The organism is Streptomyces sp. NPDC041968 (genome assembly GCF_055589025.1).
The window spans coordinates 223,619-452,450 of the sequence record NZ_JBVJCB010000001.1; the positions used below are offsets into that span (position 1 = coordinate 223,619).

Consider the following 228,832-nt stretch of genomic DNA (forward strand, 5'->3'; position numbering starts at 1 on the left):
CCGGCTCCGACGACACGATCCGCACGGTGAATCCGCCGGGGTCGACCCGCTCGCGCGGCAGGTCCGTGTGGTAATCCGCCCCCTCCCTCTGGATCAGGACGCAACCGCCCTCCGCGACATGGCGGACGCAGGTGCGCAGCAGTCCTCGCCGCACCTCGGCATCCCCGGCGTGCACGAGGAACGACGCCAGCAGGACCACGTCGAAGCGCTCTCCCAGGTCGAGGTCCTCGATCGGGCTGCATATCGTGCGCGTCCCGCGCACGTGCTCCAGCATCTCGGCGGACTCGTCCACCGCGGTCACCGCGAACCCCCGGTCCAGCAGCGGGTGGGTCATGCGTCCCACGCCGCTGCCCAGCTCCAGGATGTGCGCCCCCTCGGGCACGGCGGCAGCGATGACGTCCGGCTCGGCTCCGGCAGGCAGCCGTGAGTAGAGCTCGACCGCGCAGCCGTCCGGGGTGATGGCCCCGGGTCCCGTCCCCTGGTGTCCCTCTCGCATTCTCAGCTCCATGTCCGTCCAACGGACCGCCTCCGCACGCCCGTTCCCCTCACGGACCGGTCCACCCGACCGAGTGAACAGGCCGGCCGCGCCCGAACCGCGGGCACCAGCACCCGCGCCTGCCTGCGGAGGGGCACCGAGCGTCGGCGGAGCAGGACCGGCCGTCGGCGGAGCAGGACCGGTCGTCGGCGGAGCCGCCGTAGGTCAGAACGGGAGCCAGCCGTGCCTGACGTACCAGTGGCCGCCCGCCCGCAGATGGTCCCCGACCGCCCGCTCCACCGAGGTGCGCCGCGGCAGGTCGTCGACCGGCAGGGAGGGGTTCCCGAAGACGAAGCGCACGGGTTCCTCGTCGGCGGGTTCGGTGTCCGGCAGAGCCACCCGGAAGCGCTCCTGGAAGCGCCGGATGTTGGAGTCCGCGTCCAGGTGGTCCTTCAGCTGCGGGTCGAGGAGCCAGGAGTGGCACGTAGCGGCACGGTACGGCTCCTCGGGGAAGTGCCGGCGGAAGAACCGCTGGGCCAGCGCGAGCGAGCGGTCGCAGGCGGCCGGCGTCAGTGGACCGCGGAAGTCCGGGACGTGGAGGGCGAGACAGGGCTCGCCCGGCACCGCCTCCATGCCGGCCGCCCTCAGCACCGGCGCCGTGCGCTCCCCGACCGTGGTCCGTTGGAACTGCAGCCGTCCCAGCTGGTAGAGCTCGCCCCGGAAGTGGTGCACCAGCCACTGCGGGGCGCGTACCCCGCCGCTGCCGTACCTCCTGCGGTGGCTCGCCATGTTCCGCCCCAGGTCGGCGAGGGTGTGCCGGGTGACCTCCGCCGGGACGCCGCGCTCCCCGTGGTAGGCGCGGGTCCAGGGCAACGCGGCGACGAGGACGTAGGCGGCGAAGTACCCGCCCAGCGCCTCCGGGGCCTCGGCCAGCCGCTCCCCGAACCGCCGCGCGCCCTCCGCGTCGCCCGTCACGACCCCGACGTCCCGCACCAGCTCCTCGACGCACTCCTCCAGCAGCCGTCCCGCCCCGGCATCGCGGGTGACCAGAGCGCGCCGTCCCACCAGCACGTTGATGTCCTCGTGCGGAACCGCCAGGTCGAGCAGCACCTCGGGCAGGTCGTCGACATCCGGCAGCACGGGTCGGTCCGGTGTCCCGGATGACGCGGGTCGGTCCGGTAGCACAGCGCGTTTCCCCCTCGTCGGTCTCCCGCAGTACCTTTTCCACAGGAGCGATGATCGATGCGCACCGGCAGTGAACCGACCACCGCGCGCAGTGCCCTGCGGGCGCGCTTCTGGCTGAGCCTGTGGGGGCTGACCTGGGCCGTCTTCGGGACGGCCGCCTTCGCGATCGTCGGGCGGTCCGGGTGGGCGCTCGCGTGCGGGGTGCTCTTTCTCGTCGCCGCGGTCGATCTCGCGGTGATCGTCCGGCACATCCGGCGGGGCCCGCACTTCCAGCCGGGTCCGGACATCCCGCCGTACCGCCCGCCGAAGGACTGACCCGGACCCGCCGCTCGGGTCGGGTCACGTCAGCGAGGCTCCGGGCGGGCGCCCGGCCCCGTCACGAGTCGAACCGCGCCTGCTCCAGGTACTCCGGGTTCGGATCCAGCGCCGCCGCCAGCCGGAAGTGGCGTCGGGCCTGGTCGGGGCATCCCCGGCGCTCGTAGGTGCGGGCGAGGGCGAAGTGCGCGAAGGCGTTGTCCGGCTCGCGCTCGAGGACGATGGTGAACTCCAGCTCGGCCGGTCTCAGTTGCGCCGCCGCGAAGAAGGCACGCGCACGCAGCAACCGCGCGGCCGTGTTCTCCGGGTGCACGCCGATGACCCCGTCGAGCAGCTTGACCGCGCCCTGCGGGTCCCGGGCCGCGAGCAGTTGCTCGGCGGCACGGAAGTCGATGACATCCGTCTCCGGAGTACGTCCGGTCGAACCGCTGGTCTCGGGCACGGCAGCATCCTTCCCTCTCTCCGAGGGATCAACGCCCGCGCGGGGACCGCTATTCCAGGAGCGACAGGAGCGAAGGAGCTGCAGGAACGACAGGGGCGGCTGGGACGTGCTCCGTGCGCGCCCGGGCGCTCAACTCGACGCGTGCGCCGCGCGGGCCAGCTCGGCCCACACCTCGCTCACGCGGGCTCGCAGCTCCTCCAGCGGTACGTCGTTGTCGATGACCACGTCCGCGATGTCCCGGCGCTGCTCGCGCGTCGCCTGCGCGGTCATGCGCGCGCGTGCGTCCTGCTCGGTCATGCCCCGCAGCCGGACCAGCCGGTCGAGCTGGGTGGCCGGGTCGGCGTCGACGACGATCACGACGTCGTACAGCGGTGCCAGGCCGTTCTCCGTGAGCAGGGGGACGTCGTGGACGACGACGGCGTCCTCGGCGGCCGCCTCTTCCAGGGCGCGTGAGCGCTCGCCGACCAGGGGGTGCACGATCGAGTTCAGCGCGGCCAGCTTCACCGGGTCGGCGAACACGATCGAGCCGAGCTTCGGCCGGTCAAGGCTGCCGTCCTCGGTGAGGACGTCCTGGCCGAACGCCTCGACGACCGCGGCCAGCCCCGGGGTCCCCGGCGCCACGACCTCGCGCGCGATCCGGTCCGCGTCGATCAGTACGGCGCCGTGTTCGACGAGCAGCCGCGACACCTCGCTCTTGCCGGCGCCGATCCCGCCGGTCAGGCCCACCTTCAGCATGTGCGGAAGCTTAGGGCCCGCCGACGGCGGCCGTGCGACAGGGCGGCCGGTGCGGTGCCCGGCCGGCGTCAGCCCTCGCCCTCCCGCTCCGCCAGGAAGCGTTCGAACTCGCGGCCGATCTCGTCCGCCGACGGGATGTCGACGGGCTCGGCGAGCATGTTGCCCCGGGTCTCGGCGCCCGCGACGGCGTCGTACTGGTGCTCCAGGCCCTGGACGAGCGCGGTGAGTTCCTCGTCGCCCTCCTGGACCTGCCGGTCGATCTCCGTCTGCGTGCGGTGCGCCTCGGTCCGCAGGGAGTGCGCGATGCCCGGCAGGACCAGCCCCGTCGCCGCCGTGATGGCCTCCAGGACGGTCAGGGCGGCGTCCGGGTAGGGCGAGCGGGCGATGTAGTGCGGGACATGCGCGGCGACGCCCAGGACCTCGTGGCCGGCCTGCATGAGCCGGTACTCCACGAGCGCCTCGGCGCTGCCGGGGACCTGGGCCTCCTCGAACGGGCTGGGGTGGCCCGGCACGAGGTCGGTGCGGTTGCCGTGCGGGGTGACGCCGACCGGGCGGGTGTGCGGCACCCCCATCGGGATGCCGTGGAAGTTGACCGAGAGGCGGACACCGAGACGCTCGACGATCTGCCCGACGGCGGCGGCGAAGCGCTCCCACTCGACATCCGGCTCGGGGCCGGACAGCAGCAGGAAGGGCGCCCCGGTCGCGTCCTGCACGACCCGCACCTCGATGGCGGGCTCCTCGTAGTCCGTCCAGGTGTCCCGCTTGAAGGTCAGCAGCGGGCGCCGCGCCCGGTAGTCCACGAGCCGGTCGTGGTCGAAGCGGGCGACGAGCTGGTGGGGCAACGAGTCGAGCACCTGGTCGACGATCTGGTCGCCGGTCTCGCCCGCGTCGATGTATCCGTCGAAGTGGTAGAGCATGACCAGTCCGGCCGACTCCTGGGCGAGTGCCATGTCGACGACGGCCAAGCCCTTCGGCTCCCATGCGTACAAACCCTGCGGATCAAGCACAGTGTCCGCTCCCCTCCTCGTGTCCGTACCTCACAACGTCCGCGCGCGGGCGGGCATTCCCGGAGGGGCAGCGCCGTGATCTTGGCGACGGCAGGGGGTCGGACCGGCGTCGCGGCACGGCCGAGGGGCCGCACCTCAAAGGTGCGGCCCCTCGGTCGACTACTGGGCCTCAGCGGCCCGCGATCAGCTCTGGCCGCCGGCCAGCTTCTCGCGCAGCGCGGCCAGCGCCTCGTCCGACGCCAGGGCGCCGGAGTTGTCGCCGCCCTCGGAGGAGTACGAGCCGCCGCCACCGCTGGAGGCGGCCGGAGCCGCACCCGCGGTGTCGACACCCTCGGCAGCGGCCTTCTCGTCCGCCTCGCGGGACTTGATGACCTGCGCCTGGTGCTGCTCGAAGCGCTGCTGCGCCTCGGCGTACTGGGTCTCCCACGCCTCGCGCTGGGTCTCGTAGCCCTCGAGCCAGTCGTTGGTCTCGGGGTCGAAGCCCTCGGGGTAGATGTAGTTGCCCTGGTCGTCGTAGGACGCGGCCATGCCGTACAGGGTCGGGTCGAACTCGACCGCCGACGGGTCGGCACCGAAGGACTCGTTGGCCTGCTTCAGCGAGAGGCTGATGCGACGGCGCTCGAGGTCGATGTCGATGACCTTGACGAAGATCTCGTCGTTGACCTGGACGACCTGCTCCGGGATCTCCACGTGGCGCTCGGCCAGCTCGGAGATGTGGACCAGACCCTCGATGCCCTCGTCCACGCGGACGAACGCACCGAACGGCACCAGCTTCGTGACCTTGCCGGGCACGACCTGGCCGATCTGGTGGGTGCGGGCGAACTGCTGCCACGGGTCTTCCTGGGTCGCCTTCAGCGACAGGGAGACGCGCTCGCGGTCCATGTCCACGTCGAGAACCTCGACGGTGACCTCCTGGCCGACCTCGACAACCTCGGACGGGTGGTCGATGTGCTTCCAGGAAAGCTCGGAGACGTGGACCAGACCGTCGACGCCACCCAGGTCCACGAAGGCACCGAAGTTGACGATCGAGGAGACGACGCCGGAACGGACCTGACCCTTCTGCAGGGTGGTGAGGAACGTCTGGCGGACCTCGGACTGGGTCTGCTCCAGCCAGGCACGGCGGGACAGGACCACGTTGTTGCGGTTCTTGTCCAGCTCGATGATCTTGGCCTCGAGCTCCTTGCCCACGTAGGGCTGGAGGTCGCGGACGCGGCGCATCTCGACCAGGGAGGCCGGGAGGAAGCCACGGAGGCCGATGTCGAGGATGAGACCACCCTTGACGACCTCGATGACGGTACCGGTGACGATCCCGTCCTCTTCCTTGATCTTCTCGATGGTGCCCCAGGCCCGCTCGTACTGGGCGCGCTTCTTCGAGAGGATCAGGCGGCCTTCCTTGTCCTCCTTCTGGAGAACAAGGGCCTCGATCTCGTCACCGACGGCGACGACCTCGTTGGGGTCGACGTCGTGCTTGATCGAGAGCTCGCGGCTCGGGATCACACCTTCGGTCTTGTAACCGATGTCGAGCAGGACCTCGTCCCGGTCGACCTTCACGATGACGCCGTCGACGATGTCGCCGTCGTTGAAGTACTTGATCGTCTCGTCGATCGCGGCGAGGAAGGCTTCCTCGTTACCGATGTCGTTGACCGCTACCTGCGGGGTGGTGGCGGTGGTCTCGGTGCTGCTCGTCATGTGGGAAAGGGCTCCGGTACGGACATTGAAGTCGTAGGTACTGCTTACGCCGGGAGCCCGTTTCGCTCTGCAGAAGCCGGACAGCCAAGGAAGCGTCACCGAAACCAGGGGTGACACCTCATGAACCGAGGGGACATACAACAGATGCGAGCGCGACCTGCTACGTCTGAGGTGCGCAGGCCCGCAGCGCAACTTGTAGCATACGGGGGCAGCCGGGCAGGGTCAATGCGCGAAGCCGCACACCCGGGGCGGATCACCGCATACCCGGCACAAAAGCTGCCTCCGGGGCCACCCGCACCCCTGATTGTCCCTCGCGCGACACGCGGGGCGGGCGGCACGGAAGAGCCCGCAGACTAGTACGAGGGAGCCGGTCATCCAAGAGCCCGTAACGTCCGAGGCCGAAACGGCGGAGCCCGAGGCCACCCGGCGTGCCGCCGGTGTCACGGAGAGCGCCCGCGCCAACCGTGGGTGGTGGGACCGCAACGCGGACGAGTACCAGACCGATCACGGCACCTTCCTCGGTGACGACCGCTTCGTGTGGTGCCCCGAGGGCCTGGACGAGGTGGAGGCCGAGCTCCTCGGCCCGCCCGAGGAGCTGAAGGGCAGGGACGTCCTGGAGATCGGCGCCGGCGCCGCCCAGTGCTCACGCTGGCTGACCGCACAGGGGGCCCGGCCCGTGGCCCTGGACCTCTCCCACCGCCAGCTCCAGCACGCGCTGCGCATCGGCTCGTCCTTCCCCCTGGTCTGCGCCGACGCGGCCGCGCTGCCCTTCGCGGACGGCTCGTTCGACCTGGCGTGCTCGGCGTACGGGGCGCTGCCCTTCGTCGCCGATCCCCGGCTGGTGCTGAGGGAGGTGCGGCGGGTGCTGCGTCCCGGGGGCCGTTTCGTCTTCTCGGTCACGCACCCGCTGCGCTGGGCGTTCCCGGACGAACCCGGCCCCGAGGGGCTCACGGTGTCCGCCTCCTACTTCGACCGCACGCCCTACGTCGAGCAGGACGACGAGGGTCGCGCGGTGTACGTCGAGCACCACAGGACGCTCGGCGACCGTGTCCGGGACGTCGTGACGTCGGGATTCCGGCTGGTGGACCTGGTCGAGCCGGAGTGGCCGGACTGGAACACCTCCGAGTGGGGCGGCTGGTCGCCGCTGCGCGGGCACCTGATCCCGGGGACGGCCGTCTTCGTGTGTGAGCGGGACTGAGTCCGCGTTCGCTGTTCACCGCGCGCGTGGGGTGTGGTTCCGCCGCCGTACGACACTGGGGGCGTGATCCGTTACGACGCCCTGGGCGCCCTGCCCGTACGCGGTGCCCTGCCCGCGCTGCACGAAGCCCTGGAGGGGCCCGGCACCGCGGTGCTGGTCGCGCCGCCCGGTACCGGCAAGACGACGCTGGTGCCGCTGGCACTGGCCGGCCTGCTCGGTGAGGGCCCCGCGCGGCGCGTGGTGGTGGCCGAGCCCCGGCGGATCGCGGCGCGGGCGGCGGCCCGGCGGATGGCGTGGCTGCTCGGCGAGCAGCCCGGCGCGAGCGTCGGGTACAGCGTGCGCGGTGAGCGGGTCGTCGGGCGGCACACGCGCGTGGAGGTCGTGACGACCGGTGTCCTGTTGCAGCGGCTGCAACGCGATCAGGAGCTGGCCGGCGTGGACGTGGTGGTGCTCGACGAGTGCCACGAGCGGCATCTGGACGCGGACACGACGGCGGCGTTCCTGTGGGACGTGCGGCAGACGCTCCGCCCCGAGCTGCGTCTGGTGGCCGCTTCGGCGACGACCGACGCGGCGGGCTGGGCCCGGCTGCTGGGCGGCGCGCCGGTCGTCGAGGCGGAGGGTGTGTCCCATCCCGTGGAGGTGGTGTGGGCGCCGCCGGTGCGGCCGGTGCGGCCGCCGCATGGGATGCGGGTGGATCCGGCCCTGCTCACGCACGTGGCGTCGGTGACGCGGCGGGCGCTGGCCGAGCGGGACGGGGACGTGCTGTGCTTCCTGCCCGGCGTCGGGGAGATCGCCCGGGTGGCCGGGCATCTGGGAGGCCTCGGTGACGTCGACGTGCTCCAGGTGCACGGGCGTGCGCCCGCGTCGGTGCAGGACGCGGTCCTGGCGCCCGGGACGAGGCGCCGGGTGGTGCTGGCGACCTCGGTGGCCGAGTCGTCGCTGACGGTTCCGGGTGTGCGGGTGGTCGTGGACGCGGGGCTGGCGCGGGAGCCGCGGGTGGACCACGGACGCGGGCTGAGCGCCCTCACGACGGTGCGCGCCTCCCGCGCGGCGGCCCGGCAGCGGGCCGGCCGGGCCGGGCGTGAGGCGCCGGGCGCGGTGTACCGCTGCTGGGCGGAGGCGGAGGACACCCGCCTGCCGCGCTTCCCGGCACCGGAGATCAAGGTGGCCGACCTGACGGCGTTCGCGCTCCAGGCGGCCTGCTGGGGCGATCCGGACGCCTCCGGGCTGGCGCTGCTCGATCCACCGCCGGGCGGGGCGATGGCGGCGGCGCGGGAGGTGCTCGCGTCCATCGGGGCCGTGGACCGCGCGGGGCGGGCGACCGCACGCGGTCTGCGACTGGTTCGGCTGGGGCTCCACCCCCGGTTGGGGCGGGCCCTGCTCGATGCCGGGGGCGCGGGGGCGGCCGCTTCCGGAGCGTCCGACGCCGTGGCCGAGGTGGTGGCCCTGCTCAGCGAGGAGCCGCCGCGGGAGTACGGGGACGATCTGACGGCCGTGCTGCGGGCCGCCCGGCGTGGCGGGGACGGCTACGGGGCGCGGTGGCGGGCCGAGGCACGGCGGCTGCGTACGGCGGTGGAGGGGGCCGGCGGGCGGGCGCGGGACGCCGCGGACGACGCGCTCGCCGGGCTGGTCGCCGCGCTGGCCTTTCCCGAGCGGGTGGCAAGGAAGGACGGCGGTTCGTACCTGATGGTCTCCGGGACCCGGGCCGAGGTGCCGGAGGCGTCGGCGCTGCGCGGGGCCCCGTGGATCGCCGTCGCCGTGGCCGACCGGCCGGTGGGCAAGGGGCACGCGCGCGTGCAGCTCGGCGCGGCCGTGGACGAGGCGACGGCCCGGCTGGCCGCGGGGGCCCTGCTGGAGGAGCGGGACGAGGTGCACTGGGGCGACGGCGACGTCGTGGCCCGGCGGGTCGAGCGGCTGGGAGCCGTGGAACTCACCGTCCGCCCCCTCAGCGACGCCGGCCCCGGCCTCGTACGGGACGCGCTGCTGGAGGGGCTGCGGCAGGAGGGGCTCGGGCTGCTGCGCTGGTCGGCCGACGCGCAGGTGCTCCGCCAGCGGCTCGCCTTCCTGCGGCGGCGGGTCGGTGCGCCATGGCCGGACGTCTCCGACGAGGCGCTGTACGCGCGCGTGGACGAGTGGCTGGAGCCGGAGCTGGGCCGGGCCCGGCGCCGTGCCGACCTGGCCCGCATCGACGCTGGGCAGGCGCTGGCACGGCTGCTGCCCTGGTCCTCGGGTGACGCGGCGCGGCTGGACGAGCTGGCCCCGGAGCGGATCGTGGTCCCCAGCGGGTCCCGGGTCCGGATCGACTACTCCGATCCCGGCCGGCCGGTCCTCGCGGTGAAGCTCCAGGAGATGTTCGGGCTGCAGCGTTCGCCGGAGGTGGCCGGGGTGCCGCTTCTCGTCCACCTCCTCTCCCCTGCCGGGCGGCCGGCGGCGGTCACGGCCGACCTGGCCTCCTTCTGGAAGGACGGTTACAGGGGCGTACGCGCGGAGCTGCGTGGCCGGTATCCGAAGCATCCGTGGCCCGAGGACCCGGCCACGGCCGAGCCGACGCGGCACACGAAGAGCCGCCTCGCGAAGTGAGCACCGAGGAGTCGCATGGCGGTGCGGGCCCCGAAGGGTCGCCCGCGAGGTGAACGTGGTGCGCCCCCACCGCCGTGACGGTGGGGGCGCCCCTCGGTCCGGGCCTGTCGGACCCGTGCCTACGCCTCCGGCGCGGTCGACGGCTCCGTGGAGGGGGTGGGCGAGGTCCCGGGCGCCTCGGTGGACGGGTCCGGCGACGGCTCCGGCGCGGCCTCGGCCACCTTCAGCTGGACGTTGAGCGTGGCGCCGCCCGCGGTGGTCAGGCGGAGGATGAAGGTGCCGGTGGTGTCGTCCGCGTACAGCTTCGGCAGCTTCAGCAGGCCCTTGGCATCGGTCTTCAGGCCGGTCAGGGTGCGGACGGTCCTGCCGTCGGCGTCCTTGAAGTGGGGGCCCTGGTCGCTCTCGGTGGGGTCGAGCACCGACTTGACGAGGGTGGCGGTGACGGCGACCTTGTCCGCGGCGGCGCCCTTGTGCGTGGCCCTCACCTCGACCTGGTCGGCGAACTCGCCGCCCGGCGTGCAGGTCAGGGCCGTGTCGCTGGTACGGGCGAGGGCGTCGGCGACGCGCTCGGTGACGGTGGCCCGGTAGTCGAGGCCGGCGACGCTCCGGCCGACGACGGTGGCACGGACGGTGAACGCGCCGGTCTTCTCCCCCGCCACCAGCGCGGGCGCGACGGCCACCCCGGAGGCGTTGGTGGTGACGGCGGCGACCTTCTCCCCGCCGGTGAAGGTGGCGTCGGTGTCGCCGAGGACGGTGAAGCGGATGCGCACCTTGCCGACGGACTGGCCGGCCTTGGTCTCGGCGCGGGCGCTGATCTTCTGGGCGAAGGTGTCGCCCGCGATCGCGGTGAGCCCCGTGGTGCCGGCGTTCTCCAGGTGGTGCACCGTGTCCGTGGGGGTCTCGGTCGTGGGCGGGGGCGGCGTCGGCTTCGGCGGCGTGGGCGGCTTGGGGCTCGGCGAGCCGGTGCCGGGCGCGGGCTCGGGGGGCGTGTTCGGCTTGGTGGAGCCGGTCGTCGGCGCACCGGGGGCCTTGGGGCCGGTGGTGGCGCCGGAGCCGCCGGGGGACGGGCTGGGGCCGGGGTCGTCGCTGCGTCCCACGGGCAGGGTGCCGGTGCCGTCGGGGATCTCGTGGGTGCCCTTGCGGTAGTGCTCCAGCCAGGACAGGACCGTGTGGAGGTAGTCCTGCGAGTTGTTGTAGCTGAGGATCGCGCGGTTGAGGTCGGCCTGGACGGACAGGTCCCAGCCGTTGCGGCACAGGTAGTGGCCGGCGGAGAGCGCGGCGTCGTAGATGTTGTTGGGGTCGTCCTTGCCGTCGGCGTTGCCGTCGCGTCCCGCCCACGCCCACGTGGAGGGGATGAACTGCATGGGGCCGACGGCGTTGTCGTACCTGCTGTTGCCGTCGTAGACGCCGTTGTCGGTGTCCTTGATGAGCGCGAAGCCGTTGCCGTCGAGCTGCGGGCCGATGATGCGGCCGAGGGTGTTGCCCTGCGCGTCGACCTTGCCGCCGCGTGCCTGCCCCGACTCCACCTTGCCGATGGCGGCCAGCAGTTGCCACGGCAGGTTGCAGCCCGGCTTGGCCCGGCGCAGCTCCGACTCGGCCTTCTTGTAGGCGTCGAGCACGGTGGCGGGAATGCCCGCCTCGGCCGGGCCGCGGGAGGCGGGGGTGCCGATGGTCGGTGCGGGGCTCGGGCTGTTGAGCGGCGGAAGGTCCGTGTAGTACGGCGAGTTGCCGGTGGCGCTCTCCTCCGAGGAGGCGTCGGGCGTCGGCACCTTGTCGGCCGTGGTCTGTCTGCCGTGTGCGTCGGCCGTCACGTCGGGAGCCTGGGACGCGGACAGGGCCGCGACCACGACCGCCGCCACGGTGGTGGTGACCGCCGCCTTGCGGAGCCTCCTGTCGAAATGCGCCGCCATAGAGTGAACCCCTCCCGTGGACGCCCTCGCGTCGCTCTCCGTCGGTCTTCGGCCGTCACGCCGGCCCGTCCTGCTGTGACGATCGGTACGCGTCGATGGTTGCACCGCAACCTTCCCCGTGCGGTGTCCGTCTGTTCGACCAGTACGGTGCCGCAGGCGACCCTACGACAACTTGCTTTGCACGGGCACCCATTCGTGCCCGATATTCACCAGTTGGCCATACGAGGAGTTCTGTTGCCCTTCACCCTCAGTCATGCGGTCGCCGTACTGCCCGCGGTGAGGCGCGACGGGACCGGCCGGGGCCGGCTGGTACCCGCCGTACTCGTGGCGGGATCCTTTTCACCCGACATCACCTACTACGCGGCGAGTTTCGTGTCCGGGGCGATGGAGTTCGGGGACGTCACGCACTCCTTCCCGGGTGTCCTCACCGTCGACGTGGTCATCGCCTGGGTCCTGGTGAGGGTGTGGCTGCTGCTCCGTGAACCGCTGGTGGCCCTGTTGCCGCGGGCCCGGCAGGGCCGTGCCGCCGCCCTGTTGCGCTGCGGGACGCCACGCGCGCGCGTGGACGCGCCCCTCGTCCTGCGGTGGTACGTGTCGGCCGTGCTGGGGGCGCTGACCCACGTGGTGTGGGACGCGTTCACGCACCTCGACCGCTGGGGGATGCGGGTGCTCCCGGTCCTCGGGCGGGAGATCGCGGGCTCGCCGCTCTACTGGTACCTCCAGTACGGCGGTTCCGCCGTGGCCGCCGTCGTCATCGCCGTGTTCCTGGTGCGGGCGCTGCGCCGGGCTCCCCGGGCCGAACCGCTGGGCGTCCCGGTCCTTTCGGCCGGGGACCGGTGGTGGGCCGCGGCGGTGCTCGGCGGGTGCGCCGTGGTCGGGGCGGTGCAGCGGGCGGTCCGCTGGTGGGCCTACTGGGGAGACGTGGCGAAACCCTGGGAGCTGATCCCGACGGTGTGCTTCGGAGCGGGCGCGGGGCTCGCCCCCGGGCTGCTGCTCTACGCCGTGGGGGTCAGGGTGTGGCGTCCGGCCCCGGTTCCCACCAGGCCGGGAGGCGTCGGTAGGCAGCCGGACCGCCGGGTCGCGCGCTGAGGGTGTCGGCGCTCGCGACGAACACGGTGAAGCTGCGGGCGGGCCGGGTCCGCGGCAGCAGGGTGAGGGCGAGCGCCAGGTAGCCGCGGGCCAGGTCGGCCCACACGTGCCGGGCGAGCGGGCCGGGCGGGGGCGCGTCGCGGTCGACGTGGCGGGTGAGCCTGCGGCGGAGGTCCGTCGCGGTACGGCGCAGGGCCGTCGCGAGGCTGGTGGGGGTGCGGCCGGTACTTGCGCCCGGCGCGAAGACCGGGACCGGGAGGAGTGGCACGCGGGCGGGTCGGTCGGTGCTTGCCCGTGCCGGTGTCGTCCGGTGGTGGAGCATGCGTATACCCATGCCCGCATCCTTACGGGAGACGGGGACGGGGGGCCCTTTCGCGGGGGCCACCTGAGTGACGGCTCCTCGCGGAGCGGGGCACGGGCGGGGACGGGCAGGTGTACGGACGGGGGCGGGCGGACCGGGCGGCACGGGACCGGAACCGGGCCGAGCCGCCCTGCGCCGTGCGGGCCGGCCCGAGATCGGACCGGCCCCGGACGCGGGCGCAGCCACCCGATCGCCCACTCCGGGCCGACCGATCCCGTGCGGCACCGCTTGCCGCAGCGCACAGGCCGGCCCGCACCCGCCGAACACCGAGCACCGAGCACCGAGCACGAACCGCCAACCGCCCAACCGCCCAACCGCCCAACCGCCCAACCGCCCAACCGCCGGAGGCTAGTGCGCTGCCGATTCCCAGTCCGGGCCCGAGCCCACCGAGACGCCCAGGGGGACACTCAGCCGCACCGCGTTCGCCATCTCGCGGCGGACCAGCTCCTCCGCCGCCGCGCGCTCGCCGGGAGCGATCTCCAGGACGATTTCGTCGTGGACCTGGAGCAGCATCCGGGAGGCGAGGCCGGCCTCGCGCAGCGCCTTGTCCACGTTGAGCATGGCGATCTTGACGATGTCGGCCGCCGTGCCCTGGATCGGGGCGTTCAGGGCCATCCGCTCGGCCGCCTCACGGCGCTGACGGTTGTCGCTGTTGAGGTCGGGCAGGTAGCGGCGGCGGCCGAAGAGCGTCGCCGTGTACCCCGTCGCCCGCGCCTCGTCGACGACCCTGCGCAGATAGTCCCGCACACCGCCGAACCGCTCGAAGTAGGCGTCCATCAGGCCGCGGGCCTCGGCTGCCTCGATGTTCAGCTGCTGGGAGAGGCCGAAGGCCGACAGACCGTACGCCAGGCCGTAGGACATGGCCTTGATCTTGCGGCGCATCTCCGCGTCCACCGCGGACTGCTCCACCGAGAAGACCTGTGCGGCGGCGGTGGTGTGCAGGTCCTCGCCGGAGGTGAACGCCTCGGTCAGGCCCTCGTCCTCGGAGAGGTGGGCCATCACCCGCAGCTCGATCTGGCTGTAGTCGGCCGTCATCAAGGACTCGAAGCCCTCGCCGACGACGAACCCGCGCCTGATCGCGCGGCCCTCGTCGGTACGGACCGGGATGTTCTGCAGGTTCGGGTCCGTGGACGAGAGGCGGCCGGTGGCGGCGACCGTCTGGTTGAACGTGGTGTGGATGCGGCCGTCGGCGGCGATCGTCTTGATCAGGCCCTCCACCGTGACGCGCAGCTTGGCCTGCTCCCGGTGGCGGAGCATGATCACCGGCAGTTCGTTGTCCGTCTGGGCCGCCAGCCAGGCCAGGGCGTCGGCGTCCGTGGTGTAGCCGGTCTTGGTCTTCTTGGTCTTCGGCAGGTTCAGCTCGCCGAAGAGGACTTCCTGGAGCTGCTTGGGCGAGCCGAGGTTGAACTCCCGGCCGGCCGCCGCGTGCGCCTCCTTCACCGCCTGCTGCACGGCGCCCGCGAACATCTGCTCCATCGCCTGGAGGTGCTCGCGGTCGGCCGCGATTCCGTGCCGCTCCATGCGGGCCAGCAGTGCAGATGTGGGCAGCTCCACGTCGCGCAGCAGGTCCGCGGCGCCGACGTCCGCCAGGCGTCCCTCGAAGGCCTCGCCCAGGTCGAGGATGGCACGGGCCTGCACCATGAGCGCCTCGGCCTCGGCACCGTCGTCCGCGCCGAAGGCCAGCTGACCGTCGGCCGCGGCGGCGGGGGCCAGCTCGCGGTGCAGGTACTCCAGGGACAGCGCGTCCAGGTCGAAGGAGCGTCGGCCCGGCTTGACCAGGTACGCGGCGAGTGCGGTGTCCATGCCGACGCCGGAGACGGTCCAGCCGTGCTCGGCGAAGACGCGCATGGCGCCCTTGGCGTTGTGGAGGACCTTCGGTCGGTCCGCGTCGGACAGCCAGGCCGTGAACGCCGTCTCGTCGGCCTCGTCCAGCTCGGTCGGGTCGAACCAGGCGGCCGGCCCGCCGGCCGCGGCGAGCGCGACCTCGGCGACCGAGCCGGTGCCCAGCGCCCAGGTGTCGACCGTCGCGACGCCGAGGGTTCCCGTGCCGTGCTCGGCGAGCCAGCCGGCCACCTCGCCCGTGCCCAGCACCGTGCCGTCCAGCTCCACGCCGTCGGCGACGACCGGCGCGGCCTCGGCCTCCTCGGCGCCGGGGTCGACGGCGTTGAGCCGCTCCCGCAGCGACGGGTTGCGGATCTCCAGGGTGTCCAGGATCATCGCGACGCCCTTGCGGTCGTACGCCGTGCGCTCCAGGTCGGTGACCGTCTTCGGCAGCTCGACGCGGCGCTCCAGCTCGGTGAGGCGGCGGTTGAGCTTGACCGACTCCAGGTGGTCGCGCAGGTTCTGCCCGGCCTTGCCCTTGACCTCGTCGACGCGCTCGACCAGCTCGGCGAAGGACCCGAACTGGTTGATCCACTTCGCGGCCGTCTTCTCGCCGACGCCCGGGATGCCGGGCAGGTTGTCGGACGGGTCGCCGCGCAGCGCCGCGAAGTCGGGGTACTGGGCGGGCGTCAGGCCGTACTTCTCGAAGACCTTCTCCGGCGTGAAGCGGGTCAGCTCGGAGACGCCCTTCGTCGGGTAGAGGACGGTGGTGCGGTCGCTGACCAGCTGGAAGGAGTCCCGGTCGCCGGTGACGATCAGCACGTCGAAGCCCTCGGCCTCGGCCTGGGTGGCGAGCGTGGCGATGACGTCGTCGGCCTCGAAGCCCTCGACGGCGAAGCGCTGCACGTGCATGGCGTCGAGCAGCTCGCCGATCAGCTCGACCTGGCCCCGGAACTCGTCCGGGGTCTTGGAGCGGTTCGCCTTGTACTCGGTGAACTCCTCCGACCGCCAGGTCTTGCGGGAGACGTCGAACGCCACCGCGAAGTGCGTGGGAGCCTCGTCACGCAGCGTGTTGGCCAGCATGGACGCGAAGCCGTAGATCGCGTTGGTCGGCTGGCCCGTCGCGGTCGTGAAGTTCTCCGCGGGCAGCGCGAAGAACGCGCGGTACGCCAGTGAGTGCCCGTCCATGAGCATCAGGCGCGGACGGCCGCCGGAGGTGTTGTCGGTCTTCTTCGCTGCTGTCTCTGCCACGTCCCCGATCCTGCCACGGACCACCGACACTCGGCCCCGCGCTCGCCGGTGGCACGGACCCGGCGCCGCCCCACGGCGACCCCGCGCCCCGGCCCGCCCGGCCTGCCTGTCGGTGGGCCGTGCGAGGATCGGAGACGTACCTCACACGTGTACGCGAAGGAGCGCGCGATGGCCACCAAACCGCCCAAGGGCGATCCGGTTCAGGACGCGCCGCGGATCACGGAACCGCAGCACGCGGCGGCGGGCATCCCGGCCATCGGCCACACCCTGCGGATGGCGCAGCGGCAGATGGGCGTGAAGCGGACCGCCCTGACGCTGCTGAGCGTCAACCAGAAGGACGGCTTCGACTGCCCGGGCTGCGCCTGGCCGGAGCCGGACCACCGGCACAAGGCGGAGTTCTGCGAGAACGGCGCCAAGGCCGTGGCGGAGGAAGCCACCCTGCGCCGGGTCACCCCGGAGTTCTTCGCCGCGCACTCCGTCGCCGACCTCGCCACCCGCAGCGGCTACTGGCTGGGGCAGCAGGGGCGGCTCACCCACCCCGTGTACCTGCCGGAGGGCGGCGAGCACTACGAACCGGTCACCTGGGAGCGGGCCTTCGACATCGTGGCCGAGGAGATCGCCGCGCTGGACTCGCCCGACGAGGCGGTCTTCTACACGTCCGGGCGCACCAGCAACGAGGCGGCGTTCCTCTACCAGCTCTTCGCACGGGAGCTCGGCACCAACAACCTGCCGGACTGCTCCAACATGTGCCACGAGTCGTCCGGCTCGGCCCTGTCGGAGACCATCGGCATCGGCAAGGGCAGCGTCCTCCTCGACGACCTGTACCAGGCCGATCTGATCGTCGTGGCCGGTCAGAACCCGGGCACCAACCACCCGCGCATGCTCTCCGCCCTGGAGCGGGCCAAGGCGAACGGCGCGAAGATCATCAGCGTCAATCCGCTGCCCGAGGCCGGCCTGGAGCGCTTCAAGAACCCCCAGACCCCCAGGGGACTCACCGCGGGCGCCGCGCTCACCGACCTGTTCCTGCAGATCCGCATCGGCGGCGACCAGGCCCTGTTCCGGCTCCTCAACAAGCTGATCCTCGACACCCGGGGCGCCGTCGACGAGGCGTTCGTCGAGGAACACACCCACGGCTTCGAGCAGTTCGCCGAGGCCGCCCGCGCCGCCGACTGGGACGAGACCCTCGCCGCGACCGGCCTCACGCGCGCGGAGATCGAGGAAGCGCTGCGCATGGTGCTCGCGTCGAAGCGCACCATCGTGTGCTGGGCGATGGGACTGACCCAGCACAAGCACTCCGTGCCGACCATCCGCGAGGTCGTGAACTTCCTCCTCCTGCGCGGCAACATCGGCCGTCCGGGCGCGGGCGTCTGCCCGGTGCGCGGCCACTCCAACGTGCAGGGCGACCGCACGATGGGCATCTTCGAACGCCCGGCGCCCGCGTTCCTGGACGCCCTGGAGAAGGAGTTCGGCTTCGCACCGCCGCGCGCCCACGGCTACGACGTCGTACGGGCCATCCGCGCGCTGCGCGACGGGGAGGCGAAGGTCTTCTTCGCCATGGGCGGCAACTTCGTCTCCGCCTCCCCCGACACGGAGGTCACCGAGGCGGCCATGCGGCGCGCCCGTCTCACCGTGCACGTGTCGACGAAGCTGAACCGCTCGCACGCCGTCACGGGTGCGCGCGCCCTGATCCTGCCGACCCTCGGCCGCACCGAACGCGACCTCCAGGGCGGCGGCGAGCAGTTCGTGACCGTCGAGGACTCCATGGGCATGGTGCACGCCTCCCGCGGCCGGCTGGAGCCCGCGAGCAGGCACCTGCTGTCCGAGCCGGCGATCGTGTGCCGGCTGGCGCGCCGCGTGCTGGGCGGGAGCAGTGCCACGCCCTGGGAGGAGTTCGAGAAGGACTACGCGACGATCCGGGACCGGATCGGGCGCGTGATCCCCGGCTTCGAGGACTTCAACGCGCGCGTGGCCGACCCCGCGGGCTTCGCCCTCCCGCACGCCCCGCGGGACGAGCGCCGCTTCCCGACGGCCACCGGCAAGGCCAACTTCACGGCCGCACCGGTCGAGTACCCCGAGCTGCCCGAGGGCCGGCTGCTGCTCCAGACGCTGCGTTCGCACGACCAGTACAACACCACGATCTACGGCCTGGACGACCGCTACCGGGGGATCAGGAACGGCCGCCGGGTCGTCCTGGTCAACCCGGAGGACGCCGGCCGGCTGAAGCTCCGGGACGGCGCGTACGTCGACCTGGTCGGCGAGTGGAAGGACGGGGTGGAGCGGCGCGCCCCCGGCTTCCGGGTCGTGCACTACCCGACGGCCCGGGGCTGTGCGGCGGCCTACTACCCGGAGACCAACGTCCTGGTGCCGCTGGACGCCACCGCGGACACCAGCAACACCCCGGCCAGCAAGTCCGTGATCGTCCGTCTGGAACAATCGGCGACCGACTGAGCGTTTGCTCAGTCATGCCGGCGGCCCTCAGCGGCCGGGCGGCGGACCTTACAGACGGAGCGACGAAACGGAGCCGGGCATGGGCGAGCAGCAGCAGGTGCAGTTCCCGCAGGAGGTCATCGATGAGTACGCCGCGCTCGGCGTCGACCTGCCCGCCCTCTTCTCCGCCGGGCACCTCGGCACGCGCATGGGTGTCGAGATCCTGGAGGCGTCGGCGGACCGGGTCGTCGGCACCATGCCGGTGGAGGGCAACACCCAGCCGTACGGACTGCTGCACGGCGGCGCTTCGGCGGTGCTGGCCGAGACCCTCGGCTCGGTCGGCTCGATGCTGCACGGCGGCAGCTCCAAGATCGCCGTCGGCGTCGACCTGAACTGCACCCATCACCGCGGGGCCCGCTCCGGCCTCGTCACCGGCGTGGCCACGCCGGTGCACCGGGGCCGGTCGACGGCGACGTACGAGATCGTGATCAGCGACGAGCAGGACCGAAGGGTGTGCACCGCCCGCCTGACGTGCATGCTGCGGGACCTGAAGCCGGGCGACGGCGAGCGGGCCGGCACGGCGGGCTGAGCGGACGTCCGGGCGGCGCGGGGGCGGCCACGGCATTGCTCCGGGGCCGCCGCGCGTCCTAACTTCGGAGCATGGGACGGGGAGGGGCCTCCTGGGCGTGGCCGACTCGGCGTTTCCGGTTCGCACCCGGGCTGCTCACGCTCGCACTGACCCTGCCGCTCACCGCAGCGGCGGTCGGCTGCGCGGGCCCCGGTGAGGAGACGGGCGGTACCGGTGCCTCCGCCCCGGCGTCCGCGTCCCGGACGGCGCAACCGCCGCTCACCGGCGAGGAGTTGTGCACGAGCGCCGTCGGCTACTGGGCACGCGAGATGCTGGCCGGCGCCACCCCGTACGGGGACTACCAGTCGATGGGGCTGTCCAACCGGCAGTACGACATCCTGCGGGAGGTCGTGGACGCCGCGTGGGCCACGAAGCGGACCCAAGGGCCGCGACCGGCACGCGAACTGATCGACCGTCAGGTGGCCCGGGAATGCGCCGACCACTACCGCGACGGCGGCCCGACCGAGGGCCCGTGGCAGTGAGCGGCACCGGCCCCGTCGAGCCGGGCGAGGGCACCCACGACCGGACCATCCCGGACGCCCCCCGTTCGGCCCCCCGGTGGCGTGTCCGGCCGTTCCGGTACTACGGCCGTCACCGCCTGGCGGTCCTCGCGACCACGGCGGCCGTCACGGTCCTGACCGGGGGCGGCTACCTGTACGCCACCCGCCCGCAGCCGCCATCCGCTCCTCCGCCCCCGCACCCCTCCCAGGTGGTCGACGTCGACTACCTGGACGCGGTGCCCGGCCCGCACGGCGCCTTCCGTTTCGCGGTGCGGCTGAGCGTGCGGGCCGGCCCGCCCGTCACCGTGACGCGGCTCGGCCAGCCCTACGACGGCATAGCGATGACGGCGTCGCCCGCCGCGCCTTTCCGTACAAAGGCGCATTCCGCCCGCAAGATCATCGTCACGCTGCGCGTGACGGAATGCGCAAAAGCACCGCGGAACCTCGCACTCCCTTTTCTGCTTGTAACGCTGCGTAATACGCGCGCAATACAAGCCCACAGCTACATCCTGGGGACGCGCTATGCGCGGGACCTCTCCGACGCCCTGCAAGTCGCCTGCAGCAACGAATCCCGGTAATCACCAAAACGCTCCAGACGCCTGATCAGTGGCGGCCAGTCCTGCGGGTTCTCAGCATGCGGACAGGGCGAATCGGCCTGAATTCCGCCCTTCTTCCCAGCCAGTACCGCTCTGCATTACCCCGTGTCATAACAAGAGCGTCACAGCATGTGTCAGACCCTCCTCCACGTTCCCCACACACGCTTAGAGTCACGGCCAGTCACCGCGCCACCGATTGTCACTTCGGCCCAGCGCTCGACTCGGCCGCCTCCACGGGGAAGCGGCTGTGCCAGGGAAAGGACTGATCGTGCGTCAACGTTCGCTCATCGCCATCACCGCCGCTCTGGCGGCGGGAGCGCTCACCCTCACCGCCTGCGGCTCGCGCGACGACGACGGCGGCTCGGACTCCGGCAACGGCGGCGGCGGTGGCACCACCGTCGTCATCGGCGTCGACGCCCCGCTGACCGGCGACCTGTCCGCGCTGGGCCTCGGCATCAAGAACTCGGTGGACCTCGCCGCCAAGACGGCCAACAAGGACAACTACGTCGACGGCGTCACGTTCGAGATACAGGCCCTCGACGACCAGGGCCAGCCCTCCGTCGGCCAGCAGAACGCCACCAAACTCGTCGCCAACGACGACGTGCTCGGCGTGGTCGGCCCGCTGAACTCCTCGGTCGGCGAGTCCATGCAGAAGGTCTTCGACACCGCGAAGCTGGTCGAGGTCTCCCCCGCCAACACCAACCCTGCCCTCACCCAGGGCGTGGACTGGCAGAAGGAGAAGGTCCGGCCGTACAAGTCGTACTTCCGCACCGCGACCACGGACGCCATCCAGGGCCCGTTCGCCGCGCAGTACGTCTTCAACGACTCGAAGAAGAAGAAGGTCTTCGTCATCGACGACAAGAAGACCTACGGCGCCGGTCTGGCCGCCACCTTCACCGACGAGTTCAAGAAGCTCGGCGGCCAGGTCGTCGGCACCGAGCACATCAACCCGGACACCAAGGACTTCAACGCGGTCGCCACCAAGGTCAAGAACTCGGGCGCCGACGTCGTCTACTACGGCGGCGAGTACCCGCAGGCCGGCCCGCTCAGCAAGCAGATCAAGGCCGCCGGCGCGAAGATCCCGGTGGTCGGCGGCGACGGCATCTACAGCGCCGACTTCATCAAGCTCGCCGGCGCCAGCGGCACCGGCGACCTCGCCACCTCCGTCGGCGCCCCGGTCGAGGAGCTCCCGTCCGCCAAGGAGTTCGTCGCCAACTACAAGGCCGAGGGATACAAGGAGGCCTACGAGGCGTACGGCGGCTACTCCTACGACTCCGCCTGGGCGATCATCGAGGCCGTGAAGAAGGTCGTCGAGGACAACGACGGCAAGCTTCCGGACGACGCCCGCGCCAAGGTCGTGGACGCCATGCAGAACGTCTCCTTCGACGGTGTGACCGGCAAGGTCTCCTTCGACGAGTTCGGTGACGCGACCAACAAGCAGCTCACCGTGTACGCCGTCGAGAACGGTGCCTGGAAGTCGGTGAAGTCCGGCACCTACACCGGCTGACCCACCGCACGCACCACTGATCACGTGATCACGAGCCGCGCGGGGCGCTGTTCCACAGGCGCCCCGCGCGGACTCGCATCCGGCCACATCCGTCGATAGTTCCGAAAGTCTCGGAGGACATGCGGTGAACGAACTGCCGCAGCAGCTGGTCAACGGCCTGCTACTGGGATCCATGTACGGGCTGGTCGCCATCGGCTACACAATGGTCTACGGCATTGTCCAGCTCATCAACTTCGCCCACGGCGAGATCTTCATGACCGGCGCCTTCGGCGCGCTCACGGTCTACCTCTACATCCTGCCCGACGGCACCTCCATGCTGATCGCCCTTCCGCTCATGCTCATAGGCGCCATGGTGGTCTCCGTCACCGTGGCGGTCGGGGCGGAACGGTTCGCCTACCGTCCCCTGCGCGGCGCACCCCGCCTCGCGCCCCTCATCACCGCCATCGGCCTCTCCCTCGCCCTCCAGCAGGCGGTGTGGGCCTGGTACCCCGGCGCCAAGTCGAAGATCAGCTTCCCGCAGATCGACGGCGGGCCGTTCCACATCGGCAGCGTCACCATCCAGACCGGCGACATCTTCCTGCTCGTCGCCGCCCCGGTCAGCATGGCGATCCTCGCCTTCTTCGTAATGCGCACCCGCACCGGCCGCGGCATGCAGGCCACCGCGCAGGACCCGGACACCGCCAAGCTGATGGGTGTCAACACCGACCGCATCATCGTGGTCGCCTTCGCCCTCGGTGCCCTCTTCGCCGCCGTCGGCGCCGTCGCCAACGGTCTGAAGTACGGCGACATCGACTTCCGGATGGGCTTCATCCTCGGTCTCAAGGCCTTCACCGCGGCGGTCCTCGGCGGTATCGGCAACATCTACGGCGCCATGATCGGCGGCGTCGTCCTCGGTGTCGCCGAGACCCTGGCCACCGCCTTCATCGCCGACGTGCCCGGTCTGGAGAAGCTCGGCAGCCAGTCCTGGGCCGACGTCTGGGCCTTCATCCTCCTCATCCTCGTACTCCTGTTCAGGCCACAGGGCCTGCTCGGCGAACGCGTTGCGGACAGGGCGTGACACCGATGACCACACAGACCACAGCACCGAAGTCCGCCGGCACCTCCGCCGCGGGCAACACCTCCGGCCTCATCGGGATCCCCGCCCACATCGGCCGCGCCCTCGCCACCGGCGGCGGCGTCCTCACCGTCGTCTCCACGTTCCTCGCCTGGACCTGGACCTCCGAGTTCCCCGGCGACCTCACCGTCTACGGCTACCCGGGCGGCCTCCAGGTCCTGGTCCTGATCGCCGGCGCCCTCACCACCCTCTTCGGCCTCGCCTCCTACGGCGTCAAGGGCCTGGGCTGGCTGGCGCCCTCCGGAGCGGACGCGGCGCTCAAGTTCGCCGCTCTCGCCGCCTTCACGACCACCTGGTACACGATCATCGCGATCAGCGCCCAACTCGGCGGCCTGGTCAACCTGGAGCCCGGCGGCTACGTCGCGGCCGGTGCCACCCTGCTCGCCCTCCTCGGCGCCCTCGCCCTGCCCTTCGAGCGCCCGGAGCCGGACCCGTTCGACCCGGACGACACCGGCTGGGAGCAGTTCAAGCACACCACCTCGCACAACTGGCAGACCGTGCGGGCGGCCTTCGCCACCGGGACCCCGCGCCCCGTACCGGCCCTGCCGTCCTACGTCGAGATCCTGATCATCGTCGCGATGCTCTCGATCGCCCTGCTCGTCTTCACCTACGGCATCGGCACCGAGTACGACGAACTCTTCGTCGGCTTCCTCATCACCGCCGGCCTCGGCTTCGCCGCCCTCCACAAGGCCGGCCTGATCGCCCACGCCACCGAGATCACCTCCCGGCACCAGAACATCACCGTCTGCGGCGCCTTCATCGCCGCGGCCTGCTTCCCCTTCACCCAGTCCGACGACCAGTACGCCACCCTCGGCGTCTACATCCTCATCTTCGCCACGGTCGCCCTCGGACTGAACATCGTCGTCGGCCTCGCCGGCCTGCTCGACCTCGGCTACGTCGCCTTCCTCGGCGTCGGCGCCTACGCGGCCGCCCTGGTCTCCGGCTCCCCCAGCTCGCCGTTCGACGTCCACTTCCCCTTCTGGGCCGCGGTCATCGTCGGCGCCATCGCCTCGCTCGTCTTCGGCGTCCTGATCGGCGCCCCCACCCTGCGACTGCGCGGCGACTACCTCGCCATCGTGACCCTCGGCTTCGGTGAGATCTTCCGCATCACCGCCAACAACCTCGACGGCACCTCGGGGCCGGACCTCACCAACGGCTCCAACGGCGTCTCCTCCATCCCCGACCTCAAGATCCTCGGTCTGGACCTCGGCGTACAGCACGACATCGGCGGCTTCACCATCGGCCGCTTCGCCAACTACTTCTTCCTGATGCTGATCATCACCGCGGTCGTCGTCCTCGTCTTCCGACGCAGCGGCGACTCCCGCATCGGCCGCGCCTGGGTCGCCATCCGCGAGGACGAGACCGCCGCGCTCGCCATGGGCATCAACGGCTTCCGGGTGAAGCTCATCGCCTTCGCCGTCGGCGCCACCCTCGCCGGCCTCGCCGGCACCGTGCAGGCCCACGTCACCTACACCGTCACCCCCGAGCAGTACCTCTTCGCCGGCACCACGCCACCCAACTCGGCCTTCCTGCTCGCGGCGGTCGTCCTCGGCGGCATGGGCACCATCGCAGGCCCGCTCATCGGCGCCTCCCTGCTCTTCCTGATCCCCAACAAGCTCCAGTTCCTCGGCGACTACCAGCTCTTCGCCTTCGGACTCGCGCTCGTCCTGCTCATGCGCTTCCGTCCCGAAGGCCTCATCGCCAACCGGCGCCGCAAACTGGAATTCCACGAAGAGGCCGAAGCGCCCACCACCCTGAGCAAGACAGGGGCCTGACCACATGACCACCGACACCACCACCAAGGACACCGCCCCCGGCGCCCCCACCCCCGGCACCACGGTCCTCGACGCGCGCGGCGTCACCATGCGCTTCGGCGGCCTCACCGCGGTCAACAACGTCGACCTCACCGTCAACAGCGGCGAGATCGTCGGCCTCATCGGCCCCAACGGCGCCGGCAAGACCACCTTCTTCAACTGCCTCACCGGCCTCTACATACCGACCGAGGGCGAAGTCCGCTACAAGGGCACCGTCCTGCCCGCCAAGTCCTTCAAGGTCACGGCCGCGGGCATCGCCCGCACCTTCCAGAACATCCGCCTGTTCGCCAACATGACGGTCCTGGAGAACGTCCTCGTCGGCCGCCACACCCGTACCAAGGAAGGCTTCTGGTCGGCCGTCCTGCGCGGCCCCGGCTTCCACAAGGCGGAGGCCACCTCCCGGGAACGCGCCATGGAACTGCTCGAGTTCGTGGGCCTGGCCGCCAAGGCCGACCACCTCTCGCGCAACCTCCCCTACGGCGAGCAGCGCAAACTGGAGATCGCCCGCGCCCTCGCCAGCGAACCCGGCCTGCTGCTCCTGGACGAGCCGACCGCAGGCATGAACCCGCAGGAGACACGGGCCACCGAGGAACTCGTCTTCGCCATCCGCGACAAGGGCATCGCCGTCCTTGTCATCGAGCACGACATGCGCTTCATCTTCAACCTCTGCGACCGCGTCGCCGTCCTCGTACAGGGCCAGAAACTCGTCGAGGGCGACAGCGCCACCGTGCAGGGCGACGAACGCGTGGTCGCCGCCTACCTCGGCGAGCCCCTCGACAACGACCCCGGCGCCGCGGAGGCCGCCGAGGTCGAGGCCGCGGAGGCCGCCCAGGCCGACACCACTAAGAACACCGCGGCCGGCAAGGAGAACGACCGATGACCGCACTGCTCGAGGTCGAGGACCTCCGCGTCGCCTACGGCAAGATCGAGGCCGTCAAGGGCATCTCCTTCAAGGTCGACGCCGGCGAGGTGGTCACCCTCATCGGCACCAACGGCGCCGGCAAGACCACCACCCTGCGCACCCTCTCGGGCCTCCTCAAGCCGGTCGGCGGCCAGATCAGGTTCGGCGGCAAGTCCCTCAAGAAGGTGCCCGCCCACCAGATCGTCTCCCTGGGACTCGCCCACTCCCCCGAGGGGCGGCACATCTTCCCGCGCATGACGATCGAGGACAACCTCCGCCTGGGCGCCTTCCTCCGCAGTGACAAGCAGGGCATCGAGAAGGACATCCAGCGCGCCTACGACCTCTTCCCGATCCTCGGGGAGCGCCGGAAGCAGGCCGCGGGCACCCTCTCCGGCGGCGAGCAGCAGATGCTCGCCATGGGACGCGCGCTGATGTCCCAGCCCAAGCTGCTCATGCTGGACGAGCCGTCCATGGGCCTCTCGCCGATCATGATGCAGAAGATCATGGCGACGATCGCCGAGCTGAAGTCCCAGGGCACCACGATCCTGCTCGTCGAGCAGAACGCCCAGGCGGCCCTGTCGCTGGCCGACCACGGCCACGTCATGGAGGTCGGCAACATCGTCCTGTCCGGCAGCGGCCAGGACCTCCTCCACGACGAGTCGGTCCGCAAGGCCTACCTCGGCGAGGACTGACCCCGCGCCGGTACGACGAGGCCCGCGCCCCCGGACAGGGGCGCGGGCCTCGGTCGTACCGTGCTCAGCCCTTGGACGCCTTCTTCTCCTCGGCGTCCTGGATGACCGCCTCGGCCACCTGCTGCATCGACATCCGCCGGTCCATCGAGGTCTTCTGGATCCACCGGAACGCGGCCGGCTCGGTCAGGCCGTACTCCGTCTGGAGCACCGACTTGGCACGGTCGACCAGCTTGCGGGTCTCCAGGCGCTGGCTGAGGTCGGCGACCTCCTTCTCCAGCTCCTTCAGCTCCGTGAACCGCGAGACGGCCATCTCGATCGCCGGGACCACGTCGCTCTTGCTGAACGGCTTGACCAGGTACGCCATGGCCCCCGCGTCCCGGGCCCGCTCCACCAGGTCGCGCTGCGAGAACGCGGTCAGCATCAGCACCGGCGCGATGCTCTCCTCGGCGATCTTCTCGGCCGCGGAGATGCCGTCGAGCTTGGGCATCTTCACGTCCAGGATCACCAGGTCGGGGCGGTGCTCACGGGCCAGCTCCACGGCCTGCTCCCCGTCACCGGCCTCACCGACGACGGAGTACCCCTCCTCCTCCAGCATCTCTTTGAGGTCCAGCCGGATGAGCGCCTCGTCCTCGGCGATGACGACTCGGGTCGTCAGCGGAGGCACGTGCGACTTGTCGTCGTCGTTCACGTCGGCGGGCTGGGGCGACTCGGGGGCGGTCACGTGGGCGCTCCTTGTTCCGGGGCGGGCGGTACTGCTGACAAGAGCCTACCTAGCTGCGACGGATCGAAGTGAACCGGTACACTTCCCAGCGGTCACCAATCTTGCCCGGTTGGAGGAACTGGTCAGACTCGCGGCACTCAAAATGCCGTGCCCTTTGGGCATGTGGGTTCGAATCCCACACCGGGCACTTTTCGAGCGGAGGCTCACGTTCTCGTGAACCTCCGCTCTTCACTGTCCGTGATCACGGACAGGGGCGCAAAGTGACCTCATGGAACAGCACAGCCCTTCGATTCGCGCTTTTGCTGTCACCCTCATGAGGCAGGGCGTCCCCAACCGCGAGGTGTCCGAGCTGCTCCACGTCCCGCGAGGCACCGTCGGCTGGTGGCGCAGCGAGGACCGCAGGGCACGCGGCGAGACGTACGAGTCGCCGACCGGCTGCCCGCTGTGCACGGACCGCGTGTTCGACGAGACCGCGTACGCCTATCTGCTCGGTCTCTATCTCGGCGACGGCCATATCGTCTCCAAGCCCGGCCAGCACCATCTGTCGATCTTCTGCAACGCCACCCAGGTCGGTCTGATCGCCACGGCGGAAGAGGCCATGCGCAGGGTCATGCCCCTGCCCTGTGTGAGTCAGCGCCGCAAACCCGGGTGCGTCGAGGTCAAGTCCTACACCAAGCACTGGTGCTGCATGTTCCCCCAGCACGGCCCCGGCAAGAAGCACGAGCGCAAAATCGCCCTGGAGTCCTGGCAACAGGCGATCGTCGGTGCCCATCCCTGGGAGTTCGTCCGTGGGCTGATTCACTCTGACGGCTGTCGCGTCACCAACTGGACGACCCGTGTCGTCGATGGCGAACGCAAGCGTTACGAGTATCCCCGGTACGTCTTCACCAACGTCTCGGCCGACATCCGCCGCCTTTACACGGACACCCTCGACGCACTCGGCGTCGAGTGGACGCACTGCACGCGCCACGGCAACGCCTACAACATCTCCGTGGCCCGCAGAGCCTCCGTAGCCCTCATGGACGCCCACGTGGGCCCCAAGTACTGACACCCGGGCCTGCCTACCTGGGGCTGTCGTCCTCCCCGATGTGGTGGACCCGGACCAGGTTGGTCGAGCCCGACACCCCGGGCGGGGAGCCGGCCGTGATGACCACGACGTCGCCCTTCTCGCAGCGGCCGTAGCGGGTGAGCAGTTCGTCCACCTGGTCGACCATCGCGTCGGTGGAGTCCACGTGCGGGCCGATGAAGGTCTCGACGCCCCAGGTGAGGCTCAGCTGGGAGCGCGTGGCCGGTTCGGGGGTGAAGGCGAGCAGCGGGATGGGTGAGCGGTAGCGGGAGAGGCGGCGGACGGTGTCGCCGGACTGGGTGAAGGCGACGAGGAACTTAGCGCCGAGGAAGTCGCCGATCTCCGCCGCCGCGCGGGCGACCGCGCCGCCCTGGGTGCGGGGCTTGTTGCGGTCGGTCAGCGGGGGCAGGCCCTTGGCGAGGATGTCCTCCTCCGCCGCCTCGACGATCCGGGCCATCGTGCGGACCGTGTCGATGGGGTGTTTGCCGACGCTGGTCTCGCCGGAGAGCATCACCGCGTCGGTGCCGTCGATGACGGCGTTGGCGACGTCGGAGGCCTCGGCGCGGGTCGGGCGGGCGTTGTCGATCATCGAGTCGAGCATCTGGGTGGCGACGATGACGGGTTTGGCGTTGCGCTTGGCGAGCTTGATGGCGCGCTTTTGGAAGATCGGGACCTGCTCGAGGGGCATTTCGACGCCGAGGTCGCCCCGCGCGACCATGATGCCGTCGAAGGCGGCGACGATGTCCTCGATGTTCTCGACGGCCTGCGGCTTCTCGACCTTGGCGATGACGGGGAGGCGGCGGCCCTCCTCGTCCATGATGCGGCGGACGTCGAGGACGTCGCGTCCGCTGCGGACGAAGGAGAGGGCGATGACGTCGAATCCGTTGCGCAGGGCCCAGCGGAGGTCGTCCTCGTCCTTCTTGGAGAGGGCGGGGACGGAGACGGCGACGCCGGGGAGGTTGAGGCCTTTGTGGTCGGAGACCATGCCGCCCTCGACGACGGTGGTGCGGATCCTGGGGCCGTCGACGCCGGTGACCTCCAGGCAGACCTTGCCGTCGTCGACGAGGACGCGTTCGCCGGGGGTGACGTCGGCGGCGAGGCCTGCGTAGGTGGTGCCGCAGCCGTGACGGTCGCCTTGGGCGCCTTCTTCGACGGTGAGGGTGAAGGTGTCGTCGCGTTCAAGGAGTACGGGGCCTTCGGCGAAGGTGCCGAGCCGGATCTTCGGCCCTTGAAGGTCGGCGAGGGTGCCGACGCTGCGGCCGGTCTCGTCGGAGGCCTTTCGGACGCGGTGGTACCGCTCTTCGTGTTCGGCGTGGGTGCCGTGGCTGAAATTGAAGCGGGCGATGTCCATTCCGGCGTCGACCAGGTCTTTGATCTGGTCGTACGAATCGGTGGCGGGCCCCAGGGTACAGACGATCTTTGCTCGGCGCATGGGTCGAGCCTATGACTTACCGGCCGGTAGCGAATTGGCCGCGCATGGCTGTCCAACCACGGCTGGGTGAAGGGTTATTGACAAGTGTTGAATTGTGCACCGGGATGCTCCGATGAGCATTCCGGATGGCCCTTCTTTCCCTTTTCGGGCATGTGAGCGATCACCTGTTGACACGCGGTGTGATCAGGAAGGAATCTACGCGCGTTGTTGTGACGCGTCGTCGCCGAGGAGAGCCAGCCATGCCGTTGAACCGCCGGAAGTTCCTGAGCAGGTCCGCCGTGACGGGGGCGGGGGTGGCGTTGGCCGGTGCGGCGGCGGCTCCGGCGGCCGGGGCGGCCACCGGGCGCGGGGGCCGCGGGAAGCCCAAGCGGTACGCGCTGACCGTGCTCGGCACCACCGACCTGCACGGGCACGTCTTCAACTGGGACTACTTCAAGGACGCCGAGTACACGGACGCGGCGGGCAACGCCCAGGGGCTGGCCCGCGTCTCCACCCTGGTGGACCGGGTCCGCGAGGAGAAGGGCCGCCGCAACACGCTGCTGCTGGACGCGGGTGACACCATCCAGGGCACTCCGCTGACGTACTACTACGCGAAGGTGGACCCGATCACCGCCGAGGGCGGTCCGGTGCACCCGATGGCGCAGGCGATGAACGCGATCGGGTACGACGCGGTGGCGCTCGGCAACCACGAGTTCAACTACGGCATCGAGACGCTGCGCAAGTTCGAGGAGCAGTGCGACTTCCCGCTGCTGGGCGCCAACGCGGTGGACGCGAAGACGCTGAAGCCGGCGTTCCCGCCGTACTTCATGAAGACGTTCCGGGTGAAGGGCGCGCCGCCGGTGAAGGTGGCGGTGCTGGGGCTGACCAATCCGGGCATCGCGATCTGGGACAAGGCGTACGTGCAGGGGAAGCTGGCCTTCCCGGGGCTGGAGGAGCAGGCCGCCAAGTGGGTGCCGAAGCTGCGCTCGATGGGTGCCGACGTGGTGGTGGTGTCGGCGCACTCGGGGTCGTCGGGCACGTCCTCCTACGGTGACCAGTTGCCGTACGTGGAGAACGCGGCGGCGAACGTGGCGCGGCAGGTGCCGGGTATCGACGCGATCCTCGTCGGGCACGCGCATGTGGAGATCCCGGAGCTGAAGGTCGTCAACGAGAAGACCGGGAGGACGGTCGTGCTGTCGGAGCCGCTGTGTTACGCGGAGCGGCTCACCCTGTTCGATTTCGACCTGGTCTTCGAGCGCGGCCGGTGGCAGGTGGAGTCGGTCCGGGCGTCGCTGCGCGACGCGAGGACGGTCGAGGACGATCCGCGGATCACCGAGCTGCTCGGCCGGCAGCACGCGGAGGTCGTGGCGTACGTCAACCAGGTGGTCGGCACCGCGACCGAGACGCTGACGACGGTCGAGGCGCGGTACCGGGACGCCCCGATCATCGACCTGATCACGAAGGTGCAGGAGGACGTGGTCCGGGAGGCGCTGGCCGGTACGGAGTTCGCCTCGCTGCCGGTTCTCGCGCAGGCGTCGCCGTTCTCGCGGACCTCCGAGATTCCGGCGGGGAACGTGACGATCCGGGACCTGTCGAGTCTGTACGTGTACGACAACACGCTGGTCGCGAAGTTGATGACGGGTGCGCAGGTGCGGGCGTACCTGGAGTACTCGGCGGAGTACTACGTGCGGACGGCGGCCGGGGCGCCGGTGGAGGTGGACGAGCTGACCAACGCGAACGGCCGTCCGGACTACAACTACGACTACGTGTCGGGGCTGACGTACGAGATCGACATCGCGCAGGCGCCGGGGTCGCGTATCCGGAACCTGGCCCACGGTGGTGCGCCGTTGGACGACGCTCAGCAGTTCGTGCTGGCGGTGAACAACTACCGGGCCAACGGCGGGGGTGCCTTCCCGCATGTGGCGGCGGCCAGGGAGCTGTGGTCGGAGTCGACGGAGATCCGGACGCGGATCGCCGAGTGGGTGACGGCGAGGGGCGTGCTGGATCCGAAGGACTTCGCGTCCGTGGACTGGTCGTTGACGCGGGACGGCGTGCCGGTGTTCTGAGCGCGGTGCGGTGCGGCCTCAGATTCCCTCGACCAGCGGGGTCAGTGTCCGGTGGTCGCGTGCGGAGGGGATCTGGGGCTGTCCGCGTTCCAGGCCGAAGGTGGTGAAGGCGGTGCGGGCGGGGAGCGGGTAGGGCTCCTGTCCGGTGAGGTCGTTGAGGATGGTCGCGCTGCGCCAGGCGGCGAGGCCGAGGTCGGGGGCGCCGACGCCGTGGGTGTGGGTCTCGGCGTTCTGGACGTAGACGCGGCCGGTGACGGAGGGGTCGAGGACGAGGCGGAAGCGTGCGTCGACGCGGGGGCGTTCGTGGTTGTCGCGGCGCATGTAGGGGTCGAGGCCGGCGAGGACGTGGCCGAGGGGGCGTTCGCGGTAGCCGGTGGCGAGGACGACGGCGTCGGTGGTGAGGCGGGAGCGGGTCTTCTGTTGTTCGTGTTCGAGGTGCAGTTCGACCTGGGTGGTGGCGATGCGGCCGGCGGTGCGGACGTGGACGCCGGGGGTGAGGACGGTGTCGGGCCAGCCGCCGTCGAGGGTGCGGCGGTAGAGCTCGTCGTGGATGGCGGCGGTGGTGTCGGCGTCGATGCCCTTGTGGAGTTGCCATTGTCCGGCGACGAGGCGGTCGCGGACCGGTTCGGTGAGGGCGTGGAAGTAGCGGGTGTAGTCGGGGGTGAAGTGTTCCAGGCCGAGCTTGGAGTACTCCATGGGGGCGAAGGCCTCGCTGCGGCCGAGCCAGTGCAGTTTCTCGCGGCCGACGGGGCGGTGGCGGAGCAGGTCGAGGAAGATCTCGGCGCCGGACTGGCCGGTGCCGATGACGGTGACGTGTCCGGCGGCGAGGAGGGTGTCACGGTGGTCGAGGTAGTCGGCGGCGTGGACGACGGGGACGCCGGGGGCGTCGACGAGGGGTTTGAGGGGGTCGGGGACGTGGGGTTCGGTGCCGACGCCGAGGACGACGTTGCGGGTGTGGGTGCGGCCGAGGGCTTCGGCCTCTCCGTCGGCGTCGAGTCGGGTGTAGTCGACTTCGAAGAGGTCGCGTTCGGGGTTCCAGCGGACGGCGTCGACCTGGTGGTGGAAGCGCAGGGAGGGGAGGGCTTCGGCGACCCAGCGGCAGTAGGCGTCGTACTCGGCGCGCTGGATGTGGAAGCGTTCGGCGAAGTAGAAGGGGAAGAGGCGGTCGCGGGCCCTGAGGTGGTTGAGGAAGGTCCAGGGGCTGGCCGGGTCGGCGAGGGTGACCAGGTCGGCGAGGAAGGGCACTTGGACGCGTGCGCCGTCGATGAGCAGGCCGGGGTGCCAGTGGAAGGCGGGGCGCTGGTCGTAGAAGACGGTGTGGAGGCCGGCGAGGGGGTCGGCGAGGGCGGCGAGGGAGAGGTTGAAGGGGCCGATGCCGACGCCGACGAGGTCGCGGGGGGCGTCGGGCGTGGGGTCGGGGGTGGCGTTCACCGGGGGGTGGGTCCTTCCAGGGCTGTTTCCACGAGGGTCAGGAGGGTGGCCAGGTCGGCGGGCCGGGTGTGGGGGTTGAGGAGGGTGGCCTTGAGCCAGAGCCGGCCGTCGGTGCGGGCCCGGCCGAGGACGGCGGCGCCGGTGGTGAGGAGGGTGCGGCGGACGGTGGCTACGGTGTCGTCGGTGGCGTGCGCGGGCCGGAAGAGGACCGTGCTGATGGTGGGCGGGGCGTGCAGTTCGAACCCGGGGTGGTCGTGGACGAGGGCGGCGAACTCCTCGGCGAGCGCGCAGACGGTGTCGACGAGGGCGCCGAGGCCGGTGCGGCCCAGGGTCTTGAGGGTGACGGCGATCTTGAGGATGTCGGGGCGCCGGCTGGTGCGGGGTGAGCGGCCGAGGAGGTCCGGGAGGCCGGCGTCGGTGTCGTCGTCCGGGTTGAGGTACTCGGCGCGGTGGTGGAGCGCGGCGAGGTCGTCGCCGTCCTTGACCGTGAGGAGGCCGGCGGCGATGGGCTGCCAGCCGAGTTTGTGCAGGTCGAGGGTGACGGTGTGGGCGGCGTCCAGTCCGGCGAGTCGGGGTCGGTGCCGGTCGCTGAAGAGGAGGCCCGCGCCGTAGGCGGCGTCGACGTGGAGGCGGGCGCCGTGGGCGGTGCAGCGGTCGGCGATCTCGGGCAGCGGGTCGATGAGGCCGGCGTCGGTGGTGCCGGCGGTGGCGACGACGAGGTGGGGTCCGGGGATGCGGGTGAGCGCCTCGTCGAGGGAGGCGGGGTCGAGGGTGCCGGCGGGGGCGGGGACGGTGACGGGTTCGGGCAGGCCCAGCAGCCAGGCGGCGCGGGGCACCGAGTGGTGGACGCCGGGGCCGTGGAGCAGTCGCACGTTCGGGCCGTGTGCTTCGCGTGCTAGGAGGACGGCGAGTTGGTTGGACTCGGTGCCGCCGGTGGTGACGAGGGCGTCGGTGGCGCCGGTCTCCTGGGCCAGGGTGCGGGTGACGAGGGCTTCCAGTGCGGAGGCGGCCGGTGCCTGGTCCCAGGAGTCGAGGGAGGGGTTGAGGACGCTCGCGGCGAGGTCGGCGGCCGCGGCGACGGCGAGGGGCGCGCCGTGCAGGTGGGCGGCGCACAGGGGGTGGGCGGGGTCGGCGGCGCCGGCGGCGAGGGCGGTGACCAGGGCGCGGAGGGCCTCGGGGTCCCCCTGGTCGGGCAGGAGGGTGCCGGCTGCCTGCGCGACGCGGGTGGCGACGGCTTCGGGGCCGCCTGCGGGGAGGGGGCCGCCGCGTGCCGCGGCGCCGGTGCGCAGGGCGTCGAGCACGGTGTCGAGCAGGGGCCGCAGGGTGTCGGGGCCGTGCGGGCCCGAGGCGAGGGGCGGCATGCCCATGGGCTGTCCTCCGGGCGTGAGGGGAGTTCCAGCGTGCACGGGGTCGCGTGGATACGCCCGGACAGCCCAACGATCGCAACCCGAAAGGGGTATGTGTGCGGCCGGTCTCCCGTGGGAGGGGGCCCGGCCGCGTTCCGGCTCAGTGCGTCCGGGCCTCCCGTACCCGCAGGGCGCGGGCGAGGTCGTCGAGTTGGTCGGCGAGCTTGCGCCGCAGGGCGGGGGTCGGTTCGGCGTCGTCGAGGCAGGCCTGGCCGAGGCGCAGGTTGTCGGTGTCGACGGCGTGGACGGGGAAGGCCCAGCGGCCGGCGGCCTCGGCGATGGCGGGGCCGCGGCGGGCGGCGACGGCGACCGCTTCGGCGTAGTAGCGCGGTACGAAGTCCTGGACGAGGTCGGCCTGTTCGGGCTGCCAGAAGCCCTGGGCGGTGGCGGTGAAGAGGTAGTTGGAGAGGTCGTCGGAGGCGAACATGGCCTCCCAGGCGCGGTTCTTGGCCTCGGGGTCGGGGAGGGCGGCGCGGCAGCGGGCGGCGCCCTCCTGGCCGGTGGCGCTGGGGTCGCGGGCGAGTTCGGCGGCGATGGCGGTCTCGTCGGTGGCGCCGAGGACGGCGAGGCGGGTGAGGATGCGCCAGCGCAGTTCGGGGTCGAGTTCGGGGCCGCCGGGGACGGTGCCGTCGGCGAGCCAGGCGGCGATGGCGTCGGGGTGGGCGGCGGTGGCGATGCGGTGGCGTACGGCGATGAGGCGCAGGCCGGGGTGGTCACCGTCCTCGGTGCGGCGGATGAGGTCGCGGCAGAGGTCGGTGAGGGTGGCCAGGGCGGCGGGCCGCTGTTCGGGGGTGGCGTAGCGGTCGGCGACCTGGGCGGAGGCGAAGGCGAGGACGCCGTCGACGAGGGCGAGGTCGGTCTCGTGGGGGAGGTGGGTGCGGGCGATGTCCAGGTAGGCGCCGGTGGTGAGGTCGCCGTCGCGGACGGCGTCGCGCAGGGCGTTCCAGACGACGGCCCGGGTGAGCGGGTCGGGGAGGCCGGAGAGCCGGGCGTGCAGGGTCCGGAAGGAGTCGGCGTCGAAGCGGATCTTGGCGTAGCTCAGGTCGCCGTCGTTGAGGACGACCAGGGCGGGGAGTTTGCCGATGGGCCTCGGTTCGTCCTGGGGGATGTCGAGGTCGAGGCGTTCGCGCAGGGTGAGCCGGCCCTCGTCGGTGAGGTCCTGGTCGTAGAGGCCGACGGCGATGCGGTGGGGGCGGGTGCCCGCGTGGTCCACGGTGAGGGCGCGGCTGCCGTTCTCGCCGGTGAGGCGCGGGGTGAGGGTGTCGACGCCGGTGGTGCGCAGCCAGGCGTCGGCCCAGGCGTGGACGTCGCGGTCGGTGGCGGCGGCGAGGGAGTCGATGAAGTCGGCGAGGGTGGCGTTGGCGAACTTGTGCCGCTCGAAGTGGGTGTTGATGCCGGCCAGGAAGTCCTTCTCGCCGAGCCAGGTGACGAGTTGCCGCAGGGCGGAGGCGCCCTTGGCGTAGGAGATGCCGTCGAAGTTGAGGAGGGCGGAGGCGGTGTCCTCGACGTTCTCGGGGGCGACGGGGTGGGTGGTGGGGCGTTGGTCGGCGTCGTAGCCCCAGGGCTTGCGGGTGACGCCGAAGTCGGTCCAGGTCCGGGTGAAGCGGGTGGCCTCGGCGGTGGTCTGGTAGCCCATGTACTCGGCGAAGGACTCGTTGAGCCAGATGTCGTCCCACCAGCGGAGGGTGACGAGGTCGCCGAACCACATGTGGGCCATCTCGTGGGCGATGACCATCGCGCGGGTCTGCCGCTCGGTGTCGGTGACGGCGGAGCGGAAGACGAACTCGTCACGGAAGGTGACCAGGCCGGGGTTCTCCATGGCGCCGGCGTTGAACTCTGGGACGAACGCCTGGTCGTAGGAGTCGAAGGGGTAGGGCTCGGTGAACTTCTCGTTGTAGCGGTCGAAACAGCCGCGGGTGATCTCGAAGAGTTCGTCGGCGTCGGCGTCCAGGTGGCGGGCGAGGGAGCGGCGGCAGTGGATGCCGAAGGGCAGGCCGCGGTGCTCGGTGCGCTGGGAGTGCCAGGGGCCGGCGGCGACGGCCACGAGGTAGGTGGAGATGAGGGGGGTCGCGGCGGCCTTCCAGTGGCCGTCCCCGGTGTGCTCGGTGATGCCGTTGGCGAGGACGGTCCAGTCCTTGGGCGCGGTGACGGTGAGGTCGAAGACGGCCTTCAGGTCGGGCTGGTCGAAGGCGGCGAAGACGCGCTGGACGTCGTCCATGAAGAGCTGCGTGTAGACGTAGGTCTCGCCGTCGCTGGGGTCGGTGAAGCGGTGCATGCCCTCGCCGGTGCGCGAGTAGTGCATGGCGGCCTCGACGCGCAGTTCGTGCTCGCCCGGGGTGAGGTTCTTCAGCGCGAGCCGGTTGTCGGTCAGGGCGGCGGGGTCGAGGGGGTGTCCGTCCAGGGTGACGGTGCGCAGCTCGGCGGGCTTGACCTCGACGAAGGTGTCCGTGGTGCCCGTCTCGCCGCGGACGGTGAAACGGATGGCGGTGCGGGAGTCGAAGGTCTCGTCCCCACGGGTCAGATCGAGGTCGATCGTGTAGTGGTGGACGTCGAGGAGCCGGGCACGGGTCTGCGCTTCGTCGCGCGTCAGTACGGACATGACGCCATGCTGCCTGATGGGGTGGGCAGGGCACAGAGGCGGATCGCTACGCGGAGTATGTCCGGTCCGTTCCGGCCCGGTGCGCTCCCCGGCGTGCGCCCCCTGGTGGGGGCGCGGGGGCTCGCGGGGTTCAGCCGGAGGAGGCGGGGGTCGTGCCGTTGCCGTTGTCCTCCGCGATGCGCTCGTGGTGGTGGATCACCTCGGCGATGATGAAGTTCAGGAACTTCTCGGCGAACGCCGGGTCCAGCTTGGCGCTTTCGGCGAGGGCGCGCAGCCGGGCGATCTGCTGGGCCTCCCGGGCCGGGTCGGCGGGCGGGAGCTGGTGCCGGGCCTTGAGGTGGCCGACCTGCTGGGTGCACTTGAAGCGCTCGGCGAGCATGTGGACGACGGCCGCGTCGATGTTGTCGATGCTGTCCCGCAGCCGGGCCAGCTCCTCGCGGACGGCGGGGTCGACGGCACCGGTACCGGTGTTGCTGGTGGTCATGGGCGCCCACCCTACGTGCGGACGCGGGGCGGTCGCAGTCCGTCTCAGGGCCCGAGAACCTCGCGGGGGCCGTGGGGGGGCGGGGCCTGGGCGCGGTCCGGCCGGCGTCGGGCCGTTCCCGTCCTTCCACTGTACGAGGGGCGCCATGGCTGCCGGGCGGGGGCGTCCCTCGTACAGTGGGAGGAGGGTTCAGGCGTCTTGGGGGTGGGCGTGGCGAACGGCGGACCGGTGGAGCACGGTTTCCCGCACCTGGAGACGGTGCGGGCCGCCGTCACGGCGCTGTACAGGCGGTTGTCGTACGACACCGTGCGGACGTTCTCGGCCAGCGTGGCCCCGGCCGACGTGGCGTTCTGCGACACGGACGACCTGTATCTGGGGACGCAGCGGGTGGCTCAGGAGCTGGTGCGCCACTACCGGCTGCCCGACGCCCGGATGATCGTCTCCTTCCGGGAGATGACGCACGCGGCGAGCGTGGAGCTGGCGGCGGGGCCGGAGTACTTCATCGAGCTGAACGACCGCTTCCGTACGCATCGCCGGGACATCGGGGCGGCCCTCGCGCACGAGGTGATGCACGTGTACCTGCACCGCCTCGACCTGTCCTTCCCCGGTACCCGGGACAACGAGATCCTCACCGACACGGCTGCGGCGTACCTGGGTGCGGGCTGGCTGCTGCTGGACGCCTTCCGCCAGGACGCGGCGTCCTCGCAGAAGCTGGGGTATCTGACGCCGGAGGAGTTCGGCTATGTCCTGGCCAAGCGGGCGCTGGTCTTCGGGGAGGACCCGTCGGTGTGGTTCACCAGTCCGCAGGCCTACACGGCGTACGGGGAGGGCAGGGCCCGGGCCCGTCGGGACGGGCAGCAGCCGCCGTTGACGGCGGCGGGGTGGGCGGGTCGCCGCCGGTACGCGCGGGACCGCCGCCACGCGCAGGATCCGCACGCCGTCGCCGCGGCGGAGGAGGGGCCGTACTCGTTCACGTCGGGCGGGCGCGGTCCGCTGCGGGTGTCGTTCCCCTGTCCGACGTGTCACCAGCGGATCAGGGTGCCGGTGCGGGGGCGGGTGCGGGCGCGGTGCGGGCTGTGCCGGACGGTACTGGAATGCGACACCTAGAACAGGTGCACGGTGCTTCAATGCCCGCATGACGGAGACGATCAACGAGCCCTGGGGGCTCAGTGTGTTCGGTGCGGGCAGTGTGCGGGTCGAGCCGCAGCTGGTACGGGTGAAGCTGGCGGTGGACGTGCTGGAGCCCGCGCCCGACCGGGCCTTCGAGGGGGCCGGAACGGCCGTGGCACGGCTGCGGGAGGTGCTGCGCCGGCACGGGATACCGGACACCTCGGTCTCGGGCTCCCGCCTCAGGCTCAGTTCGGAGTACAACGGCTACGGCGGTGAGCGGACGTTCCTCGGGTACCGCTGCCAGGCGTCCTACTCGGTCCAGACCGAGGCCCTGGACGGGCTCCAGCAGCTCATCGTGGACGCGGTGGACGCGGGCGCGCACCGGATCGACGAGGTCGAGTTCGACGTGCACGACAAGCCGGCGATGCGCGACGAGGCCCGTCGCAGGGCCGTGGCCGCCGCCCGCCGCAAGGCCGAGGTGTACACGGAGGCGGCGGGGGTGCGGCTGGGGCCGGTGGTGCACATCCAGGACGTGGACGCCGAGTCCTTCCGCCAGTACCGGGGCCATGGGGGCGGGGGCGGCGGCTCGGCCGGTGACCTGGCGCCGGGGATGGTGGAGGTGTCGGCGGGTGTGGTGCTGGGCTTCACCCTGACCCACTGAACTGAACCGCTGACCCACTGGGCCCACTGACGCCGTCTCAGGCCGGCCGCACGATGCCCTGCGCGCGGGCGGCCGCGAGCCATGCGGGGAACTCGCCCACCAGACGGTCGTACAGCTCGGCGTCGGTCACCTTCCGCGGGTCGCGGCCCGCGTGGAAGAACCCGGCGTTGTCGACGACCCGCCGCTCCGGCACCGCCAGGTCGTCGAGTCTGCGCAGGTAGTCGAACTGGCGGCTGTCCGGGTCGCCGAAGCCGACGAACTGCCAGAACAGCGGCAACGGCGCCGCCTTGCACAGGTACCGTTCCGCGGCGAGCTTGTTGATCGGTCCGCCGTCGGTCTGGAAGACGACCAGGGCGGGGTGGCGGGCGCCGCTGTCGAGGTAGTGGTCGATGACGGCGTCCATGGCCAGGTGGTAGCTGGTCTTCCCCATGTGTCCGAGGCCAGCCACGATCCGGTCGATGCGTCCGCGGTGGTCGGCGAGGTCGATCCGGGAGACGGCGTCGACGTCCGTGGAGAAGAAGACCACCGGCACGGTGCCGTCGTCGTCGAGGTGCGCGGACAGTCCGAGCACGCGGTCGGCGAGGCCCTGCACGCTGCCGTCCCGGTAGTACGGCTTCATGGAGCCGGAGTAGTCCACGACCAGGTAGACCGCGGCCCGGGCCCCCTCCAGCCCGTGCTTGGTCAGGGACACCCCGGCGGTCTTGTACAGGTCGACCAGCGCGGGCGCCGTCTCCTGGACCTTGGTGAGACTGATCGCGGCCATGCGGACTCCCCGTCACCCGATGCGTACGGCACTCGGCTGCCGAGGCTACGGCACGGTGCACCCCGCCTCTCAGCTCGTCCACAGGCGTTCGCTATTTTGTTCGCCGCCGTCCCCACCGGCTCACCGTCCGTTTCGTCCCGAGGAGCCGGCGTGGATCCCGAGTCCACCGTCACCACCTGTTACCGCCATCCCGCGGTGGAGTGCCACGTCCGGTGCACCCGCTGCGAGCGTCACATCTGCCCGGACTGCATGCGCGAGGCGCCCGTGGGCCACCAGTGCCCCGAGTGCGTGAAGGAGGGGGCGCGGTCGGCCCGGCAGGCCCGGACGATCGTCGGCGGGCGGATCTCGACGACGCCCGTGGTGACGTACGTGCTGTTCGCGCTGAACGTCCTCGTGTACCTGGCGGAGGCGGTGCGGCCGGAGCTGGTGGACCGCTTCTCCATGGTCGGTGCGCGGCTCGTCGACCCGGGCGGCGGCCGCTACGTCTACGAGGGCGTGTACCTCGGGCACTTCCGTACCGAGGGGATCGTGGCCGGCGAGTGGGAGCGGATGCTCACCAGCGCCTTCCTCCACATCTCGCCCTTCGAGGGGACGTTCGGGATCCTGCACCTCACGATGAACATGGTCGTGCTGTGGCAGCTGGGGAGGGTCGTGGAGCCGATGCTGGGCCGGGTGCGGTTCGCCGTCCTGTACCTGCTGTCGGCGCTCGGCGGTTCCGTCCTGCAACTGGTGTTCGCCGACCCCGGGCAGTCCGCGGTCGGCGCGTCGGGCGCGGTCTTCGGCCTGGCGGCGGCGTACTACGTCCTGCACCGCCGGGTGGGTGCGGACATGGGCGCGGTCAACCGTTTCATGGCCTTCCTGCTGCTGTGGCTGGTGGTGTCCGCGGGGTTCACCTCCTGGCAGGGCCACCTCGGCGGCCTCCTGGCGGGCGGCGCGCTGGCCTTCGCGTACGCGTACGCGCCCCCGGGCGGGCGGCGGACGGCGGTGCAGGCCGGTGCGTGCGCGGGGCTGGTGGTGCTGCTGGCGGTGACGGCGGCGATCAAGGTGTCGGAGATGACAGGCGGAGGTATTCCCCTATGAAACGTGCCGGTGTGCTGCTCCTCGCGGCCGTCCCCCTGGTCGCCACGGGGGTGTACTTCGTCATGCCGTCGGACTCGGCGGACGCCCCGGTGACGCCGCCCGTGTCCACCACCCAGTCGTCCCGCGAGGACGCCAAGAGCCGGGCGGAGGAGGAGCGGGCGGCGGACGACGCGCTCATCGCCGGTCTGCCGCCGGGGCTCGCCGCTCCCGCGAAGAAGGAGCTGGCGCAGCAGCTGGTGTCCAGCGCCGAGAACTCGACCACGAAGTGGCGCACCTCCTACGGCACCATCGAGGACCTCGGCGACGGGTGCGGCTACACGGCGGGCATCATCGGCTTCTGCTCCGGCACGCACGACCTGCTCATGCTGGTGGAGCGCTACACGAAGGACCACCCGGGCAACGGTCTGGCGGCCTATCTGCCGGCTCTGCGCGAGGTGGACGGCACCGACTCCCACGAGGGCCTGGACCCCGGCTTCCCGGCCGCCTGGCGGGCGGAGGCGGAGCTTCCCGCGTTCCGCGAGGCGCAGGAGCGGGAGCGGGACCGCGTGTACTTCGAGCCGGCGGTGCGCCTGGCCAAGCTGGACGGGCTCGGCACGCTGGGCCAGTTCGTCTACTTCGACGCGATGGTCTTCCACGGACCCGACACGGACGCGGAGGGCTTCTACGGGCTGCGGGAGCAGACCCTGCGGAAGGCGAAGACGCCGGGCCAGGGGGGCGAGGAGAAGGCCTACCTGAAGGCGTTCCTGGACGTCCGCTCGCAGGCCATGCGGGCCAAGCGCCCCGGCATCGACACCTCGCGCGTCGACACGGCGCAGCGCCGGTTCCTGGCGGCGGGGAACCTGGGGCTGGACACACCGCTGGTGTGGGAGATGTACGGGGACACGTACCGGCTGCCGTAGGCGCGGCCCGGAGCATGCGACGGCGCCTGCCCCTTTGTCCGGTCGGGGACAGGGCAGGCGCCATCAGTGTTCCGCACGCCTTTGTGCGGGACGTTCTTCGGTTGTTCCGTCCGTCAGACCGCGAGAGCGCGGTCGGTCGGGCGGATCGGGGCCGGCAGTTCGCTGGCTCCGGTCAGGAAGCTGTCGGCGCCGCGGGCGGCCGAGCGGCCCTCCGCGATCGCCCAGACGATGAGCGACTGGCCGCGGCCGGCGTCACCGGCGACGAACACACCCGGCACGTTGGTCTGGAAGTCGGCGTCCCGGGCGATGTTACCGCGTTCGTCGAGTTCCAGGCCGAACTGGTCCACCAGCCCGTTCTCCCGGTCGGTGCCGGTGAAGCCCATGGCGAGGGTGACCAGCTGGGCCGGGATCTTGCGCTCGGTGCCCGGCTTCGGGGTGAGCTTGCCGTCGATGAACTCGACCTCGCTCATGTGCAGCCACTGGACGTTGCCGTCCTCGTCGCCCTCGAAGTGGGTGGTGGAGACGGCGTAGACCCGCTCGCCGCCCTCCTCGTGGGCCGAGGTGACCTTGTAGAGCATCGGGAAGGTCGGCCACGGCTGGCGCACCGCGTCCCGCTCCTCGCCCGGCCGGGGCATGATCTCCAGCTGGGTGACGGAGGCCGCGCCCTGGCGGTGGGCGGTGCCCACGCAGTCGGCGCCGGTGTCGCCGCCGCCGATGACGACGACGTGCTTGCCCTCGGCCGAGATCGGCGGGGCGACGTAGTCACCCTCCTGGACCTTGTTGGCCAGGGGCAGGTACTCCATCGCCTGGTAGATGCCCTGGAGCTCGCGGCCGGGGACCGGCAGGTCGCGGGCGGTGGTGGCGCCGGCGGCGATGACGACGGCGTCGTAGCGCTTCTTCAGGTCGGTGGCCTTGAGGTCGCGGCCGATCTCGACGCCGGTGCGGAAGCGGGTGCCCTCCGCGCGCATCTGCTCGATGCGGCGGTTGATGTGCCGCTTCTCCATCTTGAACTCGGGGATGCCGTAGCGCAGCAGGCCGCCGATGCGGTCCGCGCGCTCGTAGACGGCTACCGTGTGGCCGGCCCGGGTGAGCTGCTGGGCGGCGGCGAGACCGGCCGGGCCGGAGCCGATGACGGCGACGGTCTTGCCGGACAGGCGCTCGGGGATCTGCGGGGCCACGTCCCCGGTCTCCCACGCCTTGTCGATGATCGAGACCTCGACGTTCTTGATGGTGACCGCCGGCTGGTTGATGCCGAGCACGCACGCCGACTCGCACGGCGCCGGGCACAGGCGGCCGGTGAACTCCGGGAAGTTGTTGGTGGCGTGCAGGCGCTCCTGCGCGGCCGACCAGTCCTCGCGGTAGGCGTAGTCGTTCCACTCGGGGATCAGGTTCCCGAGCGGGCAGCCGTTGTGGCAGAACGGGATGCCGCAGTCCATGCAGCGGCTGGCCTGCTTGCTGATGATCGGCAGCAGGGAGCCGGGGACGTAGACCTCGTTCCAGTCCTTGACGCGCTCCGGGACGGGGCGGGTCTTGGCGACCTCGCGCCCGTGGTTGAGAAAGCCCTTGGGATCAGCCATTGGTCGCCGCCTCCATCATCTTCTCGGTGATCTCGGTCTCGGAGAGACCGGCTCGCTCGGCGGCGTCCTTGGCGGCGAGCACTGCCTTGTACGTGCTGGGGATGATCTTGCCGAAGCGCTCGACGGCTGCTGGCCAGTCGGCGAGCAGCTTCTCGGCGACGGTGGAGCCCGTCTCCTCCTGGTGCCGGCGCACCACGTCGTGCAGCCACTGCTTGTCGGCGTCGTCGAGCGCCTCGATCGCGCCCACGTTGCCGACGTTGACGTTGTCCCGGTCGAGGTCGATGACGTACGCGACGCCACCGGACATGCCGGCCGCGAAGTTGCGCCCGGTCTCGCCGAGGACGACGGCGTGGCCGCCGGTCATGTACTCGCAGCCGTGGTCGCCGACGCCCTCGGAGACGACCAGCGCGCCGGAGTTGCGGACGCAGAAGCGCTCGCCGACCTTGCCGCGCAGGAACATCTCGCCGCCGGTGGCGCCGTAGCCGATGGTGTTGCCGGCGATGGTGGAGTACTCGGCGAGGTGGTCGGCGCCCCGGTCCGGGCGGACGACGATCCGGCCGCCGGAGAGGCCCTTGCCGACGTAGTCGTTGGCGTCGCCCTCCAGGCGCAGCGTGACGCCGCGCGGGACGAAGGCGCCGAAGGACTGGCCGGCGGAGCCGGTGAAGGTGATGTCGACGGTGTCGTCGGGCAGGCCCGCGCCGCCGAACTTCTTCGTGACCTCGTGGCCGAGCATGGTGCCGACCGTGCGGTTGATGTTGCGGATCGGGACCTGGGCGCGCACCGGCGCGGCGTCGGTGGCGCTGGAGGCCGCCAGCGCGTCCGAGGCGAGCTTGATCAGCTGGTTGTCGAGCGCCTTCTCCAGGCCGTGGTCCTGGACGACGGCCTGGTGGCGCACGGCGCCCTCGGGCAGCGCGGGGACGTGGAAGAGCGGCTCCAGGTCGAGGCCCTGGGCCTTCCAGTGGTCGACGGCGCGGGTGACGTCGAGGGTCTCGGCGTGGCCGACGGCCTCCTCGATGGAGCGGTAGCCCAGCTCGGCGAGGATCTCGCGGACCTCTTCGGCGATGAAGCGGAAGAAGTTGACGATGTACTCGGCCTTGCCGGAGAACCTCTCGCGCAGCACCGGGTTCTGGGTCGCGATGCCGACCGGGCAGGTGTCCAGGTGACAGACGCGCATCATGACGCAGCCGGAGACGACGAGCGGCGCGGTCGCGAAGCCGAACTCCTCGGCGCCGAGCAGCGCGGCGATGACGACGTCCCGGCCGGTCTTGAGCTGGCCGTCGGTCTGGACGACGATGCGGTCGCGCAGGCCGTTGAGCAGCAGGGTCTGCTGGGTCTCGGCGAGGCCCAGCTCCCAGGGGCCGCCGGCGTGCTTGAGGGAGGTGAGCGGCGAGGCGCCCGTGCCGCCGTCGTGGCCGGAGATCAGGACGACGTCCGCGTGGGCCTTGGAGACGCCCGCCGCGACCGTGCCCACGCCGACCTCGGAGACCAGCTTCACGTGGATGCGGGCCTGCGGGTTGGCGTTCTTGAGGTCGTGGATCAGCTGGGCCAGGTCCTCGATGGAGTAGATGTCGTGGTGCGGGGGCGGGGAGATCAGGCCGACGCCGGGGGTGGAGTGCCGGGTCTTGGCGACCCAGGGGTAGACCTTGTGGCCGGGCAGCTGCCCGCCCTCGCCGGGCTTGGCCCCCTGGGCCATCTTGATCTGGATGTCGTCCGCGTTGACCAGGTACTCGGAGGTGACGCCGAAGCGGCCCGAGGCGACCTGCTTGATGGACGAGCGCCGCGCCGGGTCGTACAGGCGCTCCGGGTCCTCGCCGCCCTCACCGGTGTTGGACTTGCCGCCCAGCTGGTTCATGGCGATGGCGAGGGTCTCGTGCGCCTCCTGGGAGATGGAGCCGTACGACATGGCGCCGGTGGAGAAGCGCTTGACGATCTCGGAGACGGGCTCGACCTCGTCGAGGGGGATGGGCTGCCGGTCGCTCTTGAAGCCAAACAGGCCGCGCAGCGTCATCAGGCGCTCGGACTGCTCGTTCACGCGCTCGGTGTACTTCTTGAAGATGTCGTACGTGCCGGAGCGCGTGGAGTGCTGGAGGCGGAAGACGGTCTCCGGGTCGAACAGGTGCGGTTCGCCCTCGCGGCGCCACTGGTACTCGCCGCCGATCTCCAGGGCCCGGTGCGCGGGCGCGATGCCGCTGGCCGGGTAGGCCTTGGCGTGCCGGGCGGCGACCTCCTTGGCGATGACGTCGATGCCGACGCCGCCGATCTTGGTGGCGGTGCCGTTGAAGTACGTGGCGACGAACTCCTCGTCGAGTCCGACCGCCTCGAAGACCTGGGCGCCGCGGTAGGAGGCGACGGTGGAGATGCCCATCTTGGACATGACCTTGAGGACGCCCTTGCCGAGGGCGTAGATCAGGTTCCGGATGGCCTGCTCGGGCTCGCCGTCGGTCGCCTGGAGGAAGGTGCCCGCGCGGACCAGGTCCTCGACGGACTCCATGGCCAGGTACGGGTTGACGGCCGCGGCGCCGTAGCCGATGAGCAGGGCGACGTGGTGGACCTCGCGGACGTCGCCGGCCTCGATCAGCAGGCCCACCTCGGTGCGCTGCTTGGTGCGGATGAGGTGGTGGTGGACGGCCGAGGTGAGCAGCAGCGACGGGATCGGGGCGTGCTCGGCGTCCGAGTGGCGGTCGGACAGGACGATCAGCCGGGCGCCGTTCTCGATGGCGGCGTCGGTCTCGGCGCAGATCTCCTCTATGCGCGCGGCGAGGGCGTCGCCGCCACCGTGCACCCGGTAGAGACCGGAGAGGGTCGCGGCCTTGAAGCCGGGCATGTCGCCGTCGGCGTTGATGTGGATGAGCTTGGCCAGCTCGTCGTTGTCGATGACCGGGAAGGGCAGCAGGACGCTGCGGCAGGAGGCGGCCGTCGGCTCCAGCAGGTTGCCCTGCGGGCCGAGCGAGGAGCGCAGGGAGGTGACCAGTTCCTCGCGGATCGCGTCCAGCGGCGGGTTGGTGACCTGGGCGAAGAGCTGGGTGAAGTAGTCGAAGAGCAGCCGCGGGCGGTCGGACAGCGCCGCGATCGGCGAGTCGGTGCCCATGGAGCCGATCGGCTCGGCGCCGGCCTTGGCCATCGGCGCGAGGATGACGCGCAGCTCCTCCTCGGTGTACCCGAAGGTCTGCTGGCGGCGGGTGACCGAGGCGTGGGTGTGCACGATGTGCTCGCGCTCGGGCAGGTCGGACAGCTCGATCTCGCCGGCCTCGATCCACTCGGCGTACGGCTTCTCCGCCGCGAGCTGGGCCTTGATCTCGTCGTCCTCGATGATGCGGTGCTCGGCGGTGTCCACGAGGAACATGCGGCCGGGCTGGAGGCGGCCCTTGCGGACGACCTTGGCCGGGTCGATGTCCAGGACGCCGACCTCGGAGCCGAGGACGACGAGGCCCTCGTCGGTCACCCAGTAGCGGCCGGGGCGCAGACCGTTGCGGTCGAGCACGGCGCCGACCTGCGTGCCGTCGGTGAAGGTGACACAGGCGGGGCCGTCCCAGGGCTCCATCATGGTGGAGTGGAACTGGTAGAAGGCGCGCCGGGCCGGGTCCATGGAGTCGTGGTTCTCCCACGCCTCCGGGATCATCATCAGCACCGAGTGCGGCAGCGAACGCCCGCCGAGGTGCAGCAGCTCCAGCACCTCGTCGAAGGAGGCGGAGTCGGAGGCGTCCGGCGTACAGACCGGGAAGATCCGCTCCAGGTCCGAGGACGAGCCGAACAGGTCCGAGGCGAGCTGGGACTCGCGGGCGCGCATCCAGTTGCGGTTGCCCTTGACCGTGTTGATCTCGCCGTTGTGCGCGACGAAGCGGTACGGGTGGGCGAGCGGCCAGCTCGGGAAGGTGTTGGTGGAGAAGCGGGAGTGCACGAGCGCGATCGCGGAGGCGAAGCGGCGGTCGGACAGGTCCGGGAAGAACGGCTCCAGCTGGCCGGTGGTCAGCATGCCCTTGTAGACGATGGTCCGCGCGGACAGCGACGGGAAGTAGACGCCGACCTCGCGCTCGGCGCGCTTGCGCAGCGCGAAGGCGCGGCGGTCGAGGGCGATGCCCTGGGAGGCGCCGTCCGTCACGAAGACCTGACGGAAGACCGGCATGGTCGAACGCGCGGTGGCGCCCAGCATCTGCGGGGCGACCGGGACCTCGCGCCAGCCGAGGACGGTGAGGCCCTCCTCGGCCGCGATCGTCTCGATCGTCGAGACGGCGTCGTCGGTGCCGTCCATCGGCAGGAAGGCGATGCCGACGGCGTACGCCCCGGCCTCGGGCAGCTCGAATTCGGCCACCTCGCGGAAGAAGGCGTCCGGCACCTGGGAGAGGATGCCCGCACCGTCGCCCGAGTCGGGCTCGGAACCGGTGGCACCGCGGTGCTCCAGGTTGCGCAGCACGGTGAGCGCCTGGTCGACCAGGGTGTGCGATGCCTCGCCGGTGAGAGTGGCGACGAAACCGACGCCGCAGGCGTCGTGCTCGTTGCGGGGGTCGTACATACCCTGCGCAGCAGGGCGAGCATCCATGAAGGACCAGTTCTGGCCATTCGCGGAGTGCTGGGACGGCTGGCGCGGCGTACGCATCGGCTCTCCCGTCGTCGTCATCTGGCATGTGCAAGTGCCGAGGGACGACGTTGGCCCTCTGCGTGAGATCAAAATTTCGTGCAGGTTACATGATGGAGTGATTCTCGGGAAGCGGGATAATCCGTTCCAACATGCGGACAGCGGGGGTGGCGGCGGGGGTACCGCGACCGGCGGTGTGATCCATGGGGACCGGGGCGGACAGATCGATGTCCGTCGGTCCGAGGGGGCGAGGAGAGCTCCGTCGCTCGCTTCGCGGGTGCGCGGCAGGCCTCATTGCTCACAGCGCTTACGGCTCATGCCCGGGGATCACGCGCTCGAAACCAGCGAGTAACGGTTATTTATGCGTGCTCCTGCATAGGTTCAAGCCGGGCTATCCTACGGCCGTTCCGAAGAAACTGCCCAGGGCGTACGTCACACCGGCCGCCGCGCCGCCGAGCGCGAGCTGCCGCAGCCCGCTGTACCACCAGCTCCGCGCCGTCACCTTGGCCACCACCGCGCCGCACAGGAACAGTCCGACCAGCGCGAGCACGACCGCCGGCCACAGCGAGGTGGCGCCGAGCAGGAAGGGCAGCACGGGGAGCAGGGCACCCAGCGCGAAGGAGCCGAACGAGGACACGGCCGCGACCAGCGGCGAGGGCAGGTCGCCGGGGTCGATGCCCAGTTCCTCGCGGGCGTGTATCTCCAGCGCCTGCTCGGGGTCGCGGGACAGCTGCCGGGCCACCTCGCGGGCGAGCCGCGGCTCCACGCCGCGCGCCTCGTAGAGCGCGGCCAGCTCGGCCTCCTCGTCCGCCGGGTGCTTCTTCAGCTCACGGCGCTCCACGTCCAGCTCGGCCTCGACCAGCTCGCGCTGCGAGGCGACGGAGGTGTACTCGCCGGCGGCCATGGAGAAGGCGCCGGCGGCCAGACCGGCCAGGCCGCTCAGCACGACGGTCTGCTGACCGACGGCGCCGCCCGCGACGCCTGTCATCAGGGCGAGGTTGGAGACCAGGCCGTCCATCGCGCCGAAGACGGCGGGGCGCAGCCAGCCGCCGTTCACGTCGCGGTGGGTGTGGTTGTCGCGGTGCGCCTCGTGGAGCGGCGCCTCGGTTTCGATGATGGCCATGCGGGCCCCCCGGAAGGCTAGTTTGGATCGGTTCTATTTTTTAACAACAACCAAGCTACGCCGCTCATTTCCGTCTCGCCAGCAAGGAAAGGCTGCACTTACCTGCGGGTTTACCCCTTCTCGCTCATCCGTGATCTTGAGCGCACAGATGTCGTCCGGGTGACGCTGGGGCCCGCGAGGCTGCGGGGCGCACCGCACCGGGGACACATCCGCAAAGGGAGAGGAGAGGCCGTGGCATCCACCGCCCGCATTCCCCAGGCCCTCGTGCCGGGGGACGCCGTCGGACTCCGTGACCGGGCCCGGGGCGCGCTGCTCGGTCTGGCCGTCGGGGACGCCCTCGGGGCGCCGGCCGAGAACATGAAGCCCTCCGAGATCCGCGCCCGCTGGGGCCGCATCACGGGGTACGTGGCCACGGTGCCGGCCGGCACCGACGACACCGAGTACGCGATCTTCTCGGGGCTGCTGCTGGCCCGGTACGGCTCCGCGCTCACCCCGGCCCATGTCGAGACGGCCTGGCACGAGTGGATCGCGGACCGGGAGGAGGGCCCGTTCCGGGGCGCCGGCTTCAGCGAACGCGGCACCCTGGAGAACCTGCGCCGGGGACTGGCCGCGCCCATCTCCGCCCAGCACCGGCACGCCTGGAGCGACGGGCTGGCCATGCGGGCCGCGCCCTACGGCGTCTTCGCGGCGGGCCGTCCCGCCGAGGCGGCCCGGCTGGTGGCGATCGACGGTTCGGTCAGCCACGACGGCGAGGGCATCTACGGCGGCCAGGCGGTGGCGGCCGGGGTCGCCGCGGCGATGGCGGGAGCGCCGCCCGTCGCGGTCGTGGCCTCCGCGCTGGCCGTCGTGCCGGACGACTCCTGGACGGCCCGGTGTCTGCGCCGCGCCATGACGGCGGCCCATCGCGGCGAACGCGCCGTCCGCTCGGCGGTGGTCATCGGCGGCTACCCCTGGACCGACCTGGCCCCCGAGGCGGTCGCGCTCGCCTTCGGCGCGTACGCGGCGGCCGACGGGGACTTCACGGACGCCGTGCTGACGGCCGTCAACATGGGCCGCGACGCGGACACGACGGCGGCGGTGGCAGGCGCCCTGGCCGGTGCGACGCGGGGCTGCGCCGCCATTCCGGCCGAGTGGGCGTCGGCCATCGGCCCGGCCCGCGGAAGCTGTCTGCCGGCGATGGCCGGACACCATGTGCTGGACGTGGCGGACCTGCTGACGCGGGCCGCGGAGGAGCCCAAGGGCGTCACCCGCGGCGAGGACGCTCGGTTCGGCGGCGCCCCTCACCCGGGCGACGGGCCCCGCCCGAGAAGCACCGACGACACGGCACCGACACCGACGCCGACCGTCGACGACGCGGTCGTGGGGGTGTGGCCGTGACCAGGTCGCGCTCGGCCGGTGAGGAGAGCGCCACCACCGCCTACGTCGTCCTGCCCGGTGGTCCGGAGGAGCCCGCGCCCCCCGGAAGCGGACAGCGCCCCGCGCCCACCGGCACCGGCACCGCCCCCGCCACTCCCACCGCCACCTGCACCCGCATCACCCCCACTCCCACCCCCGCCGACCGCCCCACCGAACCGGCGCCCGCCCCCCTCAGCGTCGGGCACCGCCCGGAGCCCGAGACCACCCCCCCGCCCCAGCCCGCGACGCGACGCGACCGTATCGAGGGCCTCCTCCTGGGCCTCGCCGCGGGAGACGCCGCCGGCTGGCCCGCCGCCCGGCACCGGGCCGCCCGGATGCCCGAGTGGACCCGTCGCCTCACCCGCGAACTGGACACCTTCGCGGAGCAGAACGCGACCACCACCCTCCCCGTCCCCATCGCCCTGAACCAGCCCCCGGAACCCCTGCGCCTCGGCCCGTCCGACGACGCCGAGTGGGCGGCGTTCGCGGCGGAGGCGGTGCTGCGGGCCGGGGACGACACCGCGCTCGGGGACCTGAGCCGGGAACGCCGGATGCGCGCGGCGATCGACCTGACCTGGAACGCCGTGGCCAGCGAGGTGGCGGCGGCCACGGAACGCGCCCCGGAGGCCGAGTCGGCGGTGCTGCCGCTGCGGGCCCGCATCTCGGTACGGGCGGGGCTCGGCAACCTCGCCACCGGCCTGCGCCCGCCCGCCACCGGCCACGACAACCCGCACTACTTCGACGACGCCGCCTGCGTCCGCGCCTGCGTCCTCGCCGTCGCCCACCCCGGCGCCCCCCGCGCGGCCGCCGACCTGGCCGAGTTCGACGCCCGCTACACCCAGGACGGCGACGGCGTGCACGGCGCCCGGGCCATGGCGGCGGCCCTGGCGTGCGCCCTCGACGGCGCCGACGTACGCACCTGCGTCACGGCCGCGCTGGCCGAACTCCCCGTGGAGACGGAGATCGGCCGCAACGCCCGCCAGGCACTGGCGCTGGCGGCGGACGCCGACAGCACCTTCGCTCTCGTGCCGCTGCTGGAGCACCAGATCGTCGACCACGTCTACAGCTACGGCATCGCCGCCGCCGAGACCGTCCCGGTCGCCCTCGCCCTGGCCACCGCCGCCCGCGGCCGCCTCGCGGAGGCCGTACCGGCGGCCGCCTGCCTGTCCCGGGTCGCGGACTCCGCCCCGGCGCTGGCCGGCGCCCTCACCGGCGCGCTGGGCGGCGGCACGGCGATCCCCGCTTCCTGGCGCGACACCTGCCGCACCCTCCCCGGCTGCGTGCTGCCCCGCCTCACCGGCACCGACCTGGTCGAACTCGCCGGACTCCTGCACGCGACGCAACCGCCCCGACCGGAAGGACGAGACACGGCATGAGGACACCCGGCCCCACGACACCCGGCACGGCGGACGGCGCCACGGCGGCGACCCTGGAGGAGCGCGTCACCGGCGCCCTGGTCGGCGCGGCCGTCGGCGACGCGCTCGGCGGCCCGGTCGAGGGCTACTCCCCCGAGCAGATCCTCGAACGCCACGGCGGCCGCGTCCACGGCATCGTCGGCCCGTGGAACGGCGACGCCTGGCGCACCGCCCGCCCCATCGCCCCGTACCACAAGGGCGACGGCCACGTCACCGACGACACCTTGATGACCCACGCCCTGGTACGGGTGTACGACACGGTCCGCGACCACCTGGACGCCTACGCGGTCGCCGAGCACCTGGTCCCGGACCTGATGACGCGCCCGCGCTGGATCCCGGAACTCGAGGCGGAGGCGCTCCCGCTCCAGCGGGTCTTCCTGGCGGAGAAGTGGCTGGCGGCCAGGATCCACTACGGCCACGTGGACCCGCGCGAGGCCGGCACCGGCAACATCGTCAACTGCGGTGCCGCCATGTACATCGCCCCGGTCGGCCTGGTCAACGCCGCCCACCCGGCCGGCGCCTACGCCGAGGCGCTGGACGTCGCGGGCGCGCACCAGTCGTCGTACGGCCGTGAGGCGGCCGGTGTCCTCGCGGCGGCGGTGGCGGCGGCGTGCACGCCCGGGGCGACGCCGGACTCGGTGGTGGCGGCCTGTCTGTCCCTGGCGAAGGACGGCACCCGGACGGCGATCAAGGCGGTCTGCGAGGTGGCCGCCCGGTACACGGACTTCGAGTCGGCGCTCGGGCCGCTGCGGGAGGCGGTCGCCCCCTACGACACGGTGGGCCCCGACTACCGGGCGCCCTCGCTGGCCGCGCGGCGCCCGTCCCGCCTGCACGCGATCGAGGAACTGCCGGTGGCGCTCGGCATGCTGGTCGTCGCGGGCGGCGACTACCGGCACGCGGTCCTCGGTGCCGTCAACTACGGCCGGGACTGCGACTCCATCGCCACGATGGCGGGCGCGCTGGCCGGGGCGCTGGGCTCACCGGTCCCCGAGGACTGGGCGAAGGCCGTCGCGGAGGCGAGCCGTCTGGACCTGTGGCAGCCGGCGGCGACGCTCACCGCGGTGGCCCGGGAGGTCTTCGAGCGGGACGTGGCCCGGCGCCGCGCCCACGAACGGGCGTTCACCGCGATCGGGGGCGCGGGATGCTCCGACTGACCTGGGTCCAGCCCGAGGACCTGGTCGGCCACGAGCTGCGCCAGGCGGCGCAGGACGGCCGCGACGCCTCCGCGGTCGCCGCCCGCTGGCGGGCGGCGGGCGGCCACGAGGCGCCCGCCCGGGCCGGCGCCTCCCAGCAGCCGGCGTCCCGCCGCCTCCGGCTGCTCGCGGAGGAGTTGCTGGACGACCTGGCCCACCTGTCGAGCCCGTCGGCGGACACGGAGCCGACGGACCTGGAGCGCATCCGGGCCCTGTGCCCCGACTGGCCCGCGCCCCGCCCCACGACCGTGTCCCCCGCCCGGCTGGAAGCCGCCTGGCTCGGCCGGGCGGCCGGCTGCCTCCTCGGCAAACCCGTCGAGAAGCTCCCCCTGACCGGCATCCGCCTCCTGGGCCGCGCCGCCGGGAACTGGCCCCCGACCGGCTACTTCACCGCCCGCGGCCTCCCCGAGGACCTCACCGCCGCCCACCCGTGGAACCGCCGCTCCGCGACCACCTCCCTCGTCGAGAACATCGACGGCATGCCCGAGGACGACGACCTCAACTACCCGCTCCTCAACCTGCTGCTCCTGCGACGCCACGGCAGGGGCTTCACCACCGCCGACGCGGCCCGCCTCTGGCTCGACGAACTCCCCGCCGGCCGCACCTTCACCGCCGAACGCGTCGCCTACCGCAATCTCCTCGACGGCCTGGAGCCCCCGCACACGGCCCGCCACCGCAACCCCTTCCGCGAGTGGATCGGCGCCCTGATCCGCGCCGACGTGCACGGCTGGACCAACCCCGGCGACCCGGGCGCCGCCGCCGAGCAGGCGCACCGCGACGCGACCCTCACCCACACCGCCAACGGCGTCCACGCGGCGATGTTCGCGGCGGCCGTCATCGCCACCGCCGCCACCGGCACCCACGACGTCCACGCCTGTCTCCGCGCCGGACTCACGGTCGTCCCGCCGGGCTCGCGCCTCGCCGGCGCCGTCCGCCACGCGGTCCGCCTCGCCGAGAGCCACGCCGACTTCGACACGGTGGTGGACGGACTCCACGCCCGGCACTCCCCCGTCTACCACTGGGTCCACGCCGTCCCCAACACCGCCCTGCTCGCCGCCGCCCTCACCCACGCGGACGGCGACTTCACCGGTTCGGTCTCCCGTGCCGTGTCGGGCGGCTGGGACACCGACTCCAACGGCGCCACCGCCGGCAGTGTCGCCGGACTCCTCGCCGGCTCCCCCGCCGCCCTGCCCGAGCACTGGACGGCCCCGCTGAAGAACCGCCTGGCCACCTCGGTCGGCGACTTCGACGGCACCGGCTTCGACGCCCTCGCCCACCTCACCCACAGGGAGGCCACCCGCCCATGACCGTGTCCCCGCCCGCCGCCGCCCCCGCTCTCGTCCACGCCCCGCTGACCGGGTTGCGCGTCCTCGACCTCGCCACCCTCTTCGCCGGCCCGCTGGCCGCCACCATGCTCGGCGACTTCGGCGCCGAGGTCGTCAAGGTCGAACACCCCGACCGGCCCGACCCCTCCCGGGGCCACGGCCCGTCCAAGGACGGCATCGGCCTGTGGTGGAAGGTGCTGGGCCGCAACAAGCGCACCATGACCCTGGACCTGTCGAAGCCCGCCGGCCGCACCACCCTGCTCCGGCTCGCCGCGACCGCGGACGTCGTCATCGAGAACTTCCGCCCGGGCACCCTGGAGAAGTGGGACCTGGGCTGGGAGGAGCTGTCCGCGGTCAACCCGCGGCTGGTCCTGACCCGGGTCACCGGCTTCGGCCAGTTCGGCCCCTACGCGCGCCGGCCGGGCTTCGGCACGCTCGCGGAGGCCATGAGCGGGTTCGCCGCGATGACGGGCGAGCCGGACGCACCGCCGACGCTGCCGCCGTTCGGGCTGGCCGACTCGATCGCCGCGCTGGCCACGGCGTACGCCGTGATGACCGCGCTCGCCGCACGCGAGCGGACCGGCGAGGGCCAGGTCGTCGACATGGCGATCATCGAGCCCATCCTGACCGTGCTGGGCCCGCAGCCCACGTGGTACGACCAGCTCGGCCACGTCCAGCCCCGCACCGGCAACCGCTCCCAGAACAACGCCCCGCGCAACACCTACCGCACCGCCGACGGCTCCTGGGTCGCCGTCTCCACCTCGGCCCAGTCGGTCGCCGAGCGCGTGATGCGCCTGGTGGGCCGCCCGGAGCTGATCGACGAGCCCTGGTTCGGGTCGGGCGCCGAGCGTGCCCGGCACGCCGACGTGCTGGACGCGGCGGTCGGCGACTGGATCGCCCGGCACGGGCGCGCCGACGTGCTCGCCGCCTTCGAGAAGGCCGAGGCCGCCATCGCCCCGGTCCAGGACGTGCGGGACGTGATGGCCGACCCGCAGTACCAGGCCCTCGACACCGTCACCACCGTGCACGATCCCGAACTGGGCCCGCTGCGCATGCAGAACGTCCTCTTCCGCCTGTCCGCCACCCCCGGGGCGATCCGCTGGGCGGGCCGCCCGCACGGCGCCGACACCGAGGAGGTGCTGACCGAGCTGGGACTGTCCCTGGCCGATGTGAAAGAGCTGCGTGAGGAGGGCATCGTATGACGGCACCCCCGCTGACCTGGCTGTACGCCCCTGGGGACCGCCCGCGCGTGGTCGCCAAGGCGCTGGCCGCCGGCGCCGACGTGGTCGTGGTCGACCTGGAGGACGCGGTCGCCCCCGACCGCAAGCGTTACGCCCGCGAGGCCACCGCCGAACTGCTCGGCGAGCCGCAGCCGGTGCCCGTCCACGTCCGCGTCAACGCCCTGGACGGACCGCTCGCCGCGGCGGACCTCGCGGCGCTCGCCCAGTTGCCGGGGCTGTCCGGGCTGCGGCTGCCGAAGGTGACGTCACCCGAGCAGATCACCGCCGTCGCCGCGGCCACCGGCGGGCCGCCCCTGTACGCCCTCCTGGAGACGGCCCTCGGTGTGGAACGGGCGTACCCGATCGCCGCCGCCCACCCCGCGCTGCGCGGCATCGCCCTCGGCGAGGCGGACCTGCGCGCCGACCTCGGCGTGCGCGGCGACACCGGACTGGACTGGTCGCGCGCGCGGGTCGTCGTGGCCGCGCGCGCGGCGGGGCTGGCGCCGCCGTCGCAGACCGTGCATCCGGACACCAGGGACCTGGAAGGCCTCGCGGCCTCCTGCGCCCACGGCCGCTCGCTCGGCTTCCTCGGCCGGGCCGCGATCCACCCCCGTCAGCTGCCGATCATCGAGCGGGCGTACCTGCCCACCGAACGGGAGCTGGAGGAGGCCGAGACGATCGTGAAGGCGGCCACCGCGCAGCCGGGCGCGCTGGCGCTGCCGGACGGCCGGTTCGTCGACGCGGCCGTGGTGGCGACGGCCCAGCGCACGTTGTCGCTGGCCCGGCGGCCGGTCCTGTCCTGACACACGCCGAGGGCGCCCGGACCGAATCCGGGCGCCCTCGGCGACGTACGGCGGCGGGACGTCAGCCCTTCTTGGCCGAGTCGGCCCCGTCCTTCACGTGCTTCTCGTGCTTCTCGTCATGCTCGTCCGTCTCGCTGCCGCCGGAGGTGGCGGCGTCCGCGTCGGAGGCGTCGACGTCCTTGGTATCAGCGTCGGCGCCTGCGTCCTCCTCCGCGTCGCCCTCGGCGGACTCCGCACCCGGCTCGACGACGGCCTCCCGGCCCGGCCGCTTCCGCGCCGAGAGCACCATGTACACCACCGCGAGCAGGAAGACGACGAGCGCGGTCCAGTTGTTCAGGCGCAGGCCCAGGATGTGGTGGGCGTCGTCGACGCGCATGTACTCGATCCAGAACCGGCCCGCGCAGTACGCGGCGACGTACAGCGCGAACGCCCGCCCGTGGCCCAGCCTGAACCGGCGGTCGGCCCAGATGACGAGCAGGGCCACGCCGATGCACCACAGCGACTCGTACAGGAACGTCGGGTGGTAGGTGCCCGGCACCCGCCCGTCCGCCGACGAGGTGATCTCCACGGCCCACGGCAGGTCGGTCGCCTTGCCGTACAGCTCCTGGTTGAACCAGTTGCCCCAGCGGCCGATGGCCTGCGCGAGGGCGATGCCCGGGGCGACGGCGTCGGCGTACGCGGGCAGCGGGATGCCCCGGCGCCGGGCACCGATCCAGGCACCCAGCGCGCCGAACGCGATCGCGCCCCAGATGCCGAGGCCGCCCTCCCAGATCTTGAAGGCGTCGACCCAGTCACGGCCCTCGCTGAAGTACAGCTGGTAGTCCGTGATCACGTGGTAGAGCCGGCCGCCGATCAGGCCGAAGGGGACGGCCCAGACCGCGATGTCGGCCACCGTTCCGGGCCGCCCGCCCCGGGCGATCCAGCGCTTGTTGCCGAGCCAGACGGCGACGAAGACACCAATGATGATGCAGAACGCGTAGCCGCGCAGCGGGATGGGACCGAGGTTCAGCACCCCGCGCGACGGGCTGGGAATGAAGGCAAGTTCCATGGCAGGGTCGACGCTACCGTGTCGGACGGTGCCCGCGCCGGGCAGCCCGGCTACGGGTCCGTAACACCGGCGGCTACTGGTTGGCGTCCTGCACCAGTTGCTTCAGCTTCGCCGGTGTCATGGACCTGTCCTGGTAGATGTTCTTGCCGTCGAGCAGGACCGTCGGCGTCCCGCTGAAGCCGCCGGTGCGGAAGGCCTCGTTGGACTTCTCCACCCAGCTGTTGTGCTTGCCGCCCTCGACGCACTCCTGGAAGGGCGCGGAGTCGAGGCCGTCGACCTTGCCCGCCAGGTCGATCAGCGTGTTCTCGTCGGCGAAGGCGTCGTCGGTCTCCGGCGGCTGGTTGGTGAACAGCACATCGTGGTACGGCGTGAACTTCCCGGCGTCCTGGGCGCAGGCCGCGGCGTTGGCCGCCTTGCGGGAGCCGGTGCCGCCCATGTTGCCGTCGATGATGGTCGCCAGGTGGTACTCGACCTTGAGCTGCCCGGCTTCGGTCAGCTCGTGGACGGTGTCGCGGTACGCCAGCTCGAAGGCCTTGCAGGCCGGGCAGCGGAAGTCCTCCCAGATGACGAGGGTCGACTTGGCGCTCTCCTTGCCGACCGGGATCGCGAGGCCGTCCTTGCCCTGCGCGCCCGAGGGCGCCACGACCGGGCCCGCCGACTCGCTGCCGTCGTCCTTGCCCGCGTTCGCGGCGACCACGCCGATCACCGCCGCGAGACCGAGGACGCAGACCACGCTCGCGCCGATGATCAGCGCGCGGCGGCGCTTGTCCTTGGACTTCTGCTTCTCGCGCTCGTCCGCCAGCTTCTCCCGGGCGGTGCGCTTTCCCTGTCGGTTCTTCTCGCTCACACCCCGCAGAACGAACCGGGGAGGCGCAGCGCGCCTCCCCGGCCCCAGGTCCACCCGTACGAGGGACCCGTACGACTTACCCGGCGTCACACCTGTCGGCGCACGCCCTTCGCCAGGTCGGCGGCGAGCGCGCGCACGCCCTCCAGGCCGGCCGCGTCGTCGGGGGCGTCGAGCATCCGCTTGACGAACGCCGAGCCGACGATCACTCCGTCGGCGAAGCCGGCCACCTCGGCGGCCTGCGCCGCGTTGGAGACGCCGAGGCCGACGCAGACGGGGATGTCGGTGGTGGCGCGGGTGCGCCGGACCAGGTCCTCGGCCTGCGCGCCGACCGACTCGCGGGTGCCGGTGACGCCCATCAGGGAGGCGGCGTAGACGAAGCCGCTGCCGGCCGCGGTGATCTCGGCGAGCCGCGCGTCCTTGCTGCTGGGCGCGACCACGAAGACGGTGGCGAGCCCGTGCTTCTCCGCGTGCTCCCTCCACAGCCCCGACTCCTGCACCGGCAGGTCGGGCAGGATGCACCCGGCGCCGCCCGCCTCGGCGAGTTCCGCGGTGAAGCGCTCCACGCCGTAGCGGTCGATCGGGTTCCAGTACGTCATGACGAGGATCGGCTTGCCGGTGGCCGCGTGGGCCTCCCGGACCGTGCGCATCACGTCGGCGATGCGCACGCCGCCGCGCAGGGCGATGTCGTCGGCGGTCTGGATGACCGGGCCGTCCAGGACCGGGTCGCTGTGCGGCAGGCCGACCTCGACGACGTCGGCGCCGCCGTCGAGCGCGGCCTTGATCGCCGCGATGCCGCCGTCCACGGTCGGGAACCCGGCGGGGAGGTAGGCGATGAGGGCGGAGCGGCCCTCGGCCTTCGCCGCGGCGAGGGTGTCGTCCAGCAGTCGTACGTTCCCGCTCACTTGGCGTCCCCCTCGATCTCGGCGGTGCCGCCGGCCTCGTCGGCGGCGACCTCGGCGTCGGTGTCGTACAGCCCGAAGTAGCGGGCGGCGGTGTCCATGTCCTTGTCGCCGCGGCCGGACAGGTTGACGACGATCAGCCCGCCCGGGCCCAGCTCCCTGCCGACCTCGATGGCGCCGGCCAGCGCGTGGGCGCTCTCGATGGCCGGGATGATGCCCTCGGTGCGCGACAGCAGGCGCAGCGCCTGCATGGCGGCGTCGTCGGTCACCGCGCGGTACTCGCCGCGGCCGGAGTCCTTGAGGTAGGCGTGCTCGGGTCCGATGCCGGGGTAGTCCAGGCCGGCCGAGATGGAGTACGGCTCGGTGATCTGGCCCTCGTCGTCCTGGAGGACGTAGGAGCGGGAGCCGTGCAGGATGCCGGGCTCGCCGGCGGACAGGGTGGCGGCGTGCTCGCCGGTCTCGATGCCGTGTCCGGCGGGCTCGCAGCCGACGAGGCGGACGTCCGCGTCGGGGATGAAGGCGTGGAAGAGGCCGATGGCGTTGGAGCCGCCGCCGACGCAGGCGATCGCCGCGTCGGGGAGGCGTCCGGCCCGTTCCAGGAGCTGGCGGCGGGCCTCGACGCCGATCACGCGGTGGAAGTCGCGCACCATCGCCGGGAAGGGGTGGGGTCCGGCGACGGTGCCGAACAGGTAGTGGGTGCGGTCGACGTTGGCGACCCAGTCGCGGAACGCCTCGTTGATGGCGTCCTTGAGGGTGCGGCTGCCGGACTTCACGGCGATGACCTCGGCGCCGAGCATGCGCATCCGGGCCACGTTGAGGGCCTGGCGCTGCGTGTCGATCTCGCCCATGTAGATGGTGCAGTCGAGGCCGAAGAGGGCGCAGGCGGTGGCCGTGGCGACGCCGTGCTGGCCGGCGCCGGTCTCGGCGATCACCCGGGTCTTGCCCATGCGCTTGGTCAGCAGGGCCTGGCCGAGCACGTTGTTGATCTTGTGCGAGCCGGTGTGGTTCAGGTCCTCGCGCTTGAGGAAGATCCGGGCGCCACCCGCTTGTGCGGCGAACCGGGGGACCTCGGTGAGGGACGAGGGGCGGCCGGTGTAGTGGACGAGGAGGTCGTCCAGTTCCCGGGCGAACTCGGGGTCCGACTTGGCCTTGTCGTACTCGACGGCCACCTCGTCGACGGCGGCGACGAGGGCCTCGGGGATGAACTTGCCGCCGAACGCGCCGAAGTAGCCCTCGGCGGTGGGGACTTGACCCTCCGGGTCGGGGATGAAGAAGTTGCTGGGCATGCGTGAACCTCACGGTGAGTGTCTGATCGGGCAGATTCGCCGTGGGGGCGGGGGGATCAGGCCGCTGTGGGCCGTCCGTCATCGCTCTGGCACTTCCCCGCGCCCCTCACGGGGCGCTCGAGCCATCGCATGCCGTTGACCTGTCCGGGTTCGTCCCCGATGACGTACCGCACCCGGCGCCCGTGCACCCGGCGGGCGGGCGCGCGGCAGCCACGGGGCCGGCAGCCGCGCGCGAGGCGGGCGTACGGGTCCCGGGAGACCGGAGCGAGGAAGAGCGTCATCGGGGGTCAGCCTACCGGGGTGTCAGCCCCGGCCGTGCCGCAGTGCCGGGTGCTCGCCCGCCGCCACCAGGTCGGAGACCGCGGTCTTCGGGTCCCGGCCGGTGACCAGCGACTCGCCGACCAGGACGGCGTCGGCGCCCTCGTTGGCGTAGGCGATGAGGTCGTGCGGTCCGCGGACGCCGGACTCGGCGACCCTGACGATGTGCGCCGGGATCTCCGGGGCGACCCGCTCGAAGGTGCCGCGGTCGACCTCCAGCGTCTTCAGGTTGCGCGCGTTGACTCCGATGATCTTGGCGCCGGCGTCCACCGCGCGCTCCACCTCGTCCTCGTCGTGCACCTCGACGAGCGGGGTGAGGCCGATGGACTCGGCGCGCTCGATCAGCGACTCCAGCGCCGGCTGGTCGAGGGCCGCGACGATCAGCAGCACGAGGTCGGCGCCGTACGCACGGGCCTCCCACAGCTGGTACGAGGTGACGATGAAGTCCTTGCGCAGCACGGGGATGTCGACGCGCGCGCGGACCGCCTCCAGGTCGGCGAGCGAGCCGCCGAAGCGCCGGCCCTCGGTGAGGACGGAGATGACGGCCGCGCCACCCGCCTCGTAGTCGGCGGCGAGCCCGGCGGGGTCGGCGATGGCCGCCAGCGCGCCCTTGGACGGGCTGGAGCGCTTGACCTCGCAGATCACCTTCACACCGTCGCCGCGCAGGGCGGACACGCCGTCCTTGGCGGGGCGGGCCTTGGCCGCGCGCTCCTTGAGCTCGTCGAGGCCGACGCGCGCCTGCCGCTCCGCGAGGTCGGCACGGACTCCGTCGATGATCTCGTCGAGCACACTCACGCGAGCGGCCCCCTTTCAGACGGCGAAACCTGTGGTCACTGTGATGGTATCCGGAGCGGGGCGCCGGTCCCGCATCTGGTAGACGCCGGTCCCATTACCTGGACGTTCGTTCCATGATCAAGGGACGAGCCAGCCACCGAACGGCAGGTTCCGGACAACCGTGAAGGCCAGCAGCAACGCCCCCAGCGTCCACAGGTGGACCGGTCCGAGGTCGAGGCGCACGGGGCGGCCGCGCACCACGCGGACCACCCAGACGGTCCACAGCACGGCGAACCCCAGATAGCCGAGGACGGCCGGCGCGTTGGCCTGCAGCGCGGCCGGCCAGTCCCCGTGGACGAAGGCGTGGGCGCTGCGCAGGCCGCCGCAGCCGGGGCAGTAGACGCCCGTGAAGCGCAGCAGGGGGCAGGCGGGGTAGTGGCCGGGCTCGTTGGGATCCACGCTTCCCACGTAGGCGAAGGCTCCGGCGACGGCGGCCAGCACGCCCGCGGGGACGGCCAGGCGGGCCGCGGAGGGCCGGGGCGCGGCCGAGGGCGGGCGGGCGACCGGCGGCGCGGCCGCCGTCGGCGGCGCGGGCGCGTCCCGCGTCACGGTCGGACTCTGCGTCGGCTTCCCGGTCTCGGCGTCCACGCTCCGCATTGTGCCTCCGTCGGCCCGTACCCGCACGCGAGGGGCGGCCCCGGCACCCTCGTGCCGGTCCGCCCCTCGAGTACCGCTGCGGTCGTGCGGTCAGCTCTTGGCGCCGGCCGGCTCGCGCTCGCCGGCGACCTGGTGCACGGGGTGGTTCTGCTTCGGCTGGCCGAGGCCCATCATGCGCATGATGCCGCCCACGACACCGCCGAGGAGCACGACCGCCATGCCGGCCCAGAAGCCCACCGGCTGGGCCGCCACCATGAACACGCCCGCGACGCAGAAACCGATGAAGGCGATGATGACACCCGTCCAGGCGGCCGGGGTGTGACCGTGGCTGCTGCCCGACATTGCTTGCTCCTCGTTGCTGTGTGCCAAGTCTGAGCAGGACGCTCGTGCCCATTGTCCCGCACGGACGCGCGCGCCGTGAGCGGGGGTGCTCCTCACGCGCGCGTGGCGGACGCCGCTCGCCCGGGGTGCCGGTGCCGCTCGACGGGTGCCCGGGCACCGGGGAGAGTGAACACCGGGGTCAGGCGCCGGTCGGGTCCTCGCCGCGGTCGAGGGCCTTCCACAGGTCCTCGGGCCGGTCCGGGTCGACGGGCTGCGGCGTGCGGCGCGGTCGCGGCGTGCCGTCCCGCTCGTAGCGGCCGGACATCGCGGGCCACAGGCGGCCGTAGCGCAGGGCGAGCAGCCCGGCCAGCAGGAGCAGGGCACCGCCCACGGCCGCGACGTACGGCCAGGCCGTGTGGGAGAGGGCGTCCACGGTGGCCGAGGTGTCGCCGGCCGCCTTCGCCGCCTGGTCGTCCAGGGCTGCGCTGTCGGAGGCGCCGGCCAGGGCCGCGGCCACGGTGCCCGCGCCGCTCAGCGCGAGTAGCGCGGCGACGGCGAACCGGCCGGCCCGGCGCACGGCGAAGACGGCGACGAGCGCGGCGAGGCCCACTATGGCGAGCGCCGCGGGCACGCCCGTGACGTCGCTGCCCTTGGCGGACAGCGGGAACGCGCCGCCGGCCACCGTCGCGGTGCCCTGCGCCCACTCCTGCCGGGTGGCGAGCAGGGCGACGGCCGCGCCGAGCGCGCCGCACAGCAGGGCGGCGGCGAGGCTCCGGCGGCCGGCCCGGGAGGGGCCTGCGGCTGGGGTACGGGGGTGAGGAACGGCTGTCACGTACTCCACTATCACCCGAACACCGGGCGAACCGTCACCCGGGGCTCGGATTGGCGGACGTGATAATCGCCCCACCGCCCCGGACGGTTGGGCCCCCCGACCGGTGTCAGCGCGCCAGCCGGTTGGCCGTGTGCACCGCGCGCAGCACCGCCGCCGCCTTGTTGCGGCACTCGGTGTCCTCGGCGACCGGGTCGGAGTCGGCGACCACGCCGGCGCCCGCCTGGACGTAGGCCGTGCCGTCGCGCAGCAGCGCCGTGCGGATGGCGATGGCGGTGTCGGAGTCGCCCGCGAAGTCGAGGTAGCCGACGCAGCCGCCGTACAGCCCGCGGCGGGAGGGTTCGAGTTCGTCGATGATCTGCAGGGCGCGCGGCTTGGGCGCCCCGGAGAGGGTGCCCGCCGGGAAGCACGCGGTGAGGACGTCGAAGGCGGTGCGGCCCGGGGCGACGCGGCCGGTGACCGTCGAGACGATGTGCATGACGTGCGAGTACCGCTCGACGGACATGAAGTCGACGACCTCCACCGAGCCGGGCTCGCAGACCCGCCCCAGGTCGTTGCGGCCGAGGTCGACCAGCATGAGGTGCTCGGCGCGCTCCTTGGGGTCGGCGAGCAGCTCGTCGGCGAGCGCCTGGTCCTCCTGCGGGGTGGCGCCCCGGTGGCGGGTCCCGGCGATGGGGTGGACCATGGCCCGCCCGTCCTCGACCTTGACCAGCGCCTCGGGGGACGACCCGACGACGTCGAAGCCGTCGAGGCGCAGCAGGTACATGTACGGGGACGGGTTGGTGGCCCGCAGCACCCGGTACACGTCCAGGGCGCTCGCGGTGCACGGCGTCTCGAAGCGCTGGGAGGGGACGACCTGGAAGGCCTCGCCCGCGCGGATGCGCTCCTTGATGTCCTCGACGGCTTCCTGGAAGTCGGGGCCGCCCCACAGCGCGGTGTACTCGGGCAGCTCGGAGGGCGGCAGCGCGGCCGGGGGCTGGGCCACCGCGCGCGTGAGGTCGGCCTCCATGGCGTCCAGGCGGGCGATCGCGTCGGCGTAGGCCTCGTCGACGCCGGTCTCCAGGTCGTTGTGGTTGATCGCGTTGGCGATCAGCAGGACCGAGCCCTCCCAGTGGTCCATGACGGCGAGGTCGCTGGTGAGCAGCATGGTCAGCTCGGGGAGCTTCAGGTCGTCGCGCTCCCCCGGGCCGACCTTCTCCAGGCGGCGCACGATGTCGTAGCCGAGGTAGCCGACCATGCCGCCGGTGAAGGGCGGCAGGCCCAGGTCGTGGGCGAGGTCACGGGGGGTGTGCAGGGCTTCGACGGTGGCGCGCAGGGCGGCCAGGGGGTCGCCGTCGGTGGGGACGCCGACGGGCGGGGTGCCCTGCCAGTGGGCCTGTCCGTCCTTCTCGGTGAGGGTGGCGGCGCTGCGGACGCCGACGAAGGAGTAGCGGGACCACTGGAACGCCGCCCGGCCGTTCTCCGCGGACTCCAGCAGGAAGGTGCCGGGGCGCTCGGCGGCCAGCTTGCGGTAGAGCGCCACCGGGGTGTCGCCGTCGGCGAGGAGCTTGCGGCTGACCGGGACCACCCGGCGGTCGGCGGCCAGCTTGCGGAAGGTCTCGAGGTCCATGTCGTCCATGGCGGCAGACCCTACTGACCCGCGCCGCGGTCACCGGCGCCGTCGCCGGCGTGGTCGCTGTCGCCGTCGAGGAGCACGTCGGCGTCGAAGCAGGTCCGGGCGCCGGTGTGGCAGGCGGCGCCGACCTGGTCGACCTTGACCAGGACGGTGTCGGCGTCGCAGTCCAGGGCGACGGACTTCACCCACTGGTAGTGCCCGGAGGTGTCGCCCTTGACCCAGTACTCCCGCCGGCTGCGGGACCAGTAGGTGCAGCGTCCCGTCGTCAGCGTGCGGTACAGGGCCTCGTCGTCCATCCAGCCGAGCATCAGCACCTCACCGGTGTCGTACTGCTGGGCGATGGCGGGCACGAGACCGTCGGCGCCGCGCTTGAGGCGCGCCGCGATCTCCGGGGCGAGCGGGCTGGGCGGTCGGGAGGAGCTGCTGGTCATGCGCCCATTGTGCCGCGCGGGACGGACACGCCCCGGCGCTGTCCACTGGGCGGACCCGCCCGACGGCCGTAGGCTGACCGCATGTCGACTTTCGCCAAGCGTGAACGACTTCTGCTCGCCGACCTGTTGGAGACGGCGGGGCCCGAGGCCCCGACCCTCTGCGACGGCTGGCGGACCCGTGACCTCGCCGCGCACCTGGTGGTGCGCGAGCGCCGGCCGGACGCCGCCGGGGGCACCCTGATCAAGCAGCTCGCGTCCCGGCTGGACCGGGTGATGGAGGAGTACGGCGCGAAGCCGTACGAGGAGCTGCTGCAGCTGATCCGCACCGGCCCTCCCCGGTTCTCGCCCTTCCAGCTCAAACAGGTCGACGAGGCCGCGAACACGGTGGAGTTCTACGTCCACACCGAGGACGTCCGCCGTGCGCAGCCCGACTGGGCGCCGCGGGAGCTGGACCCGGTCTTCCAGGACGCCCTGTGGTCCCGGCTGGAGCGCACCGCCCGTCTGATGGGGCGCGGCATCCCGACCGGCCTGGTGCTGCGCCGCCCGAACGGCCAGACGACGGTCGCGCACCGCGGCACGCCGGTGGTGACGGCCACGGGCGAGCCGTCCGAGCTGCTGCTGTTCGCGTACGGCCGGCAGAGCGCCGCGCAGGTGGAGCTGGAGGGCGAGCCGGACGCGATCGCCAAGCTGCACGAGACGAAGCAGCTCGGGATCTAGTGCGGGGGGGGGGGCGCCCTCCCCCGGGGCGGGGCGCCCCGCCGCCCGCGCTACGACGGCAGTTCCGCCCGCCGCAGGTCCCGTGCGCACAGGGCGACGAGCCCTCCTAGACCGCACACCACCGCGCTGGCCGCGAAGACCGGGCCCGTGCCCCAGACGCCGATGGCGGCGGCGGACACCGGCATGCTCAGCGGCGCGATCCCCAGGCTGACGATCCCGGCGACCGCGGTGACCCGGCCCAGGTAGGCGGGCTCCGACCGGGTCTGGAGCAGGGCCCCGCAGACCGCGCCGCTGAGGCCCGTGAGCAGCCCGACGAGCACGGCGATGCCGACGGCCCCGGCGAGGGCGGGCACGTGGGCCAGGGCGCCGATCGCGGCGGCACCGGGGATGAGGGCGCCGGCGACCACGAGACCAGCGTGCGGCACGCGCCCCCGGACGGTGAGCAGCAGGGCGGCGAGCCCGGCGCCCGTCCCGAACCCCGCGAGCGTCCAGCCCATGCCGGAGGCGCCCCAGCCGCGCTCGTCGGCGAGCAGGGTCAGGCCCACGTTGAGCGGGCCGACGAAGCCGAGGTCGCCGAGGGCGATGGCCACCATCAGGGGCGCCAGGACCCGGTGCCGGCGGATGTACCCGAGTCCGGCCCGCAGGTCCCGCCACGCGGTGCCGTCCCCGGCGGCCTCGGCCCGGTCGCCCGGCAGCTCACGCATCCGCACGGACACCAGCAGCGGGACCGACACGGCGATGAGCAGCCCGGCCAGGGCGAAGGCGGCGGCCGAACCGCCGACGGCCACGCCGAGCCCGCCGAGCGGGGCGCCCACCACGGCGGCGAACCGCACGGCCAGCCCGCGCATGCCCTGGACCCGGGCTAGCTGGTCCGGGGCGGTGACGCGGGCGGGCAGCGCCCCGACGGCGGGCATGAAGACGGCGTCGACGGTGCCGAAGACGACGGCGAGCAGGGCCAGCAGCCACAGTCCGGGATCGGTCGCGAAGAGCACCGCGGCGACCGCCAGCACGGTGACGCACCGTACGGCGTCGCTGCCGATGACGACCTTCCGCGGCCCGAAGCGGTCGGCGACCACCCCGCCACCGAGCATGAGCAGCGCCCGCGGCACCGCGCTCACCGCCGTGACGATCCCCGCCTGGGCAGGACTGCCGTTCTGCACGGCGGCCCAGGACAGCGCCAGGAAGAAGACGGTGTCCCCCACCATGGACGCGGTGTACGCGGCGACCCAGCGCAGGACGTTGCCGTCGCGGTGAGCGGGTACGGCGCAGCCTTCGGGCACGGCGGGGCCGTCGGGTATGACGGTGTCCGTCACGTGCACGGCCCCCTCAGACGGCGCCGTGCCGACGGGACGCGCGGCGGCACGGGTCAGCGGACCGGATGTCCCGCCTCACGCAGCGTCTCCTTCACCTGGCCGATCCGCAGGTCGCCGAAGTGGAACACGGAGGCCGCGAGGACGGCGTCCGCGCCCGCCGCGACGGCCGGGGGGAAGTCGGTGAGGCGGCCGGCGCCGCCGGAGGCGATCACCGGGACGGTCACGTGCTTGCGGACCGCCGCGATCATCTCCAGGTCGTAGCCGTCCTTCGTGCCGTCCGCGTCCATCGAGTTCAGCAGGATCTCCCCCGCGCCCAGCTCGGCGGCGCGGTGCGCCCACTCCACCGCGTCGATGCCGGTTCCGCGGCGGCCGCCGTGGGTGGTCACCTCGAAGGTGCCGGCCTCGGTGCGGCGGGCGTCGACCGACAGGACGAGGACCTGGCGGCCGAAGCGCTCGGCGATCTCGCGGATGAGGTCGGGGCGGGCGATGGCGGCCGTGTTCACGCCCACCTTGTCCGCCCCGGCCCGCAGCAGCTTGTCGACGTCGTCGGCGGTGCGCACACCGCCGCCTACGGTCAGCGGGATGAACACCTGCTCGGCGGTGCGGCGCACCACGTCGTACGTCGTCTCGCGGTTGCCCGACGAGGCGGTGATGTCCAGGAACGTCAGCTCGTCGGCGCCCTCGGTGTCGTACACCTTGGCCATCTCGACGGGGTCGCCCGCGTCGCGCAGGTTCTGGAAGTTCACGCCCTTGACGACCCGGCCGTTGTCCACGTCCAGGCAGGGGATGACTCGGACCGCCAGGGTCATGAATCCACGGCTCCTCTGATGCCTCTCACTGTCCTCTGAATGCTTCGAGCTCCACCGACACCAGGACCCGCGAGTCCATGAAGCCCTGCACGACCAGCAGGGTCGTGACCGGGCGTACGGCGTCGAACAGCTCCTTGTGGGCGCGGCCCACCGCGTCGACGTCCCGGGAGTGTGCCAGGTGCACACGGGTCCGGGTGACGGACTCGATACCCACCCCGAACTCGCCGATCGCCTCGAGCGCGGTGGTGAAGGCCACCTTGGTCTGTTCGTACGGGTCGCCGTCGCCGTACAGCACGTCGCCCTTGAAGGCGGTCGTGCCCGCCACGATGACATGATCACCCGCCGCCACGGCCCGTGCGAAACCGAAGGACTCTTCCCAGGGACTTCCGCTCTGCACGCGCCGTACGGCTTCCGATGTCATGACGACACAGCCTCCAAGGCCTCTTCCAGGGTGAACGCCTTCGCGTACAGGGCCTTCCCGACGATGGCCCCCTCGACACCGGCCGGGACGAGACCGGCGATCGCGCGGAGGTCGTCCAGGGACGACACGCCGCCGGACGCCACGACCGGGCGTTCGGTCGCCGCACAGACGTTCTTCAGGAGCTCCAGGTTGGGGCCCTGGAGGGTGCCGTCCTTGGCGATGTCGGTGACGACGTACCGGGCGCAGCCCTCCTGGTCGAGGCGGGCCAGCGTCTCGTAGAGGTCCCCGCCGTCCCGGGTCCAGCCCCGGCCGCGGAGCGTGGTGCCGCGCACGTCCAGGCCCACCGCGATCTTGTCGCCGTACTCGGCGATGACCTTGGCGACCCACTCGGGCGTCTCCAGGGCGGCCGTGCCGAGGTTCACGCGCCGGCAGCCGGTCGCGAGCGCGGCGGCGAGGGTGTCGTCGTCGCGGATGCCGCCGGACAGCTCGACCTTGATGTCCATGGCCCCGGCGACCTCGGCGATCAGCTCGCGGTTGTCCCCGGTGCCGAACGCGGCGTCCAGGTCGACCAGGTGCAGCCACTCGGCGCCGGAACGCTGCCAGGCGAGGGCGGCCTCCAGCGGGGAGCCGTAGGAGGTCTCGGAGCCGGACTCGCCGTGCACGAGGCGGACGGCCTGGCCGTCGCGGACGTCGACGGCGGGGAGGAGTTCGAGCTTGCTCATCTCTACAGGGTCTCGATCCAGTTGGTGAGGAGCTGGGCTCCGGCGTCGCCGGACTTCTCGGGGTGGAACTGCGTGGCCCACAGGGCGCCGTTCTCGACGGCGGCCACGAAGGGCCTGCCGTGCGTGGACCAGGTGACCTTGGGGGCGGCGATCAGCGGGTTGTGCTCCTCGAGCGTCCAGTCGTGGACGGCGTAGGAGTGCACGAAGTAGTAGCGCGCGTCGGCGTCCAGACCGGCGAAGAGCTGGGAGTCGGCCGGTGCCTCGACGGTGTTCCAGCCCATGTGGGGGACGACGTCGGCCTTGAGGGGGCCGACCGTGCCGGGCCACTCGTCCAGGCCCTCGGCCTCGACGCCGTGCTCGATGCCCCGGGCGAACAGGATCTGCATGCCGACGCAGATGCCCATCACGGGGCGTCCGCCCGACAGGCGGCGGTCGACGACCCAGTCGCCCCGGGCGGCCTTGAGGCCGTCCATGCAGGCGGCGAAGGCGCCGACGCCGGGGACCAGCAGCCCGTCGGCGTTCATGGCCTTGTCGTAGTCACCGGTGATCTCGACGTCGGCTCCCGCGCGCGCGAGGGCACGCTCGGCGGAGCGGACGTTGCCGAAGCCGTAGTCGAAGACGACGACCCGCTTGGCGGCGGTCAATTCCACACCTCCAGCCTCAGGACGCCGGCGAACAGGCACATCGCGGCGCCGATGGAGAGCAGCACGATCAGGCCCTTGGGCATCTGCTGCTTGGCGAAGGAGTAGATGCCGCCGAGGAAGAAGAGGCCGACGACGATCAGTGCGGTGGACGTACCGTTCATGGTTTAGAGCGCGCCCTTCGTGGAGGGAAGGATGCCGGCCGCGCGCGGGTCGCGCTCGGAGGCGTAGCGCAGGGCCCGGGCCAGCGCCTTGAACTGGCACTCCACGATGTGGTGCGCGTTGCGCCCGTACGGCACGTGCACGTGCAGGGCGATCTGGGCCTGGGCGACGAAGGACTCCAGGATGTGCCGGGTCATCGTGGTGTCGTACTCGCCGATCATCGGCGCCATCTTCTCGGGCTCGGTGTGCACGAGGTAGGGGCGGCCGGACAGGTCGACGGTGACCTGGGCGAGGGACTCGTCCAGCGGGACCGTGCAGTTGCCGAAGCGGTAGATGCCCACCTTGTCGCCGAGGGCCTGCTTGAAGGCGGCGCCCAGCGCGAGGGCGGTGTCCTCGATGGTGTGGTGGGAGTCGATGTGCAGGTCGCCCTCGGTCTTCACGGTCAGGTCGAACAGACCGTGCCGGCCGAGCTGGTCGAGCATGTGGTCGTAGAAGCCGACGCCGGTGGCGATGTCGGTCTTCCCGGTGCCGTCGAGGTCGATCTCGACGAGGACCGAGGTCTCCTTGGTGGTGCGCTCCACGCGCCCTACGCGGCTCATGCGCTCTGCTCCTTCTTCAGTTCACGGACCGCGTCGAGGAACGCGTCGTTCTCCTGGGGGGTGCCCGCGGTCACCCGCAGCCAGCCCGGTACGCCGTTGTCCCGGACCAGGACGCCCCGGTCGAGGATCTTCCGCCACACCTCGTGGGAGTCGGCGAACCGTCCGAACTGGACGAAGTTGGCGTCGGACTCGGTCACCTCGTAGCCGGCCGCGCGCAGTTCGGCGACCAGCCGGTCCCGCTCGGTCTTCAGCTGGTCGACGTACTTGAGCAGCGTGTCGGTGTGCTCCAGGGCGGCCAGCGCGGTCGCCTGGGTGACGGCCGACAGGTGGTACGGCAGCCGTACGAGCTGGACGGCGTCGACGACGGCCGGGTGCGCGGCGAGGTAGCCGAGGCGCAGGCCCGCGGCGCCGAACGCCTTGGACATGGTGCGGGAGATCACCAGGTTCGGCCGTCCGTCCAGCAGCGGCAGCAGCGAGGCGCCGTGGCTGAACTCGATGTAGGCCTCGTCCACGACGACCATCGAGGGCTTCGCGGCCTGGGCCGCATCGTGGAGCGCGAGGACGGTCTCGGCCGGGACCGCGGTGCCGGTGGGGTTGTTGGGGGTGGTGATGAAGACGACGTCCGGGCGGTGCTCGGCGATCGCCTTCTCGGCGGCGGGGACGTCGATGGTGAAGTCCTCGTGGCGCGGGCCGGAGATCCAGCCGGTGCCGGTGCCGCGGGCGATGAGACCGTGCATCGAGTACGACGGCTCGAAGCCGATGGCGGTACGGCCGGGGCCGCCGAAGGTCTGCAGCAGCTGCTGGATGACCTCGTTGGACCCGTTGGCCGCCCAGATGTTGTGGATGTCCACGGCGTACCCGCAGGTATCGGTCAGGTACTCGGCGAGCCTGGTGCGCAACTCGACCGCGTCGCGGTCCGGGTAGCGGTTGAGGTCGCGGGCGGCCTCGCGGACGCGCTCGGCGATCCGCTCGACCAGCGCCTCGGGCAGCGGGTAGGGGTTCTCGTTGGTGTTCAGCCGGACGGGCACGTCGAGCTGGGGCGCGCCGTAGGGGGTCTTGCCGCGCAGCTCGTCCCGTACGGGGAGATCGTCGATTCCGAACGTCACTTGCTCTCCGGGACCTTCCAGTCGAACCGGGCCTTGATCGCCGCGCCGTGCGCGGGCAGGTCCTCCGCCTCCGCCAGCGTCACCACGTGGTGCGCGACCTCGGCCAGCGCGTCGCGCGTGTAGTCGACGATGTGGATGCCGCGCAGGAAGGACTGCACGGACAGCCCCGAGGAGTGGCAGGCGCAGCCTCCGGTGGGCAGGACGTGGTTGGAGCCCGCCGCGTAGTCGCCGAGCGAGACGGGTGCCCAGGGGCCGACGAAGACCGCTCCGGCGTTCTTCACGCGGTCGGCGACCGCCGCCGCGTCGGCCGTCTGGATCTCCAGGTGCTCGGCCCCGTAGGCGTCGACCACGCGCAGGCCCTCGTCGAGGCCGTCGACCAGGACGATGGCGGACTGGCGGCCGGCGAGAGCCGGGCGGATCCGGTCCTCGATGTGCTTGGTGGCCTCGACCTGCGGCTCCAGCTCCTTCTCGACCGCGTCCGCCAGTTCCTCGGAGTCGGTGACCAGGACGGCCGCCGCCAGCGGGTCGTGCTCGGCCTGGCTGATCAGGTCGGAGGCGACGTGCGCCGGGTCGGCGGTGGAGTCGGCGAGGACGGCGATCTCGGTCGGGCCGGCCTCGGCGTCGATCCCGATCTTCCCCGTGAAGTAGCGCTTGGCGGCGGCGACCCAGATGTTGCCGGGGCCGGTGACCATGTTGGCGGGCGGGCAGGACTCGGTGCCGTACGCGAACATGGCGACGGCGGTGGCGCCGCCCGCCGCGTACACCTCGTCGACGCCGAGGAGGGCGCAGGCGGCGAGGATCGTGGGGTGCGGCAGGCCGCCGAACTCCGCCTGCGCCGGGGAGGCGAGGGCGATCGACTCGACGCCGGCCTCCTGCGCGGGCACCACGTTCATGATCACGGACGACGGGTAGACCGAGCGCCCGCCGGGGGCGTACAGACCGACCCGCTCGACCGGCACCCACTTCTCGGTGACCGAGCCGCCGGGGACGACCTGCGTGGTGTGGGTGGTGCGGCGCTGGGCGCGGTGGACGAGCCGGGCGCGGCGGACGGACTCCTCCAGGGCCGCGCGCACGGCCGGGTCGAGCTCCTCCAGCGCGCGCGTGAGCGCGGCGGCCGGGACCCGTACCCGCTCCAACCGGACCCCGTCGAACTGCTCGGCGAAGTCGATCAGCGCCGCGTCGCCACGATGATGCACGGCCTCGCAGATCGGCCGCACCTTCTCCAGGGCGGCCGAGACGTCGAAGTCGGCTCGGGGCAGCAGGTCGCGCAGGGCGGGACCCTCGGGGAGGGCATCGCCGCGCAGATCGATTCGGGAGATCACGGAACCAATTCTCTCAGACCCGCGTCGGGGACCGTTCGCGCGTATCAATGGCTGATACAGAAAGCAACGGCCTCTCCCGTCCGGGGCGGAACTCGCGTCAAGCAGTGCTCACTTTGAGTGTTCAGAGGGTCACACAATGGGCATGAACAGTTGTACGAAGAGTGAGCGACCGGCGAGTAGGTGGGGAGGGAGTGAGTGCCGTGACCGAGGGGACGGGCCACCGTGACGGAGAGCTGCCGGACGACCTCACCGCCGCCGAGGCCGGCATGTGGCAGGCGTTCCGCAACGGCAGTGTGTACGACCTGCGCAGCGGCGACTCGTTCGTCGACGATCCGCACGGAGGGCACCCGTGGGGGCCCGAGCGGACGGTACGCGCCCGCATCATGTGCTGGCTGCTTCTCGACGGCCCGCCGGCGCTCGCCGGCCGGGTCTCCTCGCTACAGCTGGTGGGCGTGCGGATCAGCGACACGATGGACCTGGCGGGCGGCACGGTGGTGCCCTACGTCGAGCTGCGCGGCTGCCGCTTCGACCGGGAGCTGCTGCTGCCGGAGACGCGTTTCACGACCGTGCGGCTGGTGGACTGCCACGTGCCCCGGCTGGAGGCGGCCCGGCTGCAGACCGAGGGCGACCTTCACTTGCCGAGGTCGCGGTTCCCGGGCGGGATCCGCCTCACGGACGCGCAGATAGGCACCGACCTGCTGCTCAACCAGGCGATCGTGCACCGGGACCGCAGCGGACGGTCCATCGCCGCGGACGGCCTGAGCGTCGGCCAGGACCTCCAGGCCGAGATGCTGGAGTCGTACGGCGAGGTGAGTCTGCGCAGCGCCCAGGTCGGCGTCTCGCTGAGCCTGCGCGGTGCCCGGCTCCTGAACCCGTACACGCGGCACGCGCTGAACGCCCCGCAGCTGACGGTGGAGCGCACCCTGTACATGACCCCGGCGGGCCTGGGCAGCCCGCTGCTGCGGGGTACGACCCCGGCGCAGGGGACGCGGATCCAGCGCTTCGAGTGCGAGGGCGGGGTGCGGCTGGACGACGGGCGGTTCGGCGACGCCGTCGACCTGGAGCACGCCCGGTTCACCTTCACCGACGACCAGGAGCTGTCGCTGCGCCGGGTGCAGACGCCCGAGCTGCGGTTCCTCGGCGAGCGGCCGGCGCGTGGCCGGGTGGTGCTGTCGGGGGCGCGGGTCGTCAACCTGATGGACCGCGCGGCCAGCTGGCCGGGGCCGGGCCGGCTGCACATGGGCGGCTTCGCCTACGAGAACCTGGTGCCGCGGGGGCCGTTCCCGCTGGAGAAGCGGCTGCGGTGGGTGGGCGCGGCGACCGCCGAGTACAACCCGGAGCCCTACGAGCGCCTCGCCGCGGTCCTGCGGGCGTGCGGCGAGGACGAGGACGCCCGCGAGGTGCTGCTCGCCAAGCACCGGCGACGCCGCGAGAGCCTGCCCATCGCCGCCAAGCTCGTGGGCTACGCCCAGGACTGGACGGTCGCCTACGGCTACCGGCCCGGCCGGGCCGCGGTGTGGATGGCGGTGCTGTGGGCGGCGGGCTCGCTCGCCTTCGCGCGCGCGGACCCGCCTCCGCTGAAGAGCGGGGAGCATCCGGACTGGAACCCGGCCCTCTTCGCCCTGGACCTGCTCCTGCCCGTCATCGAGCTGGGCCAGGCCGGTTTCTGGCAGCTCCACGACGGCTGGCAGTGGCTGGCGACGGCCCTGATCCTCCTCGGCTGGATCCTGGCGACGACGGTGGCGGCGGGCGCGACCCGCCTCCTCCGCCGCAGCTGATCCCGGGTGTTCCCGGGGCTCCTGGGCCTCGGGGAGCTGCACGGGCCAGGAGGGCACCAGGCGGCGCCGCGCCCCACCCCCGGGACGGGCGGCGCGCCCCGCAGGCCCACCGCGGCCGCGGCGGTACGCACCGGGGAGGGCGCACGTGGGCTCGGGACCGGCCGAAGACGGGGCCGAGCCGCACAACCATCACGAACCGTCGGCCGTCGTACAGGCCATGCTGCGCGCGTTCCTCAGGACGGCGACCCGGGCCCGCTCCCGGGCGTCACGGCTCGTCCCCGACGACGACGTGTTCCTCGACGCGCCCGACGACCGCCTGGCCCCCGCCCTGGTCGCGGCGGCCCGCGGTGAGCACGCTCCCGCGGCCGCTCTCCTGGCCGGCACGCGCGAGCACGCCGAGTGGGAGCACCGCGACCGCTACGCGACCCGGCTCGCCGCCTTCGCCCGCTCACGCGCCGAGTGGCTGGAGCACTGGCGCGCCGCCGACCCGGGCGACCCCGACGCCCGGCTGGTCGGTGCCCGGCTGACGGTGGACCGGTACGCGGACTCGCCCGACCGCGCCGAACTGCTGCGCCAGGTCACGCCCGTCGTCACGGCCGCCGCCGAGGCCGCGGGAGCCGACCCGGTGCCGTGGCGGACCGCGCTGGACGCGGCCCGCGGCGCCGGCGCCCCTCACGCCGAGTTCGAGCGGCTGTGGGCCCAGGCCGTCCGCCGCTCCCCGCACCACTACGGGTGCCACGTCGCCGCCCTGGAGTACCTCGCCGCCGCCTCGCCCGGCGCCCACCGCGAGTGCCTGGACTTCGCCGAGCGGGCCGCTCAGGACGCTCCCGAGGACGCGCTCGTACGGGCACTGCCGCTGCGGGCGGCCTTCGACTGCCTGACGGCGGACGGTGACGGCGCGACCGGCGTGCCCCGGTCCCGCCTGGACGCGGCGGCCGACCGCGCGATCTCCCTCTCGGCCTCTCATCCCGAGGCCGACCCCTGGCCGGCGGAGCTGCGGAACCTGCTGGCGTACGTCCTGGTGCGCCTCGAACGCCACCAGGACGCGGCCGAGCAACTGCGTCTGACCGGCCCGTACGTCACGTCCTTCCCGTGGGACCGGGACTCGGACGACCCGCTCGGCCGCTTCCTCCACGTGCGCGCCGACGTCCGCGCGCACGTGGCCCGCGGACCGGGTACGACAGGTGCAGGTCATCCACGAAGTGGGCACGGCCGTCACGTCCGCCCCGGCGACCATTAGGCTTCTGCGTCGTGACCACCGTCCGGCTTCCGCTCTTCCCCCTGAACTCGGTCCTGTTCCCGGGACTGGTGCTCCCGCTCAACATCTTCGAGGAGCGCTATCGCGCCATGATGCGGGAGTTGCTGAAGACCCCCGAGGAGGAATCGCGCCGGTTCGCCGTCGTCGCCATCCGCGACGGTTACGAGGTGGCCCAGAGCGCCCCGGGCCTGCCCGACCCCACGAGCGCGCTCGAGCGCGGGCCGGCGGCCGGGTTCGGGCCCGACCCGCTCAAGGCGTTCCACAAGGTGGGCTGCGTCGCGGACGCGGCGACGATCCGCGAGAAGGCCGACGGCACCTTCGAGGTGCTGGCCACCGGCACCACCCGGGTGCGGTTGCTCTCGGTGGACGCTTCGGGCCCCTTCCTGACGGCCGAGCTGGAGCCGGTGCCCGAGGAGCCCGGTGACGAGGCGGGGGCGCTGGCTGAAGGGGTGCTGCGCTCCTTCCGGCAGTACCAGAAGCGGCTGGCGGGTGCCCGCGAGCGGTCCCTGGCCACCGGCGCCGACCTGCCGGACGAACCGGGGGTCGTCTCCTACCTGGTCGCCGCCGCGATGATGCACGACACGCCGACGAAGCAGCGCCTGCTCCAGGCCCCGGACACCGCCTCCCGCCTGAGGGACGAGCTGAAACTCCTTCGCGCGGAGACGGCCGTCATCCGTACGCTGCCGTCCCTGCCGGCGTCGGACCTGACGCGCGGCCCGACGAGTCTCAACTGAGGAACCGGCCCGGATGGCGAAGAAGTCGAAGAAGCAGCAGCAGGCCGGTGGCGGTACGCCCGCGACGGTGGCGCTCGCGGCGGCGGGAGTGACGTACACGGTCCACGCCTACGAGCACGACCCCTCGCACCCGTCCTACGGCGAGGAGGCCGCCGAGGCGATGGGCGTCGCGCCGGAGCGGGTCTTCAAGACGCTGGTGGCGGACGTCGACGGCGCGCTGACGGTCGCGGTGGTGCCGGTGGCGGGCCAGCTCGACCTGAAAGCGCTGGCGGCCGCGGTGGGCGGCAAGCGCGCGGCGATGGCCGACCCGGCGCTGGCCGAACGCACCACGGGCTACGTGCGGGGCGGCATCTCCCCGCTGGGCCAGCGCAAGCGGCTGCCGACGGTGCTCGACGCGTCGGCCTCGGGGCACGAGACGGTCTGCGTGTCGGCGGGCCGCCGCGGCCTGGAGGTCGAGCTCTCCCCCGCCGACCTGGCCAGGCTGACGGACGCGGTGATCGCCCCGGTCGGCCGGGCGTAGCTTCCCGACAGACGGGCCGTCCCCGACCGGGCACAACCTCCGACGGACGGACCGCGCGCGGCCACCTACGGACGTACCGTCCCGACCGGGCACCACCCGATCCGGTGGACGCCCGTCCCGAACCGGGCCCAGCCACTGAGGGCATGGCCGGGGCGACCCGGGCAGCGGGCGCCGCAGGCCTACGCGGACTTCTCCCCGTACGGCCCCGGCGGGTACTGCTGAGGCGCCGGCCACGGATCGGGCTCCGGATCACGGGGCCCGAACAGGCCCGTCAACCCGAGGTGGACCACCAGGGCCGCCACCGACCACGCCAGCAGCGCCCCCTTGGCGCCCAGCTTCAGCGGCGCGGAGAAGGTCACGCCCTTGCCCACCTCCCTGGCGTGGGCGATCACGTCCTGCGTGGGCCCCAGCCACACCCCGACCCGCCACGCCAGCAGCGATCCGAGCAGCCCGCCCACGCCGAGCGCCACGACCAGGGGCACGCCGCCGCGCCGGCGCAGCAGGAAGACGACCACCGCACTGAGCGCGCCGAACACCAGTGCGAGCAGGGTGAACGTGCCGTCCACGCCGACCGCCTGCTCGCTCTCGGACTCCTTGAGGTAGACCACCCAGCCGTCACCGACCACGTCACCGACGAGCGGCACGGTCGGCGCGAGCTTCCACCACAGCACCCCCAGCAGCGCGCCGGAGAGCACCATCGCCACCACGGCCGCGGCGGCCTGCCGCACTTCGGTCAACATCCCGGGGCCGTCCTGTTCGCCGTGCCGGTCGTCCGGAACGCCGGACGCGGTGCCCACGGCGTGCGCTCCGACGGGCGGCGGCACCGGCCCGCCCTGGTACGACGAGCGTTCGTTCGGTGGTGGTGGCGGAGTCAGAGGTGCGGTCACCCCGCCATCGTGCCAAACCCGCCTGTGCGGCGCGTCACCGGACGGCGGCCCGGCGGTACGCCCAGGTGGCGACGGCCAGCGAGATCACGCCGACCACGGCGCAGACCGCGAGGTCACCGAGGACGAAGGCCCAGTCGGGCCGGTCCCCGAAGGTGCGCGCGAAGGCCTCCACGCCGTACGTGGAGGGCAGCAGGTCCCGGGCCAGGCGGACCGCCTCGGGCATCCGCTCGGCGGGCAGCACGCCCAGCAGCAGCGCCGCCGACATGCCCAGCTGGCCGAGCAGCGTGGCGAACTCGGGCCGGGGGGCGAGCAGGCCCAGCGCCGCGCCCAGTCCGGCGAGCGCGGCGCCCGCCAGTGGGATCACGGCCACCAGCACCCACAGGTGGGTCATCGGCAGCCCGAACAGCAGGCATCCGAACACCGCCGTCACCACGGTCCCCGGCACCGTGAAGGACGCGTACGCGCCCGCCGCACCCAGCACCACGGCGGCCGGCGGCACCGGCAGCGTCGCGTAGTGGTCGAGTCCGCCGCTGGCCCGGAGCTGGCCGAAGTACTGGGCGAGGAGGTTCAGCGCGACGAAGGCCACCACCAGCACCGCGGACCCGGCGACCACGGCCTGCGCCTCGCCGCCGCCGTCCACGACCCCGCGCATGAGGATCATGATGCCGATCGACTGGAAGGTGGCCACGAACAGCAGCGGGATGCGCGCGACCCGCGCCCGGGACAGCTGCGCCCGGTACACGGCCGCCAGCGAGGGCCACAGCCGTGCCTTGGGACCGAGCTCGGCCGCGCCTTCGGCGCCCTGCTCCTCGGCGGCCAGGGCACCGCCCGGCAGGACATCGGCGGGTACGACAGTCACGTCGAGCTGCTCCCCTTCGTCGGGTCCTTGGAGGCTTCGCCGGGGTTCGTTCGGAGCGGTCGCCCTGTCGGGTACGGATGTGGCGGCCGGTGTGCTCACCGCACGCGTGCTCAAGCCCTCACCAGCCCCTGTCGCGCGGCGCCGCCCAGGGCCAGGTAGACGTCCTCCAGGCTGGGCGTGGCGAGGGTGAAGTCGTCCAGGGCGGCGAAGGCGGCACCGCCGGTGACGGTGGCGACGACCGCGCGGGCCTCCTCGGGTGCCAGCCGCAGCGTCCAGCGGCGGCCCGACTCGGTGACCCGGTCGCGCAGGGCGGCGACCTCGGGCACGTGCAGCGGGGCCGTCTCGCGCCACACCAGGTCGACGCGGACCTCGCCGGCCACCTTCTCCTTGAGCCCGGAGGGCGTGTCGCAGGCGATCACGCGTCCCCGGTCGAGGACGGCGACCCGGTCCAGGACGGTCTCGGCCTCGATCACGTTGTGGGTGACCAGCAGGACGGTCGTGCCGTGCTCGGCGCGCCGCCGGTCGACGGCCGCCCACACCGCGCGCCGGGCCACCGGGTCCATGCCGGTGGTCGGCTCGTCCAGGACGAGCAGCGGGCGCTGACCCACCAGCGCGGCGGCGAAGCAGGCCAGGCGGCGCTGGCCGCCGGACAGCTTCTTGATCGGCCGTGCGGCGATCGGGGTCAGGCCCAGTTCGTCGAGGACGGCGTCCCGCTCGGCTCGCGCGTGGCGCGCCTCCAGGCCGCGCAGGCGTCCGGTGGTCTCGGCGGCCAGCGACACGGTCAGCTCGTCCAGGGCGCTGGACTCCTGCCCCAGGTAGGCGAGGATGCGCGCGGCCCGCTCCGGGTGGCGCACGATGTCGTGGCCGAGGATCTCCACGCTGCCGCGGTCGGGCCGCATCAGCCCGGTGAGCTGGCGTACGAGGGTGGACTTGCCCGCGCCGTTCGGCCCGAGCAGTCCGAAGATCTCACCGCGGCGGATGCCGAGGGTCACGTCGTCGGTGGCCCGTACCTCGGGAGTGGCGGGTACGCCGCGCCTGCCGCGTACCGCCGGGTAGGTCTTGGTCAGTCCGCGCACGGCGCACACGGCAGCGCCACCGGGTCGAAGTGCCTGTGCCGCGCGCGTACTCACAAGGGACGAGACTACGGGGTCCGCCCCCGCGCCCCGTCCTCGGGTCCGCCCATAAGTGTCGATTCAGCCGGGGAGAGCCGGGGGTCTCACTCCGCCACCGGGGTGCGTTCGGTGGCCGTACGGACGTCGATCTCGCGCCAGAACCCGGCCCGGATGGCGTACCGGTCATGCTCGTCGATCTGGTCGTCCTTGTGGGCCAGCAGGCCGAAGCGGGCAGCGTAGCGCAGCAGCTCCCCGTCGACGCGGTGCGGGATGCGGGGGTACATCCCGGAGAGTTTCTGCAGGTGGCCGTGGTCGCCTAGGCGCTCCAGCCAGCGACGGGCGAAGACCTGTCCGACCTCGTAGGGGTCGCCGCCGACCGTGGTGATGTCCTCCTCGCGGTCGGCCCAGCGCTGCTCGGCCGTGGTGAGCTGAGCCAGCGTCGGCATCGACGCGGCGTCGGCGGGCTCGGCGGCGGGCCGGTCGACCCAGCCCTTGTCGGAGGACCAGCGCAGGGTGGCGGTGGGAGGGGGCGGGGCCGGGTGGGCGCCCGGGGCGCGCAGGGCGGCCAGGTCCTTCGGGGTCGGGACGCCCTTGGCGGGCGGCACCCGCTCCTCGCTGCCGTTGCGGGCGGTGGGGGCGGTCGTGGGGTGCTCGGGCTCCTCGGCACGCCGCTCGGCGGCGGCGGTGAGGGCGGACTCGGGCAGCGGCGCGGAGAGGATCGCGGCGATCTCGGGGCGGGGCACGGGCGGCGGGGCGCAGATCCCGCCCAGTTCCTTGGCGCGGACGGCCTTGGTGATCCACACCCGGTCCAGGACGCGCCGCTCGTCGGCCTCGGCGACCAGGTCCTCGGACTGGTTGTAGTCGCCGTCGGCGGCCTGCACGGCCCACAGGTGCACGGCGACGCCGTGCTCCTTGGCGGCCATCATGCCCGGCAGCAGGTCGCCGTCGCCGGTCACCAGGACGACGTCGGAGCAGGCCCGGTTGCGGGCCAGCTCGGTCAGCTCGGCATGCATCGCGGCGTCGACGCCCTTCTGCGCCCAGCGGCCGTCACTGCGTGTGAGAGCGCCCAGGCGGACGGTGACCCGGGGCATCACGCGCAGCCGGCGGTGCTCGGGCTGCGGGACGCGATCGGGGGCGCCGTCGAACCAGTAGATGCGCAGCAAGGGCTGCTGCGTGTCGGATTCCGCGCGGTCGCGCAACCCCTGGATGAGGGCGGCGTGGTCGACGGTGATGCGCGAGCGTGAGGGCTCCCCGGCGAGGAGGCTCGCGGCGGCGCCCAGCAGGTACCCGGCGTCCACCAGGACGATGCAGCGGTCCACGCGGTCCACCCTCTTTCCGGGAGGTTTGCTACGGGCTTCCTTCGAGTCTGCCCGACCACACGGAGGTTAACGGCCGGAACTCGATCTTCGGCGTGGCGTTTCGGCACCCCGCGCGCCGACGAACCGCGTCACACACGGTAATTGCCCGATATGCGTTCTTTGTTGGCGTGTGTGAATCTGAAGTCGGCCCTGGCCCCTAGATCCCCCTCAGGAGGTAGATCACCATGGCCAAGAACAAGAACAACCGTGATCGTAAGCAGCCCCAGGCCGACCGTGCCCCGCAGCGCGCCGAGGCGGCGGTGCTGGACCGCGAGGAGCAGCACACCCCGCAGCTGATGACGCCCGGCGACGCGGGCGCCCGCAAGCGGCAGAAGCGCTTCGGCCACAACTGACATCCGCGGGACGGGCCGTTGCGGCCCCCGCGGAGACGAGGGGCGCACCCGGTCTCGGGTGCGCCCCTCGCTCGTCGCGCGCTCTCGGCCCGCGGGCCCGCTCAGCCCGCCAGGCAGGACGGCCCGAGCAGCACCTTCAAGTCGCCGAAGAGCGCCGGGTCGGGCTTCACCCGGTGCCGGTCCAGGCGCAGCACCGTCGTCTTCGTCGGCCCCTGGAGCTTGATCCGGACCTCGCTGTCACCCCGGTGGTGGGTGAGGATCTCGCCGAGGCGGCTGACCATCGGCGGGGTGACGCGGGTGGCCGGGATGGTGAGGACCACGGGCGCGTTGGTGCCCGCGTTGGACAGGTCGGGGATCATCAGCTCCATCGCGACCAGCCGCGGCACGTCCTCCCGCTTGTCCAACCGCCCCTTGACGAACACCACGGCGTCCTCCACGAGTTGGGTGGAGACGAGCTGGTACGTCGCGGGGAAGAACATGCACTCGATGGAGCCCGCCAGGTCCTCGACGGTCGCGATGGCCCAGGCGTTGCCCTGCTTGGTCATCTTGCGCTGGAGGCCCGAGATGATGCCGCCGATGGTGACGACCGCGCCGTCACCGAAGTCACCGCCGGTGAGCTGGGAGATACCGGCGTCGGCCTTGTCGGAGAGCACGTGCTCCAGGCCGAAGAGCGGGTGGTCGGAGACGTAGAGGCCGAGCATCTCCCGCTCCTGGGCGAGCAGGTAGGTCTTGTCCCACTCGTCCTCGCCGAAGACGACGTCGAGTCCGAAGCCGGGTTCGTCGGTCTGCTCCTCGCCCATGCCGCCGAAGAGGTCGAACTGCCCCTCGGCCTCCTTGCGCTTGACCGCGACCACGTTGTCGATCATCGGCTCGTACTGCGCGGTGAGGCCCTTGCGGGTGTGCCCCATCTCGTCGAAGGCGCCGGCCTTGATCAGGGACTCCGTCGTCCGCTTGTTGCAGACGACGGCCTCGACCTTGTCCAGGTAGTCGGGGAAGGAGCTGTACTTACCCTTGGCCTTGCGGCACCTGATGATCGACTCGACGACGTTGGTGCCGACGTTGCGGACGGCGGAGAGGCCGAAGAGGATCACGTCGTCGCCCTGCGCGGCGAAGTTCGACATGGACTCGTTGACGTTGGGCGGCAGGACCTTGATGCCCATGCGCCGGCACTCGTTGAGGTAGACGGCCGACTTGTCCTTGTCGTCCTTGACCGAGGTGAGCAGGGCGGCCATGTACTCGGCCGGGTAGTTGGCCTTCAGGTACCCGGTCCAGTACGAGACCAGCCCGTACGCGGCCGAGTGCGCCTTGTTGAAGGCGTAGCCGGCGAACGGGACCAGCACGTCCCACAGGGCCTGGATCGCCTCGTCGCTGTAGCCGTTCTTCCGGGCGCCGGCCTGGAAGAGGACGAAGTTCTTCGCCAGCTCGTCGGGCTTCTTCTTGCCCATCACACGGCGCAGGATGTCGGCCTCGCCGAGCGAGTAGCCCGCGATGATCTGGGCGGCCTTCTGGACCTGCTCCTGGTAGACGATGAGGCCGTAGGTGACCGCCAGAACCTCCTGGAGGGGCTCCTCCAGCTCCTTGTGGATCGGCGTGATCTCCTGGAGGCCGTTCTTGCGCAGCGCGTAGTTGGTGTGCGAGTCCATGCCCATGGGGCCGGGACGGTAGAGCGCGGAGACGGCGGAGATGTCCTCGAAGTTGTCGGGCTTCATCAGCCGCAGCAGCGAGCGCATCGGGCCGCCGTCGAACTGGAAGACGCCGAGCGTGTCACCGCGCTGGAGCAGCTCGAAGGTTTTGGGGTCGTCCAGGGGCAGCGACAGCAGGTCGAGGTCGATCCCCTTGTTGGACTTCACCATCTTGACGGCGTCGTCCATGATCGTGAGGTTGCGCAGGCCGAGGAAGTCCATCTTCAGCAGGCCGAGCGACTCGCACTGCGGGTAGTCCCACTGCGTGATGGTCACGCCGTCCGTGTGCCGTACCCAGATCGGGGCGTGGTCGACGATCGGCTCGCTGGACATGATCACACCGGCCGCGTGCACGCCCATCTGCCGGACCAGGCCCTCGACGCCCTTGGCGGTGTCGATGACCTTCTTGACGTCCGGCTCGTTCTCGTACATCGCGCGGATCTCGCCGGCCTCGCTGTACCGCGGGTGCGTCGGGTCCGTGATGCCGTTGAGGTCGATGCCCTTGCCGAGGACGTCGGCGGGCATCGCCTTGGTGAGGCGGTCGCCCATCGCGTACGGGTAGCCCAGCACGCGCGCGGAGTCCTTGATGGCGTTCTTCGCCTTGATCTTGCCGTACGTGCCGATCATGGCGACCTTGTCGGCGCCGTACTTCTCCGTCACGTACCTGATCACCTCGACGCGCCGACGCTCGTCGAAGTCGATGTCGACGTCGGGCATGGAGACGCGCTCGGGGTTGAGGAACCGCTCGAAGATCAGGCCGTGCGGGATCGGGTCGAGGTCGGTGATGCCCATCGCGTAGGCCACGATCGAACCGGCCGCCGAGCCTCGGCCCGGGCCCACCGCGATGCCCTGGTTCTTGGCCCACATGATGAAGTCGGCGACCACGAGGAAGTAGCCCGGGAACCCCATCTGGATGATGACGTCCATCTCGTACTCGGCCTGCTTCTGGCGGTCCTCGGGGACCTGGCCCGAGAAGCGGCGCTCCATGCCGCGGCGGACCTCCTCCTGGAACCAGGTGACCTCGGTGTAGCCGTCGGGGATGTCGAACTTCGGCATGAGGTCGCGCTTCTCGAACATGCCGGTGGTGTCGATCATCTCGGCGATCAGGCGCGTGTTGGCGCAGCCCTCCTGCCAGGCGTCGGAGGAGTCGATGGCGTACATCTCGTCCGTCGACTTCAGGTAGTAGCCGGTGCCGTCGAACCGGAAGCGGTCCGGGTCGGAGAGGTTCTTGCCGGTCTGGATGCACAGGAGCGCGTCGTGGGCGGTCGCCTCGTGCGCGTACGTGTAGTGCGAGTCGTTGGTGACAAGGGGCGGGATGCCTAGCTTGCGGCCGATCTCCAGCAGGCCGTCGCGGACCCGGTGCTCGATCTCGATGCCGTGGTCCATCAGCTCCAGGAAGTAGCGGTCCTTGCCGAAGATGTCCTGGTAGTCGGCGGCCGCCTTGAGGGCCTCGTCGAAGTGGCCGAGGCGCAGCCGGGTCTGCACCTCGCCCGAGGGGCAGCCGGTGGAGGCGACGATGCCCTCGGACCACTGGGAGATGGTCTCCTTGTCCATCCGGGGCCACTTCTGGAGCCAGCCCTCGGCGTACGCGTCGGAGGAGAGTTTGAAGAGGTTGTGCAGGCCCGTCCGGTTCGTGGCCCACATCGTCTTGTGGGTGTAGCCGCCGGAACCGGAGACGTCGTCCCGCTTCTGGTGCGGCTGGCCCCACTGGATCTTGCGCTTGTTGCGGCGCGACTCGGGGGCGACGTACGCCTCGATGCCGATGATCGGGGTGACTCCGGCCTTCTTCGCGGAGTGGAAGAAGTCGTACGCCCCGTGCAGGTTGCCGTGGTCGGACATGGCGATGTGCGACATGCCCATCTCGTTGCAGGCGTCGAACATGTCCTTCAGCCGCGCGGCACCGTCCAGCAGCGAGTACTGGGTGTGGACGTGCAGGTGCGTGAACGGCGGCTTGGACACGTTCGGCCTCCTGTGGGAAACGAGGGGTGACGGGCCGGCGGCGGGCTGCGGTCGGTCCGGGGGGTCAGCGTCGAAGTCTATGCCTCGCCACTGACACTCCGAGGCGTTCCCCGCGTACCTTCGGGGGCGGGCCCGCGTGTCGGGGCGGGCCCCGGGCGCGGGCACTCCCGCACCCCTCGGAACGTTGGTCCGGGGTGGAGGATCCGCTCCGCCCGTCACGCACCATCCGCACCATCCGCACCAGGAGGCACCAGGCATGTCGGTTCCGCAGCTCAACGAGGAGCGCGGCGAGGAGATCCTCGCCGTCTTCGACACCGCCTTCGGTCAACTGCTGGCCGCGGACCCCGCGGCGTTCCGCGTGAAGTTCCGGAAGATGGCGGCCTCGGCCTTCGCGTTCTACCGCGGCACCGCGAGTCTCTTTTACCACGATTTGACCGTCGACCAGGAGTTCGGGTCGGCGGGCGGCGGCCCGTACCTGGACGAGCGGACCTCCCGGGTGTGGATCCACGGCGATCTGCACGCGGAGAACTTCGGCACGTACATGGACTCCACCGGCCGGCTGATCTTCAACGTCAACGACTTCGACGAGGCCTATGTCGGCCCCTTCACCTGGGACCTCAAGCGCTTCGCCGCATCCGTCGCGCTGATCGGGTACGCGAAGGCTCTCAGCGACGAGCAGATCACCGAGCTGGTGCGGGTCTACGCGGGCGCGTACCGCGAGCGGATCCACGCCCTGGCGACCGGCGCCAAGAGCGACGAGGTGCCGCCGTTCACGCTGGACACCGCCGACGGGCCGCTGCTGGGCGCGCTGCGCGTCGCGCGCTCCCTGACCCGGTTCGGGCTGCTGGAGTCGATGACCGAGATCCGTGACTTCGAGCGCCGCTTCGCCCCGGGCGGCGGCGCAGTCGAGCTGGACGCGGCCACGCGCTACAAGGTGCTCGCGGCCTTCGACGGCTACCTGGAGACGCTGCCCGAGTCGTCCCTGACCCGTCCCGACTCCTACCGGGTGAAGGACGTCGTGGGCCGCCGGGGCATCGGCATCGGATCGGCCGGTCTGCCCTCGTACAACATCCTCCTGGAGGGCAACAGCGACGCCCTGGAGAACGACGTCGTGATCTACATCAAGCAGGCCCAGACCCCGGCGGCCGCCCGGCACATCACCGACCAGGCGATCCGGGACTACTTCCGGCACGAGGGCCACCGCACGGTGATCTCCCAGCGCGCCCTCCAGGCGCACGCCGACCCGTGGCTGGGCTGGACCGAGCTGGACGGTGCGGGCCAGTTGGTCGCCGAGGTCTCGCCGTACGCCGTGGACCTGGACTGGGGCGACATCGACGACCCGGAGGAGATCGGCGAGGTCGTCGCCGACCTGGGCCGGGCCACGGCCGCCATGCACGCGGCGGCGGACGACCAGTCCGGCGAGTCCCTGGTGCCGTTCTCCACCGAGCGGGCCATCGACGCGGCGATCGCGGCCGACGAGGAGGGCTTCGCCCCGCTGCTGGTCGACTTCGCCCACCGGTACGGCGCACGCGCGCGTGCCGACCACCAGACCTTCGTCGACCTCTTCCGCAACGGCCGGATTCCGGGTCTGTAACCGTCGGCTCTCGCACAGGAACCCTTTAGGAGCCCCTTACCGGGGCCCGTGACAGACTCTTCTCTCGCCATGGACATCTCCGGAACCCCCCTCAGAGCCGTGCGCGCGGCGCTCTTCACGGCACTCGCCGTGACGCTCAGCACCGCGTCGCACGTGCTGCTGTCCGGGGTTCCGCTGCCGCTGCCCGCGGTGGCCGCGGTCGCCGCCGTCGTGTTCCTGATCGCGTACGCCCTGGCCGGGCGGCGCGAGCGCGGCTTCGGGCGGATCGCCGCCCTGCTGATCCCGCTGGAGCTGGCCGCCGACACGCTCTTCACCACCGGCCAGCACGTCTGCTACGGCCGGGCGGGCGGCCCGGTCGCGGGCCCGCTGCGCTCCGTCGGATTCGACGTGCTGTGCGGCGACGGGACCGGCGTGCACGCGGGCGTGACCGCTCCGCTGAGCCGGGTGACGGGTGCCGAGTCCGACCGGCTGGCGACCGTACTGGCCGATGCCGGGCCCGCGAGCGCCTGGCTGCTGCTCGGCGCGCACGTCGGCGTCGGCCTGCTGGCGGCCGCCTGGCTGCGGCGCGGCGAGCGGGCCCTGGCCCAGCTGCTGAGCGCGGTGGCGGCGACCACCTTCCGGCCGCTGCTGCTGGCCGTGGCGGCCGTGAGCGTGCGCCGGACCCCCGCGGCACGCCGCGCGACCCCCTTGGTCCGCCGCACCGTCGACGCCCGCGAGCGGATCCTCACGCACTCCCTGGGACGGCGCGGACCGCCCTGCCCGGTCGCCCTCGTGTGACACGACCCGAGCGCGCGGCGGGCGCACCACGCGCCGCCGGGCACCGCCAGTCCCCCATCAGCACCCCGCACACCCACCCGGTGTGCGCGTCCCCGGAGAGATCATCACCATGAGCAAGCGGAACAGTCAGTCGGCGAAGTCGGCGGCCCGCGAGCGCCTGCGCCAGGAGCGCGAGCGCCAGGCCAAGCGCGACAAGGTCAAGCGGCAGGTCATCGTGGCCTGCTCCATCGTCGGCGTGCTGGCGATAGCCGGCGGCATCAGCTACGCCGTCGTGCAGAGCAACAAGCCCTCGGGCTGGGAGAAGGCCGCCGAGGCCAAGGTGGTGGCCCCGGCCAACACCTCCGGCAAGAACGGCACCACGGTCACCCTCGGCGAGGCCAAGGGCGACAACGTCGTCCACCTCTACGAGGACCCGCGCTGCCCGGGCTGCGCCTCCTTCGAGCAGTCCATCGGCGAGACCGTCAACAAGGGCATGGAGGACGGCACCTACAAGCTCTCCTTCACGATCGGCACCTTCCTCGACGGGAACCTCGGCGGCGAGGGCTCGAAGAACGCGCTGAGCGCGCTCGGCGCCGCGCTGAACGTCAGCCCGGACGCGTTCATCGACTACAAGACCGCGCTGTACTCGTCCGAGTACCACCCGGAGGAGTCCACCGACGAGTTCGCCAAGGACGACTACCTGATCAAGGTGGCGGACTCGGTCGACGCCCTGAAGGGCAACAAGAAGTTCCAGGACGCCGTGGAGAAGGGCACCTACGACGCCTGGGCGATGAGGATGAGTGACTCCTTCCAGAAGGCCGAGGGCGTCGAGTCCACCCCGACGGTCAAGATCAACGACAAGGTGATCGAGACGCCGAGCACCGACGCCGAGTGGCAGAAGGCGCTCAAGGACGCGGGCGTCACCAAGTAGCGAAGAACGGCGAACGGGCGGGCGAACTTTGACGAGTTCGCCCGCCCGTTCGCTTACCGATCAGTAATCTGATCGTCCGTGACCAGTCGACACAGATCATCCGAGAGCAGCACCTTCCCGTCGTCCGCCGAACGCGCGGACCCCCGCACCCCGAGCCGCCGCACGGTCGTCAAGGCCGCGGCGGCCGGCGCCGTCCTGGCCGCCCCGCTCGCCGCCGCGCTGCCCGCCGGTGCCGCCGGTGCCGCCCCCGCCTTCCTGCACGGCGTCGCCTCCGGTGACCCGCTGCCCGACGGTGTGCTGCTGTGGACCCGGGTGACCCCGACCCCCGAGTCCATACCGGGGTCGGGCCTCGGCCCGGACACGGAGGTGAGCTGGTCCGTCGCCCTCGACAAGGCGTTCACGAACATCGTCGCGAAGGGGTCCGTCACCGCGACGGCCGCCTCCGACCACACCGTCAAGGCCGACGTCAGGGGCCTCGCCCCCGCCACGGACTACTGGTTCCGGTTCTCCGCTGGGCCCACCGAATCCCCCGCCGCCCGCACCCGCACCGCCCCCGCGGCCGACGCCGCCGTCCCGGGCCTGCGCTTCGGCGTGGTGTCCTGCGCCAACTGGGAGGCCGGCCTCTTCTCGTCGTACCGTCACCTCGCGGCCCGCGGCGACCTGGACGCCTGGCTGCACCTGGGCGACTACCTCTACGAGTACGGCACCGGCGAGTACGGCACCCGCGACGCCGTCGTACGGCCGCACGCGCCCGCCCACGAGATCCTGACGCTCGCCGACTACCGCGTCCGGCACGGCCTTTACAAGACCGACCCCGACCTCCAGGCGCTGCACGCCGTCGCGCCGGTCGTGGCGATCTGGGACGACCACGAGATCGCCAACGACACCTGGTCGGGCGGCGCCGAGAACCACACCGAGGGCGCCGAGGGGGCCTGGGCGGCGCGCCAGGCCGCCGCCAAGCGGGCCTACTTCGAGTGGATGCCGGTGCGCCCCGCGATCGCCGGGACCACCTACCGCAGGCTGCGGTTCGGCAAGCTCGCCGACCTCTCCCTGCTGGACCTGCGCTCCTTCCGCTCGCAGCAGGTGGGGCTCGGCAACGGGGAGGTCGACGACCCGGACCGCACCCTCACCGGGCGCGCCCAGCTGGACTGGCTCAAGGCCGGGCTCAGCTCCTCCGACACCACCTGGCGGCTGGTCGGCAACTCGGTGATGATCTCGCCGTTCGCCGTCGGCTCGATCCCCGCCGAGCTGCTGAAGCCGCTCGCGGAGCTGCTCGGCCTGCCGAAGGAGGGGCTCGCCCTCAACACGGACCAGTGGGACGGGTACACGGACGACCGCCGCGAACTGCTGGCGCACCTGCGCGCGAACGCCGTCCGCAACACCGTGTTCCTGACCGGCGACATCCACATGGCGTGGGCCAACGACGTGCCGCACAACGCCGCCACGTACCCGCTCTCCGCCTCGGCCGCCACGGAGTTCGTCGTCACGTCGGTGACCTCCGACAACCTCGACGACATCGTGAAGGTGCCCGAGGGCACGGTCTCGGCGGTCGCGGCCCCGGTCATCCGGGCCGCGAACCGGCACGTCCACTGGGTCGACACCGACCGGCACGGCTACGGCGTGCTGGACGTCACCGCGGAGCGGACGCAGATGGACTACTACGTCGTCTCCGACCGCACCGACCCGGACGCCACGTCGGCCTGGGCCCGTTCGTACCGCACGCGCAGCGGCACGCAGCGGGTCGAGCGCGTCTACGCGCCCGTCTGAGACGCGTCCGCCTCCTGGAGGGAGTCGAGGAAGCCGAGCGCCACCCGCCAGGTGGCCTCGGCCGCCTCCTCGTCATAGTCCGGCAGCCCCGGGTCGGTGTAGAGGTGGCCGGCCCCCGTGTATCTGTGCACCTCCACGTCGGCGCCGATCCGGCCCATCTGCAGGTACCAGGCGCTGAGCCAGTCGTCCGTCTCGAAGGCGTCCGGCTCGGCGACGTGCAGCTGGACCGGCAGGTCGTCGACCGCCGCGTTGGGCGCGATGTCCGACGTGCCGTGCAGGAGGAGCAGCCCGCGCGCCCGGTGGTCGCCGAGGGCGAGGGTCTGGGCGATGGAAGCGCCGAGCGAGAAGCCCGCGTAGACCAGCCCCCGCTCGGAGTAGGGCGCGGCGGCGAGCACGGCCCGCTTCAGCAGCTCCTCCCTGCCGATCCCCTCCTGGTGGGCCATGCCCTCCTCGACCGTGTCGAAGGTCCGGCCCTCGAAGAGGTCCGGGGTCCACACCTGGTGCCCGGCGTCGCGCAGCCGGTCGGCGGCCTGCCCGACCGCGGGCCGCGGACCGAGGGTCGAGTGAAAGAGCACGATGTTCATGAGGCCATGGTGCCAGCCGGGGGTGACCACGCGGTGACCGGCGATCCCCCGGCCGGGACGCAAGTCACAGGTTCACGGCGCACCGGGTGCGGTTAGGTTCGAGGGCATGGAGACCATACTCCGCCCGCTGATCGTGGTCGGCGGTTCCGTCCTGTTGACGCTGGTCATCGGATGGGCCACCGACCTGTTGCTGCGCAAGGCCGACGGACGGCACCCCGAGACCCCGCTGTGGGGTCTGCTGCGCCGCGCCCGCATCCCCTACCAGGTCATGCTCTGCGCGGCCCTGCTGAGAGGGTCCTACGTCGAGGCGCAGGTGTTCCCCGACCACCGGTCGGCCGTCGGCCGGCTGCTGACCCTGCTGCTGATCGGCTCCGTGGCCTGGCTGGTGATCCGGATCGCCGCGGCCGTCGTCGAGGCGTCCTACTCCCGCTACGCCCACACCCACGCCGAACGGGCCCCGGCCCGGGTGCGCCGGGTGCGCACCCAGGTGTCGCTGATCATGCGGGTGGTCTCGGCGGTCGTCGGCGTGGTCGCCGTGTCGTCGATGCTGCTGACGTTCCCCGCGATGCGGGCGGCGGGCGCCTCGCTGCTGGCCTCCGCCGGTGTCCTCGGCATCGTGGCCGGCATCGCCGCGCAGTCCACCCTGAGCAACATGTTCGCCGGGTTCCAGATCGCCTTCGGCGACATGGTGCGCATGGGCGACACGGTCGTGGTGGACGGCGAGTGGGGCACCGTCGAGGAGATCACCCTCACGTTCCTGACCGTACGCACCTGGGACGAGCGCCGGATCACCATGCCGGTGTCGTACTTCACGTCCAAGCCGTTCGAGAACTGGTCGCGCGGCACCCCTCAGATGACCGGGACCGTGTTCTGGCACCTCGACCACACGGCGCCGCTGGAGGCGATGCGCGAACGGCTGCGCGACCTCCTGCGCGAGTGCCCGGCCTGGGACGGTCGTGACTACAACCTCACCGTCACGGACACCACCGCGAACACCATGCAGGTGCGGGCCCTGGTGACGGCGAAGGACGCGGACGACATCTGGACGGTGCGGGTCACGGTCCGCGAGGGGATGATCCGCTGGCTCGCCGACGAGCATCCCTACGCCCTGCCCCGGGTCAACACCGCGGACGCGTCCCTGCGCCCGTCCCTCGACGGTCTCCGCCGTCCGAGGCGTTCCGCCGACGGAGTTCAGCGGCGCTTCCCGGACCAGCCCACGAAGAGCCTGTGACAGCGGGGACGGGCGGCCTCACCTGAGGCTGCGCACGTCCAGGTGGCGCAGGACCCGGTCGACGATCTCCGGGTCCGCGCCGGCCTCGCTGCGCGCCGCCAGCACCTCGTGGCGGGCGGCGCTCAGCATCTCCCCCTGGATGCGGCGCACGCGCTTGATCCGCCTGGCCCGCTGCTCCTGTGCCTCCCGCCGCTCCTCGTCGCCGAGGTCCGGGCTGATGCGCACCCCGATGTCGTAGGCGCGCCGCAGCATCTGCTCGGACAGCTCGTCCGGCAGTTCCTCGACCGACTCGATCTCCTTCAGCCGCTGCTTCGCCGCCCTGGCCGCGCGCACGGCCAGCTCCTTCTCGTACGCCTGCTCGCGTTCGGTGTCCGCCCGTACGCCGAGTCTGCCCACCAGCCAGGGCAGCGTCAGGCCCTGGAGCAGCAGCGTGACCATGATCACGCCGAAGGCGACGAACACGATCTCGTCCCGTTTCGGGAAGGCCGCCCCGTCGTCCGTCGTCAGCGGGATCGCCAGTGCCAGCGCGACGGAGGCGACGCCCCGCATCCCCGCCCACCACATGACGACGGTCTCGCGCCAGCTCGTCGGGATGTCCTCGTCGTGACCCCGCCGGGCGTGCAGCCGCTGGGTCAGCCAGGTGGCCGGCAGCAGCCACAGCAGCCGGACCACGATGACCACGGCGCTGATCGCCCCCGCCCAGCCGAGCAGCTCCGTCCACCGGCCGGAGGCGGTGCGGATCGCGTTGTGCAGCTCCAGGCCGATCAGCCCGAAGGCCACACCGGTGACGAGCGTGTCGACGACGTCCCAGACGGTGTGCCCGGCGAGCCGGCTCATCACGTCGTCGGCGTCGGAGGCGTACTCGGCGAGGAACATCGCGGTGGTGAGCACCGCGAGCACCCCGGAGCCGTGCAGTTCGTCGGCCAGGACGTAACTCACGAACGGCACCAGCAGGGTCAGCCCGATCTGCAGCGTAGGGTCGCCGAGCACCGTCAGGAGCTTGTTGGAGCCCCAGCCCAGCGCCAGCCCCACGGCGACCGCGACGACCGCGGAGAGCACCAGGTCGAACCCCGCCTCCCAGGGCGAGAACGTGCCGCTGACCGCGGCGGCGATGGCCACGTGGTACAGCACGATGGCGGTGACGTCGTTGAAGAGTCCCTCGCCCTCCAGGATGGACACCAGACGGCGTGGCAACCCGAGCTGCCCGGCGACGGCGGTGGCCGCGACCGGGTCGGGCGGTGCCACCAGCGCGCCCAGCGCGAAGGCCGCGGCGATCGGCAGCCCCGGCACGATCGCGTGGGCCACCGCGGCCACGCACGCCGTGGTGACGAAGACCAGCGCGACCGCCAGCAGGAAGATCGGACGCCTGTTGGCCGCGAACTGGCGCCAGGAGGTGCGCCGTACCGCCGCGTACAGCAGCGGGGGCAGCAGCGCGGGCAGGATCAGTTCGGGCGGGATGTCGACGTTGGGCACGAAGTCCAGCAGGGCCAGCACGATCCCGAGGAGGGTCATCAGCACCGGCGCCGGAAGCCGCAGCCGGTCCCCGAGCGGAACGCTCAGCAGGGCCCCGAGCAGCAGGACGAACAACAGGGCCAACTGGTCCACGCTCAGCGCTCCGGTGGGGTCTCGGCGTCACACGGCGGACCGCAAGCCTGTCACGCCACCGGGCCCACCGGCCCGTTCGGCGCCCGCGCCTACAGGGCGCGCCGCATCGCGCGGTGGGGTATCCCGGCGTCGGGGAACTCCGGTCCGTAGGCCTTGTACCCCAGCCGCTCGTAGAAACCCAGGGCGTGGGTCTGCGCGTGCAGGTCGACCGCGTGGAGCCCGCGCGCGCGGGCCGCCTCCTCGACGGCCCGTACGAGCGCGGCCCCGACGCCCAGCCCGCGGGCCTCCCGGGTCACGGCGAGGCGCCCGAGGGAGCCGACGGCCGGGTCGCCGTCGCCGTTCTTCGCCGCGGCGGCCGCTCCGTGCAGCAGCCGGCCGGTGCCCAGCGGCACGCCGTCCTCACGGACCGCGAGGACGTGCACGGCGTCGGCGTCGTAGGCGTCGTACTCGATGTCCTCGGGGACCTTCTGCTCGGCGACGAAGACGTCCTTGCGCACCGCGAAGCACGCGTCCCGGTCACCGGGGTCGTCGGCGACCCGCACCTCGTACGCCGGCACCACGGGCGACGGCGCCCCGGGCGGCACGGCGCTCATCCGTACGTCTCCTCGCGGACCAGGTCCAGGGCCTGCTGGAGGTCCTCGGGGTAGTCACTGGCGAACTCGGCCCACTGGCCGTCGCCGGGGTGCTCGAAGCCGAGCCGCACGGCGTGCAGCCACTGCCGGGTGAGGCGCAGCCGCTTGGCGAGCGTCGGGTCGGCGCCGTAGGTGAGGTCGCCGACGCAAGGGTGCCGGTGGGCGGCCATGTGGACGCGGATCTGGTGGGTGCGGCCGGTCTCCAGCTTCACGTCGAGGAGGGAGGCGGCGCGGAAGGCCTCGATGAGGTCGTAGTGCGTGACGGAGGGCTTGCCCTCGGCGGTGACGGCCCACTTGTAGTCGTGCTGGGGGTGACGGCCGATGGGGGCGTCGATGGTGCCGCTGGTCGGGTCGGGGTGGCCCTGCACGAGCGTGTGGTAGCGCTTGTCGACCGTGCGCTCCTTGAACTGGCGCTTGAGCGAGGTGTAGGCGCGCTCCGACTTGGCCACCGCCATCAGGCCGGACGTGCCCACGTCGAGGCGGTGCACGATCCCCTGCCGCTCGGCGGCACCGGACGTGGAGATGCGGTACCCGGCGGCGGCCAGTCCGCCGATGACCGTGGGCCCGGTCCAGCCGGGCGAGGGGTGGGCCGCGACGCCGACCGGCTTGACGATGACGACGACGTCCTCGTCGTCGTGCACGATCTCCATGCCCTCGACGGGCTCGGCGACCACCTGCACCGGCGCGGGCGCCTGCGGCATCTCGACCTCGAGCCAGGCGCCGCCGTGGACGCGCTCGGACTTGCCGACCACCGATCCGTCGACCTGCACCTTGCCCGCCGCGGCGAGCTCCGCGGCCTTGGTACGGGAGAAGCCGAACATGCGGGAGATGGCGGCGTCGACGCGCTCGCCCTCCAGACCGTCGGGCACGGGCAGGGTACGGATCTCGGGAATCGTGCTCACCCCGTCGAGTATGCCGGACGGGTCGGACACTCCCGCACGCCCACCCGGCGGCGGGCGTCCCGTCCCGGGCGCCCGGCAGGGGCCCCGTGGGGCCCGTCAGACCGTCTGGACGGCCCCGTCAGTCCTTGTGGACGGTCCCGTCCGGGTCCAGTCCCCGGAAGGAGAGGATCACGATCAGGATGCCGCCGCAGACGATCGCCGAGTCGGCGAGGTTGAACACGGCGAAGTGCTTCGGCGCGATGAAGTCCACGACCGCGCCCTCGAAGACGCCCGGCGCCCGGAAGATCCGGTCGGTGAGGTTGCCGAGGGCGCCGCCGAGCAGCATGCCGAGCGCGACGGCCCACGGCAGGCTGTAGAGCTTGCGCGCCAGGCGGGCGATCACGACGATCACGGCCGCCGCGATCACCGTGAAGATCACGGTGAAGGCCTCGCCGAAGCCGAAGGCCGCGCCCGCGTTGCGGATCGCCACGAAGCGCAGCCAGTCCCCGACGATCTCGATGGGCTCCTGGTGCTCCAGCTTGGCGACCACGATCATCTTGCTGGTCAGGTCGAGTGCGTACGCCAACGCGGCGACCGCGAAGAGCACGGCGATCCGCCGCCTGCCCCGGGGACGCTCCGGGGACCGCTCCTGCTCGGCGTCGGCCGGCTCCTGGCCGTCCCCCGCCGCGTCCGGGATGTCCGGCGTACCGATGATGCGCTCCGCCTCTGCCACGTGAGTCCCTCAGCCTAGGTACCTGACTTTGGACGAGGGTACGGCACGCCTTCCGTCCCGGCGGCCGATCAGTACCGGCGCTCCTGCTTCTGCTTGCACTCGACGCACAGGGTGGCCCTCGGGAAGGCCTGCATGCGCGCCTTGCCGATGGGGTTGCCGCAGTTCTCGCACAGGCCGTAGGTGCCCGCGTCCAGGCGCTCCAGGGCGCGCTCGGTCTGGGTGAGCACCTCGCGCGCGGTGGCGGCCAGCGCCAGCTCGTGCTCGCGCGTGATGTTCTTGCTGCCGGTGTCCGCCTCGTCGTCGCCCGCGCCGTCCCCGGAGTCGCGCATCATGCCCTGCAGCGACCGCTCCGAGGAGTCGATCTCGGTGCGCAGCCGGTCGGCCTCGGACTCCAGCCCTCCGCGCGCCTCCTCCACCTCCTCCGGGGTCCAGGGTTCCTCGCCGGGCCGTACCGCGAGGTCGCCGGGGTCCGCGGCGGCGCCGCGCGCCTTGGGGACGGCGGTCTTGGCCGCCGTGGCCGTGCCAGGGGTCTTCTTCGCAACCACCGTCGTGGCTCCCGTCTGCTCCGCGGTCTGCGCCGCGCCCGCCTTCTTGGCCGTGCTCTTCTTCGCCGTGCTCTTCTTCGCCGGAGCCCGCTCGGCCGGGGCCCGCTTCGCCTCCGCCTTCCCGGCCTCCCCCGCCTTCCCGGCCGTGCTCCTCTTGGCCGGCGCCCGCTTCGCGGTGCCGCTCTCCGCCGCGTCGCCGCCCTCCGCGCCGCCCCCGGCCGCGGCATCCTGCTCCGCGGCCCCCTTCCCGGCCGTCGTCCTCCTGGCAGCGGACTTCTTCGCAGCCGCCTCGGACTGCTGTACGGCGGTCTTCTTCGCCACCATGGCCGCGGCCCCTTCACATATTGTGATCTTGCTCGCGAATCGTGCTGGGACGATAAATCGACTCGAGTCCCGCGGCAACGGGGCACGCCGCCCGATTCGCCCGCCCAGCGCCGCGCCGCGCACCGAGCATGCCTGCGTTGTGCCCAGCTCCCCGCCCGGTAATCCGCCGGACGCGGGCCCGGCCGGGCCGCTCCACGACCGGGGACCGGCCGGCGGCATTCGGGTCAGGGCGAGCCGCTCGGAGCGCGGGCGGGGGCCCTGCCGCCCGGCGCAGAAACCGGTCGGCCGTTGTCGGCCCGGCGCCGTACACTGGGCGGAGCGAAAAGCGTGGATGGGGACGAGTAGCGGCGTACGCAGCCCAGAGCGACCCGGGGACGGTGTGAGCCCGGGGGCGAGCGCGACGTGAAGATCACCCCGGAGCCGCCGGAAGAAAGCCCAGCACCAGGGCGAGTAGACCCGGCCTCGCGCCCCAACGAGGGGGCTCACCGGCGCACAGGACGCACCGGGGGCCAAGGAGGGTGGTACCGCGGGAGCGCAGCTCTCGTCCCTCCGACGGAAGGCAGCACGTCCGCCGGAGGAAGCTCGTTGAATACGCAGCCGCAGTACCGCCAGGTGCCCGCCCAGGTCGACCTGCCCGCGCTCGAACACGCGGTGCTCGACTTCTGGCGCGAGCAGAAGATCTTCGCCAAGAGCCTGGAGCAGTCCGAGGGCCGCCCCGAGTGGGTCTTCTACGAGGGCCCGCCCACCGCCAACGGCATGCCGGGCGCCCACCACATCGAGGCCCGCGTCTTCAAGGACGTCTTCCCCCGCTTCCGCACCATGCGCGGCTACCACGTGGGCCGCAAGGCCGGCTGGGACTGCCACGGCCTGCCGGTGGAGCTGGCGGTGGAGAAGGAGCTGGGCTTCTCCGGCAAGCAGGACATCGAGGCGTACGGCATCGCCGAGTTCAACGCCAAGTGCCGCGAGTCGGTGACCCGCCACACCGACGCCTTCGAGGCGCTCACGACGCGCATGGGCTATTGGGCCGACCTCCAGGACCCGTACCGCACGATGGACCCGGAGTACATCGAGTCCGTCTGGTGGTCGCTGAAGGAGATCTTCGACAAGGGCCTGCTGGTCCAGGACCACCGCGTCGCCCCCTGGTGCCCCCGCTGCGGCACCGGCCTGTCCGACCACGAGCTGGCGCAGGGCTACGAGACGGTCGTCGACCCGTCCGTCTACGTCCGCTTCCCCCTCACCTCCGGCCCGCTGGCCGGCGAGGCCGCGCTGCTGATCTGGACGACCACGCCCTGGACCCTGGTGTCCAACACGGCGGTCGCCGCGCACCCCGAGGTCACCTACGTCGTCGCGACGAACGGCGAGGAGAAGCTCGTCGTCGCCGAGCCGCTGGTGGCGAAGGCCCTCGGCGAGGGCTGGGAGACCACCGGCGAGTCCTTCACGGGTGCGGACATGGAGCGCTGGACGTACCAGCGCCCGTTCGAGCTGGTGGAGTTCCCCGAGCCGGCCCACTACATCGTCAACGCCGACTACGTCACCACCGAGGACGGCACGGGTCTCGTCCACCAGTCCCCCGCCTTCGGTGAGGACGACCTGAAGGTCTGCCGCTCCTACGGCCTGCCCGTCGTGAACCCGGTCCGCCCGGACGGCACCTTCGAGGAGGACGTCCCGCTGGTCGGCGGCGTCTTCTTCAAGAAGGCCGACGAGAAGCTCACCGAGGACCTGGACACCCGGGGCCTGCTCTTCCGGCACATCCCCTACGAGCACAGCTACCCGCACTGCTGGCGCTGCCACACCGCGCTGCTGTACTACGCGCAGCCGTCCTGGTACATCCGCACCACCGCGATCAAGGACCGCCTCCTCCAGGAGAACGAGGGGACCAACTGGTTCCCCGACTCGGTCAAGCACGGCCGGTACGGCGACTGGCTGAACAACAACATCGACTGGGCGCTGTCCCGCAACCGCTACTGGGGCACCCCGCTGCCCATCTGGCGCTGCGAGGAGGACCACCTCACGGTCGCCGGCTCCCGCGCGGAACTCACCGAGCTGTCCGGCACCGACCAGTCGGCCCTCGACCCGCACCGCCCGTACATCGACGACGTCACCTTCGCCTGCCCCGAGGAGGGCTGCGGCAGGACCGCCACGCGCGTGCCGGAGGTCATCGACGCCTGGTACGACTCGGGTTCGATGCCGTTCGCGCAGTGGGGCTACCCGCACAAGAACAAGGAGCTGTTCGAGAGCCGGTACCCGGCGCAGTTCATCTGCGAGGCCATCGACCAGACCCGCGGCTGGTTCTACACGCTGATGGCGGTCGGCACCCTGGTCTTCGACAAGTCCTCGTACGAGAACGTGGTCTGCCTCGGCCACATCCTCGCCGAGGACGGCCGCAAGATGTCCAAGCACCTCGGCAACACCCTGGACCCCATCCCGCTGATGGACCGGCACGGCGCGGACGCGGTCCGCTGGTTCATGGCGGCCGGCGGCTCCCCGTGGGCGGCCCGCCGGGTCGGTCACGGCACCATCCAGGAGGTCGTCCGCAAGACGCTCCTCACCTACTGGAACACGGTCGCCTTCCAGGCCCTGTACGCCCGCACCTCGGGCTGGGCGCCGAGCGCGGCCGACCCGGCCCCCGCCGACCGCCCGGTCCTGGACCGCTGGCTCCTCTCCGAACTGCACGCGCTCACCGACCAGGTCACCCAGGCGCTGGACGCGTACGACACCCAGCGCGCCGGCAAGCTGCTGTCCGCCTTCGTCGACGACCTGTCCAACTGGTACGTCCGTCGCTCCCGCCGCCGCTTCTGGCAGGGCGACAAGGCGGCGCTGCGCACCCTGCACGAGGTCGTCGAGACGGTCACCAAGCTCATGGCCCCGCTGACCCCGTTCATCACCGAGCGGGTCTGGCAGGACCTGGTCGTGCCGGTCACCCCGGGCGTCCCGGAGTCGGTGCACCTGTCCTCGTGGCCCGAGGCGGACCTGTCGGCGATCGACCCGGAGCTGTCCCGGCAGATGGTCCTGGTCCGCCGGCTGGTGGAGCTGGGCCGCGCCACGCGCGCGGAGTCGGGCGTCAAGACGCGCCAGCCGCTCAGCCGTGCGCTGATCGCCGTGGCGGGCTTCGACGCGCTCACCCCCGAACTGCACGCGCAGATCACGGAGGAGCTGAACGTCGAGTCCCTGGCGTCGCTGAGCGAGGTCGGCGGTTCGCTGGTCGACACGACCGCGAAGGCCAACTTCCGTGCGCTGGGCAAGCGGTTCGGCAAGCGCGTCCAGGACGTGGCGAAGGCCGTCGCGAACGCGGACGCCGCGGCGCTCTCCCTCGCCCTGCGCGAAGGCACGGCCTCGGTGGAGGTCGACGGCGAGACGGTCGCCCTCGCCCCCGACGAGGTGATCATCACGGAGACGCCCCGCGAGGGCTGGTCGGTCGCCTCGGACTCCGGCGCGACCGTGGCGCTGGACCTGGAGATCACGGAGGAGCTCCGCCGCGCGGGCCTCGCCCGTGACGCGATCCGCCTGATCCAGGAGGCCCGCAAGAACAGCGGCCTCGACGTCGCCGACCGCATCTCCCTGCGCTGGACCGCCGCGGACCCGGCGACGGTGGCGGCCCTGACCGGCCACACGTCCCTGATCGCGGACGAGGTCCTGGCGATGGACTTCGCCCAGGGCGAGGCGGACGACACGTACGGGGAGCCGTTCACGGACGAGGGCCTGTCCCTGACGTTCCGCCTGCGCAAGCAGTAACCGAGCAGCACCAAGGCCCGGCCCCCTTCTCCTCGGGGAGCCGGGCCTTCTCGGCTGCCCGGCACGGGTGGGCTGTGGGGCATCCCGCCCGCACCGGAGTCGGAACCGGGACCCGCACCCGCACCCGCACCCAGTACAAGGGCGGGCCCCGGGTCGAAAACCCGGGGCCCGCCCTTGAACGCTGCCGAAGACAACGCCGTACTACTTACCGGACGTCAGTCCGAGACAGCTCAGTTGTCGTCCTCGTCGATCAGGAACCCGCGCATCGGCGAGGGCGCCTGCCCCATCGGCGACGGGCCCTGCGGACGCACCGGCGCCATCGGCTGGGTCATCGCCGGCGACATCTGCTGCTGCCCGCCGTAGGACGGCCCGGACTGACCCGGACCGCTGCCCATCGACTGGTTGCCACCGTAGGACGGGGCACTCGCGCCGGCCGGAGCCATCGAGGGCGCCGGGGACGGCGGCAGGGAGGCCGTGGCGGGCGTGCGCGGCGGGGCGAGCGAGTCATCCGCCTGGGTCTCCAGCTGACGCAGCTGCGACTCCAGGTACGACTTCAGCCGCGTCCGGTACTCGCGCTCGAAGCCGCGCAGGTCCTCGACCTTGCGCTCCAGCGTGGCGCGGGCGGACTCCAGGGAGCCCATCGCGACGCGGTGCTTCTCCTGCGCGTCCCGCTCCAGGGCGTCGGCCTTGGCACGCGCGTCGCGCTCCAGGCCCTCGGCACGCGAACGCGCCTCGCCGACGATCTTGTTGGCCTCGGAACGGGCCTCGGCGATCGCCTGGTCGGCGGTCTGCTGGGCCAGCGAGAGGACACGGGCGGCGCTGTCGCCACCGGGGCCGCCCTGACCGGGCATGCCCGGGCCACCGGGACCCTGCGGGCCGCCCATGGGGCCGCCCATCGGGCCGGGGCCCATCTGGCCCTGCATCGGACCGGGGCCGCCCTGGCCCATCGGTCCCGGACCCTGACCCATCGGGCCGGGCCCCTGCGGACCACCCTGACCGCCGGGGCCGGCGGGCAGCTGCGGGGCACCGCTCGGCAGCTGGGGCGGGCCCCCCATGGGGCCACCCATCTGCTGCTGCGGCGGGCCCGATATGCCGGCGGGCACCGGAGCGCCGGGACCTCGCATGCCCTGCTGCGGCATCCCCTGCTGGGGATGCTGCTGCGGGTGCTGCTGCTGATCCTGCGGGGGCTCCGGGGGCTTGCGCATGTTCTGCTGGTTCTGCGCGGCCGCGCGCGTCGCCGCGGCCAGCTTGGCGCGCAGGTCCTCGTTCTCGCGGAGCAGCCGGGTCAGTTCGGCTTCGACCTCATCGAGGAAGGCATCGACCTCGTCCTCGTCATAGCCTTCTCGGAGGCGGACGGTCGTGAACTGCTTGTTCCGCACGTCCTCGGGGGTCAACGGCATCTCTTCACCTCAACGTTGTCGTCGGCATTCGGCAAGCCCGTATCTCTCTCATCGATCACAGCCGGCTCACGATCGAGATCAGGATGTAGACGATGATCATCAGTACGAAGAAGGACAGGTCGAGCGCCACGCCCCCGAGACGCAGCGGCGGAATGAACCGCCGCAGAAGCTTCAACGGTGGATCGGTGACAGTGTAGGTGGCCTCCAGAACGACCACCATCGCCTTGCCGGGTTGCCACGAGCGGGCGAACTGGAAGACGTAGTCCATGACCAACCGGAAGATGAGCACGATGAGGAAGCACATCAGCGCGATGTAGACGACATCCAGGACCACGCTCATGACCTGTGCTTCCCTCTCCCCTGAACCATCTCTCGGACCCGGTTCTCGGATCCGTGTTCTTGCTCTGTACCGGTGGTGCGTCTCAGCTCTGGTTGAAGAACCCGCCCTCTGCGATGCGGGCCTTGTCCTCCGCCGTGACATCGACGTTAGCAGGAGACAGCAGGAACACCTTCTGCGTCACCCGCTCGATACTGCCGTGAAGACCAAACACCAAACCGGCCGCAAAGTCGACAAGTCGCTTCGCATCTGTGTCATCCATCTCAGTGAGATTCATGATCACCGGCGTGCCCTCACGGAAGTGTTCCCCGATGGTACGGGCCTCGTTGTAGGTCCGGGGGTGAAGTGTGGTGATCCGGTAGGGCTCTCGTTCGGACACGACCTTGGGCATGATGACCGGTGCGCTCTTTTCCAGGCTTGCGCGTTCTTGTGTGATGGATGCCACGGGCGCGATCCGCGCCGGGCGGCTGGATTCCGCCGCGAGCGAAGGGGAGCGGGGCACCGGCTCGCGCTGCGGGGGCGGTTGTACGACTCGTACCTCTTCGTCCCTTTGGGGCTGATGTGAACCATGGGGCTGGTGGACGGGCTCGTGCCGCCGGTGGTCCCGCTCGGGCTCCGGGTCCAGCTCGGGTTCGAAGTCGTCGTCGGGGTCGAACCCCCGGCCGTCGTACCCATCGTCCTCCACGAGGCCGAGGTAGACCGCCATCTTGCGCATCGCGCCGGCCATTCTCTGAGTCCTCCGCTCTGTGGTGGATCGGCTGACGACTGCCAAGTGCCCGCGATCCACGAGGTCGTTGCATCCGCCTTTCGGCGGTAATGACCATATTTTCTGCTGTGGTCCGACTTCTTGGCGACGTTACCCGAGCCCGGGGCGGACTCCGAGTACCGCGGTGCCGACGCGTACATGTGTCGCTCCGGCGGCCACGGCCTCCTCGAGGTCCGCGCTCATTCCTGCGGAGACCATGTTCGCAGCCGGATGGGTCCGGCGCACGCGGGTCGACAAATCCATGAGGCGTTCGAACGCCGCCTGTTGGCGCCCCGCGTACTCGCCGGTGAGGGGAGCGACGGTCATCAGCCCGTCGAGCCGCAGACCTTCCGCCCCGGCGACCAGGTCGGCCAACTCCTCGACCCCCGCGGGACCGACGCCGCCGCGCTCGCCGCGACCGCTCTCCCCCGCGTCGAGCGCGACCTGGAGCAGACAGCCCACCTCGCGCCCGGTGCGTACGGCCTCCCTGGACAGGGCGGTGACCAGCTTGGGGCGGTCGACGGACTGCACGACATCCGCGTAACCGACCACGGAGCGCACCTTGTTGGTCTGCAACTGACCGACGAAATGCCACGAAAGCGGCAGATCCGAGCAGGCCGCGGCCTTCGGGGCCGCGTCCTGGTCACGGTTCTCGGCGACATGGCGCACGCCGAGGTCGGAGAGAATCCGCACATCGTCCGCCGGGTAGGTCTTGGTGACCACGATCAGGGTCACCTCGTCGCGCCGGCGGCCGGCGGCCGCACAGGCGGCGGCGATGCGCTCCTCGACCGTGGCCAGGTTCGCGGCGAGTTCGTGCTTACGGTCCGTCATGCCCCATCAGTCCAGCCAGACATAGCTCGCGAGCCGCCCGGTGGTGCGGTCGCGTCGGTACGAGAAGTGGTCCTCCGACTCCCGGGTGCACACCGGCGACTGCGCCCGGTCGTGCACCCCGAGTCGCTCGAGCTGCGCGTGCACCCCGGCGCCCACGTCGACCGCCGGCGTACCCCAGCCGGTCACGGCGTGCGCCGCCGGCTCGACGGCACTCACCTCGGCGCGCATCTCCTCGGGCACCTCGTAGCACCGGCCGCACACGGCGGGTCCGGTGCGGGCGACGACGCGGGCGGGGTCGGCGCCGAGTTCCGCCATGGCCCGTACGGCGGCGGGGACGACCCCGGCGACCAGGCCGGGCCGGCCCGCGTGGGCCGCGGCGGCGACACCGGCGACGGGGTCGGCCAGCAGGACGGGGACGCAGTCGGCGGTGAGGACGGCGAGGGCGAGACCGCGTTCGGCGGTGACGATCGCGTCGACCCGCGGGACCGGGCGGTCCCCCCAGGGTCCGTCGACGACGGCGACGTCGGCGCCGTGCACCTGGTTCATCCAGACCACCCGGGCCGGGTCGACGCCCAGCGACTTGGCGGCCAGCTCCCGGTTGGCCGTGACGGCGCCGGGGTCGTCGCCGACCGCGCCGCCGAGGTTCAGCTCCTCGTACGGAACGGCGCTCACTCCGCCCCACCGGTCGGTGAAGCCGAAGTGCGCGCCGTTCACGGTGTCGCGCTGTCCTATCACTTCAGGAAGTCCGGCACGTCCAGTTCCTCGGCCGCGCTGTCCGAGTAGGTCCGGGACGGCGGGACCGGCGGCGGGGCGACCGGCGGCAGGTCGCTCACCGGCTCCGGGGCGGGGGCCGGCTCCGGCTCCTCCTTCGGCTTCACGCTGCCGAGCGAACCGAAGGACGGACGGCTCTCGGTCTGCCGCGCCGGGGCGGGCTCCTCGCGCTTGGGCGAGGAGGAGCCGAGGACGTTGTCCCGCTGCTTGGACGGCGGCTGGCCCCCGTCGAAGCCGGCCGCGATCACGGTGACCCGGACCTCGTCGCCGAGGGCGTCGTCGATGACCGCGCCGAAGATGATGTTGGCCTCGGGGTGGGCGGCCTCGCTGACCAGCTGGGCGGCCTCGTTGATCTCGAACAGGCCGAGGTCGGAGCCGCCGGAGATGGAGAGCAGCACGCCCCGGGCGCCGTCGATGGACGCCTCCAGGAGCGGCGAGGAGATCGCCATCTCGGCCGCGGCCACCGCGCGGTCGTCGCCGCGGGCCGAGCCGATGCCCATGAGAGCGGACCCCGCCTCGGACATGACCGACTTCACGTCGGCGAAGTCCAGGTTGATCAGGCCCGGGGTGGTGATCAGGTCGGTGATGCCCTGCACACCGGACAGCAGCACCTGGTCGGCGGACTTGAACGCGTCCAGCACGCTGACCTGGCGGTCCGAGATGGACAGCAGCCGGTCGTTGGGGATGACGATGAGGGTGTCGACCTCTTCGCGGAGCTCCGCGATGCCGTCCTCGGCCTGGTTGGCCCGGCGCCGTCCCTCGAAGGTGAACGGGCGGGTGACCACGCCGATGGTGAGGGCGCCCAGCGAGCGGGCGATGTTGGCCACGACGGGCGCGCCGCCGGTGCCGGTGCCGCCGCCTTCGCCGGCTGTCACGAAGACCATGTCGGCCCCCTTGAGGACCTCCTCGATCTCTTCGCGGTGGTCCTCGGCGGCCTTGCGGCCGACGGCCGGGTTGGCTCCGGCGCCGAGTCCGCGGGTGAGTTCACGGCCGACGTCGAGCTTGACGTCGGCGTCGCTCATCAACAGAGCTTGCGCGTCGGTGTTGATGGCGATGAACTCGACGCCCTTGAGACCGACCTCGATCATCCGGTTGATGGCATTGACACCACCGCCGCCGACACCGATGACTTTGATGACTGCGAGGTAGTTCTGCGGTGCTGCCACGTCGAAGGCCTCTCGCCTCGAGTTACGTGTCGTCGGATCGCCGGAGCACTGCTGCCCCGCGACCGACGACTGATGCCGATTGGGACGGTCCGTAGCGCCGACCCGAACCCTAACGCTGAAGTTTAGGGTTACCAGTGTGTCTGTTCCTTGGAGTCTTCTGAACAGGACACTAAGTCGACAAGTGGCGCACGTTCAACGAACACGCCGAACCTCCCGTTTTTCTTTTCACCCTATGTGATCAGCCGTAGCGCTGCCCAACCAGGGTGCTGGCCTGCGTGTATACCCGTCAACTCCCTGATGACGCCGGGGCCGTGGGAACACTGACGTCGAAGTGCCGCGCCCCGGGCGCCGCTTTCATCAGCGCGGTGAGCGCGCCGGCCTTGCGCGCCCCCTGCTCCCCGCTCCCCCAGGCGACGGTCCGGCCCCCGCTCAGTTCGACCGAGATGTCGTCGTAGGAACGGACCTTGACGACCCGTGCGTCCCGGGCGACCGGGTCCGGAAGGCGGCCCGCCGCCCGCACCGCCTCCACCACCAGGCGGTCCTCGTCGAAGCGGCGCAGGCTGGCCGCGGCCGAACCGGACCGCGCGGGCTTCAATTCCAGCTCGGGCACGCCTTTCGGGGCCCGGGAAACCGTGGCGTAACGGACACCTTCCGCGTCCACTTCCACGAACTTCCGGCCTTTTTCGACCACCAGAACCGGAGTCCGCTCCTTCACTTTCAGCTCGATCCCGTGCGGCCAGGAACGCTCGGCCTCGATCTCGTCGATGCGGGGCAGCTCCCTGCGCAGCCGGGCCTCGATCGCCTCGGTGTCGACGGAGACCAGCGGTTCCCCGACGGGCACGTCGGCGGCCTCGCGCACCTGCGCGGGCGTCAGCACACGGGTTCCGGCGACCGAAACGCGTTCGACACGCGTCCAGCCCGAACTGTAGAGCAGCCAGAAGGTCCCGCCCGCGACGAGCACAAGGGCGACGCCCAGGATGATGATCGTACGAAGTCGGGGCGGGCCGAACCGGCGCGCACGGGGCGGGCCGGACGACTCCTGCTGACGTTCCCCGCGCTCGGCGGTGGTCGGTCCGGCCACGCTCCCCTGCCTTCCGTCAGTGTCTAGCGGTGCGCGCGGGCGGCGATCGCCTCGTACACCATGCCGACGAGGAGGTCGTCGGCGTCCCGGCGGCCGAACTCGGCGGCGGCGCGGGACATCTCGTACAGCCGGTGCGGGTCGGCCAGCACGGGCAGGACGTTGTGCTGCAGCCACTCCGGCGTCAGCTCCGCGTCGTCGACCAGCAGTCCGCCGCCGGCCTTGACCACCGGCTGGGCGTTGAGCCGCTGTTCGCCGTTGCCGATGGGCAGCGGGACGTAGGCGGCCGGGAGTCCGACGGCGGAGAGCTCGGCGACGGTCATCGCGCCCGCACGGCAGAGCATCATGTCGGCCGCGGCGTACGCGAGGTCCATCCGGTCCAGGTAACTTACCGGGATGTACGGGGGCATTCCCGGCATCTGGTGGACCTGCGGCAGTTCGTTCTTGGGACCGACCGCGTGCAGGATCTGGATTCCGGCCTGCTGGAGCCAGGGCGCGACCTGCTGGACGACCTCGTTGAGGCGGCGGGCGCCCTGCGAGCCGCCGGTGACCAGCAGCGTGGGCAGGTTGGGGTCGAGGCCGAACGCCGCGCGGGCCTCGGGGCGGGCGGCGGCCCGGTCCAGGGTGGCGATGGAGCGGCGCAGCGGGATGCCGATGTAGCGGGAGTTGCGCAGCTTGCTGTCCGGGGTCGAGACGGCGACCTGTGCGGCGTAGCGCGAGCCGATCTTGTTGGCCAGGCCCGGGCGGGCGTTGGCCTCGTGGACGACGATCGGCACGCCGAGCCGCTTGGCCGCGAGGTAGCCGGGCAGGGCGACGTAGCCGCCGAAGCCGACCACGGCGTCCGCCTTGGTGCGTTCCAGGATCTGCTCGGTCGCCTTGATGGTGCCGCGCAGCCGGCCCGGGACGGTGATCAGCTCGGGGGTGGGCTTGCGCGGCAGCGGTACGGCCGGGATCAGCGCCAGTTCGTACCCGCGCTCGGGTACGAGGCGGGTCTCGAGGCCGCGTTCCGTGCCCAGGGCCGTGATCCCCACGGTCGGATCCTGCCTGCGCAGGGCGTCCGCGAGGGCGAGCGCGGGCTCGATGTGGCCCGCGGTTCCTCCGCCGGCGAGTACGACATGCACCGAAATTCACCGCTCTCCGGACGAGCGCGCCGCCGAGGCACGCCGTCGCATCGTGTTCCAACTCCGTGGGCTCCGCTTGGACCCGGTGCCCCCGGCTCCCCGCTTTCTACCAAAGCGAGGTTGCCGCAGCGCGAGCGCCGCCCGCGCACCGGGCTCGTCACGCGCGAAGGCGATCAGCAGACCGATGGCGAACATGGTCGGCAGCAGGGCGGAACCCCCGTAGGAGAACAGCGGGAGCGGGACACCGGCGATCGGCAGCAGCCCGAGGACCGCACCGATGTTGATCACGGCCTGGGCCGTGATCCAGGTGGTCACGCCTCCCGCGGCATACCTCACGAAGGGGTCCTCCGTGCGTCCGGCCACGCGGATACCCGCATAGCCTAGAGCCGCGAAGAGGGCGAGCACCGACAGCGTCCCCGCCAGACCCAGTTCCTCACCGGTGACGGCGAAGATGAAGTCCGTGTGGGCTTCCGGGAGTTGCCCCCATTTCTCCACACTGGCGCCCAGTCCGGAACCGAACAGTCCGCCCGAGGCGAGGGCGTAGATGCCGTGCACGGCCTGCCAGCAGGCGTCGCCCGGCCCGGGGTCGGTGGCGCCCAGGCAGTTCAGCCGGGCCATGCGGTTGGGGCTGGTCTTGATGAGGATGAACCCCAGCAGCACGGCGATCGACAGCACCCCGGCGAACAGCCGGGTGGGGGCGCCGGCCAGCCACAACAGGCCGAAGAGGATGGCGGTCAGGATGATCGCCGTACCCATGTCGCCGCCGATCATGATCAGCCCGAGCAGCATGAAGGCGGCCGGGACCAGCGGCACCAGCATGTGCTTCCACTGCGTCAGCAGCCTCCTGTCCTGCTTGCGGGCCAGCAGGTCCGCGCCCCACAGGACCAGGGCCAGCTTCCCGAACTCACTGGGCTGGATCTGGAAGGAGCCGCCCAGGGCGATCCAGTTCTGGTTGCCGTTGACCGCCACTCCTATCCCCGGCACCTGGACCAGGATCATGAGGAAGACGGCACCGGCGAGGATCGGATAGGCCAGCGCGCGGTGCAGCTTCACCGGCATCCGCATGGCGGCCACCAGCAGCCCGGCGCCGATCAGGGCGGCCAGGAACTGCTTGCGGAAGAAGTACGAGCCCGGCAGCGACAGCTGGAGCGCGGTGATCTGGGAGGCCGAGTAGACCATCACCAGGCCGAGCACGGTGATCAGCGCGCTGCCGCCCGAGATCAGGTAGTACGCGGTCAGCGGCCGGTCCCAGGCGCGGCGCAGGCGGTGGTAGAGGCGGAGCACGGGGTTCTCGTGCACCGGCCCCGGCGCGGCGGGGCGCTTGACGGCCCGCTGCTGCACGGGCGGGCGCCCGGTACGGCTCTGAGGGCTACCGGGCATCGTGGCCTCCGCTGTACGTCGGCATGGACCGTCCCACGCGTCCCTCCCGAGGTCGCCCGGCGCAGGAGGCGGCCGGGTCAGGCGCCGAGTTCGCGAACGGCCTCCGCGAACGCGTCACCACGCTGGTTGTAGTTGGTGAACATGTCCATGGAGGCACAGGCCGGGGCCAGCAGCACCGTGTCACCGGGCCGGGCGAGTCGCTGGGCCTCCTGGACGGCCTGGAGCATCGCCCCAGTGTCGGTCCGGTCGAGGTCGACCACGGGTACCTCGGGCGCGTGTCGCGCCAGGGCTTCGCGGATCAGGGCGCGGTCGGCGCCGATGAGCACGGCTCCGCGCAGGCGCTTCGCCGCCCCCGCGACCAGCTCGTCGAAGGACGCGCCCTTGGCCAGCCCCCCGGCGATCCAGACGATCGACCGGTACGCCGCCAAGGAGGCCTCGGTGGCGTGGGTGTTGGTCGCCTTGGAGTCGTCCACGTACGCCACCCCGTCGACGTCGGCGACGTGCGCGATGCGGTGGGCGTCGGGCGTGAAGGCCCGCAGTCCGTCGCGTACGGCGGCGGCGGAGACGCCGTAGGCACGGGCGAGGGCCGCCGCGGCGAGGGCGTTGGCGATGTTGTGCGGGGCCGGCGGGTTCACGTCGGAGATCTCGGCGAGCTCCTGGGCGTTCTTCTGCCGGTCCTCGACGAAGGCCCGGTCGACCAGGAGGCCCTCCACGACGCCGAGTTGACCCGGGGCCGGGGTGCCGAGGGTGAAGCCGACGGCGCGGCAGCCCTCCTCGACGTCGGCCTCGCGGACCAGGTCCTCGGTCGCCTTGTCGGCCACGTTGTAGACGCAGGCGACGCGATTGCCCTCGTAGACGCGGCCCTTGTCGGCGGCGTAGGCCTCCATGGAGCCGTGCCAGTCGAGGTGGTCCGGGGCGAGGTTGAGCACGGCGGCCGAGTGGGCGCGCGGCGAGGACGCCCAGTGGAGCTGGTAGCTGGACAGCTCCACCGCGAGGACGTCGTACTCCTCGTCGCCGGTGACCGCGTCCAGCAGCGAGACACCGATGTTGCCGACGGCGGCGGTGCGCAGGCCGGCCGCCTTCAGGATCGACGCGAGCATCTGGACGGTGGTGGTCTTGCCGTTGGTGCCGGTGACCGCCAGCCAGGGCGCCGGCTCCCTGCCGTCCAGACCGCGCAGGCGCCAGGCCAGTTCGACGTCGCCCCAGACGGGGACGCCGGCCTCGCGGGCCGCCGTGAACAGCGGCTTGTCCGGCTTCCAGCCCGGCGCGGTGACGATCAGCTCGGTGCCCTCGGGCAGGGCCGCGGCGGAGCCGTCGCCGAGGCGCACGGTGACGCCGAGCGCCTCCAGGTCCGCCGCCTGCGCCCGCGCGCGCTCGTCGTCGCCGTCGTTGACGACCGTGACGCGTGCGCCGAGGCCGTGCAGCACCCTGGCCGCCGGGACGCCGGAGACGCCGAGGCCGGCGACAGTGACGTGCTTGCCCTGGAATTCGGAAGGCACCGAGGAGGAGGTCACTTGTCCGCTGCCCATCCCGCGTAGAAGAGGCCCAGTCCGACGATCACGCAGATGCCCTGGATGATCCAGAAGCGGACCACCACAAGGACCTCGGACCAGCCCTTGAGTTCGAAGTGGTGCTGGAGTGGCGCCATCCGGAAGACGCGTTTGCCGGTGAGGCGGAAGGAGCCGACCTGGATGACCACCGACATGGTGATCAGGACGAACAGACCGCCGAGGATGGCCATCAGCAGCTCGGTGCGCGAGCAGATCGCCAGACCCGCCAGCACGCCGCCGAGCGCGAGCGAACCGGTGTCGCCCATGAAGATCTTGGCCGGCGAGGTGTTCCACCACAGGAAGCCGAGGCAGGCGCCCATCAGCGCGGAGGAGACCACCGCGAGGTCGAGCGGGTCGCGCACCTCGTAGCAGGCGCCCGGGTTGGTGAGGGTCAGCGCGTTGGCGCAGGACTCCTGGAACTGCCAGACGCCGATGAAGGTGTACGCGCCGAAGACCAGGACGGAGGCGCCGGTGGCCAGACCGTCCAGACCGTCGGTCAGGTTCACGCCGTTCGACATCGCGAGGATCATGAACAGCGCCCAGATGACGAACAGCACCGGGCCGATGGACCAGCCGAAGTCGGTGATGAACGACAGCTTGGTGGAGGCCGGGGTGTTGCCGCGGTTGTCCGCGAACTGGAGCGAGAGCACCGCGAACGCGATGCCGACGATCAGCTGGCCGGCCATCTTCGCCTTGGCCCGCAGGCCCAGCGAACGCCTCTTGACGATCTTGATGTAGTCGTCGAGGAAGCCGACCAGGCCCATGCCCACCATCAGGCCGAGCACCAGCAGGCCCGAGAAGGTCGGCGCCGCGTCCGCCTCGGGGTCCAGGTAGCTGGTGATCACCTTGGCCAGGAAGTAGGCGGCGACCGTGGCGAAGATGAAGGCGATACCGCCCATCGTCGGCGTACCGCGCTTGCTGGCGTGCTCGCGCGGTCCGTCGTCGCGGATGTACTGGCCGTAGCCCTTGCGGGCCAGCAGCTTGATCAGCAGCGGGGTGCCGACCAGCGTCAGGAAGAGGCCAATGACGCCCGCGAACAGGATCTGCTTCATCATCGGGCGGCGACCTCACCCTCGGCGCCGGTCTCCAGCAGCGCCGCGGCGACGCTCTCCAGACCCACCGAACGGGACGCCTTCACGAGTACGACGTCTCCCGGGCGCAACTCGCTGCGCAACAGGTCGACCGCCGCCTGTGCGTCGGACACGTGCACCGACTCCTCACCCCACGAACCCTCGTTATATGCGCCCAGTTGCAGCCATTGGGCTTCCCTGCCCCCGACCGCGACGAGCTTGCTGACGTTGAGCCGGACGGCGAGCCGTCCGACCGCGTCGTGCTCGGCGAGCGCCTCGTCCCCGAGCTCGGCCATCTTGCCGAGCACCGCCCACGTACGGCCCCCCTTCGCCTGTGCGGCTTTGCCCATGGCGACCAGCGCACGCAGCGCGGCCTTCATCGACTCGGGGTTCGCGTTGTAGGCGTCGTTGACGACCGTCACGCCGTCCGGGCGCTCGGTGACCTCCATCCGCCAGCGGGAGAGGGAGCCCGCCTCGGAGAGCGCGGTGGCGATCTCGTCTGCGGACATGCCCAACTCGTGGGCGACGGCGGCCGCGGCGAGCGCGTTCGACACGTGGTGCTCACCGTACAGGCGCATGGTCACATCGCTTGCACCGGAGGGTGTGTGAAGCCTGAACGAGGGCTGTCCACTGTCCGTGAGTCGCACGTTCTCGCCACGAACGTCCGCTTCGTCGGACTCTCCGAAAAGGATCACCTTCGCCTTCGTTCGGGAGGCCATGGCCCGTACGAGCGGGTCGTCCGCGTTGAGGATCGCGGTGCCCCCCTCCTCGGCCGACGGCAGCGCCTCGACGAGTTCGCCCTTGGCCTGCGCGATCTGCTCCCGGCCGCCGAACTCGCCGATGTGCGCGGAGCCGACGTTGAGGACGAGGCCGACCTTCGGCGGGGTCAGCTCGCAGAGGTAGCGGATGTGGCCGATGCCGCGGGCGCCCATCTCCAGGACGAGGAACCTGGTCTCGTCGGTGGCGGTGAGCGCGGTGAGCGGCAGCCCGACCTCGTTGTTCATGGAGCCCGGCGTGAACACCGTGGGCGCCTTGCGGCGCAGGACCTGGGCGATGAGGTCCTTGGTGCTGGTCTTGCCGGCCGACCCGGTGAGGGCCACGAGGGTGGTGCCGAGGCGCCGCACGACGTGCCGGGCGAGGGCTCCGAGGGCGGTCTGCACGTCGTCCACGACGATCGCGGGCACGCCGACGGGCCGGGAGCCGAGCACGGCCACCGCGCCCGCCTCGACGACCGGCGCCGCCCAGTCGTGGCCGTCCACCCGCTCGCCGACGAAGGCGACGAACAGGCAGCCGGGCCCCGCTTCCCGCGAGTCCCGGACGACCGGCCCGGTGACCTGCACGGACGCGTCCGGTATGTCATGCATCCGCCCGCCGACGACTTCTGCGATCTCGGCGAGAGAGAGGGCGATCACAAGTTCATCCCCTGGATCATCTGGATCATTCGGGACTTCATCCCTGGGTCTTGTGGACGGGGGTCTTCCTGATGGCTTCGCGCAGCACCTGGCGGTCGTCGAAGGGGCGGACCACTCCGGCGATGTCCTGGCCCTGCTCGTGGCCCTTGCCCGCCACCAGCACGGTGTCGCCGGGCTCGGCCCGGGCGACGGCGGCGGCGATCGCGGCGGCCCGGTCCTCGAAGACCTGGACCTCGCCGCGCTCGTGCGCGGGCACGGAGGCCGCGCCCTGGAGCATGGTGGCGAGGATCGCGAGGGGGTCCTCGGAGCGGGGGTTGTCGGAGGTCAGCACGGCGGTGTCGGCGAACCGTGCCACGGCGGCGCCCATCGGCTCCCGCTTGGTGGTGTCCCGGTCGCCGCCGCAGCCGAGCACGGCGTGCAGCCTGCCCTCGGTGACCTTGCGCAGGGCGCGCAGGACGGACTCGACGGCGTCGGTCTTGTGGGCGTAGTCGACCACCGCGAGGTACGGCTGGCCCTCGTCCACGCGCTCCAGGCGACCGGGCACGCCGGGCACCGCGGCGACGCCGTCGGCGGCGGACTGCGGGTCGAGTCCGGCGGCGGCGAGGGCGACGATCGCGGCGAGGGTGTTCGCCACGTTGAACGGGCCGGCCAGCGGCGACCTGGCGGTCACGCGCTCGCCCTTGGGGCCCAGCACGGTGAACGTCGAGTCCAGCGGGCCGACCTCGACCTCGTCGGCGCGCCAGTCGGCGTCGGGGTGGCCCTCCGCGGAGTAGGTGACGACCGGCACGGTGGCCTCGTTCGCGAGGCGGCGTCCGTACTCGTCGTCGACGTTGACCACGCCGAGCCTGCTGCGCTCCGGCGTGAAGAGCTGCGCCTTCGCCTGGAAGTAGTCCTCCATGCCGGAGTGGAACTCCATGTGCTCCGGGCTGAGGTTGGTGAAGACCGCGATGTCGAAGACGCACGCGTCGACCCGGCCGAGTACCAGCGCGTGGCTGGAGACCTCCATCGCGACCGCCTCGGTGCCGCGCTCGCGCATCACCGCGAACAGGGCCTGGAGGTCGGTGGCCTCGGGCGTGGTGCGCTCGGACTTGATGCGCTCGTCGCCGATGCGCATCTCGACCGTGCCGATCAGCCCGGTGGACTTCGCCGTGCGCAGACCGCCCTCGACGAGGTAGGCGGTGGTGGTCTTGCCGGAGGTGCCGGTGATGCCGATCTGGAGGAGGTCGCGGCCGGGGTGGCCGTAGATCGTGGCCGCCAGCTCACCCATCCGCGCGCGCGGGTCGTCGACGACCAGGGCCGGCAGGCCGGCGGCCGCGACGCGCTCCGCGCCGGCCGGGTCGGTCAGCACGGCTGCGGCGCCGAGGCCGGCGGCCTGGGTGGCGAAGTCCGCTCCGTGCAGCCGGGCACCGGGCAGGGCGGCGTAGAGGTCACCGGGCCGGACGGCGCGCGAGTCATGGGTGATGCCCGTGACGGCGGCGGTGCCGTCGGGCACGGCGACACCCAGTTGACCGGCGAGTTCCGCGAGGGGTGTGGCGGAGTTCCGCACCGGACGGGGCGGTCCCGGGTAGGTCACGGGGTGGCCCTTCTGGGTGGTTTGGGACTGATCAGCGTGTGGCACGGCGGTGAGCGTACCGGGCGTACCCGCTTCCCGGCGAAGTGAGGGGCTGGGGCTGCTCTGGTTCCCGGGCTCGGGGGTGATCGTTGTCACGGGTGGTTCCTGGTGGCTCGGTACTGAAACGGCGCTGGCTCGGTACTGGCTCGGTTGCGGACTCGGTTCTGGCCGGGTTCTGGCTCGGTTCGTCAGGGCTTGAAGGCGACCGGGAGTCTCGCGGGGGCGGCCCCGGTCGGCGGGATCTGGAGGGTCTTCAGGGCGAACTCCATGACCTGCTTGTAGATGGGGCCGCAGATCTGGCCGCCGAAGTAGCTGCCCTGGGTGGCGTTCTGGATGGCGCAGTAGACGGTGACGCGGGGCTTGTCGGCGGGGGCGAACCCGGCGAACGACGAGGTGTACCCCTTGTACTGGCCGGTGGCCGGATCCACCCGGTTGGCCGTCCCCGTCTTGCCCGCGACCCGGTAGCCGGGGATACGGGCCTTGGTGCCGGTGCCTTCCTCGTCGTCGACGACGGACTCCAGCATCTGCGCGAGGGTCTTGGCGGTCTTTTCGCTGATCACCCGGGTCTTCTTGGGCTCGGGGGCCGGCGTGAAGCGGTCGTCGTCGCCCTGGGTGCCGCGTACGAGCGTGGGTTCGACGCGGACGCCGCCGTTGGCGATGGTCGAGTAGACGGAGGCCGCCTGCAGCGCGTTCACGGACACGCCCTGGCCGAAAGGAATCGTGTACTGCTGCGAGGTCGACCACTGGTCGGGCGGCGCCAGGATGCCCTTGGTCTCCCCGGGGAAGCCGAGCCCGCTGTACTCGCCGAGGCCGAACCTGCGCAGGTAGGAGTGGAGCACCTTGTTGGCCTCCTGCTGGGTCTTGCCCAGTTCGCCGGTGGCCATGATGGTGCCGATGTTGCTGGACTTGGCGAGCACGCCGTTGAGCGTGAGGTACCAGGTCGGGTGGTCGACGTCGTCCTTGAAGAGCCGGTCGCCGCGCTTGAGCCGGTTGGGGACGGTGATGTGGGTGCCGGGCGTGGCGGCGTTCTCCTCCAGTACGGCGGCCATCGACATCACCTTGGCGGTGGAGCCGGGCTCGAAGGCGTCCTGGAGGGCGGCGTTGCCGAGCGCGTCGGGGTCGGCGTGGGCGAGGTCGGCCGGGTCGAAGCCGGGCGAGTTGGCCATGGCCAGGATCTCGCCGGTGGCCGTGTCCTGGACGATGACGTAGCCCCCGTCCGCCTTGGACTTCTCCACCTGCGCGCTGATCGCCTCCTGGGCGGCCCACTGGATGTCGCGGTCGATGGTCAGCTCGACGTCGCTGCCGGGCACGGCGGGCGTCTCCGTGGAGCCGGCGGTGGGCACCTGGCGGCCGCCGGACTGCACGTAGCGGATCTCGCCGTCCTTGCCGGCCAGCGTCCCGTTCAGCTTCCGTTCGAGGCCGCCGCCGCCCTCGCCGTCGGCGTTGACCCAGCCCAGGATGGAGGCGGCGAGGTCGCCGCCCGGGTACACGCGCTTGCTGCTGGGGTCGGCGAGGACGCCCGCGAGGACGTTGACCACGGACTTGTCCGTCTCCGCCTTCTTGGTGAGCGCGCTCTTCAGGTCCTTGATCTGGTTCCAGACCTGCGGGGTCTGCCGGCGGGCGAGGACGACGTAGCGCAGCTTCCCGTTCTCGGGGCGGAGCCGGTCGACCAGGTCCTCCTGGTCCTCTCCGAGGATCGGCGCGAGGAGCGCCGCCGCCTGCTCGGGGCCGTCGCCGACCTTCAGCTGCTCGCGGGTGAACAGCGTCGGGTCGGCGGTGATGTCGTAGGCGTCCACGGTGGACGCGAGGGCGACGCCGTTGCGGTCGGTGATCCCACCGCGCTCGGAGGGGAGTTTGTGGACGACGTAGTGGTTCTGCTCGGCCTTGGCGGTGTACGTGCCGGCGTCGACGGCCTGCACCTGGAGCAGCCGTACGACGAACGCGGACAGCACCAGGGTCAGCGCGAGACCGATCAGGCGCAGCCGCGGGCGGGGGCTGCCCAGCCGGATGACACGGGGCGCGGCCGGCCGGGGCGGGCCCGGTCGGCGGGCGGGCCGGGCGCCGGGGCCCGGCTGCCGCCGTCCGCCGGGGCGGACGGGCCTGGCGGGTCCGGGCACACGGCGGCGCGGCGGTTCCCTGTCGGACACTTCCGTCACCTGCCGGGGGTCGGGGTCGGGTCGGTCGCTGCCGTGGAGCCGGCCGCCGTGCCGGACGGCCCGGCGGTGGAGGGCGCGGCGGTGGGGGACGTGCCGGTGCCGGACGTGTCCACCGAGAGCGGGTCGGTGCCGGGTGGCGCGGTCAGTGCCTCGGGGGCCACGACCAGCGGGGGGACCTCGGTGGGGGCGGGGCTCGGCGAGCCCTTGACGGAGCCGTCGGGGGCGAGGAAGGCGGGGTCGCCGCCGGGCACCATGCCCAGCTCGCGGGCGCGGCGCTGGAGGGCGCGGGGGGCGGAGTAGGCGTCGATGTCCCGCTGGAGCGCCTGCTCCTCGTCGGTGAGCTCCTTCGTCTCCTGCTTCAGGTCGTCCAGCTGGAACGAGCCTTCGCTGAGGGCGGAGTTCAGCAGCAGGAGCCCGATGAGGCCGCCGCCGAGGAGGACGACCACGAGGAGGACGAAGGGGGCGCGGGCCGCCTGGCCCCGTGCGCCGCCGGGTGGGAAGAGCTGAGCCAGCCGGGCCGCCCGCCCCTTCAGCTCGGGGTTCCTACCCACTCGCCCTCCCCTCGGACCGGGTGGACCGTCCGCACCCGCACCTGGCCTGCCTCACTCGCTTCACCCGATGGACTCCCTGATCCGCTGGGCTCCGCGCAGCCGGGCCGGCGCCGCCCGCCGGTTCTCGGCGATCTCCTGCTCGGTGGGAAGTTCGGCACCGCGCGTGAGCAGCTTGAGCCGGGGCGCGTAGCGTTCGGGTACGACCGGCAGTCCGGGAGGTGCGGTGTTCGCCGCGCCGGCCGCGAACACCTGCTTGACGAGCCGGTCCTCCAGGGAGTGGTACGAGAGGACGGCGATCCGTCCGCCCACGTCGAGGGCCTCGACGGCGGCCGGGACCGCCCGCTCCAGGACGGACAGCTCACCGTTGACCTCGATGCGCAGGGCCTGGAAGGTGCGCTTGGCCGGGTTGCCACCGGTGCGCTTGGCGGCCTGCGGCAGGGCGGCCCGGATCAGCTCCACGAGCCGCGCGCTGTTGCTGAACGGCTCCTTGTCGCGCTCCCGCACGATCGCGGACACGATCCGCTTGGCCTGCTTCTCCTCGCCGTACGCCCGCAGGATGCGGACGAGTTCGCCCGGCGGGTAGGTGTTGAGGACCTCGGCGGCGCTCATGCCGGTCGTCTGGTCCATGCGCATGTCGAGCGGGGCGTCCTGGGCGTAGGCGAAACCGCGGTCGGCCTCGTCGAGCTGCATGGAGGAGACGCCGAGGTCGAACAGCACGCCCTGGACACGCGGGACGCCGAGGCGGTCCAGCACGTCGGGCAGTTCGTCGTACACGGCGTGCACGAGGGTGGCGCGTTCCCCGTACGGGGCGAGCCGCTCGCCGGACAGGCGCAGCGCCTCCTTGTCCCGGTCGAGGGCGACGAGGCGGGCGTCGGGGAAGCGGGTGAGGAGCGCCTCGCTGTGTCCGCCGAGTCCCAGCGTGCAGTCGACGACCACGGCGCCCGGCTCCTGGAGGGCGGGCGCCAGCAGGTCCAGGCACCGCTGGAGCATCACCGGGACGTGTCGACTCTGACTCAAGTGGGGCGGCCTCTCAGGTCCGGCACGGCGTCACGCACCGCCGGGTCCCCTCCCGCTCGCTCGTGAAGGGGAGGCCTGCCGGCGCCGGAGGCGTCGGCCGGCCGGGAGCGGGAGGAGGCCGAGCCGTACGTACGCGCCGCGCACGTGGGGAGATCTGGCGGAACGTCGTCCAGGTCTCCGGGGTTTCAGTCCAGCAGGGAGAGCCTCGCCTCCCGCTTCGCGTCACTTTAGTCCACCGTGTCGCCCGGTCAATCAACCGGCCTGCGCGTCGCGGACGCGGGCGCGCACGAATCGGCGCGAGGTGGCACTTCACCCGCTCGGACGCGCCCGTCCGGGTCTGTGGGGTGGCTCACAACAAGCCGCGATGACGTTCTTTGTCCCTCTTCTCAGCGAGTCCGGAGCGGGGGTGACCAGTAACGTCATGGTTATGACGACTTCTGCATCGATCCCCGAGGGCTCCGCATCAGCCGCCACCGGCGCCGGTTCCGCCACCGACCGGTTCGTCGAGGCGAACGCGCGGTACGCCACCGAGTTCGCCGACGCCGAGCTGGCGGGCCGCCCCGCCCTGCAGGCCGCCGTCGTGGCCTGCATGGACGCGCGCCTGGACGTGACCGCCGCGCTCGGTCTGCGCAACGGCGACTGCCACGTCATCCGCAACGCCGGCGGTGCCGTCACCGACGACGTGATCCGCTCCCTCACCATCAGCCAGCGGGCGCTCGGCACCCGCAGCGTCATCCTCGTCCACCACACGGCGTGCGGCATGGAGACCCTCACCGAGGAGTTCCGGCACGAGCTGGAGCTGGAGGTCGGCCAGCGCCCCGGCTGGGCGGTGGAGTCCTTCCGCGACGTCGACCAGGACGTACGGCAGTCCATCCGGCGGGTCCGGACCTCGCCGTTCCTGCCGCACACGGACGACGTACGCGGCTTCGTCTACGACGTGAAGACGGGCCTGCTCCGCGAGGTCGACGCCGCCTGATCCGGCCGCCCACCCCGACGACCCTCGCCGCACAAGCACCGCAAACACCGTAAGGCCTGACATATCGCGGGCAGTTGTCCACAGGCGAGTGACACGAATCGGTAACGGCAGCAAGAATGCGGGAAGTGATGTCGCGCGGAACTTTTTCCGCGCGATGTCCGTGATTCGGGGTGGGGCCGGTCCGCACGTCAGGGACGGCCCGGCAAGTTGGGGTACCCCCGCTTCCCAGGAAGCGCGGGCAAGGCCGAGGAGGGCCGGGTGACGACCTATGACGATCAGGCGAGCCATGGGGGTGCCCCCTCGCGAACGTATTCGAGCGTGGGGGATGATCTGACCGCTGTGGTCGAGCGCGTACGCGCTTCGGTGGAGGACGTGATCGAGGGCAAGCCCGAGGTCGTACGGCTCTCCCTGACCGTGCTGCTCGCCGAGGGACACCTGTTGATCGAGGATGTCCCCGGCGTCGGCAAGACCATGCTGGCCAAGGCCCTGGCACGGTCGATCGACTGCTCCGTGCGCCGGATCCAGTTCACGCCGGACCTGCTGCCCTCGGACATCACCGGGGTCTCCATCTGGGACCAGCAGCGCCGGGACTTCGAGTTCAAGCCGGGTGCCATCTTCGCGCAGGTGGTGATCGGCGACGAGATCAACCGTGCCTCGCCCAAGACCCAGTCCGCGCTGCTGGAGTCGATGGAGGAGCGCCAGGTCACCATCGACGGGCAGACCTACGAGCTGCCCAGCCCCTTCATGGTGGTGGCGACGCAGAACCCGGTCGAGATGGAGGGCACCTATCCGCTGCCGGAGGCCCAGCGCGACCGCTTCATGGCGCGGGTCTCCATCGGCTATCCCAGCCCGGAGGCCGAGCTGCAGATGCTCGACGTCCACGGCGGGGTGAACCCGCTGGACGACCTCCAGCCGGTGGCGCACGCGCACGAGATCCTCAAGCTGATCGAGACCGTCCGGGGCGTCCACGTCGCGGACCCGGTCCGGCGGTACGCCGTGGACCTGGTCGCCGCCACGCGCACCCACCCCGACCTCAGACTCGGCGCCTCGCCGCGCGCCACGCTGCACCTGCTGCGCGCGGCGAAGGCGTCCGCCGCCCTGAGCGGCCGGGAGTACGCGCTGCCGGACGACGTGCAGGCCCTCGCGGTCGCCGTCCTGGCCCACCGTCTGCTGCCCACCGCCCAGGCCCAGCTGGGCCGCCGCACCGCCGAGCAGGTGGTCCAGGAGATCCTGCAACGCACTCCGGTGCCGGCGGCGCCCCAGCAGCAGTCGGGCCTCGGCATGGGCCGCGGCGCGCCGGCGTACGGCCAGCAACCGCCGCGGAGGCTGTGATGGACACCGGGGGGACGGACCGGTCGGAGGACGACCGGGGCGAGGGCGGCGGCATCCGCACCGCCCTGTCCGGTCTGACCACCCGTGGGCGTTCCTTCCTGGCCGCCGGCATCGCCGCCGCGATCTGCGCCTACGTCCTCGGACAGAGCGACCTGCTGCGGGTCGGGCTGCTGCTGAGCGTGCTGCCCCTGCTCTGCGCGACCGTGCTCTACCGCACCCGCTACCGGGTGGCGGGCAGCCGCCGGCTCTCCCCGGGGCGGGTATCCGCGGGTGCCGAGGCCCGGGTCCACCTGCGCGTCGACAACGTCTCGCGGCTGCCCACGGGTCTGCTGATGCTCCAGGACCGCGTCCCCTACGTGCTGGGGCCGCGCCCCCGCTTCGTCCTCGACCGGGTGGAGCCGGGCGGCCGCCGCGAGGTGTCCTACCGGGTCCGCTCGGACCTGCGCGGCCGCTACCCGCTGGGTCCGCTGCAACTGCGCCTGACCGATCCGTTCGGCCTGTGCGAGCTGACCCGCTCCTTCTCCACGTACGACACCCTGACCGTCGTCCCGCGGGTGGAGGCGTTGCCGCCGGTGCGGCTGAGCGGGGAGGCGAGGGGGTACGGCGAGGGCCGGCAGCGCTCGCTCGCGCTGGCGGGCGACGACGACGTGATCCCGCGCGGGTACCGCCACGGCGACGACCTGCGCCGCGTGCACTGGCGCTCCACCGCGCGCTACGGCGAGCTGATGGTGCGCCGCGAGGAGCAGCCCCAGCGGGCCCGCTGCACGGTGCTCCTGGACACCCGGGGCCTGGCCTACGACGGCGCGGGCCCCGACTCCGCCTTCGAATGGGCGGTGTCGGGCGCGGCCTCCGTCCTGGTGCACATGCTGGAGCGGGGCTTCTCCGTCCGGTTGCTCACGGACACCGGTGACTCGGTGCCCGGCGAGGGCGCCGACGGCTTCACGGGCGCGAGCCAGGGCACGGCGGACGCGGCCGGGCTGATGATGGACACCCTCGCCGTGATCGACCACTCCGACGGCACGGGCCTGTCCCGCGCCTACGACGTGCTGCGGGGCGGGAACGAGGGGCTGCTGGTGGCGTTCTTCGGCGATCTGGACGAGGAGCAGGCCGCGGTGGCCGCCAGGATGCGGCAGCGCAGCGGTGGTGCCGTCGCCTTCGTGCTGGACGGCGGGGTCTGGGCGGGGGGACCGGCCCCGGTCCCCGGCCCGCCGGACGGGGGCGGGGAGCGGCTGCGGATGTTGCGCGAGGCGGGCTGGACCGCCGTGGGCGTCCCCCGGGGCGCCCCCCTGGAGGACGTGTGGCGCCTGGCGGACCGCGAGCGCAGCGGCCTCATGGCGGCGAGCGGCGGGGAGGGCACGGGATGAACGGGCCGGCGCGGTACACGGGGCCCGGCGGGCCCGACCGGCAGCGGGGACGGGGACGTCCGGGGCGCGCCGGTCCCGGGACGGCCGGCGGCGGGGAGGGTGCGCGATGAGCGGGCGGGCCCGGTTGGCCCTGTGCGCGTGGGCGGCCACCCTGATGACGGCGTGCGCGATGCTGCCGCTGGTCGATCCGGCCACCTGGATCCTTCAGGCCGCGTTCCTCCTGGCGGTCCAGTCCGGGGTGGGCGCGGCGGCGCGCCGGGTGCCGCTGGCCCGGCCGCTGACCGTCGCCGCGCAGGCCCTGGTCACTCTGCTGCTCCTGACGCTGGTCTTCGCCCGGCAGCAGGCGCTCGCCGGGCTGCTGCCCGGCCCGCAGGCCTTCCAGCGCTTCGCCGACCTGCTGCGACAGGGCGGCGACGACATCGCCCGGTACGCGATCCCGGCGCCGCTGGAGTCGGACGGCATCCGGCTGATGCTGGTCGGCGGTGTCCTGGTGATCGGGCTGCTGGTGGACACCCTCGCGGTGACCTTCCGCAGCGCCGCCCCGGCGGGCCTGCCGCTGCTCGCGCTGTACTCGGTGGCCGCGGGGCTGTCCGAGGGCGGCACGGACTGGCTGTGGTTCCTGATCGCGGCGGCCGGCTATCTGATGCTGCTGCTGGCCGAGGGGCGCGACCGGCTCTCGCAGTGGGGCCGGGTCTTCGGCGGCGCGCCGCGTACGCCGGGCGGGGAGCCGAGAGGCGCGGTGGCTCCGGTCCGCACGGGGCGGCGCATCGGCGCCTTCGCGCTGGGCATCGCGCTGGTGGTGCCGCTCGCCCTGCCCGCGATGGACGGCGGTCTGCTGGACAGCGCCGGGACGGGGGCCGGTGACGGCACCGGCGGCGGGGGCACGATCTCCGCGGTGAACCCTCTGGTCTCCCTGCGTGACAGTCTCAACGTGGACGAGAACCGGCAGGTCCTCTCCGTCGACACCGACTCGAACGACATAGCCAACCTGTACCTGCGCATCGTGTCCCTGGACGACTTCGACGGGACCACGTGGAAGCCGTCCAAGCGGCACATCACCGGCGTACCGGAGGGTTCCTTCCCGACGCCGGTCGGCCTCGGCCCCGACATCGAGCGGACGGAGACCCGGGCCACCATCTCGGCCGCGGACTGGTACGCGCAGGACTGGCTGCCGATGCCGTACCCGCCGAGCGGCGTCCGGGTCGCCGGCAACTGGCGCTACGAGCCCGTCGGCATGACGCTGGTCGGCGACCACGGCCAGAACACACGCGGGCTGACGTACGAGGTGCGGGGCCTGAACGTGCAGCCGACGGCGGAGCAGCTCGCCGCGGCACCGCAGCCGCCGGGAGCGCTGACGCGGGAGTACACCGAGCTGCCGGACTCCTTGCCCGAGGTGGTCTCCCGGACCGCCCGGGAGGTCACGGCCGACGCGGCGAACCCCTACGAGCAGGCGGTCAAGCTCCAGGAGTACTTCGCGGTCAACGGCGGTTTCGAGTACGACACCCAGGTCAAGGTCGGCAGCGGTTCGGAGGCGATAGCCCGCTTCCTGAGGGACAAGCAGGGCTTCTGCGTCCACTTCTCCTTCGCCATGGCCGCGATGGCCCGGTCCCTGGGCATCCCGGCCAGGGTCGCGGTCGGCTTCGCCCCGGGCTCCCCGCAGGCGGACGGCTCGGTCTCGGTGGGCCTGCGGGACGCGCACGCCTGGCCCGAGGTGTACTTCGAGGGCGTGGGCTGGACCCGCTTCGAGCCCACGCCGACCCGGGGCTCGACGCCCTCGTACACCCTGACGGACACGCCGGACAGCTCGGTGCCGGACCCCGCCCTGCCGTCCCGGAACGCGGAGACGGAGCCGTCGGCGGCGCCGTCGGTGAGCGAGTCCTGCTCGGCCCAGGACAAGAAGCTGGAGGCCTGCGCGAGCGAGTCCGCGGCGGCGGCGCCGGTTACGGGCGGGAACGGACCGAAGTGGTACGCGGTGCTGGCCTGGGTGCTGGCCGGGCTCGCGGTGCTGCTGGTCCCGCTCGCACCGATGCTGTGGCGGTTGCGCACCCGCTCGGCGCGGCTGGGGGCGCACGGCCGCGGCGAGGCGGACGCGGGGCCGCACACCCTGGCGGTCTGGCAGGAGCTGACCGACACCGCCTGGGATGTCGGGATCCTGCCGCAGGAGTCGCAGACCCCGCGCAGGGCGGCGGCCCGCATCGTCCGGATCGGACAACTCGACCCGGCGGCCGCGGCGTCGGTGCACCGGGTGGCGGACGCCGTGGAGCAGGCTCTCTACGCGCCGCGCCCGCGCCTGACGGCGGGCCTCGCGGAGGATGTGCGCCGGGCGGAGGCCGGCCTGCGGGCCGGGGTCGGCCGGGGCACTCGGCTGCGCGCACGGTTCGCCCCGCGTTCGACCGTGCGGGTGGTCTGGGCGGCGTCGGCGTGGTGGGCGGCCTCGAAACGGCGGGTCGGGGCGGCCCGGCCGACGCTGCGCAGGGCGCGGGGGCAGCAGGGCTGAGACGGCGGCCCGTGCGGTGCGGTGGAGCGCCGGGCGGGCCGCGACGGAGCGGGGGGCGCGCTGCGGCGCGGCCCCCGCCTCCTCGAGCTGGTGCGGAGGCGACTCCCGTTCACTGCACGGACATGTGTGAGGGGGTGGGCCACCGATCGGTGGCCCACCCCCTCATCAGGATGTCCTGGTGAACGGACGGCTGGAGCTACTGGCCGCCCTGCTGCTCGTCCCGGCGGCGCTGCCAGCGCTCGTCGATGCGGTCCATCATGGAGCGTTTTTGGCGCCCCTGACGGCGTGTCTGTGGTCCGGCACCGGCGGCGGGCTGCTCACCCGGCTTCGGTGCCTTGCGCCAGCCGGTCACGGCGAGGACCGCGCAGCCCAGCATGACGAGGAAACCCACCACGCTGAGCCAGACCTGCTGGGCGACCATACCGGCCATGAGGAGCGCAATACCTACGAGGAAGCCCGCGACCGCCTGGTAGACCCGTCGCCGGGTGTACGTACGCAGCCCGCTTCCCTCGAGCGCTGTCGCGAACTTGGGATCTTCGGCGTACAGCGCTCGCTCCATCTGCTCGAGCATGCGCTGCTCGTGCTCCGAGAGCGGCACGGAGTCCTCCTCATCGTGCAGTCGCCGGGGCGACCCGGGGGGTCCCTTCAGGATAGGCAGGGATTCGCCCCCGTGAAACCCGCCCCATTACGCCAATTGGCCAACCGGTCTCCGTCATGGCCGTGCCGGCTCGCTGAAGTCTCCATTCCCCAGCGGCCGACCCGTCATGCCGGGCGGTCTCCCTCGATCATACGGCGACTGGCCCCCGTTCGGGGGGCCTGTGGCGTACTCCATCTGCAGCCGCGGCCCTGATCAGCGGCTTACCTCACGGGGTTGCTCAGGTCTCCTGAGTCCCTCGGGTCTCACCGAGCACATGCAGCTGTGTGGCCACAGAATGGAAGGCGGCGAGTTCGGCCGCCGCGGCCTCCAGCTTCAGCAGGGCGTCCATGGCACCGGGCTCGGTGTCCACCAGCACCCCGGGGACGAGGTCGGCGAAGACCCGCACGCCGTGCACGGCGCCGATCCGCAGCCCCGCGGCCTCGACCAGTCCGGTGAGCTGTTCGGCGGTGAACCGGCGGGGCACGGGGTCACCCGAGCCCCAGCGGCCGTTCGGGTCGCCGAGGGCCTGCCGGGCCTCCGCGAAGTGCCCGGCGAGGGCGCGCGCGAGCACGGCACCGCCCAGCCCGGCGGCGAGCAGGCTGAGGACGCCCTCGGGGCGCAGGGCGGCGACGGCGTTGCGGACGCCCTCGGCGGGGTCGTCCACGTACTCGAGGACGCCGTGGCACAGCACCACGTCGTAGCCGCCGCGCTCGGCCACGTCGAAGAGGCCGTGGGCGTCCCCCTGCACGCCCCGCACCCGGTCGGCGACGCCGGCCTCGGCGGCCCGGCGCTCCAGCGCGAACAGGGCGTTGGGGCTCGGGTCGACGACGGTGACGCGGTGGCCGAGGCGGGCCACCGGCACCGCGAAGTTGCCGCTGCCGCCACCGGTGTCCAGGACGTCCAGCGCCTGGCGTCCCGTGGCCTTGACCCGGCGGTCGAGGGCGTCCTGGAGGACGTCCCAGACCACGGCGGTGCGCAGGGCGGCGCGGGAACGTGCGGGCTCGGAGCGCGGCGACGCCGTGGGCGGGCGGTGGGGGGAGACGGGCGGGCGCATCGGGTCCGACACGGCAGTTGACTCCTCGGCGCGGCACCGCCTCGGGCACGGGCGGAGCGAACGGGCTGCCGCCCCGGCCCGGTGCGGGAAGGGGCAGGCTTCAGGCTCCTCCCACCCTATTGCCTCCGGTGCGCCGACCGATCACCCCGTGCCACCGCCCCACGCCCGCTCACCCGCGCCCCCCCATCCGGTCGCCCGGCGCTCACTCGGCCGCTCACCCGGCACCCCAGGACGCCCACCGCCCGCCCCCGGCGCTACCCCGCGTCGGGCCGGGGCTGCGGGAGGACCGGCTGGAGGACCAGCATCCGCTCCACCAGGCGCAGGAACATCGCCACGTCGCGTATCAGGTCGTCGGCGTCCCGGCTGCCCGCCGCGCCCTGGATGCCCGCCTCGGCCCGGGCCCGGCGCCCGGCGCCCGAGGCGAACAGCGCGCTCCAGTCGGAGAGCTCGGGCGCGATCTCGGGGAGCACCTCCCAGGCGCTGCGGATGCGGGCCCGGGCCCGCGGGGTGGTCTCCGGGCGGCCCCGTGCGGCGAGCACCGCGGCGGCGGTGCGCAGGGCGGCGAGATGGGCCGTCGCGTAGCGCTCGTTCGGCGTTTCGAGGACGGTGGCCTCCTCCAGACCGGCCCGCGCCTGCGCGAGCAGGTCGAGGGCGGCGGGCGGGGCGGTCGTCCGGCGCAGCACGGGGTGCACGTCGCTCGCCGGACCGGTCAGTGAGGGTGCAGGGCCGGCTGCGCGGCGCCGGGCGGCGGCTGCGGACGAGTGGGCCATGACGATCCTCCTGTCGTCTTCGTGACGGCACGCGCTGTGAGAGGTGCCGTATGTGCCCATCGTGAGGTATGCCACTGACAATCCGTTCTGACCAGGGCTTTTGCCCCGACCGTAGGTTCGGGTTAGCTTTTGCACTGACCAGTCAGTTCAAACACTCTCCCGGGCGCCGGTCCGGAAGGGGTCAAGGGGTGAGGCGGCGTGGACGGTCCGCTCGGGCTCGCGGTGACGGCCCGCGGCTTCGGACTCAGGGGGCCACGCGGTTGGGCGTTCCGGGGGGTCCGCGTCGACGCGGAGCCCGGCTCGCTCATCGCGGTGGCGGGACCGTCGGGCTCGGGCCGCACCTGCCTGCTGCTCGCGCTGACGGGCCGGATGCGGCCGACGGAGGGGACGGCGACCGTGGGCGGCCTGCGACTGCCCCGGCGGATGTCCGCCCTGCGCCGGGTCAGCGCCCTGGCCCACGTGCCGGGTGTCACGGACCTCGACCCGGCCCTGACCGTCGCCGAGCACCTGCGGGAGCGCGCGCTGCTGCAACGCCGTTTCGGCGACTCGGTGCGCGGCCTGCTGCGCCCGCGCGGGGAGCGGACGGCGCGGGAGCGGCTGCGGGTCGACGAGGCGTTGACCGCGGCCGGACTGGACCCGCGGACGCTGCCCAAGGGGCTGCGGACCGCCGTACGGGATCTGGAGCGCACGGAGGCGCTGCGGCTGTCGGTCGCGCTGGCGATGATCGGCCGCCCCCGGTTGCTCGGGGTCGACGACGCCGATCTCAAGCTGTCGGCCGCCGAGCGGGCCGGGATCTGGTCCCTGCTCGCCTCGGTCGCCGCGTCCGGCACGACCGTCCTGGCGGTGTGCGGCGAGCCGCCCGAGGGAGCGGTGACCGTCTCCACCCGGCCCGAGGACCTGGAGCCCGCGGGCCCGAAGCCCGAGGACCCCGAGCCCGAGGCGTCCCCCGGGGAGGACCCGGCGGACGACGGGACGGGCACCCGGGCGACCACCGGCGCACGGCGCGGCAAGGACGCCGAGGACGGGACGGAGGAGGCCGCCGATGCGCTCGCCGAGACTGGCCGCCCTTGAGCTCAGGCGCTTCGGGCGCGGGCGTCTGCCGCGGGCCGCCCTGGTCGCGCTGCTGTTGCTGCCGCTGCTCTACGGCGCCCTGTACCTGTGGTCGTTCTGGGACCCGTACGGGCGTCTGGACCGCATCCCCGTGGCGTTGGTGAACGACGACCGGGGGGCGACCTCGCACGGCGAGAGGCTCACGGCGGGCGACGACATCACCGAGGGGCTGCGCGAGAGCGAGGTCTTCGACTGGCACGAGGTGAGCGCCGCCGAGGCCCGACGCGGCGTCGAGAACGGCACGTACTACCTGTCGCTGACCATGCCCGCGGACCTCAGCCGCCGCATCGCCTCCAGCGGGGGCGACTCGCCGGAGACCGGCGCACTGCGGGTGCGCACGAACGACGCGAACAACTACATCGTCGGGCAGATCTCGCGGACCGTGTTCGGCGAGGTGCGCGAGGCGGCGTCGGGCAAGGCGTCGCGGTCGTTCCTGGACCGTATCTTCATCTCCTTCTCCGACATCCACGGCGAGACCGTGGAGGCGGCCAAGGGCGCCGACGAGCTGGAGGGCGGCATCGGGAAGGCGGAGAAGGGCTCCAAGGACCTGGCCGACGGCCTCAAGGACGCCGAGGACGGCAGCGGCAGGCTGTCCAAGGGCCTGCGGAAGCTCGACACCGGGGCCGGTGACCTGGAGAAGGGTTCGCGGCAGGTCGCGGACGGCACCCAGAAGCTCGCCGACCAGGTCAACGACGCCGCCGGACGGGTGGGGCCCTTCCTGGAGGACAACGAGCGGACCATCGGCGAGACGGCCCAGTTCGTCGCCGACTCCTCCGGCACGATCCGCGAGGACCTGGACGCCCTGGTGGACGAGGCCCCCGCGGCCGCGAAGGACGCCCGCGCGGAGTCCGACGCGCTGGCCGCGGTGTACCGGACGCGGTGTGCGGACCCCGCGCCGCCCGACGCGGCCTGCCCGGACCTGGAGAAGGCCCGGGACGCCGCGGCGGCCGTGGCGACCGTCGCCGACGACGTCAGCGGCCTGGTCACCGACCACGAGGAACAGCTGAAGACGCTCGACGAGCACCTGGCCGACCTCCAGAAGCAGGCGAAGGCCCTCGCCGAACGGGCACCGAACCTCTCCGAGGACCTCGACGACGCCGTCAAGAAGGTCAACGACCTGAACACGGGCGCCGGCAAGGTCGCCGCCGGTGCCAAGAAGATCCACAAGGGTCTCGGCACGGCCAAGACCGGTGCGAAGGACCTCGACGAGGGGGTGGGCGCGCTCCGGGTCGGTGCCGACGACCTGAACGGCGGCATGTTCAAGCTGGTCGACGGTTCCGGGAAGCTCGCCGGCGGGCTGCACGACGGCGCCGAGAAGATACCCGACTACGACGAGCACGAGCGCGACCGGCGCACCGCCGTGATGGCGGACCCGGTCCGGCTCACCTCCGAGTCCCTCCACCAGGCACCGAACTACGGCACCGGTTTCGCCCCGTACTTCATTCCGCTGTCCCTGTGGGTGGGCGCCATGGTGGCGTACATGCTGATCCCGCCGCTGAACCGGCGGGCGCTCGCCGCGGGGTCGTCGGCCTGGCGGATCGCGCTGGCGGGCTGGCTGCCGGTGGTGGCGCTCGGGGTCCTGCAGACGACGGCCCTGATGGCGGTGCTGCACTGGGCGGTCGGCCTGCAGATGGTCCGGGCGGCCGGGACGGTGGGCTTCCTGTTCCTGGTGACGGCGTGCTTCGCGGCGATCGTGCAGTGGCTGAACGCCCGCTTCGGGGCGGCGGGCCGCATCCTGGTGCTCGCGCTGCTGATGCTCCAGCTGACGTCCGCGGGCGGCACGTACCCCGTCCAGACCAGTCCGGGCTTCTTCAACGCGATCCACCCCTTCCTGCCGATGAGCCACGTCGTCGAGGCGCTCAGGAGGCTCATCACGGGCGGCGGGCTGGAACCGGTGTGGCACGCGAGCGTGGTGCTCGCCGCGTTCACCGCGGCGGCGCTCGCGCTGACCGCGCTGTCGGCCCGCCGCCGGCAGGTGTGGACGCTCGACCGGCTGCACCCGGAGCTGACCCTGTGAACGCCCCGGGCCCTGCGGTGACGCCCCCGAGGGCGGTGCTGTGACAATCGGGACCATGGAAAGCAGCAGCGCCACCTCGCAGGGCAGCAGCCGGCGCGAGGCCACCCGGCAGAAGCTCTACGAGGCGGCCGTGACCCTCATCGCCGAGCAGGGCTTCTCCGCCACCACGGTGGACGAGATCGCCGAACGCGCGGGGGTCGCGAAGGGCACGGTCTACTACAACTTCGCCAGCAAGTCCGTCCTCTTCGAGGAGCTGCTGCGCCATGGTGTCGGGCTCCTCACCGCGTCGCTGCGCGAGGCCGCGGAGCGGGCGGCGCGCGAGGGCCGCGGCCGGGTGGACGCCCTGGACGCGATGATCCGCGCGGGGCTCGCCTTCATCGACCGCTACCCGGCCTTCACCCAGCTCTACGTGGCCGAGCTGTGGCGTACCAACCGGGCCTGGCAGTCGACGCTGCTGGTGGTGCGGCAGGAGGCCGTCGCGGTGGTGGAGGGGGTGCTGCGCGAGGGCGTGGCGAGCGGGGAGTTCAGCGAGGAGATCGACGTGCCGCTGACCGCCGCCGCGCTGGTCGGCATGGTGCTGGTGGCCGCGCTGGACTGGAAGTCGTTCCAGCCCGAGCGCTCCCTCGACGACGTGCACGCGGCCCTGTCCCGGCTGCTCCAGGGGCGCGTGAGCGGCCGCCCCTGAGGCACCGGGCCGCGCCCGCGCACGAAGAACGCCGGTCCGTGGTGGCCGCGTCCCCCGCGGGCCACCGTCGGACCGGCGCCTTCTCCCCCGTACGTCCCCCGGCGGTACGACCGTCCCAGGTCGTGCCCGCGGGCTCCCCCGTGCCTCGCTCCCGCCGACCACGGCCGACGGAAGGAGCGGATCGTGGGCCCGGCTCCGTTCCGGCGCCCCGTGTCGCCGGTCCGCGGCCGTGCCCCTCTCCGTGCCTCCACTCTCTCGTTCTCGCAGGTCGGGGCCCATCCGCGCGCGTACTCATCTGACGGACTAGGTAGCCGTACTCAGGGGTGCGCACCCCGGCCCACGGCGGCGTGCCGTCGACCGGTCACGCGCGCGCCCGTCCCGGTACTCAGGCTCCGGTCCGCCGCCGGCCGTTCCCGCAGGTGGACGGGGTGCCCTCCCCTGGAGCGGGACGGTCGGCGGCGGCGGATAAAGTCCCTGCCATGGCACGGATTGCGGTGATCGGCGCCGGGATGGGCGCGATGGCGGCCGCCGCCCGGCTGGCCGTCGCGGGCCACCGGGTGGTGGTGTACGAGCGGACGACGACGTACGGCGGGGCCCTGCGCCGTTTCGAGCGGGACGGGTTCTCCTTCGACACCGGTCCCGGTCTGCTGCCGTTGCCGGCGGTCTGGCGCGATCTGTTCGTCAAGACCGGCAAGGAGCCGCTGGAGTCCTGTGTCGAGCTGGTCCAGGTCGACCCCTCGTCACGGCACGTGTTCGCGGACGGCACGGAGCTCTCGCTGCCGAACGCTTCGCGGGCCGGCGTGGTCGCCGCCCTGGACGCGGCGCTCGGTGAGGACACCGGGCAGCGCTGGGGCGACTTCCTGGTGCGGGCCCGGGAGACCTGGGACCGCACCCGCCGCCCCCTCCTGGAGGAGCCCCTGTGGCCGAACTGGGAGGTGCTGGCCGCGCGTGAGCCCTACCCGGCGGTCCCGCACAGGCGCCTGCTGCGCACCCGCCGGGCCGGCACCCTCGCCGAGGTCGGCGCCTGGGAGCTGCGCGACCCGCGGCTCGCCGCCCTCCTGGAGAGCCACGCGCTGGCGTACGGCCTCGACCCCCGCACCGCCCCGGCGAACGCCGCGGTACTGCCGTACATGGAGTACGCCTTCGGGACGTGGTACGTGCGCGGCGGCGGTCTGCGGGAGCTGGCGCGGGCGGTGTACGAGCGGTGCCTGGCCCGCCGGGTCGAGTTCCGCTTCGAGGCCGAGGTCGCGGGGGTCGTCGTGAAGGACGGCCGGGCGGCCGGCGTCGAGCTGGCCGACGGTGCCGTGCACGAGGCCGAGTTCGTGGTCGCCGGGGTGGCGCCGGACGTGCTGGGCCGCCTCTGCGGGGACGCGGAGGTGCGGGGCGACGGCGAGGTGGCGCCGCAGCGCGGTGCGGCGAGCCGGCTGACGGTGCTGCTGGCGCTGCGGGGCGGCCGTCCGGAGGGGGCGGCGCACCGGACGGTGGTGCATTCCCCGGACCGCGCGGCCGAGTTGGACTGTCTGTTCGGGGCGACGCCCGGCATGGCCGCGCGGCCGACGGTGACGGTGCTCCGGCCCGACGACGCGGCCCTGGTCCCGGACGCGGAGCACGAGGCTCTCACGCTCACCGCGGTGGTGCCCGCCCTGGGCGGCGACTCGGACCGGGCGGCGACAGAGGTGTTCGACCTACAGGCCGAGCGGCTGATCGACGTGGCCGAGCGGGCGGTGCCCGGCCTGCGCGACCGTCTGCTGTGGCACGAGGTGCGTACCCCGGCCGGGGTCGCGGCGGCCACCGGCGTGGCCGACGGCGCGATCCCGGTGCCGGCGCTGGCGGGGGCGGAGGGACGTCTGCTGCACCCGGCGAACGGCACGCGCACGCAGGGACTGTTCACGGTCGGGGGCTGGTCGCATCCCGGTGGGGGCCTCCCGCACGCGGGCATGTCGGGCGCGCTGGTCGCCGGACTCGTCGTGGAGGGACCGGCGTTCCAGGGCTCCCGGTGAGCGGCCCAGGGCAGGTCACCGGGCGACCGGAGGCGGTCAGTAGCGGTACTGCTCGTCGTAGCCCTGGCCCTGCGTCTGACCGTTGCCCTGGTGCGGGTAGGTCTGCTCGGGCGGGAGCTCACCGCCGTAGGGGTCGTCGGTGCTGCGCTGCTGCGGCACCCAGACGCCGCCGGCCGGGGTCTCCCCGCCGTAACCGCCGGGCGTCCCGGTGGCGTACGGGTCCTGCCCGTAGCCCTGCTGGCCGTACTGCTGGCCGCCCGCCGTGTCGTAACCGCCCGTGTCGTAGGAGGCCCCGCCGTAGGTGTGGGTGCCGATGTACGGGTCGGAGTAGGCGGCGTACTGCTGCTGGCCGCCGGTGTCGTACCCGTAGCCCTGCTGGCCGTAGCCGGAGTAGTCGTAGGCGTAGGCCTGGTCGGCGCCCTGGGCGGCCGGTGCCTGCTGGTCGTGGCCGTAGCCGGTGTCGGCGTACACGCCGTAGGACCCGGTGTCGTCCGGCATGGGCTGCGGCTCGTAGACGGCGGTGGTCTCGGCGGCCGTGGGGTCGACGGGGCGGGCCGGGGTGAAGACGTCGTCGCGGTCGTAGTCGTCGTGGCCGTAGGGGAGGCCGCCCTGGCCCGGTCCCTGGGCCTGCGCGAGTCCGTCGTCGTAGGCGTCCCGGCCGTCCTGGCCGCTCCCGGCCGCTTCGAGGCCGGAGACCTCCAACGTCGGCTTCTGGCGGCCCCGTTCGGGACGGCCGCGCCGGGCGGCGAGGCCCGCCGGGGCGTTGACCGCCCACCCGGCCTCGAAACCGCGGCGGAACGACAGCGTGACGTAGGTCTGGCCGACCGCGAAGGCGGCCGCGCCCAGCCCGATGACGATGACGTTCGACATCAGCACACCGGCCACGACACCGAGGAAGCCGCCGAAGGCGAGCAGCCGCCAGCGCAGCCGCGCCTTGTACTGCAGCAGCACCTCGCCGAGCAGCCACAGTGCGACGATGCCGAACGCGATGTAGAGGACCGCCCAGCCCATGTACGCCCCTCTCCCAGTGGCCGCTACGCAGTGTGTCGCAAGTATGTGCGGCCGGTCTAGGCCCGCGGTGAGTGGTGCAGGCCCAGGTTCTCGTAGATTTCCAGGGTCGCCGTGGAGTTGTTCAGCGTGATGAAGTGCAGTCCGGGCACACCCTCGGCCAGCAGCCGCGCGCAGAACTCCGTGGCGAACTCGATACCGATGGAGCGTACAGCGGCCGGATCGTCCTTGGCTGCGAGGATCCGCTCTTCCAGCTCGGCCGGGAACGAGGCGTTGCTGAGCTTCGGCAACCTCTCCAGCATCTTCACACTGGTCACCGGCATCACCTCGGGGATGACCGGGGTCTCGCAGCCGGCCGCGGTGACCCGGTCGCGCAGGCGCAGGTAGGACTCCGGCTGGAAGAACATCTGCGTGATCGCGTAGTCGGCGCCGGCCCGGCACTTGTCGACGAAGCGCGCGACGTCCGTGTCCCAGTCGGCGGAGCGCGGGTGCATCTCCGGGAAGGCGGCGACGCCGACGCAGAAGTCGCCCGACTCCTTGATGAGTTCGACGAGTTCGGCGGCGTAGGTCAGGCCCTCGGGGTGCGCGATCCAGTCGCCCATGGGGTCCCCGGGCGGATCGCCGCGCACGGCCAGCATGTTGCGGATCCCGGCGTCGGCGTACTGGCCGATGATGTTGCGCAGCTCGGCGATGGAGTGGTCGACCGCGGTGAGGTGGGCGACGGGGGTCAGCGTCGTGTCGGCGACGATCTGCTGGGTCTCCTTGACCGTGCCGGCGCGCGTGGAACCGCCGGCGCCGTAGGTCACGGAGACGAAGTCCGGGGCGACCGCCTCCACCCGCCGCAGCGCGCTCCACAGGTTCTTCTCGCCCTTGGGCGTCTTCGGTGCCGAGAACTCGAACGAGCAGGTCGTCTTGCCGGTGGCCAGGATGTCGCGCACGGTGCGTGCGCGATCAGTCCTGGTGGATGCGGTTCCGAGGGCCATACGGGCAGGTTAGTCAGGGGGCGGCGGTCACCCAACCGGATGCGGGGTATTTGTCCGCATTGTCGATTTGTTGTCCACCCCTTGGACACATGCCTCCGGCATCCGCCTCACTACACCTCGCTACGCATCGCTACGCCTGGCGCAGCCGCTTCGCGAAGTCGGCCGCCGCCGCGCCCGGGTCGTCGGCGCCGGTGATCGCGCGGACCACGACGACGCGCCGGGCACCGGCCTCCAGGACCTCGTCGAGATTGCCGAGGTCGATGCCGCCGATGGCGAACCAGGGGCGGTCGGTGCCCAGGGACGCCGTGTACCGCACCAGGTCGAGACCGGGCGCGTGCCGGCCGGGCTTGGTGGGGGTCGGCCAGCACGGGCCGGTGCAGAAGTAGTCCACGCCGTCCTGGACGGCGGCAGCGGCGGCCTCGGAGTCGGCGTGGGTGGAACGGCCGACGAGGACGTCGTCACCGAGGATCGCGCGGGCGGCGGGCACCGGGAGGTCGCCCTGGCCGAGGTGCAGCACGTCGGCGCGGGCGGCGTGGGCGACGTCCGCCCGGTCGTTGACCGCGAGGAGCTTGCCGTGGCGGGCGCAGGCGTCGGCGAAGACCTCGAGGTGCTCCAGTTCCTCCGCCGCCTCCATGCCCTTGTCGCGCAGCTGCACGATGTCGACGCCGCCGACCAGCACCGCGTCCAGGAACTCGGGCAGGTCGCCCTGGCCGCGGCGGGCGTCCGTGCAGAGGTAGAGCCGGGCGTCGGCGAGCCGGGCGCGGGTGGTGCTGGCGTCTGATGCGGGCATGCGGGTTCCCCCAGGTCGGTGGCGCGGGCCCGCGGGGGGCGCACGGCCTCGGTTGACGGGCCTCGGCGGCCACGGTGCGGGTGTCTCGTCACCCCGTCCGGCCCGTCGGGCGGACACGGCCGGCGGCCCGGGGCCGGTACAGCCCGGCACCGAGGGCTCGGGCCCCGGCGAGGGCCGCGGGCACGCGGAAGGCGGCGCCGCCGCCCCTGGGCCGGGGCGGCGGGCCGGACCGTACCGCACCCGGGTGCCGGGCGCGAGGACGGGTCAGGTCAGACGGCGAGCGCCTGGGCGCGGCGCTTCACCTCCGTGCCGCGATTCTCGCTCAGCGCCTGGGCGGGGGTACCGGGCAGGGACGGGTCCGGCGTGAAGAGCCACTCCAGCATCTCCTCGGCCGTGAAGCCGTCGTCCCGCAGCAGTGTCAGGGTCCCGACCAGGCCCTTGACCACCTTGTCCTCGTCGATGAAGGCCGCCGGGATGTGCAGCGCGCGGTTCTCGCCGCGGCGGACGGCGATGAGCTGGCCTTCCCTGATCAGCTGGCGTACGCGGGTCACCTCGACGCCGAGCATCTCGGCGATGTCGGGGACGGTGAGCCAGGCAGGCACGAGCGCGTCGGTCTTTGCGTCAATCTCGGTCACGTCCACAAGCCTGCCATCCGGCGCTGACAGTGGGAAACCGGACCCGTCCGTCACGGCATCCGGGCCGGGGGCGGAAGACCTCGGAAGAATACGGAAGGGCTAGGCCGTCGCCGCCTTGAGCGGTCTCGCCGGGTCGGTCAGCAACCGCGGGTCCATCCTCGTGCCCGACTGGACCAGGCGTCTGCCCTGCGCCAGGTCCCGGGGGCGGCCGACCGCCAGCAGGGCGACCAGGCGGTCCTCGCGCAGCCAGCAGACCGACCAGGCGGGCCCCGCGGGGTCACCGCGCCAGAGGGTGGCGTCGGCGGCCGTGTGGTGGCCGGCGTACTGGACGAAGCGCCCGAACTGCTCGGACCAGAAGTACGGCACGGGGTCGTAGGCCTCGGGGGCCTCGCCGGCGGGGGCGCCGACGATGGCGGCGGCGACCGTGCGCGGGCCCTGGAGGGCGTTGTCCCAGTGGTGCACCAGCAGCCGCTCCCCGTAGCGGGCGGAGGGGAAGGACGCGCAGTCGCCGACCGCGTAGACGTCCGGTGCGGAGGTGCGCAGGCGGTCGTCGGCCGGCACGTCGCCGTGCTCGCCGAGGTCGATCCCCGAGCCGGCGAGCCACGCGGTGGCGGGCCGGGCGCCGATGCCGACGACGACCGCGCCGGCGGGCAGCCGGGAGCCGTCGTCGAGGACCACGTGCCCCGGCCCCCCGTCCGCGGCGGGCTCGACGCGCTCCACGCGCGCGTGCGTGCGCAGTACGGCGCCGGCTTCGGCGTACCAGGCGGCCATCGGCGCGGCGACCTCGGCGGGCAGCGCGCCGGCGAGGGGCCGGTCGGCGGCCTCCACGACGGTCACCGCGCAGCCCGCCTCCCGCGCGGCGGTGGCGAACTCCGCGCCGATCCAGCCGGCGCCCACGACCACGATGTCGTGCTGCCGGGCCAGCACCGGGCGCAGCCGTTCGGCGTCGTCCAGGGTGCGCAGCAGGTGCACGCCGGGCACGCCCTCGGCACCGGGGAGCCGGACCGGTTCGGCGCCGGTCGCGAGGACCAGGGCGTCGTAGGGCACGGGTCCGGCGGAGGTGTCCAGGAGGTGGGCGCCGGGGCGGACGCCCAGGGCCTCGCAGCCGAGCCGCAGGGTGATGTCGAGCGCCTCGAAGTCGACGTCGAAGGCGGAGCCCTCGGCGGTGCCGAGCAGGACGGCCTTGGACAGCGGGGGCCGGTCGTACGGCTGGTGCGGCTCGGCTCCGATCAGGGTCACGGTGCCGGTGAAACCCTGCTCCCGCAGGGCGACGGCGGTCTGCACGCCCGCCATGCCCGCGCCCACGACGACCACACGGCGCTCCGCGTCCGCCGCCCGTTCCCGGGTCTGCTCCTGCGTCTGCTCGCTCACCTGATCACCTTAGACACCTGACGTTCTGTCAGTCAGTGCTCGTGCGGAGTGACCTGCTCCACAACGCTCGTCCCGCTGCCCGGCCGCGACTCCCACTCCCAGGTCTCCTCCAGGCGCACCCGGCCGTCCGGCAGCTCGACGACGGTCGAGACGCAGTGTCCCGAGGACGTGCCGCCGTCGGTCCCGAGCTGCACGTACCGGAAGTCGAGCCGGTCGCCCTCCCGGGTGCCCACCAGGCGACCGAGGACCACGTCGCCGCCCTCGTACTCGGCCCACACGGCGCCGTCCCGCTCGTGGTAGCCGAACCGGGTGCGCGTGCCCACCTGGCCGGGCGCCTGGTCGGCGACCGGGGCGAGGACGAGACCGTCGAGTGAACGCGCCATGGGCACGGGCTCCCTTACACGTGTGATGGGCCGCGGGCTAGGGTGGCCAACGTAAGGCACTCGCGGGAGCCCGGACGCACCGGGCTGAGAGGGAGGCTGGCGGCCTCCGACCGTACGAACCTGATCCGGGTCATGCCGGCGAAGGGAGGGGCTGGACGCCCATGTCGTCTCCGTCACACACGTCGTCCCGTGCATCCGACGTCCTGGTCGTCGGCGGGGGGATCATCGGCCTGGTCACGGCCTGGCGGGCCGCGCAGCGCGGGCTGGCCACGGCCCTCGTCGACCCGGAGCCGGGCGGCGGGGCCGCCCACGTGGCGGCCGGGATGCTGGCCGCCGTCACGGAACTTCACTACGGCGAGCAGACGCTGCTCGCCCTGAACCTCGCCTCGGCCCGCCGCTACCCCGACTTCGCCGCCGAGCTGGCCGACCTCACGGGCCACGACCTCGGCTACCGCCGCTGCGGCACCCTCGCCGTCGCGCTGGACGCCGACGACCGCGCCCACCTGCGGGAACTGCACGCGCTCCAGCAGCGCTCGGGGCTGGAGGCCGAGTGGCTGTCGGGGCGCGAGTGCCGCCGCCTGGAACCGATGCTGGCGCCGGGCGTGCGCGGCGGGCTCCGGGTGGACGGCGACCACCAGATCGACCCCCGGCGGCTGGCCGCCGCGCTCCTGGCCGCCTGCGAGGGCGCGGGCGTGGTGTTCCACCGGGTGTGGGCCGAGCGGCTCGCGGTCGGGCGCGGGGAGCGGGCCACGGGGGTGGCCACGGCCGACGGAACGGTGCTGGAGGCCGGGCAGGTGGTGCTGGCCGGGGGCAGCCTGAGCGGACGGCTCGCCGGGGTCCCGGACGACGTGCTGCCGCCGGTGCGGCCCGTGAAGGGGCAGGTGCTGCGGCTGGCGATGCCGGCGGCGCACGGGCCCCTGCTGAACCGGACGGTCCGCGCCGTGGTGCGCGGCAACCCGCTCTACCTGGTGCCCCGGGAGAGCGGCGAGCTGGTCGTCGGCGCCACCAGCGAGGAGATGGGCTGGGACACGACGGTGACCGCGGGAGGTGTCTACGAGCTGCTGCGCGACGCCCACGAGCTGGTCCCCGGCATCACCGAGCTGCCCCTGACGGAGACCCGCGCGGGCCTGCGCCCGGGCTCCCCGGACAACGCCCCGCTGCTGGGTCCGACCGGCCTGGAGGGGCTGCTGCTGGCCACCGGGCACTACCGCAACGGCGTATTGCTCACCCCGGTGACCGGCGACGCCATGGCGCACGTCCTGACCACCGGGGAGCTGCCGCCCGAGGCCCGACCCTTCACCCCGCGGCGTTTCAGCGCCGCCCCCGCACTCTCGGAGCAGCCCGCATGAACATCTCCGTCAACGGCGAGCCGCGCGAGGTGGCTCCCGGCACGGCCCTGGACGCCCTGGTGGGCACGCTCACCGCGGCGCCGTCCGGAGTCGCCGCCGCCCTGAACGAGACCGTCGTCCCGCGCGCGCGGTGGTCCGCCACCGCCCTGGCCGACGGCGACCGCGTCGAGGTCCTCACCGCTGTCCAAGGAGGCTGACCATGGCCGACGATCCCTTCGTCCTCGGCGGTACGTCGTACGCGTCCCGTCTGATCATGGGTACGGGCGGGGCGCCCAGCCTCGATGTGCTGGAGCGCGCTCTCCTGGCCTCCGGCACGGAGCTGACGACCGTCGCGATGCGGCGGGTGGACGCCTCGGTGCACGGGTCCGTGCTGTCCGTGCTGGAGCGGCTCGGCATCCGCGTGCTGCCGAACACGGCCGGCTGCTTCACCGCCGGGGAGGCCGTCCTCACCGCCCGGCTCGCGCGCGAGGCGCTCGGCACGGACCTGGTCAAGCTGGAGGTCATCGCCGACGAGCGCACCCTGCTGCCTGACCCGATCGAGCTGCTGGACGCGGCGGAGACGCTGGTCGACGACGGGTTCACGGTGCTGCCGTACACGAACGACGACCCGGTCCTCGCGCGGAAGCTGGAGGACGTCGGCTGTGCGGCGATCATGCCGCTGGGCTCGCCGATCGGGTCCGGGCTCGGTATCCGCAACCCGCACAACTTCGAGCTGATCGTGGAGCACGCGCGCGTGCCGGTGATCCTGGACGCGGGGGCCGGTACGGCGTCCGACGTGGCGCTCGCGATGGAGCTGGGGTGCGCGGGGGTGATGCTCGCGTCGGCGGTCACGCGGGCGCAGGAGCCGGTGCTGATGGCCGGCGCCATGCGGGCCGCGGTCGAGGCGGGGCGGCTGGCCCGGCGGGCGGGACGGATCCCCCGGCGGCGTTTCGCCGAGGCGTCCTCCCCCACGGAGGGCATGGCGGCGCTGGACCCGGAGCGGCCCGCTTTCTGAGCACCGGCGCCGGGCGCCCCGAGGGGCCCACGGTGCTCGCGGCATGCCGTCGCCCGCCCTCCGCATCGCCCCGGCGTCGCCTCCGGGGGCGTCAGGGCCCCGGGGAGGCACGCGGGTCCGCCGCTCCGGTGGAGTACGTCACAGGTGCGCTGCAGTACCGCCCCCGATCGCCGACGGCGACACGGGGTGTCCGTGGTGGCTCGTACACTCACCTGCGTGGACACGACCCTTCAGGACCCCCTCGTCGGGCAGCTGCTCGACGGCCGGTACCGCGTCGAGGCGCGGATCGCGGTCGGCGGGATGGCCACGGTCTACCGGGCCGTGGACACCCGCCTGGACCGCGTGCTCGCGCTGAAGGTGATGCACCCGACCCTCGCGACCGACGCCACCTTCGTGGAGCGCTTCATCCGCGAGGCGAAGTCGGTCGCCCGGCTCGACCACCCCAACGTGGTGCAGGTCTTCGACCAGGGTGCCGAGGGGGCGTACGTCTACCTGGCGATGGAGTACATCGCCGGCTGCACCCTGCGCGACGTGCTGCGCGAGCGCGGGGCGCTCCGGCCGCGGGCCGCGCTGGACATCCTGGAGCCGGTGCTGGCCGCGCTCGGCGCCGCGCACCGGGCCGGGTTCGTGCACCGCGACATGAAGCCGGAGAACGTGCTGATAGGGGACGACGGCCGGGTCAAGGTCGCCGACTTCGGGCTGGTCCGGGCCGTGGACACGGTGACGCACACCACCGGGTCCGTCCTCGGCACCGTGTCCTACCTCGCGCCGGAGCAGATCGAGCACGGCACCGCCGACCCGAGGGTCGACGTGTACGCCTGCGGTGTCGTCCTGTACGAGATGCTGACCGGCGGCAAGCCCCACGAGGGCGACTCCCCGGCCCAGATCCTCTACAAGCACCTCCACGAGGACGTCCCGCCGCCGTCGGCCGCCGTCCCGGAGATGGCGTACGAGCTGGACGAGCTGGTCGCGACGGCCACCGCCCGCAACCCCGAGATCCGTCCGCACGACGCCGTGACGCTGCTCGCGCAGGCGCGCCTCGCGCGCGCGGCGCTGAGCGCGGAGCAGCTGGACGCGGTGCCGCCGCAGGCGATCGGCGGCGAGCACGACAACGCCGAGGACCGCACGAGCGTGATCCCGCGCGCGCTGACCTCCCCGATGCGCCCGCTGCCCGTCGACGAGGACGGGGGCGGCGACCGGGCCCACGGGTTCCCCGCGGACGGCGTCGACCGCACCAGCCGGCTGTCCGCTCCCCCACCGCCGCCGCCCAGGCGCCGGCGCCCGGAGCTGCGGCGCGGCCCGCTCGCGATCGTCGTCGCCGTCCTGCTGGTCCTCGGGGTCGGCACGGGCGTCTGGTACATCAACTCCGGCCAGTTCACCAAGGTGCCGGCGCTGCTGTCCAAGAGCGAGGCCGAGGCCCGGGACCGGCTGGAGGACTCCGGCCTGGACGTCGGCAAGGTCCGGCACGCCTACAGCGACACGGTGGAGCGCGGGAAGGTCATCAGCACGGACCCCGGCGCGGGCGCCCGCATCCGCAAGAACGACTCGGTGTCGTTCACGATCTCCGACGGCCCCGACACCGTGAAGCTGCCGGACGTCGCGGGCTACCGGCTGGACCGCGCGCGGACCCTGCTGAAGGACGAGGGGCTGGAGCCGGGCATGGTGACCCGGGAGTTCAGCGAGGACACCCCCAAGGGCTTCGTGGTCTCCACCGAGCCCGCCACCGGCACCACCGTGCGGGCCGGCTCGGCGGTCGCCCTGGTCGTCAGCAAGGGCAGCCCCATCGACCTCCCGGACGTCACCGGTGACGACCTGGCCGACGCGAAGGCGGAGCTGACCGAGGCCGGCCTGAAGGTGAAGGTCGCCTCCGCGCAGGTGCACTCCGAGTACGACCGGGGCCAGGTCGCCCGGCAGACGCCGGATCCGGGCAGCCGGGCGGCCGAGGGCGACACGGTGACGCTCACGGTGTCCAAGGGACCCGAGATGATCGAGGTGCCGGACGTGGTCGGGGACAGCGTGGACGACGCCAAGCGGAAGCTCGGGGACGCCGGCTTCGAGGTGGACGAGGACCGGGGTCTGCTCGGGCTGTTCGGCGACACCGTGAAGGACCAGTCCGTGGACGGCGGGGACACGGCCCCCAAGGGCTCCACCATCAAGATCACCATCAGGTGACCGCCCGCGGGCTCCTCGCGTGCCGGGGCGGGGCCGGACGCGTGACACCCTGAACGGGTGAACAGTCAACGGTCCGCCCTCTCCCCCGCCACGGCCCCGCTTCCCCGCACCACGGCCCCGCTCCCCCGCAACCCCGTCGGCGGTCACGTCCCCGTGGCCGGGGGGCTGCACTCCGTGGGCCTGTCCTACGCCCGAGAGCTGAAGGCCGAGGCCGTGCAGGTCTTCGTCGCCAATCCGCGCGGCTGGGCCACGCCGGCGGGCAACCCGAAGCAGGACGAGGCGTTCCGGGAGACCTGCGCGGCGGAGTCGATCCCCGCGTACGTGCACGCGCCGTACCTGATCAACTTCGGTTCGCACACCGAGGCGACGGTGGAGCGGTCCGTGGACTCGCTGCGCCACTCGCTGCGGCGCGGGCGGGCGATCGGCGCGCTCGGCGTGGTCGTGCACACCGGCAGCGCCACCGGCGGCCGGGACCGGTCGGTGGCGCTGAAGCAGGTGCGGGAGTACCTGCTGCCGCTGCTCGACGAGCTGACCCACGACGACGACCCGTACCTGCTGCTGGAGTCGACCGCCGGCCAGGGCGCCTCCCTGTGCTCACGGACCTGGGACTTCGGGCCCTACTTCGAGGCGCTGGACGCCCACCCGAGGCTCGGCGTGTGCCTGGACACCTGTCACGTCTTCGCGGCCGGGCACGACCTGACCGGCCCGGCGGGCATGCACCAGACCCTGGACCTGCTGGTGGACACGGTCGGCGAGGGCCGGCTGAGGCTGGTCCACGCCAACGACTCCAAGGACGTGGCCGGCGCCCACAAGGACCGGCACGAGAACATCGGCGCCGGCCACATCGGCGAGGACCCGTTCCGGGCGCTGATGACCCACCCCGCGACCGAGGGGGTGCCGCTGGTGATCGAGACGCCGGGCGGCAAGGAGGGCCACGCGGCGGACGTGGAGCGGCTGAAGAAGCTGCGCGACGGCTGACGGCCGCCGGGAACGGCGCAGCGGTCAGAGGTCGGGGCCGTCCCCGGGTTCCTCCTGGTAGGAGTAGCGCTGCTCCCGCCACGGGTCGCCGATGTTGTGGTAGCCCCGCTCCTCCCAGAAACCGCGGCGGTCGGCGGTCATGTACTCGATGCCCCGGACCCACTTCGGGCCCTTCCAGGCGTACAGGTGCGGGACGACCAGCCGCAGCGGGAAGCCGTGCTCGGCGGTGAGCAGCTCGCCGTCCTTGTGGGTGGCGAAGAGGGTGCCCCCGGCGGCGAAGTCGGACAGCCGGAGGTTGGAGCTGAACCCGTACTCCGCCCACACCATCACGTGGGTGACGGCGGGCGCGGGCGGGGCGAGGTCCAGGATGGTGGCGGCCGGGACACCGCCCCACTCGGCCCCGAGCATGCTGAACTTCGTGACGCAGTGCAGGTCGGCGACGACCGTGGTGTACGGCAGGGCGGTGAACTCCTCGTGGGTCCAGCCGCGCTTGTCGCCGTCGGCGGTGGCGCCGAAGACCCGGAACTCCCAGCGTTCGGGGCGGAACTTGGGCACCGGCCCGTAGTGGGTGACCGGCCAGCCGCGCTGGAGCCGCTGTCCCGGCGGGAGCTCGAACCGCTGCGCTCCTTGCGAACCGCCTTCTCCCGATTCGTTTCCCACCGGCTGACCCATGCCTCCATCCTGACAGACCCGGACCGATGCCCCTGACCCACTCCTCTTACATTCGGGCAAAGTAACGCGATATGGACTAAGCCTGTACTTACTTACTAAGTCGAGACTTACTGGACGATCTTCCCGGGCGGTGCCATCATGCGGCGCAACAGGCCAGTTCCCGTTCGAAGGAGCGTCAAGCGATGCAGGGCGACCCCGAGGTCATCGAGTTCCTCAATGAGCAGCTGACCGCCGAGCTCACGGCGATCAACCAGTACTTCCTGCACGCGAAGCTGCAGGACCACAAGGGCTGGACCAAGCTCGCGAAGTACACGCGCGCGGAGTCCTTCGACGAGATGCGCCACGCCGAGGTGCTCACCGACCGCATCCTGCTCCTGGACGGCCTGCCGAACTACCAGCGACTGTTCCACGTGCGGGTCGGCCAGACGGTCACCGAGATGTTCCAGGCCGACCGGGAGATCGAGATCGAGGCCATCGACCGGCTGCGCCGGGGCGTCGAGGTGATGCGGGCCAAGAACGACATCACGTCGGCCAACGTCTTCGAGGCCATCCTCGCCGACGAGGAGCACCACATCGACTACCTGGAGACCCAGCTGGACCTGATCGAGAAGCTGGGCGAGTCGCTCTACCTGTCGACGGTCATCGAGCAGACGCAGCCGGACCCGTCGGGACCGGGCTCGCTCTGAGGGCCGAGGGCTCCCGGGGCGCGTCCTAGGCGGCTTCGGGAAGCTCCGCGAGGACCGGTCCGCCCTGGTCGGCCAGCTCCCGGCGCGGGCAGGCGCCACGGCCGAGGAGTGCCTGGATGCGGCGCACGCAGCCGCCGCAGTCGGTGCCCGCCTTGCAGGCGGAGGCGATCTGCCGGGGCGTGCAGGCACCGGCCTCCGCGTGGCCCTTCACCTGTTCCTCGGTGACTCCGAAGCAGCTGCAGACGAACACGCGGTTCACCTCCCGAGCGGGTACAAGGTCGTGCCGTACCGCCGAAGACCGGAAGGCCCGCTGATCGGTGAGGCAAACCTAACCTTACCCATCACGCGAGATCGACAAAAGTGGAGGGGGCGCGGATCGTGTGTGACCCGCGCCCCATTCACCCGCCCCTGCGAGGGGCGGACCGTCACTGGTCCCGGTACATCTCCGCCACCAGGAACGCCAGGTCGAGCGACTGGCTGCGGTTCAGGCGCGGGTCGCAGGCGGTCTCGTAGCGCTGGTGCAGGTCGTCGACGAAGATCTCGTCGCCGCCGCCCACGCACTCGGTGACGTCGTCGCCGGTCAGCTCCACGTGGATGCCGCCCGGGTGGGTGCCCAGGCTCTTGTGCACCTCGAAGAAGCCCTTGACCTCGTCGAGCACGTCGTCGAAGCGGCGGGTCTTGTGACCCGAGGCCGCCTCGTAGGTGTTGCCGTGCATCGGGTCGGTGATCCAGGCGACGGTCGCGCCGGAGGCGGTGACCTTCTCGACCAGCTCGGGGAGCTTGTCGCGGATCTTGTCCGCGCCCATGCGGACGATGAAGGTCAGCCGGCCCGGCTCGCGCTCGGGGTCGAGGCGCTCGATGTACTGCAACGCCTCCTCGGCCGTGGTGGAGGGGCCGAGCTTGATGCCGATCGGGTTGCGGATGCGCGAGGCGAACTCGATGTGCGCGTGGTCCAGCTGCCGGGTGCGCTCGCCGATCCACACCATGTGCGCGGAGACGTCGTACAGCTGCCCGGTGCGCGAGTCGATCCGCGTCAGCGCCGACTCGTAGTCGAGCAGCAGCGCCTCGTGCGAGGAGAAGAACTCGACGGTCTTGAACTCCTCCGGGTCGGTGCCGCAGGCCCGCATGAAGTTCAGCGCGTTGTCGATCTCCCGGGCGAGCTGCTCGTAGCGCTGGCCGGAGGGGGAGGACTTCACGAAGTCCTGGTTCCAGGCGTGCACCTGGCGCAGGTCGGCGTAACCACCGGTGGTGAAGGCGCGCACCAGGTTCAGCGTGGACGCCGACGCGTGGTACATGCGCTTGAGCCGCTCGGGATCCGGGATCCGGGCCGCCTCGGTGAAGTCGAAGCCGTTGACGGAGTCGCCGCGGTAGGTCGGCAGCGTCACGCCGTCGCGGGTCTCGGTCGGCTTGGAGCGCGGCTTCGAGTACTGGCCGGCGATCCGGCCGACCTTCACCACGGGCACGGACGCGGCGTACGTGAGGACGGCGCCCATCTGGAGCAGCGTCTTCAGCTTGTTGCGGATGTGGTCCGCGGACACCGCGTCGAAGGCCTCTGCGCAGTCGCCGCCCTGGAGGAGGAACGCCTCTCCCTTGGCGACGGCCGCCATCCGGGCGCGCAGCTGGTCGCACTCGCCCGCGAAGACGAGCGGCGGATACGACTCGAGGTCCGCGATCACTGCGCGCAGAGCCTCGGTGTCGGGGTACTCGGGCTGCTGCGCCGCGGGCAGGTCTCGCCAGGTGTTGCCAGCGCTCGGGCTGGTCTTAGCGTTCACGGTCACCCCTCAACCCTACGGGGTCCCGCCAAGGGGTTTTCGCACGGCTCGACAGGTGAGACGCCTCCCCCGCGCGGACCGCGGGACAGGAGTTGGTAACCTCACGCGCCTTCGACGTTTGAATCATGTACATCTCACATACAGACCGAGCGCATACCAAGGGTGGGACTTGAGCGCGGACCATCGCAGAGACCGTAAGAAGAAGAGACTGCTCGTCTACGGTGTCGCCTCGCTCGTGGCCGCCGCCACCACGGCCGGCACCCTGGCCCTGGCCGCGCCGGGCCTCCTCGGCTCGGACGGCACCGGCGCCGCCGCTGACCTCCCGCTCCAGGCCCGGTTCGCCCAGGCCGCCGAGGAGTTCGACGTCCCGCAGAGCGTGCTGATGGCCGTCTCGTACCGGCAGACGCGCTGGGAGGACCACGACGGGCTGCCGAGCACCACCGGCGCCTACAACGTCATGGGGCTCACCGACGTCGACCCGGAGAGCCTCGAGGAGGGCGCCGCCGACGAGCGCGAGCACCAGCTCGAGCACATGAACCGCAGCGGCGACCCGGCCGTCGAGAAGAACTTCGACGCCGAGGAGGCGCTGGCGAGCCTCGACGAGAAGGCCGTCGACACCAGCGACCCGCGGCTGCACACCCTGGACGAGGCGGCCGGGCTCATCGACGCCTCGCCCGAGCAGGTGCGCAGCGACCCCGGGGAGAGCATCCGGGCGGGCGCCGCACTGCTCGCCGAGTACCAGCAGGACGCCACCGGCGCGCTGCCCGAGGACCCCGGCGCCTGGTATCCGGCCGTGGCCCGCGCCAGCCAGGCCACGGACCACAAGGGCGCGGAACTCTTCGCGCGACGCGTGTTCGAGTCGATCAGAACGGGTGAGCGGCGCGTCACCGCGGACGGTCAGTCCCTCACGCTGCCGGCCGACCCGGCGGTCGAGCCGGACCGGGGAACCGACTTCGACCTCGCGGGGGCCCAGGCCGCCGGCGCCGCCGCGACCCCCGACTGCCCGACCGGCCTGAACTGCGACTTCCGGCCCGCCGCGTACCAGCAGAACGGCGCCCTGGACGACTGGGGCAACTACGGCATCGCGAGCCGACCCGAGGCCGGTCACGAGATCAACTCGATCCTGCTGCACGACACCGAGGGCAGCTACACGAGCGCGCTCGGGGTCTTCCAGAACCCGAAGACGTACGCCAGCGCCCACTACCTGATCCGCGCCTCCGACGGCCTGGTCACCCAGATGGTCGAGAACAAGAACGAGGCGTGGCACGCGGGCAACAAGAGCCTCAACATGCACTCGATCGGCATCGAGCACGAGGGCTACGCGATCAGGGACGGCAGCTGGTACACCGAGCCGCAGTACGAGTCCTCGGCCGCGCTGGTGAAGCACCTGGCCGGCAGGTACGACATCCCGCTGGACCGCGAGCACATCATCGGCCACGACGAGGTGCCGGGCGTCCTGGACGCCAAGGTCAAGGCCCAGCACTGGGACCCGGGCCCGTTCTGGGACTGGAACCACTACATGGACCTGCTGGGCGCCCCGACCGGCGCCGAGGGCCCCGGCGGCCCCTACAAGGCCGGACAGGTGGTCCGGGCCGTGCCGCCGTTCACCACGGCGAACCAGCCGAAGCTCACCAACGGCGGGGCGGCGGTCCCCGCGCAGCCCGCGAACTTCACGTACCTGTACTCGTCGCCGAGCACCACCTCGGCCACCCTCACCGACCCGTACCTGGGCAGCCAGACCTCGACCGAGGGCTGGAACTGGGCCAACAAGGTCGTGGCCGGCGGCGCGTACGTCGTCGCCGAGGCGCGGCAGGACTGGACCGCCATCTGGTACGGCGGCAAGAAGGCGTGGTTCCAGAACAAGGGCGGCCAGTTCGCGACCGCCGTCGGGACGCCCGACGTGATCACGCCCAGGGCGGGCGCCGGCACGGTCCCGGTGTACGGGCGCGCCTACCCCGAGGACACCGCTTACGCGGACACCGGGGTGCCGGTGCAGGACGACAACACCGCGTCGCTGACCAAGTACGGCGTGCTCGCCGGACAGAAGTACATGCTGGCCGGTCCGGCGATCCGCGGCTCGTACTACAACAGCGGCACCATCGACGGCTCGGGCGAGGGCTCGCGCGCGGTGGTCGTCGGCGACACGGCGTTCTACCCGATCCGCTACAACCACCGGCTGGCCTGGGTCCGCGTCTCCGACGTCCAGGTGGGCAAGGGCACCGCGCCGGATCCCGGCACCGACCGCTACGACCTCCTCGGCCGGGACGCGTCGGGCGTGCTGTGGCAGTACCAGGGCACCGGCAGCGCGAGCACCCCGTTCTTCAGCCGCTTCCGCGTCGGCGGTGGCTGGAACGCCTACGACGCGGTGACCACGCTGACGGCGCTGCGCGCGGACGGCACCGGTGACGCGGTGGCCCGCGACAAGAGCGGAGTGCTCTGGTACTACCGGGGCAGCGGCGACCTGGCGGAGCCCTTCGGCAAGCGCACCCGGGTCGGCGGCGGCTGGTCCGCCTACGACACGATCACCGGCGCCCGGGACCTCACGGGTGACGGCAGGGCGGACATGGTCGCCCGCGACAGGAGCGGCGTCCTGTGGCTCTACCGCGGCACCGGCAACGCCACGGCCCCCTTCGAGAGCCGCGGCAGGATCGGCGGCGGCTGGTCCGCCTACGACGCGCTGACCGACACCGGCGATCTCACGGGTGACGGCAGGGCGGACATGGTCGCCCGCGACAGGAGCGGCGTCCTGTGGCTCTACCGCGGCACCGGCGACACCACGGCCCCCTTCGAGAGCCGCGGCAGGATCGGCGGCGGCTGGTCCGCCTACGACGCGCTGAACGGCCCGAGCGACCTGAACCGTGACGGCAGGCCCGACCTGGTCGCCCGCGACAAGGACGGCGTGCTCTGGTTCTACCAGGGAACCGGCAGCACCTCCGCGCCCTTCCAGGGCCGTACCAAGGTGGGCGGCGGCTGGAACGTGTACGGCACGATCATCTGACGCGACCGCCGTGGGCCCGTGTCCCGCGCATCCTCCCGCGGCGCCGCGCCCGTCCCGTATCCCGGGACGTGCCGCGGCGTGGCGGGCGGATGCGCTAGGGTCGTCGGCATGTTCGCGCACTCGATCCAGAACTGGTGGTGGACCGCTCATCCGGCGGCCCGCTGACTGCGCGTGACGTAAGACTTCGCGAAGGCCGCCCGAGGGGCGGCCTTCGGCGTTTCCGCGACCGGGGACCGTTCCTCTCTCCCAGACCGAGAAGGAAACGGACCCATGACACCGCTCGACGCCCTCCTGACCGACTCCCGCCCCTTCGCCCTGCTCCGCCGGCGCACCCCGGGCCTCGACCAGGACACCGTGGAAGTGCTGCTCGGCCCGGTGACGGAGCACGACAGACTCGCCGATCTGCCCGACGAGGGGCTGGCGCTCGTTCCCTTCCGGCAGATCCGCGAGCGCGGCTTCGACGTCCGCGACGACGGCACGCCGCTGCTGGTGCTGACTCCCGAGGAGCGGTACGGCATTCCCCTCGCCGAGGCCCTGGACCGGCTCCCGGCGCACGAGGTCCGCGTCGAGAACGGCGGCTTCGACGTCGGCGACGAGGAGTACGCGCGGATCGTGGGGAGGGTGCTGGACGAGGAGATCGGGGCGGGCGAGGGCGCCAACTTCGTGATCCGCCGGACGTACGAGGGCCGCGTCCCGGGGTTCGGGCGGGCGGACGCGCTGGCGCTGTTCCGGCGGCTGCTGGAGGGCGAGCGGGGCGCGTACTGGACGTTCGTGGTGCACACCGGGGACCGGACGCTGGTCGGGGCCAGCCCCGAGGTGCACGTGCGGATGTCCGGCGGCACGGTCGTCATGAACCCGATCAGCGGGACGTACCGCTACCCCTCCGACGGTCCCACCCCCGAGCACCTGCTGGACTTCCTCGCCGACGGCAAGGAGATCGAGGAGCTGTCGATGGTGGTCGACGAGGAGCTCAAGATGATGTGCACCGTCGGCGACATGGGCGGCGTCGTCGTCGGACCGCGGCTCAAGGAGATGGCGCACCTCGCGCACACCGAGTACGAGCTGCGCGGCCGTTCCTCGCTGGACGTGCGGGAGGTGCTGAAGGAGACCATGTTCGCGGCGACGGTCACCGGCTCGCCGGTGCAGAACGCCTGCCGGGTCATCGAGCGGTACGAGCCCCTCGGGCGGGACGGTGTGGCGCGCGGCTACTACGCGGGGGCGCTGGCCCTGCTGGGCCGGGACTCCGGCGGCGCCCAGACGCTCGACTCCCCCATCCTCATCCGCACCGCCGACATCGACGCCGCCGGACGGCTGCGGGTGCCGGTCGGCGCGACGCTGGTGCGGGGCTCGGACCCGGCGGGCGAGGTCGCGGAGACCCACGCCAAGGCGGCCGGGGTGCTGGCCGCGCTGGGCGTGGGCCCTGCCCGGCCGCGTGCGGAGGCCGAGCGGCCGAAGCTGGCCGACGACCCGCGCGTCCGGGCGGCGCTGGACGGGCGACGCGCCTCCCTCGCCCCGTTCTGGCTGCGGATGCAGGAGCCGTCGGGCGCGCTGGAGGGGCACGCCCTGGTCGTCGACGCGGAGGACACCTTCACGGCGATGCTGGCGCACGTGCTGCGCTCGTCGGGACTCGCGGTGAGCGCGCGGCGGTACGACGAGGAGGGCCTGCGCGAGGCGGTGCTCGGGCACGAGGGCCCGGTGGTGCTGGGGCCCGGCCCCGGTGATCCGTCCGACCCCGCCGAACCGAGGATGCGCTTCCTGCGCGCGCTGACCGCCGACGCGCTCCGGGAGAACCGGCACGGCGTCCTCGGCGTCTGCCTCGGGCACGAGCTGATCGCGGCGGAGCTGGGACTGGACATCGTCCGCAAGGAGGTGCCGTACCAGGGGGCGCAGACGGAGATCGACCTGTTCGGACGGCCCGAGACCGTCGGCTTCTACAACAGCTTCACCGCGCACTGCGACGACGGGACCGCCGCGGAGCTGGCCGCGCACGGCGTGGAGGTGAGCCGTGGGGCGGGCGGCGAGGTGCACGCCCTGCGCGGGCCGGGCTTCGCCGGGGTCCAGTTCCACCCGGAGTCGGTGCTGACGCTGGACGGCGCGGCGATCGTGCGGGAGCTGGTCGGTCAGCTGCGCGGCACCAGCACGTTCTCGGAGCGGCGGCCGGCCCGGTAGTCGAGCACGTTCCTCACCGTGGCGTCGACGATCTGGCCGACGGCGTCCTCGGTGTAGTACGCCTGGTGCGAGGTGACCAGCACGTTCGGGAAGGTGACGAGGCGGGCCAGGGTGTCGTCGGCGATGGCCTCCAGGGACTTGTCGAGGAAGAACAGGCCCGCCTCCGCCTCGTACACGTCCAGGCCTACGCCGGTGAAGCGGCCCGCGCGCAGCTCGGTCACCAGGGCGGCGGTGTCGACGAGGCCGCCGCGGCTGGAGTTGAGCAGGATCGCGTCGTCCCGCATCGTCTTCAGGGCGGCCGCGTCGATCAGGTGCCGGGTCTGGGGCGTCAGCGGGACGTGCAGGGTGATCAGGTCGGACTCGGCGAGCAGCTCGTCCTTGGCGACGTAGCGCATGCCGAGCGCCGTGCAGGCGGGGTTCTCGGCCACGTCCCAGCCGAGCAGCCGCATGCCGAAGCCGTGGGCGATGCGGGCGAAGGCCTCGCCGATCTTGCCGGTGCCGAGGACTCCGGCGGTGCGGCCGTGCATGTCCCGGCCCATCAGGCCGTTCAGCCGGAAGTCGAAGTCGCGGGTGCGGGTGGAGGCCCGCACGATCCTGCGGTTGACGGCCATGGCGAGGGTCCAGGCGAACTCGGCCACCGAGTACGGGGAGTAGTACGAGACCCGGGCGATGGTCATGCCGAGGCGCCCGGCGGTGTCGAGGTCGATGTTGTTGAAGCCGGTGGAGCGCTGGGCCACCATCCGGGTGCCGCCGGCCGCGAGGATCTCCAGGACGTCCGCGCCGAGGTCGGCGTTGACGGACGTGGAGACGATCTCGTGGCCGGCCGCGATGGGGGCGGTGTCCTCGTTGAGGAAGACGTCGAGGCAGCGGACGTCCTCGCGGCCGCGGAAGGCCTGCTCGATCAGGGGCTGCTCGTCGGCCTGGACACCGAAGGCGAGGATTTCCACGACCGCTCCCGTTCTGCTGGGCTCCCGGCCGAATATACGGTCCGGGCCCGCCGCCCGCCCTCCGGTCACGCCGGTCACGCCGGTCAGCCGAAGAAGACCCCGACCTCCGCGTACAGCTTCGGGTCCACGGTCTTCAGCCGTGCCGTGGCCTCGGCGATCGGGACGCGGACGATGTCCGTGCCCCGCAGGGCGACCATCTTGCCGAAGTCCCCGTCACGGACGCAGTCGACGGCGTGCAGGCCGAAGCGGGTGGCGAGCCAGCGGTCGAACGCGCTGGGAGTGCCCCCGCGCTGGACGTGGCCGAGGACGGTGGTGCGGGCCTCCTTGCCGGTGCGTTTCTCAATCTCCTTCGCCAGCCACTCGCCCACGCCGGACAGCCGGACGTGGCCGTAGGAGTCCAGCGACTGGTCCTTGAGCACCATGTCGCCGTCGCGCGGCATCGCCCCCTCGGCGACGACCACGATCGGGGCGTAGGAGGCGCGGAAGCGGGAGGTCACCCAGTCGCAGACCTGCTCGGTGTCGAAGCGCTGTTCGGGGATGAGGATGACGTTGGCGCCGCCGGCCAGGCCGGAGTGCAGCGCGATCCAGCCGGCGTGCCGGCCCATGACCTCGACCACCAGGACGCGCATGTGCGACTCGGCGGTGGTGTGCAGCCGGTCGATGGCCTCGGTGGCGATGCCGACCGCCGTGTCGAAGCCGAAGGTGTAGTCGGTGGCGGACAGGTCGTTGTCGATCGTCTTCGGGACGCCGACGCAGGGCACGCCGTACTCGTCCGCCAGGCGGGTGGCGACGCCGAGGGTGTCCTCGCCGCCGATGGTGATCAGCGCCTCGACACCGAGCTTCGCGAGGTTCTCCTTGATGCGCCGGATGCCGTGCTCGTGCTGGAGCGGATTGGTGCGCGAGGAGCCGAGGATGGTGCCGCCGCGGGGCAGGATGCCGCGGACGGCCGGGATGTCGAGGCGGACGGTGTCGCCCTCCAGGGGGCCGCGCCAGCCGTCCCGGAAGCCGGTGAAGTCGTAGCCGTACTCCTGGACGCCCTTGCGGACGATGGCCCGGACGACGGCGTTGAGCCCGGGGCAGTCGCCGCCTCCGGTCAGTACTCCGACCTTCATCGCGTAACTCCCTTGCCACGGCGGGAGGTTCAGAACCCTGCCACTGTCCCGCGCGGGGTCACGCGTCGTCCAGACCCCGTTCTATCGCGTAGCGCACGAGTTCCACCCGGTTGTGCAGCTGGAGCTTGCCGAGGGTGTTCTGCACGTGGTTCTGCACGGTGCGGTGGGAGATGACGAGGCGTTCGGCGATCTGCTTGTAGCTCAGGCCCTTGGCGACCAGGCGCAGCACCTCGGTCTCGCGGTCGGTGAGCCGGGGCGCTCCGGGTTCACCGGTCTCGGCGGCGGGGGCCGGTTCGGAGGCGAGGCGGCGGTACTCACCGAGGACCAGTCCGGCCAGTCCCGGGGTGAAGACGGGATCGCCGAGGGCCGTGCGGCGCACCGCGTCCTGCAGTTCCCCGGTCGAGGCGGACTTCAGCAGGTACCCGGTCGCGCCGGATTTCACCGCCTCCAGCACGTCGGCGTGCTCCCCGCTCGCGGAGAGCACCAGGACGCGCAGCGTCGGGTCGGCGCCGACGACCTCCTTGCAGACCTGGACACCGGGCTTCCCGGGGAGGTTGAGGTCGAGCACGAGGACGTCGGGGGCGACGGCCCGGGCCCGGCGCACCGCCTGGTCCCCGTCGCCGGCGGTGGCGACCACGTCGAAGCCGGACTCGGCCAGGTCCCGGGCGACGGCGTCCCGCCACATCGGGTGGTCGTCGACCACCATGACCCTGATCGGGTCCTGTCGTTCACTCATGGTCCGCTGCCTTCCCCCGGGCGACGGCGTCGCCGGCTTCCTTCGGTGTTCTCAGTTCGACCTCGGTGCCCTGCCCGGGCACCGAGATCAGCTCGGCCGTGCCGCCGAGATCGCGCAGCCGGCCCCGGATCGACAGGGCCACGCCGAGCCGCCCCTCTCCCTCGGCCTCGGCGAGCCGTCCTTCGGGGATGCCGGGGCCTTCGTCGCGGACGGTGACGATCACCGCGTCGGGCTCGTCCTCGACCAGGATCCAGGCGCGCGCGTCCTCACCCACGTGCTTGCGTACGTTGTCCAGGGCGGCCCCGACGGCGGCCGCCAGCTCCCGGGCCGCGGGGGGCGCGAGCAGGACCGGCGCGCCCGGCTCGGCGAGGTGCACGCGGGAGCCGGCGTACGGGGCGAGCAGGGCGCGCAGGTCGACGGGGCCGCCCGGCCCCTCCCCCTCCGGTTCCTCCACGGCCCGTACGACCGCGCCCTCGGCGGCGTCCTCCGACAGCCGGGAGACGGGGACCAGGCCGCCGGAGACCAGCGTGCGCAGCGCCACCTCCTGCTCACCGGCCATCCGGCCCAGCTCGGCCGCCTCGCCGCCGATGACGGCACCGCGCCGCTGCACCATCGCGAGGACCTGGAGCACGCTGTCGTGGATGTCCCGGGCGAGCCGCTCCCGCTCCCGGGTCGCCGCCTCGATCTCCAGGGCGCGGGCGAGGGTCCGCTCGGAGGCGCGGGCGACCTCGACGACGTAGCCGATGGCGATGGAGGCGACCCAGACGAGGATGACGTTGTGGACGGTGTCGCGGGCCGGGCTGCCCCGCTCGACCAGGTTGGCGACGGCCACGAGAGAGGAGGCGACGGCGGCCCAGCGCCAGCCGCCCTTGATGGCGAAGGCGAGGACGGAACCGGCGGTCCATATCGAGGGCAGCGTCGGGCCGCCGTCCATGACCCGCTCGGGCGCGTCGGCGAGCGGGGTGAGGAGGATGCCGGTGAGGGCGACGGTGAGGTCGGCGGCGAGGAACCGCCTGGTGCAGCTCGCCTCGCCCGAGACCTTGGGGAGGGTGGCCAGGGTCCAGACGAAGAGGACGGCGTAGTAGGCGACCGCGAGCCAGGGGCGGACGAAGCCCGAGTAGGCGGTGGCGAAGAAGCCGATCGCGTACAGCATGGTGAGCACGCGGTAGCCGGCCAGCGCACGCCACAGCGGCTGCTCGACCGACATCCTCATGACTCTCTCGCGCCTGGCCATGTCCCCCGTCCCCGGCCCTACGTCCTGGTGTCCGGCCTACCGGTCGTCGGACCGGTCCTGCTCGGCCGCGGCCTTCTCCTTGGCCGTCTGTTCCTTCTCGGCCTGGGCGAGCGCGGCCTTCGCCGCCTTGCCGGCCTCCTTCTCGGCCTTCGCCGCGTCCGCGAGCTGCCGCTTCATGGCGGTCGCGTACATGTCGACGTACTCCTGGCCGGAAAGCTTCATGATCTCGTACATGACCTCGTCGGTCACCGCGCGCAGGACGAAGCGGTCGTGCTCCATGCCCTGGTAGCGCGTGAAGTCCAGGGGCCTGCCGACCCGGATGCCGGGCCGCATCAGCTTCGGCATCACCTTGCCGGGCGGCTGGATCTTCTCGGTGTCGATCATGGCGACCGGGATCACGGGCGCGCCGGTGGCGAGGGCCACGCGCGCGAGGCCGCCCGGCTTGCCGCGGTAGAGCCGGCCGTCCGGGGAGCGCGTGCCCTCGGGGTAGATGCCGAACAGCTCGCCGCGTTCCAGCACCTCTATGCCGCTCTTGATCGCGGCCTCGCCCGCGCCGCGCACGCCGGAGCGGTCGACGGGCAGCTGGCCGACCCCCTTGAAGAAGGCGGCGGTCAGCCGGCCCTTCACCCCGGGCGTGTTGAAGTACTCGGCCTTGGCGATGAAGGTGACCTTGCGGTCGAGCACGGCGGGCAGGAAGAACGAGTCGGAGAACGACAGGTGGTTGCTCGCCAGAATGGCGGGGCCGTCGGCCGGGATGTGCTCCAGGCCTTCCACCCAGGGCCGGAAGGCGAGCTTCAGCGAACCCCCGACGGTGACCTTCATCGCGCCGTACAACAACCGAGTGCCTCCTGTGTCTGTGGGTCAGACCTTAACCCGGGGCACCGTCAATGGCCCCGACGGCCCTGGTCGGTGTCAGTGCGGTCGCGTACGGTGAAGTACCCACGAGTACCGCACCCGCAAGGACCGCCTCGGCGTGCATCGCACCCGTGTGCGTCCCACCCGTGTGTCCCGCCCGACGTGCCGGCTGTGCCGGCCCCCTGACGACAGGAGACCGAGTCGTGCCGGTCCTGCCCGGAGCCGAGCCGTTCCGCCACGAGGGCGGGGAGGTCGGCGTCCTCCTCTGCCACGGCTTCACCGGTTCCCCGCAGTCGCTGCGCCCCTGGGCCAGGTACCTCGCGGCGCGGGACCTGACCGTCGCTCTGCCCCTGCTGCCCGGGCACGGCACCCGCTGGCAGGACCTCCAGGTCACGGGCTGGCAGGACTGGTACGCGGAGGTGGACCGCGAGCTGCGCGCCCTGCGGGAGCGCTGCGCGCGGGTCTTCGTGGCGGGCCTGTCCATGGGCGGCGCGCTGGCGCTGCGGCTCGCCGCCAAGCACGGGGACGCGCTGTCGGGCGTCGTCGTCGTCAACCCGGCGAACCGGATGCACGGCGTGGCCCAGCACGCCCTTCCGGTCCTGCGCCATCTGCTGCCCGCGACGAAGGGCATCGCCAGCGACATCGCCAAGCCGCTCGGCACAGAGCTCGGGTACGACCGGGTGCCGCTGCACGCGGCGCACTCGCTGCGGACCTTCTTCCGTCTCGCCGACGGCGATCTGCCGCAGGTGACCCAGCCGCTGCTGCTGCTGCGCAGCCCGCGGGACCATGTGGTGCCGCCGGCCGACTCGGCCCGCATCCTCGGCCGGGTGTCGTCGACGGACGTGACGGAGGTCCTGCTGGAACAGAGCTACCACGTGGCGACGTTGGACCACGACGCGGACCGGATCTTCGCGGAGAGCGTCGCTTTCATCGGCCGGCTCGCGCCCGGTTCCGTCAGGGAGCCGGAGCCCGGTCTCGGCAAGGAAGGGACGGCCGCAGGTGGCTGAGCACGACTCCGACCGCGAGGACCGCGAGGAGCGGGACGTGGAGCGGGAGCACCGTGAGGACCCGGAGCGCGCGCAGGAGCGCGTCCCCGGGGGGCAGGGCGTGCCCGTCGACGAGGCCGCCGCCTGGGCCGCGATCGTCGCCGGGTACGGGGACGAGCCGCCGGACCCGCCGGGCGCGAAGCCCTTCAAGTCGGTGGAGGACCTGGCGCTGCTGGAGCCGGAGACCAACGACGACGAGCCGGAGCGGGAGGTTCCCGCGTCGGACCGGCCCGCGTCGGACCGGCCGGCCTCGGACCGCCCGGCTGGGGACCGGCCGCTCGGGGGCTCCGTGGCGTTCGCGCCCGGGGTCGGCGGCCCGCGCGACCACAGCCTGGCCGAGCCCTCGGACGACGATCTCGGCGAGGACGACGAGGGTCACTTCGTGCCGCCCGAGCCGCCGCCGTTGCCGGAGGGCGACACCACCGCGAAGTTCGCGTGGCTGGGCGTGCTCGGGGGGCCGGTGCTGCTTCTGCTGGCGGTGGTGCTCGGCTGGGACATGACGTGGTGGCTGGCGACCCTGAGCGTCGGCGGCTTCCTCGGCGGCTTCGCCACCCTCGTCATGCGGATGCGCACGGGCGACGAGGACGACGAGGACCCGGGGCGGGGCGCGGTGGTCTAGGGCACGGGGCGCGTGGCCCGGGGCCGGAGCGGGGCGGACGGGCGGTGGTCCGGTGTGCGGGCCCTGCCGTGCGGGTCAGGTCGCGCAGGCGGGTACGTGGAGGGCGGTCAGGACCGGCAGGTGGTCCGTGGCCGCCCTCAGGTCGTCCTCGGCCACCCCGGGGAGCCCGAGCGGTACGCCGCAGCCCAGGACCTCGATGCCCTCCGTGACGAAGACCGCGTCGATGCGCCGGTCCGGATCGGTGGCGGGGAAGGTGTACTCGCGGCCCCAGGGTTCGGCGGTCCAGCAGTCCCGCAGTCCGTCGCCGAGCCGCCGGAAGGTGCGGCCGCCGGGGCGCTCGTTCAGGTCGCCGCCCGCGATCGCGTGCGTCACGCCGAGGGCGCCCAGTCGGTCGAGGAGCAGGCCGGCCTGCTCGTGGCGCTCGTCCGGCTCCAGCGAGAGGTGACAGCTCAGCACGCCGACGCGGGCCGCGCCGAACCGGACGACGGCGGTGGCGAGGCCGCGCCGGTGCCGGCCGGGGGTGAGCGGGAGCAGCACGTCCTCCGTGCGCTCGACGGTGGCGCGCAGCGAGCACAGCAGCGCGGGACCGGCGGCCGTGCCGCCTCCGGAGAGGAGGACCAGTCCGGACGCGGCGGCGAGCCGGGTGAGCTTCTTGCGCCAGCGGAAGAGGCGGGGGGCCTCCTGGAGGAGGACGAGGTCCGGGGCGCAGGCGGCGATCACGCGGGCGAGGGCGTCGGTGTCGTCGCGCATCGAGCGGATGTTGTAGCTGAGGACCCGGACGACGGCGGAACCGTCGGCTTCGGTGCGGGAGTTGGGGAGCGGTTGGAGCGACGTTGCCATGCCGTCAATTTACGGGACCGCACGGCCGGCGCGAGGCGTCCGGCGACGCGTCGACGGGCCTCGGACGATGTCCGCCGACGCCACGGAGCCCGTACGCCCGCGGGGCGCAGCCGCAGATCGGCTCCGCCCCGCGCCCGTCGCTCGGCACCCCCGCACCGGAGGTGCGCCCGTCACATGATCGGGTCGGGTTCCCTGGCCAGGTCGGCCGCGCCCACCAGGCCGGCCTTGTTGCCCAGCTGGGCGGCGATCACGTCGGCGACCGGACGCCAGTTGCCGCCGACCAGCCACCGCTTGTAGGACTTGCGGATCGGGTCGAGGACCAGGTCGCCCTCGTCGGAGAGCCCGCCGCCGACGATGAAGGCGGACGGGTCGAAGAGCGAGGCGAGGTCGGCGAGCCCGGCACCGGCCCAGCGGGCCAGCTCCCGGTAGGAGTCGACCGCGACGGGGCAGCCCTGCCGGGCGGCGACCGAGATGTGCTTGCCCTCGATGCCGTCGGGGGTGCCGTCGCCGAGTGCGAGCAGTACCTCGGCGCGCTCGGGGGTGGCGTTGGCGCGCTGCTTGGCGTACCGCACCAGGGCGCGGCCGGAGGCGTACTGCTCCCAGCAGCCCTGCGAGCCGCAGCCGCACAGCAGGCCGTCCGGCACCATGCGGATGTGGCCGAACTCGGCGGCTACGCCGAAGTGGCCGCGGCGCAGCTTGTTGCCGATGATGATGCCGCCGCCGAGGCCGGTGCCGAGCGTGATGCAGATGACGTTGCGGTGGCCCTTGCCCGCGCCGAACTTGTACTCGCCCCAGGCGGCGGCGTTGGCGTCGTTCTCCACGACGACCGGGAGGCCGACGCGGGCCTCGACCTTCTCCTTGAGCGGTTCGTTGCGCCAGTCGATGTTGGGCGCGAAGTAGACCTCGGAGCGCTGGCGGTTGACGTACCCGGCGGCACCGATGCCCACGCCGACGATCTCGTGCCCGGCGCGCGCGCCCTCCACCGCGGAGGCGATGGCGTCCACGATGCCCTCGGGTGTGCCCGGGGTCGGCACCTTGTGGGTCGAGAGGATGTTGCCTTCCTCGTCGACCACGCCGGCCGCGATCTTCGTGCCGCCGATGTCGACGCCGATGGTGAGTCCCATGAATCCCTCAGTTCGGTCGAGCCCCGCTAAGGGCAACCGTACCCGAGGGGAGTGTCAGTCCAAGTCGATGCGCTGGCCCGGGCCGGTGCCCCCGTCGCCGTCGTCCCGTCCGTCGGCACGGCGTTCGTCCAGGTCGCGGGGGTCGCGGGGGTCCGTGTCCGCGGCGGCTCCGGCGTCCTTGGCGGTCCAGCGGCTCTCCTGGTTCTGGACGGCGGAGCGGTAGGCGGCGAGGAGTTCGCCGCCGGCGGCCGCGAGGTGGTCGAAGACGCCCGGGTTGCGCTCGATGACCGGTTCGACGGCGGCCCTGGCCTGCTGGACGACCTGCCGGACCACCTGCTGGGCGGCGGGTCCGGCGACCTGGCCGAGCAGCGGGGACTGGAGGCCGGACAGCTTGTCCGCGACGGTGTCGACGAGCCGGCGCAGCTCCTCGGCGGCCGACCCGGGCTGCGGCCCGTACTCGGCACGGCGGCGGGCCTTCTCCGCCTCCAGGTCCTCGGCGGTCGCCGTCGCCCAGGCGTCGGCGTCGGTCGCCCGCACCTCGTCGACCGCGTCCGCCTCGTCGGGACGAGCGGCCTCGGGCTTGGGGAGCTCTTCGCTCATGACGGACTCCTGACTACGGTTCGTCCCTACGACGTTACCCGAACGGACCCGGGGACCGCCCGAAGGATCGGGCCACGGATGCGGACACGCGGCACGAGCCGATGCCCGCCGGCCCGCGGCGCGACCCGTCGCCCTGTCGGCTGCCCAGGCACCGGGACCGCCGGACACCCGGACACCCGGACGCCCGGGCACCCGGGCACCCGCGGTTTCAGCGTCCTCGCGGCCACAGCCGCGGGTCCGGTGCGAAGCGGACGGCGAGGACGCCCTCCCGCAGCGCTGCCCCGTCGACGGCGCAGCGGCGCAGTACGGAGGGCAGCGGGACGATCCGGCGGAACGGCCCGGCGGTGACGACCAGTTCGTCCCCGCGGCGGACCAGGTCCACTTCGTCGCGCACGGCGCCGGGCAGCGGGATGTGCCAGACCAGCACACCGTCCCCGGCCAGCCGGTCGGTGACGGACCACTCGACCGGGGCGGCGTCCGGGGCGGCGCCCGGATCGACGCCCGGATCGACGCCCGGCGCGGCGAGCGCGGCGAGGTCCTCGGCGCCGCGCGGGTCGTGCCCGAGGTGGGCGAGGGCGCGGACGGCGTAGGTGCCCCGCCACTCCTCCAGTGTCTTGCGCTGCTGGGCCACGGGGCCGGCCAGCCAGCCGTCGGCGCGGGCGGCGTCCTCGGGCAGGACGCGGTTGGCGACCAGCAGGTCGGTGCGCAGGCCGCGCAGGGCGAGGCCCAGGGTGGCGGCGCGGACCGCGTCGTCGCCGGCCGGACCGGGCTCGGCGACCAGGCGTACGACGGTGTTCCGGTCGGCGACGACGGCCTCGGCGGCGGCGAGTTCCAGGTCCCAGCGGGCCGCGGCCTCGTACAGCGCCTCGGTGGGCATGGGGACGCCGGCCAGCCGGCCGAGGACGGGGCGCAGGGCGCGGGCCGCCTGCCGCTCGGGCGGGAGCAGGCGGCGCAGGTAGCGGCGCAGTTCCTCGGGCAGGGCGAGCAGGGCGAGGGCGCGGGGCGCGGGCGGCAGGTCGACGACGAGGAGGTCGTGGGCCTCTGCGAGGGCGGCCTCGCGCAGGGCGCGCAGCAGGACGAGTTCGCCGGCGCCGGGGAGCGGGGTGAGTTCCTCGTGGTCGAGGCGGGTGGCGCCGAGCAGGTCGAGGGCGGAGGCGGCCCGGTCCTGGAGGGCGGCGAGGCCGTCCCGGAACCCCTGGTCGGCGTCGGGCCGCCAGGCGGTGAGGCGGGGCTCGACACCGACCGGGGCCGGGCCCGTGGGCACGCCGAGCACGGCACCGAGGGTGTCGTCACGGTCGGCGCCGAGGAGCAGGGTGCGGGTGCCCGCACGGGCGGCGGCGAGCGCGGTGGCGGCCGCGACGGTGGTACGGCCACTGCCGCCGGGCCCCGTGATCAGGATGGTGCGCATGGTGCTGAACGGTACCTTCGCGCCCGTCCCGTGCACCGCCTCCGCGCTGGTCGCCGCCGGGGCGGGGAGGGTGGCGGCGCGCCGAGGGCCACGGACGGAACCGGCGTCCCGGCCGCCGGGCGCCTGCGGTTCGGCGCCGCCCACCGTGGGGTCCGGCCGCCGGGCGGACTACTTCGCGCCCGACTCCACCCGCTTCTTCAGCCCCGCCAGCGCCCGGTCGGTGATGACCTTCTCGGCCTTGCGCTTGATCATGCCGAGCATCGGGATCTTGACGTCGACCGTGAGCCGGTAGGTGACCTCCGTGCCCGCGCCCGCCGAACGCAGCAGGTAGGAGCCGTCGAGGGAACGCAGCATCTGGGACTTGACCAGGGTCCAGGAGACCTCGTGCTCACCGGTCCAGGTGTAGGCCAGCGTCTGGTCGTCCTTGATGGCCCCGGCGTCCATGACGAGGCGCACCTGCTCGGCGCGCCCCTGGGCGTCGGTGGCGAGGACCTCGGCCTCCTTCACCTCTCCGGTCCAGTCCGGATAGCGGGCGAAGTCGGCGATCACCGCCATGACGTCGGCCGGTGCCGCCTCGATGGTGATGCTCGAGCTGGTGTGTTCCGCCATCGCCGTGGCTCCTCCGGATGCGGTGCCGCTGTTGAGGTCGTCGTGCGCCCGTGGCGCGCACGTGTGTGCCGCGTGAAGGCTATCGCGCACGGACACGGCGAACGTCACCACCTGCCCGCGCGGCCCGGCCCACCACCTGCCCGCCCGGGCCGGCCGCCGAGTCCCCGCTGACGGCTCCGACCCCGGCCCCGGCCCCGGCCCGGCTCACCACTCGAGCGCCCACGGCTTCCCGGTGGACGCGAAGTGCCCCACGTTCACGCACTCGGTCGCCCCGATCCGCATCCGCCGGACCAGCGGCTGGTGCACGTGCCCGAAGAGCGCGTACCGGGGACGGGTGCGGCGGATCGCCTCCAGCAGCGCCCTGCTCCCCCGCTCGAAGCGCCGCGCCACCGTGTCGTAGACGAGCTCCGGCACCTCCGGGGGGATGTGCGTGCACAGCACGTCCACCTCGCCGACGGCTTCCACCTTCGCGGCGTACTCCTCGTCGTCGATCTCGTACGGCGTGCGCATCGGCGTGCGCAGGCCGCCGCCGACGAAGCCGAAGACCCGGCCGCCGATCTCCACCCGTTCCCCGTCGAGCACGGTGGTGCCGGGGCGGGCGTACTCGGGCCACAGGGGCGGCATGTCGACGTTGCCGTAGGTGGCGTACGTCGGGGTGGGGAAGGCCGCGAACATCTCGGCGTACTGCTTGCGCACGGCTCCCTCGATCAGGGCCCGCCGGTCCCCGCCGACGCCCGCCCACAGCCGGGCCCCCAGCTCCCGCGCCTCGGCGAAACGGCGGGCGGTGCGCAGTTCGACGATGCGGTCGGCGTTCTCGACGCCGAACAGGTCGGGGAAGATGCCGCGCGAGTGGTCGGCGTAGTCGAGGAAGAGGACCAGGTCCCCGAGGCAGATCAGGGCGTCCGCGCCCTCGCCGGCCCGGGCCAGGTCGCGGGCGTTGCCGTGGACGTCGCTGACCACGTGGACGCGGGTCGTCGTGTTGCCGGGCGGTGTGGGTGCCATGGCGATCAAGCGTAGGCAGCGCGTGCCCCTTGTGAACAGTGGCGGTCGGACCTGCGGTTACTGGCTGGTCGGTTGATCCGTCGACTACTCTGCGCGCAGGAAACCCCATCCGTGTGACGCAGCGAACATCTCGCGGGGACCCCCTGTCGGAGAAGCCATACCGGCGGGTAACGTCCGGGCAGTCCAGTCGTGCTCTGGAATTCAACAGGTGAATCCACGAGTACTTGCCCGAGCCTTGGACCGCACCGTCGCATCACACAGTGTCGTGGCGCCGGCGCCCTATGAGGAGCAGCAGTCTTGCGCGAGTTCAGCCTTCCGGCTTTGTACGAGGTCCCTGCGGACGGAAACCTGACCGACATCGTCCGCAGAAACGCCGCGCAGCATCCGGACGTCGCCGTCATCTCCCGCAAGGCGGGAGGCGCCTGGCAGGACGTGACCGCCCGCGCCTTCCTCGGCGAGGTGCAGACCGCGGCCAAGGGCCTCATCGCCTCCGGTGTCCAGCCGGGCGACCGCGTCGGCCTGATGTCCCGTACGCGCTACGAGTGGACGCTGCTCGACTTCGCGATCTGGAGCGCGGGCGCGATCACCGTCCCGGTGTACGAGACCAGCTCCCCCGAGCAGGTGCAGTGGATCCTCAGCGACTCCGGCGCCACGGCGTGCGTGGTGGAGTCGGCCGGGCACGCGGCCGCCGTCGAGTCGGTGCGTGAGGGGCTGCCCGCCCTCAAGCACGTGTGGCAGATCGACGCCGGTGCCGTGGAGGAGCTGGGGCGCCTCGGCCAGGACGTCACCGACCAGGCCGTCGAGGAGCGCGGCTCGCTCGCGAAGGCCGACGATCCGGCGACCATCGTCTACACCTCCGGTACGACCGGCCGCCCCAAGGGCTGTGTGCTCACCCACCGCAGCTTCTTCGCCGAGTGCGGCAACGTCGTCGAGCGGCTGCGCCCGCTGTTCCGCACGGGCGAGTGCTCCGTCCTCCTCTTCCTCCCGCTCGCCCACGTCTTCGGCCGCCTGGTCCAGGTCGCGCCGATGATCGCGCCGATCAAACTGGGCTGCGTCCCCGACATCAAGAACCTCACCGACGAGCTGGCCGCGTTCCGGCCGACGCTGATCCTCGGCGTGCCGCGCGTCTTCGAGAAGGTCTACAACTCGGCGCGGGCCAAGGCGCAGGCCGACGGCAAGGGCAGGATCTTCGACAAGGCCGCCGACACGGCGATCGCGTACAGCAAGGCGCTGGACACGCCGTCCGGCCCGTCCGTCGGTCTGAAGATCAAGCACAAGGTCTTCGACAAGCTCGTCTTCAGCAAGCTCCGTACGGTCCTCGGCGGACGCGGCGAGTACGCCATCTCCGGCGGCGCCCCGCTCGGCGAGCGCCTCGGCCACTTCTTCCGCGGCATCGGCTTCACCGTGCTGGAGGGCTACGGCCTGACCGAGTCCTGTGCCGCCACCGCCTTCAACCCCTGGGACCGGCAGAAGATCGGCACGGTCGGCCAGCCGCTGCCCGGCTCCGTGGTGCGCATCGCGGACGACGGGGAGGTGCTGCTGCACGGCGAGCACCTCTTCAAGGAGTACTGGAACAACCCGGGCGCGACCGCCGAGGCGCTGGCCGACGGCTGGTTCCACACCGGCGACATCGGCACCCTCGACGAGGACGGGTACCTGCGGATCACCGGCCGCAAGAAGGAGATCATCGTCACCGCCGGCGGCAAGAACGTCGCTCCGGCCGTCATAGAGGACCGCATCCGCGCGCACGCGCTGGTCGCGGAGTGCATGGTGGTCGGCGACGGGCGGCCCTTCGTGGGCGCGCTGATCACCATCGACGAGGAGTTCCTCGACCGCTGGTGCGCGGACCACGGCAAGCCGGCCGGCTCGACGGCCGCGTCGCTGCGGGAGGACGCGGATCTGCTCGCCGCGGTCCAGTCGGCCATCGACGACGGCAACTCCGCGGTGTCCAAGGCGGAGTCGGTGCGCAGGTTCCGGGTGCTGTCGGCCCAGTTCACGGAGGACTCCGGGCATCTGACGCCGTCGCTGAAGCTGAAGCGGAACGTGGTGGCGAAGGACTACGCGGAGGAGATCGAGGCGATCTACGCGAAGTAGGTGGGCTGGGGGCGCCTGTCGGGGTGCCTCCTCGGCGCCGTCGGCGGGTGCGGGTTGTGCGGGGCTTGTCGCGCGGTGCCCCGCGCCCCTGGGCGGCGTACGGTTCCCGGTGCTCCAGGGGCGCCCCGTGTCACAAGAGGGCCTTCAGGTTTTCGGCGAGCAGGTCCCAGCGCCACTTCTCCTCGACCCAGGCCCGGCCCCGCTCCCCCATCCGGCGGCGCAGCTCCGGGTCGCCGAGGAGGGTGACGACGCGGTCGGCCGTCTGGTCGGCGGAGTCGCCCCGCACGACCCACCCCGTCTCGCCGTCGAGCACGGCGTCCGGGGCGCCGCCCGAGTCACCGGCGACCACGGGCAGGCCGGTCGCGGAGGCCTCCAGGTAGACGATCCCGAGCCCCTCCACGTCCAGTCCGCCCCGCCGGGTCCGGCACGGCATGGCGAAGACGTCCCCGGCGCCGTAGTGCGCGGGCAGCTCGGACCAGGGCACGGCCCCGGTGAAGCGGACGGAGGCGGCCACGCCGGTCTCCTGGGCGAGCCGGCGCAGCTCCTTCTCGTAGGGTCCGCCGCCGACGATCAGCAGGACGGCGTCCGGCTCTGCGGCCAGGACGCGCGGCATGGCCCGGATCAGGGTGTCCTGGCCCTTGCGCGGCACCAGCCGGGAGACGCACACCACCACGGGCCGCTCGGCCAGTCCGAGCCGGGCCCGCACCTCGTCGCCGCCGCTGCCCGGGTGGAAGGTCTTCTCGTCGACGCCGGGCGGCAGCTGCGTCATCCGTGCGGCGGCCTCGGGGGTGAGCGCGCCCGCGATCCGCGAGCGCGTGTACTCCCCGAGGTAGGTGAGGGTGTCGGTCGACTCCCCGATCCGGCGCAGCAGCTGCCGGGCGGCGGGCAGCTGGGCCCAGCCCGCCTCGTGGCCGTGGGTGGTGGCGACGAGCCGCTCGGCCCCCGCCCTGCGCAGCGCCGGCGCCATCAGCCCGAGGGGCGCCGCCGCCCCGAACCACACCGACGTGCACCCGTGCTCGCGCAGCAGCCCCACGGCCCGCCGGGTCGCGGCCGGGGTCGGCAGCAGCATCGTCGTGCGGTCCCGTACGACGGTGAAGGGCTGCTCGGCGTCGAAGGCGGCGGTGGCCTCGACGCCCTCGCGGCCCCGCTTCCAGGTGGAGGCGTAGACGACCAGCCGCTCGGGGTCCAGGCGCAGCGCCATGTTGTGCAGGAAGGCCTGGATGCCGCCCGGACGGGGCGGGAAGTCGTTGGTCACGATCAAGGTCTTGCGCACGCCGCCGACCCTACCGAACCCGCCGCGCGGTGCGGGGCCCGGCCGCTCCTGTGGCAGACGCACAGGTGTCCGGGTCATCATGGCCGCAGAGCAGGCGGAACAGGCCGGGCAGGCGAGCAGGCAGGGCAGCGCACGGCACGCGGACGGGCAGGGAGCACGTGGAGACGACGGACGCGAGGCGGCCCGCGGCGCGCCTGCTCACGGCCTGGGGTGCCACGCGGCTGGTCCTGTTGCTGTTCGTCCTGAAGATCCTGGTCTTCCCCGGCCCGGACGTCACCAGCGACGTGTCCGTCATCTACCGGGACTGGGCCGACGTCCTGCGTGCCGGAACGTTTCCGCTGAACGACGTCACCTGGCAGTACCCGCCCGCGGCGGCCCTCGCGATGCTCTCCCCGGGGCTGCTGCCCTTCCTGGAGTACGCGACGGCGTTCTTCGTCCTGGCCTGCGTCACCGACCTGCTCGTCCTCGCCCTGTTGCGGCACGCGGGCCGGGGCCCCGGGCGTTCACCGCGCGGTGCGTGGGTGTGGGTGGCGGGCGTGCCGCTGCTCGGTCCGACGGTGTACGCCCGCTACGACGTGATGGTCACCGCCGTCGCGGTGGCGGCGCTGCTCGCCGCGGGCAGGCATCCGCGCCTGGCGGGCGCCCTGGCCGGGTTCGGCGCGCTGCTGAAGGTGTGGCCGGCCCTGGTGCTGGTCGGGATGCGCGGGCGGCGCCCCTTCGCCGCGGCCGCCGTGGCCGGTGCGCTGTCGGCCGCGCTGTTCGCCGTGACCATGCCCGGGGCCTTCGCCTTCCTGACCTTCCAGCGCGAGCGGGGCACCGAGGTGGAGTCGCTGGGCGCGCTGGTCTTCCACGTCGCCCGGCACTTCGGCTGGGACGGCGAGGTGCTGCTCCACTACGGCTCGGTCGAGTTCCTCGGCCCGTACGTGGGCGCGGTGAGCACGGCCGCCCTCGCGCTGACCGCCCTCTCGTTCGGCTGGCTGCTGCTGTGGCGGCTGGCGGCCTCGCGTTTCGCGGCGCACACGGCGGCGGACGCGGCCTTCGTGGCGGTGCTGGTGTTCACGGTGACCAGCCGGGTGATCAGCCCGCAGTACATGGTGTGGCTGATCGGCCTGGCGGCGGTCTGCAGGTGCTTCCGGGCGAGCCGGATGCGGGTGCCGGCCGCCCTGGTGCTGGCGGCGAGCCTGGTGACGGTACTGGAGTTCCCGGTCCTGTTCGGGTACGTCGTCGCCAGCGATCCGCTCGGCATCGCGCTGCTGGTCGTGCGCAACGGCCTGCTGGTCGCCGCGGCGGTCCTCGCGGCCCGTGCCCTGTGGCGCGACACGGCCGCGCGGCGCGCCCGGGAGCGGACCGCGCCCGCCGGCCGGCTCAGCCGAACTCCGACCGCAGATACTCCCGCCACCGCGCCGTGAACTCCTCCGGCGTGACGCCGAGCACCTCGTCCGTCGCGTCGTCGACCGCGCCCGCCCGCTCGTCGTGCCCGCCCACGGCCCGGTAGAAGGCGTCCAGCCGCTCCTCGCCCCACTGGTCGGCGATCATCCGGCAGGCCAGCCAGCCGCCCTCGTAGGCCCGGGCCAGTTCGTCCGCGTCGGCGGTGAAGCCGAAGTCCTCGTCCGTCGGCAGGCGGGCCGGCACGCGGTTTTCGGACACCGCGCGGGCCAGCTCGGGGGCGGCCTGATCGGGCGTGCGGCCGCTGTCCCGGTAGCCGACCCAGTCGGCGTAGCCCTCGGAGAGCCACAGCGGGGTGGCGGAGGTGGTGTCGGCGCGGGTGGCGACGTGGGTGGTCTCGTGGGTGAGCACGACCTGCCTGCCGAGGGTGCCGAGCAGGCCGTACGCGTCGGGGTTGACGATGATCCGGTCCGCGGGCGCCCGCTCCCGGCCGCCCGTCTCCCCGGTGGTGACCGCGGCGATGCCCCGGTAGGAGGAGGCGGGCGAGCCGAGCAGGCCCGCCATGCCCTCCACCGACCGAGGGACGACCACGACGACCCGCCGGGCCCAGTCGCCGTCCCAGGCCGCGGAGACGGCGGGCACCGCCCGGTCGGCCAGGTCCGCGAAGCGGCGCAGCGTCCCCGGGGACTGCCCGACGCCGAGCACGAGGCTGTGCGTCCCCCGGACGGCCCGGACCGCTCCCTGGTCCCACGGCTGCTGGCCGGACTCCCCGGCGGGCCGCTCGGACTCGACGGTCCACCGGCCGCCGGTGCCGTCCCGGCTCAGCCGCACGGTGCGGCCGGCGGTGACCGCGCCCCGGTCGTAGCCCGCCACGCGGTAGCTCAGCTCCACGTCCGCGGTGGCCGTGTCACCGGTGCGGTCCACCTCCCGCACGCGGTACGCGAACGCGGCCAGCGGCACCTCGCTCAGGTGGTCGAAGGCGCCCGCGGCGCCCGTGCCCGCGTAGGCGGCCCGGTCGTGGCCCAGGACGGCGGCCGCGCGGCGGTCCAGCACCCCCTGCACCTCGGCCCGGACCGGGTCGGCGGCGGTCCGGCCGCCGCAGGCCACCAGGGAGACCAGCAGCAGGCACAACGCCACCACCGAGGAACCCGACACCCGCCTTCGACCGGCCATCCTCCCGATCGTACGGGCGTCGCGCCGCGGGCGGCGGCCGTCGGGGCACTTCGGCCACCGAGCGGGTCACACCGCTCCGGCCCGGCGGGTCACACCCGGGTGACGGACGAGACCGGCATCATGCCGACCGGGTCGTAGCGGACGGGGGCGCCGGGGTAGGGCGCGTGGATCACCTGGCCGTTGCCGACGTACATGCCGATGTGGCTGGCGTCGTCCCGGTAGGCGACCAGGTCGCCCGGGCGCGCGTCGGCCAGGGAGACCTGCCGGCCCGCTCCGGACTGCGCCTGCGAGGTGCGCGGCAGCCCCACCCCGGCCTGCGCGTACGACCACTGGGTCAGGCCCGAGCAGTCGAACCCACCGGGACCGTTGGAGCCCCAGACGTAGGGCTTGCCGAGGGCGGAGCGGGCGGCGGCGACGGCGGCCGCGGCGCGCCCGGAGGCGGCCGCGGACCCCCCGGGGCCGGTCAGGTCGGTGCGGCCGGAGCGGGAGCCGCGGTCGTAGGCGGCGCGTTCCTCGGCCGGCAGCGAGGCGAGCAGTTCGCGGGCCTCGGCGAGCTTGCGCTCCACGGTCCGCTTGTGGGCGGCGACGGCCTTCTGGCCCTTCTCCAGCTCGGTGAGCTTCCGGCCGGCCTCCGCCCGGTCCTGCGCGAGGTCACGCAGGGCGTCCTGGAGCTCCCTCAGCTCACCCGCCTGGTGAGTGGTGATCCGGTCCAGCACGGAGGCCTTGTCCAGGTAGTCGTCCGGGTCGGCGGAGAGCAGCAGCGCCAGCGACGGGTCGATGCCCCCGGAGCGGTACTGGGCGCCGGCCAGCGAACCGAGCGCCTCCCGCATGGTGTTGATCCGCTCCTGCTGCCGGGCGATCGCGTCCTGCGCGGTGCCGATCTCCTCGCGCAGGGCGTCGGTGCGCGCGTCGGCCTTGTTGTAGGCCTCGGTCGCCCGCTCCGCCTCCGTGTGGAGCCGGTCCACCTCCGCCCGCCGGTCGTCGTGCGGGGCGGCCGTGGCCGGTACGGCGCCGAGGACCGCGGCGGCGACGGAGAGGAGGCCGACGGCGACGGTGACGCCGCGGTCGGACCCGGATGGTGCAAGGCGGCGATGGGACCCCACGGGAAGCCGCACTCCTTCCGCTGACGGACAGGGAAACGCGGCAGACAGTAACCCCGCGGCGGGGCGGCGGCCAACGACCCGCGGCGGCCGGCAACACGAAGCCCCGCCGCTGACGCAGGTCACCGGCGGGGCGAGGGGTCGGAGCGCCTCACCGTGATTCGCCCGAACGGGCGGTACGGCGGGGCTGACTTCGGGGTCGGGAGTGACGTGGGGGTCAGACCCGCACGCCGAACATGAACGGACCGCCGATGGTGCCCATCGACTCGTAGCGGACGACCGTGCCGGTGCGCGGCGCGTGCAGTACCTGGCCGTTGCCGGCGTAGAGGCCGACGTGGTGCAGGTCGTTGAAGAAGAAGACCAGGTCGCCGACCTGGAGCTGGCTCTGCGAGTAGATCCGCGTGCCCGCGCCGGTCTGCGCCTCGGAGGTGCGCGGGATGCCGACGCCGGCCTGCGAGTACGCCCAGGAGGTCAGGCCCGAGCAGTCGAAGGAGGACGGGCCGGTGGCGCCGTAGACGTAGGGCGTGCCGATCTTGCTCTGGGCGGCGGCGAAGGCGGCGGCGGCCCGGCCGGAGGCGGGGGTGCTGGTGCCGGACAGGACCTCGCGCTCGCTGCTGCGGGTGGAGCGCTGCTCCTCGGCCTGGAGGGCGGCCTTCTCCGCCGCGGTGAGGCTGTTGAGCAGCTTCTGCGCGGAGGAGAGCTTGCCCTGGACCTCCTTCTTCTTCTTGCCCAGCTCGGTGCGGGTGGAGGCGAGGTCCTTGAGCTTCTCGGTCGCCTCGGAGCGCTGCTGGGAGAGGTCGCGCTGCTTGGTCTGGATCTTCTTCAGCGCCTCGACCTGCTGACCGCTCAGCTGGTCGAGCGTGGAGGCCTTGTCCAGGTAGTCGTCCGGGTCCGCGGAGAGGAAGAGCTGGAGGGAGGGGTCGATCCCGCCCGAGCGGTACTGGGCGCTGGCCATCGAACCGAGGCCGTCGCGCAGCTCGTTGAGCTCCTCCTGGCCGCGGGCGACGTTGTCCTGGATGGTGGAGATCTCCTTCTGGAGCTTCTCCTGCTTCTCCTTGGCGCCGTTGTACTTCTCGGTGGCCTGCTCGGCCTCCTGGTAGAGCTTGTCGACCTTGGCCTTGACCTCGTCCTTGCTCGGCTTCTCGCTCGGGGCGGCGTTGGCGGCCTGGGAGCTGAGGGCGACGGCTGCGGCGGCAGCGGTGGTGAGCACGGTCACGCGCGTGCGGCTCGGCTGCTTGGGACGACGGTGGGACGCCACGGAGACGAGCTCCTTCTTGAGAGGGATCACCCGTTCGAGGGTTCGATGGCTGACCCTAGTGACCCACTCGTGATGAGTTCAAATCCTCCGCCGAAAAATCCCGGTTACGCACCGCATTCTTTGCCGTAACTCACATGCAGTAATCCCCACTTGACACTACGTTGTGTGACGGTTCCGTCAATTCAGGCATAGAACACCTACGTTGCGGTTGCCACGAAAGTGAACCAGGAGGTCAGGAAAGCCGCTTGAGGAGCACCGCGGATGCCACCGGGCGTGCGCCCGCGCGCGCCACCCCGTCGGCGACCTCGCGGTCGGTGGAGACGACGATGACCGGCCGGCCCGGAGGCTCGGCCCGCACCAGCTGGCGGATCAGCTCGTCGGCGGTGACGCCGGGCTTGGAGAACAGCACCCGCACCCCGCGCGGCGGCGCGAGCAGCACCGGCGCGACCAGCTCGGCACCGTCGAAGACGCAGGTCATCTCGGCGCCGGTCTGCGCGGCGAGCTGCGAGAGCTGGCCGAGCAGGCGCAACCGCTGCTTCTCCAGCGGCATCTGCGGATAGCCGGTCTTGGTGACGTTGTAGCCGTCGACGACCAGGTGGGCCTGGGGCAGCGCGAGCAACTGGTCGAGGATGGCGGGGTCGTTCTCGGACAGGGCGCGCGCGGCGATGTCCTTCGGTGTCATGCGGCCGGGTTCCACGGCGTCGACGGTCTCGGCGGGCCGCACCGACACCGGGGGCAGCGCGAGTTCCCGGCGCAGCCCCTGGGTGGCGTCCAGCAGGGTGTCCAGCAGCAGCCGCACCCGCATGTCCTCGACGCTGCGCCCCTCACGGGCCGCCTTCCGGGTGGCCTCCAGGGCCGCCTCCGCCTCCCCGAGCCGGGTCTTGAGCCGCCGGGACTCGCTCTCGGCCGCGGACACCTGGGCGTGCGTCTCGGCGCGGACGGCGTCGATCTGGTCGCGCACCTTGCGCAGGGCCGCCTCGCCCCGCTTGACGTCGCTGAGGGCGGAGCGCAGCTTGCGGTGCAGCGACTCGCTCTCCTTCTTCGCCGCGTCCAGCTCGGCACGGAGCCGCTCGGTCTCGGTCCTGGTGTGCTCCCGGGCCCGGGCCAGCTCCACGTGCAGCCGCTCCAGCTCCGCGCGGCTCTCCTCGTCGGCGCGCTCGGCGTCCGCGCGCTGCGCCTCCTCGCCGGCGGCGGCCACCAGCTTCACCCAGCCGTGCGGCCGCAGTACGTAGGCCGCGGCCGCCACGTCGAGCGGGTCCGCGGCCGGTGGCGGGGAGCCGGAGTCCAGGGCACCGGCCAGTTCCGGCTGGGCCTCTCTGAACTTCTCCCCGATGCGCTGGCGGAACAGGGTGTCGGTCTCGACGGCGGCGGCCATCGCGTTGCCGGCGAACTTGGCCCTGCGGTTGGGGGCGAACCGTGCGTACTGTCTCAGCTGCGCCGGCAGCTCGCCGAGCGTGAGTCCGCCGAAGCCGTCGGACACGATCTGCACGACCCTGCGGCGCACGCCGTCGGGCAGCGGACGGTCGAGCACCTCGGCGGCGCCGTCGCCCGGCCCCCCGCCTTGTGTCTCCACCATCCGTCACCCCAATGTCTCAGGGCGACCCCGGTCCGGGATCGCCTGGTGCGGGGCCGCTCCCGTCAGGAGGCGGCACCCGGCCTGTCCACGAGTTCCACCTGGTCCACGGCGTTGCACCAGCGGCACCGCACCGACTCGATGGTCTCACTGAGCACCTCGCGCTCCTCGACCTCGGGCTCACCGGCCAGGTCGAGGTGCACGTACTCGACGACCTTCGAGGCCCGGGTCACGTCGAAGCGGGTGAGGTTGCCGCAGAGGGTGCAGCGCCACCGCGTCGTGTCGGTCGGCAGGGGAACCGTCATCGTGGCTGTTCGCTCTCTTCCAGTGTCGGTGACGCGCCGGGCCGCCCCGGCGCGTGTGGCTCGTAACCCTACGGCCTGGCGGGTACCCGACGCCCGCCCGTCCACGGCGGCGAGGCGCTATGGGCGGTCGCGTCCCGTTACGTCATGCTCTGTGTCCATGATCCGCAACTGGAGCACTGCGGCCCGCAGGACGGTCAGGTCACCCGGCACGGCCCGCGCGCCCCGCACCGCCCGCGGCCGGACGGCGCCGGTGACGTACGGGCTGATCACGTTGTGCTGCGTGCTGTTCCTGCTCAGCCCGGCGGCGGGGCTCAATCCGGCGTACGGCACCGGTGACGAGCTGCTGGCCGCACAGCGCGCCTACTTCCGGCGCTGGGGCGTGATCCCCGCAGAACTGTTCGAGGACTCCCCCGGATCGGCGCTCACCCCCGCCACGGCGCTCTTCGTCCACGGCAGCTGGGTGCACCTGCTGGGCAACATGCTCTTCCTCTACGTCTTCGGCGCGATGACCGAGGAACGGATGGGCCGGCTCCAGTTCACCCTCTTCTACCTGGGCTGCGGCTACCTGGCGCTGCTCGGCTACGCGGGCGCCAACGCCCACTCCCAGCAGTCCCTGGTCGGCGCCTCGGGGGCGATCTCCGCGATCCTCGGCGCGTTCCTCTTCCTCTTCCCGCGGGCCCGGGTGACCAGTCTGCTGCCGTTCCTCTTCTTCCTGCCGCTGCGCTTCCCCGCCTGGATCGTCCTGCCGTTCTGGGCGGGCCTGCAGTGGATGGCGGCGGGACGGGCCGGCGACGGCCCCGGGGTGGCGTACCTCGCGCACCTGGTGGGCTTCGGGCTGGGCTTCGCCTTCGCCTGGGTGCGGTTCGGGCCTGCGGCTAGAGTGAAGAGCGTTCCAGTGGCGGCGCCCGAGGGAGAGAACCAGCCGTGATCAGCGCGATCGTCCTCATCAAGACCAGCGTGGACCGCATCCCCGAGATCGCGGAGCGGATCGCCGCGCTGGAGAACGTCACCGAGGTCTTCTCCGTCACCGGCACCTACGACCTGATCGCGATGGTGCGGGTCGCCCAGCACGAGGACCTGGCGGAGGTCATCCCCGGCCGGATCAGCAAGATCCCGGGCGTGGAGGGCACCGACACCCACGTGGCCTTCCGGACGTACTCCCAGCACGACCTGGAGGCGGCGTTCGCGATCGGGCTGGACAACTGACGCCGGCGGGACGCGGATGAAGAGTTCTTCATCCCGGACTCATCCGGATCGCCGGGTACCGGGCGCAGGATCGGGGACATGGTCTTCTCACGCCGGATGGCGGCCCTGGCGGCCGTCGTCCTGATCCCGCTCGGCATCGCCGCGACCAGCTTCGCCCTCACCGACAGCCCGCGGGAGCCCAAGGTCCCGGCCAAGGTGGAGCTGGAGAGCGGCTCCCCGACCCCGTCGCCCACCTCCTCCTCGCCCCAGCCGACGCCCAGCGACCAGGTGGTGACCCGGCCACCGGTGACCGACAGCCCTCCGGATGACGACGATGACGACGACCGAGGCCAGGACACCGACGACGGAGCCACCGGCCCGGCCGCCGACGACGGACCCGGCGACGACGGCTGACCGCGAGCGCCGCCGGATCTCGGCCCGTGTCCGCATCCTGCTCTGGCTGCTGCTCGTGATGGCCGTCGCCCTCGCCTCGGTGGCCGCGACCACCCGCTCGATCCTGCTGCGCGACACCGACCAGCGGATCAACGGCCTGCTCGCGCAGGAGGCCGGCGAGTTCGCCAACTTCGAGGAGCAGGGCTTCGACCCGGAGACCGGCCGACCCTTCACCGACCCCGGACGGCTGCTGCGCGTCTTCCTGGAGAGGCAGTACGCAGACCTGGACGAGGAGCTGATCGGTCTGGTCGGCGAGGTGGGCAGCAGGCCGACGCAGATCATCCAGCAGCGGGAGATCCCGGTCGCCCTGCCGCTGCACGAGGACGCCGACGCGCGGCGCCGCATCTACGCCTCGCCCGACGCCACCGGCACCCTGGAGCGGCCGGAGGGCGAGATCCGCTGGGCCAAGGTCACCGTGGCCCGGTACGGCGGTGAACCGGCGGCCGCGTTCGTGGTCGCCTTCCACCCGGGGCGCGAACAGGCCCGGGCCGACGAGGTGTTCCGCGTGCTGCTCGCCATCTCCGGCGTCGCGCTGCTGATGACGACCGGCATCGCCTGGGTGGTCGCCGGCCGCATCCTCAAGCCGGTGCGGCTGGTGCGCGCCACGGCCGCGCAGCTCACCGAGCAGGACCTGACCCGGCGCATCCCGGTACACGGCCACGACGACGTGGCGGCCCTGGCCGAGACGTTCAACGCCATGCTCGACCGGCTGGAACGCGCCTTCGCCGCCCAGCGCCGGTTCGTCGACGACGCGGGCCACGAGCTGCGCACCCCGATCACCATCGTGCGCGGCCACCTGGAGCTGATGGGCGACGACCCGGCGGAGCGCGAGGAGACCGTCCGCCTGGTCACCGACGAGCTGGACCGGATGAGCCGCATCGTCGAGGACCTGCTGCTGCTCGCCAAGACCGAGCGCCCCGACTTCGTCACCCCCGAGCCGGTGCAGCTCGCCGAACTCACCGCCGACGTCTACGTCAAGGCCCGCACCCTCGGCGACCGCGACTGGGTGCTGGCCGAGGTCGCCGACCGGGAGGCCCACCTCGATCCCCAGCGGATCACGCAGGCCATGGTGCAGCTCGCGCAGAACGCCGTGCAGCACACCACCGCCGGCCAGACCATCCGCATCGGCTCCCGCGCCGACGGCTCCCGCGTCGAGCTGTACGTCGCCGACTCCGGGCCCGGGGTGCAGCCGCAGGACGCCGAGGTGATCTTCGAGCGGTTCCGGCGCGGCACGGCCCGGCGCGGGGTGCGCGGGACCGGCGCCGGGCTCGGGCTGTCGATCGTCAAGGCCATCGCGGAGGGCCACGGCGGGCGGGTCGCCCTGCGCACCACCGAGGGTGGCGGCGCCACCTTCGTCCTGACACTGGACTGATTTCCGGAAGAGGCACGTCCATGAACCGCATCCTCATCGTCGAGGACGAGGAGCGCATCGCCTCCTTCGTCGAGAAGGGCCTGCGCGCCAACGGCTTCACCACCACCGCCGTCGCCGACGGCGACGCCGCCTACGAGTACGCGCTCACCGGCGGCTTCGACCTGGTCGTCCTGGACATCGGACTGCCCGGCCGGGACGGTTTCACGGTCCTGCGCGAGCTGCGCGAGTCCCGGGTGACGACCCCGGTGATCGTGCTGACCGCCCGGGACTCCGTACGGGACACGGTGGCCGGCCTGGAGGGCGGCGCAGACGACTGGATGACCAAGCCGTTCCGCTTCGAGGAACTGCTCGCGCGAGTGCGGCTCCGGCTGCGTACGGCGGCCCGGGCGCCGGAGGTGACGGTGCTCAGGTCCGGTGACCTCTCGCTGGACCTGCGCACCCGCCGGGCCCGGGCGGCGGAGCGGACGGTGGACCTGACGGCCCGTGAGTTCGTGCTGCTTGAGCTGTTCCTGCGGCATCCGGGGCAGGTCCTGTCCCGGGAGCAGATCCTCTCCCATGTGTGGGGCTACGACTTCGACCCCGGCTCGAACATCGTGGACGTGTACGTGCGGGCGCTGCGCAAGAAGCTGGGGGCGCAGCGGGTGGAGACGGTACGGGGCATGGGGTACCGGCTGCCGGGCTGACGCACGTCCCGGCGGGGGCCGACTGACCGGCTTTTGTGTGAAGTTTCCTTCATGTCGGGCTCATTGGGGACTCACCGCCCGGGAGAACCCTGAATGACGTGACGTTGAACCTCCGCCTCGCGGCGGCCCTGTGCGTGGCGCTGTCCCTGTGCGCGCTGCTGGCGGTCCCCGCCAACTTCCCGGCCCTCGGCGGCGACGCGCGCCTCACCCTCGCCGTGTTCGCGCTGGCCACCTGCGCCTGGATCGGTACGCCGATCGACGACACGTACATCGCGCTGGGCGCCGGTCTCGCGCTGACGGCGACGGGCGTGATCAGCAGCGACACCCTCTTCGGCACCCTCGGGGACGACACGGTGTGGCTGCTGATCTGCGCCTTCGTGCTGGCGGCGGCGGTGGCCCGGACCGGGCTCGCCGGGCGGGCGGCGGTGTTCCTGGTCGGCGGGGCGCGCAGCGTACGACAGTTGGTGCACCTGACGACGGCCGCGCTGGTCGTGACCGCGTTCGCGGTACCGGCCACCTCGGGCCGGGCGGCGCTCGCCCTGCCGGTGTTCCTCGCCCTCGCCAAGGCCCTCGCCGACCGGAAACGACTGGTCGTGATGCTGGCGCTGCTGTTCCCGACCGTGATCCTTCTGTCGGCGGTGGCGACCCTGATCGGAGCGGGCGCGCATCTGATCACGGTGTCGGTGCTGTGGGAGTCGACCGGCGACCGGATCGGCTTCACCCAGTGGCTGCTGCTCGGGCTGCCGCTGGCGGTGGCCTCCTCGCACCTGGCCGCCGAGACCGTCCTGCTGACGACGACCCGGCGCGCGGACCGCCGGGGCCCGGTCCAGATCACCGCCGAGGAGATACAGCGGCACACGGAGAGCCCGGTCACCGGCCCCTGGACGCAGGCGGAGAAGCGCTGCGCCCTGCTGCTGGCCACGGTGGTGGCCCTGTGGTGCAGCGAGCCCGTGCACCACGTCTCCCCGGCGGTGGTGGCACTGATCGGCGCGGTGGTCGCCTCCTCCCCCGCGCTCGGCACCGTACGGCTCAAGGACGCCCTGAAGACGGTGCCGTGGTCGCTCCTGCTCTTCATGGCGGCGACCATGGCGATGGGTGTCGCCCTCTCCGACTCCGGTGCGGCGAGGTGGCTGGTGTCGGGGCTGCCCGCGGACGTCACGCCGGCCGTCTTCCTCGGGGTCGTGGTCGCGGTGAGCACGGCCGCCCACCTGGTCCTCCAGTCCCGCTCGGCCCGCTCCTCCGTCCTGGTCCCGCTGGTGATCGCCGCGGCGGTGGGAGCCGGGGTCAACCCGGTCGCCGCCGCGCTCGCCTCCACCGCCGCGGCCGGCTTCTGCCACACGCTGCCGGCCTCCGCCAAGCCGGTCACGCTCTTCTCCGACCTCCCCGGCACCCCCACCTACACCCCGCGTGACCTGCTGCGGCTGTCCGCCGTCCTGGCACCGCTGACCGCCGCCCTCGTGCTGTTCTTCGCCGCCGCCGTCTGGCCGCTGCTCGGCGTACCCGTGACCCGATGAAGGAGCCCTCCATGCCCTCCATGCCCTCCCTGCCCGCCTTGTCCTCCGCGCCCGCCGCGATCCCCGCGGCCTCGGTGTCCTCCCGCGCGGCCTCCGCGGCCTCCGCGGCCTCCGTGCCCACCGTGCCCGCCGTGCCCGCCGTGCTGCACCGTGTCGTCGTCGCCCCCAGCGGCTTCAAGGAGTCCCTGTCCGCCCAGGCCGCCGCCGACGCCATCGCGGCGGGGGTGCGCCGGGTGCTGCCGACCGCCGAGATCGACAGCATCCCGCTGGTCGACGGCGGCGAGGGCACAGCCGTGGCGCTGGCCGCGGCGACCGGGGGGCGGCTGGTGGCGCTGCCCGCCACGGGGCCGGTCGGGGAGCCCGTCGGCACCCACTTCGCGCTGCTCGGCGCCCAGGACACGGCGGTCGTGGAGATGGCGGCCGTCGCGGGACTGTCCCTGGTCCCCCGGGCCCTGCGCGACCCGGGTGCCACGACCACGTACGGCGTCGGTGAGCTGCTCCGCGCCGCGCTCGACACCGGGGTGCGGCGGATCCTGGTCGGCTGCGGCGACTCGGGCACCTCGGACGGAGGCGCGGGCGCGCTCCAGGCGCTCGGCGCGCGGCTGCTGGACGCCGACGGCTTCGAACTGCCGCCCGGCGGACGGGAGCTGACCCGTCTCGCCCGCGTCGACCCGACCGGCCTCGACCCCCGGCTGGGGGACACCGAGCTGCTGGTGGCCTGCAACCCCTTCAACGTGCTGTGCGGCGAGCGGGGCGTGGCCCGGGTGTTCGGTCCGCAGAAGGGGGCGACGCCCGCGCAGGTGGAGCAGTTGTCGGCCGGTCTGGAGAACTGGGCGCGCGTCCTCACGCGCGACCTCGGTGTCACCGGCACCGACCTGCGCACCGGCCCCGGCACCGGCGCCTCCGGCGGGCTGGGCGCCGGGCTGGCCGCCGTCGGCGCCCGGCTGCTGCCCCGCTTCGAGGTGCTGCTGGACCACGTCGACCTGGACGCCCGCCTCGCCCGCGCCGACCTGGTGCTCACCGCCGAGGGCGCCCTGGACCACCAGACGCCGCGCGGCAAGGTCCCCGCGGAGGTGGCCCGGCGTGCCAAGCTCTCCGGCCGTCCCGTCCTCGCCCTGGCCGGCACGCTCGGCGAGGGCGCCCACGAGGTGCCGGGGGTGGACGCCTGCCACGGGATCATGCCGGCCCCCATGGCGCTGGCCGACGCACTGCTGCGCGCCGCCGAACTCCTCACGGACGCCACGGAGCGGGCGCTGCGGATGATCCTGCTGGGGTCGCGGCTGCCGGCGGGCCGGACCGCTCAGGCCGCCGGGACCTCGGCGGCGGAGGTGGTGTCCGGGACGCACCGCCCGTCCTCGGTGCGGTAGTTCCACCGGGCGCCGTCGCTCACCAGCTCCTTGACGGCCTTCACGAACCGCTCGACGTGCTCGTCCGGCGTGCCCGCGCCGAAGCTCACCCGGATGGCGTTGAGGGACTTCTCCCCGGGCGCGGCCTCGGGGGCACCGCACTCGCCCTGCGTCTGCGGGTCGCTGCCCAGCAGGGTGCGGACCAGCGGGTGGGCGCAGAACAGGCCGTCGCGCACGCCGATGCCGTACTCGGCGGAGAGCGCGGCGGCGAAGTGCGAGCTGTTCCACCCCTCGACGACGAAGGAGAGCACGCCGACCCGGGGCGCGTCGTCGCCGAAGAGGGACAGCACACGCACCTGGGGCACCTCGGCGAGGCCCTCGCGCACCTTGCCCACGAGGTACTGCTCGCGGGCGACCAGTGTGTCGAACCCGGCCTCCTCCAGTGCCTTGCAGGCGGCGGCGACGGCGTAGGCGCCGATGACGTTGGGCGACCCGGCCTCGTGGCGGGCGGCGCTGTCGTGCCACTGGACGTCCACGCCGCCGTCGGCGCGCCGGGAGACGCTGCGGCTGGCGCCGCCGCCGGCCAGGTACGGCTCGGCCTCGCGCAGCCAGTCGGCACGCCCCGCCAGCACGCCGGTGCCGAAGGGGGCGTACAGCTTGTGCCCGGAGAAGGCGACCCAGTCGACGTCCAGGTCGGCCACCGAGACGGGGTGGTGCGGGGCGAGCTGGGCGGCGTCCAGCACGATCCGGGCGCCGTGCGCGTGGGCGGCGGCGGCCAGTTCGCGCACCGGCCACAGCTCGCCGGTGACGTTGGAGGCGCCGGTGACGCAGACCAGGGCGGGCCCGTACGGCTCGCGGGCGGCGAGGGCGCGCTCCAGGGTCTCGACGGCCTGGGCCGGGGTGCGCGGAGCGTCGAGGTACGTCACGTCCGCGTCCCGCCAGGGCAGCAGCGAGGCGTGGTGCTCGGTCTCGAAGACGAAGACCCGGCAGCCGGCCGGCAGCGCGGCGGCGAGCAGGTTGAGGGAGTCGGTGGTGGACCGGGTGAAGACGACCTGGTCGGTGTCCCGGCAGCCGAGGAAGCCGGCGACGGTCGTGCGGGCGTTCTCGAACAGGTCCGTCGACAGCTGCGACAGGTACCCGGCGCCCCGGTGCACGCTGCCGTAGTACGGGGCGTAGGCCGCCACCTCGTCCCAGACCTGCTGGAGCGCGGGGGCGCTGGCGGCGTAGTCGAGCGCGGCGTAGGTGACCTCACCGCCGGTGACGAGCGGAACGGTGACGTCCCGGCCCAGAACGGGCAGCGGGGCACAGACGGAGGGGTCGACGGCGACGGCGGAGACGGACATGGGTGCACTCCCGTGAAGGCATACGGCATCACCACGCGAACCACGGCGGGTTCGGGCATGGGAAGGCCGGAACGGCGGAGAAGGGGGAAGAGGCGCTGCGGAGGCGGGGCTCTGCGGCCCTATCGCATTCGCTGATTCACGGGAGACTCCCTCGAACGACCCAGGACCCCTGGACCCACACTCTTCGAAAGCGTGCGAGGGGTCCGCGCTTGCCGCGGACCTTGCTGTCCACGACCTGGTCTTCACCCGGGGCACCCCGCCACGGACGGAGGGTTGCCGGACAGTCGGCCGGGGCCTCATGACTGTCACTCATGACCTGTCGAGAAACCTAGGGGAAATGATCGGCGCCCCGCAACCCGAGTCCGGATCGCGGGACGCACGTCACACGAGAGAGCGGCTACGCGTTGCTGGCGGCCACCCAGCGCTCCAGCGCGCGGCGCGCGGCGCCGGAGTCGATCGCCTCGGCGGCCCGGTCCATGCCGGCCCGGATCTGCGCGGTCAGCGGTGCGTCACCCGGCTCCAGGGCCACCAGGGCCGCCGCCGAGTTCAGCAGGACCGCGTCCCGCACCGGGCCCGTCTCGCCGTTGAGCAGGCGGCGGGCGACGTCGGCGTTGTAGGAGGCGTCGGCGCCGCGCAGCGCCTCGACCGGCACCAGGTCGAGGCCGACGTCGCGCGGGTCGAAGGTCTCCTCGCTCACCCGGCCGTCCCGCACGACCCAGACCCGGGAGGTGGCGGTGGTGGTCAGCTCGTCGAGGCCGTCGTCGCCGCGGAAGACCAGGGACGAGTGGCCGCGTTCGGCGAAGACGCCGGCGATGATCGGCGCCATCCGGGCGTGGGCGACCCCGATCGCCTGGGACGTGACCCGGGCGGGGTTGGTCAGCGGGCCCAGGAAGTTGAACACCGTGCGGATGCCGAGCTGGCCGCGGGCCGCCGCCACGTGGCGCAGGGCGGGGTGGAACTTCACGGCGAAGCAGAAAGTGATGCCGGCCTCCTCGGCGACCTCCGCCACCCGCTTCGGCGTCAGCTCCAGGTTCACCCCGAGCTTCTCCAGGACGTCGGAGGCGCCGGACGCCGAGGAGGCCGCCCGGTTGCCGTGCTTGACGACCTTCGCGCCCGTGCCGGCCACGACGATCGCCGACATGGTGGAGATGTTGACCGTCTTGGCGCCGTCGCCGCCGGTGCCGACGATGTCGACCGTCTCGCCCGGCACCTCGATCACGTTGGCGTGGGCGTACATGGTGCGGACCAGGCCGGAGATCTCCTCGACGGTCTCGCCCTTGGACCTGAGGGCCACCGCGAAGCCGGCGATCTGCGCGTCGGTCGCCTCGCCCCGCATGATCACGTCCAGCGCCCAGGCGGTGTCGTCCGCGGACAGGTCCTGACCGTCCAGCAGTCCGTTCAGCAGGGCGGGCCAGGAGCGGCCCGCCGCGTTGTCGCCTCCAGCGGGGGTCACAGCGCTCATGAGCCGCTCCTGTGTCGTGTGTACTGCGGAAAGGAAGTGCGCTCCCACCCTATCCAGCCCCGGGTACGGCGAAGGGCCCCGTCCGCGGAACGGACGGGGCCCTTCGACCGTGGTGTGGCGACGCTGGAGGGTCAGTGGTGGCCGTGGCCGCTCGTGATCTCCTTGTACTCCTCGACGGTCGGCTTCGGAATCTGCGACTCCTCGCCGTAGTACGACTTGCTGAGCTTGGCGCGGAGCTTCTCGGTGCTCTTCACCTTGCGCTCGACGCCGTTCTCGTCGACCGTCGGGCCGATCTCGGCCGGCTTGTACTGCTCGTGGGCCGTGAGGGTGTGCAGCTGCTCCTGGCTGAGCGGCTCGTGGACCTCGATGAACTCACCGTGCGGCAGGCGCTTGATGATGCCGGACTCGCGGCCGTGCAGCACCTTGTCCTTGTCCCGGCGCTGGAGGCCGAGGCAGATCCGCTTGGTGACGATGAACGCGATGACCGGGCCGACGAAGAACGCGATGCGGACGAACCAGGTGATCGCGTTGATCGACAGGTGGAAGTGCGTGGCCCAGATGTCGTTGCCGCCACCGATGAGCAGGATGAAGTACTCGGTGATCCAGGCGACACCGAACGCGGTCCGGGTCGGGGCGTTGCGCGGGCGGTCCAGGATGTGGTGCTCGCGCTTGTCGCCGGTGACCCAGGACTCGATGAACGGGTAGACCGCGATCGCGACCAGGACCAGCGGGAAGATCATCAGCGGGACGAACACGCCCAGGACCAGCGTGTGGCCCCAGAAGTTGATCTCCCAGCCGGGCATCACACGGATCAGGCCCTCGGAGAAGCCCATGTACCAGTCCGGCTGGGCGCCGGTGGAGACCATGTCCGGCCGGTAGGGGCCGATGGACCAGATGGGGTTGATCGTGGCGATCGCCGAGATGGCGGCGATCACGCCGAAGACCAGGAAGAAGAAGCCTCCGGCCTTCGCCATGTACACCGGCAGCAGCGGCATGCCGACGACGTTCTTGTTGGTCTTGCCGGGGCCCGCGAACTGCGTGTGCTTGTGGTAGAAGACCAGGATCAGGTGGCCGACCACCAGGCCGAGCATGATGCCCGGCAGCAGCAGGATGTGGACCGAGTAGAACCGGGCCACGAAGTCGTGGCCGGGGAACTCCCCGCCGAAGAGGAAGAACGACAGGTACGTGCCGACGATCGGCACGGACAGGATCGCGCCCTCCATGAAGCGGATGCCGGTGCCCGAGAGCAGGTCGTCCGGGAGCGAGTAACCGGTGAAGCCGGTGAACATGCCGAGGACGAACAGCAGGAAGCCGAACAGCCAGTTGATCTCACGCGGCTTGCGGAACGCGCCGGTGAAGAAGACGCGCATCATGTGCACGAACATGCCGGCGAGGAAGATCAGCGCCGCCCAGTGGTGGATCTGCCGGATGAGCAGACCACCGCGGACGTCGAAGCTGATGTCCAGCGTGGAGGCGTACGCCTCACTCATCAGCTGGCCCTGCAGCGGCACGTACGAGCCGTGGTACGTGACCTCGTTCATCGACGGGTGGAAGAACAGCGTCAGGTACACACCCGTGAGGATGATGATGATGAAGCTGTAGAGGCAGATCTCACCCAGCATGAACGACCAGTGGTCGGGGAAGATCTTGCGCATGTTGGCCTTGGCCAGGGAGTAGATCCCCAGCCGGCCGTCGGCCCAGTCGGCGACGCGCTCGCCGGCCGGTGCCTTCCCGCGAGAGCGGGGGGCTTCGTTCGCTGTAGTGCTCATCCGCGCTCCCAGAAGGCAGGACCGACGGGCTCTTCGAAGTCGCCGAGCGCTTCGAGGTAACCCTCGTCGTTCACGCCGATGCGCAGCTGCGGCAGGGCGTGACCGGCGGGACCGAAGATCACCCGGGCGCCGTCGGCAAGGTCGAAGGTGGACTGGTGGCAGGGGCAGAGCGCGTGGTGCGTCTGCTGCTCGTACAGGGAGATCGGGCAACCGACGTGGGTGCAGATCTTCGAGTACGCCACGATGCCCTCGTGCGACCACTCGAGCTCGCGCTTGTCCTTGATGGCCTCCGGCTCCAGCCGGATGATCATCAGGGCCGCCTTGGCGATCTCGGTCATGAACTCCTCGTCGTGCTCCTCCAGGCCCTCGGGCATGGCGAAGGTGAGGGAGCCCACCGCGACGTCGGAGGGACGCAACGGCTCGTGGGTGTTCATGTTGACCAGCAGCTTGCCCTTGGACCACAGGGTGTGGCGGAGCTTGGTCTCGGGCAGCGGGCCGAGGTCGCGCAGCAGGACGACACCGGAGAGCGGGACCAGGGTCAGCGCGCCGAACATCGTGTTGCGGATCAGCTTGCGGCGCCCGATGACGGACTCCTTGGCACCCTGCTTGAAGTCCGCGTGGACCTTGGCACGGAGCTCGGGGTCGGCCTCGATCGGGTGGCGCTCGTCGGCGATCTCCTCGTCGGACATCAGGGTGCGGGCCCAGTGGACCGCGCCCGCGCCGATCGCGAACAGCGCGACGCCGAGCGTCATGCCGAGCGCGAAGTTCAGCGCACTGATGTGGCCGATCGGGAAGATGTAGACCGACTGGTCGACCGGGATCGTCACGAAGGCGGCGATGAAGCCGACGGTGGCCAGCATCGACAGCGTGAAGAGCAGGGCGACCGTACGCTCGGACCGCTTGGCGGCCCGCTCGTCGAGGTCCTGGACACGGTGCTCGTGGGGCGGCAGCCCCGGGTCGGCGAACGGGTTCTTCTCGTCCGCGACCTTCACCGCGCCGTGCGCGGTGCCCTGCTCAGCGGGCAGGTTCTCTTCTGGAATGTCTTGGCTACTCATGACTTCTTGGCCTTTGCGGTCCGAGCGGCGACCCAGACGGCGACCGCGATCAGCGCGCCCAGTCCGAAGACCCACGCGAACAGACCCTCACTCACCGGGCCCAGCCCGCCGAGGCTGAGGCCGCCGGGGTTCTCGGTGTCGTCGCTGTTGACCGCGTGCAGGTAGGCGATGATGTCCTTCTTGTTCTGCTCGGACATCGTGGTGTCGGGGAAGGAGGGCATGTTCTGCGGGCCGGTCTGCATGGCCTCGTAGATGTGCTTGGGGTCGACATCCTCGAGGCTCGGCGCGTACTTGCCGTGCGTCAGCGCGCCGCCCTTGCCGGTGAAGTTGTGGCACTGCGCGCAGTTGTTGCGGAACAGCTCACCGCCCTTGGCGATGTCCGCGCCCTCCGGGCCGTACTTCTCCTCCGACGGGACGGCCGGACCGGCGCCCAGCGACGCCACGAAGGCGGCCAGCTGGTCGATCTCGGCCTGCGAGTAGATGTTCGGCTTGTCCGGGACCTGCGCGCCCGGCTGCTGGGCCGGCATGCGGCCGGTGCCCACCTGGAAGTCGACGGCCGCGGCGCCGACGCCGACCAGGCTCGGACCGTCGGTGGTGCCCTGACCGCCGGTGCCGTGGCAGCTGGCACAGCCGACGGCGTAGAGCTTCTTGCCCTCCTCGATGGCGAGGGACTGGGCGGTTTCATCGGCCTGCGCCTTGCTCGCGGGTGCGAACGCGGCGTACAGCCCCCCTGTGCATGCCAGCGCGAGGAGTAGGACGACGAGCGCCGCCAGCGGGTGGCGTCGTCGTGCGGAGAGCTTTTTCACGGATTACCCCGGTGTCAGGATCTTCTGCGTCGATGCTTCTGGTATTGGGCGGGTGCGCGCCGCGACTACTTGATCATGTAGATCGTGGCGAAGAGGCCGATCCAGACGACATCGACGAAGTGCCAGTAATAGGACACGACAATGGCCGCGGTCGCCTGCTCGTGGGTGAACCTCCGGGCCGCGTAGGTGCGGCCGAGGACCAGCAGGAAGGCGATGAGGCCGCCCGTCACGTGCAGTCCGTGGAAGCCGGTGGTCAGGTAGAACACCGAGCCGTACGGGTCCGACGAGAGCGAGAGGCCCTCGTGCTTGACCAGTTCGGTGTACTCGAACACCTGACCGCCGATGAAGATCGCACCCATCACGAAGGTGACGATGAACCACATCCGGAGCTTCTTCACGTCACCGCGCTCGGCCGCGAACACGCCGAGCTGACAGGTGAGGGAGGAGAGCACCAGGATCGTGGTGTTCGTCGCGGAGAACGGGAAGTTCAACGCGTCGGCCTTCTCGGACCAGAAGTCCGGGCCGGTCACCGATCGCAGGGTGAAGTACATCGCGAAGAGGGCCGCGAAGAACATCAGCTCGGAACTCAACCAGATGATGGTTCCGACGCTGGTGAGGTTCGGCCGGTTGACCGACGGGTGCGCGTGCCCGGTTTCTACTGTCGTTGCTGTCGCCACGACCGACATTATGTCGGTCGCTTATCCCGCCCTCACCCCGGGGGGTGCCGTTCGGAGTGTCCGCCCCGTCTGTACTGCCCGTATGGCCCATCGAACGGCCCGTCGAAGCCCTGTCCGAACCAGTGTTGACGGGCGGGACGAGGGAGTAGCATCCGGCGCACGGGCTACGACAGTCCCCGACGGGCTTCATCGGTCTTCACCGCGTATCGGAGGAAGCATGCAGGCGACCGCCACGGTGCTGGTCTACAGCGACGACTCCAACACCCGCGAGCAGGTGCGGCTGGCGACCGGCCGCCGGCCGGCTCCGGACGTGCCCGTGGTCGAGTTCGTGGAGTGTGCCACCCAGGCCGCCGTGATCAAGGAGCTGGACAAGGGCGGCATCGACGTCTGCGTCCTGGACGGCGAGGCCGTTCCCATGGGCGGCATGGGGCTGTGCCGGCAGATCAAGGACGAGGTCTTCCACTGTCCTCCGGTGCTGCTGCTCATCGCCCGGCCGCAGGACGCGTGGCTGGCGACGTGGAGCCGCGCCGAGGCGGCTGTGACGCTCCCGGTGGAGCCCGTCGAGTTCGCGGGCGCGCTGGCCTCACTGCTGCGGCAGAAGAGGTTGCAGGGCGTCTAGGGACGCGTGAGGGGCCCGGGGCAGGGGTTGCCCGGGGCAGGTGCGGCGTGCACCGACCCCGGGGACGTCCTCACACGCCCTGTGGGCGCAGCCGGGCCTGCTCGGCCGTGCCGCCGGCCTCCGGCGTACCGCCCGTCAGGGCGCTTCCCGTGCGCCACCTGTTCCAGTCCAGGTTCCAGTCGCCGAAGCCGTTGCCGAAGGACTCCATCGTCTCGCCACCGGAGTTGACCACCTCGACGAGGTCCCCCTCCTGGACGGCGCCGAAGAACCACTCCGCGTTGGCGGTGCTCATCCCGACGCAGCCGTGGCTGACGTTGGCGGAGCCCTGGGAGCCGACGGACCAGGGGGCCGCGTGCACGTACTCGCCGCTCCAGGTGACCCGGGTGGCGAAGTACACCGGCAGGTCGTACGACTCCGAGGAGCCCTCGGCGATGCCGACGGTGCTGCTGCGCATGCGTACGAAGGGTTCCTTGCCCAGGACGACCTTGACGCCGTTGCGGGTCTCGAAGCCGGGCTTTCCGGTGGTGACGGGGATCTGCCTGACCTCCCGCCCGTCCTGGAACAGCGTCAGCGTGTGCGTGGCGGCGTCGGTGACGGCCACCACGTGGTCCTCCGTGGTGATCCGCAGGGGCTTGGCGGCGCCGCCCCACATCCGGTCGCCGATCTTGATGCCGTCGAGGGCGCTGCTGACCTCGATCGTGGCGTGGGCGGGCCAGTACTCCCTGGGCCGGTAGTGGAGCTTCTTGTCGTCCACCCAGTGCCAGGCGCCCTCCACGGCGGGGGTGGACCGCACCTTCAGGGCGCGCTCCACTATGGCCCGCTGGGCCCTGTCCCGGACCGGCTGGTTCAGTTCCGCCGTGAGGGGCTGTCCGACGCCGTACGCGCCCGCCTTGGGGCCGAAGGCGACGTCCAGGGTCTTCTTGGCGCTGGGCCGTCCGGTCTCGAACGTGAGGACCTTGCGGCCGGGCGCGCCGTCGCCGTCCTCGGTGCTGACCCGCACCGTGTACCGGGCGGCGGCGGCCAGCGGGGAGGTGCTGTGCCAACGGGCCCCGTCGGCGGAGAGTTCGCCCGCCACGTAGCGGCCCGCCGCGTCCACGGCCGTGACGTCCGTGATGCGGCCGTCGGCGCCCTCGGCGACGACCTCCAGGGGTTTGTCGGGGTCGGCCTTCTTCCCGGCGTCCGTGGGGCCGTTGAAGGAGATCTGGCCGGCCGCGTCGTACGGCGCGGCCGTCAGCGGGTTGCCGTCGTCGCCGGTGCAGGCGGTGACGCTCGCGCCGAGGGCGATCACCAGCAGGGTGCAGCCGACGACCGTACGCCCCCGCGCCTGGAAGTGAACCGTGTTGGTCATGACCTCACGCTAGGGAGCGACGTCAAGGGCGGCACGGCGGGTAACCCGGACGAGTGAGGCGGGTGCTGCAGACGAAGGGGCCCGGACGCTCCTGACGGAGTGTCCGGGCCCCTCGGCGTCCGACGCGTGCTACTGGGTGCGGTTCTCACCGCGGTAGTACTCGAAGACCCATCCGAACAGGCCCACGAGGATGACCGGCGCGGAGAAGTACATGATCCACCAGCCGACGGCCACGCCCAGGAAGGCGAGCGCGCCACCGAGCCCGAGCGCCAGCGGCTGCCAGCTGTGCGGGCTGAAGAAGCCGACCTCGCCGGCCTCGTCCGCGACGTCCGCTTCCTTGTTGTCCTGGGCCCCGGCGTCGACCCGCTTGGCCGTGAAGGCCAGGTAGAAGCCGATCATGAGGGCCAGGCCGAAGGCCAGGAAGAGGGCCGTGGTGCCGGCCGGCTCCATCGACCAGTAGCCGTAGACGATCGCGACGGCCAGGATGAAGACGCTCAGCCAGATGAAGAGCTGTCCCTGGATCTTCACTTGCCGGCCTCCTTGCCGCCGGCGAGGGTCTTCTCACCGTGACCGACGTTCTCGAGCTGGTCGATCGCCGAGACCTCCGGGTGGTGCAGGTCGAAGGCGGGGGATTCACTGCGGATGCGCGGCAGGGTGAGGAAGTTGTGCCGCGGCGGCGGGCAGGAGGTCGCCCACTCCAGCGAACGGCCGTAGCCCCACGGGTCGTCCACGTTGACCGGCTTGCCGTACTTGGCCGTCTTCCAGATGTTGTAGAAGAACGGCAGTATCGACATGCCGAGCAGGAACGAGCTGATCGTCGAGATCGTGTTCAGGGCCGTGAAGCCGTCGGCCGCCAGGTAGTCGGCGTACCGGCGCGGCATGCCCTCGGCGCCCAGCCAGTGCTGGACGAGGAACGTGCCGTGGAAGCCGATGAACAGCGTCCAGAAGGTGATCTTGCCCAGGCGCTCGTCCAGCAGCTTGCCGGTGAACTTCGGCCACCAGAAGTGGAAGCCGGCGAACATCGCGAACACCACGGTGCCGAACACCACGTAGTGGAAGTGCGCCACCACGAAGTACGAGTCCGAGACGTGGAAGTCCAGCGGCGGCGAGGCCAGGATGACACCGGTCAGACCACCGAAGAGGAAGGTGATCAGGAAGCCGGTGGACCACAGCATCGGGGTCTCGAAGCTGAGTGATCCCTTCCACATGGTGCCGATCCAGTTGAAGAACTTCACACCGGTCGGTACCGCGATCAGGAAGGTCATGAAGGAGAAGAACGGCAACAGCACGCCGCCCGTGACGTACATGTGGTGCGCCCACACCGTCACCGACAGACCGGCGATCGCGATGGTCGCCGCGATCAGGCCCATGTAGCCGAAGATCGGCTTCCGGGAGAAGACCGGGATGATCTCACTGACGATGCCGAAGAACGGCAGCGCGATGATGTACACCTCTGGGTGCCCGAAGAACCAGAAGAGGTGCTGCCACAGCAACGCTCCGCCGTTGGCCGAGTCGAAGATGTGGGCGCCGAACTTGCGGTCCGCCTCCAGCGCGAACAGGGCCGCGGCCAGCACCGGGAAGGCGAGCAGGACCAGCACACCGGTCAGCAGCACGTTCCAGGTGAAGATCGGCATGCGGAACATGGTCATGCCCGGCGCGCGCATGCAGATGATCGTGGTGATGAAGTTGACCGAGCCGAGGATGGTGCCGAAGCCGGAGAAGGCCAGACCCATGATCCACAGGTCACCGCCGATACCCGGCGAGTGCACCGCGTCGGACAGCGGCGAGTAGGCGAACCAGCCGAAGTCGGCCGCACCCTGCGGGGTCAGGAAGCCGCCCACCGCGATCGTCGAGCCGAACAGGTACAGCCAGTAGGCGAACATGTTCAGCCGCGGGAACGCCACGTCCGGCGCGCCGATCTGCAGCGGCATGATCCAGTTCGCGAAGCCGGCGAACAGCGGCGTCGCGAACATCAGCAGCATGATCGTGCCGTGCATCGTGAACGCCTGGTTGAACTGCTCGTTCGACATGATCTGCAGACCCGGCCGGGCCAGCTCGGCGCGCATGAAGAGCGCCATCACGCCGCCGATCACGAAGAACGCGAACGACGTGGCCAGGTACAGCGTGCCGATCGTCTTGTGGTCGGTGGTCGTCAGCCACTTGACCACGATCTCGCCACGCCTCTGGCGCCGGACCGGCAGCTCGTCCTCATAGTGGGACCCTGCCGCGGCACCCTGGGGTTCGTTGAGGATGCTCACAGGATGTTCGACTCCCGGTTCTTCTCGTGGCCCGCCTGCTCGATGCCGGCGGGGACGTAACCGGTCTGCCCCTTCTTCACGAGGTCGTTCAGGTGCTGCTCGTAGCGCTCCGGAGAGACGACCTTCACGTTGAACAGCATCCGGGAGTGGTCCACGCCGCACAGCTCGGCGCACTTGCCCATGAAGGTGCCCTCCTTGTTGGGGGTGACCTCGAAGGCGTTGGTGTGGCCCGGGATGACGTCCTGCTTCATGAGGAACGGCACCACCCAGAAGGAGTGGATGACGTCACGCGAGGTGAGGACGAAGCGGACCGTCTTGCCCTTGGGGAGCCAGAGGGTCGGACCCGGGTTGTTGGTCTGCGGGTTCCGCGTGCTCGGGACACCGCAGTCGAAGGTGCCGCCGGCGTTCGCCGGGAAGTCCTCCTTGTACCGGTCCGGGATGCCGGCCAGTTCCTTGGAGGACTTGGCGTCGCCGGTGGACCCGTCGACGTTCTCGACGTAGTTGAAGCACCAGCTCCACTGGAAGCCGACCACGTTGACCGTGACGTCGGGCTTCTTCTTCAGGGTCAGGAGCTCGGACTCGTCACGGGCGGTGAAGTAGAACAGCACCGAGACGATGACGAGCGGAACGATGGTGTAGAGCGCCTCGATGGGCAGGTTGTACCTGTTCTGCGGAGGTACCTCGACCTTGGTGCGGGTGCGCCGGTGGAAGAAGCAACTCCACAGGATCAGGCCCCACACCAGCACGCCGGTGGCCAGCGCGGCTGCCCAGGAGCCCTGCCACAGGGAGAGGATCCGCGGAGCCTCTTCCGTGGTGGGGGTGGGCATGCCGAGGCGGGGGAAGTCCTCGTATGTGCAACCGGTGGCGGTCGCCAGGACCAGGCCCGCGGTCAGTGCCTGCAGCAGCTTCCGCCGCATCGGGCGCCGCGGCGAGCGGTCGGAGCCGTTGGGACTCACGTAGCGCCTTCCCGAGAGTCTCGCCCGCGCTGTTCGGCTGCGGCCTTCTCGCTGGTCGGTCGCCGCCCTGCGTCGGGCAGGGGTTTGATGTTTATGCGGACCAAACCCTAGCCGACGCCCTCCGGGGGGTCGCGGGGAGGGTGGCATACGCGCCGGGGGGCACCCTGAAAGGGTGGGACGGGGCGTCCGCGGGAGGCCCGGACCGGGGGTGACGTGGCGGTTCGCGGCGCGTCGTGACCGGTCGCGGGGCTCCCCCACCCCTTCGGGGCGTTTGCGGGCCGGACGTCATAGCGTGGGTCTGTGGCCTACTTCGACGCTGCTTCCGCCGTTCCTCTTCATCCCGTCGCCCGGCAGGCGCTGTTGGCCTCCCTCGACGAGGGGTGGGCCGACCCCGCCCGGCTCTACCGGGAGGGGCGCCGGGCCCGGTTGCTGCTCGACGCCGCCCGGGAGGCGGCCGCGGAGGCCGTGGGGTGCCGGACGGACGAGTTGGTGTTCACTCCTTCGGGGACGCGGGCGGTGCATTCAGGGGTCGCCGGGGCGTTGGCCGGGCGGCGCCGGGCCGGGAATCACCTCATCGTGTCCGCCGTCGAACACTCCTCCGTACTGCATGCCGCCGAGGCGCACGAGGCCGGCGGTGGGGCGGTCACCCAGGTGCCGGTGGGGCGGACGGGTGCGGTCGACCCGGCGGCGTACGCGGGGGCGCTGCGCGCCGACACCGCCCTGGCCTGCCTCCAGTCGGCCAACCACGAGGTGGGCACGGAGCAGCCGGTGGCGGAGGTGGGAGAGGCCTGCCGGGCGGCCGGCGTGCCGTTGCTGGTGGACGCGGCCCAGTCGCTGGGGTGGGGGCGCATCGAGGGCGACTGGTCGCTGCTCGCGGCGAGCGCCCACAAGTGGGGCGGGCCGTCGGGGGTCGGGCTGCTCGTCGTACGCAAGGGCACCCGGTTCGCGCCCGGGGCTCCGGCGGACGAGCGCGAGTCGGGCCGGGCGCCCGGTTTCGAGAACCTCCCGGCGATCGTCGCCGCGGCGGCCTCGCTGCGGGCGGTGCGGGCCGAGGCGGCCGAGGAGGCGGCCCGACTCCGGGAGTTGACGGAGCGGATCCGGGCGCGGGTGCCGGCCCTGGTGCCGGACGTGGAGGTGGTCGGTGACCCGGCGCGCCGGCTGCCCGGCCTCGTCACCTTCTCGTGTCTCTATGTCGACGGGGAGACACTGCTGCACGAGCTGGACCGCGCGGGTTTCTCGGTCTCCTCCGGGTCGTCCTGCACCAGCAGCACCCTGACGCCCAGTCACGTCCTGAAGGCGATGGGGGTGCTCACCGAGGGCAACGTCCGGGTGTCGCTGCCGCCGGGGACCGCGGCCGAGGACGTCGAGCGGTTCCTCGAGGTACTGCCGGGCACGGTGGCCGCGGTGCGGGAGAAGCTGGGGGCGCCGGTGGCCACGGAGGCCGCTCCCCGGACGGGGCACGACCTCGTGGTGGACGCGATCGGGCGGCGCTGCCCCGTCCCGGTGATCGAACTCGCCAAGGTCATCGGCGACGTGCCCGTCGGCGGCACGGTCCGCGTCCTGTCCGACGACGCGGCCGCCCGGCTGGACATCCCGGCGTGGTGCGAGATGCGGGGCCAGGAGTACGTGGGCGAGGAGCCGGCGGCGGTGGGAACGGCCTACGTGGTCCGCCGCACCGGCTGAGCCGCCCGGGGGCGCGGGGCCGGGTCCCGGTGCGGCTGAGCCGCGTGGGCCCGGTCAGCCCAGGTGTGCCTGGACCTCGTCGGCCGCCTCGTCGCCGTACGCCTTGGTGAACCGCTCCATGAAGTGGCCCCGCCGCAGCTGGTACTCCTGGGTGCCCACCGTCTCGATGACCAGGGTGGCGAGCATGCAGCCGACCTGCGCGGCCCGCTCCAGCGAGACCCCCCAGGCCAGCCCCGACAGGAAGCCCGCGCGGAAGGCGTCGCCCACGCCGGTCGGGTCGGCCTTGCGCTCCTCGTCCGGGACGCCGACCTCGATGGTCTCCTCGCCGGCCCGCTCGATGCGCACGCCCCGCGCGCCGAGGGTGGTGACACGGTGGCCGACGCGGCCGAGGATCTCCTCGTCGCTCCAGCCGGTCTTGGTCTCGATCAGCCCCTTCTCGTACTCGTTGGAGAAGAGGTAGGTCGCCCCGTCCAGCAGTATCCGGATCTCGTCGCCGTTCATCCGGGCGATCTGCTGGGAGAAGTCGGCGGCGAAGGGGATGGAGCGCGCCCGGCACTCCTCGGTGTGCCGGAGCATCGCCTCCGGGTCGTCGGCGCCGACCGAGACCAGGTCGAGACCGCCCACGCGGTCGGCGACGGTCTTCAGCTCGATGAGGCGGGCCTCGCTCATGGCGCCGGTGTAGAAGGAGCCGATCTGGTTGTGGTCGGCGTCGGTGGTGCACACGAAACGGGCGGTGTGCAGCGTCTCGGAGATGCGCACCGAGTCGGTGTCGACGCCGTGCCGGTCCAGCCAGGCCCGGTACTCGTCGAAGTCCGAGCCGGCGGCGCCGACCAGGATCGGCCGGGTGCCGAGCTGTCCCATGCCGAAGGCGATGTTCGCGCCGACCCCGCCCCGGCGCACGTCGAGCTGGTCGACCAGGAAGGAGAGCGAGACCGTGTGCAACTGGTCCGCGACGAGCTGGTCGGAGAAGCGGCCGGGGAAGGTCATGAGGTGGTCGGTGGCGATGGAGCCGGTGACTGCGATGCGCACGGCGTGGACTCTCTCCTGTAAGGGGAGGGCGGGTTGACAGTTCACGCTACCCGGGAGTCCCGCCGACCCGAAGCAGGCAAAACTACCCGGTAGTACAACTTTCTTCGCGGTCCCGGACGTGCCTACGGTTCTGTTATGACGAACTCGAGGACCGCCGACCCCGCCCCGGCCGACCTGGACGGCGACCTGGCGTCGCTGCGCGGCGACTGCGCCCGCATGGCCCCGCGCTGGGAGCTTCCGGCACACGTGTCGACCCGACCCGTCCCCGTCTCGCTGATCCACGGCGTGCGGGTGCCCCAGACGTCGGCGAAGCTGCTGGACGCGATGTCCGACTACGGCGACTGAGGGCCGTCCGGGTGGCGCGTGGCGCCGCCGGGAACCGGATCCCTCCCCACCGCGTCCCATCGCTGTCCCCAGTAACAGCCGAAGGAGCGATGCGGTGAACAGCGAGCGACCCGACCACGACGACGCCACCGCCGCCCCCGCGGGCGAGGCCGGCACCGGGCGCCCCGCGCGGCGCCCCCGGGCGGTCGCGGTCGCGTCGGTCGCCGCGGCCGTGCTGCTGGTCGGGACGGGCGGGGCCTATCTGGCCGCGTCCGCCTCCGGTGATGACCCGAACGGCGGTACGGCGTCCGGGGCGTCCGGCGACGACACTCCCCCGCCGCTCGCCCTGGACGGGTACGGCGCCCCCTCCCAGGGCGGCGCGAACGGCATCGCGCCCGGCGAACCCGACCCCCACGGCGTCACCTACCGGGCCGAGGGCTCGCTCCCCCAGGGGCCCGGCTCGGCGCCCGTCTACCGGGCGAAGGGCGAGGTCGGCGAGGCGGAGGTGGCCCGGCTGGCCGAGGCGCTCGGGGTCGAGGGCGCACCGCGCGTCCAGGGTGAGGCCTGGAAGGCCGGCACCGCCGGGGACGGTTCGGGACCGCTGCTCACGGTGGACCGGCGGGCGCCGGGCACCTGGACGTTCCACCGCTACGCCCCCGGCACCGACGACTGCGGGAAGGGTCCGGCGTGCAAGACCCCGCCCGCCGACGGGAGCCCGATCGACGAGGCGGCCGCGAAGAAGGCGGCGGCTCCGGTGCTCAAGGCGCTGGGGCAGGACGACGCCAAGCTGGACGCGGGGCAGGTCATGGGCGCCCGCCGGGCCGTCAACGCCGAGCCCGAGGTCGGCGGGCTGCCCACGTACGGCTGGACGACCGGCGTGGTCGTCGATGCGCGGGGCGAGGTGGTCGGCGGCAGCGGCCAGGTGTCGGCGCCGGTCAAGGGCGACACGTACCCGGTCCTGGGCGCCGCGGAGACGCTGGCGCTGCTGAACGCGCCGGGTGGCGGCACGGGGGCCGGCATCGGCGGCTGCGCGAGCCCCGTACCGCATCAGGACCGCGCCGACGCGCCCTGCGCGATGCCGACGGGCACGCCGGAGAAGCCCGGGAAGCGGACGGTCACGGTCGAGGACGCGGTGTTCGGGCTGGCCGCCCATCCGGTGCGGGGGCGGCCGACGCTGGTGCCGTCCTGGCTGTTCGAGGTGCGGGCGCCGGGCGCGCAGGACGCCGTCACGGTCACCTATCCGGCGGTCGACCCCGAGTACCTGGCCACCACCGCTCCCGACGCGCCCTCCCCGTCCCCCTCCGACGGGCCGACCTCGGCACCGTCGGAGCCGCGGGAGGTGCGGGCCGAGGGCTACACGACCGCGGGCGGGGAGCTGACCGTGCACTTCACGGGCGGGGTCTGCTCCGACTACGAGGCGACGGCGAAGGAGAGCGCGGGGAGGGTGACGGTCACGGTGACCGAGACACCGCACCCCGAGAAGGTCTGCATCCTCGTCGCGAAGGAGTACGAGCGGACGGTGCCGCTCGACGAGCCGCTCGGCGACCGGGCGGTCGTGGGCCCCGACGGCGAGGAGATCCCGGCGCACAAGCCGGGCGCGCGACTGCCGGCCCCGTCCGGGAACCGGTGACGCGGACGCGCCGGGTACCACCGACAGGGCGGCGGCCCGGGGATTCCCCCGGGCCGCCGCCCTGTGTACGACTGTGGCGCTCGGCCGCGCGGCTCAGCTGAAGGAGTCGCCGCAGGCGCAGGAACCCGTCGCGTTCGGGTTGTCGATCGTGAAGCCCTGCTTCTCGATCGTGTCCACGAAGTCGATGGTGGCGCCGCCCAGGTACGGGGCGCTCATGCGGTCGGTGGTGACCTTGACGCCGTCGAAGTCCTTCACCACGTCGCCGTCGAGCGAGCGCTCGTCGAAGAAGAGCTGGTAGCGCAGGCCGGAGCAGCCACCGGGCTGGACGGCGACGCGCAGCGCCAGGTCCTCGCGGCCTTCCTGGTCGAGCAGGGCCTTGACCTTGGCCGCGGCGGCGTCGGTCAGGATGATGCCGTCGGTGACGGTGGTGGTCTCGTCCGATACGGACATCTACATCTCTCCCGGGTTGTACGGAGACTGCTTGCCGACGGTTCCAACCGGCGGGGCCGCGGATTCATTCCGGGGTCGGTCCCGAATCTCGTTCCTCGGCCTTCCCTTCATGCTCGCACACGCCCCGGGGAGCGGACAGCGCCTGTGGACGGCGGCTCGGGCACCGGGATTCACGTCACACCGACACAATGGCCATCGTCAAACTGACGTGAACCGGTTATGATAGATAGCGTCAGTTCGACGAAAAGAAGAAAGGGTGCGTGTCGTGACCACCGCCCAAACCCAGGAGCTCGACGTACAGCCGTCGCCGCTCGCCCTGCTGCTGCTCGGCCGCGAGGCCGACCCGAGGAGCGAGCGCGGCGTGGAGTGCCCCGGCGACCTCCCCTCGCCCTCCGACCCGGACCTGGTGGCGCGCGCCCGCGCGGCCAAGGAGAAGCTCGGGGACAAGGTCTTCGTGCTCGGTCACCACTACCAGCGCGACGAGGTCATCCAGTTCGCCGACGTCACGGGTGACTCCTTCAAGCTGGCCAAGGACGCCGCCGCGCGCCCGGAGGCCGAGTACATCGTCTTCTGCGGTGTGCACTTCATGGCGGAGTCGGCCGACATCCTGACCACCGACGACCAGAAGGTGGTCCTGCCCGACCTGGCGGCCGGCTGCTCCATGGCCGACATGGCCACCGCCGAGCAGGTCGCCGAGTGCTGGGACGTGCTGACCGAGGCCGGGATCGCCGAGCAGGTCGTGCCCGTCTCGTACATGAACTCGTCCGCGGACATCAAGGCGTTCACGGGCAAGCACGGCGGCACCATCTGCACGTCGTCCAACGCGAAGCGGGCCCTGGACTGGGCCTTCGAGCAGGGCGAGAAGGTGCTGTTCCTGCCCGACCAGCACCTGGGCCGCAACACCGCGGTGCGGGACATGGGGATGTCCCTGGAGGACTGCGTCCTCTACAACCCGCACAAGCCGAACGGCGGGCTGACCACCGAGGAACTGCGCGCCGCGAAGATGATCCTGTGGCGGGGCCACTGCTCGGTGCACGGCCGCTTCAGCCTCGACTCGGTGAACGACGTGCGCGAACGCATCCCGGGCGTGAACGTCCTGGTGCACCCCGAGTGCCGGCACGAGGTCGTCGCGGCGGCGGACTACGTCGGCTCGACCGAGTACATCATCAAGACGCTGGAGGCGGCCCCGGCCGGTTCCAAGTGGGCCATCGGCACGGAGCTGAACCTGGTCCGCCGCCTGGCGAACCGTTTCGCTCCCGAGGGCAAGGAGATCGTCTTCCTCGACAAGACGGTCTGCTTCTGCTCGACCATGAACCGCATCGACCTGCCGCACCTGGTGTGGGCGCTGGAGTCGCTCGCCGAGGGCACGCTCGTCAACCGCATCGAGGTCGACAAGGAGACCGAGGCCTTCGCGAAGCTGGCGCTGGAGCGGATGCTCGCCCTGCCGTAGCGGCGGGCCGTCCGAGGACGGACACGGGGAGGGGCCCCGCACCACCACCTCGCGGTGGCGGGCGGGGCCCCTCCCCGTTCCGTTCCGGTCGCTCAGACCTTCGCCGGCTCCGGCTCGTCCGAGGCCGCGGCCTGCGGCGGTACGGCGCCGCCCTTCTTCGCCGCGCGCTTCTTCGCGCGCCGCTCCTTGCGCAGCTCCAGCATCGCGTAGAGCGTCGGGACCAGCAGCAGCGTCAGCAGGGTCGAGGTGATCAGACCGCCGATCACCACCACCGCCAGCGGCTGGGCGATGAACCCGCCCTCGCCGGTGACGCCCAGCGCCATCGGGAGCAGGGCGAAGATCGTCGCCAGGGCCGTCATCAGGATGGGCCGCAGACGGTGCCGGCCGCCCTCGATCACCGCCTCGACGACGCCGTAGCCCTGCTTGCGGTACTGGTTGATCAGGTCGATCAGCACGATCGCGTTGGTGACCACGATGCCGATCAGCATCAGCATGCCGATCATCGCCGGGACGCCCATCGGGGTGCCCGTGGCCAGCAGCAGGCCGATCGCGCCGGTCGCGGCGAACGGGATGGACACCAGCAGGATCAGCGGCTGGGCCAGCGACCGGAAGGTGCCGACCAGCAGCATGAACACGATCGCGATCGCCGCGAGCATGGCCAGGCCCAGGTTGACGAACGCCTCGTCCTGGTCGGCGGTGACGCCACCGATCTCGGCCGTGGCACCGGCCGGCAGCTCCAGCCCGTTGATCTTCGACTGGAGTTCCGTGCCCACCGCGCCGGTGTTGTCACCGGTCGGCTTGGCCGTGATGGTCGCCGCCCGCTGCCCGTCGATGCGGGTCATGGACACCGGGCCGTCCACCAGCCGCACGGTGGCGATGTCGCCGAGCTTCGCCGGGCCCAGCTTCAGGGCCTTGAGCTGGGCGATGGTGGTGGCCGGCTGGGCCGACCTGATGACGACATCGCGCTCGGTGTCCTCGAGGACCGCCTTGGCGGCCGGGGTGCCGCGTACCGCCTGGGCGACGGCCGCGCCGAGCGTCTGGTCGCTGAAGCCGGCCCCGGCCGCCTTCGCGTTGGCCTTGACCGAGATGCGCGGCACGCTCTGCGCCAGGTCGCTGGTGACGTCGGTGACGTCGTCGAGCCCGGCGACGGTCCCGCGGACCTTCTCGGCGGCCTCGCGGAGCACCTGCGCGTCGGCCGCCTTGACAACGACGCTGAGGTCCTGGCTGCCGAAGCCGTCACCGGCGGCGACGGTGGTGGTGCCGATGCCGTCCAGCTTCGCGAGCCCGTCCTCGATGTGGTCCTGGACGGCCTCGGCGTCGGCCGAGTCCTCCAGCATCAGCTGGTACGAGGCCTGGTTGGTGTCCGTGCCGCCGCCGAAGGCGGCCATGAACCCGGACGAGCCGATGGTGACCTGGAAGTCCTTGACGCCCTCGGTGTCGCCGAGCAGCTTCTCGACCTTCTCCGCCTGCTCGTTCGTCGCGCTCAGGCTGGTGCCGGGCTTCAGCTCCTGCTTGATGCTGAGGACCTTCTGGTCGCCCTGGTCGAAGAAGTTGGTCTTCAGCAGCGGCGCCATGCCGAACGTGCCGAGCAGGACGACGACCGCGATGGCCAGGCTGGTCAGGCGGCGGCGGGTGGCGAAGCGCAGCACGGGGACGTAGAGGCGCTGGAGGCGGCTCTTCGCCTCCTTCTCCTCGGCCAGCCGGCGGGCCTCGGCCGCGTCCTCGGGGGTGCCCTTGGGCGGGCGCAGGAACCAGTACGACAGCACCGGGACGACCGTCAGCGACACCAGCAGGGAGGCCAGCAGCGCGGCGGTGACGGTGAGGCTGAAGGAGCCGAACAGCTCGCCGACCATGCCACCGACCAGGCCGATCGGCAGGAACACGGCGACCGTGGTCAGCGTCGAGGAGGTGACCGCTCCGGCGACCTCGCGGACCGCCTTGAGGATGGCCTCCTGGCGCTCCTCGCCGTAGCCGAGGTGCCGCTTGATGTTCTCCAGGACCACGATCGAGTCGTCGACGACCCGGCCGATGGCGATGGTCAGCGCGCCCAGCGTCAGCATGTTCAGCGACAGGTCGCGCGTCCACAGGACGATCAGCGCCAGCACCACCGACAGCGGGATGGAGACCGCGGTGACCAGGGTGGAGCGGATCGACGCCAGGAAGACCAGGATGATCAGGACGGCGAAGAGCAGACCGAGGGCGCCCTCGGTGGTCAGGCCCTCGATGGCCTTGGAGACCGCCGGGCCCTGGTCGCTGACGACGGTGAGCGTCGCGCCGGAGCCGAGCTGCTCGCGCAGGTCGGGGAGCTTGTCCTCGACGGCGTTCGAGATGGCGACCGCGCTGCCGTCGTGGTCCATCGTGACGGCGACGGAGAGGCTCGGTTCGCCGTTGGTGCGGGTGAGGGAGTCGGCCTTGGCCTCCTCCTCCTTGACGGTGGCCACGTCACCGAGGCGCACGGGCTCGTCGACGCCCTCGCCGGTGACCATGAGGTCCTGGATCTGCTGCAGCGAGGTGAAGCCGCCGCCGACCTGGACGGTGCGGTTGGCGCCGCCCTCGTCGAAGGAGCCCGCGGGGACGGTCGCGCCGCCGGCCTGGAGGGACTGGGCGAGGACCTGCGGGGCCACGCCGGCCTCGGCCAGCTTCGCCGGGTCCGGGGTGACGGTGACCTGGAGGTCCCGCACGCCGTCGACCACGACCTGGGCGACGCCGTCGATGTCCTTCAGCTCCGAGACGACCGTCTTGTCGAGCTGGTCGGCCAGCGCCTGCTGGTCCTTGTCGGAGGTGACGGCGAGGACGACGGTGGGGATGTCGTCCGTCGAGCCGGAGACGATCTGCGGGTCGACGTCGTCCGGGAGCTGGGCGCGGGCCCGGTTGACGGCCTGCTGGACGTCGGCGACGAGCTGCTGGGTGCCGTTGCCGTAGTCGAAGGACGCCATGATGACGGCGTTGCCCTCACTGGCCGTCGCGGTGATGCCGGAGATCCCGTCGACGGCTTCGAGGCTGTCCTCGATCGGCTCGACGACCTGCTTCTCGACCACGTCCGGCGAGGCACCCTGGTAGGGCGCCAGCACGGACACCATGGGCAGTTCGATGGTGGGCAGCAGCTGCTGCTTGAGCTGGGGGATGGCGATCGCGCCGAAGACGAGCGCGACGATCGACATCAGGCCTATCAGGGCCCGTTGCGCGAGGCTGAATCTCGACAGCCAGGACATGGATCAGGGTCTCTCTTCTGTGGCCGAGCGGGGGACGGAGCACATGTGAGCGCTGGACGCGGGCGCCACCGGCTCACGGGTGACCGCCCACCCCAACACCCTGGGCCATGAACGGCCCCGGTTCCCTAGGCCCCAGGTCCATTTCCTTATCCCGCGCATACTCCGGCCGCAGTACACCCGGGTCGGGGTCACTCCACCCTCGGACGTACCAGCCCGGACTCGTACGCGATGACGACGAGCTGGGCCCGGTCGCGGGCGCCCAGCTTGGACATGGCCCGGTTGACGTGCGTCTTCACCGTGAGCGGGCTGACCTCCAGCCGCTCGGCGATCTCGTCGTTGGAGAGTCCGCCGGCGACCTGGACCAGCACCTCGCGCTCGCGCACGGTCAGCGTCTCCAGGCGTTCGGCCCGAGCGGGGTCGCGCTCCTCGCCCGCCGTGCCCTCCTGGGCCAGGAAGCGGGCGATCAGCCCCTTGGTGGCGGCCGGGGACAGCAGCGCCTCGCCGCCGGCCGCGACCCGGATCGCGCTGAGCAGTTCCTCGGGCTCGGACCCCTTGCCGAGGAAGCCGGAGGCACCGGCGCGCAGCGACTGCACCACGTAGTCGTCGACCTCGAAGGTGGTCAGTATGACCACGCGGACGTGGGCGAGAGAGGGATCGGCGCTGATCATGCGGGTGGCGGCGAGGCCGTCCGTGCCGGGCATCCGGATGTCCATCAGGACCACGTCGGCCCGCTCCTCGGCGGCCATCCGCGCCGCCTGGGCACCGTCGGACGCCTCCCCCACCACCTCCATGTCGGGCTCGGAGTCGACCAGCACCCGGAAGGCGCTGCGCAGCAGCGCCTGGTCGTCGGCGAGCAGGACACGGATCGTCATACGGGGTCCTCCGCGGCATCGGTGCGGTGTCTGACCGGCAGGATCGCATGGACCCGGAAACCGCCCCCGTAGCGGGGACCGGTGGTGAGGGTGCCGCCCACGGCGGCGACGCGCTCGCGCATGCCGAGCAGGCCGTGTCCGCCGCCGTCCGCGCCGGTCTCCGCCGGAGCGCCCGGGGCGCCCGGGGCGCCGGGCACGCCCGGGGTGTCGTCGCCGCCGGCGCCGTCGTCGAGCACCGTGACCTCGATGTCAGGCCCCACCCGAACGACGCTGACCTCGGCCTTCGCCCGCGTCCCCGCGTGCTTCTGCACGTTGGTGAGCGCCTCCTGGATGATGCGGTAGGCGGCCAGGTCGACGGCGGCGGGCAGGTCGGTGCCCTGGTCCGCGCGGGCCACCTCCACGTGCAGCCCGGCGTGGTGGAAGGTGGCGACCAGTTCGTCGAGGCGGTCCAGGCCGGGGGCGGGCTCGGTCGGTGCCTTGGGGTCGCCCGACTGACGCAGCAGGCCCACGGTCGCCCGCAGCTCGTCCAGTGCCGAGCGGCTGGCCGCCCGTACGTGGGCGAGGGCCTCCTTGGCCTGGTCGGGCCGCTTGTCCATGACGTGCGCGGCGACCCCGGCCTGGACGTTGACCAGCGCGATGTGGTGGGCGACCACGTCGTGCAGGTCCCGGGCGATGCGCAGCCGCTCCTCGGCGACGCGGCGGCGGGCCTCCTCCTCGCGGGTGCGCTCGGCCTTCTCGGCCCGGTCCCGGATGGCCTGCACGAAGGCGCGCCGGCTGCGCACCGCGTCCCCGGCGCTGGCGCCGATGCCGGTCCAGGCGAAGACGGCGAGGTTCTCCTGGGCGTACCAGGGCAGGGGCCCGGCCAGCATGGCGGCGCCGGTCAGCACCGTCATCGTGAGCAGGCCGGCCCGCCAGGTGGTGGGGCGGTCGGTGGAGGCGGCGACGGTGTAGAGGGCGACCACGGTGGACATGACGACCGGGGCGCGGGGGTCGCCGGTGACGCTCTCGACAACGGAGACGCAGCCGGTGACCGCGAGGACCACCAGCGGAGCACGCCGGCGGAAGACGAGCGCGGCGGCGCCGACGGCCATGAGGACCAGGCTCAGCACGTCGGGGGTCCGCAGGCCCCAGGTGACGCCCTCGGGGCCGTGCGGGTCCACGAAGGAGCCGGCGACCATGCACAGCAGGACGGCCGCGGCGAGGGCGGCGTCCAGTGCCAGGGGGTGGGCGCCGAGGGTGCAGCGGGCGCGGGCGAGGGTGCTCACGGCTGTTCACGGTAGCCGCAGTGGGCGTGGCCCACGGGCGGGGACGGACGCGGCGCGAGCTGCCGGTGGCCCCCACCCCCGGGTCCCCGCCTCGGCCGCGAGGGCCTCGTGCCCGGAGGCCGGACGGGCCGACGGTGGAGGTCGGCCGTCACGCGCCGCCCGGGATGAGACCGTCGTCGCTCAGCAGCTCCCGTACCTCCTCCAGCGTCGCGTCCGGCGACGGGAGGATGAGGTCGGACGGCTCCAGGGAGTCGTCCGGGAGCGGCTCGCCCAGTTCGCGGACCTTGGCCAGGAGTGCCTGGAGGGTCCCTCGGAAACCGGGGCCGTCGCCGGTCTCCATCTCGGCCATCAGCTCGTCGTCCAGCTTGTTCAGCTCGGCGAGACGGCCGTCGGCCAGCGTCAGCTGGCCCTCCCCCATGATCCGTACGATCATGTCGCCCTCCTAGGCGTGCCCTACTGCTTGTCGAAGCGCGGGGTGTCCTGCGGCTGCTGCTGGGACTGCTGCTGCCCCTGTCCCTGACCGCCCTCCAGGGCCTGCCGGTCGGAGGTGGGGCCGCCGGCCAGCTCGGCCTTCATCCGCTGCAGCTCCAGCTCTACATCCGTACCACCGGAGAGCCGGTCCAGCTCGGCCTGGATGTCGTCCTTGTGCATGCCGGACTGGTCGTCGAGGGCGCCGGAGGCGAGCAGTTCGTCGATGGCGCCGGCCCGGGCCTGGAGCTGGGCGGTCTTGTCCTCGGCACGCTGGATGGCGAGGCCCACGTCGCCCATCTCCTCGGAGATGCCGGAGAACGCCTCACCGATGCGGGTCTGCGCCTGGGCGGCGGTGTAGGTGGCCTTGATGGTCTCCTTCTTCGTACGGAAGGCGTCCACCTTGGCCTGGAGGCGCTGGGCCGCGAGGGTGAGCTTCTCCTCCTCGCCCTGGAGGGTGGCGTGCTGCGTCTCCAGGTCGGTGACCTGCTGCTGGAGCGCGGCGCGCCGGGAGAGCGCCTCGCGGGCGAGGTCCTCCCGGCCCAGCGCCAGCGCCTTGCGGCCCTGGTCCTCCAGCTTGGACGACTGGGACTGGAGCTGGTTGAGCTGGAGCTCCAGGCGCTTGCGGCTGGTCGCCACGTCGGCGACGCCGCGGCGCACCTTCTGCAGCAGCTCCAGCTGTTTCTGGTACGAGTAATCGAGGGTCTCGCGCGGGTCCTCGGCCCGGTCAAGGGCCTTGTTGGCCTTCGCGCGGAAGATCATCCCCATACGCTTCATGACACCGCTCATGGGCTTCGCGCGCCCCCTTCTGACCGACTCCGGCTCCAGCACCTGCGACAGGACCCACAGTACGGGCCCTGCATCCATTACCGCACTGTTCGGGGACGGATGCGCTCATCCCCAAGGACGACTGCGTGCCCACCCGGTCCGGCGTAGGGAGTAGGTGCTCCCCGGGGTCGCCCCCGATGGCCGGTGTCCGGGGCGGTACACAACGTCCCGTCTGTCCCCCTTATGGACGACCGGCGTTGCCGGATCGTTCCCCACCGGGCTGGGGTCCACTCCCGTGCACCCCGTACCCTTGGGTTTTGTGTTCCGTAGCCGTGCCAAGGATGAGAAGGCCCAGAGCGCCGTCAGCGCGCCGGTGACCGACTCCAATCAGCCCCGCGACCCGCAGGCCCCGAAGGGCAGGCCGACGCCCAAGCGCAGTGCGGCCCAGTCCCAGCGCCGCAGCGTCGCCCGAACGCCGATGACGCGCAAGGACGCCGCCAAGCGCCAGCGCGAGGAGCGCCGGACCGCCATGGCGCGGCAGCGTGAAGCCCTGGCCAAGGGTGACGAGCGGTACCTGCCGGCCCGCGACAAGGGCCCGGTCCGCAAGTTCGCGCGCGACTTCGTCGACTCGCGGTTCAACATCGCGGAGTACTTCCTGCCGATGGCGGTGGTCATCCTCGTACTGAGCATGATCCGGGTGGCCTCGTTGCAGAACGTCGCGCTGCTGCTGTGGCTGGTCGTGATCGTGCTGATCGTGCTGGACTCGATCGTCACCGGCTTCCGGCTGAAGAAGCGGCTCGCCGAGCGCTTCCCCGACGACCGCAAGCGCGGCGCGGTCGCCTACGCGCTGATGCGCTCCCTCCAGATGCGCCGGCTCCGGCTGCCCAAGCCCCAGGTCAAGCGCGGGGAGCGGCCCTGAGCACGACGCCGTTGGCCGGCGGCGCCGCCGACGCCTGGCTCGGCTCACTGGGCGGTCTGCGGGACGTCGTACGGCAGGAGCTGGTGGCCCGGCACCTGGACGAGCAGATAGCCGGGCGCTTCCCGGTCGGCAAGCGGCTGCGGGTGCTCGACGTCGGCATGGGCCGGGGCGCCCAGTCGTTGCGGCTGGCGCGGGCCGGTCACCAGGTGACCGGCCTGGAGCGGGACGCCGTACTGATCGCCGCGGCCCGCGAGGCCCTGGCGGGTCAGCCCGAGGGCATCCGGGAGCGGGTGCGGATCATCGAGGGTGACGGCCGGGACACCGGCGTGCACTTCCTGCCGGGCAGCTTCGACGTGGTGCTGTGCCACGGCGTGCTCATGTACGTCGAGGAGCCCGACCCGCTGCTCGCGGGGCTGGCCCGGATGCTCGCCCCGGGCGGCCTGCTGTCGCTCCTGGTGCGCAACGGCGACGCGCTCGCCATGCGCCCCGGCCTGGACGGCGAGTGGGCGGGCGCGCTGGCCGCCTTCGACACCACCCACCTGCTGCCCCGGTCCCGGAGCGAGTCGGACGGAGCGGCGCCCGCCCGGACCCGTCCCGGCGTCCGCGCGGACCGGCTGGCGACACTGACGGCGAAGCTCGCGGGCATCGGCGCCCCGCTGCACACCTGGTACGGCGTCCGGGTCTTCACGGACACGGCACCCGACGACGCCCCGGTCCCGGACGACCTCGACACGCTGCTGGCCGTCGAGGACCGGGCGGGCCGGACCGACCCGTACCGCGGGGTGGCGGCACTGCTGCACCTGTGCGGGGTGCGGGGCTAGGGTCCGGCGGCCCCGTGGCGGGCCGGCGGCCTCCGTGGTGGCCCGACGATCCCCCTCGCGGCTTCGCCGGCCCCGCGCCCGTTCGGGTGTTCACCGGGGGCCGGTGTTCCGGCGCGCGGTGAGACTCGGGTCATGGACGCTTCCCGTACCCGCGCGCCGCGGCCGTTCGGCCCGGCCGCCGCGGTGGCCTGCTCCCTGCTGTTCGCCGCCGGCTGCTCCGGTCCGGGCGCCGGTGCCGGGCGGGAGGGCGACACGGCGCGGGCCGCCGCGCCCCTCGCGGCCAACGCCCTGCAGAGCGACTACCAGCGGGTGATCAACGACGTGCTCCCGTCGGTCGTGCAGATCCAGGCGGGCGACGCCCTGGGCTCCGGGGTCGTGTACGACGGCAAGGGGCACGTCGTCACGAACGCGCACGTCGTCGGGGAGAACCGGTCCTTCCGGGTGACGACCGCGCGGACCGAGGACACCCTCACCGCCGAGCTGGTCTCCTCCTACCCCGAGCAGGACCTCGCCGTCATCAAGCTGGACCGGGTGCCCGACGGCGTCAGGGCGGCCCGCTTCGGGGACTCCGCGAAGGTCGAGGCCGGGCAGATCGTGCTGGCGATGGGCTCGCCGCTCGGCCTGTCCTCCAGCGTGACGCAGGGGATCGTGTCGGGGACCGGGCGGACCGTCACCGAGGGGCGTGCCGACGGCGGTACGGGCGCGACCATCGGCAACATGGTGCAGACGTCCGCCGCCATCAATCCGGGCAACAGCGGTGGCGCCCTGGTGAACCTCGACGGCCAGGTCGTCGGCATCCCGACGCTCGCCGCCACCGACCCGGGCCTCGGCGACAGCGCGGCGCCCGGGATCGGGTTCGCGATCCCGGCGTCGATGGTGCGGACGGTCGCCGACCAGATCGTCGCGGACGGCCGGGTGACCGACTCGGGCCGGGCCGCGCTCGGTGTCACCGCCCGTACGGTCGTCGACGACGGCAACCGGCCCGCGGGAGTCGCCGTCGTCGAGGTGAGTGACGGCGGGGCGGCCGACGAGGCGGGACTGCGTCCCGGTGACGTCGTCGTCCGGCTCGGCGACACGGACGTCACCACGATCACCTCGCTGGCCGAGGCGCTGGCGTCGCTGCGGCCGGGTGACCGGGTGGAGGTGGCGTACACCCGCGACGGCGACGAGCGCACCGCCGAGGTGACGCTGGGCGAGCAGTGACGGAGCGGGGCCGGCCCGGTCGGGCGGGCCCCGCCGGCCCGTCAGGCCTCGGCGTCCTCCGCGTGCAGGCTCATCGGGCCGTAGATCTCGGTGGAGTCCTCGAACAGCCGGACCTGGTCGGTGCCGCCCTCCTTGAGGTCCTTCCAGTACTCACCGATCCAGGACTCGGCGTCCCCCTGGGTGGTGAACTCCTCGGGCTGCACCGCGGGCTGGACCTCCGTCCCGCCGGCTGTCTCGAACCGCCACGTCCATGCCGCCATGTACGCCTCCAAGATGTGAGCACATGCAGAGCGGAAGCCGGATCTTGGTCCGGCCTCCGCCCGCAGCCTATGCGCTCGGCCGGGCGCGCCGTGGACGACCCCGGAACACGCTCCGCGGCGCAGGCGCGCCGCAGGGGGGCTCGGGCGCGCACCTCGCGGGGTCACCGGGGAAGATCGGTGCGTGGACGTGACTCTGCTCGGCACCGGTGCCCCCGCGGGACTGCCCCGCCCCGACTGTCCCTGTGCGGCGTGTGCCGCGGCGCAGGGCGAGAACGCGCGCGCGGCGACCGCGCTGCTGGTGGACGGGGCGATGCTGCTCGACCTGACGCCGGGCGCCGCGTTCGCCGCCGCGCGCGCCGGGCACTCCCTGACCGGCGTGCGGCAGGTGCTGCTGTCGCACCCGCACGACGGGCCCGCCGTGGAGGTGCCGGCGGGGCTGCCGCAGCCGGGGCGGGTGCCCGACGGGCGGGAGCTGGCGCTGCTGACCGGGCACCGGGTGCGGGCGGTGGCGATGGACTCGCCGGGTACCGGGTACGCCGTGACCGGCCCCGACGGGCAGCGGCTGCTGTACCTGCCGCCGGGTGGCGCGCCGGCCGGTCTGGAGGAGTCCCCCGAGTCCTACGACATGGTCCTCGCGGACGTCGTGGGGCGGCCGGACGCGCTGGCCCGGCTGCGGGCGGTGGGCGCCGCGGGGCCGACGACGGACGTGGTCGCCGTCCACCTGGGCCACGACGTGCCGCCGGGCCGGGAGTTGGAGCGGCGGCTCGCGGCGGCCGGGGCGCGGGCCGTGCCGGACGGGACGACGCTGGCGGTGGGCGCCTACGAGGACGTGCCCGACGTGCCGCGGCGCACCCTGGTCCTGGGCGGCGCCCGGTCGGGGAAGTCGGTGGAGGCGGAACGGCGCCTGGAGGCCTTCCCGGACGTGCTCTACGTGGCCACCGGGGGTTCCCGGGCCGGCGACACCGAGTGGGCGTCCCGGGTCCGCGCGCACCGCGAGCGGCGCCCGGGGTCCTGGCGGACCGTCGAGACGTGCGATCTGGTGCCGCTGCTGAAGGACGAGGGTCCGGCGCTGCTCGTCGACTGCCTGTCCCTGTGGCTGACGGAAGCGATGGACGCCGTCGGGGCGTGGGACGACGCGGAGTGGGCCGACGGCGGCCAGCGGGCCCTCAGGGACCGGGTGCACGAGCTGACGGAGGCGGTCCGCGCCACCCGGCGCACGGTCGTCGCGGTGTCGAACGAGGTCGGCTCGGGGATCGTCCCGGCCACCGCGTCGGGACGCCGCTACCGGGACGAACTCGGGCGGCTGAACGCGGCCTTCGCCGCCGAGTGCGAGCAGGTGCTGCTGGTGGTGGCGGGCCAGGCGCTGGTGCTACGGGGCTGAGGCGTCCTTGCGTGCGACGACCCGGTGGCTCCGGGCGCCGGTGAGCACCGTGCAGCCCCGGGCCGCCAGTTCGGCGTGCAGGTCCGCCGGGTGCGGGGCACCGGGCGGGAGGGCGAGCAGCCGGCGCGGGTCCGCCACGTCGACGAGCAGGTGGCCGCCGGGGCGCAGCGCGTGCAGGGCGGCGCGCAGTTCGGCGCGCGGGTCGGGGACGCGTTCCAGCTGCTGGAAGAGGCTCACCACGTCGTAGCGGGCCCGCAGCCGGGCCGCGATGTGCGGGTTCGTGAGGCGGCCGACGAACGCCTCCTCGACCCGCTCGACCGCGCGGGCGCGCAGGACGCGGTGGGTGGGGTCCAGGCCGTCGAAGGACGTGTACGGGAAGTGGGCGCGCGCGGCGTGCGGGAAGTCGGCGTCGCCGGTGCCCACGTCGAGCCAGCTCTCCGGCTCGGGGCAGTGGCGCAGCAGCGCCCTGGCGGCCAGGCCGTGGCGCAGCCGTACGCCGGCCCGGACCAGCGGGTGGTCCGGCGGGCCGTCCGCGAGCGCGGGGTTGTGGAAGGTGTGCCGGCAGTCCTGGCACCGGACGAGGACGGACCGGCCGGGAGGAGGCGCGGACCGGCCGGGAGGAGGCGCGGACCGGCGCGGGTCCGCGCCGCGGGTGCGCAGCCGCCGCGAGCCGCACCAGGGGCAGTCCCCGCGGTGCGGCCCGTACCGCGGCACGGGAGGCACCAGGGGCACGGGGGGCGGCGCCGAGGAGGCGGGGGGTGCGGACACGGGCGGCTCCCGACGCGAGAGGGGACGTACGACAAACCACGCAAAACGTTACGTAGGTGATCGCGTTCCGGAGCGCAACGACGCCGCCCGGGCGCGGTGCGGACGGGCCCGCCGTGGTGTTCGACCGGGGCCGGTACTGTTCGGCGAATGAGCTCGCTGAATCTCGACGACTTCACCGATCTGATCGAGCGGCCCGACGGCGGGGTGCGCCGCGACGCCGAGGCACGCCGGGAGCGTCAGGTCGTCCCGCCCGGATCGCTGGGCCGCCTGGACGACCTGGGCGAGTGGCTGGCGGCGGCGCAGTCCGCCGTACCGGTGCGGCCGGTCGAGCGGCCCCGGGTGGTGCTCTTCGCCGGTGACCACAAGATCGCCGAGCTGGGCGTCTCGTCCCGGCCCGCGGGCGGTGCGGGTGAACTGGTGCGCGAGGTCCTGGAGGGCGGCCGGCCCGTGTCGGTGCTCGCCCGGCGGCTGGGCGTGCCGGTGCGGGTCGTGGACATGGCTCTGGACTGCGACCCCGAGACGCTCCCGGCCGAGGTCGTACGGCATCGGGTGCGGCGCGGCGGCGGGCGCATCGACGTCGAGGACGCGCTGACCGCCGAGGAGGCGGAGGCCGCCTTCCGGGCCGGGATGGCGGTGGCCGACGAGGAGGCCGACTCCGGTACGGACCTGGTGGTGCTCGGCGACCTGAGCGTGGGCGGGACCACGGCGGCGGGCGCGCTGGTCGCCGCGCTGTGCGGGACCGACGCGTCGGTGGTCACCGGGCGGGGCGGGCTGGCCATCGACGACCTGGCCTGGATGCGCAAGTGCGCGGCGATCCGGGACGCGCTGCGGCGCGCCCGGCCGGTGCTCGGCGACCAGTTGCGGCTGCTCGCGACGGTGGGCGGCGCCGATCTCACGGCGATGACGGGCTTCCTGCTGCAGAGCGCGGTGCGCAAGGTGCCGGTCGTCCTGGACGGCGTCGTGACGGCCGCCTGCGCGCTGGTCGGCCAGCGGGTCGCCTTCCGGGCCCCCGACTGGTGGCTGGCCGCGCACGACAGCGGGGAGCCGGGCCAGGCCAAGGCGCTGGACCGGATGGCCCTGGAGCCGCTGCTGTCCCAGGGCGTGACCGTCGGCGAGGGCACGGGCGGGCTGCTGGCCCTCCCCCTGGTCCAGGCCGCGGCGGCCCTGGCCGCGGAACTGCCGGAGCGGCCGGGGGCGTCGGAGGACTCCGCCGAGGAGAAGGCGGAGGACACGGAGCGGGACTGACGCTCACGGCCGGCCGCGTACGGCGAGGACCGGCCGTGCCGGGGAGCGGGTCCGCCCCCGGCCTGTCGGCGCGTGTACCCCGTCGCGGGCGCCGCCCGCGGGCGCCGTCACCGCCGGCCGGGCACCGGGTCCGGGCGTCCCCCGATCCAGTCCTGCACGGCGCGGCTGGGGCCGGCCCAGCGGCGGTCGTGGTGGTAGGCGCGCAGCCGGGACTTGGCGCGGGCGCGCGGACGGCTCCCGTAGAAGCGGCGGGCCCAGGGGGAGCCGGGCCGGGCCAGGCGGACCGCGCCGACCAGGGCGACGACGGGGACGATCACGCCGAAGATCGCGAGCCGTCCCTTGCCCTTGGCGAGGGCGAGGAGCGCGAAGAAGAAGTTCCCGGCGACGGTCGCGATGACGTTGGCCCGGTCCTGTCTCTCGTCCGGGGAGATGCCGTCGACGCCGAACGGCGTGAACCCGGCGAGCACGAGCCCGACCAGGGCCGCGGTGACCACCACGACCTCCACGCTCTTGCGGCCGGCCTCGGTCCAGTACACGTCGTCGAGGTGCAGGATCAGCGCGAACTCGTCCAGCACGAGCCCCGCCCCGACGCCGAAGACCACCGCGGCCACGGCGGAGCCGAACCCGTGCCGGCCCCCCGCGACCGCGCAGAAGCCGCCGATGACGGTGAGGACGATCCCCGGGACGACGTGGTGGATGTGCACCCCGCCCGTCTGGACGTTGCCGAACGGCCCCTTGCCGGCCCGGATGAGACGGGTGACGACCCGGGTGATCACGAACGTCAGGACGAAGGCCCCCAGGGCGAGGAGCAGCGGCAGCTTGCCGGGTTCCATGATGTTGCGCTGCCACCAATCTCCCATATGCGCACTTTATCCCGAGGGGTCGCCGACGCCCTGGTGACCGCCGGGTAGTCTGCGCCGGTGCCCAGGACGCTCCCCTCCCCCGACGGTCTCCGTTTCGCCTTCGGCACGCTCACCGTCTTCCCGGTCGAGGTGACCCGCTGGGACCGCGGGGCCGCCCGCGGCGGCATGCTGTGCGCGCCGCTGGCCGGGCTGGCCATCGGCGTCGCCGCCGCGGCCGCCGGGCTCCTGCTGCTGTTCCTGGGCGCGGGGAGCCTGCTCGCCGCGGTCGCCACGACCGCCGTGCCCGCCGTGCTCACGCGCGGGCTGCACCTGGACGGGCTGGCCGACACCGCGGACGGGCTGGGCAGCGGGAAGCCCGCCGCGGACGCGTTGCGGATCATGAAGCAGTCGGACATCGGGCCGTTCGGCGTCCTCGCCCTGGTGTTCGTGCTGTTCGCCCAGGTGGCCGCCTTGGCGCAGGCCTACGACGGCTCCTGGGCCCGGGGGGCGCTCGCCGCCGTGGTCTCGGCGACCGCCGCCCGGCTGGCGCTGACGCTCGCCGCCCGGGCCGGGGTGCCGGCCGCGCGCCCCGAGGGGCTGGGCGCGGCGGTCGCCGGGGTGGTGCCGGTGGGAGCCGCGCTGGTGGTCACCGCCGTCGTCACCGCGGCGGGTGCGGTCGCGGGCGCGTTCGGCGGGCCGTACGACGCGGTCCGTACGGCGCTCGCCGTGCTGTGCGCCGTCGCCGTGGCGGAACTGCTGCTGCGGCACTGCGTCCGCAGGTTCGGCGGCGTCACCGGTGACGTCTTCGGCGGGGTCGCGGAGGCGGCGGCCACGGCCTCGCTGGTCGTGCTGGTCCTCGGCTGACCCCACCCGCACGGGCGGCTCAGCAGGCCTGCCGCTCCGCCCCCAGCTCGTACTCCTTGCGCATCGAACTCAGCCGCAGCGCGCGGGACTCGGGGCAGAAGCGTTCCGTCGGCAGCTCGTACTCGACGTGGAAGACCGCCTTGTCCGCGTCGATGAACGGCTTGTTGTCGGCGCACTCGCCGTACTGGGCGCACTGCTCGTTGACCGCGAAGTCGAAGTCGTCCACCAGTTCCGGGATCTGGTCCAGGTCGTTCTTCAGGCCGACGGCCAGGCCGCGGTCGTGGGCGAGTCGGGCGATCAGCCGGTTGTAGCGCAGCTGGTCGTCGGCGGTGAGCGGGAAGCCGGTCTCGTTGCGGTAGCCGTCCATGTTGTCCGGCTCGACCGCGTCGAAGCCCTTCTCGCGGCACATGTCGAGGCGTTCGGCCATGAGCGGCTCCAGGACGTCCGTCGCGCGGATGTCCAGCCAGCGCTCGCCCTCCCAGCCGTTGCCCTCGCCCAGCACCGACTCCGGGAACGCGTCGGCGTCCGGCCGGAAGTCCTCCCAGGCGCCGGTGGACAGGTAGCAGATGACCTTGCGCCCGTCCTCGTGCAGCGCGGCCACGGTGGACGCGGGGTGGTCGAAGCCGTCGATGTCGTAGACCGGGACGTCGACGGACGTGTCGAGGCTGCCGCTGAGCTGCCACTGCCAGGCGGTGCCGGGCCGCGGCTGCCAGTGGCCGGCGGCTTCCCCGTCGTCGGGGGGCGACGACGAACAGCCCGCGAGCAGCAGGAGGAGGGCTGTCGACAGGACCGGGCGTCTCACGGGGTGCTCCAGAGGGTGGGGTGGGCGGGGACGTACCCCGGGAATGATCTCCCACCCCGGGGGCGGCACGGGAAACGGCCGCCCGCGGGAGGGAGCGGAGGCGGGCGCGAGCGTAGGCTCGTGCCCGGTGTTCGCCTGCCCGGGCGGAGACCGCGAATCAGGAGGGATCTAGGGTCGGTTGTCGGGCCCGGTCGACCCACCCGCATTCGGCCATACAAGACTTCATACGGAAGCGAGAAATCACCACCGTGACTGCTCTCACTCTCTCCACCGCCGCGGTGCCCGGCCTGCGGGCCGACGCGATCGTGATCGGTGTCGCCAAGGGCGCGGCATCCAGGTCCCAGGGCCTGGTCGTCGCACCGGGTGCCGAGGCCGTGGACAAGGCGTACGACGGCCGGCTCGCCGGCGTCCTGGAGACCCTCGGTGCCTCGGGCGCCGAGGGCGAGGTGACGAAGCTCCCCGCGCCGGCCGGCTTCAAGGCACCCGTCGTGGTGGCGGTGGGCCTGGGTGCCGAGCCCGAGAAGGACGCCGGGTTCGACGCCGAGGCGCTGCGCAGGGCCGCCGGTGTGGCCGCCCGCGCGCTGGCCGGCGCCAAGAAGGCCGCCTTCGCCCTGCCGCTCGCCGAGGCCGCCGACGCCGGCGCCGTCGGTGAGGGCGTGCTGCTCGGCGCGTACCTCTTCGACGCCTACAAGGAGTCCGGCAAGGACGCCAAGGCGAAGAACGGCAAGGCACCGCTGGCCGAGGCGACGCTGCTCGGCGGCAAGCCCCGCGACAAGGCGTTCAAGGCCGCGATCGAGCGTGCCACCGCCGTCGCCCAGGAGCTGAACCGCGCCCGCGACCTGGTCAACACCCCGCCGAACGACCTCGACCCCGAGGCGTTCGCGGCGGTCGCGCAGGCCGCCGCGAAGGAGCACGGCATCAAGGTGCAGGTGCTCGACGAGAAGGCCCTCACCAAGGGCGGTTACGGCGGCATCCTCGGCGTCGGCGCCGGCTCCGCGGCCGGCCCGCGGCTGGTGAAGCTGTCCTACACCTCGTCCAAGGCCAAGAAGTCGCTCGCCTTCGTCGGCAAGGGCATCACCTACGACTCGGGCGGCATCTCGCTGAAGCCGGCCGGGCACAACGAGACGATGAAGTGCGACATGGCCGGCGCCGCCGCCGTGTTCGCCGCGGTCGTCGCCGCCGCGCGCCTCGGCCTGGAGGTCAACGTGACCGGCTGGCTGGCGCTGGCCGAGAACATGCCGTCCGGCTCCGCGACCCGCCCGGGTGACGTGCTGCGCATGTACAGCGGCAAGACCGTGGAGGTGCTCAACACCGACGCCGAGGGCCGGCTCGTGCTCGCCGACGCGCTCTGGGCGGCCTCGCAGGAGAAGCCGGACGCGATCATCGACGTGGCGACGCTGACCGGCGCGATGATGCTGGCGCTGGGCAACCGGACGTACGGGATCATGGCGAACGACGACGCGTTCCGCGCCGCGGTGCACGAGGCGGCGGAGGAGGTCGGCGAGCCGGCCTGGCCGATGCCGCTGCCGGAGCACCTGCGCAAGGGCATGGACTCGGCGACCGCGGACATCGCCAACATGGGCGAGCGGATGGGCGGCGGCCTGGTGGCCGGTCTGTTCCTGCGCGAGTTCGTCGGCGAGGGCATCACCTGGGCGCACCTGGACATCGCGGGTCCGGCCTTCAACGAGGGCGGGCCCTTCGGGTACACGCCCAAGGGCGGCACCGGCACGGCCGTGCGGACGCTGGTGCGGGTCGCCGAGCTGACGGCCGCGGGCGACCTCGGCTAGCGACGCCCTCGGGGGTCGCGGGGTGAGGTGCGGCGGGCCCGTTGCGGCCCGTCGCGCCCACGCCGCACAGCCGCGGACGAGCACCGCCCGCGCCCCCGGGACGCCTTCGTCGGCCTTGTGACAGGAAAAGGTGCGACGTCTCACACACCGGCCCCACGTCTCGTCGGCCCCTTACAAGTGCGAAGATGGGGCTCGGCAGGACAGGGCCCCACCTAAGGGCCGAGAACAATGAGCGGCCGGACACCAGCCGCCGACCGGTCACTGGAGACCGGCGTGGCGCACATGCATGGAGGACGTGACGTGGCGAACGACGCCAGCACCGTTTTCGACCTAGTGATCCTCGGCGGTGGCAGCGGTGGTTACGCCGCGGCCCTGCGCGGGGCGCAGCTGGGCCTGGACGTCGCCCTGATCGAGAAGGGCAAGGTCGGCGGTACCTGCCTGCACAACGGTTGCATCCCCACGAAGGCCCTGCTGCACGCGGGCGAGATCGCCGACCAGGCCCGCGAGAGCGAGCAGTTCGGTGTGAAGGCCACCTTCGAGGGCATCGACATGGCGGCCGTCCACAAGTACAAGGACGACGTGATCTCGGGCCTGTACAAGGGCCTGCAGGGTCTGATCGCCTCGCGCAAGGTGACCTACATCGAGGGCGAGGGCCGGCTGTCCTCGCCGACCTCCGTCGATGTGAACGGTCAGCGGGTCCAGGGCCGCCACGTGCTGCTGGCGACCGGCTCCGTGCCGAAGTCGCTGCCCGGCCTGAACATCGACGGCGACCGGATCATCTCGTCCGACCACGCCCTGAAGCTCGACCGCGTGCCGAAGTCCGCGATCGTCCTGGGCGGCGGCGTCATCGGCGTCGAGTTCGCCTCCGCGTGGAAGTCCTTCGGCAGCGAGGTCACGATCGTCGAGGGCCTCAAGCACCTCGTGCCGGTCGAGGACGAGAACAGCTCCAAGCTGCTGGAGCGCGCCTTCCGCAAGCGGGGCATCAAGTTCAACCTGGGCACCTTCTTCGAGAAGGCCGAGTACACCCAGGACGGCGTCAAGGTCACCCTGGCTGACGGCAAGGAGTTCGAGGCCGAGGTCCTGCTCGTCGCCATCGGCCGCGGCCCGGTCTCGCAGGGCCTGGGCTACGAGGAGGCCGGGGTCGCCATGGACCGCGGTTACGTCCTCGTCGACGAGTACATGCGGACCAACGTCCCGACGATCTCGGCCGTCGGCGACCTCGTCCCGACCCTCCAGCTCGCGCACGTCGGCTTCGCCGAGGGCATGCTGGTGGCGGAGCGGCTCGCCGGTCTGAAGACCGTCCCGGTCGACTACGACGGCGTGCCGCGGGTGACGTACTGCCACCCGGAGGTCGCCTCCGTCGGCATCACCGAGGCCAAGGCCAAGGAGATCTACGGCGCGGACAAGGTCGTCGCCCTGAAGTACAACCTGGCGGGCAACGGCAAGAGCAAGATCCTCAAGACCACCGGCGAGATCAAGCTCGTCCAGGTCAAGGACGGTGCCGTGGTCGGCGTCCACATGGTCGGCGACCGCATGGGTGAGCAGGTCGGCGAAGCCCAGCTGATCTACAACTGGGAGGCGCTGCCCGCCGAGGTGGCCCAGCTCATCCACGCCCACCCGACGCAGAACGAGGCGATGGGCGAGGCCCACCTGGCTCTGGCCGGCAAGCCCCTGCACTCCCACGACTGACCTCCCTCGGTCACTGGGCGCGACGACACAGACTTCCGCAATTCGTTAAGGAGCAACCGAAACCATGGCGGTTTCCGTAACCCTTCCGGCGCTCGGCGAGAGCGTCACCGAGGGCACCGTCACCCGTTGGCTCAAGGCCGAGGGTGAGCGCGTCGAGGCCGACGAGCCGTTGCTCGAGGTCTCGACCGACAAGGTCGACACCGAGATCCCGGCCCCCGCGTCCGGCGTGCTGTCCTCCATCAAGGTCGCCGAGGACGAGACCGTCGAGGTCGGCGCCGAGCTGGCGCTGATCGACGACGGTTCCGGCGCCCCGGCGGCCGAGGAGGCCCCGGCCGCCGAGCAGGCCCCGCAGGCCGAGCAGGTCGCCGAGCCCGCCCCCGAGCCGGCCCCGGCCGCCCCCTCCACCGAGCAGGCCGCCCCGGCGCCCGCCCCCTCCGCCGACGCGTCGGCGGGCGGCGGCGGCGCCGAGGGCACGGACGTGGTCCTGCCCGCGCTCGGCGAGTCCGTCACCGAGGGCACCGTCACCCGCTGGCTGAAGTCGGTCGGCGACTCGGTCGAGGCCGACGAGCCGCTGCTGGAGGTGTCCACCGACAAGGTCGACACCGAGATCCCCGCCCCCGCCTCCGGCACCCTGCTGGAGATCGTGGTCGGCGAGGACGAGACCGCCGAGGTCGGCGCCAAGCTCGCCGTCATCGGCGAGGCGGGCGCGGCTCCCGCGGCCGCTCCGGCCCAGGAGGCCCCGGCCGCCCCCGCGCAGCCCGAGCCCGCCCAGGCCCCGGCTCCGCAGCAGGCCGCCCCGGCCCAGCAGGCCCCGGCCGCTCCGGCTCCGCAGGCCCCCGCGGCCCCGGCTCCGCAGCAGCCGGCCGCTCCGGCCCCGTCCGCCCCGGCGCCCGCGCCGGCCCAGGCTGCCGCTCCGGCCGCCCCGGCCGCCGCCCAGCCGGCGGACGACGGTGCCTACGTCACCCCGCTGGTGCGCAAGCTCGCCTCCGAGAACGGCGTGGACCTGTCCACCGTCAAGGGCACCGGCGTCGGCGGCCGCATCCGCAAGCAGGACGTCATCGCCGCCGCCGAGGCCGCGAAGGCCGCCGCTCCGGCCCCGGCCGCCGCTGCTGTCCCTGCCGCGAAGAAGGCCCCCACCCTGGAGGCCTCCCCGCTGCGCGGCCAGACCGTCAAGATGCCGCGCATCCGCAAGGTCATCGGCGACAACATGGTCAAGGCGCTGCACGAGCAGGCCCAGCTGTCGTCGGTCGTCGAGGTCGACGTCACGCGTCTGATGAAGCTGCGCGCCCGTGCCAAGGACGCGTTCGCGGCGCGTGAGGGCGTCAAGCTCTCGCCGATGCCGTTCTTCGTCAAGGCCGCGGCCCAGGCGCTGAAGGCGCACGCGCCGATCAACGCCCGGATCAACGAGGCCGAGGGGACCATCACCTACTTCGACGCCGAGAACATCGGTATCGCGGTGGACTCCGAGAAGGGCCTGATGACCCCGGTCATCAAGAACGCCGGCGACCTCAACCTGGCCGGCATCGCCAAGGCGACCGCCGACCTGGCGGGCAAGGTCCGGGCCAGCAAGATCAGCCCGGACGAGCTGGCGGGCGCGACCTTCACCATCAGCAACACCGGTTCGCGCGGCGCGCTGTTCGACACGATCATCGTGCCGCCGAACCAGGTCGCCATTCTCGGCATCGGTGCCACGGTCAAGCGTCCGGCCGTCATCGAGACGGAGGACGGGCCGGTCATCGGCGTGCGCGACATGACGTACCTGACCCTGTCCTACGACCACCGCCTGGTGGACGGCGCCGACGCCGCCCGCTACCTGACGGCGGTCAAGGCGATCCTGGAGGCGGGCGAGTTCGAGGTCGAGCTCGGCCTGTAGTCCTCGGCCAGTGGGTCTGTTCGGTGCCCCCGCCCGGAGCTTTCCGGGCGGGGGCACCGTCATGTGCTGCCGCGCGCGTCGTGTAAGTCTCGTCTCACCTGCGTGAAAGCGCCCCCGTGCGCCCTGCCGGCTCGCGGTGACGGCCGTATTGTTTCTCAACGTCAGTCGCCCCAGGGGGCCGGAAGGGCCCTCTCCCGAAGGAGCTCTCATGACCGCGCCCGTCGTCCACTCGCTGCGCGAACAGATCCGCGAGCACATCCTGGAAGGGATCATCAGCGGACGCTGGCAGCCGGGCGAGCGGATCGTGGAGCGCCGGATCGCCACCGAGCTGGAGGTCAGCCAGACGCCGGTGCGGGAGGCGCTGCGGGAACTGGAGTCGCTGCGGCTGATCGAGTCGGCGCCGAACAAGGGCGTGCGGGTGCGCAATCTGACCGCCGCCGACCTGGAGGAGAGCTACCCGGTCCGGGCCGGTCTGGAGGCGATCGCCGCGGAGCTGGCGGCGGACCGGCTCGCCGAGGACTGCTCGGCGCTGGAGCCGCACGTCACCGCCCTGTACGAGGCCGACCGCGCCGCCGACGGGACCGCCCAGGTGCGGCACACGGTGGGCTTCCACCGGGAGCTGGTGCGGGCGGCCGGCAACTCGGTGCTGCTGCACACCTGGGAGGGCCTGGGCATCGAGGTGTTCACGGCGCTGTCGATACGGTGGCTGGGGACGGTGCAGCAGTCCTACGCGGAGGAGCACGAGGAACTGGTCGCGGCCTTCCGCCGCCGCGATCCCCGTATCCCGGAGATTGTCAAGGCTCACGTCCTGGGCTGCGCCCCCCGCGCCTAGTTGCTTCGCCCCCGCCGCCCCTTCTCTGAGGGCTGCGCCCCCGGACCCCCCGATCCGCGCGGTTCCCCGCGACCCTGAAGGGGCGCGGGGAACCGCGCGAACGGCCACGACGCACCGGCAGACGCCAACGCACCGAACCACCCGAGCCGCACCGCGCTCACCTGCACAAACCGCCGGTTTCATGGTCACCCCGTGCCACCGCCGGAGGCACCCCGTGCCGACTTTCTCGTGATCAAGAGGTTTTGGCCCTCAACCCTTTGATCGATCATCGATCAGGGAGTTACAGTCTCCGACGGGCTTCCACCCGAGCCCAAGCCCTGTCCTGCCAAAGACCTAGGGCACCCCCGAACCCTTGACGATGAGGGAACCCCCTTCGACTGAGGAAGGCGGCGACATGACCGACCCCAAAGCCATCCAGCCGAGCGAGCTCGACCAGCTCCCGGACCGCGACCCGGAGGAGACCGCCGAATGGCAGGCCTCCCTGGACGCCGTCACCCAGGCGGCCGGGCCGCACCGTGCCGCGTACCTGATGCGCCGCACACTGGAGCGCGCCGAGGGCGCCGGCCTCGCCCTGCCGAAGCTCCTGGAGACGGACTACGTCAACTCCATCCCGACCGCCGACGAGCCCACCGTGGACGGCGACGAGGACCTGGAGCAGCGGATCACCGCCTGGAACCGCTGGAACGCGGCGGCGATGGTCACCCGCGGCAGCAAGTACGGCGTCGGCGGCCACATCGCCACCTTCGCCTCCGCGGCCTGGCTGTACGAGACCGGCTTCAACCACTTCTTCAAGGGCAAGGAGGGTGACGGCTCCGGCGACCAGCTCTACGTCCAGGGCCACGCCTCCCCCGGCATCTACGCCCGCGCCTTCCTCGACGGCCGACTGTCCGAGGAGCACCTCGACAACTTCCGCCGCGAGGCCGGCGGCAAGGGCCTGCCGTCCTACCCGCACCCGCGCCGGCTGCCCTGGCTGTGGGAGTTCCCCACCGTCTCCATGGGCCTCGGCCCGATCTCCGCGATCTACCAGGCGCGGTTCAACCGCTACCTGACCAGCCGCGGCATCAAGGACCTGACCAACTCCCACGTGTGGGCGTTCCTCGGCGACGGCGAGATGGACGAGCCCGAGTCCACCACCGCGCTGACCCTCGCCTCCCGCGAGGGCCTGGACAACCTGACCTTCGTCATCAACTGCAACCTGCAGCGCCTCGACGGTCCGGTCCGCGCCAACTTCAAGATCGTGCAGGAGCTGGAGGCCCAGTTCCGCGGCGCCGGCTGGAACGTCGTGAAGTCGCTGTGGGGCACGGCCTGGGACGAGCTGTTCCAGCTCGACACCACGGGCGCGCTGGTACGCCGGCTGCGCGAGGTACCCGACGCGCAGGTGCAGACGTACCAGACGCGCGACGCCGCCTACATCCGCGAGGACTTCTTCGGCAAGGACCCGGCGCTCGTCGAGATGGCGAAGCTGCTGTCCGACGACAAGATCCTCGAGTGCTTCCACTACTCGCGCGGCGGCCACGAGTCCCGCAAGGTCTACGCCGCCTACCGCGCCGCGCTCGCGCACAAGGGCGCGCCGACCGTGATCCTGGCCCAGACGGTCAAGGGCCACACCCTCGGCCCCGGCTTCGCGTCCAAGAACGCCAACCACCAGATGAAGAAGCTCTCGGTGGACGAGTTCAAGGACATGCGCGACCTGCTCGGCCTGCCGATCAAGGACAGCGACTTCGTCGACGGCGTGGTCCCCTACGGCCACCCGGGCGCCGACTCCCCCGAGGTCCGCTACCTCCAGGAGCGGCGCGCCGCCCTGGGCGGTCCGGCCCCGGCCCGCCGCGTCCACCCGGTCGCCCCGCTGCCCGCGCCCGCCGAGAAGGCCTTCACCTCCTTCGACAAGGGTTCCGGCTCGCAGAACGTGGCCACCACCATGGCCTTCGTCCGCCTGGTCAAGGACCTGGTCCGCGACAAGGAGACCGGCAAGCGCTGGGTGCCGATCGTCCCCGACGAGGCGCGCACCTTCGGCATGGAGAGCCTCTTCCCGTCCCTGGGCATCTACTCGCCCAAGGGCCAGACGTACGAGCCGGTCGACCGCGACCAGCTGATGTACTACAAGGAGGCCAAGAACGGCCAGATCCTCAACGAGGGGATCACTGAGGCCGGCTCGATGGCCGACTTCATCGCCGCGTCGACGTCGTACGCGACGCATGGCGAGACGATGATCCCGTTCTACATCTTCTACTCGATGTTCGGCTGGCAGCGCACGGCCGACCAGATGTGGCAGCTCGGCGACCAGCTCGGCCGCGGCTTCCTGGTCGGCGCCACCGCCGGCCGGACCACGCTGACCGGTGAGGGCCTCCAGCACGCGGACGGCCACTCCCCGGCCATCGCGGCGACCAACCCGGCCGCGCTGACGTACGACCCGGCCTTCGCCTACGAGGTCGCGGCGATCGTCAAGGACGGTCTGCGCCGGATGTACGGCGAGGCGGCCCCGGGCGAGGACCAGGACGTCTTCTACTACCTGACCGTCTACAACGAGCCGATGCCGCAGCCGGCCAAGCCGTCCGCCGCCGGCGTGGACGAGGGCATCGTCAAGGGTCTGTACCGCTTCAACACGGCGGAGTCGGCGGGCCTGACCCCGGCCGCCAACGCCCCGCGCATCCAGCTGCTGGGCTCCGGCACGGCGATCCACTGGGCGCTGAAGGCGCAGAAGCTGCTCGCCGAGGAGTGGGGTGTGGCCTCCGACGTGTGGTCCGCGACCTCCTGGACGGAGCTGCGCCGCGACGCGCTGGACGCCGACGCGGCCCTGCTGCGCGGCGAGGAGCGGGTGCCGTACGTCCGCCGGGCGCTCCAGGGCGTCGAGGGCCCGGTCCTCGCGGTGTCCGACTACATGCGCCAGGTCCCGGACCAGATCGCGCAGTGGGTCGAGCAGGACTGGTCCTCGCTGGGCGCCGACGGCTTCGGCCTGTCGGACACCCGTGAGGCCGCCCGCCGCCACTTCGGTGTCGACGCCGAATCGATCGTGGTCGCGTCCCTCGCCCAGCTCGCCCGGCGCGGCGAGGTCAAGGCGACGGCCGTGAAGGAGGCGCGCGAGCGCTACGGCCTGTAGGAACAGCGGGCACAGGAGGCCCCCGCCGCGGCGGGGGCCTCCTGCATGATGTGGGGATGCGCGCTGCCCGCCTCATCAAGATGGTGCTGCTCCTCCAGTCCCGCCCGGCCATGACCGCCGCTGAGCTGGCCCGGGAGCTGGAGGTCTCGGAGCGCACGGTCACGCGGGACGCGCAGGCGCTGTCGGAGGCGGGGGTGCCGGTCTACGCGGAGCGGGGGCGGGCCGGGGGTTACCGGCTGATCGGCGGCTACCGCACCCGGCTGACCGGGCTGGCCCGGGGTGAGGCCGAGGCGCTGTTCCTGTCCGGGGTGCCGGGGGCCTTGCGCGAGATGGGGCTGGAGGACGCGGCGTCGGCGGCCCGCCTGAAGGTGTCGGCGGCACTGCTGCCGTCCCTGCGGGACGCCTCCCGCACGGCGGCGCAGCGCTTCCACCTGGACGCACCGAACTGGTTCCGGGAACCCCGGACGCCCGAACTGCTGCCGGTGGTGGCGGACGCCGTCTGGGACGACCGGCCCGTCACCGCGCGCTACCGGCGCGGGAAGGAGGAGGTCGTACGGGAGCTGGAGCCGTACGGGCTCGTGCTGAAGGCGGGCGTCTGGTACCTGTGCGCGAGGGTCGCGCGCGCCGGCGGCGGCGGCGCCTTCCGCGTGTACCGCGTCGACCGGTTCACGGCGGTGGGGGCGGGCGGGGAACGCTTCACGCGGGACGACGGCTTCGACCTGCCCGCGTTCTGGGCGGAGCGGGCGGAGCAGTTCGCGCGGTCGATCCTGCGGGCCCAGGTCGTGGTGCGGCTGTCGGAGCAGGGCGTGCGGGCGCTGCCGCACGTCGTCGACGCGCCGATCGCCCGGGAGGCGCTGGAGGCGGCGGACCCGCCGGACGCGGACGGCCGGGTCACGGTGACGCTGCCCGTGGAGTCCGAGGAGGTCGCGCACACCCAGCTGGCGGGGCTCGGGCCGGAGGCGGAGGTGCTGGCGCCCCGGACGCTGCGGGACCGCTTCGCCCGGGACGCGCGACGGCTGGCCGGCCTGTACGCCGACGCGGGCCCGGCCGGGACATAACGATCCGCCGCACTCCACGTGCGTCCCGTCCCCGAAGGGTCGATGCTGGACCCGTGATGGACGAGACGGAGTTCTGGGAGCTGATCGACGCCACCCGGCAGGGCGCCGACGGCGACCCCGAGGACCAGGCCGACCTGCTCGTGGAGCGGCTCCTCGGGATGGACCCGGACCTGGTGCTCGACTTCGCCCGCCACTTCGAGGCCCGCTACAACCGCGCCTGCACCTGGGACCTGTGGGGTGCCGCCTGGGTGCTGCTCGGCGGCGCGAGCGACGACGCCTTCGACTACTTCCGCTGCTGGCTGATCGGCCAGGGCCGCGAGGTGTACGAGGGCGCGGTGCACGATCCCGACGCGCTCGCCGAACTGCTGGACGACTTCGACGAGGAGCTGGACGGCGACGGCGAGGAGCTGGGCTACGCGGCCGACGAGGCCTACGAGCAGCTCACCGGTACCGTCGCCCCCGACCTGGGCATCGCGCCCGCGCCGGCGGAGCCGCTGGGCACCCCGGTCGACCTGGAGGACGACCGGGCCGTCGCCGAGCGTCTGCCGCACCTGTGGGAGCGGTTCGGCCGGGACTGACGCGTCCCCGCCCACCCGCCACGGCGCCGGCCGGTGTCCCCGTACGGCCCGGCCCGGCCCGGGTCGCGGCGGGCCTCGCACGGTGCGGCCCCCGAGGGGTCAGCCGGACGGGCGCCCCTGGAGCCGCGCCGCCCGGTCCCTGATGTCCGGCAGGCGGGCGGTGAGGGCCGCGCCGGGGCAGCTGGTCTGGTAGCCCTCGTCGTGCCCCGCGACGGCGGGCAGGGTGGCGGTGGCGCCGGCGGCGTACCGGCTGAGGCCGTTGCTGGAGACCAGGGTGACCTCCGCGCGCGGGTCGGTGTCGGTGGGGCCGAGTTTCCAGGCGGCGAGCGCGGCGATCGCGTCGGTCAGCGCGTCGGGCACGGGTACCCCCGCGGTGAAGGTGCCGAGGGCGGCGATGCCGGTGGTGCGGTGGTTGAAGCCCTGGGTGTGGGCTCCGGTGACGGGGCGGGCGATGCCGCCGGCCCGGCCCTCGTAGATGGTGCCGCAGCGGTCCACGACGAAGTTGTAGCCGATGTCGTCCCAGTCCCGGCCGCCGGTCTGCCCCGAGTAGACACCGCGGAGGATGTCCGGCACGTCGGCGCAGTCGTAGCCGTTCGGCGTGTCGGTGTGGTGGACGAAGACGGCGAGGATCTCGTCGTCGTAGCGCGGGGGCGGCTGGGCGCGGGCGGCGTCGCCGAGCCAGGCGGACCGGGGCACGATGGGCGGCCGGGGCGCGGAGTGCCGGTCGGCGGCGGCCGGCCGGGCCTGGGCCGAGGCGGAGCGCTCCACGCCGTTCGCGCACAGCGCCAGCGCGGCGACGGCGGCCAGGCCGGGCAGACAGCCGAGCAACGCCCGGGCCGGGCCCGGTATGCGGGCCGCACGCCGTCGCCGGGCCTCGCGCGGTCCTCGGAAGACACGCATGGTCCCACTGTCCGGCGGATCGGGTCCGTCCGCGACGTGGGCTGTGCCACCCGGTGGAACCATCGCCCCGGTCCGGGACGTTCTTCCGGTCGATCGCACTCACTCCCGCACCCACCCGCTCTCGTCCTCACCCGCCCGTGCCGGACCCGCTGGGTGGCCGGTTCCCGGACGGTCCGGGACCCGCTCGGTGGCCGGTTCCCGGACGGTCCGTGCCCGGGCTGATCACCGGGCCGGCCGGGCACGTACTGAGGGACCCGGGCCGCAGGGGTTCCGGACGGAAAGGCGGCTCGCGTGGACCTGCTCGACATCCTGCTGGTGCTGGTGGCACTGGCCTACGCGGCGTCCGGCTACCGCCGCGGGCTGGTAGCCGGCTGTGTCTCGCTGGCCGGCTTCGTGGGCGGCGCGGTGATCGGCGTGTGGCTCCTGCCGTGGGTGATGGAGCTGGTGGCCCCCCGGTCCACGGCGGCGACGGTGACCGCGGTGCTCACGGTGCTGCTGCCGGCGGCGGCCGGGCACGAGCTGGCGGGACGGCCCGCGCTGCGGTTGCGCCGGGAGCTGGACGCGGGGCCGCTCAGGGCGGCCGACGGGGTCGGCGGGGCGGTGGCCAACGCGGCGGCCGCGCTGATCGTGGCGTGGGTGGCCGCGAGTGTCCTGGCGGCGTCCTCGTCCTCGCTGCTGACCTCGGCGATCCGCGACTCGACGGTGCTGGGCTCGGTGCAGCGGGTGATGCCGGACACCACTCCGGCGTGGTTCTCCGGGGCGACGTCCGCGCTGACCGAGGCGGGGTTCCCGCAGGTCTTCAACCCCTTCGAG

General features: G+C 72.5%; 201 protein-coding genes, 1 tRNA gene and 2 riboswitches (2 of these 204 cut by a window edge). Of the genes, 85 read left to right on the forward strand and 117 right to left on the reverse strand.

Annotated elements, in window-relative coordinates:
• Both ACZ6EG_RS01055 and ACZ6EG_RS01060 read right to left on the reverse strand, forming a co-directional pair.
• A protein-coding gene (locus tag ACZ6EG_RS01055) for a class I SAM-dependent methyltransferase (RefSeq protein ID WP_469600552.1) crosses the window boundary here: on the reverse strand, positions 1-496 show its 5' portion. 185 nt of this gene lie to the left of the window's left edge; the window shows 496 of its 681 coding nt (coding positions 1-496); it begins with the start codon at positions 494-496; the stop codon falls past the left edge of the window.
• A 204-nt stretch (positions 497-700) separates the two neighbouring features.
• Positions 701-1,615 carry an acyltransferase domain-containing protein gene (locus tag ACZ6EG_RS01060; RefSeq protein ID WP_391967584.1) on the reverse strand — a complete coding sequence of 305 codons (915 nt, stop codon included), beginning with the start codon at positions 1,613-1,615 and terminating at the stop codon, positions 701-703.
• Positions 1,616-1,717: 102 nt separating this feature from the next.
• On the opposite strand from ACZ6EG_RS01060, the gene ACZ6EG_RS01065 reads away from it, so the two are divergent.
• Entirely contained in the window at positions 1,718-1,975 is a 258-nt protein-coding gene (locus tag ACZ6EG_RS01065) for a DUF6343 family protein (protein WP_391967585.1), read from the forward strand.
• A 61-nt stretch (positions 1,976-2,036) separates the two neighbouring features.
• Here ACZ6EG_RS01065 and ACZ6EG_RS01070 read toward each other — a convergent pair whose 3' ends face one another.
• From ACZ6EG_RS01070 to rpsA, 4 genes are all read right to left on the reverse strand, one after another.
• Positions 2,037-2,417, reverse strand: coding sequence for a tetratricopeptide repeat protein (locus ACZ6EG_RS01070; RefSeq protein ID WP_356607970.1), 381 nt, complete (start codon positions 2,415-2,417; stop codon positions 2,037-2,039).
• A 129-nt stretch (positions 2,418-2,546) separates the two neighbouring features.
• Positions 2,547-3,152 carry a dephospho-CoA kinase gene (coaE, locus tag ACZ6EG_RS01075; RefSeq protein WP_391967586.1) on the reverse strand — a complete coding sequence of 202 codons (606 nt, stop codon included), beginning with the start codon at positions 3,150-3,152 and terminating at the stop codon, positions 2,547-2,549.
• 68 nt (positions 3,153-3,220) lie between these two features.
• Positions 3,221-4,159, reverse strand: coding sequence for a PAC2 family protein (locus ACZ6EG_RS01080; RefSeq protein ID WP_356607974.1), 939 nt, complete (start codon positions 4,157-4,159; stop codon positions 3,221-3,223).
• A 183-nt stretch (positions 4,160-4,342) separates the two neighbouring features.
• A complete protein-coding gene (rpsA, locus tag ACZ6EG_RS01085) occupies positions 4,343-5,848 on the reverse strand; it encodes a 30S ribosomal protein S1 (RefSeq protein ID WP_391967587.1) in 1,506 nt (501 codons plus the stop codon).
• Between the two features lie 373 nt (positions 5,849-6,221).
• On the opposite strand from rpsA, the gene ACZ6EG_RS01090 reads away from it, so the two are divergent.
• Positions 6,222-7,046 carry a class I SAM-dependent methyltransferase gene (locus tag ACZ6EG_RS01090; RefSeq protein ID WP_391968263.1) on the forward strand — a complete coding sequence of 275 codons (825 nt, stop codon included), beginning with the start codon at positions 6,222-6,224 and terminating at the stop codon, positions 7,044-7,046.
• 63 nt (positions 7,047-7,109) lie between these two features.
• Positions 7,110-9,626, forward strand: a complete 2,517-nt coding sequence (hrpB, locus tag ACZ6EG_RS01095; RefSeq protein ID WP_469600559.1) for an ATP-dependent helicase HrpB — start codon at positions 7,110-7,112, stop codon at positions 9,624-9,626.
• Between the two features lie 119 nt (positions 9,627-9,745).
• Here the strand turns inward: hrpB and ACZ6EG_RS01100 are convergent, their stop codons facing one another.
• Complete coding sequence (locus tag ACZ6EG_RS01100) at positions 9,746-11,536, reverse strand: lytic transglycosylase domain-containing protein (protein ID WP_469600562.1); 1,791 nt, start codon at positions 11,534-11,536, stop codon at positions 9,746-9,748.
• A gap of 234 nt (positions 11,537-11,770) precedes the next feature.
• Here ACZ6EG_RS01100 and ACZ6EG_RS01105 point away from each other — a divergent pair, with 234 nt between their 5' ends.
• A complete protein-coding gene (locus tag ACZ6EG_RS01105) occupies positions 11,771-12,625 on the forward strand; it encodes a DUF4184 family protein (protein ID WP_391967590.1) in 855 nt (284 codons plus the stop codon).
• On the opposite strand, the gene ACZ6EG_RS01110 is transcribed toward ACZ6EG_RS01105, so the two are convergent.
• Together ACZ6EG_RS01110 and polA are read right to left on the reverse strand one after the other, a co-directional pair.
• Positions 12,546-12,959 carry a hypothetical protein gene (locus ACZ6EG_RS01110; RefSeq protein WP_391967591.1) on the reverse strand — a complete coding sequence of 138 codons (414 nt, stop codon included), beginning with the start codon at positions 12,957-12,959 and terminating at the stop codon, positions 12,546-12,548. The genes ACZ6EG_RS01105 and ACZ6EG_RS01110 overlap by 80 nt on opposite strands.
• Before the next feature lie 375 nt (positions 12,960-13,334).
• On the reverse strand, positions 13,335-16,058 hold the full coding sequence (gene polA / locus ACZ6EG_RS01115) for a DNA polymerase I (RefSeq protein WP_391967592.1): 2,724 nt from the start codon (positions 16,056-16,058) through the stop codon (positions 13,335-13,337).
• Positions 16,059-16,226: 168 nt separating this feature from the next.
• Between polA and ACZ6EG_RS01120 the strand changes: the two genes are divergently transcribed.
• From ACZ6EG_RS01120 to ACZ6EG_RS01160, 9 genes are all read left to right on the forward strand, one after another.
• Entirely contained in the window at positions 16,227-18,506 is a 2,280-nt protein-coding gene (locus ACZ6EG_RS01120) for an FdhF/YdeP family oxidoreductase (protein WP_391967593.1), read from the forward strand.
• A gap of 79 nt (positions 18,507-18,585) precedes the next feature.
• Positions 18,586-19,074 carry a PaaI family thioesterase gene (locus ACZ6EG_RS01125; RefSeq protein WP_469600568.1) on the forward strand — a complete coding sequence of 163 codons (489 nt, stop codon included), beginning with the start codon at positions 18,586-18,588 and terminating at the stop codon, positions 19,072-19,074.
• A gap of 71 nt (positions 19,075-19,145) precedes the next feature.
• A complete protein-coding gene (locus ACZ6EG_RS01130) occupies positions 19,146-19,595 on the forward strand; it encodes a hypothetical protein (protein ID WP_469600570.1) in 450 nt (149 codons plus the stop codon).
• The gene (locus ACZ6EG_RS01135; protein ID WP_469600573.1) at positions 19,592-20,191 is read left to right on the forward strand and encodes a Tat pathway signal sequence domain protein; all 600 of its coding nucleotides are present in this window, start codon (positions 19,592-19,594) and stop codon (positions 20,189-20,191) included. Before ACZ6EG_RS01130 ends, ACZ6EG_RS01135 begins: the two co-directional genes overlap by 4 nt.
• A gap of 286 nt (positions 20,192-20,477) precedes the next feature.
• The gene (locus ACZ6EG_RS01140; protein ID WP_391967597.1) at positions 20,478-21,716 is read left to right on the forward strand and encodes a branched-chain amino acid ABC transporter substrate-binding protein; all 1,239 of its coding nucleotides are present in this window, start codon (positions 20,478-20,480) and stop codon (positions 21,714-21,716) included.
• A gap of 124 nt (positions 21,717-21,840) precedes the next feature.
• Complete coding sequence (locus ACZ6EG_RS01145; protein ID WP_391967598.1) at positions 21,841-22,773, forward strand: branched-chain amino acid ABC transporter permease; 933 nt, start codon at positions 21,841-21,843, stop codon at positions 22,771-22,773.
• A gap of 5 nt (positions 22,774-22,778) precedes the next feature.
• A complete protein-coding gene (locus tag ACZ6EG_RS01150) occupies positions 22,779-24,605 on the forward strand; it encodes a branched-chain amino acid ABC transporter permease (RefSeq protein WP_391967599.1) in 1,827 nt (608 codons plus the stop codon).
• 4 nt (positions 24,606-24,609) lie between these two features.
• Positions 24,610-25,524 (forward strand): ABC transporter ATP-binding protein, encoded by a 915-nt coding sequence (locus ACZ6EG_RS01155; protein WP_356608001.1) that lies wholly within the window; start codon positions 24,610-24,612, stop codon positions 25,522-25,524.
• Entirely contained in the window at positions 25,521-26,237 is a 717-nt protein-coding gene (locus ACZ6EG_RS01160) for an ABC transporter ATP-binding protein (RefSeq protein WP_383648831.1), read from the forward strand. The genes ACZ6EG_RS01155 and ACZ6EG_RS01160 overlap by 4 nt, the downstream gene beginning before the upstream one ends.
• A 64-nt stretch (positions 26,238-26,301) precedes the next feature.
• Here the strand turns inward: ACZ6EG_RS01160 and ACZ6EG_RS01165 are convergent, their stop codons facing one another.
• Positions 26,302-26,958 (reverse strand): ANTAR domain-containing response regulator, encoded by a 657-nt coding sequence (locus ACZ6EG_RS01165; RefSeq protein WP_053129133.1) that lies wholly within the window; start codon positions 26,956-26,958, stop codon positions 26,302-26,304.
• Positions 26,959-27,061: 103 nt separating this feature from the next.
• Here ACZ6EG_RS01165 and ACZ6EG_RS01170 point away from each other — a divergent pair.
• Both ACZ6EG_RS01170 and ACZ6EG_RS01175 read left to right on the forward strand, forming a co-directional pair.
• A tRNA-Leu gene (locus ACZ6EG_RS01170) sits at positions 27,062-27,145 on the forward strand.
• A gap of 81 nt (positions 27,146-27,226) precedes the next feature.
• Positions 27,227-28,006 carry a helix-turn-helix domain-containing protein gene (locus ACZ6EG_RS01175; RefSeq protein ID WP_469600580.1) on the forward strand — a complete coding sequence of 260 codons (780 nt, stop codon included), beginning with the start codon at positions 27,227-27,229 and terminating at the stop codon, positions 28,004-28,006.
• 13 nt (positions 28,007-28,019) lie between these two features.
• Here ACZ6EG_RS01175 and pyk read toward each other — a convergent pair whose 3' ends face one another.
• Positions 28,020-29,456 (reverse strand): pyruvate kinase, encoded by a 1,437-nt coding sequence (gene pyk, locus ACZ6EG_RS01180; RefSeq protein ID WP_391967601.1) that lies wholly within the window; start codon positions 29,454-29,456, stop codon positions 28,020-28,022.
• A gap of 239 nt (positions 29,457-29,695) precedes the next feature.
• Between pyk and ACZ6EG_RS01185 the strand changes: the two genes are divergently transcribed.
• Positions 29,696-31,501: a bifunctional metallophosphatase/5'-nucleotidase gene (locus ACZ6EG_RS01185; protein WP_391967602.1), complete on the forward strand. Its 1,806-nt coding sequence runs from the start codon at positions 29,696-29,698 to the stop codon at positions 31,499-31,501.
• An 18-nt stretch (positions 31,502-31,519) separates the two neighbouring features.
• On the opposite strand, the gene ACZ6EG_RS01190 is transcribed toward ACZ6EG_RS01185, so the two are convergent.
• From ACZ6EG_RS01190 to ACZ6EG_RS01205, 4 genes are all read right to left on the reverse strand, one after another.
• Positions 31,520-32,932, reverse strand: coding sequence for a lysine N(6)-hydroxylase/L-ornithine N(5)-oxygenase family protein (locus ACZ6EG_RS01190; RefSeq protein ID WP_391967603.1), 1,413 nt, complete (start codon positions 32,930-32,932; stop codon positions 31,520-31,522).
• The gene (locus ACZ6EG_RS01195) at positions 32,929-34,299 is read right to left on the reverse strand and encodes a pyridoxal phosphate-dependent decarboxylase family protein (RefSeq protein ID WP_391967604.1); all 1,371 of its coding nucleotides are present in this window, start codon (positions 34,297-34,299) and stop codon (positions 32,929-32,931) included. Before ACZ6EG_RS01195 ends, ACZ6EG_RS01190 begins: the two co-directional genes overlap by 4 nt.
• A 139-nt stretch (positions 34,300-34,438) precedes the next feature.
• Positions 34,439-36,937 (reverse strand): aminopeptidase N, encoded by a 2,499-nt coding sequence (gene pepN, locus ACZ6EG_RS01200; RefSeq protein WP_469600584.1) that lies wholly within the window; start codon positions 36,935-36,937, stop codon positions 34,439-34,441.
• 130 nt (positions 36,938-37,067) lie between these two features.
• Complete coding sequence (locus ACZ6EG_RS01205; RefSeq protein WP_391967606.1) at positions 37,068-37,421, reverse strand: chorismate mutase; 354 nt, start codon at positions 37,419-37,421, stop codon at positions 37,068-37,070.
• 210 nt (positions 37,422-37,631) lie between these two features.
• Between ACZ6EG_RS01205 and ACZ6EG_RS01210 the strand changes: the two genes are divergently transcribed.
• Both ACZ6EG_RS01210 and ACZ6EG_RS01215 read left to right on the forward strand, forming a co-directional pair.
• Positions 37,632-38,528 (forward strand): hypothetical protein, encoded by an 897-nt coding sequence (locus tag ACZ6EG_RS01210; RefSeq protein WP_469601637.1) that lies wholly within the window; start codon positions 37,632-37,634, stop codon positions 38,526-38,528.
• 28 nt (positions 38,529-38,556) lie between these two features.
• Positions 38,557-39,192 carry an SIMPL domain-containing protein gene (locus ACZ6EG_RS01215; protein ID WP_469600588.1) on the forward strand — a complete coding sequence of 212 codons (636 nt, stop codon included), beginning with the start codon at positions 38,557-38,559 and terminating at the stop codon, positions 39,190-39,192.
• A gap of 37 nt (positions 39,193-39,229) precedes the next feature.
• On the opposite strand, the gene ACZ6EG_RS01220 is transcribed toward ACZ6EG_RS01215, so the two are convergent.
• A complete protein-coding gene (locus tag ACZ6EG_RS01220) occupies positions 39,230-39,955 on the reverse strand; it encodes a vWA domain-containing protein (RefSeq protein ID WP_356608022.1) in 726 nt (241 codons plus the stop codon).
• 150 nt (positions 39,956-40,105) lie between these two features.
• Between ACZ6EG_RS01220 and ACZ6EG_RS01225 the strand changes: the two genes are divergently transcribed.
• Both ACZ6EG_RS01225 and ACZ6EG_RS01230 read left to right on the forward strand, forming a co-directional pair.
• Positions 40,106-41,035 carry a rhomboid family intramembrane serine protease gene (locus ACZ6EG_RS01225; protein WP_469600591.1) on the forward strand — a complete coding sequence of 310 codons (930 nt, stop codon included), beginning with the start codon at positions 40,106-40,108 and terminating at the stop codon, positions 41,033-41,035.
• The gene (locus tag ACZ6EG_RS01230; protein ID WP_391967609.1) at positions 41,032-41,934 is read left to right on the forward strand and encodes a chitosanase; all 903 of its coding nucleotides are present in this window, start codon (positions 41,032-41,034) and stop codon (positions 41,932-41,934) included. The genes ACZ6EG_RS01225 and ACZ6EG_RS01230 overlap by 4 nt, the downstream gene beginning before the upstream one ends.
• A 113-nt stretch (positions 41,935-42,047) precedes the next feature.
• On the opposite strand, the gene ACZ6EG_RS01235 is transcribed toward ACZ6EG_RS01230, so the two are convergent.
• From ACZ6EG_RS01235 to ACZ6EG_RS01245, 3 genes are all read right to left on the reverse strand, one after another.
• Positions 42,048-43,511 carry a glutamate synthase subunit beta gene (locus ACZ6EG_RS01235; protein WP_391967610.1) on the reverse strand — a complete coding sequence of 488 codons (1,464 nt, stop codon included), beginning with the start codon at positions 43,509-43,511 and terminating at the stop codon, positions 42,048-42,050.
• The gene (gene gltB / locus ACZ6EG_RS01240; RefSeq protein WP_469601640.1) at positions 43,504-48,048 is read right to left on the reverse strand and encodes a glutamate synthase large subunit; all 4,545 of its coding nucleotides are present in this window, start codon (positions 48,046-48,048) and stop codon (positions 43,504-43,506) included. The genes ACZ6EG_RS01235 and gltB overlap by 8 nt, the downstream gene beginning before the upstream one ends.
• Positions 48,049-48,475: 427 nt before the next feature.
• Positions 48,476-49,207, reverse strand: coding sequence for a VIT1/CCC1 transporter family protein (locus tag ACZ6EG_RS01245; protein WP_391967611.1), 732 nt, complete (start codon positions 49,205-49,207; stop codon positions 48,476-48,478).
• A 231-nt stretch (positions 49,208-49,438) separates the two neighbouring features.
• Between ACZ6EG_RS01245 and ACZ6EG_RS01250 the strand changes: the two genes are divergently transcribed.
• The 6 genes from ACZ6EG_RS01250 (at position 49,439) to ACZ6EG_RS01275 (ending at position 56,558) form a co-directional block, all read left to right on the forward strand.
• Complete coding sequence (locus tag ACZ6EG_RS01250; RefSeq protein WP_469600595.1) at positions 49,439-50,584, forward strand: ADP-ribosylglycohydrolase family protein; 1,146 nt, start codon at positions 49,439-49,441, stop codon at positions 50,582-50,584.
• A gap of 278 nt (positions 50,585-50,862) precedes the next feature.
• Entirely contained in the window at positions 50,863-51,978 is a 1,116-nt protein-coding gene (locus ACZ6EG_RS01255) for an ADP-ribosylglycohydrolase family protein (protein ID WP_391968266.1), read from the forward strand.
• A complete protein-coding gene (locus ACZ6EG_RS01260) occupies positions 51,975-53,171 on the forward strand; it encodes an ADP-ribosylglycohydrolase family protein (RefSeq protein ID WP_391967613.1) in 1,197 nt (398 codons plus the stop codon). Before ACZ6EG_RS01255 ends, ACZ6EG_RS01260 begins: the two co-directional genes overlap by 4 nt.
• A complete protein-coding gene (locus ACZ6EG_RS01265; protein WP_391967614.1) occupies positions 53,159-54,517 on the forward strand; it encodes an ADP-ribosylglycohydrolase family protein in 1,359 nt (452 codons plus the stop codon). Before ACZ6EG_RS01260 ends, ACZ6EG_RS01265 begins: the two co-directional genes overlap by 13 nt.
• The gene (locus ACZ6EG_RS01270) at positions 54,514-55,737 is read left to right on the forward strand and encodes a CaiB/BaiF CoA transferase family protein (protein WP_356608040.1); all 1,224 of its coding nucleotides are present in this window, start codon (positions 54,514-54,516) and stop codon (positions 55,735-55,737) included. The genes ACZ6EG_RS01265 and ACZ6EG_RS01270 overlap by 4 nt, the downstream gene beginning before the upstream one ends.
• Entirely contained in the window at positions 55,734-56,558 is an 825-nt protein-coding gene (locus tag ACZ6EG_RS01275; RefSeq protein WP_391967615.1) for an HpcH/HpaI aldolase/citrate lyase family protein, read from the forward strand. Before ACZ6EG_RS01270 ends, ACZ6EG_RS01275 begins: the two co-directional genes overlap by 4 nt.
• 61 nt (positions 56,559-56,619) lie before the next feature.
• Here the strand turns inward: ACZ6EG_RS01275 and lgt are convergent, their stop codons facing one another.
• The 11 genes from lgt to hisI all read right to left on the reverse strand — a co-directional run bounded on the left by lgt (position 56,620) and on the right by hisI (position 65,583).
• Positions 56,620-57,606, reverse strand: a complete 987-nt coding sequence (gene lgt, locus ACZ6EG_RS01280) for a prolipoprotein diacylglyceryl transferase (RefSeq protein WP_469600599.1) — start codon at positions 57,604-57,606, stop codon at positions 56,620-56,622.
• A 73-nt stretch (positions 57,607-57,679) separates the two neighbouring features.
• The gene (locus tag ACZ6EG_RS01285) at positions 57,680-58,453 is read right to left on the reverse strand and encodes a DsbA family protein (RefSeq protein ID WP_391967617.1); all 774 of its coding nucleotides are present in this window, start codon (positions 58,451-58,453) and stop codon (positions 57,680-57,682) included.
• A gap of 86 nt (positions 58,454-58,539) precedes the next feature.
• Complete coding sequence (gene trpA, locus ACZ6EG_RS01290; RefSeq protein ID WP_391967618.1) at positions 58,540-59,355, reverse strand: tryptophan synthase subunit alpha; 816 nt, start codon at positions 59,353-59,355, stop codon at positions 58,540-58,542.
• Positions 59,352-60,638, reverse strand: coding sequence for a tryptophan synthase subunit beta (trpB, locus tag ACZ6EG_RS01295; RefSeq protein ID WP_391967619.1), 1,287 nt, complete (start codon positions 60,636-60,638; stop codon positions 59,352-59,354). Before trpB ends, trpA begins: the two co-directional genes overlap by 4 nt.
• Before the next feature lie 56 nt (positions 60,639-60,694).
• Positions 60,695-60,919 carry a tryptophan biosynthesis modulator TrpM gene (gene trpM / locus ACZ6EG_RS01300; RefSeq protein ID WP_356608050.1) on the reverse strand — a complete coding sequence of 75 codons (225 nt, stop codon included), beginning with the start codon at positions 60,917-60,919 and terminating at the stop codon, positions 60,695-60,697.
• A gap of 22 nt (positions 60,920-60,941) precedes the next feature.
• Positions 60,942-61,751: an indole-3-glycerol phosphate synthase TrpC gene (gene trpC, locus ACZ6EG_RS01305; protein WP_356608052.1), complete on the reverse strand. Its 810-nt coding sequence runs from the start codon at positions 61,749-61,751 to the stop codon at positions 60,942-60,944.
• Between the two features lie 117 nt (positions 61,752-61,868).
• Positions 61,869-62,387 (reverse strand): DUF2752 domain-containing protein, encoded by a 519-nt coding sequence (locus tag ACZ6EG_RS01310; RefSeq protein WP_469600605.1) that lies wholly within the window; start codon positions 62,385-62,387, stop codon positions 61,869-61,871.
• A gap of 90 nt (positions 62,388-62,477) precedes the next feature.
• Positions 62,478-62,729 carry an HGxxPAAW family protein gene (locus ACZ6EG_RS01315; RefSeq protein WP_391967621.1) on the reverse strand — a complete coding sequence of 84 codons (252 nt, stop codon included), beginning with the start codon at positions 62,727-62,729 and terminating at the stop codon, positions 62,478-62,480.
• 178 nt (positions 62,730-62,907) lie between these two features.
• Positions 62,908-63,549, reverse strand: a complete 642-nt coding sequence (locus ACZ6EG_RS01320) for a TIGR02234 family membrane protein (RefSeq protein WP_391967622.1) — start codon at positions 63,547-63,549, stop codon at positions 62,908-62,910.
• Positions 63,550-63,646: 97 nt separating this feature from the next.
• A complete protein-coding gene (locus ACZ6EG_RS01325; RefSeq protein ID WP_469601643.1) occupies positions 63,647-65,146 on the reverse strand; it encodes an anthranilate synthase component I in 1,500 nt (499 codons plus the stop codon).
• Between the two features lie 20 nt (positions 65,147-65,166).
• Positions 65,167-65,583, reverse strand: a complete 417-nt coding sequence (gene hisI, locus ACZ6EG_RS01330) for a phosphoribosyl-AMP cyclohydrolase (protein ID WP_469600608.1) — start codon at positions 65,581-65,583, stop codon at positions 65,167-65,169.
• 81 nt (positions 65,584-65,664) lie between these two features.
• Here hisI and ACZ6EG_RS01335 point away from each other — a divergent pair, with 81 nt between their 5' ends.
• Positions 65,665-66,300, forward strand: coding sequence for a TIGR03085 family metal-binding protein (locus tag ACZ6EG_RS01335; protein ID WP_383648875.1), 636 nt, complete (start codon positions 65,665-65,667; stop codon positions 66,298-66,300).
• A 50-nt stretch (positions 66,301-66,350) separates the two neighbouring features.
• On the opposite strand, the gene ACZ6EG_RS01340 is transcribed toward ACZ6EG_RS01335, so the two are convergent.
• From ACZ6EG_RS01340 to hisD, 9 genes are read right to left on the reverse strand one after another with little or no spacing between them, the layout of a single operon-like run.
• Positions 66,351-67,613: an MFS transporter gene (locus ACZ6EG_RS01340; RefSeq protein WP_391967625.1), complete on the reverse strand. Its 1,263-nt coding sequence runs from the start codon at positions 67,611-67,613 to the stop codon at positions 66,351-66,353.
• Positions 67,614-67,666: 53 nt separating this feature from the next.
• Positions 67,667-68,422, reverse strand: a complete 756-nt coding sequence (gene hisF / locus ACZ6EG_RS01345) for an imidazole glycerol phosphate synthase subunit HisF (protein WP_391967626.1) — start codon at positions 68,420-68,422, stop codon at positions 67,667-67,669.
• Positions 68,423-68,447: 25 nt separating this feature from the next.
• Complete coding sequence (locus ACZ6EG_RS01350; RefSeq protein ID WP_391967627.1) at positions 68,448-68,843, reverse strand: RidA family protein; 396 nt, start codon at positions 68,841-68,843, stop codon at positions 68,448-68,450.
• On the reverse strand, positions 68,840-69,565 hold the full coding sequence (gene priA / locus ACZ6EG_RS01355) for a bifunctional 1-(5-phosphoribosyl)-5-((5-phosphoribosylamino)methylideneamino)imidazole-4-carboxamide isomerase/phosphoribosylanthranilate isomerase PriA (protein ID WP_391967628.1): 726 nt from the start codon (positions 69,563-69,565) through the stop codon (positions 68,840-68,842). The genes ACZ6EG_RS01350 and priA overlap by 4 nt, the downstream gene beginning before the upstream one ends.
• A 2-nt stretch (positions 69,566-69,567) precedes the next feature.
• Positions 69,568-70,215 (reverse strand): imidazole glycerol phosphate synthase subunit HisH, encoded by a 648-nt coding sequence (gene hisH / locus ACZ6EG_RS01360; protein WP_469600615.1) that lies wholly within the window; start codon positions 70,213-70,215, stop codon positions 69,568-69,570.
• Positions 70,206-70,370: a hypothetical protein gene (locus ACZ6EG_RS01365; protein ID WP_031031034.1), complete on the reverse strand. Its 165-nt coding sequence runs from the start codon at positions 70,368-70,370 to the stop codon at positions 70,206-70,208. Before ACZ6EG_RS01365 ends, hisH begins: the two co-directional genes overlap by 10 nt.
• A 3-nt stretch (positions 70,371-70,373) precedes the next feature.
• Complete coding sequence (hisB, locus tag ACZ6EG_RS01370) at positions 70,374-70,967, reverse strand: imidazoleglycerol-phosphate dehydratase HisB (RefSeq protein WP_053129260.1); 594 nt, start codon at positions 70,965-70,967, stop codon at positions 70,374-70,376.
• Positions 70,964-72,073 (reverse strand): histidinol-phosphate transaminase, encoded by a 1,110-nt coding sequence (locus ACZ6EG_RS01375; RefSeq protein WP_469600619.1) that lies wholly within the window; start codon positions 72,071-72,073, stop codon positions 70,964-70,966. The genes hisB and ACZ6EG_RS01375 overlap by 4 nt, the downstream gene beginning before the upstream one ends.
• Positions 72,070-73,395 carry a histidinol dehydrogenase gene (gene hisD / locus ACZ6EG_RS01380; RefSeq protein ID WP_469600622.1) on the reverse strand — a complete coding sequence of 442 codons (1,326 nt, stop codon included), beginning with the start codon at positions 73,393-73,395 and terminating at the stop codon, positions 72,070-72,072. Before hisD ends, ACZ6EG_RS01375 begins: the two co-directional genes overlap by 4 nt.
• Positions 73,396-73,595: 200 nt before the next feature.
• Here hisD and ACZ6EG_RS01385 point away from each other — a divergent pair, with 200 nt between their 5' ends.
• The 4 genes from ACZ6EG_RS01385 to ybaK all read left to right on the forward strand — a co-directional run bounded on the left by ACZ6EG_RS01385 (position 73,596) and on the right by ybaK (position 77,685).
• Positions 73,596-75,173: an oxidoreductase gene (locus ACZ6EG_RS01385; RefSeq protein WP_391967632.1), complete on the forward strand. Its 1,578-nt coding sequence runs from the start codon at positions 73,596-73,598 to the stop codon at positions 75,171-75,173.
• A gap of 217 nt (positions 75,174-75,390) precedes the next feature.
• A complete protein-coding gene (locus tag ACZ6EG_RS01390; protein WP_469601646.1) occupies positions 75,391-76,413 on the forward strand; it encodes a hypothetical protein in 1,023 nt (340 codons plus the stop codon).
• 11 nt (positions 76,414-76,424) lie between these two features.
• Positions 76,425-77,165 carry an LON peptidase substrate-binding domain-containing protein gene (locus tag ACZ6EG_RS01395; RefSeq protein ID WP_469600625.1) on the forward strand — a complete coding sequence of 247 codons (741 nt, stop codon included), beginning with the start codon at positions 76,425-76,427 and terminating at the stop codon, positions 77,163-77,165.
• 13 nt (positions 77,166-77,178) lie between these two features.
• A complete protein-coding gene (gene ybaK / locus ACZ6EG_RS01400; protein ID WP_391967634.1) occupies positions 77,179-77,685 on the forward strand; it encodes a Cys-tRNA(Pro) deacylase in 507 nt (168 codons plus the stop codon).
• Positions 77,686-77,864: 179 nt separating this feature from the next.
• Here the strand turns inward: ybaK and ACZ6EG_RS01405 are convergent, their stop codons facing one another.
• The 4 genes from ACZ6EG_RS01405 to ACZ6EG_RS01420 form a co-directional block, all read right to left on the reverse strand.
• Positions 77,865-78,572: an AAA family ATPase gene (locus tag ACZ6EG_RS01405; protein WP_391967635.1), complete on the reverse strand. Its 708-nt coding sequence runs from the start codon at positions 78,570-78,572 to the stop codon at positions 77,865-77,867.
• Between the two features lie 34 nt (positions 78,573-78,606).
• A complete protein-coding gene (locus ACZ6EG_RS01410; RefSeq protein WP_391967636.1) occupies positions 78,607-79,431 on the reverse strand; it encodes an ABC transporter permease in 825 nt (274 codons plus the stop codon).
• 110 nt (positions 79,432-79,541) lie between these two features.
• Positions 79,542-80,516 (reverse strand): ABC transporter ATP-binding protein, encoded by a 975-nt coding sequence (locus ACZ6EG_RS01415; RefSeq protein ID WP_391968269.1) that lies wholly within the window; start codon positions 80,514-80,516, stop codon positions 79,542-79,544.
• A 131-nt stretch (positions 80,517-80,647) separates the two neighbouring features.
• Entirely contained in the window at positions 80,648-81,862 is a 1,215-nt protein-coding gene (locus ACZ6EG_RS01420; protein ID WP_469600629.1) for an NYN domain-containing protein, read from the reverse strand.
• Positions 81,863-82,086: 224 nt separating this feature from the next.
• On the opposite strand from ACZ6EG_RS01420, the gene ACZ6EG_RS01425 reads away from it, so the two are divergent.
• Complete coding sequence (locus ACZ6EG_RS01425) at positions 82,087-82,254, forward strand: hypothetical protein (RefSeq protein WP_356608090.1); 168 nt, start codon at positions 82,087-82,089, stop codon at positions 82,252-82,254.
• Between the two features lie 101 nt (positions 82,255-82,355).
• Here the strand turns inward: ACZ6EG_RS01425 and dnaE are convergent, their stop codons facing one another.
• A complete protein-coding gene (gene dnaE, locus ACZ6EG_RS01430) occupies positions 82,356-85,895 on the reverse strand; it encodes a DNA polymerase III subunit alpha (protein ID WP_391967638.1) in 3,540 nt (1,179 codons plus the stop codon).
• A gap of 256 nt (positions 85,896-86,151) precedes the next feature.
• Here dnaE and ACZ6EG_RS01435 point away from each other — a divergent pair, with 256 nt between their 5' ends.
• From ACZ6EG_RS01435 to ACZ6EG_RS01450, 4 genes are all read left to right on the forward strand, one after another.
• Positions 86,152-87,489, forward strand: coding sequence for a DUF2252 domain-containing protein (locus tag ACZ6EG_RS01435; protein WP_356608094.1), 1,338 nt, complete (start codon positions 86,152-86,154; stop codon positions 87,487-87,489).
• 69 nt (positions 87,490-87,558) lie between these two features.
• Positions 87,559-88,266: a hypothetical protein gene (locus ACZ6EG_RS01440; RefSeq protein WP_356608174.1), complete on the forward strand. Its 708-nt coding sequence runs from the start codon at positions 87,559-87,561 to the stop codon at positions 88,264-88,266.
• Between the two features lie 109 nt (positions 88,267-88,375).
• A complete protein-coding gene (locus ACZ6EG_RS01445; protein WP_391967639.1) occupies positions 88,376-89,176 on the forward strand; it encodes a DsbA family protein in 801 nt (266 codons plus the stop codon).
• A 78-nt stretch (positions 89,177-89,254) separates the two neighbouring features.
• The gene (locus ACZ6EG_RS01450) at positions 89,255-90,943 is read left to right on the forward strand and encodes an alkaline phosphatase D family protein (protein WP_469600634.1); all 1,689 of its coding nucleotides are present in this window, start codon (positions 89,255-89,257) and stop codon (positions 90,941-90,943) included.
• Here ACZ6EG_RS01450 and ACZ6EG_RS01455 read toward each other — a convergent pair.
• Positions 90,928-91,557: a dienelactone hydrolase family protein gene (locus ACZ6EG_RS01455; protein WP_469600637.1), complete on the reverse strand. Its 630-nt coding sequence runs from the start codon at positions 91,555-91,557 to the stop codon at positions 90,928-90,930. The genes ACZ6EG_RS01450 and ACZ6EG_RS01455 overlap by 16 nt on opposite strands.
• Before the next feature lie 76 nt (positions 91,558-91,633).
• Between ACZ6EG_RS01455 and ACZ6EG_RS01460 the strand changes: the two genes are divergently transcribed.
• Positions 91,634-92,758 carry a mechanosensitive ion channel family protein gene (locus ACZ6EG_RS01460; protein ID WP_391967641.1) on the forward strand — a complete coding sequence of 375 codons (1,125 nt, stop codon included), beginning with the start codon at positions 91,634-91,636 and terminating at the stop codon, positions 92,756-92,758.
• 18 nt (positions 92,759-92,776) lie between these two features.
• Here ACZ6EG_RS01460 and ACZ6EG_RS01465 read toward each other — a convergent pair whose 3' ends face one another.
• The 5 genes from ACZ6EG_RS01465 to ACZ6EG_RS01485 form a co-directional block, all read right to left on the reverse strand.
• Positions 92,777-94,363: a Na+/H+ antiporter gene (locus ACZ6EG_RS01465; protein ID WP_391967642.1), complete on the reverse strand. Its 1,587-nt coding sequence runs from the start codon at positions 94,361-94,363 to the stop codon at positions 92,777-92,779.
• An 89-nt stretch (positions 94,364-94,452) separates the two neighbouring features.
• The gene (locus ACZ6EG_RS01470) at positions 94,453-94,956 is read right to left on the reverse strand and encodes a GNAT family N-acetyltransferase (protein WP_469600640.1); all 504 of its coding nucleotides are present in this window, start codon (positions 94,954-94,956) and stop codon (positions 94,453-94,455) included.
• Positions 94,953-95,897: an RluA family pseudouridine synthase gene (locus ACZ6EG_RS01475; protein WP_391967644.1), complete on the reverse strand. Its 945-nt coding sequence runs from the start codon at positions 95,895-95,897 to the stop codon at positions 94,953-94,955. Before ACZ6EG_RS01475 ends, ACZ6EG_RS01470 begins: the two co-directional genes overlap by 4 nt.
• A 118-nt stretch (positions 95,898-96,015) precedes the next feature.
• Positions 96,016-96,609 carry a signal peptidase II gene (lspA, locus tag ACZ6EG_RS01480; protein ID WP_391967645.1) on the reverse strand — a complete coding sequence of 198 codons (594 nt, stop codon included), beginning with the start codon at positions 96,607-96,609 and terminating at the stop codon, positions 96,016-96,018.
• Positions 96,610-96,677: 68 nt separating this feature from the next.
• A complete protein-coding gene (locus ACZ6EG_RS01485) occupies positions 96,678-97,478 on the reverse strand; it encodes a TraR/DksA family transcriptional regulator (RefSeq protein WP_391967646.1) in 801 nt (266 codons plus the stop codon).
• Between the two features lie 585 nt (positions 97,479-98,063).
• Here ACZ6EG_RS01485 and ileS point away from each other — a divergent pair.
• Positions 98,064-101,210 (forward strand): isoleucine--tRNA ligase, encoded by a 3,147-nt coding sequence (gene ileS / locus ACZ6EG_RS01490; RefSeq protein WP_469600645.1) that lies wholly within the window; start codon positions 98,064-98,066, stop codon positions 101,208-101,210.
• 230 nt (positions 101,211-101,440) lie between these two features.
• Here ileS and divIVA read toward each other — a convergent pair whose 3' ends face one another.
• The 16 genes from divIVA to rsmH form a co-directional block, all read right to left on the reverse strand.
• Positions 101,441-102,610 carry an apical growth/hyphal branching protein DivIVA gene (gene divIVA, locus ACZ6EG_RS01495; protein ID WP_391967648.1) on the reverse strand — a complete coding sequence of 390 codons (1,170 nt, stop codon included), beginning with the start codon at positions 102,608-102,610 and terminating at the stop codon, positions 101,441-101,443.
• Positions 102,611-102,665: 55 nt separating this feature from the next.
• Positions 102,666-102,950, reverse strand: a complete 285-nt coding sequence (locus ACZ6EG_RS01500) for a YggT family protein (protein WP_007448661.1) — start codon at positions 102,948-102,950, stop codon at positions 102,666-102,668.
• 82 nt (positions 102,951-103,032) lie between these two features.
• A complete protein-coding gene (locus ACZ6EG_RS01505) occupies positions 103,033-103,674 on the reverse strand; it encodes a cell division protein SepF (protein WP_356608118.1) in 642 nt (213 codons plus the stop codon).
• Positions 103,675-103,803: 129 nt separating this feature from the next.
• Positions 103,804-104,523: a YggS family pyridoxal phosphate-dependent enzyme gene (locus ACZ6EG_RS01510; RefSeq protein ID WP_391967649.1), complete on the reverse strand. Its 720-nt coding sequence runs from the start codon at positions 104,521-104,523 to the stop codon at positions 103,804-103,806.
• 6 nt (positions 104,524-104,529) lie between these two features.
• Positions 104,530-105,258, reverse strand: coding sequence for a peptidoglycan editing factor PgeF (gene pgeF, locus ACZ6EG_RS01515; protein ID WP_391967650.1), 729 nt, complete (start codon positions 105,256-105,258; stop codon positions 104,530-104,532).
• Positions 105,255-106,460, reverse strand: coding sequence for a cell division protein FtsZ (gene ftsZ, locus ACZ6EG_RS01520; protein ID WP_391967651.1), 1,206 nt, complete (start codon positions 106,458-106,460; stop codon positions 105,255-105,257). Before ftsZ ends, pgeF begins: the two co-directional genes overlap by 4 nt.
• A 286-nt stretch (positions 106,461-106,746) precedes the next feature.
• On the reverse strand, positions 106,747-107,541 hold the full coding sequence (ftsQ, locus tag ACZ6EG_RS01525; RefSeq protein WP_469600650.1) for a cell division protein FtsQ: 795 nt from the start codon (positions 107,539-107,541) through the stop codon (positions 106,747-106,749).
• Positions 107,542-107,564: 23 nt separating this feature from the next.
• Positions 107,565-108,659 carry an undecaprenyldiphospho-muramoylpentapeptide beta-N-acetylglucosaminyltransferase gene (gene murG / locus ACZ6EG_RS01530; protein WP_356608127.1) on the reverse strand — a complete coding sequence of 365 codons (1,095 nt, stop codon included), beginning with the start codon at positions 108,657-108,659 and terminating at the stop codon, positions 107,565-107,567.
• A 6-nt stretch (positions 108,660-108,665) separates the two neighbouring features.
• Entirely contained in the window at positions 108,666-110,039 is a 1,374-nt protein-coding gene (gene ftsW, locus ACZ6EG_RS01535) for a putative lipid II flippase FtsW (RefSeq protein WP_391967653.1), read from the reverse strand.
• Between the two features lie 77 nt (positions 110,040-110,116).
• Positions 110,117-111,538: a UDP-N-acetylmuramoyl-L-alanine--D-glutamate ligase gene (gene murD / locus ACZ6EG_RS01540; protein ID WP_469600652.1), complete on the reverse strand. Its 1,422-nt coding sequence runs from the start codon at positions 111,536-111,538 to the stop codon at positions 110,117-110,119.
• Between the two features lie 11 nt (positions 111,539-111,549).
• On the reverse strand, positions 111,550-112,641 hold the full coding sequence (gene mraY, locus ACZ6EG_RS01545) for a phospho-N-acetylmuramoyl-pentapeptide-transferase (RefSeq protein WP_356608177.1): 1,092 nt from the start codon (positions 112,639-112,641) through the stop codon (positions 111,550-111,552).
• Positions 112,641-114,071 (reverse strand): UDP-N-acetylmuramoyl-tripeptide--D-alanyl-D-alanine ligase, encoded by a 1,431-nt coding sequence (locus ACZ6EG_RS01550; protein ID WP_391967655.1) that lies wholly within the window; start codon positions 114,069-114,071, stop codon positions 112,641-112,643. The genes mraY and ACZ6EG_RS01550 overlap by 1 nt, the downstream gene beginning before the upstream one ends.
• Before the next feature lie 37 nt (positions 114,072-114,108).
• Positions 114,109-115,644, reverse strand: coding sequence for a UDP-N-acetylmuramoyl-L-alanyl-D-glutamate--2,6-diaminopimelate ligase (locus tag ACZ6EG_RS01555; RefSeq protein WP_391968271.1), 1,536 nt, complete (start codon positions 115,642-115,644; stop codon positions 114,109-114,111).
• Positions 115,645-115,871: 227 nt separating this feature from the next.
• A complete protein-coding gene (locus ACZ6EG_RS01560; RefSeq protein ID WP_391967656.1) occupies positions 115,872-117,839 on the reverse strand; it encodes a peptidoglycan D,D-transpeptidase FtsI family protein in 1,968 nt (655 codons plus the stop codon).
• Positions 117,836-118,390: a cell division protein FtsL gene (gene ftsL / locus ACZ6EG_RS01565; protein WP_469600656.1), complete on the reverse strand. Its 555-nt coding sequence runs from the start codon at positions 118,388-118,390 to the stop codon at positions 117,836-117,838. Before ftsL ends, ACZ6EG_RS01560 begins: the two co-directional genes overlap by 4 nt.
• Before the next feature lie 60 nt (positions 118,391-118,450).
• Positions 118,451-119,407, reverse strand: a complete 957-nt coding sequence (gene rsmH, locus ACZ6EG_RS01570; RefSeq protein ID WP_079030121.1) for a 16S rRNA (cytosine(1402)-N(4))-methyltransferase RsmH — start codon at positions 119,405-119,407, stop codon at positions 118,451-118,453.
• Between the two features lie 427 nt (positions 119,408-119,834).
• On the opposite strand from rsmH, the gene ACZ6EG_RS01575 reads away from it, so the two are divergent.
• The 4 genes from ACZ6EG_RS01575 (at position 119,835) to ACZ6EG_RS01590 (ending at position 125,576) form a co-directional block, all read left to right on the forward strand.
• Positions 119,835-120,383, forward strand: a complete 549-nt coding sequence (locus tag ACZ6EG_RS01575) for a beta-class carbonic anhydrase (RefSeq protein WP_391967658.1) — start codon at positions 119,835-119,837, stop codon at positions 120,381-120,383.
• 258 nt (positions 120,384-120,641) lie between these two features.
• Positions 120,642-121,715 (forward strand): AAA family ATPase, encoded by a 1,074-nt coding sequence (locus ACZ6EG_RS01580; protein WP_391967659.1) that lies wholly within the window; start codon positions 120,642-120,644, stop codon positions 121,713-121,715.
• On the forward strand, positions 121,715-123,079 hold the full coding sequence (locus ACZ6EG_RS01585) for a DUF58 domain-containing protein (protein WP_469600659.1): 1,365 nt from the start codon (positions 121,715-121,717) through the stop codon (positions 123,077-123,079). The genes ACZ6EG_RS01580 and ACZ6EG_RS01585 overlap by 1 nt, the downstream gene beginning before the upstream one ends.
• A 106-nt stretch (positions 123,080-123,185) precedes the next feature.
• A complete protein-coding gene (locus tag ACZ6EG_RS01590; protein WP_469600661.1) occupies positions 123,186-125,576 on the forward strand; it encodes a transglutaminase TgpA family protein in 2,391 nt (796 codons plus the stop codon).
• A gap of 196 nt (positions 125,577-125,772) precedes the next feature.
• Here the strand turns inward: ACZ6EG_RS01590 and ACZ6EG_RS01595 are convergent, their stop codons facing one another.
• The 3 genes from ACZ6EG_RS01595 to ACZ6EG_RS01605 all read right to left on the reverse strand — a co-directional run bounded on the left by ACZ6EG_RS01595 (position 125,773) and on the right by ACZ6EG_RS01605 (position 128,037).
• On the reverse strand, positions 125,773-126,174 hold the full coding sequence (locus ACZ6EG_RS01595) for a spore wall synthesis complex protein (protein ID WP_053129412.1): 402 nt from the start codon (positions 126,172-126,174) through the stop codon (positions 125,773-125,775).
• A gap of 277 nt (positions 126,175-126,451) precedes the next feature.
• A complete protein-coding gene (locus tag ACZ6EG_RS01600; protein WP_391967662.1) occupies positions 126,452-127,279 on the reverse strand; it encodes a methyltransferase in 828 nt (275 codons plus the stop codon).
• 242 nt (positions 127,280-127,521) lie between these two features.
• Positions 127,522-128,037, reverse strand: coding sequence for an SAV_6107 family HEPN domain-containing protein (locus tag ACZ6EG_RS01605; RefSeq protein ID WP_356610567.1), 516 nt, complete (start codon positions 128,035-128,037; stop codon positions 127,522-127,524).
• 198 nt (positions 128,038-128,235) lie between these two features.
• Between ACZ6EG_RS01605 and ACZ6EG_RS01610 the strand changes: the two genes are divergently transcribed.
• The 4 genes from ACZ6EG_RS01610 to ACZ6EG_RS01625 all read left to right on the forward strand — a co-directional run bounded on the left by ACZ6EG_RS01610 (position 128,236) and on the right by ACZ6EG_RS01625 (position 133,849).
• The gene (locus ACZ6EG_RS01610) at positions 128,236-129,108 is read left to right on the forward strand and encodes an ATP-binding cassette domain-containing protein (protein ID WP_469600665.1); all 873 of its coding nucleotides are present in this window, start codon (positions 128,236-128,238) and stop codon (positions 129,106-129,108) included.
• Positions 129,080-131,164, forward strand: a complete 2,085-nt coding sequence (locus tag ACZ6EG_RS01615; RefSeq protein WP_469600667.1) for a YhgE/Pip family protein — start codon at positions 129,080-129,082, stop codon at positions 131,162-131,164. The genes ACZ6EG_RS01610 and ACZ6EG_RS01615 overlap by 29 nt, the downstream gene beginning before the upstream one ends.
• 55 nt (positions 131,165-131,219) lie before the next feature.
• Positions 131,220-131,849 (forward strand): TetR/AcrR family transcriptional regulator, encoded by a 630-nt coding sequence (locus ACZ6EG_RS01620; protein WP_391967665.1) that lies wholly within the window; start codon positions 131,220-131,222, stop codon positions 131,847-131,849.
• Positions 131,850-132,328: 479 nt separating this feature from the next.
• Positions 132,329-133,849, forward strand: a complete 1,521-nt coding sequence (locus ACZ6EG_RS01625; RefSeq protein WP_391967666.1) for a phytoene desaturase family protein — start codon at positions 132,329-132,331, stop codon at positions 133,847-133,849.
• Between the two features lie 36 nt (positions 133,850-133,885).
• Here ACZ6EG_RS01625 and ACZ6EG_RS01630 read toward each other — a convergent pair whose 3' ends face one another.
• The 6 genes from ACZ6EG_RS01630 to ACZ6EG_RS01655 all read right to left on the reverse strand — a co-directional run bounded on the left by ACZ6EG_RS01630 (position 133,886) and on the right by ACZ6EG_RS01655 (position 139,019).
• Positions 133,886-134,860 (reverse strand): SCO2102 family sporulation regulator, encoded by a 975-nt coding sequence (locus ACZ6EG_RS01630; protein ID WP_391967667.1) that lies wholly within the window; start codon positions 134,858-134,860, stop codon positions 133,886-133,888.
• Positions 134,861-134,916: 56 nt separating this feature from the next.
• Positions 134,917-135,840 carry a methylenetetrahydrofolate reductase [NAD(P)H] gene (gene metF, locus ACZ6EG_RS01635; RefSeq protein ID WP_469600672.1) on the reverse strand — a complete coding sequence of 308 codons (924 nt, stop codon included), beginning with the start codon at positions 135,838-135,840 and terminating at the stop codon, positions 134,917-134,919.
• Positions 135,841-135,970: 130 nt separating this feature from the next.
• Positions 135,971-136,630, reverse strand: a complete 660-nt coding sequence (thiE, locus tag ACZ6EG_RS01640; protein ID WP_469600675.1) for a thiamine phosphate synthase — start codon at positions 136,628-136,630, stop codon at positions 135,971-135,973.
• A gap of 269 nt (positions 136,631-136,899) precedes the next feature.
• On the reverse strand, positions 136,900-137,265 hold the full coding sequence (locus ACZ6EG_RS01645; RefSeq protein ID WP_383650115.1) for an Rv2175c family DNA-binding protein: 366 nt from the start codon (positions 137,263-137,265) through the stop codon (positions 136,900-136,902).
• 99 nt (positions 137,266-137,364) lie between these two features.
• Positions 137,365-138,636, reverse strand: coding sequence for an NAD(P)/FAD-dependent oxidoreductase (locus ACZ6EG_RS01650; protein WP_391967670.1), 1,272 nt, complete (start codon positions 138,634-138,636; stop codon positions 137,365-137,367).
• Between the two features lie 32 nt (positions 138,637-138,668).
• Positions 138,669-139,019: an avidin-fold protein gene (locus tag ACZ6EG_RS01655; protein ID WP_391967671.1), complete on the reverse strand. Its 351-nt coding sequence runs from the start codon at positions 139,017-139,019 to the stop codon at positions 138,669-138,671.
• 52 nt (positions 139,020-139,071) lie between these two features.
• Positions 139,072-139,183, forward strand: a riboswitch (TPP riboswitch).
• On the opposite strand from ACZ6EG_RS01655, the gene thiO reads away from it, so the two are divergent.
• The 5 genes from thiO to ACZ6EG_RS01680 all read left to right on the forward strand — a co-directional run bounded on the left by thiO (position 139,181) and on the right by ACZ6EG_RS01680 (position 144,512).
• The gene (gene thiO / locus ACZ6EG_RS01660) at positions 139,181-140,368 is read left to right on the forward strand and encodes a glycine oxidase ThiO (protein ID WP_391967672.1); all 1,188 of its coding nucleotides are present in this window, start codon (positions 139,181-139,183) and stop codon (positions 140,366-140,368) included. (Overlaps the previous riboswitch by 3 nt.)
• The gene (gene thiS / locus ACZ6EG_RS01665; RefSeq protein ID WP_279563245.1) at positions 140,365-140,565 is read left to right on the forward strand and encodes a sulfur carrier protein ThiS; all 201 of its coding nucleotides are present in this window, start codon (positions 140,365-140,367) and stop codon (positions 140,563-140,565) included. The genes thiO and thiS overlap by 4 nt, the downstream gene beginning before the upstream one ends.
• 2 nt (positions 140,566-140,567) lie before the next feature.
• A complete protein-coding gene (locus ACZ6EG_RS01670; RefSeq protein ID WP_356610579.1) occupies positions 140,568-141,362 on the forward strand; it encodes a thiazole synthase in 795 nt (264 codons plus the stop codon).
• Between the two features lie 216 nt (positions 141,363-141,578).
• Entirely contained in the window at positions 141,579-143,534 is a 1,956-nt protein-coding gene (pknB, locus tag ACZ6EG_RS01675) for a Stk1 family PASTA domain-containing Ser/Thr kinase (RefSeq protein WP_391967673.1), read from the forward strand.
• A gap of 57 nt (positions 143,535-143,591) precedes the next feature.
• A complete protein-coding gene (locus ACZ6EG_RS01680; RefSeq protein ID WP_469600681.1) occupies positions 143,592-144,512 on the forward strand; it encodes a deoxyribonuclease IV in 921 nt (306 codons plus the stop codon).
• Between the two features lie 24 nt (positions 144,513-144,536).
• Here the strand turns inward: ACZ6EG_RS01680 and ACZ6EG_RS01685 are convergent, their stop codons facing one another.
• Entirely contained in the window at positions 144,537-145,184 is a 648-nt protein-coding gene (locus ACZ6EG_RS01685; protein WP_391967675.1) for a sulfite oxidase-like oxidoreductase, read from the reverse strand.
• Positions 145,185-145,366: 182 nt separating this feature from the next.
• On the opposite strand from ACZ6EG_RS01685, the gene bfr reads away from it, so the two are divergent.
• Positions 145,367-145,870, forward strand: coding sequence for a bacterioferritin (gene bfr / locus ACZ6EG_RS01690; RefSeq protein WP_356610583.1), 504 nt, complete (start codon positions 145,367-145,369; stop codon positions 145,868-145,870).
• Between the two features lie 25 nt (positions 145,871-145,895).
• On the opposite strand, the gene ACZ6EG_RS01695 is transcribed toward bfr, so the two are convergent.
• The gene (locus ACZ6EG_RS01695) at positions 145,896-146,129 is read right to left on the reverse strand and encodes a (2Fe-2S)-binding protein (RefSeq protein ID WP_053129480.1); all 234 of its coding nucleotides are present in this window, start codon (positions 146,127-146,129) and stop codon (positions 145,896-145,898) included.
• A gap of 166 nt (positions 146,130-146,295) precedes the next feature.
• The gene (locus ACZ6EG_RS01700) at positions 146,296-147,648 is read right to left on the reverse strand and encodes a class II 3-deoxy-7-phosphoheptulonate synthase (RefSeq protein WP_391967676.1); all 1,353 of its coding nucleotides are present in this window, start codon (positions 147,646-147,648) and stop codon (positions 146,296-146,298) included.
• 163 nt (positions 147,649-147,811) lie between these two features.
• Between ACZ6EG_RS01700 and ACZ6EG_RS01705 the strand changes: the two genes are divergently transcribed.
• The 3 genes from ACZ6EG_RS01705 to ACZ6EG_RS01715 all read left to right on the forward strand — a co-directional run bounded on the left by ACZ6EG_RS01705 (position 147,812) and on the right by ACZ6EG_RS01715 (position 152,809).
• On the forward strand, positions 147,812-150,640 hold the full coding sequence (locus tag ACZ6EG_RS01705; RefSeq protein ID WP_469600686.1) for an N-acetylmuramoyl-L-alanine amidase: 2,829 nt from the start codon (positions 147,812-147,814) through the stop codon (positions 150,638-150,640).
• Between the two features lie 108 nt (positions 150,641-150,748).
• On the forward strand, positions 150,749-150,805 hold the full coding sequence (locus ACZ6EG_RS01710; RefSeq protein WP_079033853.1) for a trp operon leader peptide: 57 nt from the start codon (positions 150,749-150,751) through the stop codon (positions 150,803-150,805).
• A 105-nt stretch (positions 150,806-150,910) separates the two neighbouring features.
• A complete protein-coding gene (locus ACZ6EG_RS01715) occupies positions 150,911-152,809 on the forward strand; it encodes an anthranilate synthase family protein (protein ID WP_469600689.1) in 1,899 nt (632 codons plus the stop codon).
• Here the strand turns inward: ACZ6EG_RS01715 and ACZ6EG_RS01720 are convergent.
• The 5 genes from ACZ6EG_RS01720 to ACZ6EG_RS01740 all read right to left on the reverse strand — a co-directional run bounded on the left by ACZ6EG_RS01720 (position 152,761) and on the right by ACZ6EG_RS01740 (position 157,660).
• On the reverse strand, positions 152,761-153,756 hold the full coding sequence (locus ACZ6EG_RS01720) for a 2-hydroxyacid dehydrogenase (RefSeq protein WP_391967679.1): 996 nt from the start codon (positions 153,754-153,756) through the stop codon (positions 152,761-152,763). The two genes, ACZ6EG_RS01715 and ACZ6EG_RS01720, sit on opposite strands and share 49 nt — an antisense overlap.
• A gap of 83 nt (positions 153,757-153,839) precedes the next feature.
• Positions 153,840-154,868, reverse strand: a complete 1,029-nt coding sequence (locus tag ACZ6EG_RS01725; protein ID WP_391967680.1) for a 6-phosphofructokinase — start codon at positions 154,866-154,868, stop codon at positions 153,840-153,842.
• 58 nt (positions 154,869-154,926) lie between these two features.
• Positions 154,927-155,604, reverse strand: coding sequence for a response regulator (locus ACZ6EG_RS01730; RefSeq protein ID WP_391967681.1), 678 nt, complete (start codon positions 155,602-155,604; stop codon positions 154,927-154,929).
• Positions 155,597-156,838 (reverse strand): MacS family sensor histidine kinase, encoded by a 1,242-nt coding sequence (gene macS, locus ACZ6EG_RS01735; RefSeq protein WP_391967682.1) that lies wholly within the window; start codon positions 156,836-156,838, stop codon positions 155,597-155,599. The genes ACZ6EG_RS01730 and macS overlap by 8 nt, the downstream gene beginning before the upstream one ends.
• A gap of 36 nt (positions 156,839-156,874) precedes the next feature.
• A complete protein-coding gene (locus tag ACZ6EG_RS01740; protein WP_391967683.1) occupies positions 156,875-157,660 on the reverse strand; it encodes a lysophospholipid acyltransferase family protein in 786 nt (261 codons plus the stop codon).
• A gap of 236 nt (positions 157,661-157,896) precedes the next feature.
• Between ACZ6EG_RS01740 and ACZ6EG_RS01745 the strand changes: the two genes are divergently transcribed.
• A complete protein-coding gene (locus ACZ6EG_RS01745; protein WP_356610590.1) occupies positions 157,897-158,700 on the forward strand; it encodes an alpha/beta hydrolase in 804 nt (267 codons plus the stop codon).
• Positions 158,693-159,358 (forward strand): hypothetical protein, encoded by a 666-nt coding sequence (locus ACZ6EG_RS01750; protein WP_469600693.1) that lies wholly within the window; start codon positions 158,693-158,695, stop codon positions 159,356-159,358. The genes ACZ6EG_RS01745 and ACZ6EG_RS01750 overlap by 8 nt, the downstream gene beginning before the upstream one ends.
• 75 nt (positions 159,359-159,433) lie before the next feature.
• Here the strand turns inward: ACZ6EG_RS01750 and ACZ6EG_RS01755 are convergent, their stop codons facing one another.
• The 6 genes from ACZ6EG_RS01755 to ACZ6EG_RS01780 all read right to left on the reverse strand — a co-directional run bounded on the left by ACZ6EG_RS01755 (position 159,434) and on the right by ACZ6EG_RS01780 (position 164,899).
• The gene (locus tag ACZ6EG_RS01755) at positions 159,434-160,198 is read right to left on the reverse strand and encodes an endonuclease/exonuclease/phosphatase family protein (protein ID WP_391967685.1); all 765 of its coding nucleotides are present in this window, start codon (positions 160,196-160,198) and stop codon (positions 159,434-159,436) included.
• A 170-nt stretch (positions 160,199-160,368) separates the two neighbouring features.
• Positions 160,369-161,322, reverse strand: coding sequence for an ROK family glucokinase (locus ACZ6EG_RS01760; protein WP_053129509.1), 954 nt, complete (start codon positions 161,320-161,322; stop codon positions 160,369-160,371).
• Between the two features lie 54 nt (positions 161,323-161,376).
• Positions 161,377-161,922 (reverse strand): DUF5304 family protein, encoded by a 546-nt coding sequence (locus ACZ6EG_RS01765; protein WP_391967686.1) that lies wholly within the window; start codon positions 161,920-161,922, stop codon positions 161,377-161,379.
• Positions 161,923-162,130: 208 nt separating this feature from the next.
• Positions 162,131-163,330 (reverse strand): ArsA family ATPase, encoded by a 1,200-nt coding sequence (locus tag ACZ6EG_RS01770; RefSeq protein WP_469600697.1) that lies wholly within the window; start codon positions 163,328-163,330, stop codon positions 162,131-162,133.
• Positions 163,331-163,498: 168 nt separating this feature from the next.
• Positions 163,499-163,939 (reverse strand): SRPBCC family protein, encoded by a 441-nt coding sequence (locus ACZ6EG_RS01775; RefSeq protein WP_469600699.1) that lies wholly within the window; start codon positions 163,937-163,939, stop codon positions 163,499-163,501.
• A gap of 204 nt (positions 163,940-164,143) precedes the next feature.
• Entirely contained in the window at positions 164,144-164,899 is a 756-nt protein-coding gene (locus ACZ6EG_RS01780) for a metallophosphoesterase family protein (RefSeq protein WP_391968272.1), read from the reverse strand.
• Positions 164,900-165,238: 339 nt separating this feature from the next.
• On the opposite strand from ACZ6EG_RS01780, the gene ACZ6EG_RS01785 reads away from it, so the two are divergent.
• Positions 165,239-167,035: an AMP-dependent synthetase/ligase gene (locus ACZ6EG_RS01785; protein ID WP_356610596.1), complete on the forward strand. Its 1,797-nt coding sequence runs from the start codon at positions 165,239-165,241 to the stop codon at positions 167,033-167,035.
• 130 nt (positions 167,036-167,165) lie between these two features.
• On the opposite strand, the gene ACZ6EG_RS01790 is transcribed toward ACZ6EG_RS01785, so the two are convergent.
• Entirely contained in the window at positions 167,166-168,308 is a 1,143-nt protein-coding gene (locus ACZ6EG_RS01790) for a glycosyltransferase family 4 protein (RefSeq protein WP_469600701.1), read from the reverse strand.
• A 158-nt stretch (positions 168,309-168,466) separates the two neighbouring features.
• Here ACZ6EG_RS01790 and ACZ6EG_RS01795 point away from each other — a divergent pair, with 158 nt between their 5' ends.
• Positions 168,467-169,717: a glycosyltransferase 87 family protein gene (locus ACZ6EG_RS01795; protein ID WP_469600704.1), complete on the forward strand. Its 1,251-nt coding sequence runs from the start codon at positions 168,467-168,469 to the stop codon at positions 169,715-169,717.
• Here the strand turns inward: ACZ6EG_RS01795 and ACZ6EG_RS01800 are convergent.
• The 5 genes from ACZ6EG_RS01800 to ACZ6EG_RS01820 all read right to left on the reverse strand — a co-directional run bounded on the left by ACZ6EG_RS01800 (position 169,674) and on the right by ACZ6EG_RS01820 (position 175,103).
• Positions 169,674-170,867 (reverse strand): hypothetical protein, encoded by a 1,194-nt coding sequence (locus ACZ6EG_RS01800; protein WP_469600706.1) that lies wholly within the window; start codon positions 170,865-170,867, stop codon positions 169,674-169,676. The genes ACZ6EG_RS01795 and ACZ6EG_RS01800 overlap by 44 nt on opposite strands.
• 89 nt (positions 170,868-170,956) lie before the next feature.
• Positions 170,957-171,970, reverse strand: coding sequence for a C40 family peptidase (locus ACZ6EG_RS01805; RefSeq protein WP_391967692.1), 1,014 nt, complete (start codon positions 171,968-171,970; stop codon positions 170,957-170,959).
• A gap of 214 nt (positions 171,971-172,184) precedes the next feature.
• On the reverse strand, positions 172,185-173,225 hold the full coding sequence (locus ACZ6EG_RS01810; protein ID WP_391967693.1) for a C40 family peptidase: 1,041 nt from the start codon (positions 173,223-173,225) through the stop codon (positions 172,185-172,187).
• 232 nt (positions 173,226-173,457) lie between these two features.
• Positions 173,458-174,801 (reverse strand): NYN domain-containing protein, encoded by a 1,344-nt coding sequence (locus ACZ6EG_RS01815; protein ID WP_391967694.1) that lies wholly within the window; start codon positions 174,799-174,801, stop codon positions 173,458-173,460.
• A gap of 62 nt (positions 174,802-174,863) precedes the next feature.
• The gene (locus ACZ6EG_RS01820) at positions 174,864-175,103 is read right to left on the reverse strand and encodes a hypothetical protein (RefSeq protein WP_271415467.1); all 240 of its coding nucleotides are present in this window, start codon (positions 175,101-175,103) and stop codon (positions 174,864-174,866) included.
• Positions 175,104-175,260: 157 nt separating this feature from the next.
• On the opposite strand from ACZ6EG_RS01820, the gene ACZ6EG_RS01825 reads away from it, so the two are divergent.
• From ACZ6EG_RS01825 to ACZ6EG_RS01855, 7 genes are all read left to right on the forward strand, one after another.
• Positions 175,261-176,031 carry a rhomboid family intramembrane serine protease gene (locus tag ACZ6EG_RS01825; RefSeq protein WP_356610602.1) on the forward strand — a complete coding sequence of 257 codons (771 nt, stop codon included), beginning with the start codon at positions 175,261-175,263 and terminating at the stop codon, positions 176,029-176,031.
• Positions 176,028-176,309, forward strand: a complete 282-nt coding sequence (locus ACZ6EG_RS01830; RefSeq protein ID WP_053129551.1) for an Lrp/AsnC family transcriptional regulator — start codon at positions 176,028-176,030, stop codon at positions 176,307-176,309. Before ACZ6EG_RS01825 ends, ACZ6EG_RS01830 begins: the two co-directional genes overlap by 4 nt.
• A 78-nt stretch (positions 176,310-176,387) precedes the next feature.
• Entirely contained in the window at positions 176,388-176,702 is a 315-nt protein-coding gene (locus tag ACZ6EG_RS01835; RefSeq protein ID WP_356610603.1) for a small secreted hydrophilic protein, read from the forward strand.
• Positions 176,623-178,113: a sensor histidine kinase gene (locus ACZ6EG_RS01840; protein WP_391967696.1), complete on the forward strand. Its 1,491-nt coding sequence runs from the start codon at positions 176,623-176,625 to the stop codon at positions 178,111-178,113. Before ACZ6EG_RS01835 ends, ACZ6EG_RS01840 begins: the two co-directional genes overlap by 80 nt.
• A 20-nt stretch (positions 178,114-178,133) precedes the next feature.
• Positions 178,134-178,796 carry a response regulator transcription factor gene (locus ACZ6EG_RS01845; protein WP_121746593.1) on the forward strand — a complete coding sequence of 221 codons (663 nt, stop codon included), beginning with the start codon at positions 178,134-178,136 and terminating at the stop codon, positions 178,794-178,796.
• Between the two features lie 98 nt (positions 178,797-178,894).
• Positions 178,895-180,310 carry an SLC13 family permease gene (locus ACZ6EG_RS01850; RefSeq protein WP_391967697.1) on the forward strand — a complete coding sequence of 472 codons (1,416 nt, stop codon included), beginning with the start codon at positions 178,895-178,897 and terminating at the stop codon, positions 180,308-180,310.
• Between the two features lie 140 nt (positions 180,311-180,450).
• Complete coding sequence (locus tag ACZ6EG_RS01855) at positions 180,451-181,677, forward strand: glycerate kinase (RefSeq protein WP_391968273.1); 1,227 nt, start codon at positions 180,451-180,453, stop codon at positions 181,675-181,677.
• Here the strand turns inward: ACZ6EG_RS01855 and ACZ6EG_RS01860 are convergent.
• The 6 genes from ACZ6EG_RS01860 to ctaE all read right to left on the reverse strand — a co-directional run bounded on the left by ACZ6EG_RS01860 (position 181,611) and on the right by ctaE (position 188,777).
• Entirely contained in the window at positions 181,611-182,999 is a 1,389-nt protein-coding gene (locus ACZ6EG_RS01860) for an aminotransferase class V-fold PLP-dependent enzyme (RefSeq protein WP_469600715.1), read from the reverse strand. The genes ACZ6EG_RS01855 and ACZ6EG_RS01860 overlap by 67 nt on opposite strands.
• Before the next feature lie 200 nt (positions 183,000-183,199).
• Positions 183,200-183,316: riboswitch (SAM riboswitch) on the reverse strand.
• Between the two features lie 80 nt (positions 183,317-183,396).
• Positions 183,397-184,461, reverse strand: coding sequence for an anthranilate phosphoribosyltransferase (gene trpD, locus ACZ6EG_RS01865; RefSeq protein ID WP_356610606.1), 1,065 nt, complete (start codon positions 184,459-184,461; stop codon positions 183,397-183,399).
• A 131-nt stretch (positions 184,462-184,592) separates the two neighbouring features.
• On the reverse strand, positions 184,593-186,230 hold the full coding sequence (gene qcrB, locus ACZ6EG_RS01870) for a cytochrome bc1 complex cytochrome b subunit (RefSeq protein WP_391967700.1): 1,638 nt from the start codon (positions 186,228-186,230) through the stop codon (positions 184,593-184,595).
• Positions 186,227-187,285 carry a cytochrome bc1 complex Rieske iron-sulfur subunit gene (gene qcrA / locus ACZ6EG_RS01875; RefSeq protein WP_391967701.1) on the reverse strand — a complete coding sequence of 353 codons (1,059 nt, stop codon included), beginning with the start codon at positions 187,283-187,285 and terminating at the stop codon, positions 186,227-186,229. The genes qcrB and qcrA overlap by 4 nt, the downstream gene beginning before the upstream one ends.
• Entirely contained in the window at positions 187,282-188,091 is an 810-nt protein-coding gene (qcrC, locus tag ACZ6EG_RS01880) for a cytochrome bc1 complex diheme cytochrome c subunit (protein ID WP_356610609.1), read from the reverse strand. The genes qcrA and qcrC overlap by 4 nt, the downstream gene beginning before the upstream one ends.
• A gap of 65 nt (positions 188,092-188,156) precedes the next feature.
• The gene (gene ctaE, locus ACZ6EG_RS01885; RefSeq protein WP_029393865.1) at positions 188,157-188,777 is read right to left on the reverse strand and encodes an aa3-type cytochrome oxidase subunit III; all 621 of its coding nucleotides are present in this window, start codon (positions 188,775-188,777) and stop codon (positions 188,157-188,159) included.
• Between the two features lie 208 nt (positions 188,778-188,985).
• Between ctaE and ACZ6EG_RS01890 the strand changes: the two genes are divergently transcribed.
• On the forward strand, positions 188,986-189,387 hold the full coding sequence (locus ACZ6EG_RS01890) for a response regulator (RefSeq protein ID WP_391967702.1): 402 nt from the start codon (positions 188,986-188,988) through the stop codon (positions 189,385-189,387).
• A 70-nt stretch (positions 189,388-189,457) separates the two neighbouring features.
• On the opposite strand, the gene ACZ6EG_RS01895 is transcribed toward ACZ6EG_RS01890, so the two are convergent.
• The 4 genes from ACZ6EG_RS01895 to ctaC all read right to left on the reverse strand — a co-directional run bounded on the left by ACZ6EG_RS01895 (position 189,458) and on the right by ctaC (position 193,949).
• Positions 189,458-190,735: a L,D-transpeptidase gene (locus ACZ6EG_RS01895; RefSeq protein WP_391967703.1), complete on the reverse strand. Its 1,278-nt coding sequence runs from the start codon at positions 190,733-190,735 to the stop codon at positions 189,458-189,460.
• 129 nt (positions 190,736-190,864) lie between these two features.
• Positions 190,865-191,263 (reverse strand): cytochrome c oxidase subunit 4, encoded by a 399-nt coding sequence (locus tag ACZ6EG_RS01900; protein ID WP_356610612.1) that lies wholly within the window; start codon positions 191,261-191,263, stop codon positions 190,865-190,867.
• Positions 191,260-192,993: an aa3-type cytochrome oxidase subunit I gene (gene ctaD, locus ACZ6EG_RS01905; protein ID WP_356610613.1), complete on the reverse strand. Its 1,734-nt coding sequence runs from the start codon at positions 192,991-192,993 to the stop codon at positions 191,260-191,262. Before ctaD ends, ACZ6EG_RS01900 begins: the two co-directional genes overlap by 4 nt.
• Positions 192,990-193,949, reverse strand: a complete 960-nt coding sequence (gene ctaC, locus ACZ6EG_RS01910) for an aa3-type cytochrome oxidase subunit II (RefSeq protein ID WP_391967704.1) — start codon at positions 193,947-193,949, stop codon at positions 192,990-192,992. The genes ctaD and ctaC overlap by 4 nt, the downstream gene beginning before the upstream one ends.
• Before the next feature lie 300 nt (positions 193,950-194,249).
• Here ctaC and ACZ6EG_RS01915 point away from each other — a divergent pair, with 300 nt between their 5' ends.
• Positions 194,250-195,632 (forward strand): aminotransferase class V-fold PLP-dependent enzyme, encoded by a 1,383-nt coding sequence (locus ACZ6EG_RS01915; RefSeq protein WP_469600723.1) that lies wholly within the window; start codon positions 194,250-194,252, stop codon positions 195,630-195,632.
• A 54-nt stretch (positions 195,633-195,686) separates the two neighbouring features.
• Here ACZ6EG_RS01915 and ACZ6EG_RS01920 read toward each other — a convergent pair whose 3' ends face one another.
• The gene (locus tag ACZ6EG_RS01920) at positions 195,687-196,661 is read right to left on the reverse strand and encodes a carbohydrate kinase family protein (RefSeq protein ID WP_391967706.1); all 975 of its coding nucleotides are present in this window, start codon (positions 196,659-196,661) and stop codon (positions 195,687-195,689) included.
• Between the two features lie 135 nt (positions 196,662-196,796).
• Between ACZ6EG_RS01920 and ACZ6EG_RS01925 the strand changes: the two genes are divergently transcribed.
• On the forward strand, positions 196,797-197,006 hold the full coding sequence (locus tag ACZ6EG_RS01925) for a hypothetical protein (RefSeq protein ID WP_391967707.1): 210 nt from the start codon (positions 196,797-196,799) through the stop codon (positions 197,004-197,006).
• A gap of 94 nt (positions 197,007-197,100) precedes the next feature.
• Positions 197,101-198,615, forward strand: coding sequence for a hypothetical protein (locus ACZ6EG_RS01930; RefSeq protein ID WP_469600727.1), 1,515 nt, complete (start codon positions 197,101-197,103; stop codon positions 198,613-198,615).
• Positions 198,616-198,708: 93 nt separating this feature from the next.
• Here ACZ6EG_RS01930 and ACZ6EG_RS01935 read toward each other — a convergent pair whose 3' ends face one another.
• Positions 198,709-199,065: an iron-sulfur cluster assembly accessory protein gene (locus ACZ6EG_RS01935; protein ID WP_053129615.1), complete on the reverse strand. Its 357-nt coding sequence runs from the start codon at positions 199,063-199,065 to the stop codon at positions 198,709-198,711.
• 265 nt (positions 199,066-199,330) lie between these two features.
• Between ACZ6EG_RS01935 and nadA the strand changes: the two genes are divergently transcribed.
• Positions 199,331-200,515, forward strand: coding sequence for a quinolinate synthase NadA (gene nadA / locus ACZ6EG_RS01940; RefSeq protein WP_391967709.1), 1,185 nt, complete (start codon positions 199,331-199,333; stop codon positions 200,513-200,515).
• A 92-nt stretch (positions 200,516-200,607) separates the two neighbouring features.
• Here the strand turns inward: nadA and ACZ6EG_RS01945 are convergent, their stop codons facing one another.
• The 5 genes from ACZ6EG_RS01945 to ACZ6EG_RS01965 all read right to left on the reverse strand — a co-directional run bounded on the left by ACZ6EG_RS01945 (position 200,608) and on the right by ACZ6EG_RS01965 (position 207,109).
• The gene (locus tag ACZ6EG_RS01945; RefSeq protein ID WP_469600730.1) at positions 200,608-203,727 is read right to left on the reverse strand and encodes an efflux RND transporter permease subunit; all 3,120 of its coding nucleotides are present in this window, start codon (positions 203,725-203,727) and stop codon (positions 200,608-200,610) included.
• Between the two features lie 188 nt (positions 203,728-203,915).
• The gene (locus ACZ6EG_RS01950; protein WP_356610620.1) at positions 203,916-204,599 is read right to left on the reverse strand and encodes a response regulator transcription factor; all 684 of its coding nucleotides are present in this window, start codon (positions 204,597-204,599) and stop codon (positions 203,916-203,918) included.
• Positions 204,596-205,864 (reverse strand): sensor histidine kinase, encoded by a 1,269-nt coding sequence (locus ACZ6EG_RS01955; protein ID WP_391967711.1) that lies wholly within the window; start codon positions 205,862-205,864, stop codon positions 204,596-204,598. Before ACZ6EG_RS01955 ends, ACZ6EG_RS01950 begins: the two co-directional genes overlap by 4 nt.
• Before the next feature lie 148 nt (positions 205,865-206,012).
• Positions 206,013-206,297, reverse strand: a complete 285-nt coding sequence (gene pspAA / locus ACZ6EG_RS01960) for a PspA-associated protein PspAA (protein ID WP_391967712.1) — start codon at positions 206,295-206,297, stop codon at positions 206,013-206,015.
• A gap of 20 nt (positions 206,298-206,317) precedes the next feature.
• Complete coding sequence (locus tag ACZ6EG_RS01965; protein ID WP_356610623.1) at positions 206,318-207,109, reverse strand: PspA/IM30 family protein; 792 nt, start codon at positions 207,107-207,109, stop codon at positions 206,318-206,320.
• 271 nt (positions 207,110-207,380) lie between these two features.
• Between ACZ6EG_RS01965 and ACZ6EG_RS01970 the strand changes: the two genes are divergently transcribed.
• From ACZ6EG_RS01970 to ACZ6EG_RS01980, 3 genes are all read left to right on the forward strand, one after another.
• Positions 207,381-208,019 (forward strand): DUF3043 domain-containing protein, encoded by a 639-nt coding sequence (locus ACZ6EG_RS01970; RefSeq protein ID WP_391968274.1) that lies wholly within the window; start codon positions 207,381-207,383, stop codon positions 208,017-208,019.
• 83 nt (positions 208,020-208,102) lie between these two features.
• Complete coding sequence (locus ACZ6EG_RS01975; RefSeq protein WP_391968275.1) at positions 208,103-208,840, forward strand: class I SAM-dependent methyltransferase; 738 nt, start codon at positions 208,103-208,105, stop codon at positions 208,838-208,840.
• A 132-nt stretch (positions 208,841-208,972) separates the two neighbouring features.
• The gene (locus tag ACZ6EG_RS01980) at positions 208,973-210,043 is read left to right on the forward strand and encodes a S1C family serine protease (protein WP_391967713.1); all 1,071 of its coding nucleotides are present in this window, start codon (positions 208,973-208,975) and stop codon (positions 210,041-210,043) included.
• A gap of 41 nt (positions 210,044-210,084) precedes the next feature.
• On the opposite strand, the gene ACZ6EG_RS01985 is transcribed toward ACZ6EG_RS01980, so the two are convergent.
• The gene (locus tag ACZ6EG_RS01985; protein WP_053129646.1) at positions 210,085-210,303 is read right to left on the reverse strand and encodes a hypothetical protein; all 219 of its coding nucleotides are present in this window, start codon (positions 210,301-210,303) and stop codon (positions 210,085-210,087) included.
• Positions 210,304-210,484: 181 nt separating this feature from the next.
• Between ACZ6EG_RS01985 and ACZ6EG_RS01990 the strand changes: the two genes are divergently transcribed.
• A complete protein-coding gene (locus ACZ6EG_RS01990; RefSeq protein ID WP_469600737.1) occupies positions 210,485-211,684 on the forward strand; it encodes a bifunctional adenosylcobinamide kinase/adenosylcobinamide-phosphate guanylyltransferase in 1,200 nt (399 codons plus the stop codon).
• Here the strand turns inward: ACZ6EG_RS01990 and ACZ6EG_RS01995 are convergent.
• Positions 211,673-212,452, reverse strand: coding sequence for a class I SAM-dependent methyltransferase (locus ACZ6EG_RS01995; RefSeq protein ID WP_469600740.1), 780 nt, complete (start codon positions 212,450-212,452; stop codon positions 211,673-211,675). The two genes, ACZ6EG_RS01990 and ACZ6EG_RS01995, sit on opposite strands and share 12 nt — an antisense overlap.
• Positions 212,453-212,599: 147 nt before the next feature.
• On the opposite strand from ACZ6EG_RS01995, the gene cobT reads away from it, so the two are divergent.
• A complete protein-coding gene (gene cobT, locus ACZ6EG_RS02000; protein WP_391967716.1) occupies positions 212,600-213,697 on the forward strand; it encodes a nicotinate-nucleotide--dimethylbenzimidazole phosphoribosyltransferase in 1,098 nt (365 codons plus the stop codon).
• A gap of 107 nt (positions 213,698-213,804) precedes the next feature.
• Here the strand turns inward: cobT and ACZ6EG_RS02005 are convergent, their stop codons facing one another.
• On the reverse strand, positions 213,805-214,557 hold the full coding sequence (locus ACZ6EG_RS02005) for a hypothetical protein (RefSeq protein ID WP_391967717.1): 753 nt from the start codon (positions 214,555-214,557) through the stop codon (positions 213,805-213,807).
• A gap of 60 nt (positions 214,558-214,617) precedes the next feature.
• On the opposite strand from ACZ6EG_RS02005, the gene ACZ6EG_RS02010 reads away from it, so the two are divergent.
• Positions 214,618-215,403: an adenosylcobinamide-GDP ribazoletransferase gene (locus ACZ6EG_RS02010; protein ID WP_391967718.1), complete on the forward strand. Its 786-nt coding sequence runs from the start codon at positions 214,618-214,620 to the stop codon at positions 215,401-215,403.
• Between the two features lie 19 nt (positions 215,404-215,422).
• Here ACZ6EG_RS02010 and ACZ6EG_RS02015 read toward each other — a convergent pair whose 3' ends face one another.
• Positions 215,423-216,205 (reverse strand): endo alpha-1,4 polygalactosaminidase, encoded by a 783-nt coding sequence (locus ACZ6EG_RS02015; RefSeq protein WP_469600746.1) that lies wholly within the window; start codon positions 216,203-216,205, stop codon positions 215,423-215,425.
• Positions 216,206-216,453: 248 nt separating this feature from the next.
• On the opposite strand from ACZ6EG_RS02015, the gene ACZ6EG_RS02020 reads away from it, so the two are divergent.
• The 7 genes from ACZ6EG_RS02020 (at position 216,454) to ACZ6EG_RS02050 (ending at position 227,119) form a co-directional block, all read left to right on the forward strand.
• Positions 216,454-217,992: a leucyl aminopeptidase gene (locus ACZ6EG_RS02020; RefSeq protein WP_391967720.1), complete on the forward strand. Its 1,539-nt coding sequence runs from the start codon at positions 216,454-216,456 to the stop codon at positions 217,990-217,992.
• A gap of 300 nt (positions 217,993-218,292) precedes the next feature.
• A complete protein-coding gene (gene lpdA / locus ACZ6EG_RS02025; RefSeq protein ID WP_383648334.1) occupies positions 218,293-219,681 on the forward strand; it encodes a dihydrolipoyl dehydrogenase in 1,389 nt (462 codons plus the stop codon).
• 64 nt (positions 219,682-219,745) lie between these two features.
• The gene (gene sucB, locus ACZ6EG_RS02030) at positions 219,746-221,554 is read left to right on the forward strand and encodes a 2-oxoglutarate dehydrogenase, E2 component, dihydrolipoamide succinyltransferase (protein ID WP_391967721.1); all 1,809 of its coding nucleotides are present in this window, start codon (positions 219,746-219,748) and stop codon (positions 221,552-221,554) included.
• Positions 221,555-221,762: 208 nt separating this feature from the next.
• Entirely contained in the window at positions 221,763-222,386 is a 624-nt protein-coding gene (locus ACZ6EG_RS02035; protein WP_391967722.1) for a GntR family transcriptional regulator, read from the forward strand.
• A gap of 394 nt (positions 222,387-222,780) precedes the next feature.
• Complete coding sequence (aceE, locus tag ACZ6EG_RS02040) at positions 222,781-225,483, forward strand: pyruvate dehydrogenase (acetyl-transferring), homodimeric type (protein ID WP_391967723.1); 2,703 nt, start codon at positions 222,781-222,783, stop codon at positions 225,481-225,483.
• A 56-nt stretch (positions 225,484-225,539) separates the two neighbouring features.
• Positions 225,540-226,541, forward strand: a complete 1,002-nt coding sequence (locus ACZ6EG_RS02045) for a helix-turn-helix transcriptional regulator (protein WP_469600752.1) — start codon at positions 225,540-225,542, stop codon at positions 226,539-226,541.
• 56 nt (positions 226,542-226,597) lie between these two features.
• A complete protein-coding gene (locus tag ACZ6EG_RS02050; RefSeq protein ID WP_391968276.1) occupies positions 226,598-227,119 on the forward strand; it encodes a DUF4240 domain-containing protein in 522 nt (173 codons plus the stop codon).
• A 99-nt stretch (positions 227,120-227,218) separates the two neighbouring features.
• On the opposite strand, the gene ACZ6EG_RS02055 is transcribed toward ACZ6EG_RS02050, so the two are convergent.
• Positions 227,219-228,082, reverse strand: coding sequence for a peptidoglycan recognition protein family protein (locus ACZ6EG_RS02055; protein ID WP_391967725.1), 864 nt, complete (start codon positions 228,080-228,082; stop codon positions 227,219-227,221).
• 228 nt (positions 228,083-228,310) lie between these two features.
• Between ACZ6EG_RS02055 and ACZ6EG_RS02060 the strand changes: the two genes are divergently transcribed.
• Positions 228,311-228,832, forward strand: the beginning of a protein-coding gene (locus tag ACZ6EG_RS02060; protein ID WP_391967726.1) for a MarP family serine protease. The gene runs 663 nt beyond the window's last position; only the first 522 of its 1,185 coding nucleotides appear in the window; its start codon is at positions 228,311-228,313; the stop codon falls past the right edge of the window.

What these genes read in the sequence shown, in the direction of transcription:
- trpB (WP_391967619.1), bottom strand. Translation starts at nt 60,638, where the DNA reads ATGCCCAGCAACTTCTTCATCCCCGACCCGGAGGGTCAAGTCCCCACC.
- ACZ6EG_RS01100 (WP_469600562.1), bottom strand. Translation starts at nt 11,536, where the DNA reads ATGGCGGCGCATTTCGACAGGAGGCTCCGCAAGGCGGCGGTCACCACC.
- ACZ6EG_RS01425 (WP_356608090.1), top strand. Translation starts at nt 82,087, where the DNA reads ATGGCCAAGAACAAGAACAACCGTGATCGTAAGCAGCCCCAGGCCGAC.
- ACZ6EG_RS01575 (WP_391967658.1), top strand. Translation starts at nt 119,835, where the DNA reads ATGACGACTTCTGCATCGATCCCCGAGGGCTCCGCATCAGCCGCCACC.
- hisI (WP_469600608.1), bottom strand. Translation starts at nt 65,583, where the DNA reads ATGACCAGCAGCTCCTCCCGACCGCCCAGCCCGCTCGCCCCGGAGATC.
- ACZ6EG_RS01820 (WP_271415467.1), bottom strand. Translation starts at nt 175,103, where the DNA reads ATGACGGTTCCCCTGCCGACCGACACGACGCGGTGGCGCTGCACCCTC.
- ACZ6EG_RS01755 (WP_391967685.1), bottom strand. Translation starts at nt 160,198, where the DNA reads ATGGCAACGTCGCTCCAACCGCTCCCCAACTCCCGCACCGAAGCCGAC.
- sucB (WP_391967721.1), top strand. Translation starts at nt 219,746, where the DNA reads ATGGCGGTTTCCGTAACCCTTCCGGCGCTCGGCGAGAGCGTCACCGAG.
- ACZ6EG_RS01840 (WP_391967696.1), top strand. Translation starts at nt 176,623, where the DNA reads ATGACGACGACCGAGGCCAGGACACCGACGACGGAGCCACCGGCCCGG.
- ACZ6EG_RS01460 (WP_391967641.1), top strand. Translation starts at nt 91,634, where the DNA reads ATGGAGACCATACTCCGCCCGCTGATCGTGGTCGGCGGTTCCGTCCTG.
- ACZ6EG_RS01590 (WP_469600661.1), top strand. Translation starts at nt 123,186, where the DNA reads ATGAGCGGGCGGGCCCGGTTGGCCCTGTGCGCGTGGGCGGCCACCCTG.
- ACZ6EG_RS01160 (WP_383648831.1), top strand. Translation starts at nt 25,521, where the DNA reads ATGACCGCACTGCTCGAGGTCGAGGACCTCCGCGTCGCCTACGGCAAG.
- qcrB (WP_391967700.1), bottom strand. Translation starts at nt 186,230, where the DNA reads ATGAGCACTACAGCGAACGAAGCCCCCCGCTCTCGCGGGAAGGCACCG.
- ACZ6EG_RS02005 (WP_391967717.1), bottom strand. Translation starts at nt 214,557, where the DNA reads ATGGGAGATTGGTGGCAGCGCAACATCATGGAACCCGGCAAGCTGCCG.
- ACZ6EG_RS02045 (WP_469600752.1), top strand. Translation starts at nt 225,540, where the DNA reads ATGCGCGCTGCCCGCCTCATCAAGATGGTGCTGCTCCTCCAGTCCCGC.
- rpsA (WP_391967587.1), bottom strand. Translation starts at nt 5,848, where the DNA reads ATGACGAGCAGCACCGAGACCACCGCCACCACCCCGCAGGTAGCGGTC.
- ACZ6EG_RS01325 (WP_469601643.1), bottom strand. Translation starts at nt 65,146, where the DNA reads ATGGACCTCGAGACCTTCCGCAAGCTGGCCGCCGACCGCCGGGTGGTC.
- ACZ6EG_RS01350 (WP_391967627.1), bottom strand. Translation starts at nt 68,843, where the DNA reads ATGACATCGGAAGCCGTACGGCGCGTGCAGAGCGGAAGTCCCTGGGAA.
- metF (WP_469600672.1), bottom strand. Translation starts at nt 135,840, where the DNA reads ATGGCCCTCGGAACCGCATCCACCAGGACTGATCGCGCACGCACCGTG.
- priA (WP_391967628.1), bottom strand. Translation starts at nt 69,565, where the DNA reads ATGAGCAAGCTCGAACTCCTCCCCGCCGTCGACGTCCGCGACGGCCAG.
- ACZ6EG_RS01625 (WP_391967666.1), top strand. Translation starts at nt 132,329, where the DNA reads ATGGCACGGATTGCGGTGATCGGCGCCGGGATGGGCGCGATGGCGGCC.
- ACZ6EG_RS01505 (WP_356608118.1), bottom strand. Translation starts at nt 103,674, where the DNA reads ATGGCCGGCGCGATGCGCAAGATGGCGGTCTACCTCGGCCTCGTGGAG.
- ACZ6EG_RS01270 (WP_356608040.1), top strand. Translation starts at nt 54,514, where the DNA reads ATGACCGTGTCCCCGCCCGCCGCCGCCCCCGCTCTCGTCCACGCCCCG.
- ACZ6EG_RS02055 (WP_391967725.1), bottom strand. Translation starts at nt 228,082, where the DNA reads ATGGTTCCACCGGGTGGCACAGCCCACGTCGCGGACGGACCCGATCCG.
- ACZ6EG_RS01945 (WP_469600730.1), bottom strand. Translation starts at nt 203,727, where the DNA reads ATGTCCTGGCTGTCGAGATTCAGCCTCGCGCAACGGGCCCTGATAGGC.
- lgt (WP_469600599.1), bottom strand. Translation starts at nt 57,606, where the DNA reads ATGGAACTTGCCTTCATTCCCAGCCCGTCGCGCGGGGTGCTGAACCTC.
- qcrA (WP_391967701.1), bottom strand. Translation starts at nt 187,285, where the DNA reads ATGAGTAGCCAAGACATTCCAGAAGAGAACCTGCCCGCTGAGCAGGGC.
- cobT (WP_391967716.1), top strand. Translation starts at nt 212,600, where the DNA reads ATGAGCTCGCTGAATCTCGACGACTTCACCGATCTGATCGAGCGGCCC.
- mraY (WP_356608177.1), bottom strand. Translation starts at nt 112,641, where the DNA reads ATGAAGCAGATCCTGTTCGCGGGCGTCATTGGCCTCTTCCTGACGCTG.
- ACZ6EG_RS01195 (WP_391967604.1), bottom strand. Translation starts at nt 34,299, where the DNA reads ATGGGCATGCCGCCCCTCGCCTCGGGCCCGCACGGCCCCGACACCCTG.
- ACZ6EG_RS01485 (WP_391967646.1), bottom strand. Translation starts at nt 97,478, where the DNA reads ATGGTGGCGAAGAAGACCGCCGTACAGCAGTCCGAGGCGGCTGCGAAG.
- ACZ6EG_RS01630 (WP_391967667.1), bottom strand. Translation starts at nt 134,860, where the DNA reads ATGGGCTGGGCGGTCCTCTACATCGCGTTCGGCATCGTCGCACTGTGG.
- pepN (WP_469600584.1), bottom strand. Translation starts at nt 36,937, where the DNA reads ATGTCCGTACTGACGCGCGACGAAGCGCAGACCCGTGCCCGGCTCCTC.
- thiE (WP_469600675.1), bottom strand. Translation starts at nt 136,630, where the DNA reads ATGCCCGCATCAGACGCCAGCACCACCCGCGCCCGGCTCGCCGACGCC.
- trpM (WP_356608050.1), bottom strand. Translation starts at nt 60,919, where the DNA reads ATGACGCTCTTCCTCGCTCCGGTCTCCCGGGACCCGTACGCCCGCCTC.
- ACZ6EG_RS01725 (WP_391967680.1), bottom strand. Translation starts at nt 154,868, where the DNA reads ATGAAGGTCGGAGTACTGACCGGAGGCGGCGACTGCCCCGGGCTCAAC.
- ACZ6EG_RS01765 (WP_391967686.1), bottom strand. Translation starts at nt 161,922, where the DNA reads ATGAGCGAAGAGCTCCCCAAGCCCGAGGCCGCTCGTCCCGACGAGGCG.
- ACZ6EG_RS01310 (WP_469600605.1), bottom strand. Translation starts at nt 62,387, where the DNA reads ATGCGGAGCGTGGACGCCGAGACCGGGAAGCCGACGCAGAGTCCGACC.
- gltB (WP_469601640.1), bottom strand. Translation starts at nt 48,048, where the DNA reads ATGGATGCTCGCCCTGCTGCGCAGGGTATGTACGACCCCCGCAACGAG.
- ACZ6EG_RS01435 (WP_356608094.1), top strand. Translation starts at nt 86,152, where the DNA reads ATGTCGGTTCCGCAGCTCAACGAGGAGCGCGGCGAGGAGATCCTCGCC.
- aceE (WP_391967723.1), top strand. Translation starts at nt 222,781, where the DNA reads ATGACCGACCCCAAAGCCATCCAGCCGAGCGAGCTCGACCAGCTCCCG.
- ACZ6EG_RS01835 (WP_356610603.1), top strand. Translation starts at nt 176,388, where the DNA reads ATGGTCTTCTCACGCCGGATGGCGGCCCTGGCGGCCGTCGTCCTGATC.
- ACZ6EG_RS01265 (WP_391967614.1), top strand. Translation starts at nt 53,159, where the DNA reads ATGCTCCGACTGACCTGGGTCCAGCCCGAGGACCTGGTCGGCCACGAG.
- ACZ6EG_RS01860 (WP_469600715.1), bottom strand. Translation starts at nt 182,999, where the DNA reads ATGTCCGTCTCCGCCGTCGCCGTCGACCCCTCCGTCTGTGCCCCGCTG.
- ACZ6EG_RS01110 (WP_391967591.1), bottom strand. Translation starts at nt 12,959, where the DNA reads ATGGGTATACGCATGCTCCACCACCGGACGACACCGGCACGGGCAAGC.
- thiO (WP_391967672.1), top strand. Translation starts at nt 139,181, where the DNA reads ATGTCGTCTCCGTCACACACGTCGTCCCGTGCATCCGACGTCCTGGTC.
- ctaE (WP_029393865.1), bottom strand. Translation starts at nt 188,777, where the DNA reads ATGTCGGTCGTGGCGACAGCAACGACAGTAGAAACCGGGCACGCGCAC.
- ACZ6EG_RS01655 (WP_391967671.1), bottom strand. Translation starts at nt 139,019, where the DNA reads ATGGCGCGTTCACTCGACGGTCTCGTCCTCGCCCCGGTCGCCGACCAG.
- ACZ6EG_RS01215 (WP_469600588.1), top strand. Translation starts at nt 38,557, where the DNA reads ATGACGGAGACGATCAACGAGCCCTGGGGGCTCAGTGTGTTCGGTGCG.
- coaE (WP_391967586.1), bottom strand. Translation starts at nt 3,152, where the DNA reads ATGCTGAAGGTGGGCCTGACCGGCGGGATCGGCGCCGGCAAGAGCGAG.
- ACZ6EG_RS01715 (WP_469600689.1), top strand. Translation starts at nt 150,911, where the DNA reads ATGACACCGCTCGACGCCCTCCTGACCGACTCCCGCCCCTTCGCCCTG.
- ACZ6EG_RS01120 (WP_391967593.1), top strand. Translation starts at nt 16,227, where the DNA reads ATGGCCACCAAACCGCCCAAGGGCGATCCGGTTCAGGACGCGCCGCGG.
- hisB (WP_053129260.1), bottom strand. Translation starts at nt 70,967, where the DNA reads ATGAGCCGCGTAGGGCGCGTGGAGCGCACCACCAAGGAGACCTCGGTC.
- ACZ6EG_RS01965 (WP_356610623.1), bottom strand. Translation starts at nt 207,109, where the DNA reads ATGAAGCGTATGGGGATGATCTTCCGCGCGAAGGCCAACAAGGCCCTT.
- ACZ6EG_RS01235 (WP_391967610.1), bottom strand. Translation starts at nt 43,511, where the DNA reads ATGGCTGATCCCAAGGGCTTTCTCAACCACGGGCGCGAGGTCGCCAAG.
- ACZ6EG_RS01815 (WP_391967694.1), bottom strand. Translation starts at nt 174,801, where the DNA reads ATGGTGGAGACACAAGGCGGGGGGCCGGGCGACGGCGCCGCCGAGGTG.
- ACZ6EG_RS01775 (WP_469600699.1), bottom strand. Translation starts at nt 163,939, where the DNA reads ATGGCGGAACACACCAGCTCGAGCATCACCATCGAGGCGGCACCGGCC.
- pspAA (WP_391967712.1), bottom strand. Translation starts at nt 206,297, where the DNA reads ATGATCGTACGGATCATGGGGGAGGGCCAGCTGACGCTGGCCGACGGC.
- ACZ6EG_RS01760 (WP_053129509.1), bottom strand. Translation starts at nt 161,322, where the DNA reads ATGGGACTCACCATCGGCGTCGACATCGGCGGCACGAAGATCGCGGCC.
- ACZ6EG_RS01390 (WP_469601646.1), top strand. Translation starts at nt 75,391, where the DNA reads ATGCTGCGCGCGTTCCTCAGGACGGCGACCCGGGCCCGCTCCCGGGCG.
- ACZ6EG_RS01950 (WP_356610620.1), bottom strand. Translation starts at nt 204,599, where the DNA reads ATGACGATCCGTGTCCTGCTCGCCGACGACCAGGCGCTGCTGCGCAGC.
- ACZ6EG_RS01150 (WP_391967599.1), top strand. Translation starts at nt 22,779, where the DNA reads ATGACCACACAGACCACAGCACCGAAGTCCGCCGGCACCTCCGCCGCG.
- ACZ6EG_RS02035 (WP_391967722.1), top strand. Translation starts at nt 221,763, where the DNA reads ATGACCGCGCCCGTCGTCCACTCGCTGCGCGAACAGATCCGCGAGCAC.
- ACZ6EG_RS01445 (WP_391967639.1), top strand. Translation starts at nt 88,376, where the DNA reads ATGAGCAAGCGGAACAGTCAGTCGGCGAAGTCGGCGGCCCGCGAGCGC.
- ACZ6EG_RS01205 (WP_391967606.1), bottom strand. Translation starts at nt 37,421, where the DNA reads ATGACCACCAGCAACACCGGTACCGGTGCCGTCGACCCCGCCGTCCGC.
- ACZ6EG_RS02050 (WP_391968276.1), top strand. Translation starts at nt 226,598, where the DNA reads ATGGACGAGACGGAGTTCTGGGAGCTGATCGACGCCACCCGGCAGGGC.
- bfr (WP_356610583.1), top strand. Translation starts at nt 145,367, where the DNA reads ATGCAGGGCGACCCCGAGGTCATCGAGTTCCTCAATGAGCAGCTGACC.
- ACZ6EG_RS01175 (WP_469600580.1), top strand. Translation starts at nt 27,227, where the DNA reads ATGGAACAGCACAGCCCTTCGATTCGCGCTTTTGCTGTCACCCTCATG.
- ACZ6EG_RS01155 (WP_356608001.1), top strand. Translation starts at nt 24,610, where the DNA reads ATGACCACCGACACCACCACCAAGGACACCGCCCCCGGCGCCCCCACC.
- ACZ6EG_RS01740 (WP_391967683.1), bottom strand. Translation starts at nt 157,660, where the DNA reads ATGAAGGTCACCGTCGGGGGTTCGCTGAAGCTCGCCTTCCGGCCCTGG.
- ACZ6EG_RS01220 (WP_356608022.1), bottom strand. Translation starts at nt 39,955, where the DNA reads ATGGCCGCGATCAGTCTCACCAAGGTCCAGGAGACGGCGCCCGCGCTG.
- pyk (WP_391967601.1), bottom strand. Translation starts at nt 29,456, where the DNA reads ATGCGCCGAGCAAAGATCGTCTGTACCCTGGGGCCCGCCACCGATTCG.
- ACZ6EG_RS01605 (WP_356610567.1), bottom strand. Translation starts at nt 128,037, where the DNA reads ATGGCCCACTCGTCCGCAGCCGCCGCCCGGCGCCGCGCAGCCGGCCCT.
- ybaK (WP_391967634.1), top strand. Translation starts at nt 77,179, where the DNA reads ATGGCGAAGAAGTCGAAGAAGCAGCAGCAGGCCGGTGGCGGTACGCCC.
- ACZ6EG_RS01670 (WP_356610579.1), top strand. Translation starts at nt 140,568, where the DNA reads ATGGCCGACGATCCCTTCGTCCTCGGCGGTACGTCGTACGCGTCCCGT.
- ACZ6EG_RS01895 (WP_391967703.1), bottom strand. Translation starts at nt 190,735, where the DNA reads ATGACCAACACGGTTCACTTCCAGGCGCGGGGGCGTACGGTCGTCGGC.
- ACZ6EG_RS01185 (WP_391967602.1), top strand. Translation starts at nt 29,696, where the DNA reads ATGCCGTTGAACCGCCGGAAGTTCCTGAGCAGGTCCGCCGTGACGGGG.
- hisF (WP_391967626.1), bottom strand. Translation starts at nt 68,422, where the DNA reads ATGACCCTGGCGGTCCGAGTCATCCCCTGCCTGGACGTGGACAACGGC.
- divIVA (WP_391967648.1), bottom strand. Translation starts at nt 102,610, where the DNA reads ATGCCGTTGACCCCCGAGGACGTGCGGAACAAGCAGTTCACGACCGTC.
- ACZ6EG_RS01065 (WP_391967585.1), top strand. Translation starts at nt 1,718, where the DNA reads ATGCGCACCGGCAGTGAACCGACCACCGCGCGCAGTGCCCTGCGGGCG.
- ACZ6EG_RS01770 (WP_469600697.1), bottom strand. Translation starts at nt 163,330, where the DNA reads ATGCGCACCATCCTGATCACGGGGCCCGGCGGCAGTGGCCGTACCACC.
- ACZ6EG_RS01935 (WP_053129615.1), bottom strand. Translation starts at nt 199,065, where the DNA reads ATGTCCGTATCGGACGAGACCACCACCGTCACCGACGGCATCATCCTG.
- ACZ6EG_RS01500 (WP_007448661.1), bottom strand. Translation starts at nt 102,950, where the DNA reads ATGAGCGTGGTCCTGGATGTCGTCTACATCGCGCTGATGTGCTTCCTC.
- ACZ6EG_RS01275 (WP_391967615.1), top strand. Translation starts at nt 55,734, where the DNA reads ATGACGGCACCCCCGCTGACCTGGCTGTACGCCCCTGGGGACCGCCCG.
- ACZ6EG_RS01825 (WP_356610602.1), top strand. Translation starts at nt 175,261, where the DNA reads ATGATCCGCAACTGGAGCACTGCGGCCCGCAGGACGGTCAGGTCACCC.
- ACZ6EG_RS01985 (WP_053129646.1), bottom strand. Translation starts at nt 210,303, where the DNA reads ATGGCGGCATGGACGTGGCGGTTCGAGACAGCCGGCGGGACGGAGGTC.
- ACZ6EG_RS01315 (WP_391967621.1), bottom strand. Translation starts at nt 62,729, where the DNA reads ATGTCGGGCAGCAGCCACGGTCACACCCCGGCCGCCTGGACGGGTGTC.
- ACZ6EG_RS01980 (WP_391967713.1), top strand. Translation starts at nt 208,973, where the DNA reads ATGGACGCTTCCCGTACCCGCGCGCCGCGGCCGTTCGGCCCGGCCGCC.
- ACZ6EG_RS01260 (WP_391967613.1), top strand. Translation starts at nt 51,975, where the DNA reads ATGAGGACACCCGGCCCCACGACACCCGGCACGGCGGACGGCGCCACG.
- ACZ6EG_RS01510 (WP_391967649.1), bottom strand. Translation starts at nt 104,523, where the DNA reads ATGACGGACCGTAAGCACGAACTCGCCGCGAACCTGGCCACGGTCGAG.
- ACZ6EG_RS01925 (WP_391967707.1), top strand. Translation starts at nt 196,797, where the DNA reads ATGACGAACTCGAGGACCGCCGACCCCGCCCCGGCCGACCTGGACGGC.
- macS (WP_391967682.1), bottom strand. Translation starts at nt 156,838, where the DNA reads ATGGCCAGGCGCGAGAGAGTCATGAGGATGTCGGTCGAGCAGCCGCTG.
- thiS (WP_279563245.1), top strand. Translation starts at nt 140,365, where the DNA reads ATGAACATCTCCGTCAACGGCGAGCCGCGCGAGGTGGCTCCCGGCACG.
- ACZ6EG_RS01685 (WP_391967675.1), bottom strand. Translation starts at nt 145,184, where the DNA reads ATGGGTCAGCCGGTGGGAAACGAATCGGGAGAAGGCGGTTCGCAAGGA.
- ACZ6EG_RS01230 (WP_391967609.1), top strand. Translation starts at nt 41,032, where the DNA reads ATGAAACGTGCCGGTGTGCTGCTCCTCGCGGCCGTCCCCCTGGTCGCC.
- ACZ6EG_RS01125 (WP_469600568.1), top strand. Translation starts at nt 18,586, where the DNA reads ATGGGCGAGCAGCAGCAGGTGCAGTTCCCGCAGGAGGTCATCGATGAG.
- ACZ6EG_RS01730 (WP_391967681.1), bottom strand. Translation starts at nt 155,604, where the DNA reads ATGAGTGAACGACAGGACCCGATCAGGGTCATGGTGGTCGACGACCAC.
- ACZ6EG_RS01245 (WP_391967611.1), bottom strand. Translation starts at nt 49,207, where the DNA reads ATGGCCATCATCGAAACCGAGGCGCCGCTCCACGAGGCGCACCGCGAC.
- ACZ6EG_RS01440 (WP_356608174.1), top strand. Translation starts at nt 87,559, where the DNA reads ATGGACATCTCCGGAACCCCCCTCAGAGCCGTGCGCGCGGCGCTCTTC.
- ACZ6EG_RS01615 (WP_469600667.1), top strand. Translation starts at nt 129,080, where the DNA reads ATGCGCTCGCCGAGACTGGCCGCCCTTGAGCTCAGGCGCTTCGGGCGC.
- ACZ6EG_RS01845 (WP_121746593.1), top strand. Translation starts at nt 178,134, where the DNA reads ATGAACCGCATCCTCATCGTCGAGGACGAGGAGCGCATCGCCTCCTTC.
- ACZ6EG_RS01335 (WP_383648875.1), top strand. Translation starts at nt 65,665, where the DNA reads ATGTCGACTTTCGCCAAGCGTGAACGACTTCTGCTCGCCGACCTGTTG.
- ACZ6EG_RS01470 (WP_469600640.1), bottom strand. Translation starts at nt 94,956, where the DNA reads ATGAGCGCCGTGCCGCCCGGGGCGCCGTCGCCCGTGGTGCCGGCGTAC.
- ACZ6EG_RS01890 (WP_391967702.1), top strand. Translation starts at nt 188,986, where the DNA reads ATGCAGGCGACCGCCACGGTGCTGGTCTACAGCGACGACTCCAACACC.
- ACZ6EG_RS01620 (WP_391967665.1), top strand. Translation starts at nt 131,220, where the DNA reads ATGGAAAGCAGCAGCGCCACCTCGCAGGGCAGCAGCCGGCGCGAGGCC.
- ACZ6EG_RS01130 (WP_469600570.1), top strand. Translation starts at nt 19,146, where the DNA reads ATGGGACGGGGAGGGGCCTCCTGGGCGTGGCCGACTCGGCGTTTCCGG.
- trpD (WP_356610606.1), bottom strand. Translation starts at nt 184,461, where the DNA reads ATGAGCGCTGTGACCCCCGCTGGAGGCGACAACGCGGCGGGCCGCTCC.
- ACZ6EG_RS01585 (WP_469600659.1), top strand. Translation starts at nt 121,715, where the DNA reads ATGGACACCGGGGGGACGGACCGGTCGGAGGACGACCGGGGCGAGGGC.
- ftsW (WP_391967653.1), bottom strand. Translation starts at nt 110,039, where the DNA reads ATGCCCGGTAGCCCTCAGAGCCGTACCGGGCGCCCGCCCGTGCAGCAG.
- ACZ6EG_RS01800 (WP_469600706.1), bottom strand. Translation starts at nt 170,867, where the DNA reads ATGGCCGGTCGAAGGCGGGTGTCGGGTTCCTCGGTGGTGGCGTTGTGC.
- ACZ6EG_RS01365 (WP_031031034.1), bottom strand. Translation starts at nt 70,370, where the DNA reads ATGAACGGTACGTCCACCGCACTGATCGTCGTCGGCCTCTTCTTCCTC.